Annotated in this window: 235 protein-coding genes, 7 pseudogenes, 2 riboswitches and 1 other annotated feature (2 of these 245 only partly in view); of the genes and pseudogenes, 136 read left to right on the forward strand and 106 right to left on the reverse strand. The window is 46.0% G+C overall.

What is annotated here, in order from left to right; translation table 11 throughout:
• Positions 1 to 104 (forward strand): annotated as a pseudogene (locus BLV33_RS23235) (DUF2225 domain-containing protein) (it extends 599 nt beyond the left edge of the window).
• Positions 105 to 165: 61 nt separating this feature from the next.
• Here BLV33_RS23235 and BLV33_RS23240 read toward each other — a convergent pair.
• Both BLV33_RS23240 and BLV33_RS23245 read right to left on the reverse strand, forming a co-directional pair.
• A complete protein-coding gene (locus BLV33_RS23240) occupies positions 166 to 402 on the reverse strand; it encodes a hypothetical protein (RefSeq protein WP_171909266.1) in 237 nt (78 codons plus the stop codon).
• Complete coding sequence (locus BLV33_RS23245) at positions 399 to 578, reverse strand: YycC family protein (RefSeq protein WP_090797524.1); 180 nt, start codon at positions 576 to 578, stop codon at positions 399 to 401. Before BLV33_RS23245 ends, BLV33_RS23240 begins: the two co-directional genes overlap by 4 nt.
• A gap of 162 nt (positions 579 to 740) precedes the next feature.
• On the opposite strand from BLV33_RS23245, the gene BLV33_RS23250 reads away from it, so the two are divergent.
• A complete protein-coding gene (locus BLV33_RS23250; protein ID WP_090797526.1) occupies positions 741 to 2,546 on the forward strand; it encodes a M3 family oligoendopeptidase in 1,806 nt (601 codons plus the stop codon).
• 127 nt (positions 2,547 to 2,673) lie between these two features.
• Here BLV33_RS23250 and BLV33_RS23255 read toward each other — a convergent pair whose 3' ends face one another.
• From BLV33_RS23255 to BLV33_RS23275, 4 genes are all read right to left on the reverse strand, one after another.
• On the reverse strand, positions 2,674 to 3,933 hold the full coding sequence (locus tag BLV33_RS23255; protein ID WP_090797527.1) for a methyl-accepting chemotaxis protein: 1,260 nt from the start codon (positions 3,931 to 3,933) through the stop codon (positions 2,674 to 2,676).
• Positions 3,934 to 4,561: 628 nt separating this feature from the next.
• On the reverse strand, positions 4,562 to 5,014 hold the full coding sequence (locus tag BLV33_RS23265; protein WP_090797531.1) for a 3D domain-containing protein: 453 nt from the start codon (positions 5,012 to 5,014) through the stop codon (positions 4,562 to 4,564).
• A 5-nt stretch (positions 5,015 to 5,019) separates the two neighbouring features.
• Positions 5,020 to 5,221: riboswitch (cyclic di-AMP (ydaO/yuaA leader) on the reverse strand.
• A 133-nt stretch (positions 5,222 to 5,354) separates the two neighbouring features.
• Complete coding sequence (locus BLV33_RS23270) at positions 5,355 to 6,068, reverse strand: type 1 glutamine amidotransferase (RefSeq protein WP_090797533.1); 714 nt, start codon at positions 6,066 to 6,068, stop codon at positions 5,355 to 5,357.
• Positions 6,049 to 7,395 carry a Mur ligase family protein gene (locus BLV33_RS23275; RefSeq protein ID WP_253187146.1) on the reverse strand — a complete coding sequence of 449 codons (1,347 nt, stop codon included), beginning with the start codon at positions 7,393 to 7,395 and terminating at the stop codon, positions 6,049 to 6,051. The genes BLV33_RS23270 and BLV33_RS23275 overlap by 20 nt, the downstream gene beginning before the upstream one ends.
• A gap of 240 nt (positions 7,396 to 7,635) precedes the next feature.
• Here BLV33_RS23275 and BLV33_RS23280 point away from each other — a divergent pair, with 240 nt between their 5' ends.
• The 3 genes from BLV33_RS23280 to BLV33_RS23295 all read left to right on the forward strand — a co-directional run bounded on the left by BLV33_RS23280 (position 7,636) and on the right by BLV33_RS23295 (position 10,104).
• A complete protein-coding gene (locus BLV33_RS23280; RefSeq protein WP_090797534.1) occupies positions 7,636 to 8,505 on the forward strand; it encodes a stalk domain-containing protein in 870 nt (289 codons plus the stop codon).
• Positions 8,506 to 8,766: 261 nt separating this feature from the next.
• A complete protein-coding gene (locus BLV33_RS23285) occupies positions 8,767 to 9,015 on the forward strand; it encodes a hypothetical protein (RefSeq protein ID WP_090797536.1) in 249 nt (82 codons plus the stop codon).
• 507 nt (positions 9,016 to 9,522) lie between these two features.
• On the forward strand, positions 9,523 to 10,104 hold the full coding sequence (locus BLV33_RS23295; RefSeq protein ID WP_171909267.1) for an ATP-dependent DNA ligase: 582 nt from the start codon (positions 9,523 to 9,525) through the stop codon (positions 10,102 to 10,104).
• A 72-nt stretch (positions 10,105 to 10,176) separates the two neighbouring features.
• On the opposite strand, the gene BLV33_RS23300 is transcribed toward BLV33_RS23295, so the two are convergent.
• The 3 genes from BLV33_RS23300 to BLV33_RS23305 all read right to left on the reverse strand — a co-directional run bounded on the left by BLV33_RS23300 (position 10,177) and on the right by BLV33_RS23305 (position 11,711).
• On the reverse strand, positions 10,177 to 10,401 hold the full coding sequence (locus tag BLV33_RS23300) for an alpha/beta-type small acid-soluble spore protein (protein WP_090797544.1): 225 nt from the start codon (positions 10,399 to 10,401) through the stop codon (positions 10,177 to 10,179).
• Positions 10,402 to 11,113: 712 nt separating this feature from the next.
• Positions 11,114 to 11,266: a lmo0937 family membrane protein gene (locus tag BLV33_RS28960; protein WP_366414832.1), complete on the reverse strand. Its 153-nt coding sequence runs from the start codon at positions 11,264 to 11,266 to the stop codon at positions 11,114 to 11,116.
• A 211-nt stretch (positions 11,267 to 11,477) separates the two neighbouring features.
• Complete coding sequence (locus BLV33_RS23305) at positions 11,478 to 11,711, reverse strand: alpha/beta-type small acid-soluble spore protein (protein WP_090797546.1); 234 nt, start codon at positions 11,709 to 11,711, stop codon at positions 11,478 to 11,480.
• Between the two features lie 161 nt (positions 11,712 to 11,872).
• Here BLV33_RS23305 and BLV33_RS23310 point away from each other — a divergent pair, with 161 nt between their 5' ends.
• The 3 genes from BLV33_RS23310 to rnhA are packed head-to-tail and all read left to right on the forward strand — an operon-like array spanning position 11,873 to position 13,161.
• Complete coding sequence (locus tag BLV33_RS23310) at positions 11,873 to 12,349, forward strand: hypothetical protein (protein WP_090797548.1); 477 nt, start codon at positions 11,873 to 11,875, stop codon at positions 12,347 to 12,349.
• A 12-nt stretch (positions 12,350 to 12,361) separates the two neighbouring features.
• Positions 12,362 to 12,490: a hypothetical protein gene (locus BLV33_RS30510; protein ID WP_290439061.1), complete on the forward strand. Its 129-nt coding sequence runs from the start codon at positions 12,362 to 12,364 to the stop codon at positions 12,488 to 12,490.
• A 20-nt stretch (positions 12,491 to 12,510) separates the two neighbouring features.
• Entirely contained in the window at positions 12,511 to 13,161 is a 651-nt protein-coding gene (gene rnhA, locus BLV33_RS23315) for a ribonuclease H (protein WP_090797550.1), read from the forward strand.
• Between the two features lie 39 nt (positions 13,162 to 13,200).
• Here rnhA and BLV33_RS23320 read toward each other — a convergent pair whose 3' ends face one another.
• Positions 13,201 to 13,611, reverse strand: coding sequence for a DUF4395 domain-containing protein (locus BLV33_RS23320; protein WP_090797551.1), 411 nt, complete (start codon positions 13,609 to 13,611; stop codon positions 13,201 to 13,203).
• 160 nt (positions 13,612 to 13,771) lie between these two features.
• Here BLV33_RS23320 and ilvD point away from each other — a divergent pair, with 160 nt between their 5' ends.
• Positions 13,772 to 15,457 (forward strand): dihydroxy-acid dehydratase, encoded by a 1,686-nt coding sequence (gene ilvD / locus BLV33_RS23325; RefSeq protein ID WP_090797553.1) that lies wholly within the window; start codon positions 13,772 to 13,774, stop codon positions 15,455 to 15,457.
• Positions 15,458 to 15,560: 103 nt separating this feature from the next.
• Here ilvD and BLV33_RS23330 read toward each other — a convergent pair whose 3' ends face one another.
• The gene (locus BLV33_RS23330; RefSeq protein WP_090797555.1) at positions 15,561 to 16,508 is read right to left on the reverse strand and encodes an aldose 1-epimerase; all 948 of its coding nucleotides are present in this window, start codon (positions 16,506 to 16,508) and stop codon (positions 15,561 to 15,563) included.
• 95 nt (positions 16,509 to 16,603) lie between these two features.
• Positions 16,604 to 16,874 (forward strand) — a binding site (T-box leader).
• Between the two features lie 57 nt (positions 16,875 to 16,931).
• Here BLV33_RS23330 and trpS point away from each other — a divergent pair.
• Positions 16,932 to 17,915: a tryptophan--tRNA ligase gene (trpS, locus tag BLV33_RS23340; RefSeq protein ID WP_090797559.1), complete on the forward strand. Its 984-nt coding sequence runs from the start codon at positions 16,932 to 16,934 to the stop codon at positions 17,913 to 17,915.
• A gap of 74 nt (positions 17,916 to 17,989) precedes the next feature.
• Here the strand turns inward: trpS and bshA are convergent, their stop codons facing one another.
• The gene (gene bshA / locus BLV33_RS23345) at positions 17,990 to 19,147 is read right to left on the reverse strand and encodes an N-acetyl-alpha-D-glucosaminyl L-malate synthase BshA (RefSeq protein ID WP_090797561.1); all 1,158 of its coding nucleotides are present in this window, start codon (positions 19,145 to 19,147) and stop codon (positions 17,990 to 17,992) included.
• Between the two features lie 126 nt (positions 19,148 to 19,273).
• On the reverse strand, positions 19,274 to 19,462 hold the full coding sequence (locus BLV33_RS23350) for a DUF5325 family protein (RefSeq protein WP_253187147.1): 189 nt from the start codon (positions 19,460 to 19,462) through the stop codon (positions 19,274 to 19,276).
• 108 nt (positions 19,463 to 19,570) lie between these two features.
• Between BLV33_RS23350 and BLV33_RS23355 the strand changes: the two genes are divergently transcribed.
• Positions 19,571 to 19,804, forward strand: coding sequence for an alpha/beta-type small acid-soluble spore protein (locus BLV33_RS23355; protein ID WP_090797565.1), 234 nt, complete (start codon positions 19,571 to 19,573; stop codon positions 19,802 to 19,804).
• An 87-nt stretch (positions 19,805 to 19,891) separates the two neighbouring features.
• Here BLV33_RS23355 and BLV33_RS23360 read toward each other — a convergent pair whose 3' ends face one another.
• Positions 19,892 to 20,875: a metal-dependent hydrolase gene (locus BLV33_RS23360; RefSeq protein WP_090797567.1), complete on the reverse strand. Its 984-nt coding sequence runs from the start codon at positions 20,873 to 20,875 to the stop codon at positions 19,892 to 19,894.
• A 100-nt stretch (positions 20,876 to 20,975) separates the two neighbouring features.
• On the opposite strand from BLV33_RS23360, the gene BLV33_RS23365 reads away from it, so the two are divergent.
• Positions 20,976 to 21,176, forward strand: coding sequence for a hypothetical protein (locus BLV33_RS23365; protein WP_090797568.1), 201 nt, complete (start codon positions 20,976 to 20,978; stop codon positions 21,174 to 21,176).
• A gap of 28 nt (positions 21,177 to 21,204) precedes the next feature.
• Here BLV33_RS23365 and gerQ read toward each other — a convergent pair whose 3' ends face one another.
• Positions 21,205 to 21,675 (reverse strand): spore coat protein GerQ, encoded by a 471-nt coding sequence (gerQ, locus tag BLV33_RS23370; protein ID WP_090797570.1) that lies wholly within the window; start codon positions 21,673 to 21,675, stop codon positions 21,205 to 21,207.
• Between the two features lie 264 nt (positions 21,676 to 21,939).
• Between gerQ and BLV33_RS23375 the strand changes: the two genes are divergently transcribed.
• The 8 genes from BLV33_RS23375 (at position 21,940) to BLV33_RS23410 (ending at position 28,471) form a co-directional block, all read left to right on the forward strand.
• On the forward strand, positions 21,940 to 22,245 hold the full coding sequence (locus BLV33_RS23375; RefSeq protein WP_090797573.1) for an urease subunit gamma: 306 nt from the start codon (positions 21,940 to 21,942) through the stop codon (positions 22,243 to 22,245).
• A gap of 24 nt (positions 22,246 to 22,269) precedes the next feature.
• Entirely contained in the window at positions 22,270 to 22,635 is a 366-nt protein-coding gene (gene ureB, locus BLV33_RS23380) for an urease subunit beta (protein WP_090797574.1), read from the forward strand.
• On the forward strand, positions 22,635 to 24,350 hold the full coding sequence (gene ureC, locus BLV33_RS23385) for an urease subunit alpha (RefSeq protein ID WP_090797576.1): 1,716 nt from the start codon (positions 22,635 to 22,637) through the stop codon (positions 24,348 to 24,350). Before ureB ends, ureC begins: the two co-directional genes overlap by 1 nt.
• 25 nt (positions 24,351 to 24,375) lie before the next feature.
• Positions 24,376 to 25,074: an urease accessory protein UreF gene (locus tag BLV33_RS23390; protein ID WP_090797578.1), complete on the forward strand. Its 699-nt coding sequence runs from the start codon at positions 24,376 to 24,378 to the stop codon at positions 25,072 to 25,074.
• A 35-nt stretch (positions 25,075 to 25,109) separates the two neighbouring features.
• On the forward strand, positions 25,110 to 25,769 hold the full coding sequence (gene ureG / locus BLV33_RS23395; protein ID WP_090797580.1) for an urease accessory protein UreG: 660 nt from the start codon (positions 25,110 to 25,112) through the stop codon (positions 25,767 to 25,769).
• On the forward strand, positions 25,762 to 26,640 hold the full coding sequence (locus tag BLV33_RS23400) for an urease accessory protein UreD (protein WP_090797581.1): 879 nt from the start codon (positions 25,762 to 25,764) through the stop codon (positions 26,638 to 26,640). Before ureG ends, BLV33_RS23400 begins: the two co-directional genes overlap by 8 nt.
• 211 nt (positions 26,641 to 26,851) lie before the next feature.
• On the forward strand, positions 26,852 to 27,826 hold the full coding sequence (gene cyoE, locus BLV33_RS23405) for a heme o synthase (protein ID WP_090797583.1): 975 nt from the start codon (positions 26,852 to 26,854) through the stop codon (positions 27,824 to 27,826).
• 15 nt (positions 27,827 to 27,841) lie between these two features.
• Positions 27,842 to 28,471: an SCO family protein gene (locus BLV33_RS23410; protein WP_090797585.1), complete on the forward strand. Its 630-nt coding sequence runs from the start codon at positions 27,842 to 27,844 to the stop codon at positions 28,469 to 28,471.
• Between the two features lies 1 nt (position 28,472).
• Here the strand turns inward: BLV33_RS23410 and BLV33_RS23415 are convergent, their stop codons facing one another.
• The 3 genes from BLV33_RS23415 to BLV33_RS23420 form a co-directional block, all read right to left on the reverse strand.
• Positions 28,473 to 28,826, reverse strand: coding sequence for a toprim domain-containing protein (locus tag BLV33_RS23415; RefSeq protein WP_090797587.1), 354 nt, complete (start codon positions 28,824 to 28,826; stop codon positions 28,473 to 28,475).
• A gap of 139 nt (positions 28,827 to 28,965) precedes the next feature.
• Positions 28,966 to 29,067 (reverse strand): YjcZ family sporulation protein, encoded by a 102-nt coding sequence (locus tag BLV33_RS29735; protein WP_216234813.1) that lies wholly within the window; start codon positions 29,065 to 29,067, stop codon positions 28,966 to 28,968.
• Between the two features lie 115 nt (positions 29,068 to 29,182).
• Positions 29,183 to 30,343 (reverse strand): MFS transporter, encoded by a 1,161-nt coding sequence (locus tag BLV33_RS23420; protein ID WP_090797589.1) that lies wholly within the window; start codon positions 30,341 to 30,343, stop codon positions 29,183 to 29,185.
• A gap of 116 nt (positions 30,344 to 30,459) precedes the next feature.
• Here BLV33_RS23420 and BLV33_RS29505 point away from each other — a divergent pair, with 116 nt between their 5' ends.
• The 10 genes from BLV33_RS29505 (at position 30,460) to BLV33_RS23465 (ending at position 41,159) form a co-directional block, all read left to right on the forward strand.
• Complete coding sequence (locus tag BLV33_RS29505; protein WP_171909268.1) at positions 30,460 to 30,615, forward strand: hypothetical protein; 156 nt, start codon at positions 30,460 to 30,462, stop codon at positions 30,613 to 30,615.
• Between the two features lie 140 nt (positions 30,616 to 30,755).
• Positions 30,756 to 31,190, forward strand: coding sequence for a hypothetical protein (locus BLV33_RS23425; RefSeq protein WP_090797591.1), 435 nt, complete (start codon positions 30,756 to 30,758; stop codon positions 31,188 to 31,190).
• Positions 31,191 to 31,215: 25 nt separating this feature from the next.
• Entirely contained in the window at positions 31,216 to 32,361 is a 1,146-nt protein-coding gene (locus tag BLV33_RS23430; RefSeq protein ID WP_090797593.1) for a transglutaminase domain-containing protein, read from the forward strand.
• An 80-nt stretch (positions 32,362 to 32,441) separates the two neighbouring features.
• On the forward strand, positions 32,442 to 33,152 hold the full coding sequence (locus BLV33_RS23435) for an HAD-IA family hydrolase (protein WP_090797595.1): 711 nt from the start codon (positions 32,442 to 32,444) through the stop codon (positions 33,150 to 33,152).
• A gap of 55 nt (positions 33,153 to 33,207) precedes the next feature.
• Positions 33,208 to 35,265, forward strand: a complete 2,058-nt coding sequence (locus BLV33_RS23440; RefSeq protein ID WP_171909269.1) for a peptidoglycan D,D-transpeptidase FtsI family protein — start codon at positions 33,208 to 33,210, stop codon at positions 35,263 to 35,265.
• A 76-nt stretch (positions 35,266 to 35,341) separates the two neighbouring features.
• Positions 35,342 to 37,219: an asparagine synthase (glutamine-hydrolyzing) gene (gene asnB, locus BLV33_RS23445; RefSeq protein ID WP_090797596.1), complete on the forward strand. Its 1,878-nt coding sequence runs from the start codon at positions 35,342 to 35,344 to the stop codon at positions 37,217 to 37,219.
• Between the two features lie 385 nt (positions 37,220 to 37,604).
• Entirely contained in the window at positions 37,605 to 38,342 is a 738-nt protein-coding gene (locus BLV33_RS23450; protein WP_090797598.1) for a Cof-type HAD-IIB family hydrolase, read from the forward strand.
• Positions 38,343 to 38,371: 29 nt separating this feature from the next.
• Positions 38,372 to 38,704, forward strand: coding sequence for a DUF456 domain-containing protein (locus BLV33_RS23455; protein ID WP_090797600.1), 333 nt, complete (start codon positions 38,372 to 38,374; stop codon positions 38,702 to 38,704).
• Positions 38,705 to 38,732: 28 nt separating this feature from the next.
• Positions 38,733 to 39,455, forward strand: coding sequence for a ThuA domain-containing protein (locus BLV33_RS23460; RefSeq protein ID WP_090797601.1), 723 nt, complete (start codon positions 38,733 to 38,735; stop codon positions 39,453 to 39,455).
• Between the two features lie 18 nt (positions 39,456 to 39,473).
• Complete coding sequence (locus BLV33_RS23465) at positions 39,474 to 41,159, forward strand: putative polysaccharide biosynthesis protein (RefSeq protein ID WP_090797603.1); 1,686 nt, start codon at positions 39,474 to 39,476, stop codon at positions 41,157 to 41,159.
• On the opposite strand, the gene BLV33_RS23470 is transcribed toward BLV33_RS23465, so the two are convergent.
• Positions 41,156 to 42,442 carry a DUF2515 family protein gene (locus tag BLV33_RS23470; RefSeq protein ID WP_090797605.1) on the reverse strand — a complete coding sequence of 429 codons (1,287 nt, stop codon included), beginning with the start codon at positions 42,440 to 42,442 and terminating at the stop codon, positions 41,156 to 41,158. The genes BLV33_RS23465 and BLV33_RS23470 overlap by 4 nt on opposite strands.
• Before the next feature lie 306 nt (positions 42,443 to 42,748).
• Between BLV33_RS23470 and BLV33_RS23475 the strand changes: the two genes are divergently transcribed.
• Entirely contained in the window at positions 42,749 to 44,317 is a 1,569-nt protein-coding gene (locus BLV33_RS23475; RefSeq protein ID WP_090797607.1) for a copper amine oxidase N-terminal domain-containing protein, read from the forward strand.
• Between the two features lie 112 nt (positions 44,318 to 44,429).
• On the opposite strand, the gene BLV33_RS23480 is transcribed toward BLV33_RS23475, so the two are convergent.
• Positions 44,430 to 44,639: a type II toxin-antitoxin system antitoxin gene (locus tag BLV33_RS23480; protein ID WP_090797609.1), complete on the reverse strand. Its 210-nt coding sequence runs from the start codon at positions 44,637 to 44,639 to the stop codon at positions 44,430 to 44,432.
• Between the two features lie 4 nt (positions 44,640 to 44,643).
• Complete coding sequence (locus tag BLV33_RS23485; RefSeq protein WP_090797610.1) at positions 44,644 to 45,483, reverse strand: SPFH domain-containing protein; 840 nt, start codon at positions 45,481 to 45,483, stop codon at positions 44,644 to 44,646.
• A gap of 154 nt (positions 45,484 to 45,637) precedes the next feature.
• Here BLV33_RS23485 and BLV33_RS23490 point away from each other — a divergent pair, with 154 nt between their 5' ends.
• From BLV33_RS23490 to BLV33_RS23515, 6 genes are all read left to right on the forward strand, one after another.
• Positions 45,638 to 45,985, forward strand: a complete 348-nt coding sequence (locus BLV33_RS23490) for a thioredoxin family protein (protein WP_366414863.1) — start codon at positions 45,638 to 45,640, stop codon at positions 45,983 to 45,985.
• Between the two features lie 288 nt (positions 45,986 to 46,273).
• The gene (locus BLV33_RS23495) at positions 46,274 to 47,194 is read left to right on the forward strand and encodes a COX15/CtaA family protein (RefSeq protein ID WP_090797614.1); all 921 of its coding nucleotides are present in this window, start codon (positions 46,274 to 46,276) and stop codon (positions 47,192 to 47,194) included.
• Between the two features lie 32 nt (positions 47,195 to 47,226).
• Positions 47,227 to 48,987: a UbiD family decarboxylase gene (locus BLV33_RS23500; RefSeq protein WP_090797616.1), complete on the forward strand. Its 1,761-nt coding sequence runs from the start codon at positions 47,227 to 47,229 to the stop codon at positions 48,985 to 48,987.
• The gene (locus BLV33_RS23505) at positions 48,984 to 49,937 is read left to right on the forward strand and encodes a DMT family transporter (protein ID WP_090797618.1); all 954 of its coding nucleotides are present in this window, start codon (positions 48,984 to 48,986) and stop codon (positions 49,935 to 49,937) included. Before BLV33_RS23500 ends, BLV33_RS23505 begins: the two co-directional genes overlap by 4 nt.
• A 26-nt stretch (positions 49,938 to 49,963) precedes the next feature.
• Positions 49,964 to 50,671, forward strand: coding sequence for a Cthe_2314 family HEPN domain-containing protein (locus BLV33_RS23510; RefSeq protein ID WP_090797619.1), 708 nt, complete (start codon positions 49,964 to 49,966; stop codon positions 50,669 to 50,671).
• A gap of 6 nt (positions 50,672 to 50,677) precedes the next feature.
• Positions 50,678 to 51,469 carry an SDR family oxidoreductase gene (locus tag BLV33_RS23515; RefSeq protein ID WP_090797621.1) on the forward strand — a complete coding sequence of 264 codons (792 nt, stop codon included), beginning with the start codon at positions 50,678 to 50,680 and terminating at the stop codon, positions 51,467 to 51,469.
• 105 nt (positions 51,470 to 51,574) lie between these two features.
• Here BLV33_RS23515 and BLV33_RS23520 read toward each other — a convergent pair whose 3' ends face one another.
• Positions 51,575 to 51,820 carry a NifU family protein gene (locus BLV33_RS23520; protein ID WP_090797623.1) on the reverse strand — a complete coding sequence of 82 codons (246 nt, stop codon included), beginning with the start codon at positions 51,818 to 51,820 and terminating at the stop codon, positions 51,575 to 51,577.
• Positions 51,821 to 52,002: 182 nt separating this feature from the next.
• Between BLV33_RS23520 and BLV33_RS23525 the strand changes: the two genes are divergently transcribed.
• On the forward strand, positions 52,003 to 52,257 hold the full coding sequence (locus BLV33_RS23525; RefSeq protein ID WP_090797624.1) for a YuzB family protein: 255 nt from the start codon (positions 52,003 to 52,005) through the stop codon (positions 52,255 to 52,257).
• Between the two features lie 4 nt (positions 52,258 to 52,261).
• Here the strand turns inward: BLV33_RS23525 and BLV33_RS23530 are convergent, their stop codons facing one another.
• Positions 52,262 to 53,326 (reverse strand): NAD(P)/FAD-dependent oxidoreductase, encoded by a 1,065-nt coding sequence (locus tag BLV33_RS23530; RefSeq protein ID WP_090797626.1) that lies wholly within the window; start codon positions 53,324 to 53,326, stop codon positions 52,262 to 52,264.
• 41 nt (positions 53,327 to 53,367) lie between these two features.
• Positions 53,368 to 54,468, reverse strand: a complete 1,101-nt coding sequence (mqnE, locus tag BLV33_RS23535; protein WP_090797627.1) for an aminofutalosine synthase MqnE — start codon at positions 54,466 to 54,468, stop codon at positions 53,368 to 53,370.
• A gap of 230 nt (positions 54,469 to 54,698) precedes the next feature.
• Here mqnE and erpA point away from each other — a divergent pair, with 230 nt between their 5' ends.
• Complete coding sequence (gene erpA / locus BLV33_RS23540) at positions 54,699 to 55,070, forward strand: iron-sulfur cluster insertion protein ErpA (RefSeq protein WP_090797629.1); 372 nt, start codon at positions 54,699 to 54,701, stop codon at positions 55,068 to 55,070.
• Positions 55,071 to 55,236: 166 nt separating this feature from the next.
• Positions 55,237 to 55,428 carry a hypothetical protein gene (locus BLV33_RS23545; protein WP_090797631.1) on the forward strand — a complete coding sequence of 64 codons (192 nt, stop codon included), beginning with the start codon at positions 55,237 to 55,239 and terminating at the stop codon, positions 55,426 to 55,428.
• A 232-nt stretch (positions 55,429 to 55,660) separates the two neighbouring features.
• Here the strand turns inward: BLV33_RS23545 and BLV33_RS23550 are convergent, their stop codons facing one another.
• Both BLV33_RS23550 and BLV33_RS23555 read right to left on the reverse strand, forming a co-directional pair.
• Entirely contained in the window at positions 55,661 to 55,822 is a 162-nt protein-coding gene (locus BLV33_RS23550) for a mechanosensitive ion channel protein MscL (RefSeq protein WP_090797632.1), read from the reverse strand.
• Positions 55,823 to 56,096: 274 nt separating this feature from the next.
• Positions 56,097 to 57,098 (reverse strand): NAD(P)/FAD-dependent oxidoreductase, encoded by a 1,002-nt coding sequence (locus BLV33_RS23555; RefSeq protein ID WP_290439062.1) that lies wholly within the window; start codon positions 57,096 to 57,098, stop codon positions 56,097 to 56,099.
• 331 nt (positions 57,099 to 57,429) lie between these two features.
• Here BLV33_RS23555 and BLV33_RS23560 point away from each other — a divergent pair, with 331 nt between their 5' ends.
• A complete protein-coding gene (locus tag BLV33_RS23560; protein ID WP_090797634.1) occupies positions 57,430 to 58,620 on the forward strand; it encodes an NAD(P)/FAD-dependent oxidoreductase in 1,191 nt (396 codons plus the stop codon).
• Positions 58,621 to 58,634: 14 nt separating this feature from the next.
• Positions 58,635 to 58,910: a hypothetical protein gene (locus tag BLV33_RS23565; RefSeq protein ID WP_090797636.1), complete on the forward strand. Its 276-nt coding sequence runs from the start codon at positions 58,635 to 58,637 to the stop codon at positions 58,908 to 58,910.
• 50 nt (positions 58,911 to 58,960) lie between these two features.
• Here the strand turns inward: BLV33_RS23565 and hemQ are convergent, their stop codons facing one another.
• Entirely contained in the window at positions 58,961 to 59,707 is a 747-nt protein-coding gene (gene hemQ, locus BLV33_RS23570; RefSeq protein WP_090797638.1) for a hydrogen peroxide-dependent heme synthase, read from the reverse strand.
• A gap of 188 nt (positions 59,708 to 59,895) precedes the next feature.
• On the opposite strand from hemQ, the gene BLV33_RS23575 reads away from it, so the two are divergent.
• The 4 genes from BLV33_RS23575 (at position 59,896) to dnaI (ending at position 63,859) form a co-directional block, all read left to right on the forward strand.
• Entirely contained in the window at positions 59,896 to 60,177 is a 282-nt protein-coding gene (locus tag BLV33_RS23575) for a YuiB family protein (RefSeq protein WP_171909270.1), read from the forward strand.
• 74 nt (positions 60,178 to 60,251) lie between these two features.
• A complete protein-coding gene (locus BLV33_RS23580) occupies positions 60,252 to 61,130 on the forward strand; it encodes an alpha/beta fold hydrolase (RefSeq protein WP_090797640.1) in 879 nt (292 codons plus the stop codon).
• A gap of 228 nt (positions 61,131 to 61,358) precedes the next feature.
• The gene (locus tag BLV33_RS23585; RefSeq protein ID WP_090797641.1) at positions 61,359 to 62,867 is read left to right on the forward strand and encodes a replication initiation and membrane attachment family protein; all 1,509 of its coding nucleotides are present in this window, start codon (positions 61,359 to 61,361) and stop codon (positions 62,865 to 62,867) included.
• A gap of 41 nt (positions 62,868 to 62,908) precedes the next feature.
• Entirely contained in the window at positions 62,909 to 63,859 is a 951-nt protein-coding gene (gene dnaI, locus BLV33_RS23590; protein ID WP_090797642.1) for a primosomal protein DnaI, read from the forward strand.
• A 93-nt stretch (positions 63,860 to 63,952) separates the two neighbouring features.
• Here dnaI and BLV33_RS23595 read toward each other — a convergent pair whose 3' ends face one another.
• The gene (locus tag BLV33_RS23595; protein WP_090797644.1) at positions 63,953 to 64,099 is read right to left on the reverse strand and encodes a YqzM family protein; all 147 of its coding nucleotides are present in this window, start codon (positions 64,097 to 64,099) and stop codon (positions 63,953 to 63,955) included.
• Between the two features lie 673 nt (positions 64,100 to 64,772).
• Between BLV33_RS23595 and BLV33_RS23600 the strand changes: the two genes are divergently transcribed.
• The 3 genes from BLV33_RS23600 to uvrC all read left to right on the forward strand — a co-directional run bounded on the left by BLV33_RS23600 (position 64,773) and on the right by uvrC (position 67,619).
• Positions 64,773 to 65,156 carry a MerR family transcriptional regulator gene (locus tag BLV33_RS23600; protein ID WP_090797646.1) on the forward strand — a complete coding sequence of 128 codons (384 nt, stop codon included), beginning with the start codon at positions 64,773 to 64,775 and terminating at the stop codon, positions 65,154 to 65,156.
• Between the two features lie 175 nt (positions 65,157 to 65,331).
• On the forward strand, positions 65,332 to 65,646 hold the full coding sequence (gene trxA, locus BLV33_RS23605) for a thioredoxin (RefSeq protein WP_090797648.1): 315 nt from the start codon (positions 65,332 to 65,334) through the stop codon (positions 65,644 to 65,646).
• Between the two features lie 104 nt (positions 65,647 to 65,750).
• On the forward strand, positions 65,751 to 67,619 hold the full coding sequence (uvrC, locus tag BLV33_RS23610) for an excinuclease ABC subunit UvrC (protein WP_090797650.1): 1,869 nt from the start codon (positions 65,751 to 65,753) through the stop codon (positions 67,617 to 67,619).
• A gap of 122 nt (positions 67,620 to 67,741) precedes the next feature.
• On the opposite strand, the gene BLV33_RS23615 is transcribed toward uvrC, so the two are convergent.
• Positions 67,742 to 68,938 carry a transposase gene (locus BLV33_RS23615; RefSeq protein ID WP_090790057.1) on the reverse strand — a complete coding sequence of 399 codons (1,197 nt, stop codon included), beginning with the start codon at positions 68,936 to 68,938 and terminating at the stop codon, positions 67,742 to 67,744.
• Between the two features lie 282 nt (positions 68,939 to 69,220).
• Between BLV33_RS23615 and BLV33_RS23620 the strand changes: the two genes are divergently transcribed.
• Complete coding sequence (locus BLV33_RS23620; protein ID WP_171909271.1) at positions 69,221 to 71,500, forward strand: response regulator; 2,280 nt, start codon at positions 69,221 to 69,223, stop codon at positions 71,498 to 71,500.
• A gap of 102 nt (positions 71,501 to 71,602) precedes the next feature.
• Positions 71,603 to 72,319 (forward strand): response regulator transcription factor, encoded by a 717-nt coding sequence (locus tag BLV33_RS23625; RefSeq protein WP_090797654.1) that lies wholly within the window; start codon positions 71,603 to 71,605, stop codon positions 72,317 to 72,319.
• Positions 72,320 to 72,368: 49 nt separating this feature from the next.
• Here the strand turns inward: BLV33_RS23625 and BLV33_RS23630 are convergent, their stop codons facing one another.
• Positions 72,369 to 73,268, reverse strand: coding sequence for a LysR family transcriptional regulator (locus BLV33_RS23630; protein WP_090799173.1), 900 nt, complete (start codon positions 73,266 to 73,268; stop codon positions 72,369 to 72,371).
• A 258-nt stretch (positions 73,269 to 73,526) separates the two neighbouring features.
• On the opposite strand from BLV33_RS23630, the gene BLV33_RS23635 reads away from it, so the two are divergent.
• The 7 genes from BLV33_RS23635 to BLV33_RS23665 all read left to right on the forward strand — a co-directional run bounded on the left by BLV33_RS23635 (position 73,527) and on the right by BLV33_RS23665 (position 81,465).
• Complete coding sequence (locus BLV33_RS23635) at positions 73,527 to 74,195, forward strand: succinate dehydrogenase cytochrome b558 subunit (RefSeq protein ID WP_090797655.1); 669 nt, start codon at positions 73,527 to 73,529, stop codon at positions 74,193 to 74,195.
• Between the two features lie 16 nt (positions 74,196 to 74,211).
• Positions 74,212 to 75,972, forward strand: coding sequence for a succinate dehydrogenase flavoprotein subunit (gene sdhA / locus BLV33_RS23640; protein WP_090797657.1), 1,761 nt, complete (start codon positions 74,212 to 74,214; stop codon positions 75,970 to 75,972).
• Between the two features lie 2 nt (positions 75,973 to 75,974).
• Positions 75,975 to 76,751: a succinate dehydrogenase iron-sulfur subunit gene (gene sdhB / locus BLV33_RS23645; RefSeq protein WP_090797659.1), complete on the forward strand. Its 777-nt coding sequence runs from the start codon at positions 75,975 to 75,977 to the stop codon at positions 76,749 to 76,751.
• Positions 76,752 to 77,462: 711 nt separating this feature from the next.
• A riboswitch (guanidine-I (ykkC/yxkD leader) is annotated at positions 77,463 to 77,568 on the forward strand.
• 63 nt (positions 77,569 to 77,631) lie between these two features.
• Positions 77,632 to 78,663, forward strand: a complete 1,032-nt coding sequence (locus BLV33_RS23650) for an ABC transporter substrate-binding protein (RefSeq protein ID WP_090799174.1) — start codon at positions 77,632 to 77,634, stop codon at positions 78,661 to 78,663.
• 22 nt (positions 78,664 to 78,685) lie between these two features.
• A complete protein-coding gene (locus BLV33_RS23655) occupies positions 78,686 to 79,495 on the forward strand; it encodes an ABC transporter permease (RefSeq protein ID WP_090797661.1) in 810 nt (269 codons plus the stop codon).
• Positions 79,495 to 80,268: an ABC transporter ATP-binding protein gene (locus tag BLV33_RS23660; protein ID WP_090797663.1), complete on the forward strand. Its 774-nt coding sequence runs from the start codon at positions 79,495 to 79,497 to the stop codon at positions 80,266 to 80,268. Before BLV33_RS23655 ends, BLV33_RS23660 begins: the two co-directional genes overlap by 1 nt.
• A gap of 129 nt (positions 80,269 to 80,397) precedes the next feature.
• Positions 80,398 to 81,465, forward strand: coding sequence for a LacI family DNA-binding transcriptional regulator (locus BLV33_RS23665; RefSeq protein WP_090797664.1), 1,068 nt, complete (start codon positions 80,398 to 80,400; stop codon positions 81,463 to 81,465).
• Between the two features lie 82 nt (positions 81,466 to 81,547).
• Here the strand turns inward: BLV33_RS23665 and BLV33_RS23670 are convergent, their stop codons facing one another.
• From BLV33_RS23670 to BLV33_RS29510, 5 genes are all read right to left on the reverse strand, one after another.
• Positions 81,548 to 82,549, reverse strand: a complete 1,002-nt coding sequence (locus BLV33_RS23670) for a cation diffusion facilitator family transporter (protein ID WP_090797666.1) — start codon at positions 82,547 to 82,549, stop codon at positions 81,548 to 81,550.
• A 309-nt stretch (positions 82,550 to 82,858) separates the two neighbouring features.
• Positions 82,859 to 83,329, reverse strand: coding sequence for a VOC family protein (locus BLV33_RS23675; RefSeq protein ID WP_090797668.1), 471 nt, complete (start codon positions 83,327 to 83,329; stop codon positions 82,859 to 82,861).
• Positions 83,330 to 83,372: 43 nt separating this feature from the next.
• Positions 83,373 to 83,876 (reverse strand): SRPBCC family protein, encoded by a 504-nt coding sequence (locus BLV33_RS23680; RefSeq protein WP_171909272.1) that lies wholly within the window; start codon positions 83,874 to 83,876, stop codon positions 83,373 to 83,375.
• Entirely contained in the window at positions 83,873 to 84,226 is a 354-nt protein-coding gene (locus BLV33_RS23685; protein WP_090797671.1) for an ArsR/SmtB family transcription factor, read from the reverse strand. Before BLV33_RS23685 ends, BLV33_RS23680 begins: the two co-directional genes overlap by 4 nt.
• 254 nt (positions 84,227 to 84,480) lie before the next feature.
• Positions 84,481 to 84,633, reverse strand: a complete 153-nt coding sequence (locus tag BLV33_RS29510) for a hypothetical protein (protein ID WP_171908952.1) — start codon at positions 84,631 to 84,633, stop codon at positions 84,481 to 84,483.
• Positions 84,634 to 84,826: 193 nt separating this feature from the next.
• On the opposite strand from BLV33_RS29510, the gene BLV33_RS23690 reads away from it, so the two are divergent.
• The 6 genes from BLV33_RS23690 to nagZ (BLV33_RS23715) all read left to right on the forward strand — a co-directional run bounded on the left by BLV33_RS23690 (position 84,827) and on the right by nagZ (BLV33_RS23715) (position 93,116).
• The gene (locus BLV33_RS23690; protein ID WP_090797673.1) at positions 84,827 to 86,215 is read left to right on the forward strand and encodes an extracellular solute-binding protein; all 1,389 of its coding nucleotides are present in this window, start codon (positions 84,827 to 84,829) and stop codon (positions 86,213 to 86,215) included.
• A gap of 101 nt (positions 86,216 to 86,316) precedes the next feature.
• The gene (locus tag BLV33_RS23695) at positions 86,317 to 87,198 is read left to right on the forward strand and encodes a carbohydrate ABC transporter permease (RefSeq protein WP_090797675.1); all 882 of its coding nucleotides are present in this window, start codon (positions 86,317 to 86,319) and stop codon (positions 87,196 to 87,198) included.
• Complete coding sequence (locus BLV33_RS23700; protein WP_090797677.1) at positions 87,198 to 88,028, forward strand: carbohydrate ABC transporter permease; 831 nt, start codon at positions 87,198 to 87,200, stop codon at positions 88,026 to 88,028. The genes BLV33_RS23695 and BLV33_RS23700 overlap by 1 nt, the downstream gene beginning before the upstream one ends.
• Before the next feature lie 24 nt (positions 88,029 to 88,052).
• On the forward strand, positions 88,053 to 89,891 hold the full coding sequence (locus BLV33_RS23705; RefSeq protein WP_090797679.1) for a cache domain-containing sensor histidine kinase: 1,839 nt from the start codon (positions 88,053 to 88,055) through the stop codon (positions 89,889 to 89,891).
• Positions 89,866 to 91,476, forward strand: coding sequence for a response regulator (locus BLV33_RS23710; protein ID WP_090797681.1), 1,611 nt, complete (start codon positions 89,866 to 89,868; stop codon positions 91,474 to 91,476). The genes BLV33_RS23705 and BLV33_RS23710 overlap by 26 nt, the downstream gene beginning before the upstream one ends.
• Positions 91,473 to 93,116 (forward strand): beta-N-acetylhexosaminidase, encoded by a 1,644-nt coding sequence (gene nagZ, locus BLV33_RS23715; RefSeq protein ID WP_090797683.1) that lies wholly within the window; start codon positions 91,473 to 91,475, stop codon positions 93,114 to 93,116. The genes BLV33_RS23710 and nagZ (BLV33_RS23715) overlap by 4 nt, the downstream gene beginning before the upstream one ends.
• 118 nt (positions 93,117 to 93,234) lie before the next feature.
• On the opposite strand, the gene BLV33_RS23720 is transcribed toward nagZ (BLV33_RS23715), so the two are convergent.
• Positions 93,235 to 94,110, reverse strand: coding sequence for a helix-turn-helix transcriptional regulator (locus BLV33_RS23720; RefSeq protein WP_253187148.1), 876 nt, complete (start codon positions 94,108 to 94,110; stop codon positions 93,235 to 93,237).
• Between the two features lie 158 nt (positions 94,111 to 94,268).
• Between BLV33_RS23720 and uxaC the strand changes: the two genes are divergently transcribed.
• Complete coding sequence (uxaC, locus tag BLV33_RS23725; protein ID WP_090797685.1) at positions 94,269 to 95,675, forward strand: glucuronate isomerase; 1,407 nt, start codon at positions 94,269 to 94,271, stop codon at positions 95,673 to 95,675.
• A gap of 342 nt (positions 95,676 to 96,017) precedes the next feature.
• Here the strand turns inward: uxaC and BLV33_RS23730 are convergent, their stop codons facing one another.
• On the reverse strand, positions 96,018 to 96,776 hold the full coding sequence (locus BLV33_RS23730) for a FadR/GntR family transcriptional regulator (protein ID WP_090797686.1): 759 nt from the start codon (positions 96,774 to 96,776) through the stop codon (positions 96,018 to 96,020).
• A 118-nt stretch (positions 96,777 to 96,894) separates the two neighbouring features.
• Here BLV33_RS23730 and BLV33_RS23735 point away from each other — a divergent pair, with 118 nt between their 5' ends.
• The 4 genes from BLV33_RS23735 (at position 96,895) to BLV33_RS23750 (ending at position 102,463) form a co-directional block, all read left to right on the forward strand.
• Positions 96,895 to 98,310, forward strand: coding sequence for an FAD-linked oxidase C-terminal domain-containing protein (locus BLV33_RS23735; RefSeq protein WP_090797688.1), 1,416 nt, complete (start codon positions 96,895 to 96,897; stop codon positions 98,308 to 98,310).
• Complete coding sequence (locus BLV33_RS23740; RefSeq protein ID WP_366414833.1) at positions 98,303 to 99,643, forward strand: (Fe-S)-binding protein; 1,341 nt, start codon at positions 98,303 to 98,305, stop codon at positions 99,641 to 99,643. Before BLV33_RS23735 ends, BLV33_RS23740 begins: the two co-directional genes overlap by 8 nt.
• A gap of 138 nt (positions 99,644 to 99,781) precedes the next feature.
• Positions 99,782 to 100,876, forward strand: a complete 1,095-nt coding sequence (locus BLV33_RS23745) for a glycoside hydrolase family 88 protein (RefSeq protein WP_090797690.1) — start codon at positions 99,782 to 99,784, stop codon at positions 100,874 to 100,876.
• A 183-nt stretch (positions 100,877 to 101,059) separates the two neighbouring features.
• Positions 101,060 to 102,463 carry an MATE family efflux transporter gene (locus tag BLV33_RS23750; protein WP_090797692.1) on the forward strand — a complete coding sequence of 468 codons (1,404 nt, stop codon included), beginning with the start codon at positions 101,060 to 101,062 and terminating at the stop codon, positions 102,461 to 102,463.
• A 143-nt stretch (positions 102,464 to 102,606) separates the two neighbouring features.
• On the opposite strand, the gene BLV33_RS23755 is transcribed toward BLV33_RS23750, so the two are convergent.
• The 5 genes from BLV33_RS23755 to BLV33_RS23775 all read right to left on the reverse strand — a co-directional run bounded on the left by BLV33_RS23755 (position 102,607) and on the right by BLV33_RS23775 (position 107,569).
• Positions 102,607 to 103,401 carry an ABC transporter ATP-binding protein gene (locus tag BLV33_RS23755; RefSeq protein WP_090797694.1) on the reverse strand — a complete coding sequence of 265 codons (795 nt, stop codon included), beginning with the start codon at positions 103,399 to 103,401 and terminating at the stop codon, positions 102,607 to 102,609.
• Positions 103,401 to 104,336, reverse strand: coding sequence for an ABC transporter permease (locus BLV33_RS23760; RefSeq protein ID WP_253187149.1), 936 nt, complete (start codon positions 104,334 to 104,336; stop codon positions 103,401 to 103,403). The genes BLV33_RS23755 and BLV33_RS23760 overlap by 1 nt, the downstream gene beginning before the upstream one ends.
• A 65-nt stretch (positions 104,337 to 104,401) precedes the next feature.
• Positions 104,402 to 105,472, reverse strand: coding sequence for an ABC transporter substrate-binding protein (locus BLV33_RS23765; RefSeq protein ID WP_090797696.1), 1,071 nt, complete (start codon positions 105,470 to 105,472; stop codon positions 104,402 to 104,404).
• Between the two features lie 341 nt (positions 105,473 to 105,813).
• Positions 105,814 to 106,620, reverse strand: a complete 807-nt coding sequence (locus BLV33_RS23770) for a histidinol-phosphatase (protein WP_090797698.1) — start codon at positions 106,618 to 106,620, stop codon at positions 105,814 to 105,816.
• Between the two features lie 46 nt (positions 106,621 to 106,666).
• On the reverse strand, positions 106,667 to 107,569 hold the full coding sequence (locus BLV33_RS23775; RefSeq protein ID WP_090797699.1) for a LysR family transcriptional regulator: 903 nt from the start codon (positions 107,567 to 107,569) through the stop codon (positions 106,667 to 106,669).
• Positions 107,570 to 107,791: 222 nt separating this feature from the next.
• Here BLV33_RS23775 and BLV33_RS23780 point away from each other — a divergent pair, with 222 nt between their 5' ends.
• Positions 107,792 to 108,250, forward strand: a complete 459-nt coding sequence (locus tag BLV33_RS23780) for a chemotaxis protein CheX (RefSeq protein WP_090797701.1) — start codon at positions 107,792 to 107,794, stop codon at positions 108,248 to 108,250.
• Between the two features lie 67 nt (positions 108,251 to 108,317).
• Positions 108,318 to 109,094 carry an SDR family NAD(P)-dependent oxidoreductase gene (locus BLV33_RS23785; RefSeq protein ID WP_090797703.1) on the forward strand — a complete coding sequence of 259 codons (777 nt, stop codon included), beginning with the start codon at positions 108,318 to 108,320 and terminating at the stop codon, positions 109,092 to 109,094.
• Positions 109,095 to 109,163: 69 nt separating this feature from the next.
• Here the strand turns inward: BLV33_RS23785 and BLV33_RS23790 are convergent, their stop codons facing one another.
• A complete protein-coding gene (locus BLV33_RS23790) occupies positions 109,164 to 109,415 on the reverse strand; it encodes a DUF2573 family protein (protein WP_090797704.1) in 252 nt (83 codons plus the stop codon).
• 100 nt (positions 109,416 to 109,515) lie between these two features.
• On the opposite strand from BLV33_RS23790, the gene BLV33_RS23795 reads away from it, so the two are divergent.
• The 5 genes from BLV33_RS23795 (at position 109,516) to BLV33_RS23815 (ending at position 113,495) form a co-directional block, all read left to right on the forward strand.
• Positions 109,516 to 110,343 carry an alpha/beta hydrolase family protein gene (locus BLV33_RS23795; RefSeq protein WP_090797706.1) on the forward strand — a complete coding sequence of 276 codons (828 nt, stop codon included), beginning with the start codon at positions 109,516 to 109,518 and terminating at the stop codon, positions 110,341 to 110,343.
• 116 nt (positions 110,344 to 110,459) lie between these two features.
• Positions 110,460 to 111,041: an RNA polymerase sigma factor gene (locus tag BLV33_RS23800; RefSeq protein ID WP_090797707.1), complete on the forward strand. Its 582-nt coding sequence runs from the start codon at positions 110,460 to 110,462 to the stop codon at positions 111,039 to 111,041.
• Positions 111,034 to 111,264, forward strand: a complete 231-nt coding sequence (locus BLV33_RS23805; protein ID WP_090797709.1) for a hypothetical protein — start codon at positions 111,034 to 111,036, stop codon at positions 111,262 to 111,264. Before BLV33_RS23800 ends, BLV33_RS23805 begins: the two co-directional genes overlap by 8 nt.
• Positions 111,265 to 111,394: 130 nt before the next feature.
• On the forward strand, positions 111,395 to 112,846 hold the full coding sequence (locus BLV33_RS23810) for a DEAD/DEAH box helicase (protein WP_090797710.1): 1,452 nt from the start codon (positions 111,395 to 111,397) through the stop codon (positions 112,844 to 112,846).
• 106 nt (positions 112,847 to 112,952) lie between these two features.
• A complete protein-coding gene (locus tag BLV33_RS23815; RefSeq protein ID WP_090797711.1) occupies positions 112,953 to 113,495 on the forward strand; it encodes a hypothetical protein in 543 nt (180 codons plus the stop codon).
• 321 nt (positions 113,496 to 113,816) lie between these two features.
• On the opposite strand, the gene BLV33_RS23820 is transcribed toward BLV33_RS23815, so the two are convergent.
• From BLV33_RS23820 to BLV33_RS23835, 4 genes are read right to left on the reverse strand one after another with little or no spacing between them, the layout of a single operon-like run.
• Positions 113,817 to 114,461, reverse strand: coding sequence for a LysE family translocator (locus BLV33_RS23820; RefSeq protein WP_253187150.1), 645 nt, complete (start codon positions 114,459 to 114,461; stop codon positions 113,817 to 113,819).
• The gene (locus tag BLV33_RS23825) at positions 114,458 to 115,633 is read right to left on the reverse strand and encodes an MFS transporter (RefSeq protein ID WP_090797713.1); all 1,176 of its coding nucleotides are present in this window, start codon (positions 115,631 to 115,633) and stop codon (positions 114,458 to 114,460) included. The genes BLV33_RS23820 and BLV33_RS23825 overlap by 4 nt, the downstream gene beginning before the upstream one ends.
• The gene (locus tag BLV33_RS23830; RefSeq protein WP_090797714.1) at positions 115,630 to 116,451 is read right to left on the reverse strand and encodes an HAD family hydrolase; all 822 of its coding nucleotides are present in this window, start codon (positions 116,449 to 116,451) and stop codon (positions 115,630 to 115,632) included. The genes BLV33_RS23825 and BLV33_RS23830 overlap by 4 nt, the downstream gene beginning before the upstream one ends.
• A complete protein-coding gene (locus tag BLV33_RS23835; RefSeq protein ID WP_366414834.1) occupies positions 116,444 to 117,238 on the reverse strand; it encodes a DeoR/GlpR family DNA-binding transcription regulator in 795 nt (264 codons plus the stop codon). Before BLV33_RS23835 ends, BLV33_RS23830 begins: the two co-directional genes overlap by 8 nt.
• Positions 117,239 to 117,473: 235 nt before the next feature.
• Between BLV33_RS23835 and BLV33_RS23840 the strand changes: the two genes are divergently transcribed.
• From BLV33_RS23840 to BLV33_RS23870, 7 genes are all read left to right on the forward strand, one after another.
• Positions 117,474 to 118,676 (forward strand): S-layer homology domain-containing protein, encoded by a 1,203-nt coding sequence (locus BLV33_RS23840; protein ID WP_090799183.1) that lies wholly within the window; start codon positions 117,474 to 117,476, stop codon positions 118,674 to 118,676.
• A 240-nt stretch (positions 118,677 to 118,916) separates the two neighbouring features.
• Complete coding sequence (yyaC, locus tag BLV33_RS23845; protein WP_090797715.1) at positions 118,917 to 119,519, forward strand: spore protease YyaC; 603 nt, start codon at positions 118,917 to 118,919, stop codon at positions 119,517 to 119,519.
• A gap of 291 nt (positions 119,520 to 119,810) precedes the next feature.
• Positions 119,811 to 120,530, forward strand: coding sequence for a metallophosphoesterase family protein (locus tag BLV33_RS23850; RefSeq protein ID WP_090797717.1), 720 nt, complete (start codon positions 119,811 to 119,813; stop codon positions 120,528 to 120,530).
• A 137-nt stretch (positions 120,531 to 120,667) separates the two neighbouring features.
• Entirely contained in the window at positions 120,668 to 121,777 is a 1,110-nt protein-coding gene (gene hisC / locus BLV33_RS23855; RefSeq protein ID WP_090797718.1) for a histidinol-phosphate transaminase, read from the forward strand.
• A 139-nt stretch (positions 121,778 to 121,916) separates the two neighbouring features.
• Positions 121,917 to 123,101, forward strand: a complete 1,185-nt coding sequence (locus tag BLV33_RS23860; RefSeq protein WP_090797720.1) for a MalY/PatB family protein — start codon at positions 121,917 to 121,919, stop codon at positions 123,099 to 123,101.
• A 75-nt stretch (positions 123,102 to 123,176) separates the two neighbouring features.
• Positions 123,177 to 124,487 (forward strand): MFS transporter, encoded by a 1,311-nt coding sequence (locus BLV33_RS23865; protein ID WP_090797721.1) that lies wholly within the window; start codon positions 123,177 to 123,179, stop codon positions 124,485 to 124,487.
• 232 nt (positions 124,488 to 124,719) lie between these two features.
• Positions 124,720 to 126,111 (forward strand): diguanylate cyclase domain-containing protein, encoded by a 1,392-nt coding sequence (locus BLV33_RS23870; RefSeq protein ID WP_090797723.1) that lies wholly within the window; start codon positions 124,720 to 124,722, stop codon positions 126,109 to 126,111.
• Positions 126,112 to 126,113: 2 nt separating this feature from the next.
• On the opposite strand, the gene BLV33_RS23875 is transcribed toward BLV33_RS23870, so the two are convergent.
• The gene (locus BLV33_RS23875) at positions 126,114 to 127,067 is read right to left on the reverse strand and encodes an SPL family radical SAM protein (protein ID WP_090797724.1); all 954 of its coding nucleotides are present in this window, start codon (positions 127,065 to 127,067) and stop codon (positions 126,114 to 126,116) included.
• Between the two features lie 248 nt (positions 127,068 to 127,315).
• Between BLV33_RS23875 and BLV33_RS23880 the strand changes: the two genes are divergently transcribed.
• Both BLV33_RS23880 and BLV33_RS23885 read left to right on the forward strand, forming a co-directional pair.
• Positions 127,316 to 128,224: an IS1595 family transposase gene (locus BLV33_RS23880; RefSeq protein WP_090797726.1), complete on the forward strand. Its 909-nt coding sequence runs from the start codon at positions 127,316 to 127,318 to the stop codon at positions 128,222 to 128,224.
• Positions 128,225 to 128,526: 302 nt separating this feature from the next.
• Positions 128,527 to 129,132 carry a dihydrofolate reductase family protein gene (locus BLV33_RS23885; protein ID WP_090797727.1) on the forward strand — a complete coding sequence of 202 codons (606 nt, stop codon included), beginning with the start codon at positions 128,527 to 128,529 and terminating at the stop codon, positions 129,130 to 129,132.
• Positions 129,133 to 129,446: 314 nt separating this feature from the next.
• Here BLV33_RS23885 and BLV33_RS23890 read toward each other — a convergent pair whose 3' ends face one another.
• The gene (locus BLV33_RS23890) at positions 129,447 to 130,286 is read right to left on the reverse strand and encodes an IS1595 family transposase (protein ID WP_090797729.1); all 840 of its coding nucleotides are present in this window, start codon (positions 130,284 to 130,286) and stop codon (positions 129,447 to 129,449) included.
• 204 nt (positions 130,287 to 130,490) lie between these two features.
• On the reverse strand, positions 130,491 to 131,798 hold the full coding sequence (locus BLV33_RS23895) for an aminotransferase class I/II-fold pyridoxal phosphate-dependent enzyme (protein WP_090799184.1): 1,308 nt from the start codon (positions 131,796 to 131,798) through the stop codon (positions 130,491 to 130,493).
• 174 nt (positions 131,799 to 131,972) lie between these two features.
• Between BLV33_RS23895 and kduI the strand changes: the two genes are divergently transcribed.
• Positions 131,973 to 132,806, forward strand: a complete 834-nt coding sequence (gene kduI, locus BLV33_RS23900; protein WP_090797730.1) for a 5-dehydro-4-deoxy-D-glucuronate isomerase — start codon at positions 131,973 to 131,975, stop codon at positions 132,804 to 132,806.
• A 108-nt stretch (positions 132,807 to 132,914) separates the two neighbouring features.
• Here kduI and BLV33_RS23905 read toward each other — a convergent pair whose 3' ends face one another.
• Positions 132,915 to 133,544, reverse strand: coding sequence for an FMN-binding negative transcriptional regulator (locus BLV33_RS23905; RefSeq protein ID WP_090797732.1), 630 nt, complete (start codon positions 133,542 to 133,544; stop codon positions 132,915 to 132,917).
• 5 nt (positions 133,545 to 133,549) lie between these two features.
• Positions 133,550 to 134,146, reverse strand: a complete 597-nt coding sequence (locus BLV33_RS23910; RefSeq protein ID WP_090797733.1) for a GNAT family N-acetyltransferase — start codon at positions 134,144 to 134,146, stop codon at positions 133,550 to 133,552.
• A 147-nt stretch (positions 134,147 to 134,293) separates the two neighbouring features.
• Here BLV33_RS23910 and BLV33_RS23915 point away from each other — a divergent pair, with 147 nt between their 5' ends.
• From BLV33_RS23915 to BLV33_RS23930, 4 genes are all read left to right on the forward strand, one after another.
• Positions 134,294 to 135,856: a MocR-like pyridoxine biosynthesis transcription factor PdxR gene (locus tag BLV33_RS23915; RefSeq protein ID WP_090797735.1), complete on the forward strand. Its 1,563-nt coding sequence runs from the start codon at positions 134,294 to 134,296 to the stop codon at positions 135,854 to 135,856.
• Between the two features lie 79 nt (positions 135,857 to 135,935).
• Positions 135,936 to 137,360, forward strand: coding sequence for an NAD-dependent malic enzyme (locus BLV33_RS23920; RefSeq protein ID WP_090797736.1), 1,425 nt, complete (start codon positions 135,936 to 135,938; stop codon positions 137,358 to 137,360).
• A 409-nt stretch (positions 137,361 to 137,769) separates the two neighbouring features.
• Positions 137,770 to 139,098 (forward strand): hypothetical protein, encoded by a 1,329-nt coding sequence (locus BLV33_RS23925; RefSeq protein WP_090797738.1) that lies wholly within the window; start codon positions 137,770 to 137,772, stop codon positions 139,096 to 139,098.
• Between the two features lie 104 nt (positions 139,099 to 139,202).
• On the forward strand, positions 139,203 to 139,997 hold the full coding sequence (locus BLV33_RS23930; RefSeq protein WP_090797739.1) for a helix-turn-helix domain-containing protein: 795 nt from the start codon (positions 139,203 to 139,205) through the stop codon (positions 139,995 to 139,997).
• Between the two features lie 142 nt (positions 139,998 to 140,139).
• Here the strand turns inward: BLV33_RS23930 and BLV33_RS23935 are convergent, their stop codons facing one another.
• Together BLV33_RS23935 and asd are read right to left on the reverse strand one after the other, a co-directional pair.
• Entirely contained in the window at positions 140,140 to 141,381 is a 1,242-nt protein-coding gene (locus tag BLV33_RS23935; RefSeq protein ID WP_090797741.1) for an MFS transporter, read from the reverse strand.
• A 45-nt stretch (positions 141,382 to 141,426) separates the two neighbouring features.
• Positions 141,427 to 142,212 (reverse strand): archaetidylserine decarboxylase, encoded by a 786-nt coding sequence (gene asd / locus BLV33_RS23940; protein ID WP_090797742.1) that lies wholly within the window; start codon positions 142,210 to 142,212, stop codon positions 141,427 to 141,429.
• Between the two features lie 232 nt (positions 142,213 to 142,444).
• Between asd and BLV33_RS23945 the strand changes: the two genes are divergently transcribed.
• Both BLV33_RS23945 and nagZ (BLV33_RS23950) read left to right on the forward strand, forming a co-directional pair.
• A complete protein-coding gene (locus tag BLV33_RS23945; RefSeq protein ID WP_090797744.1) occupies positions 142,445 to 142,735 on the forward strand; it encodes a hypothetical protein in 291 nt (96 codons plus the stop codon).
• A 209-nt stretch (positions 142,736 to 142,944) separates the two neighbouring features.
• A complete protein-coding gene (gene nagZ, locus BLV33_RS23950; protein ID WP_090797745.1) occupies positions 142,945 to 144,267 on the forward strand; it encodes a beta-N-acetylhexosaminidase in 1,323 nt (440 codons plus the stop codon).
• Between the two features lie 187 nt (positions 144,268 to 144,454).
• Here nagZ (BLV33_RS23950) and BLV33_RS23955 read toward each other — a convergent pair whose 3' ends face one another.
• The 5 genes from BLV33_RS23955 to BLV33_RS23975 are packed head-to-tail and all read right to left on the reverse strand — an operon-like array spanning position 144,455 to position 149,904.
• Positions 144,455 to 145,438 carry a CotS family spore coat protein gene (locus BLV33_RS23955; protein ID WP_171909273.1) on the reverse strand — a complete coding sequence of 328 codons (984 nt, stop codon included), beginning with the start codon at positions 145,436 to 145,438 and terminating at the stop codon, positions 144,455 to 144,457.
• Positions 145,439 to 145,443: 5 nt separating this feature from the next.
• Positions 145,444 to 146,487 carry a CotS family spore coat protein gene (locus BLV33_RS23960; RefSeq protein ID WP_090797748.1) on the reverse strand — a complete coding sequence of 348 codons (1,044 nt, stop codon included), beginning with the start codon at positions 146,485 to 146,487 and terminating at the stop codon, positions 145,444 to 145,446.
• The gene (locus tag BLV33_RS23965) at positions 146,484 to 147,668 is read right to left on the reverse strand and encodes a glycosyltransferase family 4 protein (protein WP_090797750.1); all 1,185 of its coding nucleotides are present in this window, start codon (positions 147,666 to 147,668) and stop codon (positions 146,484 to 146,486) included. Before BLV33_RS23965 ends, BLV33_RS23960 begins: the two co-directional genes overlap by 4 nt.
• A gap of 11 nt (positions 147,669 to 147,679) precedes the next feature.
• Entirely contained in the window at positions 147,680 to 148,627 is a 948-nt protein-coding gene (locus BLV33_RS23970) for an NAD-dependent epimerase/dehydratase family protein (protein ID WP_090797751.1), read from the reverse strand.
• On the reverse strand, positions 148,624 to 149,904 hold the full coding sequence (locus BLV33_RS23975) for a UDP-glucose dehydrogenase family protein (RefSeq protein ID WP_090797752.1): 1,281 nt from the start codon (positions 149,902 to 149,904) through the stop codon (positions 148,624 to 148,626). Before BLV33_RS23975 ends, BLV33_RS23970 begins: the two co-directional genes overlap by 4 nt.
• Before the next feature lie 246 nt (positions 149,905 to 150,150).
• On the opposite strand from BLV33_RS23975, the gene BLV33_RS23980 reads away from it, so the two are divergent.
• From BLV33_RS23980 to BLV33_RS24035, 12 genes are all read left to right on the forward strand, one after another.
• Positions 150,151 to 155,196 (forward strand): WIAG-tail domain, encoded by a 5,046-nt coding sequence (locus BLV33_RS23980; RefSeq protein WP_171909274.1) that lies wholly within the window; start codon positions 150,151 to 150,153, stop codon positions 155,194 to 155,196.
• Positions 155,197 to 155,369: 173 nt separating this feature from the next.
• Positions 155,370 to 156,086, forward strand: coding sequence for a sugar phosphate nucleotidyltransferase (locus BLV33_RS23985; protein ID WP_090797755.1), 717 nt, complete (start codon positions 155,370 to 155,372; stop codon positions 156,084 to 156,086).
• 18 nt (positions 156,087 to 156,104) lie between these two features.
• Entirely contained in the window at positions 156,105 to 156,974 is an 870-nt protein-coding gene (gene rfbD / locus BLV33_RS23990) for a dTDP-4-dehydrorhamnose reductase (protein ID WP_090797757.1), read from the forward strand.
• Positions 156,975 to 158,075 carry a CgeB family protein gene (locus BLV33_RS23995; RefSeq protein ID WP_090797758.1) on the forward strand — a complete coding sequence of 367 codons (1,101 nt, stop codon included), beginning with the start codon at positions 156,975 to 156,977 and terminating at the stop codon, positions 158,073 to 158,075.
• The gene (locus BLV33_RS24000; protein WP_090797760.1) at positions 158,066 to 159,184 is read left to right on the forward strand and encodes a CgeB family protein; all 1,119 of its coding nucleotides are present in this window, start codon (positions 158,066 to 158,068) and stop codon (positions 159,182 to 159,184) included. The genes BLV33_RS23995 and BLV33_RS24000 overlap by 10 nt, the downstream gene beginning before the upstream one ends.
• A gap of 60 nt (positions 159,185 to 159,244) precedes the next feature.
• Positions 159,245 to 159,400, forward strand: coding sequence for a hypothetical protein (locus tag BLV33_RS29515; protein WP_171909275.1), 156 nt, complete (start codon positions 159,245 to 159,247; stop codon positions 159,398 to 159,400).
• Positions 159,401 to 159,514: 114 nt separating this feature from the next.
• On the forward strand, positions 159,515 to 161,104 hold the full coding sequence (locus tag BLV33_RS24010) for a glycosyltransferase family 4 protein (RefSeq protein ID WP_090797763.1): 1,590 nt from the start codon (positions 159,515 to 159,517) through the stop codon (positions 161,102 to 161,104).
• Positions 161,105 to 161,107: 3 nt separating this feature from the next.
• A complete protein-coding gene (gene wecB / locus BLV33_RS24015) occupies positions 161,108 to 162,202 on the forward strand; it encodes a non-hydrolyzing UDP-N-acetylglucosamine 2-epimerase (RefSeq protein ID WP_090799186.1) in 1,095 nt (364 codons plus the stop codon).
• Positions 162,192 to 163,178: an SDR family NAD(P)-dependent oxidoreductase gene (locus BLV33_RS24020; RefSeq protein WP_090797765.1), complete on the forward strand. Its 987-nt coding sequence runs from the start codon at positions 162,192 to 162,194 to the stop codon at positions 163,176 to 163,178. Before wecB ends, BLV33_RS24020 begins: the two co-directional genes overlap by 11 nt.
• Positions 163,175 to 164,002, forward strand: coding sequence for a dTDP-4-dehydrorhamnose reductase family protein (locus BLV33_RS24025; protein WP_090797766.1), 828 nt, complete (start codon positions 163,175 to 163,177; stop codon positions 164,000 to 164,002). The genes BLV33_RS24020 and BLV33_RS24025 overlap by 4 nt, the downstream gene beginning before the upstream one ends.
• The gene (locus BLV33_RS24030) at positions 163,984 to 164,892 is read left to right on the forward strand and encodes an NAD-dependent epimerase/dehydratase family protein (RefSeq protein WP_253187151.1); all 909 of its coding nucleotides are present in this window, start codon (positions 163,984 to 163,986) and stop codon (positions 164,890 to 164,892) included. The genes BLV33_RS24025 and BLV33_RS24030 overlap by 19 nt, the downstream gene beginning before the upstream one ends.
• Positions 164,893 to 164,918: 26 nt before the next feature.
• Positions 164,919 to 165,656: a glycosyltransferase family 2 protein gene (locus tag BLV33_RS24035; RefSeq protein WP_090797768.1), complete on the forward strand. Its 738-nt coding sequence runs from the start codon at positions 164,919 to 164,921 to the stop codon at positions 165,654 to 165,656.
• 146 nt (positions 165,657 to 165,802) lie between these two features.
• On the opposite strand, the gene BLV33_RS24040 is transcribed toward BLV33_RS24035, so the two are convergent.
• Together BLV33_RS24040 and BLV33_RS24045 are read right to left on the reverse strand one after the other, a co-directional pair.
• Positions 165,803 to 166,810 carry a sugar phosphate nucleotidyltransferase gene (locus BLV33_RS24040; protein ID WP_090797769.1) on the reverse strand — a complete coding sequence of 336 codons (1,008 nt, stop codon included), beginning with the start codon at positions 166,808 to 166,810 and terminating at the stop codon, positions 165,803 to 165,805.
• Positions 166,811 to 167,037: 227 nt separating this feature from the next.
• The gene (locus BLV33_RS24045; RefSeq protein WP_090797771.1) at positions 167,038 to 168,135 is read right to left on the reverse strand and encodes a hypothetical protein; all 1,098 of its coding nucleotides are present in this window, start codon (positions 168,133 to 168,135) and stop codon (positions 167,038 to 167,040) included.
• A 341-nt stretch (positions 168,136 to 168,476) separates the two neighbouring features.
• On the opposite strand from BLV33_RS24045, the gene BLV33_RS24050 reads away from it, so the two are divergent.
• The 3 genes from BLV33_RS24050 (at position 168,477) to BLV33_RS24060 (ending at position 169,900) form a co-directional block, all read left to right on the forward strand.
• Positions 168,477 to 169,004, forward strand: a complete 528-nt coding sequence (locus tag BLV33_RS24050) for a PIG-L family deacetylase (RefSeq protein WP_090797772.1) — start codon at positions 168,477 to 168,479, stop codon at positions 169,002 to 169,004.
• A 156-nt stretch (positions 169,005 to 169,160) separates the two neighbouring features.
• On the forward strand, positions 169,161 to 169,310 hold the full coding sequence (locus BLV33_RS29520; protein WP_171909276.1) for a hypothetical protein: 150 nt from the start codon (positions 169,161 to 169,163) through the stop codon (positions 169,308 to 169,310).
• Positions 169,311 to 169,330: 20 nt separating this feature from the next.
• Positions 169,331 to 169,900: a WIAG-tail domain gene (locus BLV33_RS24060; protein ID WP_171909277.1), complete on the forward strand. Its 570-nt coding sequence runs from the start codon at positions 169,331 to 169,333 to the stop codon at positions 169,898 to 169,900.
• A gap of 7 nt (positions 169,901 to 169,907) precedes the next feature.
• Here the strand turns inward: BLV33_RS24060 and BLV33_RS29525 are convergent, their stop codons facing one another.
• Positions 169,908 to 170,156, reverse strand: coding sequence for a hypothetical protein (locus BLV33_RS29525; protein WP_171908953.1), 249 nt, complete (start codon positions 170,154 to 170,156; stop codon positions 169,908 to 169,910).
• Here BLV33_RS29525 and BLV33_RS24065 point away from each other — a divergent pair.
• Entirely contained in the window at positions 170,076 to 170,261 is a 186-nt protein-coding gene (locus BLV33_RS24065; protein WP_090797775.1) for a sugar phosphate nucleotidyltransferase, read from the forward strand. The two genes, BLV33_RS29525 and BLV33_RS24065, sit on opposite strands and share 81 nt — an antisense overlap.
• A gap of 1,012 nt (positions 170,262 to 171,273) precedes the next feature.
• Positions 171,274 to 171,492 (forward strand): transposase, encoded by a 219-nt coding sequence (locus BLV33_RS30250; RefSeq protein WP_253187268.1) that lies wholly within the window; start codon positions 171,274 to 171,276, stop codon positions 171,490 to 171,492.
• Here the strand turns inward: BLV33_RS30250 and BLV33_RS24075 are convergent.
• The 5 genes from BLV33_RS24075 to BLV33_RS24100 form a co-directional block, all read right to left on the reverse strand.
• Positions 171,414 to 172,361, reverse strand: coding sequence for a glycosyltransferase (locus BLV33_RS24075; protein WP_253187269.1), 948 nt, complete (start codon positions 172,359 to 172,361; stop codon positions 171,414 to 171,416). The genes BLV33_RS30250 and BLV33_RS24075 overlap by 79 nt on opposite strands.
• A gap of 526 nt (positions 172,362 to 172,887) precedes the next feature.
• Positions 172,888 to 174,372, reverse strand: coding sequence for an IS5 family transposase (locus BLV33_RS24085; RefSeq protein ID WP_090791981.1), 1,485 nt, complete (start codon positions 174,370 to 174,372; stop codon positions 172,888 to 172,890).
• A gap of 197 nt (positions 174,373 to 174,569) precedes the next feature.
• A complete protein-coding gene (locus BLV33_RS24090; protein WP_171909279.1) occupies positions 174,570 to 175,655 on the reverse strand; it encodes a glycosyltransferase in 1,086 nt (361 codons plus the stop codon).
• Entirely contained in the window at positions 175,648 to 176,805 is a 1,158-nt protein-coding gene (locus tag BLV33_RS24095) for a glycosyltransferase family 4 protein (protein ID WP_090797780.1), read from the reverse strand. Before BLV33_RS24095 ends, BLV33_RS24090 begins: the two co-directional genes overlap by 8 nt.
• 83 nt (positions 176,806 to 176,888) lie before the next feature.
• Positions 176,889 to 177,653 carry a glycosyltransferase family 8 protein gene (locus BLV33_RS24100; RefSeq protein ID WP_090797781.1) on the reverse strand — a complete coding sequence of 255 codons (765 nt, stop codon included), beginning with the start codon at positions 177,651 to 177,653 and terminating at the stop codon, positions 176,889 to 176,891.
• A gap of 496 nt (positions 177,654 to 178,149) precedes the next feature.
• Here BLV33_RS24100 and BLV33_RS24105 point away from each other — a divergent pair, with 496 nt between their 5' ends.
• From BLV33_RS24105 to BLV33_RS30895, 3 genes and pseudogenes are all read left to right on the forward strand, one after another.
• Positions 178,150 to 178,521: a hypothetical protein gene (locus tag BLV33_RS24105; protein WP_090797782.1), complete on the forward strand. Its 372-nt coding sequence runs from the start codon at positions 178,150 to 178,152 to the stop codon at positions 178,519 to 178,521.
• A gap of 133 nt (positions 178,522 to 178,654) precedes the next feature.
• Positions 178,655 to 178,771: pseudogene (locus tag BLV33_RS24110) on the forward strand (GMC oxidoreductase); the annotation flags it as partial.
• A 5-nt stretch (positions 178,772 to 178,776) separates the two neighbouring features.
• Positions 178,777 to 178,974, forward strand: a complete 198-nt coding sequence (locus BLV33_RS30895) for a Gfo/Idh/MocA family oxidoreductase (protein ID WP_366414835.1) — start codon at positions 178,777 to 178,779, stop codon at positions 178,972 to 178,974.
• Here BLV33_RS30895 and BLV33_RS30900 read toward each other — a convergent pair.
• From BLV33_RS30900 to BLV33_RS24125, 4 genes and pseudogenes are all read right to left on the reverse strand, one after another.
• Entirely contained in the window at positions 178,971 to 179,240 is a 270-nt protein-coding gene (locus tag BLV33_RS30900) for a glycosyltransferase (RefSeq protein ID WP_366414836.1), read from the reverse strand. The genes BLV33_RS30895 and BLV33_RS30900 overlap by 4 nt on opposite strands.
• Before the next feature lie 245 nt (positions 179,241 to 179,485).
• A pseudogene (locus tag BLV33_RS30255) lies at positions 179,486 to 180,364 on the reverse strand (GDP-mannose 4,6-dehydratase).
• A complete protein-coding gene (locus BLV33_RS29750; protein WP_216234818.1) occupies positions 180,361 to 180,453 on the reverse strand; it encodes an NAD-dependent epimerase/dehydratase family protein in 93 nt (30 codons plus the stop codon). Before BLV33_RS29750 ends, BLV33_RS30255 begins: the two are co-directional and overlap by 4 nt.
• Complete coding sequence (locus BLV33_RS24125; protein WP_139305813.1) at positions 180,450 to 180,692, reverse strand: hypothetical protein; 243 nt, start codon at positions 180,690 to 180,692, stop codon at positions 180,450 to 180,452. The genes BLV33_RS29750 and BLV33_RS24125 overlap by 4 nt, the downstream gene beginning before the upstream one ends.
• Before the next feature lie 17 nt (positions 180,693 to 180,709).
• Between BLV33_RS24125 and BLV33_RS24130 the strand changes: the two genes are divergently transcribed.
• Positions 180,710 to 181,111, forward strand: a complete 402-nt coding sequence (locus BLV33_RS24130; RefSeq protein ID WP_139305814.1) for a glycosyltransferase — start codon at positions 180,710 to 180,712, stop codon at positions 181,109 to 181,111.
• A gap of 169 nt (positions 181,112 to 181,280) precedes the next feature.
• On the opposite strand, the gene BLV33_RS24135 is transcribed toward BLV33_RS24130, so the two are convergent.
• Entirely contained in the window at positions 181,281 to 182,063 is a 783-nt protein-coding gene (locus tag BLV33_RS24135; RefSeq protein ID WP_253187152.1) for a glycosyltransferase family 8 protein, read from the reverse strand.
• Positions 182,064 to 182,784: 721 nt separating this feature from the next.
• Here BLV33_RS24135 and BLV33_RS30905 point away from each other — a divergent pair.
• From BLV33_RS30905 to BLV33_RS24160, 5 genes and pseudogenes are all read left to right on the forward strand, one after another.
• A pseudogene (locus BLV33_RS30905) lies at positions 182,785 to 182,967 on the forward strand (DUF1360 domain-containing protein); the annotation flags it as partial.
• A gap of 223 nt (positions 182,968 to 183,190) precedes the next feature.
• Positions 183,191 to 184,564 (forward strand): transposase, encoded by a 1,374-nt coding sequence (locus BLV33_RS28990; protein WP_139305815.1) that lies wholly within the window; start codon positions 183,191 to 183,193, stop codon positions 184,562 to 184,564.
• Positions 184,565 to 184,651: 87 nt separating this feature from the next.
• Positions 184,652 to 184,921 carry a hypothetical protein gene (locus BLV33_RS24150; protein WP_090797787.1) on the forward strand — a complete coding sequence of 90 codons (270 nt, stop codon included), beginning with the start codon at positions 184,652 to 184,654 and terminating at the stop codon, positions 184,919 to 184,921.
• Positions 184,922 to 185,044: 123 nt separating this feature from the next.
• Entirely contained in the window at positions 185,045 to 185,917 is an 873-nt protein-coding gene (locus tag BLV33_RS24155; RefSeq protein ID WP_216234820.1) for a transposase, read from the forward strand.
• A 19-nt stretch (positions 185,918 to 185,936) separates the two neighbouring features.
• Positions 185,937 to 186,479 (forward strand): hypothetical protein, encoded by a 543-nt coding sequence (locus BLV33_RS24160; protein ID WP_090797788.1) that lies wholly within the window; start codon positions 185,937 to 185,939, stop codon positions 186,477 to 186,479.
• On the opposite strand, the gene BLV33_RS24165 is transcribed toward BLV33_RS24160, so the two are convergent.
• A complete protein-coding gene (locus BLV33_RS24165; protein WP_090797790.1) occupies positions 186,452 to 186,775 on the reverse strand; it encodes a transposase in 324 nt (107 codons plus the stop codon). The two genes, BLV33_RS24160 and BLV33_RS24165, sit on opposite strands and share 28 nt — an antisense overlap.
• Before the next feature lie 269 nt (positions 186,776 to 187,044).
• Here BLV33_RS24165 and BLV33_RS24170 point away from each other — a divergent pair, with 269 nt between their 5' ends.
• Entirely contained in the window at positions 187,045 to 188,187 is a 1,143-nt protein-coding gene (locus BLV33_RS24170) for a glycosyltransferase family 4 protein (protein WP_090797791.1), read from the forward strand.
• On the opposite strand, the gene BLV33_RS24175 is transcribed toward BLV33_RS24170, so the two are convergent.
• From BLV33_RS24175 to BLV33_RS24210, 8 genes are all read right to left on the reverse strand, one after another.
• On the reverse strand, positions 188,188 to 189,150 hold the full coding sequence (locus BLV33_RS24175; RefSeq protein ID WP_090797793.1) for an SDR family NAD(P)-dependent oxidoreductase: 963 nt from the start codon (positions 189,148 to 189,150) through the stop codon (positions 188,188 to 188,190).
• On the reverse strand, positions 189,147 to 189,944 hold the full coding sequence (locus BLV33_RS24180) for a hypothetical protein (RefSeq protein WP_090797795.1): 798 nt from the start codon (positions 189,942 to 189,944) through the stop codon (positions 189,147 to 189,149). Before BLV33_RS24180 ends, BLV33_RS24175 begins: the two co-directional genes overlap by 4 nt.
• Before the next feature lie 23 nt (positions 189,945 to 189,967).
• Positions 189,968 to 190,741 (reverse strand): hypothetical protein, encoded by a 774-nt coding sequence (locus BLV33_RS24185; protein ID WP_090797797.1) that lies wholly within the window; start codon positions 190,739 to 190,741, stop codon positions 189,968 to 189,970.
• A 122-nt stretch (positions 190,742 to 190,863) separates the two neighbouring features.
• Positions 190,864 to 191,640: a hypothetical protein gene (locus tag BLV33_RS24190; RefSeq protein ID WP_090797799.1), complete on the reverse strand. Its 777-nt coding sequence runs from the start codon at positions 191,638 to 191,640 to the stop codon at positions 190,864 to 190,866.
• A 213-nt stretch (positions 191,641 to 191,853) separates the two neighbouring features.
• Positions 191,854 to 192,438, reverse strand: a complete 585-nt coding sequence (locus BLV33_RS24195) for a hypothetical protein (protein WP_090797801.1) — start codon at positions 192,436 to 192,438, stop codon at positions 191,854 to 191,856.
• Positions 192,439 to 192,451: 13 nt separating this feature from the next.
• The gene (locus BLV33_RS24200) at positions 192,452 to 193,615 is read right to left on the reverse strand and encodes an enolase C-terminal domain-like protein (protein WP_090797803.1); all 1,164 of its coding nucleotides are present in this window, start codon (positions 193,613 to 193,615) and stop codon (positions 192,452 to 192,454) included.
• On the reverse strand, positions 193,612 to 194,745 hold the full coding sequence (glf, locus tag BLV33_RS24205) for a UDP-galactopyranose mutase (protein ID WP_090797804.1): 1,134 nt from the start codon (positions 194,743 to 194,745) through the stop codon (positions 193,612 to 193,614). Before glf ends, BLV33_RS24200 begins: the two co-directional genes overlap by 4 nt.
• A gap of 173 nt (positions 194,746 to 194,918) precedes the next feature.
• Positions 194,919 to 195,677, reverse strand: coding sequence for a glycosyltransferase family 8 protein (locus BLV33_RS24210; protein ID WP_171909280.1), 759 nt, complete (start codon positions 195,675 to 195,677; stop codon positions 194,919 to 194,921).
• 378 nt (positions 195,678 to 196,055) lie between these two features.
• Between BLV33_RS24210 and BLV33_RS24215 the strand changes: the two genes are divergently transcribed.
• The 3 genes from BLV33_RS24215 to BLV33_RS24225 are packed head-to-tail and all read left to right on the forward strand — an operon-like array spanning position 196,056 to position 200,097.
• Complete coding sequence (locus BLV33_RS24215) at positions 196,056 to 197,381, forward strand: UDP-glucose dehydrogenase family protein (RefSeq protein ID WP_090797808.1); 1,326 nt, start codon at positions 196,056 to 196,058, stop codon at positions 197,379 to 197,381.
• Positions 197,382 to 197,415: 34 nt separating this feature from the next.
• Entirely contained in the window at positions 197,416 to 198,282 is an 867-nt protein-coding gene (galU, locus tag BLV33_RS24220) for a UTP--glucose-1-phosphate uridylyltransferase GalU (RefSeq protein ID WP_090797810.1), read from the forward strand.
• 27 nt (positions 198,283 to 198,309) lie between these two features.
• Positions 198,310 to 200,097 carry a DUF707 domain-containing protein gene (locus BLV33_RS24225; RefSeq protein WP_090797812.1) on the forward strand — a complete coding sequence of 596 codons (1,788 nt, stop codon included), beginning with the start codon at positions 198,310 to 198,312 and terminating at the stop codon, positions 200,095 to 200,097.
• 92 nt (positions 200,098 to 200,189) lie between these two features.
• Here the strand turns inward: BLV33_RS24225 and BLV33_RS24230 are convergent, their stop codons facing one another.
• Together BLV33_RS24230 and BLV33_RS30515 are read right to left on the reverse strand one after the other, a co-directional pair.
• Positions 200,190 to 201,065, reverse strand: a complete 876-nt coding sequence (locus BLV33_RS24230; protein WP_090797813.1) for a hypothetical protein — start codon at positions 201,063 to 201,065, stop codon at positions 200,190 to 200,192.
• Positions 201,066 to 201,248: 183 nt separating this feature from the next.
• A complete protein-coding gene (locus BLV33_RS30515) occupies positions 201,249 to 201,464 on the reverse strand; it encodes an adenylyl-sulfate kinase (protein WP_290439064.1) in 216 nt (71 codons plus the stop codon).
• A 1,458-nt stretch (positions 201,465 to 202,922) separates the two neighbouring features.
• Here BLV33_RS30515 and BLV33_RS24245 point away from each other — a divergent pair.
• Positions 202,923 to 203,141: a glycosyltransferase gene (locus BLV33_RS24245; RefSeq protein ID WP_090797817.1), complete on the forward strand. Its 219-nt coding sequence runs from the start codon at positions 202,923 to 202,925 to the stop codon at positions 203,139 to 203,141.
• A 312-nt stretch (positions 203,142 to 203,453) separates the two neighbouring features.
• Complete coding sequence (locus tag BLV33_RS24250) at positions 203,454 to 204,035, forward strand: glycosyltransferase (RefSeq protein WP_171909281.1); 582 nt, start codon at positions 203,454 to 203,456, stop codon at positions 204,033 to 204,035.
• Positions 204,036 to 204,161: 126 nt separating this feature from the next.
• Here BLV33_RS24250 and BLV33_RS24255 read toward each other — a convergent pair whose 3' ends face one another.
• From BLV33_RS24255 to BLV33_RS24280, 5 genes are all read right to left on the reverse strand, one after another.
• The gene (locus tag BLV33_RS24255; protein WP_090797820.1) at positions 204,162 to 204,350 is read right to left on the reverse strand and encodes a hypothetical protein; all 189 of its coding nucleotides are present in this window, start codon (positions 204,348 to 204,350) and stop codon (positions 204,162 to 204,164) included.
• A 659-nt stretch (positions 204,351 to 205,009) separates the two neighbouring features.
• The gene (locus tag BLV33_RS24265) at positions 205,010 to 205,900 is read right to left on the reverse strand and encodes a glycosyltransferase family 2 protein (RefSeq protein ID WP_171909282.1); all 891 of its coding nucleotides are present in this window, start codon (positions 205,898 to 205,900) and stop codon (positions 205,010 to 205,012) included.
• A gap of 72 nt (positions 205,901 to 205,972) precedes the next feature.
• Positions 205,973 to 206,752 carry a HipA family kinase gene (locus tag BLV33_RS24270; RefSeq protein WP_090797825.1) on the reverse strand — a complete coding sequence of 260 codons (780 nt, stop codon included), beginning with the start codon at positions 206,750 to 206,752 and terminating at the stop codon, positions 205,973 to 205,975.
• A 31-nt stretch (positions 206,753 to 206,783) separates the two neighbouring features.
• Positions 206,784 to 207,086 (reverse strand): hypothetical protein, encoded by a 303-nt coding sequence (locus BLV33_RS28995; RefSeq protein WP_171909283.1) that lies wholly within the window; start codon positions 207,084 to 207,086, stop codon positions 206,784 to 206,786.
• 10 nt (positions 207,087 to 207,096) lie between these two features.
• Positions 207,097 to 207,546 (reverse strand): hypothetical protein, encoded by a 450-nt coding sequence (locus BLV33_RS24280; protein WP_090797829.1) that lies wholly within the window; start codon positions 207,544 to 207,546, stop codon positions 207,097 to 207,099.
• 443 nt (positions 207,547 to 207,989) lie between these two features.
• Between BLV33_RS24280 and BLV33_RS24285 the strand changes: the two genes are divergently transcribed.
• Complete coding sequence (locus BLV33_RS24285) at positions 207,990 to 208,655, forward strand: L,D-transpeptidase family protein (protein WP_090797831.1); 666 nt, start codon at positions 207,990 to 207,992, stop codon at positions 208,653 to 208,655.
• 551 nt (positions 208,656 to 209,206) lie between these two features.
• Here BLV33_RS24285 and BLV33_RS24290 read toward each other — a convergent pair.
• From BLV33_RS24290 to BLV33_RS24305, 4 genes are all read right to left on the reverse strand, one after another.
• Positions 209,207 to 209,386, reverse strand: a complete 180-nt coding sequence (locus BLV33_RS24290; RefSeq protein ID WP_171909284.1) for a hypothetical protein — start codon at positions 209,384 to 209,386, stop codon at positions 209,207 to 209,209.
• Between the two features lie 4 nt (positions 209,387 to 209,390).
• Positions 209,391 to 209,780, reverse strand: coding sequence for a hypothetical protein (locus BLV33_RS24295; RefSeq protein ID WP_090797835.1), 390 nt, complete (start codon positions 209,778 to 209,780; stop codon positions 209,391 to 209,393).
• Positions 209,758 to 210,576 (reverse strand): transposase, encoded by an 819-nt coding sequence (locus tag BLV33_RS24300; RefSeq protein ID WP_090797837.1) that lies wholly within the window; start codon positions 210,574 to 210,576, stop codon positions 209,758 to 209,760. Before BLV33_RS24300 ends, BLV33_RS24295 begins: the two co-directional genes overlap by 23 nt.
• 123 nt (positions 210,577 to 210,699) lie before the next feature.
• Positions 210,700 to 211,245, reverse strand: coding sequence for a DUF2935 domain-containing protein (locus tag BLV33_RS24305; protein ID WP_090797839.1), 546 nt, complete (start codon positions 211,243 to 211,245; stop codon positions 210,700 to 210,702).
• A gap of 130 nt (positions 211,246 to 211,375) precedes the next feature.
• Here BLV33_RS24305 and BLV33_RS24310 point away from each other — a divergent pair.
• Positions 211,376 to 211,571, forward strand: a pseudogene (locus tag BLV33_RS24310) (IS6 family transposase); the annotation flags it as partial.
• Between the two features lie 113 nt (positions 211,572 to 211,684).
• Here BLV33_RS24310 and BLV33_RS24315 read toward each other — a convergent pair.
• The 5 genes from BLV33_RS24315 to BLV33_RS24330 form a co-directional block, all read right to left on the reverse strand.
• Positions 211,685 to 212,074, reverse strand: a complete 390-nt coding sequence (locus BLV33_RS24315; protein WP_090797841.1) for a YmaF family protein — start codon at positions 212,072 to 212,074, stop codon at positions 211,685 to 211,687.
• Positions 212,075 to 212,101: 27 nt separating this feature from the next.
• Complete coding sequence (locus BLV33_RS30910; protein ID WP_139305844.1) at positions 212,102 to 212,329, reverse strand: DUF2642 domain-containing protein; 228 nt, start codon at positions 212,327 to 212,329, stop codon at positions 212,102 to 212,104.
• A gap of 549 nt (positions 212,330 to 212,878) precedes the next feature.
• Positions 212,879 to 213,784 (reverse strand): NAD-dependent epimerase/dehydratase family protein, encoded by a 906-nt coding sequence (locus tag BLV33_RS24320; protein WP_090797843.1) that lies wholly within the window; start codon positions 213,782 to 213,784, stop codon positions 212,879 to 212,881.
• Positions 213,781 to 214,380 (reverse strand): hypothetical protein, encoded by a 600-nt coding sequence (locus BLV33_RS24325; RefSeq protein ID WP_090797844.1) that lies wholly within the window; start codon positions 214,378 to 214,380, stop codon positions 213,781 to 213,783. The genes BLV33_RS24320 and BLV33_RS24325 overlap by 4 nt, the downstream gene beginning before the upstream one ends.
• 5 nt (positions 214,381 to 214,385) lie before the next feature.
• Positions 214,386 to 215,600: a glycosyltransferase family 4 protein gene (locus tag BLV33_RS24330; protein WP_090797845.1), complete on the reverse strand. Its 1,215-nt coding sequence runs from the start codon at positions 215,598 to 215,600 to the stop codon at positions 214,386 to 214,388.
• A 227-nt stretch (positions 215,601 to 215,827) separates the two neighbouring features.
• On the opposite strand from BLV33_RS24330, the gene BLV33_RS24335 reads away from it, so the two are divergent.
• On the forward strand, positions 215,828 to 216,451 hold the full coding sequence (locus tag BLV33_RS24335; protein WP_090797847.1) for a DUF1796 family putative cysteine peptidase: 624 nt from the start codon (positions 215,828 to 215,830) through the stop codon (positions 216,449 to 216,451).
• A gap of 33 nt (positions 216,452 to 216,484) precedes the next feature.
• Positions 216,485 to 217,471: a polysaccharide biosynthesis protein gene (locus BLV33_RS24340; protein ID WP_090797849.1), complete on the forward strand. Its 987-nt coding sequence runs from the start codon at positions 216,485 to 216,487 to the stop codon at positions 217,469 to 217,471.
• Between the two features lie 194 nt (positions 217,472 to 217,665).
• Here the strand turns inward: BLV33_RS24340 and BLV33_RS24345 are convergent.
• The 4 genes and pseudogenes from BLV33_RS24345 to BLV33_RS24355 all read right to left on the reverse strand — a co-directional run bounded on the left by BLV33_RS24345 (position 217,666) and on the right by BLV33_RS24355 (position 220,818).
• Positions 217,666 to 218,568 (reverse strand): annotated as a pseudogene (locus BLV33_RS24345) (IS1595 family transposase).
• A gap of 296 nt (positions 218,569 to 218,864) precedes the next feature.
• A pseudogene (locus tag BLV33_RS24350) lies at positions 218,865 to 219,920 on the reverse strand (transposase).
• A gap of 252 nt (positions 219,921 to 220,172) precedes the next feature.
• Positions 220,173 to 220,346 carry a hypothetical protein gene (locus tag BLV33_RS29535; protein ID WP_171909285.1) on the reverse strand — a complete coding sequence of 58 codons (174 nt, stop codon included), beginning with the start codon at positions 220,344 to 220,346 and terminating at the stop codon, positions 220,173 to 220,175.
• Positions 220,347 to 220,410: 64 nt separating this feature from the next.
• Positions 220,411 to 220,818, reverse strand: a complete 408-nt coding sequence (locus BLV33_RS24355; protein WP_090797850.1) for a hypothetical protein — start codon at positions 220,816 to 220,818, stop codon at positions 220,411 to 220,413.
• A gap of 318 nt (positions 220,819 to 221,136) precedes the next feature.
• Here BLV33_RS24355 and BLV33_RS24360 point away from each other — a divergent pair, with 318 nt between their 5' ends.
• The 7 genes from BLV33_RS24360 to BLV33_RS29005 all read left to right on the forward strand — a co-directional run bounded on the left by BLV33_RS24360 (position 221,137) and on the right by BLV33_RS29005 (position 224,567).
• A complete protein-coding gene (locus BLV33_RS24360) occupies positions 221,137 to 221,934 on the forward strand; it encodes a glycosyltransferase family 2 protein (RefSeq protein ID WP_090797852.1) in 798 nt (265 codons plus the stop codon).
• A gap of 6 nt (positions 221,935 to 221,940) precedes the next feature.
• Complete coding sequence (locus BLV33_RS24365) at positions 221,941 to 222,768, forward strand: glycosyltransferase family 2 protein (RefSeq protein ID WP_090797854.1); 828 nt, start codon at positions 221,941 to 221,943, stop codon at positions 222,766 to 222,768.
• Positions 222,768 to 223,496: a glycosyltransferase family 2 protein gene (locus BLV33_RS24370; RefSeq protein WP_090797855.1), complete on the forward strand. Its 729-nt coding sequence runs from the start codon at positions 222,768 to 222,770 to the stop codon at positions 223,494 to 223,496. The genes BLV33_RS24365 and BLV33_RS24370 overlap by 1 nt, the downstream gene beginning before the upstream one ends.
• 89 nt (positions 223,497 to 223,585) lie before the next feature.
• Positions 223,586 to 223,876 (forward strand): nucleoside-diphosphate sugar epimerase, encoded by a 291-nt coding sequence (locus BLV33_RS24375; RefSeq protein WP_090797857.1) that lies wholly within the window; start codon positions 223,586 to 223,588, stop codon positions 223,874 to 223,876.
• A 12-nt stretch (positions 223,877 to 223,888) separates the two neighbouring features.
• Positions 223,889 to 224,119 (forward strand): alpha-helical endospore appendage domain-containing protein, encoded by a 231-nt coding sequence (locus tag BLV33_RS24380; RefSeq protein ID WP_253187154.1) that lies wholly within the window; start codon positions 223,889 to 223,891, stop codon positions 224,117 to 224,119.
• Positions 224,104 to 224,226: a hypothetical protein gene (locus BLV33_RS30520; protein ID WP_290439065.1), complete on the forward strand. Its 123-nt coding sequence runs from the start codon at positions 224,104 to 224,106 to the stop codon at positions 224,224 to 224,226. The genes BLV33_RS24380 and BLV33_RS30520 overlap by 16 nt, the downstream gene beginning before the upstream one ends.
• Positions 224,223 to 224,567 carry a hypothetical protein gene (locus BLV33_RS29005; protein WP_139305819.1) on the forward strand — a complete coding sequence of 115 codons (345 nt, stop codon included), beginning with the start codon at positions 224,223 to 224,225 and terminating at the stop codon, positions 224,565 to 224,567. The genes BLV33_RS30520 and BLV33_RS29005 overlap by 4 nt, the downstream gene beginning before the upstream one ends.
• Here BLV33_RS29005 and BLV33_RS24385 read toward each other — a convergent pair.
• From BLV33_RS24385 to BLV33_RS24400, 4 genes are all read right to left on the reverse strand, one after another.
• Complete coding sequence (locus tag BLV33_RS24385) at positions 224,473 to 225,450, reverse strand: ketoacyl-ACP synthase III (protein WP_090797858.1); 978 nt, start codon at positions 225,448 to 225,450, stop codon at positions 224,473 to 224,475. The two genes, BLV33_RS29005 and BLV33_RS24385, sit on opposite strands and share 95 nt — an antisense overlap.
• Before the next feature lie 61 nt (positions 225,451 to 225,511).
• Complete coding sequence (locus BLV33_RS24390; protein ID WP_171908954.1) at positions 225,512 to 226,060, reverse strand: glycosyltransferase family protein; 549 nt, start codon at positions 226,058 to 226,060, stop codon at positions 225,512 to 225,514.
• A gap of 23 nt (positions 226,061 to 226,083) precedes the next feature.
• Positions 226,084 to 227,532 (reverse strand): bifunctional glycosyltransferase family 2 protein/class I SAM-dependent methyltransferase, encoded by a 1,449-nt coding sequence (locus BLV33_RS24395; RefSeq protein WP_090797861.1) that lies wholly within the window; start codon positions 227,530 to 227,532, stop codon positions 226,084 to 226,086.
• Complete coding sequence (locus tag BLV33_RS24400) at positions 227,529 to 228,149, reverse strand: tetratricopeptide repeat protein (RefSeq protein ID WP_139305820.1); 621 nt, start codon at positions 228,147 to 228,149, stop codon at positions 227,529 to 227,531. Before BLV33_RS24400 ends, BLV33_RS24395 begins: the two co-directional genes overlap by 4 nt.
• Positions 228,150 to 228,318: 169 nt before the next feature.
• Between BLV33_RS24400 and BLV33_RS24405 the strand changes: the two genes are divergently transcribed.
• Complete coding sequence (locus tag BLV33_RS24405; protein WP_253187155.1) at positions 228,319 to 228,765, forward strand: glycosyltransferase; 447 nt, start codon at positions 228,319 to 228,321, stop codon at positions 228,763 to 228,765.
• A gap of 63 nt (positions 228,766 to 228,828) precedes the next feature.
• On the opposite strand, the gene BLV33_RS24410 is transcribed toward BLV33_RS24405, so the two are convergent.
• Positions 228,829 to 230,686 carry the end of a DEAD/DEAH box helicase gene (locus BLV33_RS24410; protein ID WP_090797866.1) on the reverse strand. Its footprint extends 2,540 nt past the window's final position, so the window shows 1,858 of its 4,398 coding nt (coding positions 2,541–4,398); the start codon falls outside the window, past its right edge — the gene reads right to left on this strand; the stop codon is at positions 228,829 to 228,831.

Below are 230,686 nucleotides of genomic sequence, written 5' to 3' on the forward strand. Positions count from 1 at the left end.
ATGCCGGGATGATTAAAGCAAGCCGCGAACAATGGGCCACGACGCGCGAGGATATGCTCCAGGCCAATCTGGAATTGCCGGAAGAAATGCAGAGTGCAAAATGAGATAAACGCTTATGGAGTTAGAGTCCATTAGCGTTTTTTTTGCCAAGTAGGCAGGCTGTGATCATGTTATCCGAATCGGACGATCCGCCAGCAGGTAATCGCGATCCGTATCGATAAGGGTTGCTTTGTTATGACAGCAAGGAAAGACAAGCAGCTTTTTTTTGCCTTCATGGATCGATTGCAGCTCCTGAATTTTTAATGGCAGAAGAACGTTATCTTTATGACAAAATGGACATTCGGCCACGTAAATATCCTTCATAATGATTTCGTAAGGCCATGTATGAGAGAAAGGAATCAAGGTTTATTGGTATCCTTAGTATCTTTATTTGGAGCAGCTTCCTCTTTATCATTGGCCAGCTCGGCCAATTTTTGCAAAAGAATATGTTGTGGCATATGGAGCAAATGCTCGAGCGGTATTTTCAGCTGGGCGGCAAGCTTTTGAGCAGTTTCGGGTGAAATTTGCAGCGGCTTCATGGACATTTTCCTCCTGTTCCTTATATAGTATATATCTAATAGTGATATCATACTTTCAAGCCTGAAGCAATGAGCTGAAGAAAGCGATTGGCGGTGCAGTTCTGTTTATGCTTTAATGAAATAGTATAATTACATACCTTGACTCGAGGACAGGTGATATTATTGTTCAACAAACCGCTTAGCCAAACATGGGATTTGGATTCTTTCTTTGCAGGAGGAAGCGAATCTCCGGCTCTTCTGGATTTTCTCAAGAAACTGAAGGAGGATATCGCTGCGTTCAAAGGTAAAGTTCATATGACAAACCCTCCGCAAAATGCGTCCGATTCGAAGGGGCTTGAAGATCTTGTTCAACTTTTGCAAGCCATATTGAAAAATATTCATGAAGCGGATTCCTTCGTTTCCTGCTTAATGGCAGATAATCAGAAAGACAAGAAAGCCGTGCTTTTAAGTGGACAAATCAAAACATGTTACGCTGAATATTTGTCGTCCTTAACCGATTTTGATCAAAACTTAACTGGGACTAAGGATCAAGTCTGGACTGACTTGCTCAAGCTGGAAGCATTCGCCGGGATCGCTTTTCCTTTAACTGAAAGACGCGCACTGGCCAAAGAAAAGCTGCCGCCTGAGCAGGAGGCATTGATCAATGATCTTGCCATTGACGGATACCATGGCTGGGGAGACTTGTACAATACAACAGTCAGCCAATTCCGTATGCCCGTTGAAGAGGATGGAAAAACGGTGGAGCTTTCTGTCGGTCAGGGCTTCAATCGGCTCCATACGGAAAATCTGGAAGAACGGACTCGTTTGTTCCAGCTTTGGGAACAGACTTGGGCGGACAAAGCGGACTATTGTGCGGAAGCGCTCAATCATCTCGGAGGCTTTCGTCTACAGACATATAAGCATCGCGGCTGGACAACCATTCACAAGGAGCCTCTTGAAATTAATCGTATGTCGGAAAAGACGCTCCATGTCATGTGGGATGTCATTGACCGCAGCAAGGATATTTTCGTGGAATATTTAAACCGTAAGGCCAAGCTTATGGGTCTTGAAAAGCTGGCTTGGGTGGATGTGGATGCCCCCTTGGGCGAAGCCGCACAGAAAATCAGCTTTGATGATGGGGCAAAAACCATCCTTGAACAGTTTGAGTCGTTCAGTCCGAAAATGGCAGCCTTCTCCAAAAAAGCATTCGAGCGCAGTTGGATTGAAGCAGAGGATCGCGCTGGCAAAAGACCAGGTGGATTCTGTACATCGTTTCCGATCGCGGGAGAAACACGCATTTTCATGACGTATGGAGGCACCGCCAATAACGTGTCCACCCTGGCGCATGAATTAGGCCATGGATATCACCAGCATGTTATGAATGACATGCCTGCTCTTGCACAGCAATATGCGATGAACGTAGCTGAAACGGCATCTACTTTAGCTGAGATGATTGTTTCGGATGCAGCGGTTAATAAAGCAGCTACAGTTGAAGAGCGGATCATATTACTCGAGGATAAAATCCAGCGTTCTATCGCTTTCTTTATGAACATCCATGCCCGATTTATCTTTGAAACTAATTTTTATGAAGAACGCCGTAACGGACTTGTCAGCGTTGAACGCTTGAACGAGCTGATGGTAAGCGCTCAGAAGAAAGCTTTTAAAGATTCCCTTAGCAGCTACCATCCTCATTTTTGGGCAGCCAAGCTGCATTTCTACTCGACCGAGGTGCCTTTTTACAATTTCCCGTACACCTTCGGCTTCTTGTTCAGTGCTGGCATCTATGCCAAAGCCCAGGAAGCGGGTCCGGCTTTTGAGGATCAATACATCTCTTTGCTTAGGGATACCGGCAGCATGACTGTGGAGGAATTGGCCCGGAAGCATCTCGGCGTCGATCTTACGCAGCCTGACTTCTGGCAAAGTGCAGTCGACATGGCTATCGAAGATGTCAAGCAATTCATGGCTCTCACTGATGCTAAAGTTCATTAGTTAGAAAAGGAGTTGGAAGGATGTTTTTTATCCTTCCAGAGGCCGGTTATGGCTCAAGAAGGCCTCATTACAGTAAAAGCTCCCACAGAGGGAGCTTTTTTTATGGTGAATCTGTTTTGTGAGGTGCTTACAGCTTAAACACCTGAATGGCCGTCTGCAGCTGAGTTACTACCCGCGTCATTTCTTCTGCTTGATTGACAATTGCCTGAACCGTGCCGATCTGCTCGCTCATCGAAGCAGACACTTCCTCGGTCCCTGCTGCGGACTGCTCGGTGATTGCGGAAATGCTCTCCATAGCTGCTGCAATTTGCTGCGATCTGCTCAGCATGTTCGAGCTCTGCTCAGCGAACCCGGATATTTCCACCGAAATGAATCGCATACTGTCGACGATTTCCGAGAAAACCTTCTCGGTTTGATCAATCAGCACGGTTTGTTTGTTGACAACATCTTCATTGATTTTGATACTGCTTATGGCCTGTCCGATCCCTTGTTCAATGCTTTTCACGAAGCCGAATACCTCACGGGTCAAAGCTGTGGATTCCTCAGCTAACTTGCGCACTTGCTGCGCAACGACGGCAAAGCCTCTTCCGTGTTCACCGGCTCTTGCTGCTTCTATGGAAGCATTGAGCGAGAGCAAGTTCGTTTGCTCGGCAATTTCTGAAATAGACCTTGTCACATTGGTGATGCCTGCAGCTTGCTTAGCCAGTGAATCAATCGTTTCCGATACCAGTGCAGTTACTTCCACATTGCGCTTCATCCCGGCTCCCTGGCTTTCTACCGTGGTCATGCCCTTTTCCACAAGCCTCAGCATTTGATCCGATCGAGCTTTCATCTCTTTGGCGGAATCAGCATAACTGGAAATGTTTGTCTGAATATCACTGGAAGTAGCGGATGCACGGGATACTTCCTCGGAGATCTGCCCAGCACCGGTTGCCAGCTCATGGGCGGATATACTGACTTGTTCCAGAACACCACGAAAATTTTCGTTTTTGAAGTAGATGTCCCTGCTGGAGTTAAAAACTTGCTTGGAAATCGAACCGGTATCCTGTAGAATTTCACGAAGCTTATCAATCATTTTATTGAAGGACTTACCTAACTGGCCGAGGGTATCATCCGAAGTGATGGTAACCTTTTGCGTAAAATCCCCTTTTGAAATGTTAAGTGCAACTCGCGATAATTCAGCGATAGGTTCGGTTAAGGATCTTTCAAACCAGAATACAAACGGAATACTCCCAGCAATCAAAATAACGAGGAAGATAATACCAAGAAAGGGGTTCCATTGTGGGGCAAAAAGTAAAATCAGAATCATGACTGCACTGATGCCTATGAGTCCGAAGCACCCTAGTTGCAGCTTTCGCTTAAAAGATATTGTAGACAAATTAAACACCCATAATCGACTCCTCAATGAAATGTTAGATTATTGGGTATTTACAATAATCTCGAAAAAATTATAACATTCATAGGAAAAAGTTTCTATATCAGGCTCGAAAAATGCGATAATTCAGACTTCAGACTCATAGAAATCTTCCGATAAAAGTATGTTAAAGCATAAATATGTAAAAATATGTTGAAAAAGTGAAAGTGTCACAGTATAATAGTCCTACATCCCAGAATATTCAAATAATTTAAATGATGCATCGGGGACAGTTTTTATTCAAATCCGCAACAATGTGATTGGAAAGTATAGAATCAGGCATCTGCCGCTAGAATGTAAAGGCGGAGAACTCCAAGCGAATACAAAAGGGCTCGTTGAATCCCAATACCAAACTTTTCGCCAAATGGCAATTGAATCTCTGAAATACAAGAAGAATTGGACTCATGGTGAAATCATGCTTGATTTCACATTGAAGCAGAACACGCTATGCGCCAGCGTTCAATTCGAGTCGAATTACAACATGGCAAGTACGGTTAAATCGGTTTGAAGGACTTATATTTTATTCATTCAGAAATACTTAGCAAAGCAATAATCCCCACAAGCCTTTAAGGTTTGTGGGGATTATTGCTTTTTATACTTTTTATTTCAATACGTAAACTTTCACGTTTTGGATACCGAAATCACTCGCAGGACCAGTGGAACTCGGGATGAAAATATCGACCCGGTTCCCTTTAATCGCGCTGCCTTCATCGGTTGCAGTAGCGATTAACCCTCTTGGGAAGCCATTAAAGGTATAACCGGTAATGTATACCTTTGTTCCGAGTGGAATCACATTGGGGTCTACGGCAATAGTACCTATTTTAAGGGGATTGCCGAAGTAATCAACAGGGCCCCATCCGTTTTCTTGCGGCGCTTCGGAGTAAGCTGTAGCGACAATGTTCATAACTTTGCTGTACGCCAATGACTTTCCGGAAACGGTCTGAACTGTATTATTCGACGCAGCATGGACTGCGTTAGCGGGTAGTGCGAATCCGGCAATGGACAGGCTTAAAGCAAGCCCAACCACTGTCTTTTTCAGAGGTTGAATATTCATACTATCTCTCCTTTTAGTATATTGCCTACGAGGTTAGTTGTCGGGTTCGGACAAAAGGATACAGTCCCTATTCGGATACGATCCGATATTCACCCCAAATGAACAGCGATATCCTGACAGCTCAAAGCTGAGCGGCACCAGGTGTTCTGTTCAATAAATAAATCATCCCCCGCACTTTCTAAACGAAAGTTTCGGCTTAGATAAGACTAACATATTAAAATGGATAATGTAACCCACATTTATTTACAATATTACTTTTTTAACATAAATTAGCATTACTTGTACTTTTGTCAATTTGACGAGTGCCTAGGTTCGCGATGCTCAGACAATATCGTTTCTTTCAGGAGAGACAAATTTTCTCCGCATTCTGTTTGGTATCGTTCTCCAAAGCATCATCCAATTGAATAAGTTCCCTTTTGCCGTATTTTCTGTCTATTGCGGCTGCAATGATGTGATCCGATAGACAAGGATTTTTAGGCAAAAGAGGACCATGGAGATACGTTCCGATTACATTTTTATAGTGGAGCCCTTCAGTTCCATCCTCACCGTTATTACCAAAGCCTTTGATGACTTTTCCTAGCGATTTGTAGTTGTGATAGGTTCGGCCGGAATGGTTTTCAAAACCGATTATTTTGCCAAAATCATTTGATTCAATCATCATGTTACCAACCAGACGATCTTTGTTGGATATGGATTCAAAGCTGCAAATATCCATCCCCTTATACTTACAGCCATCGGAAGTTACATAGCAACTCCCCAGAAGCTGATAACCTCCACATATGGCGAGGCAGCTTACACCGTCCTCAACACATTCTTTAAATTCTTGTTTTATTTTCAAAAATTCATTGGAAACCAGACCCTGTTCACGGTCACTCCCTCCGCCCATGAAGCAAATATCAACCGTCGAAAAGTTCAATGAAGCAGTCGATTTGATATCCACAACTGTTAATTCAATGCCTCTCCATTCGCACCGTTTTTTAAGAACTAGCACATTTCCTTTATCTCCGTACAAATTTAACCGATCCGGGAAAAAGTTATAAAGGATAAGCTTCATTTTCCTTTTTCACACTCCTAACAAGATACTTTTTCACCTGCTGCAAGGCTGTATAGGTTGGCAACAAATAAGTGTGCATAGGATGATTAAGCGCGTATTTTATGGCCTGATCTATAGAAGGAATTTTAAACACTTTATTGGGATCAATCCCGGCATACTTAAGACGCAACAGCAAGTCGGATGCGCGGCTGCCGGAGCATACTATTGTTTTGATATCTTCCCTTTGAAGGCATTCGAAATCTATATCCCAAATCCATGACACATCTTCACCATCGGCAATAAAGTCATTAATAAAAAAGACGATCTGCTTCTCGTGATTCGTAGAAAGGATTTCCGACAATGAGACATTCGTGCCGGATGGATTTTTATTGAGATTAACGATGAAGGGAAATCCCCTAAATTGAAACACCTGCATACGTCCATTGTCGGGATGAAACTTATATAAGGATTCTTGTATGTTCTTAACATGAACCCCTAATTCCGCTGCGCAAGCAACCGCCGCTAATACGTTGTAAACATTATAGGCGCCAGTCATATTGATCCTGTACGTTTTATTGTTCAGTGAAAAAGTTAAGGGGTTGCATTGAACGCTGTCGATTTCATAATGAGGGTCCGGGCGTTCAAATCCACAAGAGCAGGTAAAAAATCCAAGCTGGCCAAAATGAACGTGATCATACTTCATTTCCTCACCGCATATCGGACAATATTTAGATTCACACATGCCGTAATCTCCAAAATGGTAGGACTGTTTGCCAAGCCCGAAAAAGACATCCTCTTTGCCAAAAGAGCTCAATCGAAAAACCAGCGGATCATCGGCATTTAAAATCAATTTTGTTTGAATGGGATGAATGGCAGCACCAATATGGTTAATCAGAGTATCTATCTCCCCATAACGATCTAATTGGTCTCGAAAAAAATTAGTTATAACGACCATTTTCGGAGTAACTTGCTTCATAACCACCGGTAAGCTGGCTTCGTCAATTTCCAATACAGCGTAATCGTACTTCAGTCTACCGGATATTGAAGCGTGATTAACCATGCACGAGGCTACCCCTGAGATCATATTTGAGCCTTCAGTATTATTCAAAACTTTCATTCCCGCTGACCTCAAGAGATGCGCTAACAGATTGGACGTTGTCGTTTTTCCATTTGTACCGGTAATAAAAATAAAATATTTAATTTGTCCGGATATTTTCGATAAAATTTTCGGGTCAATTTTCAATGCGACAACTCCAGGCAGAGTGGTACCCTTATGACCTGTCAGCCGACTTAATTTACCTGCCATTTTACCGGAAATGAGAGCAGCATTTTTTTGTATTTTCCTCAACTCTCCATTCTTGTTTTAGCAAATTATTCGCAAAGGATATTGACAAGTAATATTCCCTCCCATGAGAGAAAAATACGTTAAAAGGGAAACCAACCGACTCCGTTTTTTCATGCGAAGCAACTAGAACAACAGGGAGTGAGGGCTTTATTGCTATTACTACAAAAAAACTCATAATCAGATGGATTAAAGTCGATAAATAGAAGATAAATAGAATATAAAAAATATCTCACGGGAGAATCCATGAAAAAATTTAACATTCGAATTCTGGTGGCAGCGGTTGTGATAGGACTTAGCTTTACGGCGGGTGTTTACGCTCAGGACGTTCTTCAGAAAGTGGAAGCTTATTTACGACCTGATTTTAAAGTTTTTGTAAATGGAAAACCGGTGGTATTAACAAGTCCACCATTGATCTATGACAATAATTCATACCTTCCATTGAAAAGTATTGCACAGTATCTCGATGCACAGGTCAACTGGGATAATGAAGCGAAAGCTATTCATGTTAACAGCAGGATTTATAGTGATCAACTCAGTGATAAAGTAACTGATGTTATTACGATGATGAGCGCTTCTTCTCAAACCTTACAGTATTTAGGTAGTACATATACAATATTGACGATTTATAATGCACAAGGAAAGATTCATTATCGGTTGTCCGATGCTCATAAAATGGGAATCGATACCAAGGGGCTTACAATTTCAAAAGAAAAGTACACGGAGGATTTGTTTGTCAGCGAAGAAGAATTAAAAAAAGCTTGGAAAGAGACTCCAAAACCTAACTATACATATGACTATACGAATCCAATTCCAATGACCGGGATCACCGATAAGAAAAAAATCGATGCTTTGAACACTTTCGTTAATTCCGTTAAGAGTTATGCAATCAGCGATAAATATTACTATACATTGCCTGTATTAATTGAACCGAGGAAAGAGGAAAATCAATTTATTTACTGGTGTACGGTAAATGGAAAATTCGCAAGATACGACATTACATTAATTCCATATGAACAATTATATAACAGGCCGGTGGATCCAAACGGGCAGCAATATCTGCCAAGCGGATATACCTTTAAACAAATAATCCCCGATCAACCGAATCATTATTGAGGTTTAAACACGAGGTGACCACGAACGCAGAGAATAGAACGTATGTTACATAGCAAATCAATAATCCCCACAAGCCTTATCGCTTTGTGGGGATTATTGCGAGTAAGTTTTGCTCCAGAGCAGCTCACAGATCACTTTTAAGAGGGATCAAGGGCTTTTTCAGAAAACTGTAGCAATGCACACAGAATAATAACTTATTCATTGCTATAATGTAATTCTATATAGTTACAAGTCTAGCTAAAAATCGAGGGAACAAGATAGATGAAAGCCTTGGAAGAAGTTCGAGCTTTAGAAGACCATCCTAAATCTCTTCAAGAATGTGTTGACATATTACTTGATCTCCAAAGAAACAGCGGTAAAGTAGCGGAGATCATAACTATTCTAAAATACGAAAAACCCCTTCTGCATTCACGTTTGAAGAAACGTTTATCGAGTAACCCTGGAATATTCTTACTAATGGATCTATCCATAGGCTATGAGCAAGCAAAAGAAAGTCTGAAATTAACATAGCCCTTCTAACTTCCCTTCATCAATTTAAAATCCAGTTAAGAAGGTGTTAGCGAGATGTTGGTTGAAAATTGCCCTGAGTGTGGACGTTTATATCAGAAAACTAGCAGGAATATGTGCCAATCGTGCAGCAAACGAGTGGACAAGGAAATCTTGGATTGCAAGGAATACATGTGGCATCATCCAAACATAACAACGGAGGAACTTTCAAGGGCGATTAACGTTGATGTTTTGGCAATTTACCAAATGATCAAGGATGGAATACTTGCCAAGAGTTATCCCAATCTCACGTATCTCTGTGAATCATGCGGTGTACCCATACATAAAAATCGCCTATGTATTCAATGCTTAGAAAAAATGAATGCATTAGGTAATAAGTTGAGACAATCTCTTCACTAATGAAGCCATTATTTTTATGGTCAGCAAACCACATAAAGATAATCGTCCCCTATAATTTCCACTCAACGGATCACTCATCTATTGATAAAATTATCTTAGGTGATGCTTTTTATGTTTATTACTCCAATGCTGCTCGAGGAGACTGACAAACCATTTAACGATCCCGCATATTTATTCGAGCCGAAGATAGATGGCCATAGGTTGATCATGTCCTATAAGAATGGTGAAACAAGGTTATTTACCAGACACAATAATGAATGTACCAAACAGTATCCGGAACTATGGAATCCAGCGGTGCTCGGTGAAGATATAGTCCTGGACGGGGAAGTCTGCAGCTTGGATCCGGACACGGGCCAAATAGATTTTGAGAGAGTTATGGAAAGATTCCAACTATCTAAGAAAGCAAGAATAAATGCCGCGGCAAAGATTAGGCCTGTGCATTACATTGTTTTTGATGTTTTGAAACATGATGGCCGGGATCTGCGCCGGATGCCGTTGATAAAGCGGAAATCTATACTGGAGTCCATAATAAAGCCCAATCCGTACATCAGTATCATTCCTGTCACGGAGAACAATGGGACGGAACTGTATAATGTTATTTGTGAGAATAAAATGGAGGGCATTGTCGGGAAGCGAAAAGACAGTCATTATGTTAGCAAAAGAAGCAGTGACTGGCTGAAGATTATCCGATAAGAAACAGCAGAAATAATAGGACTGTTCATTTCAGAGGAGAAATGAGTGAACAGTCCTATTATTGTGCCTGTATTACCTGTTAAAACCCATTAATTGCTGCTCAGCGATCTGTACCATTCTTCTAACCATATGACCGCCGATGGCTCCGGTATCTCTTGTTGCCATGTAGCCATAATAACCATCAGCAGGAATGGTGATACCCAGCTCTTGGGCCACTTCATACTTTAACTGCTGTAAAGCTTGCTGTGCTTGGGGGACAACTGGAATGTTGTTAGATCGATTAGCCAAGGAAATCACTCCTTAAGTGTGTATTAATGGGTAGTATGAGAATTGTTTTGCATATTTATCCTTTATTTCTAAAAATTTTATGGCGGATTAGAGTGAGGGAACACTATGTAAGTGTCAGCCCTATCTAATGATGCTCCCGCTTCTCGTTATTGTTGCGCTAATGTTAGAAAATATCAAGGCTTGGTCACCCGTAATGCCAGCGCCGGAACCATTGATAGATTTAAAGTTTTGAGTTGGAGAGATGATATTCGAATTACCGTTAATTATGGTCCCTGTATTAATGATTACTTTACAGGTGCCGGTTATAGTTGACATTTTCATCAATCCTTATCTTTGTGATATCCATATTGTATGTGAGCTTGACCTTATTGTGCGGGCTCGTCATTCTAATGGTTTATTAGTTGATTTTGCATAATAACTTTTGATAAAATAAAAAAATCATTGCCACTCTTTGTGCAAAGAATTATACAATTAATGGGGGATGATGAATTAGATGCAACAAAAGCCGCTGCTAAAGCTGCAAATGATGTTTTGCAAGCAATCCAATGAATTAGCTTATCTAAAACTACAAAGTAATGAAAAGGCTCATTATGCAAGAATTATTGGCAATTGCTTTTAGAGAAGACGAAAAATTTTCTCCAAGCTCAGAATCAACCGGTTAGAAAAAAATAATCCCCGCAAGCCATATTGGCTCGTGGGGATTATGCTAAAATGATTGCCGCTATCGGCTTCTTCTTCCAGCGAACAAATTATAAATCAATGAAATCAGAGCTAAAACCAGGAGGATATGTATAAGTCCACCTGCGACGTGAAAAGCAAAACCTAAACCCCATACGACGAGAAGTATAACAAAGATTGTCCAAAGCATCGTCATCACTTCCTTTCAAAATGATTTTGGGCTTCCTTAAAATTTTAACCATATTTACGATTCTTTAATCAACCAAGGATAAACGACTAGTCCGTCTTTAAAATGACGAGTGCGTTTGTCAATGTTGATTCCGAAGCAAGCTAAGCTTAGAAAAGCTTATACTTTATTACCAACTAAAAAAAGGTGGCCATGTCGGCCGCCTTTTTTGTTTACTGAATTATCTGCCGCTTGTGTTGCTGCCAGCAAGTTGCTGCTCGGCGATTTGAACAAGGCGGCGGGTGATGTGACCCCCGATTGCTCCGGTGTCACGAGTAGCCATAAAACCATAATAGCCGTCTTGTGGAATTTGAATCCCCAACTCTTGGGCAACTTCAAATTTCAGTTGTTGCAAGGCTTGGTTCGCTTGTGGAACTACAAGGATGTTATTGCTGCGAGATTGTCCTGAACCCATTTTTATCACCTCCAGTAATAGGTAGTATCCTCGAATGTACCGTTTTTACTCTTGTTGGTGTATGGTAATAATCACCAACTTTACATCGGCTGTGACAAACGACAATGGTAAGCAGCTCTGGTATAATGGGTATAACAAACAGCAAGCAGTTGGAGGCGCTTATGTTTCAATTACAACTTGACCAATGGTCATTTGATAAGGATTTGCAGCTTATCCATGCCGATGTTACGCTGAGCGTAGACGATAACAGGATCATTGAAGAGCCTCTTTGCATCGACGTAGGTCTCCCCGCCCTATTGGCAAGCGGTCTTCAGGATACAGAGCCCAATCGCTGGGCTCCGGCGGACGAATGGCAGCGGATGCCTTTTTTTATTTGCGGCTGCGGGGATCCGGAATGCCGCGGTTTTTCTTTTGCGGTTCGACACCTGAATAAGGACAAGGTTGAATTCACCTGGGTAGAGGAGAGACAGAACCGACCTTTTCGCGAGATGGAAAGCTATGTGCTGGACTCAAAAGCTTATAGAGAGCAGCTGCTCTTGCAAGGGAATCAATTTTTGCATTTTGTCAAAGACTTGGATTACAGGCCTTATTTAGCCGATACGGTTTCACTTGTTGAGCAGTTGATCCTGCGTTTATGAAGGAGACCATAGATGCTGATTTGGAGCTATCCGAACCAGGGAAGGTTATCGAAAACGTCCGATGATCCTTCGTTTGCTGGAATCCATGGCCAGGCTGGTATCGCCGATTCTTTAGAGCAGTTATTCATTATCATAGACTAGTTTATTGGGGTGTTCAAAACGTGGCGCAAAACAAGTTTTATGTAGTCTGGGTAGGCCATAATCCCGGTGTTTACCGCACTTGGGCCGACTGCCAGGCCGAGACCAAGGGGTACCCGCAGGCTAAATTCAAAGCTTATGAGTCCGAATCCGAAGCCTTGCAAGCTTTTGCCAAAGGATGGCAGAAATCGCTCCAATTTAAGGGTAAAGCTGCTCAAATCTCAGAGTCTGCAAGTCAAATCGGCAAAGCTTCCGGCACTGCGCCAGAAATCAATTATGACAGCATCTCTGTAGACGTGGGATGCTCGGGAAATCCGGGAGTTGTTGAATATAAAGGTGTGGACACCCGCACGGGTGAGGTGCTTTTTTATAAGGGTCCGATCAGCAAGGGGACTAACAATATGGGAGAGTTCCTCGCGATCGTTCATGCGCTTGCTTACTTAAGGAAGCAGGGCAGCAACAAGACCATTTATACCGATTCGGTTACTGCGCTAAGCTGGCTCCGTAAAAAGGAAGTAGCCAGCAATCTGGTACGGGACGCTTCTACAGAAGAAATATGGATACTGGTCGATAGAGCGCTGAATTGGCTGCAAAGCCATACGTATTCAAACCCTATTGTGAAATGGGATACCCGTAAATGGGGTGAGATTAAAGCGGACTTCGGACGCAAATAAGTGTGCCGTTTGGCCCGAAAGCGGGTTTCGTTTTTTAAGCTAGCGATGCGCGCGAAGCCTCTTAATTTGATAATACAAGGTGCATCCGATACAGTAACCGCAGATGGCAACGAAAGCGGCAAAGGCGACAATCCCGGCAAAAATAAATGCGGCTGTATTAAAGCCCAGCGAGAAGCAAATTACAGATAAGGTAAGTAGGACGACCGCAATCGTATTATTAAAACGCTGAAGCTCTAAGGCCTCTGTGTGTGAACGTGCTACCAGGCTGGCAAGAAACGGACGGGCGATGCTCACGAACAAGTTGCCTTTTGCCCCGAACACTAAACCGGCGACTTCAACAGCGAAAACAATAAGAATGATCCAAGGCTGCTGAAAAATGGCCGAAAGGGCAATAAGAATAACCATTGAGGCCTGATTGCTTCGAACATAGGGGATAGGAACCTCTTTCAAAACGATTCACGCTCCTCATATAATGGATGAGAATATCATAGCATACTGCCCTGCCCGGTAGTATAAATTTCCTTTGGTGGGCAAATCAGTAAAGAAGAAATTTTATAATGAATATGATATGATAGATTCTAAAATAGAAACATATTTGGAGGAACTTTCAATGGCAAAAGCTAAAATGCGCAGCGATATGATCAAAAGAGGATTTGACCGCGCCCCACACCGCAGCTTGCTGCGTGCTGCAGGCGTTAAGGAAGAGGATTTTGACAAACCGTTTATTGCGGTTTGCAACTCGTATATAGATATCGTACCGGGCCATGTGCATCTTCAGGAGTTCGGTAAGCTTGTGAAGGAAGCCATTCGTGAAGCGGGCGGCGTACCTTTTGAATTTAACACGATTGGTGTCGATGACGGTATTGCCATGGGCCATATCGGGATGCGCTATTCGCTTCCGAGCCGCGAGATTATTGCCGATTCCCTTGAAACGGTTGTGAATGCTCACTGGTTCGATGGACTTATTTGTATTCCTAACTGCGATAAAATCACTCCGGGCATGATGATGGGACTCTTGCGCGTCAACATTCCAACGATCATGGTGAGCGGGGGCCCGATGAAGGCCGGTAAAGATAAGAATGGCAAGTCGATTTCCTTATCCAGCGTATTTGAAGGTGTTGGCGCATTTCAAGCGGGGAAAATTGATGAGCAGAGTTTAACTGAGCTTGAACAGTATGGATGTCCAACATGCGGATCTTGTTCGGGTATGTTTACCGCTAACTCCATGAACTGCTTGGCTGAGGGTTTAGGCCTTGCACTTCCTGGGAATGGCACTATTCTGGCCGTTGCTGAAGAGCGTAAAGAATTCGTGAAACAATCCGCCAGACAGCTTATGGAGCTGATTAAGCTGGATATTAAACCTAGAGATATTGTGACCATTGAAGCTATTGATAATGCGTTTGCTTTAGATATGGCGATGGGCGGATCCACCAATACCGTTCTTCACACCTTGGCATTGGCCCATGAAGCCGGAATTGATTATCCGATTTCTCGCATTAACGAAGTAGCCGAGCGTGTGCCTCATTTGGCTAAAATTGCTCCGGCATCCGAATACCATATCGAAGATGTGCATAATGCCGGTGGCGTAAGCGCGATTATCAATGAGCTGCTGAAAAAGCCGGGTGCTTTGGATGGCGATCGCATTACGGTTACCGGCAAGACCCTTCGCGAAAATGTGGCAGGCTGCGAAATTCTCAATACCGATGTTATTCATACACTTGAAGATGCACATAGTAAAAAAGGCGGTTTGGCTGTGCTATTCGGCAACCTGGCACCTGACGGCGGTATCATCAAGGTAGGAGCCGTGGACAAGTCCGTAGGCGGACGCCATGTAGGGCCTGCCATCTGCTTTGAATCCCAGGAAGAAGCGCTTTATGGGATCGCCAATGGTAAAGTCAAAGAAGGCCATGTCGTAGTTATTCGCTACGAAGGACCAAAGGGCGGACCGGGCATGCCGGAAATGCTGGCTCCAACGTCACAAATTGTCGGTATGGGTCTGGGCGCCAAGGTTGGTCTGATTACAGATGGCCGGTTCTCCGGCGCATCCCGCGGCATCAGCGTAGGCCATATTTCTCCGGAAGCTGCAGAAGGTGGACCGATTGCTTTTGTTGAAGACGGCGATATCATCGAGCTGGACCTGGACAATCGTAAAATTGAGCTGCAGATCAGCGACGAGGAAATGAGTAAACGCCGCGCCAATTGGAAAGGCTTCGAGCCGAAAATCAAAACCGGTTACCTGGCCCGATATTCCAAGCTGGTAACCTCCGCGAGCACCGGCGGAGTTATGAAAATATAATTGCCTTTAAATAAAGGGGCTGTCCCATAAGTAGATGAATCTACTTGAGGGGACAGCCCCTTTCACAGTTTCAAGGGCAAACATACAGCTCCCATAGCTCTTGTTACGTATAAACAAGTTCCAGCTTTACTTCCATGTCGATGGATTGTCCAGGTTCAATACCGATGATCCCTGTCACTTCGGGATCCAGATCCAGATTGGGTGCGTTGGTTACCCAGGTATAAGGCTCGAGACAAATATAGTTATCGGTCTCACCCTTCGTATAGATCACCCAATGCTTGAACTGCTCGGAAGCTGTGTATCTTAGCTCAAAGCCTTCTTTTCGTAAAACAGCCTGCCGCTGATTGGATCCGATTTGGAACACTGTATCCATATTTTGTCCCTGCAGGCTAATCCCATGAGGAAGATCGGCATAACGGCCTAGCGGGAGAATGGTGCCAGTCGGAATCAATTCCGGGTCGAGCTCCCATATTCCGTTTACGGGCAGCTCAAAGGACCAATTTTGCGGCTCATGATCCAAAAGAAACCAAGTATGAAGTCCATATCCGAATGGGGCTTTCGTATTGCCGGCATTTGTTGCTTTTAGCTTGTGAGTAAGAGTTGAACCCGAGAGCACATAGGTGACTTCCAATGTTAATGGATGGGGATAAACCTTGAAGGTATCAGGGATATCCTGGATATTTAAGGATGAGGTGATCGCTATGCTGTCGTCTTCTTCCGATATATCCGTAACTTTCCAATGGAGATTGCCGATCACGCCATGAATATGATTCTCGTTAGCTGTATTGATGGGGAATTGGTAGGTTCTCCCGTCGTATTCAAATTTTCCTCTCCGGATCCGGTTGGGCGGCATCATAATTGGAGTTCCATAATGAATGCGAGCCTCTGCCAATGTTTTTGGACTCTCGGGTACGCGGAGCAGCTCACGGTTTAGCTTTTTGTCCCAAATGCTGTATACGTTGTTGTTGATAGAGGGACACAGGCTGAAGGAAAGTATGTCATTAGATACGGTATATACTTGAACTCCTTGCCAATCTTCCTTCTTGATCATTCCTCATAGTCTCCTTTTTTTAACCGTTTATCTGTTTTATTGTATCATACATTTGGTTGACATTCTAAAACAGGTGTGTATAATAAGAACAAATCAATACCGCGATGACAGGAACAAGTAGGCTTGTGTTCGTTGCTGCAGAGAGCCGATGGTTGGTGCGAATCGGTGTAACAGACAGGCTGAATGGATCCTTGAGCTTAAGGCTGAACGGAACATAGCGATGTATATTATCTATCATATGGATGATGCTGCATCAGCTTGCTCTCATTATGCCGAACGGAAGCTCTCCGTTACAGGAGCTTTAAGACTTCTTGCTGAAGCTGGCAGAAGTAAATTAGGGTGGTACCACGGTCTCTCGTCCCTTGCGGCGAGAGGCCTTTTTTGTTGTCTAAAATCATGCAAGCTCAGGGGAGGGTTTAACCGATGAAACGAGTCTTATCCGGTATTCAACCAAGCGGTCAGTTGACGATTGGGAATTACATCGGGGCGCTTAGCAAGTTTGTAAAGCTGCAGCATGATAATCGCTGTTTTTTTATGATTGTGGATCTTCATGCGATTACGCAGCCACAGGAGCCGGAGGCATTGAGAGAGCAAAGCGAATCCGTTTCGGCTCTTTATCTGGCAGCTGGAATTGATCCAAGCAAAGCATCGATTTTTCTCCAATCCCATATACCTGCTCATGCCGAGCTTGGATGGCTGCTGACGACTCTCACCTACATGGGAGAGCTGGAGCGTATGACACAGTTCAAAGATAAATCTTCCGGTAAAGAGTCCATTGGTGTTGGTTTGTTCACTTATCCCTCCTTGATGGCAGCGGATATACTGCTCTACCAAGCTGATCTTATCCCGGTTGGCGATGATCAAAAGCAGCATATAGAGCTAACAAGGGATCTGGCGCATCGTTTTAATAGCCGTTTCGGTGAATTTTTCACCATGCCTGAGCTATATATGGATGAATTGGGCGGCAGGGTGATGTCGTTGGATGATGCTTCCAAAAAAATGAGCAAGAGCAATCCCAATCCTGCAAGCTTTATAGCCATGCTGGACGAACCGGATGTTATTCGAAAAAAGCTGAGCAGAGCGGTAACCGATTCAGGCAGAGAGGTGAAGTACGATCCGCAAAACAAGCCGGAAATCGCCAATTTGATGGGGATTTACTCCCATTTTGCCGAGATGAGCATCGCCGAGATAGAGGCCAGATACGAAGGACAAGGCTATGGGCCTTTCAAAAAGGATTTGGCCGAACAGCTCGTAGCCGTCCTTGAGCCGATACAACAGCGTTATCGTGAAATCCGAAAGTCGGGAGAAGTAGCGGGGGTTCTTAAAAAAGGAGCCGAGGAAGCGGCTGTCATTGCCAATGAGACCGTGCTGGAAGCGAAGAAGCGTATGGGGTTTCTTATCAATTGAGCAAATAAAATAAACCCGCCGGGGAGATGAGTACCTGTGAATCCCCGGGCGGGTTTTTTTTGCCTTTATTTCCTTCAAGAAGACAAAGCGGTTTCACACAGCTCAGGCTGTGCGACTCGATAATAAATTTGCTCATACTGCTTAGCAATCAATTCTGCGGAAAACTTGGTTTGGGAGCAATGCACCCCGGCAGCAGAAAATTGTTCGTAGAGTATCGGGTCTGTTAAAAGCTTGATAGCATAAGCGGCCATTTCTTCCGTGTTCCCGACAGGAGCCAAGAAGCCATTCTCACCGTGTTGGATGACTTCAGGAATGCCGCCGGCGTTTGATCCAATGGTGGGAACTCCCCCGGCCATTGCTTCAAGCGCGACCAGCCCAAAGCTTTCCTTCTCCGAAGGCAGCAGCAAAAGATCCGACATGGCAATGATATCAGCTATGTTATTTTGTTTACCGAGATAATGTACGCGGTCGGACAGCCCAAGCTCCTTGATGCGTTTGACCGCATGCGTCAGATCGGGTCCCTCACCGACAAACATAAGTCGGGAAGGCACCTGGTCATGAACACGGGCGAAAATATCAATGACATCCTTAATGCGTTTGACGGGGCGAAAATTGGACATATGTAAAAGAATTTTCTCATCCGGTGCAGCAAATTGGGCTCTCAACTGCGGATTGGCTGGCGCCGCATAATCCCGCGGATCTACAAAGTTGTAGACCAAATCTATGGGCTTGTTAATCGCCAGGACGTCACGGGTTTCCATCAATAAGTCCTGGGAGACTGCCGTAACCGCATCACTCTGATTTATGGCCATGCGTATCAAATCCTTTAGTGATGGATCATGACCCAAAATAGTAATGTCGGTTCCATGCAGGGTGGTGACAACCTTCAGATGATCACCTACCATTTGTTTAGCCAAGTAAGCGCAGATGGCATGGGGAACGGCGTAATGAACATGTAGCAAATCGAGCTTTTCTTGTTTGGCGACTTGAGCAAGTTTGTTGGCCAGCGCGAGATCATAAGGAGGATAGCGAAATACATAATAATCGCTGACTTCGACTTCATGGTAATGGATGTTGGCTTGAAATTGGCCCAAGCGAAAGGGCATGCGATCGGTGATAAAATGGACCTCGTGGCCTTTTTCCGCCATAAACTTGCCGAGCTCAGTGGCAACAACACCGGATCCGCCGAGAGTTGGATAACAAGCAATACCAATCTTAAGCATGATGATCACCGCATTCCTTTACAAGTTGGGAAGTATTATATAGTCATATTCCTCTAATTCGTCCAACATACTGGCATTGTGTTTAGATGAATAAACTGTACACAATAAAATTATAGCTTGATGGTTCAAATAGTGTCAATTGTTGCGATTTTGCTTTTTGCGCATTTTCGCTTTAACTCCGAAGCCGTACCCGATAAAAAGCAGTGCGGCAATGGAAGAGATTAGGACCATCCAAGGCATGCCTTGACTGATAAAAAAACTGATGGAGGTCAGCAAAAGGATACCCACAACAGCGAATAAAAAAGCCAGTGGTTTACTCATCATATCACCTTCTTTCGGATGTATAGTTTAAAAATTTCTTCGCATACTATGTTTGCAAGCTTGCAGATAGATCAAATGCCAATAAGTATATCGAAGGGAGTGCTGATCCTTATGGGTTCAGGACAATCAAGAAGCAATAACATTCTGGTAGTTCCACAGGCTAACCAAGCTTTACAACAATTAAAGTATGAGGTAGCTCAAGAGCTTGGCATCCAGATACCTCAAGATGGTTACTATGGTTATATGGCTACTCGTGATACCGGTGCCATCGGAGGACACATTACCCGTCGCTTGGTACAAATCGCAGAGTCTCAACTGTCAGGCATGCAAGGACAAGGCCGTTAGACTGGAATTGCATATTAAAGCTCAAGGGAAATATCCCTTGAGCTTTTCCAACATATGGATGAATCTTCCAATAGGCACTTCTGCGATCTAATACGTGTCCACTCGCATTTTTTTCTCCAGACGTGAATCGCTAACCCATCCTACATATGAATCCAACGGATTTAACTCTTGATCCATCAATAAAACAGCGACGAAAGGATACTGCTTGCGATGGCGGTATCTCACATCCGCCCATCTCACCTCATAACCCCAGCTATGCTCTTTAAATTCCGCACAAGCAAAGGATGAGAAATACAAGAGAGATTGAATATCCTCGTGTTTTTTCGAGGCTTCAACGGCGGGATGATCTGCGCATTTGACCTCATCAATCCATTTAAGGCTGCCGTTTCGCAATTCTCCCACTACAAAAATGCCATTGCTTTTGCGTTTGACTACATTCCATACATAATAATTAATGGTTACAATCAAGTAATACTTGTCACCCGGCTCATAGGCAGGATCCTTCTTAGGCAAGCCTCTTTCTTGAATATAATGCTCCAGGCTGCGCCAAATGTAATATAAACCCAAAAGGATGTACAATGTTGGGAATATAAGCGCAGGACTTGCCACTCGAAAGGACCAGGCAAAGATGGCGATCAAATGGCTGATAAAGATAAAAGGATCAAAAATGTGTATGATGTTCCAAGAAACCCACCTCTCCGAGAAGGGGCGCAGAGCCTGAGTTCCATACGTATTAAATAAATCCGTGAATACATGAAAGACAACGGCAATGCCAGTCCATATGGCAATGTGAGAGAGTGGAAGTCCTTTGAAAATCAGGCCAAGGAATCCAGTGATTAATAGGGTCCATATAATTAGTGTTGGCAGGGAATGTGACCGCCCGCGATGATTGCGGATGTAGAGTGCGTTCCCTTTGAAGCGCAGCAGACTATCTGAATCCGGTATCTGGGAGCCGATTATGGTTCCAATCAATACAGCGGCTGAAGTCATTCCATCAGAAGCTACAACAGGGTCGATTTGTGCCAGCCCGGCTAGTCCCAGGCCAATAACAAGATGTGTTCCCGTATCCAAGTTAGTTCCTCCCGAGAGTTTTCTTTGTCTAAAGGAAAACTTGTTCTTCTCCTAGTTTACCACGTTACGTTTAAAAATAAATCATGAAGGGGTCCAAAAAATGCACAAAGTTTTTGTTGAGTATTCCATCCTTCAAGATATGCGGTTAATTTATCTTAATCATATGCGGGAATGGTTGAAACGGGAAGGGCGGTTGGAACTTCTGAAGGGGAGTGTTCAACCCGGGCTTTTTGTGGAGATTTGGAATGATGATGTGTCACACGAGGAATATGAAGACAAAAAAAACCGCGATTCTGAATGACACAGAAACCGCGGATTCACTTTTGTGTTTAGCGACCAGTTGGGCTGCCTCCAGGAACTCCACCGATTCCTGAACCGAAGGAAGGGAGATATTGGAGCTCCTCTTCAAATGTAATGTAATCCAGATTGACCATGAGCAGAAGGTAGCGCAGACCCGTTTGGGGATCACTGATGATTAAATGGTCACGGCCGGCAGCTTCAATTCTGCCTTTGAAAATTTTTGCATTCCACTCCCTGTTGTTCTCAAAGGTCATATAGACAGTCGCTATTTTCCCGATATTCAGCCGCAAAATATTTTCGATGTAGGATTCTTCAATGGGCATCTGTTGTCCGGGAGCGTTTGTGCCGCTTGGTTGTCCGCCAACACCCATGGCTCCACCGTTCATCGGTGGCATCATGGGAGGAGCTCCACCGGGTGTCCCTTGATAACCGCCCTGATAAGGCGGCATAGGATAACCGTAGGGAACTTGCATCCCTGGTTTGTAAGGGTTATTCATCATCGCATGTAATCCTCCTTGGCTTTTGGATAGTCCATAATTTTCTTAATTATCATATTGTGCATTCGCCCAATTGGTGACGAACGGAAAGAGCTTTTTTTGATAAAGAAAATGAAGCACAGAATGCTCGTGTCAATAAAAATTACATAGTTTCATCTACTTGATATTACGGTATAAAATCTGACATTATGTTATTTACTTCTCTAATAGACCCCCATATAATAAGTAGAAGAAGGTCCCATTATTCGGATTTAATGAGGTGATTAGGTGCATCTGACTGAGAGGGAAAAGGAAAAATTGCTGATTACCGTAGCTGCAGATCTTGCTCGCAGAAGGCTGGCCAGAGGATTGAAGCTCAATTATCCTGAAAGCATCGCGCTCATTTCCTCGGAGATCATGGAAGGAGCCAGGGATGGATTGATGGTGACTCAGCTTATGGAATTAGGTACGAAGCTGTTAAAAGCGAATCAAGTGATGGAAGGCGTTCCGGAAATGATACATGAGGTGCAGGTGGAAGCAACCTTCCCTGATGGAACGAAACTGGTTACCATCCACCAACCGATTACGGGATGACGATTGCAGAAAGGGGACAAGGTTATGATACCCGGAGAGTACCGAACCGCCAAGGGCTTTATTGAAATGAATGTCGGACGAAATACAGTTGAACTTCTGGTGACCAACACAGGGGATCGGCCCATTCAGGTAGGCTCTCACTTTCATTTTTTTGAGGTTAACCGTGCCTTGGAGATGAAACGGGAGCTTGCTTTTGGCATGAGGCTTGACATCCCCGCCGGAACTGCAGTCCGTTTTGAGCCGGGTGAAGAGAAGCCCGTACAGCTTGTGGAGCTCGGTGGATCCAAGCTTGCCCATGGTCTTAATGGCTTATCTCAGGGGGTTGCTGAACAGGGAAAGATGTCCAGTGAAATTCTGGCAAGATGGAAAGCATGGGAGGCGAAGCTGTAGTGAATCGAATGGATCGCAAAGCCTATGCGCTGACTTTCGGGCCTACCACGGGTGACGCCGTCCGTTTAGCGGACACCGGATTATGGGCGGAGATTGAGCATGATTATACAGTGTACGGCGACGAGTGCAAGTTTGGCGGCGGCAAGGTTATTCGTGACGGCATGGGACAATCGAGCGGAGCTGCGAGACATCAAGGTGTCCTGGATACTTTGATTACCAACGCGGTCGTTATTGATCATTGGGGTATTATAAAAGGTGATATCGGCATCAAAGACGGCGTTATTGTGGGGATAGGCAAGGCGGGGAATCCAGACATCATGGATGGTGTTAATCCGAATATGATCGTCGGTGCCAGCACGGAGGTCATTGCCGGTGAAGGCAAGATCGTCACTGCCGGCGGCATTGACTCGCATATTCATTTCATCTGCCCCCAGCAGATTGAGGCTGCCCTTTCATCGGGCGTTACTACCATGATTGGAGGTGGCACGGGACCCGCAACCGGTACCAATGCAACCACATGTACGCCGGGTGCCTGGCATCTGCAAAGAATGCTGGAAGCCGCTGAAGCTTTTCCCATGAATCTGGGCTTTACCGGAAAAGGAAACGCATCCTTTCTGGAGCCGCTGACGGAACAGATTGAAGCTGGGGCAATTGGCCTTAAGCTGCATGAGGATTGGGGCACCACGCCTTCGGCGATCGATGCTTGTCTGGAAGCAGCCGACCGTTACGACGTTCAAGTGGCCATACACACGGATACCTTGAATGAGGCTGGGTTCCTTGAAGATACTCTGGCGGCTATCAAGGGCAGAACCATTCACACCTATCATACAGAAGGAGCAGGAGGCGGTCATGCCCCGGATATTATTCGTGCCGCTGCCGAGCTGAATATACTTCCTTCTTCGACGAACCCTACACGTCCTTATACGATCAATACCATAGAAGAGCATTTGGATATGCTCATGGTTTGCCATCATTTGGACAGTCGAATTCCGGAGGATGTCGCATTTGCAGACTCCCGGATTCGTCCGGAGACGATTGCAGCCGAAGATATCCTGCATGATCTTGGCGTTTTCAGTATGCTGAGCTCTGACTCCCAGGCTATGGGACGCGTGGGCGAGGTGATTATCAGAACTTGGCAGACTGCGGATAAAATGAAGCGTCAACGCGGACCGCTGGCACCTGACACCGAGCAGAACGATAACTTTCGGATCAAAAGATATATCGCCAAATATACAATCAATCCAGCCATTACACACGGCATTTCACATGTGGTAGGCTCTATAGAGCCTGGGAAATTTGCCGATCTTGTCATCTGGAGTCCCATGTTCTTTGGGGTCAAACCGGATCTGGTGCTCAAAGGTGGAAGTATCGCTTATGCACAGATGGGGGATCCGGGCGCTTCCATTCCAACACCTCAGCCTGTATTCGGCAGATACATGTTTGCGGCTTTTGGCCGCTCCCTGACGCAGAGCTCGATTACCTTTGTTTCTCAAGTCGCTTATGACCGCGGTCTCGCTGAGAAGTTAGGCTTGCAGAAGCGTATTATACCCGTTATGGGATGTAGAAGCATCACGAAAAAGGATATGATCCATAATGATGCGACGCCATCCATTGAAGTAGATCCGGAAACCTACGAGGTGAAGGTGGACGGGGAAGCGATAACCTGTGAGCCGGCAACCGAGCTGCCGATGACGCAGCGGTATTTCTTGTTTTAACAGGACATCGGCAGAGGTGACTTCATTGACAGATGGTTCTAAAGTGCATTGGCTGGCTTACCAGCAGCTTCTGGATTCGGCGCTTCCCATCGGCGGCTTCTCGCATTCCTTTGGCCTTGAAGCTTTGGTGCAGCAAGGCCGTATTCAGAATATGGAACAGCTTGAAGCCTACATCAGAAGCTTGCTGACACTTAGCTGGGCTCCATTCGATGCTATGGCGATCAAGGCTGTCCATATGTACGCACCGTCCCAAAATTGGGAGCTATTGTGGGCAATCGACCATATGCTGCACGTGCAAAGGGCATCTAGTGAAACAAGAAGCGGAGTCCAGAAAATGGGGAGAAGGCTGCATCAGCTAGTCCGCACCTTATACCCGGATTGGGATTGGTTACCGCTGGAGACGGCCGTCCAATCAAAGGCATGCGCCGGTACCCATGCCCTTATCCACGGCTGGGTGAGTTATCACCTTCAGGTTCCCATGGATAAAGCCGTCGAGGGCTTTCTGTACAGCTGCATCGTCACTTGCATCAACAGCGCATTGAGACTGATGTCCATGGGTCAAACGCAAGGCCAGGTACTGCTTGCCAAGCTGCTGCCTTTTACCGAAACCGCCTGGCAGCAGGTCGCCCATCTGGACCCGGCGGATGCCTACACGAACACCCCGTCCGCTGATCTTGCCATGATGCAGCATGAAACTCTGTATTCCCGACTCTTCATGTCTTGATCCAGCGATTTTAATCCAGAGGAGGAACTAACCAAATGTGCCAAGGACAAAATCACACTCATGATCACTGGGAAACACCGGTGGCCGACAAAACCCGCCCGATGCGAATCGGAATCGGAGGTCCCGTCGGGTCAGGCAAGACAGCACTCGTGGAACGTCTGGCCCGGAGATTGTCAGATCGCTACAGCATCGCGGTTATCACGAATGACATCTATACCAAAGAGGATGCGCGAATCCTGATCCGTTCCGAAGCTCTTTCGGAGGACCGTATCATAGGCGTAGAAACAGGCGGCTGCCCGCACACGGCTATTCGTGAGGATGCCTCGATGAACTTCGAGGCGATTGAAGAGCTGGAAAGGCGTTTTGAGCATCTGGACATTATTTTTATCGAAAGCGGAGGCGACAATTTGGCGGCGGCTTTCAGCCCGGAATTGGTGGATCGATTCATTTACATTATCGACGTGGCACAAGGTGAGAAGATTCCCCGTAAAGGCGGTCCCGGCATTATGCGCTCGGATATGCTGATCATTAATAAAATTGATCTGGCGCCTTACGTGGGAGCGAGTCTTGAAGTTATGGAGGAAGACACGAAGAAAATGCGCGGCAATCGTCCGTTTATATTTTCCAATATGTTCAACGGACACGGATTGGACGATATCGTTACTTGGCTGGAGAGTGAGTGCACCCATGCCTAAGGTGAGCGGGGAGATTGTCGCGGAATTTGCAGCTCGCGAAGGCCGGACCGAATTGATCCGCAAATTTCACACATCTCCGCTCAAAATTGCTAAAACCTTTCGTTACGAGAATGAAAAGCTGTCTGCCGGAAGCAAGCATCTGGATCAAATAGGCGTCTATATGATGGACTGTTCACCTGGACTCATGTCAGGAGATCACTATGAGCTGAGCTTTCACCTGCAAAAAGGGACTTCTGTATTTTTGACCAATCAATCTTTTACCAAAGTACACCCATCGGTCGAACAAGGCTCCTCGCAGAGGCAAACTATTGTTGTTGAAGAGGGTGCATTGCTGGAATATATACCGGAGCCGCTTATGCTTTTTAAAGAAAGCTGCTACAGTGGAGAAACCGAGGTTCGGCTGGAACCTGGGGCTGTCTTTATGATGTCCGAGCTTTTATGTCCGGGTCGAACGCAGCGAGGTGAAAGGTTTCATTATAAGCGATATGGAAACCGGCTGAAGGTGTTTAATGGGGAAGAGCTGATCTTTTATCAGCATCAAGTGATCGTGCCTGAATTCATGAATCTTCAGTCCCCAGGCAGTTGGGAAGCTGAAACCCATCTAGGCAGCCTCTATGTATTCTCAGAGACTATCCGCCAATCCCATGTAGATGAATTACTTGCTGCATTAGACGAAGTCCATCCCTTTGCTGAGATTAAGCCTGGAGGCTCAACTTCACTCCGCTATGGCGCAAGCTTAACCTATAAACATGGATTGGCGCTTAATGTTATGGGTCTCCATGCCTGGCAATTGCAGCGTTTGATTTCCATTGCTTGGGGTATTATGCGTTCCATCCTTTTGTCCATTGCGCCCTTGCGTGTAAACAAATAATACTATAAAAAGTGAGCCGAAAGGCTTTCTTTTTTTGTGATGGGAATAATAAATGGCAACAGAATCGACAATATCATGACATTAGTTCCCCTTTCATTGTCAAACCGTGTTCGGGTTGGTATGATAAAAAAAGGATAATTCATGTCATGTTCAGCCGATTTCCGGCAGCGAAGAATAACCGGAGATTTACGATACAGGAGGTTTACAAAAATTGGATAAACAAATTAGCTTTGAGGCGGCTTCAAGTATCGCGGTGAATGCGACGGATCTTCCAGGCTCAGTCGAGAGCGATGCAACCCAGGTGCAAGCTGAACCTGTTACATGGAAGGACTTTTATCATTTGGCCAAGCCAGGCATCCTATATTCGAATTCCATGACAACTTTCGGAGGATTTTGGGTAGCTTCCAAATGGAATATAGATCTGTGGGCGCTTTTTTTTACCTTGATCGGAACTGCACTCGTGATGGCTTCCGGCTGTGTGCTCAACAATTATCTCGACCGGGATATGGATACCAAAATGGCAAGGACACAAAACAGAGCGCTGCCCAGCGGGAAAATAAGTCCCAACGTTGTGCTGTGGTACGGGATTATTCTTGGCGTTCTCGGTATTTCAACATTATATTTCCTGGTACAATCCCCGATGGCCACTTTGCTCGGGATTATCGGATTGTTCGTTTATGTATGGGTGTATACGGCTTGGTTTAAGAGAACATCGGTCTGGAGCACATTTGTCGGCAGCTTTTCAGGCGCGATGCCTCCGATTATCGGATATTGTGCAGTTTCGGGAACGATGGACATGGGTGCATGGATTTTGTTCGGCATTCTTTTCTTATGGCAGCCGCCGCATTTCTGGGCGCTTGGCATCAGGCGCAAGGAAGAGTATCGGGCGGCCGGGTTCCCGCTTTTACCCGTAGTCAAAGGGGCGTTTGTAACTAAAATCAGTATGATGCGCTATATCGTTCTGCTGGTGCCGGTAACCGTTATGCTTAACTTGTATGGATATGTGGGATATATTTATTTGATCGTTGTTACGGCCATGGGACTAGTCTGGGTATGGATGAGCGTAAAAGGCTTTAATGCCAAGGATGAAGACAAATGGGCTAAGGGAATGTTCCTTTATTCGCTTGCTTACTTGACTTTAATGTTCATTTTGATGGTAGTCGATACGAGAGGCGTCATTAGCTAAAACGGGGGTGCACGCATGGGCAACTATTTACGGAAGAATTGGTTCATGCTGGCTGTATCTGTCATTTTGCTGGGGATGATCGTATCCTTCGGATACAAGCTTTGGTTTTCACCTGGAGCTTCAGCGGATGATCATTTGAAGCCGATGAAAGCAGCGCCTAACTTTCAATTAACCGATGTGGATGGAAAAATCGTAAATTCCCAGGATTTGAACGGGAAGGTCAGGCTGGTATATTTCTTCTATTCCAGCTGTCCGGATGTCTGCTTGCCGACTTCGCAGATCCTATCCAAGGTTCAGGATTCTCTCCAGAGTAAAGGATACTTGGGGAATAAGGCGGAAATCATCTCGATCACGATTGATCCTGCCAAGGATACGCCGGAGGTGCTCAAGAAATTCGGGGACACTTTTCATGCGGTGCCAGGAGTGTGGAGATTCTTAAGAGGCGATGAGAAAAAAACAGTCGATCTTGCTGAGCAGTATGGCATTATGGTGGTCAAGGATAAGCAAGGGAATATAAGCCATTCCAATGCGATTTTGATCGTAGATCCCAAAGGTGTAATGCGGACTTATTACGATGCCAGCGATCCGCAGTTGGATCCCGAATATATCGTGAAAGATGTCATCGCGTTATCCAAAGGTAAGTAGATTAGTCCAAGGCAGGAATTGGGGGAGGGTAAATGATATACTCCTCAAGTCCTGCCTTTTCCAGTTGCTGGATCAGGTATTCCTCAGGCGTCCCTTCGACTCCAGCGAATCCTTTGCGTGTGTAAATCTGTTCTGCATCGGGAAATACATCACGGAGGATGCCGCTGATTCTTTTGCCGGAGGAATCGTTATCTGTAAATATATAAATCTGGCGGTCAGCCGCTTGCTTTTTCAGCTTCTCCAATGCGGCAACGCCTGGTGTGCCAAACGTGCATAGGATCAGAACTTCCTTTGTGAGCACTCGCCTGATACGGCTTTTGTCATTTTTTCCTTCAACGATGATGGCAATGCACATTGAAATCTCCTTCCACTTGTTCAAAATCATAAGTCTGTTTGTAGTATAAACAGTTTTAGGATTCGTTCCAAGTGGAAAAAGATAATCAGGTCCTTATTTCATCGAATAAGAACCTGAAAAGAGCAATGGATCTACTGTATTAAAATGTTCGTAATATAATAACCAACAAAATAAAGAGGACCAGGATAATTCCTATAGGACTACCATAGCCGTAACCTCCACCGTGTACAACTGCACCCATTCCGATTCACTCCTTTCCGAATCAGATGTCAACTTACACTGTATCCTATGTGTATCTGGGTATTTCGACTGTGCATCCACCTATGTTTGGCCGAAAATAGGCTGGTTGCTCTTGCTCAAGCTGCTTTGGGTATATGGATGGTTCGAAGAGGCAACAGCGCTAAAGCTAGCATCAGCATAAAAAAAGCTATGAAGTACGGGGACAGTTGGTCTCTTAAGTTTCCGGCAAGTACAGGACCGATAAAAGCACCGATCGAAAAGGAAATGGACAGCAGCGAGAAAATGCGCCCATAGCGGTTGCTGCTGGTAATGCTCGCCAGCAAAGCTGCCAAGGCAGGATAAATGACGCCTTTGGCCATTCCGATTAAAAATAATGAAACATATAGAGGAATTGGCATTTGAACCGCAAGGGTAAAGAAGATAAAAGCAAGCGCCAGGCTTCCGAAAATCGTGCGGAGAAAAGGAGAAATCCGATTTAAGAACAAGAGGCTAAGGGTGCAGAGCGCCCCCAGGCTTACTAAAGAAAAGAAGATCCCGGAAGTAAGTATGGAGCCTCGAGCTACTTTCATAAGCGGAAGCTCAAAGAATAAAATGCCCTGAGAGCACGAGAGTGAAAGCGGAATTAAAAAGAAAAGCCAAGGCAAAGAGCTCGAGTCGGTTGGTTCTAACGATTTCCCCGCATGCAAATCAGCCACTGATCCTGGAGCCGGAAGCTTTAATTTCTTGGTATATTTCCGCTCCTTTACTCCGGGAATCGCCAAAAAGCCAGTGATGATCAGCAGCCAGCCGAGAACGGTGAATGAGGTTGTGAAACCGAGTTTGCTGACCAGAATCGCTCCTGCGGCCGGTGAAACGACAGAGGCAAGCGTGTGTACGAGGCCATTGCCTGCCATGAGCTTGCTCTGCTGTACGCGGTCCTCGGCAATTTTCGCAAGCAGTGCCAAGCAGGAGGGTGACAAAAAAGCCAGGACAAAACCGCTGATCGAGCGAATATACAGCAGCTGCCAGGGATCTTTGACATTAGATTGAAAAATAAGTACAATCCCTGCTACAATCAAGCTACATACGATAAAAAGCTTGCTCCCGTATTTATCCACCCAATATCCTGCAAGCAGATTTCCCGGTAAATGGGTGATAGAGTAAACACCGAGAATCAATCCGATAAAGGATGGCGCGGCTCCGAGTGATAGAGCAAATGGGGAAAGAATAGGATACTGCGCATGCAGATCGAAAAAAGCTACAAACATGAATAAATAAAGCCACACAGCTGTTTTCATTTTCTCACTCCTTATTTGTTTAACCCTGCCCGGAACTTGTCTCTTCTAAGATGTACGCCTTTGTTCTTGCGGTTATGCCCATTTTTCAAAGATGTCAAATATGGAGGAGGAACCGCATGGACCGTACATTATGGCTGCTGGTGGCAATTTTGCTGCTCTGGTTTTTATTCCGTTTCAACTACGCCCGGCGCAAGATTAAAAAGAATCAGTATAAAGGCGAGGAAATACAAGAAAAGCTGCGGCGATTGAGAAAAAAAAGAGATGAAGAGTAACCGCAGGCTGTAGTATGATAGGAAGGGCTTTTCTAAAGAAAACTCAAGGTCAATGCTTACGAAGTAAGTTTTCTAACGAAAACTCAAGGTCAATGCTTACGAAGAAAGTTTTCTAAAGAAAACTCTGAGGAGGGGTCAGCTTGGATCAATGGATTACTTTTGCGCAAGATCGATGGTATTGGATCGTCGGGGCTGTGATTTTGCTTTTTATTGTGATTGGACTTGTAAAGACCGTCATCAAATGGATCATAGTTATTGCAATCATTGGAGCTCTTGTGTTATATGGAGCCAATTACAAGGACAAACTGCAAAGCATCGGCACTACCGTTTTAGCTAAAGCAAGTAAGGAAGCCCAGGATGGAGTATCCAAGGCCATTGCAGCGGAAGCCAAGGACGCCAAGTATACGGCTAATCAAGACGGCACGTTTGTGATCACAACGAAAAGCCTTAAAGTGGAAGGGAAATTGGGTTCAAACGATGTTCAAGTAACCTTTATGGGCGCTAAATTCACCATGAAGGCTGATGGAGTTATGAAAACCTTTATCGAACAGGCAATGAAAAACGGCAGTTCATAATGCTTTAAAGTGAGGAGCAAAAGGCATGGCTGACACAGTCCATTCTTTGACCACCCTTAATTTCATCACGATAGCCATTCTTTTGACTTTGATCGGTTCAGTGATCCAGGGCATGTTTCGCGGAGCATCCGGCTCGGCCCGTTATTTGCTGCTCATGCTGGTAGAGGGCGTCATGGCCATCATCAGCATCTATTTGACATGGAAAGGTGTGCAATTGCTTTCTCCGCTGATCCAAAACTGGCTGAAGCTGCAGAACCTGCAAATTCCTACCCGGGAAATCGGCATCTGGAAGCAGATGTATTATACGATTGTCACCAGCATCCGGGATTTTCCGCTGCTCCGCTTCGGCGTATTGTTTTTGATTGGTTATATCCTGATCAAGCAAATCCTGTATCGGCTTGCGGATCCGCTGCTGCAAAGGGCTCTCGCTGGCAGGTGGGGTAGATCCTCCAGCCGCAAAACCGTATGGAGCACAGCCGCTGGAGGTCTTATAGGAAGCATTGCCGGAATCACCAGAGCGCTGATCCTGATCGCTGTATTATTTATTTTTGTTACGCTGTTTCCAACCCAGCCATTGACTAAATATATCGAGGCATCACCTTTGTATCAAAAAGGGGCAAAAGAAGTTATCGCTCCTTTCACCGGCGATTTTATCGCTGATAAAGTGCCGGTATTCACTAGGGCCGTTGAGCAGGAATTCAGCAATATTTTACAGCGAAAGTATGAAGTGCTGGATGCCAGGATATCACCGGACATCGCTGTAGCTGCCAAGGAGGTTACAGCAAGCGGACAGACGGACGAAGAGAAGGCGAAACTGCTGTATAAATGGATAGGTTCCCGCGTTCAATATGACTTCGAAAAAGTTAAGCTTTACGAAGAGAAGCGGATCTGGAAGGAACAAACACCGGAAGATACTTTCCTTACCAAAAAAGGAGTTTGCATAGATTACTCCCGATTGTACGCGGTTATGGCCAGATCGATCAATCTCGATGTGAAGGTGGTCACGGGTCTTGGCTATGATGGTCAGGGAAGCTATGGCCCTCATGCCTGGAACGAGGTTTATTTAAAGGAGAAGCAGCGCTGGGTACCTCTGGATTCCACCTGGGTAGCAAGCGGAGGCAACTGGTTCAATCCGCCAAACTTCGATCAAACTCATATCAAGGAAGCTTAAGACGAAAAGAAGCCATTCCCTCTCATTATTTGAGATGAGGCTTCTTTTTTCTAGGTTAATAAATATGGTACACTAGGATCATGTATAAACCGCTTAGTCAGTATAAAATGATTTTTTTCGATGCCAGTGACACCCTGATCACTATTCCTGAGGCAAGGCGGATTTTTCAGGAGTATTTGTCTCTGCGATCGTTACAAAGAGAAGAAACACAAATCGATGAACTTTTGACGGAGGCCTTTCGTCTGTTTTATTACGACAAGCAGCCTGGACTGTTTGAAAGCTGCACACCGGAATCTGACAGGGAATTTTGGAGGGAATTATATACATTTGTGCTGCAGAAGCTAGGTGCTCATGAAGTTTGGAGCGACGACGAAATCCATCAATACAGCCATGAACTCTATGATATCTATACAGCACCTGAGCATTACCATCTGTTTGATGATGTAATAGAAAGCCTTACCCGTTTACAGCAGATGGGACTTCGGCTCGGCATTATAAGTAATTTTGCCCCGACACTGCAGTCTGTTCTTGAAAGTAAAGGTATTGCCCATTTCTTTGATCTGGTTATTGTTTCTACAGAAGTAGGCTTGGAAAAGCCGGATCCAGCCATCTTCAAGCTGGCCATACAGCGTTCCGGACTTGCTTCGGAAGATTTACTTTATATCGGAGATCATGAAATCAATGACATTTGGGCTCCGCGGCAAGCAGGCATGGATGCCGTCCAAATTGTCCGTTATAAACATCAAGCAGCAGGTAAAGGCATTCATTCACTGCTCGAGCTGTTTTCATGAATTTCATCGTTAAAGAATTGTTCGAGATATGCTCAAGAAAGGGTTGTATCAACTGATGAAGCCATCCATGCACATGGAAGATCCTTTAAAGAAAGAACAAAATAGACGGCGTCATTTCTCATTTCGGATTAATCTGTTTTTTTTCTGCACATTTTTGCTCTTTTCCGTGCTGATCGTGAGGCTGGCCATCCTTCAATTTGTGGAAAGCAAGCAGCTTGCCGCTGAGGAGAACACAACAACGAATACGTTTACGAAGATTGCCCCGATTCGCGGCAATATTTACGATCAAACAGGCGCTCCGCTCGCCTACACCATTCCAGTGCAATCCTTGTTTTTCCGGATTGAACCGGGCCAGCAGGATAAAGAAGTTGTCATCGGACTTGCCACCAAGCTTGCTGATGTTTTCGAAAAATATGGCAAAAAGGATCAAAAGAAGATCACGGCGGCGGATATCGTGCTGGCCATGGATCTCGGTTATGATATCAACAAGAATCCGGTCAAGGCCCCGAGCTTTTATTCCGTACCGCGAAGGATCAAAACAGATTTAACCAAGGCAGAAATCGCTTATTTGCTGGAGCGCCGAGATGAGTTCAAGTGGCTTGAGGTTACGGAAGAAAGCATCCGCACTTATGAAACGACAGAAGATAAAACAACCATAGCTACTCAGCTTGTCGGCTATCTCAAATCATATTCGACTGAAGTTGCACAGGAAGCCTACAAGAATAACCCAAATGCCAAGGATTACCTGGGTACGGAAGATGTGGGAATCGACGGTATCGAAGAAATGTATCAAGACGTTCTGCGCGGGAAGAACGGGGAGAAAATGTATCCTGTTAACGCCGCCCAAAAAATTATCGGCAGAGTGACGGTGACCCCGCCGAAAAAAGGCAATAATCTGTATTTGACGATCAATAAGGATATGCAGCTGGCGACGGAACAGGCTATTACCGATCAACTGGCATACTTAAGGTCAAATGAAGCGAGAAATTTGCCTTATGTTAATGCAGGCATCAATGCCCGTTCAGGATATGCCGTGGCCATGGAAGTAAAAACGGGAAAAGTCGTTTCCATGGCCAGTATGCCCGATTATAATTCAAACCTGTGGACTGGCGGCATTCTCAAAACCGACTATGACAGCATCCAGTCATTTATAAATAACGGAACGATCAGAACGGCACTTCCGAATTACCCCCCAAAAGAATTGGGCAAACATGCTTCTTCCATAGTTTTTATGGGATCGACGATTAAACCGTTATCGGTGTTGATTGGTTTGAATGAGGGAGTTATCTCACTGGGAACCACATATAACGATACGGGATCCTTTACCTTTGGTAAGGGCAAGGGCAGCACGATTACCAATTCAGGCGGCACGGCTTATGGGCTCATGAATCCAACTATGGCGATTCAGCATTCCTCCAACACATTCATGTCTGAAAAGGTAGGAATTCCTTTTTACTCGAAGTTCGGCGGTGAGAATAAGGCCGTTACGCAAAAGTGGGCCGAATACTTGGCCAAGTTTGGTCTTGGTGTCTCAACTGAGAGCGGACTTCCGGGTGAATTTCCGGGCGCGAATGATTTTCTCAAAAACGCTGTGAAGGATAGTTATCAATCTGCTATGGTCTACGCCTCATGGGGCCAAAATGAGAGGTATACGACCTTGCAGTTGGCCCAATTCGCTGCGACTCTAGGAAGCCGCGGTAAACGAATGAAGCCTCAATTTGTGGACACGATTAAAACGTATGAGGGCGAAGTTGTGCAGAGCTTCAAACCGGAGGTTCTGGATGAAGTCAAGTTCCCCGACGTTTATTGGGATGCCGTCATTAAAGGGATGAAAAGCGGTGCCGAAGGTATCGGTGGTGAAGGCTTGGATGATCTGCCTTATCATGTCGCCCGTAAAACAGGAACATCCACACAGGATGTATCCGGCGGCAGAGTGGACAATGCGGTCTTTATCGCTTTTGCCCCTGCGGAGAATCCGGTTCTGGCCGTAGCGGTTGTTGTTCCCGAGGGCGGCTTTGGCCGTTATGGCGCATCACCTATTGCAGGTAAAATGTTTGAAACTTATGACAAATTGTATAATGGTGCACTCACCGCAGCCGCCACGAAAAAATAGAGCATGCTTGCAAATTATGCTATAATTATCTTTCGTAAAGCCTGATATTGATGATTGTGTGGAGGTGTAAGTCACCATGTGTGGTATAACCGGGGTCATGTATTTTGAAGACAGAGAACCGGCTGTTTCTATGCTGGAGCAGATGACGAATGTCATTCATCATCGCGGACCCAATGATTCCGGATTTTGGACCGATAACCGCATTGGCCTCGGCTTTCGCAGATTGTCGATTATCGACATTCAAGAAGGTCATCAGCCGTTGAGCAATGAAGATGATTCGGTCTGGATTATTTTTAACGGTGAAATTTATAATTACAAAGCCTTGCGCGGGATGCTGATTGACAGAGGTCATCAGTTCCGCACACAGACTGACACTGAGGTCATAGTCCATCTCTATGAGGAGTACGGGGAAGATTGCGTGAAGCATCTTCGGGGGATGTATGGATTTGTGATTTGGGATAAGAAGAAGCGGCAGCTGTTTGGCGCCAGAGACCATTTCGGCATCAAGCCGTTTTATTATCACAGGAATGACCGCCAATTCTTGTTTGGTTCCGAAATCAAAAGCTTGCTAGCCGCTGATGGCATGAATCGGTTGATTCACACGGACAGCCTGCTTAATTATTTGACGTTTCAATATGTACCGGAGCCAAACACGATGTTCCAAGGCATTCAAAAGCTGCCTCCCGCGCATTATATGAAGGTGAGCTGGGACGGTGAAGTATCGATACATAAATATTGGGATCCGATGTTTGAGCCGGAGGAACGGCCTTTTGATGAATATGTGGAACAGCTTCGTTCGACACTGAAGGATTCTGTCGTTCACCATATGGTCAGCGATGTAGAGCGGGGCTGCTTCCTTTCTAGCGGCATTGACTCCACTGCAATTGCGACTTACATGAGTTCGATCGAAGCGATTCGGACCTTTTCGGTCGGGTTTGACGGGCCTAACAATGAAACGACCATCGCCAAGCAAACGGCGGACGCTTTAGGGACTGACCATTATGCAAAAATCATCACGCAAAACGATTTTATTAATACGCTGCCTAAAGCGATCTGGCACCAGGATGAGCCGGTTGCGGATCCATCTGCAATCGCGCTTTATCATGTAGCGCAGCTGGCAGCAGAGCATGTAACCGTAGTGCTCTCCGGCGAAGGAGCCGATGAATTATTCGGCGGCTACCGGATTTACCGAGAGCCGCAATCCTTAAGGCCGATCGAACGCCTGCCGCTGTCGGTTCGCCGAGCCCTGAACCGGGTGGCTCGTGCTTTGCCGAGGGGTATAACAGGACGTAATTATTTAATTCGCGGAACCACGCCGCTCGAGGAACGCTTCCTCGGAAACGCCAAAATCTTTTCCGAAGATATGAAAGCGGAAATGCTGCGTTTGGACAAAGAGGTGCTCAGGGAATATAAGAATCCACAGCAAATCGCCGGGGATTACTACAAAAAAACGAAGCATCTCGATCCCGTTTCGCGGATGCAATATATTGATATGAATCTTTGGATGCCCGGTGATATTCTGATGAAGGCCGATAAAATGACCATGGCTCATTCCTTGGAGCTTCGGGTCCCTTTTCTGGACAAGGAGCTGTTTGAGGTCGCACGCCGCATTCCAGCGAAATATCGCATCGCTAACGGAACAACAAAGTACATTTTCCGCAAGGCGATGGAAGGCATTATCCCGGATTTCATCCTGAACCGTCCGAAGCTTGGGTTTCCTGTACCGCTGCGAGACTGGCTAAAGGGGTCCATGGGCGGCATGCTGCTGGAGCAAATCAAAGCCAGCGGTATTGAAGACTACATCAGCATTGATGCGGTTGAACAGATGGTCATCAAGCATCGTAATGGGCAAGGCGATTATGCCCGCCGGATTTGGACGATCTATGTCTTTGCCCTGTGGCATAAAACATATATGGAGCAGGTTCCGAGCTTGTCACTCGCAGGGGCTCGATGAAACTACCACTCAAACTTCTTTTCAAATCTAATACCTCCCCCTCAATCCCCCACAGGGGGACTCCAAGGGTAACGCCCCCTGGACGACTTTTGAAACACTGGTCAATGAGGGAGACAGGATTTTTTGAAGGGGCATGAGTAGTAGGAGCACTTTAGTCCATGTGAAGATGGTCTTGTTTGCACAAGACTATCTTCACACGGACACGCTTTAATGGGGAGCAGAGGGCGATGCTGCTTGGAAGAACAGATAAGCCGTAAAATACGGCTTACTGTAAGAAAAAAAAGGATACTCGTTCGTCATTATGATGTACAATACGTCTTAATGGAGCCCAACACCAAAAGACGTTTTGTACTGTTTATTGCAAGAGCAGACGCCAGGAGGGCATATGGGAAAATACAAATTGATCGCGCTCGACATGGACGGAACGCTGCTCAATGAAGAAAAGCTGATTTCAATACCCAACCGCAAGGCCATTTTGTCTGCGCTTGAAACGGGGGTTACGGTGATCTTTTCTACGGGTCGCGGTGTTCAGAGCGCAATGCCTTACGTTGAGGAGCTCGGCCTTCAGACGCCAATTGTGACCGTGAACGGCAGTGAGGTGTGGAAAACGCCGGGAGAGCTGCTTAAGCGGCATCTTATGCCCGCAGAGCAGGTGCGTAAGCTTCATGAATTAGCTGTCAAGCACGACACTTGGTGGTGGGCTTACGCTGTTACAGGAATGTACAACACCGAGAAATGGACAGATGATATAGATGGCACCCAGTGGTTAAAGTTTGGTTACTATACGGAGGATGCCGCAGTATTAAGCGAGATTCGGAGATCAGTGGAGGCTTGGGATGTGTTCGAGATCACAAATTCTCACCCCAGCAACATTGAGCTTAACCCCAAGGGGGTCAGCAAAGCCAGCGGGATTGCAGAGGTTTGCAAAATCCTGGGGATTCAAATGTCTGAAGTAATCGCCATGGGAGACAGCGAGAATGATATCGCTATGATCCGTTCCGCCGGACTCGGTGTGGCCGTGGGAAATGCGCAAGAGGGGGTCAAGCGGATTGCCGATATAACGACCGTAACCAATGATGAGCATGCTGTTGCCCGAATTATCAACGACTACATTCTTGCCTAAAACCCAATCATGAATTGGAGGTTTGGACAATGGAGCTTGTTGGTTGGCTGCTGGTCATCGCGCTTTTTATCGTCGGTATGATAGGTATCGTATATCCGGTGCTTCCCAGTGTTTTGGCGATTTACGGAGCATTTTTCATATATGGATGGTTTATTAGCTTTAAACCGTTTGGTGTATGGTTCTGGCTGTTTCAGACCTTGATCGTGGCTATTATTTTAATAGCCGATTATGCGGTCAGCGCCTATGGTGTCAAAAGATTCGGTGGATCCATAGCGTCCATGATCGGCAGCACGATTGGTTTGATTATTGGTCCTGCAGCTCACCATGATTGTATTGTTTGCAGTTTGGGTTTTGTGATTTAAAATTAACTTATAGGGGAGTTTTTGGCGGATGATCAGAGTGCTGGTTTGGAACGAAAATATGCACGAGAGAACGGATGAAGAGGTTCAAAAGGTGTATCCGGAAGGGATTCATAGTGCAATCGCGCAGGGTATTGAGCATGAGGATTTTGAAGTGCAGACGGCTACCCTGGAACAACCTGAGCATGGCCTGACCCAAGAGATTCTGGATAACACGGATGTGTTAATATGGTGGGGACATCAAGGACATCACATGGTGGCGGATGAAATTGTGAACCGTGTCCATCAGAGAGTACTGGACGGGATGGGTTTAATCGTGCTGCATTCCGGTCACTTCTCCAAGATTTTCAAGAAGCTCATGGGAACCTCCTGTGATTTAAAGTGGAGAGAAGCGGATGAAAAGGAGCGCATTTGGGTCGTTAATCCTGCACATCCGATTGCAGCGGGGCTTGGCGAGTATTTTGAGCTTGAGCGTGAGGAGATGTATGGCGAGCACTTTGACATACCGGCACCGGATGAACTGATTCTGGTCAGCTGGTTCGAAGGCGGAGAGGTTTTCCGCAGCGGCTGCACATACCATCGCGGTAACGGCAAGATTTTCTACTTCCGTCCAGGTCATGAAGCTTATCCAACCTTTTACGATACCAACGTGTTGAAGGTGATTTCCAACGGAGTCAGATGGGCTGCCCTGCAAGGAGCTGCAAAGCCTGTTTACGGCAATCATAAGCCGCTGGAAAAAATTAAGTTGAAATAACGGAAGAAGGTACGGGCTTTGACTAAGGATTCACTGGTAAAAGGAACGCTGATCCTGACGGTTGCCGCGCTGATTGCCCGATTTCTCGGCGTATTTCAGCGTATTCCGCTCGTTTATTTGCTCGGCGACGAAGGCATGGGCAGCTACACGATAGCGTTTAACCTTTACTCAACACTGCTTGTTATTGCGACTGCCGGAATTCCAAGCGCATTAAGCAAATTAATCTCCGAAAAGACAGAGCTAGGGCGCCAAGCTGAAGCCGATAAAATTTATCGTGCGGCAGCTTTGTTTGCTTTAGTCGCGGGAGTGATAATGGCGGTACTGCTTTACATCCTGGCGCCTTTTTATGCTCATGGCATTTCCGGTGATCCGAATGCAGTTCTGGCCACGCGGGCTATAGCGCCCGCCCTTCTATTTTTTCCAATGATTGCGATCATGAGAGGCTATTTCCAAGGCAGGCAAAATATGATGCCAAACGGAATTTCGCAGGTAATCGAGCAAATCATCCGGATTATTACCGCTGTTGGCTTCGCCGTTCTATTATTAAATGTAAGCCTGGAATGGGCGGTCGCAGGTGCTTCATTCGGAGGCGTGACAGGTGGCTTTGCTGCTCTTTTTATCATGATGTATTTTGCTCGAAAATTGCGGAGGGAAGATCGAAAAGGGTCTTCGCGAAATGCCCAAACGGCTAGAAATCAAATGGCTGCTATGGGATATAAACCAATCCATTCCAACAGAGTCGAGAGTCTTAGCTATTCAAGGATTTACATAGATTTGCTAAAGCTCTCCATCCCCATTGTCATCTTTTCTATTACGGTCACCTTCATTTATAATATTGATTCATCCATTATTATTCGTCTGTTGGGAGATAAGCTTGGGGATAAAGTTGCGCTAAATCTCGTGGGGATATTGGGAGGACGCGCGCAGTCTTTGGCAGGCTTGCCTATTATTCTTGCAATCGCATTAAGCCAATCGGTAGTTCCTATTATTTCCGCTGCTTTTTCTCGTAAGGATTTGAAACAAGTAGGGCATCAAACAAGCCGTGTCCTGCAGCTGGCAATTTTGTCGGGACTTCCAATGGTGCTCGTGATAAGCATTGCCGCAAGGCCGATAGACTGGTTTATTTTCGGCTATGAAGATTCGAGCTATGGTCTCGCCCATGGTCCTTATATGATCTCATTATTGACGATAAGTGCGATGTTCCAGATTGTTATGCAAACCAGCGGAGCCGTTCTAATGGGGATGGGACGCATGAAGCTCTTGATGATCAGTGTTGCGGTCGGAGTCGCGGTTAAACTGGCAGGCAGTTATTTACTTGCACCTTCCACTGGTATTTATGGCATTATTGCTTCAACAGGCCTGTGCTTTATGGTCATGTCATGGATGAACCTGAGAGACTTACGCAAGGTGGTCAACTTTCGAATTCTTGGGAATCGCTGGAGCGGATTGCTTCTTTCGATAGCCATTATTGCAGGGGCAGGATCAGGTGTGGAGTGGCTGACTCACAACTATGTTCATCTGTTTGGAAATAGGATTGATGAAGGAATTCGTGCCGTCCTGGTTAGTGGGGTTGTACTCGGGTTATATCCGCTCCTGCTAATAATGACTCGAGTAGTTACTAAAGAAGATGTAGAGAGCTTTCCGAAACCTCTGCAAAAGCTGATCGCCAAATCAGCGCGACTCTTAAAGCGGTCCAATTCTTAAGGGCTGAAGCTGAAGGGTTCGCCTGCTAATATGGCAAGCTCAAGCTTATTCAAACCCAAGCAAGCTTCCGAAGTCATATCGAAAAGAAAAGGCACTTGAATCGACGCCAAATGGCGCAGAGGCTGAGATGGTTTCTTCGGGTCAAACCAATCTCCAGGCTCCAATGAGCCCAAGGGACGGTCGGACCAAGCATCCTTCAGCATGGCGCTGTACAGCGGTTCTGTTTCTTTGATCAACTGACAGCCCGTCAGCCTCTCCTTGAATGCAAGCTCTGGAGGGGCTTTTCTGATGGAAGCGAACAATTGGGGCCAATAATCCATCCGGGATCCGGTGTGGGGAGTCTTTTCGGCAAAGGCTATAATTCCTTGATGCACCGTGTGGAGACCGAATAGAATAGCATACAGCTTTTTGCCAAATTCGATGCGTTCCTTCAAATCATTGAAATCTTCAAGAATAAGTCCAGCCAGCCTGGGTTCGCGCGCCGAGTCTGTAAAATAGGGAAAAATGACATGATTAAGCTGCATCAGTGATTGAAGGAGAAAGGTGATTGTGCCGAGCACTGACTTCTTGTAGTAAGGATCTTGAACGATTCTTTGCTCGATATAGTTTTGCTCATTGATAATCAGTGAAATCGTCAGCACGGAAGGTTCCCGATGCATCCAGAAATGCTCCCAAACCGGATGCATAAATGCGGAAACCTGCAGGAAGGGCAGCAAATGAAAGAGGCTTCGATTCACACGTTTACTCTCCACATACAACAGCAGCTGTGGATAGGCATCATGAAAAATCAGCCCGTTCGCCTTTTCCAAAAAGGCAAATATGCTTTCAATCTGGGAGGTATTAAGCAGTTGGGGAAGCAAATCCCCTTTGAGATCGGTCATACACCAGCCGCCGTTTCGCGAAACCATATGAGCAAGCAAGGCCCAATGCAGTTCAGAATGGTTTTTGTAAACGTGCCAGTAAGCTTGTGTGCGTGTAACATTATTGCGATTATGCCGCTGGGTCTGCCGGCGAATTTGATCGATCATTTGTAGTTCTACTGCATGGAGGGAAGGGATTGCTTGCGATACAGCTTGTGAGTTCTTCTTATGTTCCAGCAAAACTTGTCGAATATGTTTTACCGCAGCAGGGGAAACCACAATCATGTTGGCGCTTTGAGCCATCTTGGCCGAATAGGAGAGAGTCTTTATTTTTTCGGTCGCCAGCTTAAACAAGGTTACAGGGAGCCGAAGGAGTTTGCTCGCGAGATGCTCCAAGCTTCTTTCTTCACGGGTGCCGGCCATGGATGCTCACTTCCTTTTTTCAGTTGATAAGAAAGTATAATTTTTTTCTAAATTTATCTTGCTTCGCATCAACCTTGACAAACGCGCTCGTCATTTTGGACGGCTTAGGCGTTCATCCTTGTAAGCTTTCCCATTATCCGGGTTTCCATTACTTCTAGGTTATGGCTGTTTTACTCGATTAATTTCCTTTTTTTATGCGAAAAAAATAAAAGTGGTGAGTCTTTTTACTCTAGTCAGGCGTATAATCTATTGCTATAGTTTTAATAAGAAAGCTAGTCCAGAAGAGCAAAGGAGAATGATGTAATCGTGATTCGTACATATGGGAAAAAGCTGGCTTGTGGACTGCTCGCTGCCGCGATGGTAGTGGTTGCCGGTTGCCAAAGCGTTGGCGGCGTGGATATAAACCAACCTGTCGTCAATAACTTTAAAGTAGTTTCGAGCGAGGCTTCCATGAATGTAGCTGTTGAACTTATTCCTCCAGCATCCGCCACACCTGAGCAAAAGGCAGTTCTAGACAAGCTCAAGAATATTGCTATCACATTTAATTCAAAAAAAGAGGACGCTCAGCATGCTTCTTATGACGGTTTTCTTACTACAGCGCGTGGAAAGATTTCTTTTAACATCTATACGAGTGGGGAGCAGACGGTCATCAAGATTGAAGGCGCGAGCAAGCCAATCGTACTGAATGTAGGAAAAACACTTCTTAGCTCAGTCATGAATGGCTCCCAAACGAGTTCAATCACCCAATCGGTGCTTGATATGATCAGCGCTCCATTGATGCAGAAGTCCGCAGATCTGCTGCCATTATTCGCCGGTTATATTACCGCGCATGTGGAGACAAATCCGAAGAATATCTCGATCACTCCAGTAACAGAGACCGTACACGGGGAATCCCTCAGCTTAAATAAGCTTCATACCGAAATATCAGGCACCGAAGCGGGCCAAATGCTTCAAAAACTGATGACCAGCATTGTAGCAGATGAAAAAGGCATGAAAGAATTGCTCGGTTCGCTTTATGATGTGCTGGCGCCGGAGATTTTGAAAAATAAGGAAAGCTTGAATCCTTTGGTTGCTATCGTCATATCCAATAAAGAAACCGCTGTTAACTTTTTGTACGGTATGGTTCAAGAGTATGCAGTCTCGTTTGCGGAAAAAACTACAGCGAGCATCAAATCGAGTGAAATGTTTACCGATCAAATGTACGTGAAATCGGATTTTTATTTGGACAGAGGACTATTGGCCCGCAAATCGGCGGTTGAAGTTCTTCTCCCAGCTCCGGCAAGCAACACGAAGGTTATTAGCGCAATTAAAATAATGGCTTCCGGCGAAAGCTGGAATCAGAATAAGCCAGTTAAAGCCGATGCTTATACGTTGACGGGTGATTCTCTAAAATTAGGAGGGAGCGAGGGCGGCAAATTCTTGAATCCTTCCAAGCTGCTCAGCATATTTGACAAGCAGTCTACAGCTTATCTGACCTTCCGGGAAGATTTGCAGCTAACACGCAAAAGATTGGCAATGAAGATGGGTCAGGATGCAGGGCAAGATCCGGGTGAGAGCGGTAAGCCTTTTATCCAAAACGGCTTTACGCTGGTTCCCGTTCGATACGTGGTTGAACAATTGGATGCCGAAGTGAAATGGGACGGCGTCAAAAGAGAGGTTACCGTGAAGGATGAGCTGACCGGTAATAGTATTGTCTTCACCATCGGCAGCAAAACGGCGTTGTTAAACGGAAAAGCAGTCACACTGGATACTGAAGCCATCATCAACAGCGGCGGCAGCACCTATGTGCCCGTTCGGTTTATCACCGAGCAAGGACTCGGAGGTACCATCAGCTGGAATAACGCCACACGAACCGTCACCATAGCACGGGATTAACAGGGATCACCACATAAAAAGGCTGTAAGGAGATTTCCTCCTTGCAGCCTTTTTATGTGGGCTTGTGGGTGACCAGCCGTCTTGCAGTACCAAACCGCGCGGTATGAAAAGCCTATTCTTCAGCGCCATCACCCGCATTTGGCGTGTCGGAGCTCGTAAGATCAGGGCGCGGACGCGGCAGCCGTCCGGCTCGCAGCAGTGCTTCGCGGAGCAGGTATTCGATGTGGCCGTTCACGCTGCGAAATTCATCCTCCGCCCAGTGTTCCAAAGCTGCATGCAGCTTTGGATCGAGGCGAAGAGGGAAATTCTTCTTGGGAGCCATGGAGCTAGTAGAGCGACCCGGTATTGATGACCGGACTCGCCGAACGGTCCGATACGATCGCAACAAGCAAATTGTTGATCATAGCGGCCTTCTTTTCCTCATCCAGCTGCAAGCCCTCTGCCTCAAGCTTGCTGATAGCCATTTGCACCATGCCTACCGCACCTTCCACTATCGTTTGGCGAGCGGCGAGAATGGCAGATGCTTGCTGGCGCTGCAGCATCGCGCTGGCAATTTCGGTGGCATACGCGAGGTGAGTCAACCGCGATTCCATGACCTCCACACCCGCTACAGCCAGGCGAACCTGCAGCTCCTGGTTCAACTCAGCTGCTACCTCATCTGCGTTCCCCCGCAGCGAGTAGCCTTCTCCGTCGAACCGGTCATAGGGGTACCTGCTGGCAACATGACGGAGGGCAGTTTCGCTTTGGATTTCAACAAACTTTTCGTAATTGTCAACCTCGAACAGAGCTTTATAAGTATCCACAACCTTAAATACGACAACTGCTGCAATTTCAACTGGATTTCCTTCAACATCATTGACCTTCAGCTTTACGCTGTTGAAGTTGCGCACACGCAAGGAGATTTTTTTGCGTATGGAAAAAGGAATAATCAACCATAGCCCGCTCTTGCGAATAGTACCCACGTAGCTACCGAAAAACGTAACCACAGAGGCTTCATTGGGCTGAACCACAGTAATGGTGGAGGCGAAAATAAAGGCGATTACTATCAGTACGATGCCAGGGACGATGATTTCTTGCACCAATAACCATATACCGATGGCGACAGCTATCAAAAATAAAAGCAACCCGATAAATCCATTAATCGACCAAGCTTTACGTTCATTCATTCGCCATTCTCCTAGTCATTGATATAATATTTAATTGATATTTATATGATATCACTTTTCCCTTTAAATGTAAATCGTTCCTAACTGTATTATTGACATTTACAGTATCTGCATGCTATAAGTAAGTAAATTCAAAAAATTGTCCAACGAGGTGATTAGGATGAAAAAGATCTCAAAAGAGCAGGATTTTCAAGCTTTAATAACTCTACCTCAAATTACAGTTGCTGTGTTTAAAACGACCTGGTGCCCGGACTGCCATTATATTGAGCCTTTTATGCCGGATCTCGAGAAAAAATACGATCAGATCTCCTTCATCGAGCTGGATCGGGATGAGCTGCCTGAGCTTTGTGAACAGCTTAACATTCTCGGCATTCCAAGCTTCCTGGCCTTTTATGATGGTCAAGAATTAGCTCGCTTTGTTAGTAAACTGCGCAAAACACGAGAAGAAATCGAGGAATTCCTGGAGAAAGCCATTGAAGCTTCGGGTGCTTACGTGAAGTAAGATGGCCAGAAGCGATTCATATCGCAGCAAGTAAAGGCGGTTCCTGCCATACCGGGGCCGTCTTTTTGCGTTGATCAGAAAGTATAAGTTTTTCAAAACTTATCTTGCTTCGCATCAACCTTGACAAACGCGCTCGTCTTTTAAGACGGCGTAGCCGTTTATCCTTGGTTGAACGTCAGCTTCAATGGTTTGTAACATTTGCGAATGGCTTTGCCTTCCATTAACGGCTATAATGATACTGGTATGTCCTGAACCTACCGCATTTTCACCATAGAAGAAGGTGCAAGCATGCATAAAATCATAAAGAGATTGGCCAGCTTGTCCGCCATCGGAATGTTCATTGTGCTGGTTATGGGCGCGCTTGTAACCAAAACCGAATCCGGAAGAGGCTGCGGCGATGATTGGCCGCTTTGCAACGGCAAATTTGTGCCGGCCTATACGATCTCATCTTTCATCGAATACAGTCACAGAGCCGTAGTCGGCATTGTCACCTTGCTGCTGGTGGTTACAGCATTGCTCGTATTTCGTTATATAAAGCGTAGTGATGCAAGGTTATTCGTAGCCGGAGCCGTTTTTTTTACACTCCTACAAGCGGTATTGGGAGCCATGGCTGTTAAATGGCCACAATCCTCTGCGATATTGGCTTTACATTTTGGACTGTCGCTGCTGGCCTTTGCTTGTACGCTGCTTCTGGCCTTAGTGTTTACCCGGTGGGGCGATTACACCTCAAAAATCGGAGGAAATCTTACTAAAGGTTTGCGAATTCTCGTTTGGGTTACCGCCATTTATTGCTATGCAGTTGTCTATTTGGGTGCCTTCGTTCGACATACGGTATCTTCGGGAGGCTGTTCAGGCTGGCCGCTCTGCAATGGGCAGCTTATACCTGATATGTCCGGCGCGACGGGGATTGTGTACACACACCGTATTGCTGCATTGCTGCTTTTCTTCTGCATCCTGATCTTATTTTTGACTGCAAGAAAAGGATATCACCCCACAGAACCCATCGTACAGGGAAGCAAGTGGGCGTTTATTCTTGTCCTTACCCAGGTCATCAGCGGTGCTGTAGTAACCTGGTCCATCGGAAATGATTTATTCTACTTATTCGCAGGGATGATGCATGCAGTTATCATCGCTTGTTTGTTTGGACTTCTTAGCTACCTGTGTGTATTAACGTTCTATTATAAGAAAACCTCTATCGAGATCAGATGAGCGATCACGAGCGGAGGAAGGGGTAAATAAGCATGATTCACCAAAATCTTAGAGCCTTTATTGATGTGCTTCGCCAGGAAAATCAAATCGTCGAGATTTCAGCTCCTGTAGATCCTTACCTGGAGCTGGCCGAAATCCATAGGCGTGTCATTGATGATCAGGGACCCGCTTTATTGTTTACGAATGTCAAGGGCAGTCCTTTTCCGGTCGTGACGAATCTCTTTGGGACAAGCCGCCGCGTCGATTTGGCTTTCGGGCCCAAGCCGGAGCAGTTTATGAAAGCGGTTGTGAACGCTTCAAGCTCGCTGCTTCCGCCTACTCCGCAAGCGCTCTGGGGCGAGCGAGCCCTGATCTTCGATCTGCTCAAGGTGGGCACCAAAGAGGTGCCCGCGAGCCAGGCTCCCATCCTGGGAGCCTGCAACCGCGAAACCCCGCTGGCGCAGCTGCCCGTCCTGACGTGCTGGCAGGAGGACGGCGGCCCGTTCGTCACGCTGCCGCTGGTATACACCGAGCATCCCGACGGGGGGCATCATAACCTGGGCATGTACCGCATGCAGGTGTATGATGACCGCACCACAGGGATGCACTGGCAAATCCACAAAGGCGGCGGCTTCCACTATCACGAAGCCGAGCTGCGGGACCAGGCCCTGCCCGTCACCGTGTTCCTGGGAGGGCCTCCCGCGCTCATCGCCTCGGCGATCGCGCCCGTGCCCGAACACCTTCCCGAGCTGATGCTCGCTTCGCTCATCCTCGGGAAGAAGCTTCCCATGGTCAAGGACCCCCATGGGAAGCACCGCCTCGTGGCCGAGGCGGAATTCGCGATCAGCGGCCTTGTGCCGCCGCGGATCAGACGCCCCGAAGGGCCGTTCGGCGACCACTTCGGGTATTACTCGCTCACCCATGATTTCCCCGTCTTCAACGTGAATCATGTGTGGCACCGCAAAGACGCGATCTATCCGGCTACGATCGTCGGCAAGCCCCGCCAGGAGGATTACTTCCTTGGCGAATTCCTGCAAAGGCTGCTGTCGCCAGCCTTCCCGATGGCCATGCCCGGCATCAAGTCGCTATGGACGTACGCCGAGACCGGCTTCCATCCATTAGCCGCCGCCGTCGTCCGTGAAAGCTACAAGCGCGAAGCGATCGGCTCGGCCTTCCGCATCCTGGGGGAAGGGCAGCTGACGCTCACGAAGTTCCTGATCGTCACGGATCAACCCGTGGAGCTGTCGGACTTCCCGCTGCTGCTGGAAACCGTGCTGGAGCGCTTTGATCCGCATAGAGATTTGTTTATCTTCAATCATACATCGCACGATACGCTCGACTACACGGGCGATCAGCTCAATCACGGCAGCAAAGCCGTCATGCTCGGCATCGGCGCGCCTGTTCGGGAACTGCCACGCGCCTACACAGGCGGCGAGCTGCCAGAGATTAACGGCGCAGCCGTTTACTGCGGAGGCTGTCTGGTCGTTTCCGGCGCCGCCTATGCGCAGGAGCCTCAGCTTCCGCAGCGCTTGCTGGCGAACTCCGCACATCGCCTAAAAGAATGGCCACTGGTCATCTTAGTGGACAGTATCGATATCGCTTCGGACCAAACACAGTTTCTTTGGACCGTATTTACCCGCTTTAATCCGGCTGCGGATATGTATGCAGAGTCCAGTGTGAATCGCCATCATATCGGATATGAATTTCCGATTGTGATCGATGCCCGGATGAAGCCCGGCTACCCGGATGAGCTGTTTCCGCGCGAAGATATCGTAGAGCTGGTGGACCGCCGCTGGAAGGAATACTTCGGATGAACCGGGAAACCATCAAAAAGCTTTTGCCGCATCTGGGGTTCGTTCTGGTTTACATTCTATGGGGAATTAATATGACCTCATTAAAAATAGGCGGTAAAGAATGGGACCCCCTTGTTTTTAACGGTCTTCGGTTCGCCAGTATTATTCCGTTCTTGTGGGTGTATACTTACTTTTACTTTCGTTCCCGCTCGATGAAGCTTCGGATCGCCGGCAAAGATTTGCTGAAGGCATGTGCTTTGGGCGTTCTAACGGCTTTGGGCATGGAAACTATGCTACAATATGCGCTGCAATATTCCAACGCAGCGAACGGAGCCGTATTAGGGAGAGGCTTTATGCCGATCATTACAGCTCTCATGGCCTTATTGATGGGTCAGATGCGTCTGACCTGGCGGATAGCTCTGGGCGTGCCCTTGGCTTTTCTCGGGGTGATTGTGATTGTTTCGGCTGGCCCTTCCGGCTTCCATATGGGAGCTGACACCTTCCGCGGGGATGCGCTGCTGCTGCTCAGAAGCTTACTTGGAGCTTTGTACTTGATTGTTATGAATCGGCTGATGCTTAAATATCCGCCCATTTTGTTGATTTCCCTGGAAATGACTGCAGCGGCGCTAACCTTGCTGCCTTTTGTGATATGGAAAGCGGATGCTGCTTATTTGTCAGGCATCACTCACGTCGGATGGATCACACTCGCTTACACAGCCATTTTTGCATCAGCCATCGGTTTTTTTGTTCATAATTTGTGCTTGGCCAGTCTGGGGCCTTTCCGAGCCTCGGCCTACGGTTACCTACTGCCTATTACTGCAGCCATTGCCGGTGTATGGATTGCTGGAGAATCCATTACTCTGTATCAATGCCTTGGCGGCGCCGGGGTGTTGATTGCCATGTATTTGGTACAGCGCGACAGTTTACAAACGATTCGTCAATCGGAGCAAACTCGGGACAATCCAATCTAGCTCAATAGACAAGGTGAGGTGAACGAATGCTAAGAATTTTATTCCATGAGCCCAGGCGCAAAGATTCCGGAAAACTGCTTACAGCTGGTAATGCTATTCGCGGCTACTTGGCCGTTTTACACTCCAAAGAGAGCAAAGTTCCCCAAATCCAAGTGCAGCATCACCGTTTTGCGATCTGGAGCCAAAGCTTTATCGATGCGCTGGATGAATTGGAGCAAAGCCAGTACTGCAGCGAGCAGTATGCCGCAAGGATCCATGATGCGTTTCTGGAGCAAATGAGTCCTGATGAGCTTGACGATTACCGCCGTTTTGTTTATTTTTATAAAAATGCATTCATTCGCTTATTCTCGATTCTGGATAAACTGGGTTTCTTTTTGAATGAATATTTTGAACTCAAAACTGAGACGCTTAAAGCGCGGTTCTCTTACTTCACTGTGCTGCGAAGAATGCACCAGCTCCATCTGCATGCATCCCTTGAGCAACAGTTGTATGATTTAAAGACAGTCAACAAAGAACCGCTGGATCGGCTGCGAAATCTAAGAAATATGGAAATTCATTCTATCAACGCCGAAATGCTTGATGATCTATCGAAAGAGCTGTCGACGTTCAGCAGCCGGATTCATGTGGAAAATGTGAAGGGGAATATCGAGGATCTCCGCATCGGGTTCGACATGGTTTGCACCACACTGACATTCGCGTTTACTTATATTACCGATAAAGCGGCAAAGGGGTAGAGGACTGTGAGAGAGGCACGGAAAACTGCACTGATTACCGGAAGCGCCAAAGGTTTGGGAAAAATAACAGCGCTAGTGCTGGCCAGACAGGGGTGCAACATAGTAATCAACTATGTCAATAGTAAGGTGGAAGCGCTTGAGCTTGTTCAGGAAATTGAACGGCTAGGTGTAAGAAGCATCGCGGTACGGGGGGATATTTCCAAACGCGACGATATTGTGCGTATCGTTGAAGAGGTTCGCGAGCAATTTGGCCGTGTGGATATTCTCGTCAATAACGCGGGACCCTTTATCAGGGAAAGGCGGCATTTTGTCGATTACAGCCTCGATGAGGTGGACTATATCACTCGCGGCAACATGCTTGGAGTCATGGAGCTCGACGCACTCATTTTACCCATGATGCAGGAGAACAAGTGGGGACGTATCATCCATTTTGGCTTCGGCAAGGCCTCGGAAGCCAGAGGCTGGATGCATCGGGCAGCCTATGCGGCAGCAAAGGTGGGGCTGGTTTCCTTCACCAAGTCCTTGGCGGAGGAGGAGTCGGGGAGCGGGATCACGGTCAACATGATATGCCCCGGCGATATCCGCGGCATATTCAAAGAACGTTCAATTGACGAAGCACGCCGAAGCTTCGATCCGGAAACGCCTGTGGGCCGGCAGGGAACAGGTGAGGATGTGGCCCGCATGATCGCCTTCCTGTGCCATCCCGATTCGGATTTTATCACAGGCAATATTATCGATATATCCGGCGGTCTGGATCCGATTGAAACACTGCCTGCTTTACAGCAGCGCAAGGGCTAAGCCGAGCCTAAGGGACTGGTTCCTGGTTCAACGCCATCAGTTAAGCCTGCACATCCCCGTCAAAAAGAGCCTGCCTCTTCGGCAAGCCCATTTCAAACTTATATCTTAAAATACCTGTACAACTTCTTGAATGCCTTCCACTTCTTCCAACAACGCGCGCTCGATACCGGCTTTCAGCGTAATGGTTGAACTTGGGCAGCTTCCACAGGCACCCATGAGTTTCAGCTTAACGATACCGTCTTCTACGTCTACGAGCTCGACGTCACCGCCGTCACGTTGCAGAAATGGCCGAAGCTTATCGAGAACCTCAAGGACTTCGTCATACATTTCTATTTGTGTACTTTCAGTCATTTGATCCATCTCCCTTCTTCTCTTATTATAGTACATTTTCATAAAATTAAAAAGCCTCTTTGATGTTGCAATATTTTCAGGATGAGGTACCCTATAAGGATACGATCCACGGAAGTTGGCTTCGCCTAAAAACAGGTAAACACATCCGTTTATAATTATAGATGATTAAGGTGGACTTGAACATGAGACCCATTATTGAATTCTGCGCAAGCAATATGCATCACGGCACAGACCGTGTGATGAAAAAACTCGAAGAGAACCCGGATTACGATGTAATCGAATACGGTTGTCTCGGCAATTGCGGGCAGTGCTATATGGAGCCCTATGCGCTGCTCAATGGCGAGATAATCGCGGCATCTGATGCAGACGAGCTTTATGGCCTAATACTGGACAAAATAAAAGAGATCGAAGCAATGTATGATCTCTTTGGTGAATAATATTTTATCCAAAATGACGCTTTGACATCCATAACACGCCGCTTTTTAGTGCTCTGGCGATTTTGCCAGTCATGACGGTGCGTTTGCCCATAAGGCCGAAGCCGGACTTTTTGCCGAGCGATCCCAGAACCCCTTTGAGCTTGATTTTTCCAAGCCGAGGGGTTTCTCCTTTCCAAATCGCCTGAATCACTTCAGCAATTTGCTTGCCTTGTGCCTCAGCGACTTGCGCGCTGGGCGAGAAGGGAAGACTGGCACAATCGCCTACCACATACACATCCGTATAATTCGGGATCTGATGATACTCATTCAGAACCACTCGGCCCGTCGGATCCTTGTCCACATTCAATGCCTGCACAACGGGGCTTGGTTGAATGCCTGCGGTCCAGATCGTAACATCGGTGCGAATGATTTCTTCATTATTGTATAAATCCCCGCCATCAAGCCTCACTAATGAGACAAGGGGTCTCAGTTCGATTTGATGTAACTCCATCCATTCCCGCACATACTGCTGAAGGTTTCCCGGGAATCCGGACATCAGGCTGGGCCCGCGGTCAATCAGCCTTATATTGAGATCCGGCCGGCTTTCTCTAAGCTCGGAAGCCATTTCCACACCGCTGAGGCCGCCTCCAATAATGGAGACTTGACCGTATGGCGCAACATCGTTCACTTTTTGATAAGTTTCTCGCGTCTTGCCAAATGTCTGTATGCTGTTGGAGTAAGTCTCGGCACCGAGGATTCCATGATAATTGTCTACGCATCCAAGCCCAATGACCAGCCAGTCATACTCCAGTGGCTCTCTGTTCGCAAAACGAACCTCTTTAGTCTCCAGATCAACAGCACTCACTTCGCCATAGGTCAGAATAAGCCTTGGATCAACAGGAAAGGATACTCGAATATGCGTCTCGGCAATCGTTCCCGAAGCAAGCGCATAATACTCCGTTTTCAATCCCTGGAACGGCATCCGGTCAATCAGAACGATCACTGTATCTTCCGGCAGATCCTTCTCGAGCAAATGGTTGGCTATGGTAAATCCGCCATAACCACCACCGAGAATTACAAGCTTCTTCATATTTTGCAGGTTCCCTTCTACCGATTGTAGTTATATTATCTCTAATAAATTTTGATTTCATTATAAAAGGTATCGCGCTCAACGGGTATACGTCCTGCGCCCTTGATTAGCCAAACCAGCTCGTCACGGGTTAGTCCATCTGGAGATAACGCTCCTGCCGCATGAGAAATACGCTCATTGACGATCGTTCCATGGGCATCTGAGGCTCCGAAGTTTAATGCAATCTGAGTTAATTGGGTCCCGAGATTGATGAAATATGCTTTAATATGTTGGATATTATCCACCATCAGGCGGCTGATGGCTATGGTCTTCAGGTCATCAAAAGCGGACACTCTGCGTTTGATTCCGGCATTTACACTTGCCGGCTGCACGGCATTAGGGATAAACACCATAAAACCGCCTGTCTCATCTTGCAGTTCGCGCAAATAAATCATGTGCTGAAGGCGTTCCTCCAGCGTTTCGATGGAGCCATAAAGCATAGTCGCATGCGTCCGCAGCCCGAGGGAATGAGCTACACGCTGCACTTCAAGCCATTGCTCGGTATTTGCCTTCCCTACCCCCATCTTCTCGCGATAACGCTCGGACAAAATCTCAGCACCGCCACCGGTGAGGGTGCTAAGGCCGGCGTCCATCAATGTTTGCAGGACTTCCTTGTAGCTAAGGCCGCTAATCCGGGAAAAAAATTCGATCTCGGCAGCCGTATGCGCCTTAATGGTGACATTAGGATAATGTTTTTTTAGTGCTTTAATGGAATCCACATAGTAGTCAAATGAAACTTCAGTGTTGTGTCCGCCAGTAATATGAAATTCACGCATAGCAGGATGATAATGCTTGCCGATATAGTCGATCATTTCATCTGGAGTCAGCGTATAAGCCCCTTGTTCGCCGGGATCTCTGCGGAAATGGCAGAATGCGCAGTGTGCTTCGCAAACATTGGTGAAATAAAGGCTCATGTTTTCGATAAAATAAACTTTTTTACCGTTCATTCGAAGATTGACCTTGTTGGCTAACTGCCCAATGGTCAACAAGTCATCTGACTGATATAGAAATAATCCGTCCTCCAAGCTCAGACGTTGTCCATTCTCAACCTTGTCGGTGATTTCGGCCATTCGTTTCTCCGGATTGCTAATAACGACGCTCATACTTATTACCCACTTTCTATTCAAATTAATAATCGCAAAAAAATGCCGCACATGTAGTCCGATAACTATTATAAACCTAGTAGGGGGGAGGGGCAACCTCAATTCCTATACCCTTGAGGATTATCGTGCATAGGAGTATAATAAGGATAAGGCATGCTAGCAACCTTACTCACAAGGTATGACGAAGGGTATTCTTTATGAATCCCTATTTCGATAGGAGGTTATCCGACATGATTAACATTAGCGAATCAGCATCCGATAAGATCAAAGAACTTCTATCTGCTGAAGAAACACCTAACCTGTTCATGCGTCTTGGCGTCAAGGCTGGAGGCTGCAGCGGTTTCTCATACGGTATGGGCTTCGACGATGATCAGAAGCAGGATGATAAGGTTTTCGAGATTCACGGGCTTAAAGTTGTAGTGGATGCGGAAAGCTCCAAGTATTTATACGGGGTGGAAATTGACTACAAAGATTCCGGCATGGGCGGCGGCTTCACGATCAACAATCCGAATGCGGTAGCTTCCTGCGGATGCGGTTCCTCGTTCAAGATGAAAGATGAAGAGGGTCTTGTGGAGAAATGCGACGATAAAGTCGAGGTTTAAAAAGCGATTTTCAATAAATCATTACGACCTTTCCAAGCTTGTGTATGATGTATATACATGGGATTGGGAAGGTTTTTTATTTTGAATTATAAAGGTTACAGGATTCCAGAATATGGGTAATAGTAATGTATGGGGTGTTCCTCATTTAAATTGAGGGGGCGAAAAAATGTTCAAACACGGAAAACGAATTGGCCGCATTCTTTATGTAAAGACTCTCGGCGGAAAATGGATCGAGCTGCGGATGCTGACAGGTAAATGGGAGGACGAGGGAGGCGATTCCGGAATGGCATTTTTTTCGTATTTTACAGAGATCCCTCCAGATAAGGGGCTGCTATCTTCTTCGACTCTTTTACATTAAAAAAAAGTCATCATAAACCATATACAAACAAACAGACTTTTTCCAAAAAGGAAAAGGTCTTTTCGTTTTCCTCTAACGGGAGGAATAGAAGGAAAAAACGATAAAAGCGACGATAACAATGCCTGTTACAACAATAATTCCAACAATATGGCTGAAGCCGACTTTGGATTTGGTTTTCATTTGTGCACCTCTTTGGGAACTTTTAGCCTGCACAGCTAGTTTCCCTTAAAGGTTAATAAATCATGCGGCCGTTAATTTTTACATTCTCGCCATACTTGGCTTTCATTAATTTGCTCTGTTCAAGCATGAAAGCATAGATTTCTTTTAATGATTTCTTGCGCGGCTGAATGGTTTCCTTGATTACACCATTGAGTACAATATCGTATACGATCATATCTATCACCCTCACATTTGTTTTTACTTTTTCAGTGTAAGGGGGTTATGTTAAAGCAGGATTAATATTCCGTAGCGATTTTGTGAACTTCATGTGTTTCTACTGTAAATGTAAAAATTGAAATGTGCATAACTTTATCCACAAATCCACACTACAGGTTTGTGAATTATTAGTCCTTATTCACTTAATACTCACAGCTTATGCACAAATTAATGTGGATAAGCATACAAAAGGTACATCCCGTAATGTTAATAAGAGGAGATGTACCCAAATTTTAAAACTTCATATTGCTGCTATGTCCAGGGGACAATTTGGCAGATGGATCAATATATACCTTCGCATTGTTAATGGCAGTAGGCGCTTCTCCAAATCCTACAGCAATCAGCTTAAGCTTGCCCGGATAAGTGGTGATGTCACCAGCCGCAAAAATGCCGGGAATGCTCGTCTCCATGCGGGAATCTACCACAATGGACCCGCTATCAATCTCAAGTCCCCATTCAGCGATAGGACCGAGCGCGGAAACGAAGCCGAAATTGATGATGCAAGCATCTACTTCATGGAGAGTTTCCATGCCGGATTTAATGTCCTTCAAAGTGATTTGTTCAATGAGATCCGCACCGTGAAGCTTGGTGATTTCTGTGGGTGTGATGATTTCAACCTTGGAGCTCATCAATTTTTCCACACTGTGTTCATGGGCGCGGAATTTATCTCTTCGATGAATCAACTTAACATTAGCTGCGATCGGTTCAAGCATTAATGCCCAGTCCACGGCCGAGTCGCCGCCGCCGCTGATCAAAACATTTTTACCGGTAAATGCATTCAAATCATTGACAAAATAATGCAAGTTTTTCTTCTCATACTGTGCGGCTTCCGGAAGCTCCAATTTTCGCGGTTCAAAGGCGCCTACGCCTCCGGAAATGATGACAGCACGACTGAGATGGCTCATTTTGTCCGTCACAATTTCAAATAAACGTTCTTCCTTCTTGATCACTTGGAGCACTTTCTCTTCCAAACGAACATCTATCGGGAAATGCTTCATTTGCTCCAGTAAATTATTAACCAGCTGTTGAGCCGTTACTTTTGGAAATCCGGCTACATCGTTTATGTCCTTTTCCGGATATAAAGCGGCCAGCTGCCCCCCGAGCTGAGGCATACTCTCGATAATTTTGGCTGATGCCTGGCGCATTCCCGCATAGAAGGCGGCGAACATCCCGGCAGGGCCTCCTCCGATCACTGTAATATCGAGAATTTCTTGGTCTAAAACACGTTCGTTCAACTCGATCTCTCCTCTGTGTATTTTCCTCTTCAGATCTTCTTTAATCATTATTCCATTATAAACGCACGTATTGGCGAAAGAAACAGAAAAATATGATTTCAACAGGGAATCAGCTTTTTAGTTGGCAAATTAGCACTTGAAATTTGTTTTTGTACATTATATGATGGTTGAAGGATTGATTTTTTTCTGCGGCTAATTCCATTTTCTGTCCTCATACTAAGTTGTAGTTTCGAGCAAACTATGAACTGCATTCATTTTTCGAGGCAGATTGTGTAATTTTTCACAAAGTACAAAAATAGACAAAAAACACGGATATGGAAGTGACAGAGACATGAGTCGAATACCAAGAATCGTCATCCTGGGAGCAGGATATGGTGGAATCGTTACAGCGATTCGTCTGCAAAAAGAGCTGAATTATAATGAAGCCGACGTTACACTTGTCAATAAGCACGATTACCATTACATCACCACCCACTTGCATATGCCTGCTGCCGGAACGGACAACCCTGAGAATGCGCGTGTCGATATCTTAAAGCTGATTGATGAGTTTAAGGTCGATTTTGTAAAATCTACCGTTACACAAATTCGTCCGCATGAAAAGAAAGTTATTTTGGAGGACGGCACACTTTCTTTTGATTATCTGGTTATCGGGCTGGGCGGAGAGCCGGAAACCTTTGGCATTCCCGGACTTAAAGAATATGCGATGAATATTCGCAGCATCAATAGCGTCAGACTCATTCGCGAGCACATTGAGTATCAATTTGCCAAGTTCAAGCGTGAACCGGATCGCAAGGATTACCTGACCTTTGTCATTGGCGGCGCAGGCTTTACCGGCATCGAGTTCATTGGAGAGCTGGCGGACCGTATTCCAGAGCTTTGCAAGGAATTTGATGTCGATCCATCGTGGGTGAAAATTTATAACGTTGAAGCTGCGCCGACCATGCTTCCTGGTTTTGACCCTGAACTTGTCGAATACGGAATGAAGGTTCTTGAGCAAAAAGGCGTTACCTTTAAAATCGGAGTTGCGATTAAAGAATGTACCCCGGAAGGCGTGCTTTTAGCTGGAGATGAGTTCATTAAATCGACTACAGTGATTTGGACCGGCGGTATTCGCGGCAACCATATGCTGGAGGATGCCGGCTTTGAAACGATGCGCGGAAGAATTAAGGTCGATGAATATCTGCGTTCACCGCAATTTGAAAATATATATATTGTAGGGGATTGCTCCATCGTGATGAACGACGAAGGCAGGCCTTTCCCGCCAACTGCCCAAATTGCTACGCAACAAGGCGAGGCTTGCGCTCACAATTTGATCGCATCCATTCGTAATACACAGCCGAAGCCGTTCAAATTTTCAAATAAAGGCGTTGTGGCTTCTCTGGGTAAAGGGGAAGCGATCGGTATCGTAGGTTCACGTAAACTCAAGGGAAATACGGCTGCAATTATGAAAAAAGTTGTTGATATGAGATACCTTTACATTATTGGAGGCATACCCCTGGTTATCCGCAAAGGTCGGTTCTAGAACGGAGAATTTCCATGAGACACTGCAGTGTCCAAGTTAGAGGACTCCTAACCCGAGATGAATTGGACCGCTATAATGCTTTGATGGATGTGGGCCATTTTTTGGAGAGTTCAAGCAGATACGATCTGGTTGCTGTTATTCAAAAAGAAATCGATATCCTCATATTGCCTGCGATTGAACGGTTGAAAGAAAAAGGCCGGCAGCGTGACCGCGATACGGAAGAATACCTGGCCCGCAAAGCTCAGATAGAAGCGGAGCTCGCTGCGATCCGGGATGAGGATGAAGAGTGAATTAGAGGGAAGCTGCGCTTTTAAGCGACAAGCTTCCTTTTTGTTTCATTTTAAAGGCTCAGCAGTTTGTTAAAGCCATCTTGATTCAGGATATTGCCGACATAGAAATCACCGAATTCTCCATATCTTGCACTGACTTCATCAAAGCGCATTTCGTAGACCAGCTTCTTGAATTGAAGGGCATCCTCGGCAAATAAGGTGACTCCCCACTCCCAATCGTCCAGGCCAACGGAACCCGTGATGATTTGTTTCACTTTTCCGGCATAAGTACGGCCGATCATTCCGTGGCTGCGCATCATCGTTTTGCGGTCTTCGGCCGGGAGCATATACCAGTTATCGCTGCCTTCGCGGCGTTTATTCATCGGATAGAAACAAATATGTCTCGCCTTCGGAAGAATCGGCTTCAGTCTGGCCGCAAGCTCCGGATCGTCCATGGGATCTATTCCAGGCTTCGCTAGATAACTGCTTAGTTCCACTATAGATACATATGAGTACACAGGGATTGTAAAATCAGCAAACGCCGATTTATTAAACGCGTTCTCAAGCTCATTAAGCTCTTCCAAGGTTTCACGCATATGCATAAACATAAAATCGGCCTTTTGCCCGACGATGCTGTATACGGCGGTACTTCCAGTTTTATCGTTTTCTATTTGCTGCCACTCGTTCAAGAAAGCTTCAAGCTCCTCCTGTGCAAGCTTACGGTGCTTAGGATCTGCGGCTTTCCATGCATTCCAGTCAATCAAGCGGAAATCATGCAGAGCATACCAGCCCTCCAGCGTTTGTACGGCTTCACTCATCGCGGTGTCACTCCCTTATTCATATGTACAGGCCATCGGCTTAAATTCCACTTCATTGTATCCAATTCCCTGCGAAAGGGCAAATGAACAAAGCATGGCGGCGAAAAAGTTCATTTTGTGTACACTTTACCTTGGGTATTGCGTGGATTACAATAATGGGAGAACGATTCTCAAGGAGCTGAAAGTTTTTGATACAATTAATGATCGTGACGGTGCTGCTGCTCGTCTTGTTTTTTGGAATTGGCTTCATTTTAAATATGCTGATGAAGACCACTTGGTTTCCGATTTATGCTTATTTTGCAGTGGTCATCATTTTCGTTGTGTATTGGGGGACCGCGGGGTCATTAACCAGCAATGTATCCGGCTACACCTATGCAGATTATATTCCTGCTGTTGGCGGTCTTGTTGGAGCTGTTTTAAGCGGATCTGCGATCAAGGCACTGCGTGTGCGTGGGTTTAAAATGTTTTAAGAATGGACCAATAATCTTGATTAAAATGGGTCACTCTAAAAGGGAAAGCAATTTTTTCAATTGGAGGTAAGCCCATGCCCAAAATAGAGGTTAACGGTACAGTACTGCATGTTCATAAAACCGGCAAGGGAATCCCGATCGTGTTTATTCATCCGCCGCTGCTCACAATTGAAACGTTTAATTACCAAAAAGCGCAGCTTTCGGATGAGTTTGAGGTGATCACGTTTGATATCCGCGGTCATGGTGAAAGCAAACCGTCCGAACGTAAACTGACCTATCCTCTGATCGCGGAAGATATGAGACAACTGCTTGATGCATTGGATATAGAAAAAGCCTACTTTTGCGGATATTCCTCTGCGGGTGCCATCGTGCTCGAGGCGCTTATGGCCTACCCTGAGAGAACTCTAGGTGGCATTATTGTCAGCGGCATGGCGGAGCTCAGTGTCGGTTTGCACCGAGGTGCGGCTTGGCTGTCGGCCCAAATGTCTTCGATTCGGCCGCTGCGTTCTCTTGTGTCGGCTGCAATATCACTGGGCAACGCCGATATGAGGCTCACCTTCCAAAATTTGCGAAGGAGCTCCTTGCGGGGGGACCCCCGTAACCAGCAGCAATATTTTGAATACAGCCGCCGTTATAATTACGTAAACAGGCTGCACAGCATACAAAAGCCTGTGTTATTGATATATGGTCAAAATGACACCACTTATCACAGTTACGCACATCTGCTGCATGAAAGGCTGCCGAATAGTTCCTTATATTTTATTAAGGACGGGCAACACCATATCCCCATCAAGCACGCATCGCGGATGAATGATCTCATCCGGCTGTGGGTTCAAAGCCTTGATGATCAAGTCATCGATCGAAATGAGCTTGATTTGAAAATAGCGAAAAAACTCAATCCAGAGATGTATTTACACGAAGAAGATCTTCAAAAAGATTTGCCCGTAAGCTAGGCCGGAATATTGAAGAGACCTGACCGCGAAGCAGGTTTTTTTGTGCTGATATGAAAGTATAAGTTTTTCTAAACTTATATAGCTCCGCATCAACCTTGAAAAACCCGCTCGTCGTTTAGGACGGTGTAGCCGTTTATCCTTGGTTCTCGGATGCATCTATTTGTGGTAGACTGATAGAGAGTTAGTTAAGTAATAGACTTTGATTTTGGCAGGATGGAGCTTAGAGATATGCGAATTACGAATATGCTGCATTTTACGGAAAATCATCGTTTCTGTGTGAATCGCGACTTTTCTTTAAGCGGCTTGGACTACAAAATGCTGACCATGATGTACCAGCCAATGGTTGGTGCATATGCCATAACCCTCTATCAAACACTGTCCCAACAGCTAAGCTCCGAGCGGACAGGATACTCCCCATTAGAGCAGCAGCGGAGGCTGTTTCTGATGCTGGAGCTGGAGCAGGGGGAACGCGGACGCAAATTTTTCATCGAGCAATCCTCGAAGCTTGAAGCGATCGGGCTGCTGCAGACATCGAGAAAGTATATAGCTGCAGAAGAGGATTATATGTATGAATATACACTGTTTGCACCGCTAAGCCCGAATGAATTTTTTCGCAACCAGCATCTGACGCTGCTGCTTAGGGATAAGGTAGGCAAGTTCATGCTGCTTGCCCTGAGGGACGAGCTGTTATCGCCAGAGCCGGAAGAAAGCCGCGGCGAGAATTCGGAGAATCTATCGGTACCCTTCTATGATCTATTCCAACTGAACACGCAGGTGATCGATTATGAGCTGGAACAGGCTTTGTATGAAGCTTCAGCGGCTAAACACACGGATCCCCACCTTGATGTATCGACTAAAGGCTTTGAATATGCCGATATCATCATGCGTTTTCCGCGTGGATCAAGCAACCGAATCTTTGTAGAGGCGTTAAAGCATAAGCCGGATCAAATGGTTTCCATCAATATTGCGGCCAAAAAATATAATTTATCCTTGCAGGAAACATGTCGGCTGCTGGACGAAGATGGTGTTTTCACCGAAGAGGGCATGCTGCTGACCGATAAGCTGCAATACAATGCCAATTTATTTTACAGGCAGAATAAAAAGCGGACCGAGGAGAGAGAACGCGTACTCGCTAGATCGGATGATCGTGCATCCGGTGGGCAGGAAGCCTCACAGGAGAACGAGCAGTCTGGGGAAAAATCCGTGGAGATGCAATATTACCTGGAGGTCCCGACACAGTTGCGGAAGGAATGCACGGACCATCAATACAACTACATTTTGCGTAATGAGCCTTATACCTATGTGCTGAAGAAGTTTTTCACCCAAGGCTCAATCCCGGACGGTGTGCTTAATATTTTTGAAAAAATTGATTTGAATTATAAATTGAATGAGGAAGTCATTAATGTCCTTATCCATTTTCTACATATTGACCGCCGTTCTTGGGCGAAGTCATCGATTGAAGCCGTGGCGTCCGATATGCTGGGCAAGCAGGTTGTAAGCTATGAGCAGGCCGTTGATTATGTGCGTGAGAAGCTGCGTTTTAAAGAGAAGGCCCAATCCAAAGTGGAAGCGGCCAAATCAGGCGGAAGCTCGGCTACGCGCGGCAGGCAGGGCAATAAGCAGAAGCCGAATATTCCCATCATTCAGGATTCCGCTCAAGCCTTAAGACTCACAGACGAAGAATTGGAAATCATGCGAAAAAGAGCTCAAAAGCTTGATGAGAAATTCAATCGGTAACACAGCAGCCCGCATGCATATGAAGTTAGGAGTAGTGTCCATTGGAATCCCTGTCTAATCTGTTAAAATCAATGCCAAACTCCGAATGGAGAAAAATTGCGGAAGCCAAAGTTAATCTGGTTCTCAATGATCCTCTCATTCACAATTTTCGCCAAAAACATCCGGAAGTCGACGATTATACCTTAAAAATTAACATGAACAAACTGTATCAACACGTGACCGAGAATAAAAATTGCGCAAACTGCCCCGGGCTCGAGCTCTGCCCGAATGATATGCAGGGACATTACACCTTGCTTGATGCGGAAATATTAAATGGGCGGCCTTTTGTACATGAAGAGAAAGTAGCCTGCAAGCTGTTCACAGCTAAACAAATGCAGGATGCGATCAGCAATCGGATACATACCTTCCACGTTGATCCCCATGTATTCAGCCGAGCATATTCCTATGGCGATATTTTGGAAAAGGATTTGGACCGGGCAAAGGCTGTAGACCAAATCAATCATTATGTGGAAAAAACGATCGATAACGGACTGCAAAACACCGGTCTCTATCTGGTGGGTTCGTTTGGAACAGGGAAAACTTTCCTCATGTGCTATATGCTTTATCAGCTGGCGAAAGTCGGTATGACCGGCGCTATCGTCTATACACCTGACTTCGCGGAGGACCTGAAGGGTATGTTCCAAGAGCCTTACAAGCTGAAGGAGACGATAGATCTGCTGAAGGATGTGGATTTGCTTGTGTTCGATGATATCGGAGCCGAGAACCTGAATCCATGGCTGCGAGACCATGTGATGGGGGCAATCCTCAATCATCGGATGAACCGCAAGCCGACCTTTTTCACTTCGAACTATGACTTATCCGGGCTGGAGAAGCATTTCAGCTTCACCAACAAAGACGGAGACGAAGAATTCAAGGGCCAACGCATCATGGACCGAATTCGCCCATTTGTCGATTTGGTGCATGTGAAGGGTTCGAACAAGCGTGGAAGCTAAGACTGTTTACTTGGTTTTTTCCATAAAAAAGAAGCTGCTCTTATGGTCAATTGGACCATTTGGCGCAGCTTCTTCACATAGGCACTTCGTTCATTAACCTCTCATCATTGTAATTATAGTGGCCACAATGCCCATGAGCAGCAAGAAACCGAAAAAAGCGCCGAATCCAATGGCTGTATCCATGAAATCATTGCGCGGCTCCTCATTCACATGAAGCTCCGGGTGTTTAGGATCACTCATGCTTGTACCCCCTTCATAACGTTCAAAATTGGTTGTATGCATAGTATACCCAACTTCAACAAACCTTGTAAAGGCAGAGGAAGTGACAATTATGCAAACACTGCATTATGTTGGCATGCTGGGCTGTGGAAACTGCTCCAGTGTCCTAGGGTTGTGTCTTGGGCATCCGGTTCAAAGATGCCCGAGCAATAGCCAAAGCGGTAACACCTTTGGCTAGACACCGCGAAGCGGTTATCTTTTGACCTGCTCTTGCTCTTCCCCTTGCTCTTGCTCTTGCTCTTGCTCTTGCTCTTGCTCTTGCTCGTGCTCTTGCTCGTGCTCTTGCTCGTGAACTTGCTCGTGAACTTGCCCTTGCTCTTGCCCTGCTCTAGCTGTAAGCGTGTCCGATTGAACGTGCTTTGCCTAGGCAAAGTACGTTCAATCGGACGTCAAGCGCTCCCAACACCCTGGCTCCATACCCCAACCTACCGTTGCTCATTGACCGAGCCCTATAGTCGTCCAGGGGACGTTACCCCTGGGGTCCCCCTTTTAGGGGGATTTAGGGGGTTGGCCCTAGGGGTGTGGGGAGGTGAAAAATGTTTTAAGAAAAAAGATTTACATTTTGCCCTTGACCCTGACATTAGTGTCATGGTTTATAATAAACTTATATCAACCAAAGGGAGGCGGCCCATAGATGCGAATCGGAGAACTTGCTCAGGAAACAGGTGTCAGCATACGCTCATTACGCTACTATGAAGCCAAGCACCTGATTGTATCGGATAGGGAAGAAAACGGATATCGCATTTACAATAAAACCGCAGTGGAGCGAGTGAAGACGATTCAGTTTTATTTGAGCCTTGGTTTTAATACGGATGAGATTGAGAACTTTTTGAACTGTGTGATGGTCAGCAGGGAAGCCTTCTGTGAACAAATTTTACCCATGTACGAACAGAAGCTCCAAGTCATTGATAAGCAGCTCCATCAACTGAATCAGGTTCGCTCCAATCTGCTCGAACGGATTGAGTTTATCAAGGAAGATCAGAAGCAGCAGGTACCTCTACACACATCCGAACGCTGAAAAGCAGAGGGTGAAAACCTCTTTTTCCATGGTAATTGCGAACTACCCACGATTCCCGCAGGCTGTCCGTTTGGTTGAAATGCACTTGCTTTGTGGTATACTTTAGTATGGTGACAAATCAGTAGTGATCTACTGGATGATCATAAATTCATTCAAATATAAGGAGGAAACAATCATGTCGATTGTAAATGTATCCGACCAAAGTTTCAAAAGCGAAGTAGAAGGCGAAGGCGTAGTGCTTGTGGATTTCTGGGCACCATGGTGCGGACCTTGTAAAATGATTGCGCCCGTTCTTGAGGAACTGGACAAAGAGATAGATGCTTTGAAAATTGCCAAATTGAACGTGGATGACAATCCGGAATCCGCTTCGCGTTTCGGGGTCATGAGCATTCCTACATTAATCGTGTTCAAAGATGGACAGCCTGTAGATAAAGTGGTGGGCTTCCAATCCAAGGATGCACTGAAAAATGTAGTATCCCGTCATCAATAATCGGAGCCTTCGAATCTAAGATTCGAAAATCCGTGAGAAAAAGCTCTTTTTCTGCTATGCTGAAAAAGGGCTTTTTTCGTTTTTTTGAAAGGAGAAGAACGGGTATGCTTGAACAAGAAACTATACGCCATAAGCTTTCGCTGCTGCCGGATAAGCCGGGCTGCTATCTCATGAAAAATGCAGAAGGCACGATTATCTACGTGGGAAAAGCCAAGGTGTTAAAAAATCGCGTACGCTCCTATTTCAGGGGCAGCCATGACGCAAAAACGCAGCTGCTGGTCAGCGAAATCCGCGATTTCGAATATATTGTGACCTCCAGCAATATGGAGGCACTGATTTTAGAGTGCAATCTGATCAAGAAGCATCATCCGCGTTATAACGTTTTGCTGAAGGATGACAAAACGTTCCCTTATATCAAGATCACGCACGAGGAGCACCCGCGGCTGGAAGTTACGCGGCGGGTATTCAAGGATAAGGGCAAATATTTCGGCCCTTATCCCAATGCTTTTGCGGCCCAGCAGACCAAGAAGCTGCTGGACCGCTTGTATCCGCTGCGCAAGTGCAAGACATTGCCCGATAAAGTATGCCTATACTTTCATATTGGGCAGTGTCTGGGACCTTGCGTGCAGGAAGTATCCGCGGCAGAGAATGAGCGGATGGTGCTTGAGATCACCCGTTTCCTGAACGGGGGACATCATGAGATCAGGAGCGAGCTGCAGACCAAGATGATGGCCGCTGCCGAGAATCTTAATTTTGAGCGCGCCAAGGAGCTGCGTGATCACATCGTCAATATCGACGCAGTGATGGAGAAGCAGAAGATCACGACCATTGATGCCGTAGACCGCGATGTGTTCGGCTATGTCGTTGAAAAAGGCTGGATGAGCGTGCACATCCAGTATATGCGCCAAGGTAAGCTGATTGAGCGGCATGTATCGCTGTTTCCGTATTACGGAGAAGAGTATGAAGATTTTATTTCTTATGTCACACAGGTGTACAGCGACAATCCTGCACTGCCCAAAGAAATATTTTTGCCGGGACCGCCGGAGCTGGAGCCCGGAGCTGTACCTGACGGAGTAACCCAAACTACGGAAGTTGGGGAAAAGGATGTTAAGGAAGCGCTGGAAGCATGGCTGAAGCTGAAGGTGCTGTTTCCTCAGCGTGGGCTTAAAAAGCAGATGGTCGAAATGGCAAGGGACAATGCCCGTGAAGCATTAGAGGAGAAGTTCAGAATGGTTGAGCGGGACGAGAAACGTTCGGTTAAAGCGGTTGAGAATCTTGGAGAATGGCTGGGAACAACGGCTATAAATCGCATTGAAGCCTTCGATAATTCCAATATCCAAGGATCGAACCCTGTCTCCGCGATGGTTGTATTCGTTCATGGGAAGCCGGATCGCAAGGAGTATCGCAAATATAAGGTGAAAACCGTACAAGGTCCAGACGATTACGAGACGATGCGCGAGGTCATCCGTCGACGCTATGAGCGAGTGCTGAAGGAGAATCTGCCGATGCCCGATCTGATAGTTGTCGACGGCGGCAAAGGCCAAATCTCTGCAGCCGTTGACGTGCTGGAGAACGAGCTGGGGATCTTTGTTCCGGTTTGCGGACTTGTGAAGGACGCCAAGCATAAGACCGCGCAGCTAATGATTGGCGATCCAGCAGAGGTCGTTCCGCTTCCGCGCGACAGCCAGGAATTTTATTTGCTGCAGCGCATCCAGGATGAGGTCCATCGATTCGCCATTACATTTCATCGGGAGACGAGAGCAAAGTCTATGGTGGTATCGAAGCTCGATGCCATACCGGGGATTGGCGAGAAGAGAAGGAAGCTGCTGCTCAAGCACTTTGGATCCGTGAAACGGATTAAAGAAGCCAGGATCGAGGATTTTCGCTCATTGGGTATCGGCGAAAAACTGGCGGGGGAAATTCTGCTTGCCCTTCAAGATGCCGTTGAAGTTCCAAACCCTCAAGATATGTAAATGAGCATTTTGCATAATTCGATTTTTGACTTAAAAAGGGAAAAAACTAATAACCTCAGGGCTATTGCGTAGCTGGATTCTAAAAATAGGCAGACCTGCAGAATTTCGTGTTTGCTAATTTTTCAAACTGCTGCTACTTGGATCTTTCTAGAAGCAACGGAAAGGGCAGATACAAGCAGTACAATGGCATTCAGATACTGGTGAGTCGTTACTTTCTGAATACCCCAGACATGCATGTCGTCTGCCGTAAGATAAGTTTTCATTCTGGAGTTGCATCGTTCTACGCTGGTGCGTTCGTTGTAAAGCTCTTTCCAGCGCTTTGTGTCCCGATGCGGGCTGCAATAACGCCGGAGATCGTCCTTTACATCTACTTTAACGACCATGCCATAGTTGGAAGATGAACAGGCGGCCATGCCTAACGGACACTCGACTTTGCCTACAGCGTGAGGACAACGGAACTTCAAGTAATCGCCGTCAGCGCCCCAGTATGTCATGGAGAACCCCATCGAGCAACATGGCGTTCCGTTTGTTGTCATTGCAGCAGGCGGTTCTTTTTCTCCTCGGGGGTTGAGGGGGATAATGGCTTGCGCCCTCACGTTTCGAGCGGCTTCGTAAACCTTCATTTGGTCGTAGCCCGCATCAAGCATGAAGAATTGTGTGTTCGTTTTAACAGCTACTTTCTCAATCAGACCGGGCGCCATCTCCCCGTCATTGACATGCGCCGGCGTGACTTCCAGTGCTAGCGGAAGCTCACTTTTCGTGTCTACAGCTAGATGGAGCTTATAGCCGAACCAAGTCATTTTGTTGCCGAATGAATCAAACTTCGCACCCCAGTTCGCATCGCCGGTCTGCTCACTTTTGCGCTTGGGCTGCTTCTTCTCATAAGAATGGATGGCGGCGCTGTCGATCGCGACATGGCTGCCGTCGATGATGCCCTCATGCTGGCAGCGTTTGACCAAATCCTCGAAAAGCTGCTTTGCCAAGTTTTTCTTGGTCAACACGGCGAAGACTCGGCTTAGCGTAGAGACAGACGGCGCTTCGCGATCTAGCGGAAGTCCACACTGATAGCGAAATCGAAGATCCGTTTCCAGCCGATGATGCAAACCAGTAAACGTATGGATGTGCTCGAGCGGTGCAGCTAGAAGCGCACGTAGCAAACCTTCTCTACAGTGGCCGTCAGCGCCTCGGGGTGAACGACTTCTCAACTCTTTGGCGTAAGGACGAAGATCGAGAACGCTAAAAAAGATTGGTAATCGATCTTTTGATTGCATTTTCAGCAGATCCTCAAAGGAAAATAGACTTTCTTGGAGAATATACAAGGTGACTTCCTCCGTTCTTGGGTTTTTGGTTTGGTCACCGAAAAACTTCGCCAAGTTGGGGTGAAGTCCCTTTTTTTATGCCTCAAAATCCTTGCGTATCAAGGGCTCATGTTAATGCAAAATGCTCAAATAAATGCTGGGGAAATCCAGAGACCAGCAATGAATACCGGAGGAGCTCAGGCCTGCCGGTATTTTGCGTTTAACCTTGGTTCGTTTTGCCGTAGAAGGCAGTCAGCGATTATAATGAAGGCACACGCAGTAAGGGCAAGGAGGGATGGAGCCGTGAAACAGGTTTCACTGCGTCTGCGTATGACTGCCAGTATTCTATTAATTACGGTTGCGGCATTCGTCATAATCGGAGTTACTAGCTATGCTGGTACTATTGTTCCATTTGAAGATTTTGAAGCACCCTTGCAAGCTCTTTTAAGCAAAACCGTACTTGCCATAGCCATAGCCATTGCCCTTATAGCAGGTCTTTTGATTGTTCTGCTCAATCGCGAAATCATTCTGATCAGGAAGCTTGTAACCACCAATAGAGATATTATCGAGCAAAAACAAGTTCAGGCGGATTTAATAAAAGCCAAGCAAGAAGCCGAAGATGCAAATCAAATGAAAGGGGAGTTTGTGGCGCGTATCAGCCATGAAATAAGGACTCCACTCAGCGGTATAATCGGATTAGCCCAATTAATGCAAAAAACGGCAATGAACGATATTCAAAAAGATTATCTGGACAAAATGCTAAGCTCCTCCTATGCAATGCTCGCCATTATTAATGAAATTCTCGATTTCTCCAAGGTTGAAGCCGGTAAGCTGGAGCTGGAAAGCATCTCTTTCTCACCGGAGTGGCTGCTTGGCAAGGTTGCCGATATGATTGGTGTATTTCTTATTGAAAAGGATCAATTCGATTTCATTGTGGAAGTGGAGGATTCGCTGCCTGGTGCCTTGCTCGGTGACCCAACCCGGCTGGAACAAATCTTGCTTAATTTATGTTTTAATGCCATCAAATTCACCGAGAAGGGCCATGTTATATTGAAGGTGGAAGGGTCGAGCTCTTCCGATAATACAGTGGAGGTTCGATTCTCGGTTGAAGATACGGGAATTGGTATGACTGCGATGCAAATAGAGCGTCTCTTCACGCCCTATACTCAAGGAGATGACTCGACCAGCCGCAAATATGGGGGAACTGGATTAGGCCTATTTATCTCCAAAAGCTTGATTGAGATGATGGGCGGCACATTGGAGGTGGTAAGTGAACCGGGTCAAGGAAGCTGTTTCTATTTTATTCTTAGGCTCCAAGCGGGAATCGGCAACGAGAGGGAGGTAAACATGCTGCTGCCCAAAGAATTCAGGCATCATCCGGTCTGGTTGGTCGAGGATGGTCCGAGAATGCGTACGCATCTTAGCCGGATTATTGCAGGCTTCTCTTTACAGGCTGTGGAATTTGCGGCTTGGAAGGAGGCGCTTGAAAGCCTTTTGGAGGGAAATGCTCCTGAGGGAACAGTGATGCTGCTCGATATGGAAGCGACCGACATGTTTGGCCATGAAACCTTCTATGAGTTGAGACAAGCAGCAGCCAAACGGGGAGTGTATACTCTGGCTATGACCTCCGCTTACGGCCGTGAGGAGTTGAATCGGATGCCGCCATCCCTTAAACCTGATGGGATTCTGGTCAAGCCTATCCATAGAATCGACCTGCATCAGGCTTTGCTATCCCTATTTGATGGAAAGCAATCCGAGCCTGCATCGATGAAAAATAAAAGTCCGGATCCGGCACCGCTCTTAAAAGGACGAATACTTTTGGCCGACGACTATGAGATTAATCGACAGGTTGCTATTACACTGCTCGAAAGCCATGGATATGAAGTAAAAGTAGCATTGAATGGATTTGAATTGTTAACCATGCTGGAAGAATCCGGGTGGGATTTGATCCTGATGGATATTCAGATGCCGAAAATGGACGGCAGGGAAGCGACACGCCGAATTCGACAGGATCCTCGCTTTGAGAAGCTGCCGATTATTGCGATGACAGCTTATGCGACGACCGAGGAACTTACTTCTTTTCTTGAAGTTGGCATGAACGATGCACTGATCAAACCCATTGAAGAAGGACCTTTGCTGGCGGCCATTGACCAATTGCTGGCGAAGTCAAGAAGCAGGAAGCTTGATGCCGCGAAGAAGCAGCCAGCTGGCCAAGAAGAAATTCCGATTTTTCTTGAGAATCTTGCCGGCATACAAGCAAAGGATGCGCTCACGAGAATCAATGGAAAAGTGCCCATCTTTATGCATATGCTGCAAACATTCAAGCGAGATTTCTCCGATCATGAAAAGAAAATCAGGGAGGCTTATGAACAAGGCGAGCAGCAGGAATTGATGCATTTTTTACATTCTTTACGGGGTGCTGCAGGGACAATTTCCGCAAGAGATCTGTATATGGCAGCAGGCAGGCTGGAGGATTTTTTTGAATCCGATCCAGATGATGAAGCCCAATGGAGCCGTCTTTTGGATGAAGTCTCAAGCGCACTGCGTGAAATTATCGGTTCCTTGGAGCAGCTGGATGACTGAACTTGTAGGGCCTATATCAACTATAGTATATTAAAAAAATAAGGACACTCTCGAATTCCTTACAAAAAATGACAAGGATTTCGAAACAAAGGTGGACTCGGCATGGATAAAGTGTTGGTAATTGAGGACGATGCAATCATTGGTGATATGCTTCTGATGTATTTGAAGGAAGAGGGCTTCGATGTTACAAGGAAAGCGGCTGGAAAAGAAGGCTTGTATGCTTTGAACGCCTACAAACCGGACATTGTCCTGCTTGATCTCATGCTTCCGGATATAGACGGCCTGGAGCTATGCCGTTTGTTTCGACAAAACTCGAACGTGCCCATTCTGATTCTTTCCATGAAAGTCAAGATTACGGAACGTGTCAATGCACTGGCTGCCGGGGCAGATGACTATATGTCCAAGCCATTCAGCATGCACGAGCTGATCGCCAGAGTTCAGGCGCTTCTGCGCAGATCCCGCAATTTTGAGTCATCCTTGCCGGTGAATCCAACAGCCTTAACCGAGGAATTGCCTGCCGAAAGCAAGCCAGGCTCGATTGTGCATTTGGACTCGGATACACGCACAATGCGGGTACATAATGAGATGGTGGAAACTACATTTTCTGAATTTGAAATGATGCGCTGCTTTCTCGAGCACCCCAACAAGGTTTACAGCCGGGAAGAGTTAATTAACGCCATTCGCGGTTTTGATTCTTTCGTTACCGATCGGGCGATTGATGTCCACATCGCGAATTTGCGCAAGAAAATTGAAGAAAACCCCAAAGAACCAAAGCGCATTCGCACGGTCTGGGGCGTGGGCTATAAGTATGTTCCATGAAGCTTGAACAAGAATCCCGCTTGGGATTCTTTTTTTAGTAGAGAGCCGATTATCCTTGATGACTGTCAAAGCACATCTTGGCCCTGGTGATGAACTGCATCGCAGTCGGATTGGTTAATGCTTCTTCCGTATAAACCAGCGACGTCGTACGCTTGGTCTGTTCCAGCTCGGGAATGTTGCGCAAGATGAGCTCGTTGTTTTGAATCAAGTCTTTTCGCAAATAGGACTGGGGCAGCAATGTAGCCGTATGGCAGGTGGATACCAGTCGGATAATGGCCTCAAAGGAATCGATCTCCATCCGCACATCAGGGAAAATGGAAAATCGGTGGAACAGCTCGTCCATAAGAATTCGGTACCAGGTACCTTTGGAGAACAGAATCATCGGCAGTTCGTTTAAGTCGTTGATCGCTAGGGAAGGCTGGTCAATGTATGGATGTCCGAGCGGAAGCACCAGACAGAGATGATCATCAAAAAGCGACTCACAGAGCATGCCTGATACTTTGACTTCCGAAGCGACCAGTCCAATATCGACTCTTTTCTCTTTAACCAGGGTAACGACTTCTTGTGTTTTGCCGGTTAATGCCTTGATTTCGGTCATCGGGTATTCGCTCAAATAAATAGTGATTAAGTCAGGAAGTGTAGCCTGTAAAGTGGTGAGACTAGCGCCAATCGTGATGGAGCTTTGTTTGCCGGAGGATTTATAATCCTGAATCGCTTGTTGAAATTTACGTTCTGAATGGCGCTGCTCCAGAGCATGCTCATAACAAAGTTGTCCCACCCGTGTTAATTCCAGCCGTTTTCCTTTACGGGTAAAGAGCTCGACGCCAAGATCCTGTTCGAGGCGCATGATTTTGCGAGAGAGGGCGGGCTGCGAGAGATTTAATACTTGAGAGGCTTTATTCAAGCTGGCCTGCTCAACCACAACTGCGAAAATATCCATAAGCTCCACGTTGATCATTAACCTCTCTATATGCGTATTTGTTATAACAGATTATAAAAAATCGGCACTTCCATTATAAGCGATAAAGAGTTACGATGTATATGTCACTTATTGTACATATTTTCCGCAAAACTTGTATAATCGGTACTTGCGTTGGAACACTAGGCTTGATTCATTCCGATTGACGCTTGTTTATGGCGGGAGTACAATGATATGTGGTTCTGACTGATATTGTCGGATTTTATTAATAGGGGGGAATTGGTTTCAATGACCGGGAATTCGTACTACTTTCGAAAAATCCATTCTTTACTCGGCGTTATACCTGTCGGCTTTTTCTTAATTGAGCATTTGCTGACCAACTATTCAGCCGTGGATGGACATGCAGCTTTTGTGAAACAAATTGACTGGTTGAACAGCTTGCCTCTGGTGCTTTTTCTGGAGATCTTTGGAATTTGGCTACCACTTCTTTATCATGGCGTTTATGGGCTTTATGTAGCTTATCAATCACGTAACAATGTATCGAATTACGGCTATTTCCGTAACCAGATGTTCTTTCTGCAGCGTGTAACGGGTGTGCTGACGTTTATTTTCGTGGCGTGGCATTTTTTTGAAACTCGTTTTCAAGTATCGCTGGGCAATGTGAGTCACGGAGAGCTTGGCATAACCATGCATAATATTACAACGAACCCGGTCCTGTTCACGATTTATGTAATCGGGATTATTGCCGCGGTCTTCCATTTCAGCAATGGCATGTGGTCGTTCCTTGTGAGCTGGGGCATCACCGTTGGTCCCCGTGCGCAGCGAATTTCCACCTATGTTTGGCTTGGCGTTTTTGTAGTCATGTCAGTCATGTTTATTATGTCATTGACTGCATTCACGGATACTCAATTTGAGCGGCTGCCAGCCGCTTCATCACATATCGGACTTAACGGATAAGGGAGGGCTGACAGACATGGCGAATTCAAAAGTAATTGTCGTTGGCGGCGGCTTGGCCGGACTCATGGCAACAATCAAAGCAGCAGAAGCTGGGGTTCATGTTCAGTTGTTCTCCCTGGTTCCGGTTAAACGTTCCCACTCGGTATGCGCCCAAGGCGGCATTAACGGAGCGGTGAATACCAAAGGTGAAGGCGACTCCCCTTGGGAGCATTTTGACGATACGGTTTACGGCGGGGATTTCCTGGCCAATCAACCGCCGGTTAAAGCGCTCTGCGAAGCGGCCCCAGGGATCATCCATCTGATGGACCGGATGGGCGTGATGTTCAGCCGGACACCGGAGGGCTTGCTGGATTTCCGCCGTTTCGGCGGTACGCAGTACCATAGAACGGCGTTTGCCGGCGCGACCACTGGACAGCAGCTTCTGTATGCGCTGGATGAGCAAGTGCGCCGCTGGGAAACTGCGGGTCTCGTCACCAAGTACGAGCACTGGGAGTTCCTTGGCGCAGTCATCGACGACGATGGCGTCTGCCGCGGGATTGCCGCCCAAGATCTGCGCAGCATGCAAGTGCAATCCTTTCCGGCCGATGCCGTCATCCTGGCGACAGGCGGGCCGGGAATCGTGTTCGGCAAGACCACGAACTCCGTGATCAACACAGGGACAGCGGCTAGTGCTGTTTATCAGCAGGGCGTTTATTATGCCAATGGCGAAATGATTCAAATTCACCCGACAGCGATTCCGGGAGACGACAAGCTTCGCTTGATGTCGGAGTCAGCGCGCGGGGAAGGCGGACGGATCTGGACCTATAAGGATGGCAAGCCTTGGTACTTCCTCGAGGAAAAATATCCGGCCTACGGTAACCTGGTTCCGCGTGACATTGCCACTCGTGAGATTTTCTCAGTGTGTATTGACCAGAAGCTGGGCATCAACGGCGAGAACATGGTTTACCTTGATCTTTCTCACAAAGATCCGAAGGAGCTCGATGTGAAGCTGGGAGGCATTATCGAGATTTATGAGAAATTCATGGGCGATGATCCTCGTAAAATTCCAATGAAGATCTTCCCGGCTGTCCATTATTCCATGGGCGGTATGTGGGTCGATTACAATATGATGACCAATGTTCCCGGACTGTTTGCAGCCGGCGAATGCGAGTATCAGCACCATGGTGCGAACCGCCTGGGAGCGAATTCGCTCGTATCGGCTATTTTCGACGGAATGGTTGCAGGCCCTAAAGCGATTGAATACATCAAGGGGCTCGAGAAGCATGCGGAAGACATGTCCTCCACCCTTTTCGAGCGTGAACAGATGAGACATAACGACCGATATGAAGGCTTGCTGAAAATGAACGGAACCGAGAATGCTTATGTGATTCACAAGGAGCTCGGCGATATGATGAATGCCAACATGACGGTTGTACGTTATAACGACAGGCTTCAAGAAACGATCAACAAGATCAAAGATATGAAAGAAAGATATGGCAACATCAACATGACGGATACGGCCCGTTGGAATAATCAGGGCGTAGCTTTTACTCGTCAGCTGTGGAATATGCTGGAGCTTGCAGAGGCTATGACGGTAGGTGCTTTATTGCGTGATGAAAGCCGCGGAGCTCACTACAAGCCGGATTTCCCTGAGCGTGACGATGAGAACTTCCTGAAGACAACCAAAGCCAAATGGACGCCGGAAGGACCGCAAATCGAATACGAAGAAGTCGACGTATCATTGATTAAGCCTCGTAAACGCGATTATTCCGCCAATAAATCGAAGGGAGGACATTAATCATGGCTGAAACAACAACGGCTGCCCCCGCAGCTGCAAAAACAGTGAAATTTATCGTCACCCGCCAAGAAAATCCTGATTCTGCATCCTATACGGAGGAATTTGAAATTCCTTACCGCCCCAATATGAACGTGATTAGCGCACTGATGGAGGTTCAACGGAATCCGAAGAACGCCCATGGCCAGAGCACTACCCCGGTATGCTGGGAATCTAACTGTTTGGAGGAAGTATGCGGCGCTTGCTCCATGGTGATCAACGGCAAACCGCGCCAAGCTTGCTCCGCGTTGGTGGATAAGCTGGAACAGCCGATTCGTGTAGCTCCAATGAGCACATTCCCGATTGTGCGCGACCTGGTGATTGACCGCGGCCGGATGTTCAATGCGCTCAAGAAAGTGAAAGCCTGGATTCCCATCGACGGCACATACGATCTGGGTCCAGGACCGCGGCTCGCTGAGTCGAAGCGCCAATGGGCTTATGAGCTTTCCAAATGCATGACCTGCGGCGTTTGCCTGGAGGCTTGCCCGAATGTGAATGATCGTAACAGCTTTATCGGACCTGCAGCGATTTCGCAAGTTCGTTTGTTCAATACTCACCCGACAGGTGAGATGAACAAGGAAGACCGTCTGGAAGCGCTTATGGAAGATGGAGGCATCGAAGGCTGCGGAAACTCGCAGAACTGCGTGCGTTCCTGTCCGAAGGGGATTCCGCTCACGACTTCGATTGCGGCGATGAATGCCGATACAACCAAGCATTTGTTTAAAAGATGGTTGGGCGTGTAAATGAATTTAAGCAGGAGCTGTCCCAGAAAATGGCTGAGGGATAGCTCCTTTTTTTGTGTATAGAAAGTAGGTGTGTTTTGGTGGCATTCTTGAGGAGCATCGCGTAGCTTCGATATATTAGTAAGAAGTAAGATACGTCTTAATCTCTCGAGCGTTAATCTTTATAATTTATTAAGACGTAAAACACGGCTTAATTCATGGTTTTCTCGAATTTACTCTAGAATTTCTATCGGTAAGACGTAAAATACATCTTATCTCGAATAAAATCCTTTAAGTCCCTCTAGTAAGACGTAGAATACGCCTTATAATAATCAAGCGGCCTTTATTCTTCCTTTAATCATCTATTAACAGCTGTGCCTTGCTTTTCACAATGAAGTCAATTTTTCTTTGACGTGGAATTGGATGCCGGTGCATCTGCTGTCTTTTTGCGTTTTATGAGACTTATCAGGTTAGATAGGTGTGATGGGGATGGAGCTATTTGAGACGGAATGAAAGTGTTATTTTCATGTAATTGGATATGAAAGTGAACAGAAAACATGACACACCTCCAATTTCATTGTTATGTGTTATGTATTATTACATACATTTCCTTGATACACAAGAGATTGCTCAAGGAACCATTCTAAATTTCTTCGATAATAAAAATTTGTGTTAATTATATTGACATGAAAGCTTGATCTCAGTATGATAGAGACAAATTCACACAACAACTACAATGTTTTCTAGGGTTCCGCAGAGTGAATATGCTTTGGCTGGTCCAAGAGAGAACACACGGTTCCAGAAGCCGTGCACACGGAGGGACAAAAGCCCGGGAGGATATCAACATTGATATCTTTTCTGGGCTTTTCCTTTTCCAAAATCGGAGAGAGGGATGAATCAAATGAAAAAACGGGTAACTTTGCTCATGCTTGCACTTCTTGTAGCTTTTACAGTTGTCAGCGGTTGTTCCACATCGAAAAATACCACTGGATCCAACAAAGGAGCTTCCGCAACAGGTGAACCTATTAAACTGGCGTTAAGTCCATGGCCGGGCTGGTTCGTCTGGTATCTGGTGAAGGAGAAGGGTTTTTTTGAGAAAAATGGCGTTAAGGTAGATCTGGTATGGTTCCCCGTTTATAGTGATTCTTTATCGGCCTTGTCAACAGGCAAGGTAGATGCCAACAGCCAGACCCTCAGCGATACGCTGGCTCCGGCAAGTAAAGGAATCGGAGTTAAAGCTGTTCTGGTGAACGACAACTCCAATGGTGGAGATGGGCTCGTAGTGAAGCCGGAGATTGCCTCGATGAAGGATTTGAAAGGGAAAAAGATAGCTACAGAGCTCGGTACCGTAGATCACCTTTTGATGCTTACAGCTCTGGATAAATCAGGTTTAAAAGAAACAGATGTGAAGTACACCAATATGACGGTGAACGATGCGGGGCCGGCTTTTATCTCAGGAAATGTCGATGCAGCCGTTCTGTGGGAGCCGTTTCTGACAAAAGCTTTGCAGGAAGGCAAAGGAAAGCTGCTTTTTTCCTCTAAAGATACACCGGGTTTAATTCCCGACCTGCTTGTGTTCCGTGAAGATGTGACCAAGAATCGTCCGGACGATGTCAAGAAGATCATCAATGCCTGGTTCGACGCTTTGGACTATTGGAAGGCGAATCCTGATGAATCGCTCAAAATTATGGCAAAAGCAGCCGAAACACCGCTGGATGAATATAAAGCCGGGGTGGACAGCGTGAAGATTTTTCAACTGGAGGATAACATAAAGGCTTTTACAAAAGGCGTTAATTACTTCTCCTTGAATTTCACTGCACAAAAAACAGCTGAGTTCCTCAAGGGGCTGGATATGCTGACTTCCATTCCGAAGCCGGAATCCATCCTCGATGGTCATTTTGTCGAAGAGGTCATGAAAGAACGCAAGAAATAAAGCATGGAATGAGGTGCAGCAGATGGGCAAGTCACGCAAATCAAGATTGACCGCCATTCGGGCTGATATTGGGAGAAGGTGGTACTTGTCGGGAGTCCTCCTAATTCTGGTTCTTGCATTGGTGCTTTGGAGCATAATGAGCTACGGAAACTTTGTCAATCGCACCTTTCTGCCAACCCCGGATCAGGTGCTCAGGCAGTTCGCCATTCAGATCCAGACACCACTTTTTTGGCATCATGTAGGGATAAGTATATACCGGGTTGGCATGGGATTTCTGCTGGCATGTTTGCTTGGTGTACCGCTCGGAATTCTGGCTGGAACCTTTCGTTTTGCTGAAGCAGTGCTGGTACCTCCAACCGAATTTATCCGATATATGCCGGCAACTGCCTTCATTCCTTTGATTATGGTTTGGGCGGGTATCGGGGAATCGGCGAAGATTATCGTTATTTTCATCGGCTGCTTCTTCCAGCTTCTCTTAATGGTAGCGGACAATACCCGCGCAGTTTCCAATGACCTGCTGCAAACCTCCTATACGCTTGGAGCAGGTCGCTGGCAGGCGATTGAAAGGGTGCTTATCCCGGCTCTTCTGCCGGATTTGATGAATACCCTAAGGCTGATTATCGGCTGGGCGTGGACCTATCTGGTCGTGGCTGAGTTGGTTGCGGCCAGCAGCGGACTTGGCTTCTCGATTATGAAGGCGCAGCGCTTCTTGAATACGGATCTGATCTTTGTGGGCATTATCACCATTGGGTTATTGGGATTGCTGACAGATCGAATCTTCGCTTACTGCCATCGGCGATTTTTTCCTTGGCTGGAAGGGAGTCGTCAGTGATGCAGAGCAAAATTATGGCAACCGATCTGACTAAGTGGTACAAAAGCAAAAAAAGCGAGCTTTTAGCTCTGGATCAGGTTTCTTTTCATGTGGAGCAAAATGAGTTTGTCAGCTTCGTCGGCCCATCCGGCTGCGGCAAATCCTCCTTATTGCGCATATTGGCTGGTCTTGAGGATATGACATCGGGCACACTTCTGGTTTCCGGCAAGGAAGTTGATGGACCGGGTGCAGATCGGGGGATGGTGTTCCAATCCTACACGTTATTTCCCTGGCTGACGGTGCGGGAGAACATCGAATTTGGCCTTACTCTGAAAGGAGTTCCACTATTTGAAAAGCGCCGGATCTCCGATCATTTCATGGAGCTGGTCGGCCTTCACCGCTTTGCCAGATCGCTCCCCAAGGAGCTGTCCGGCGGAATGAAACAGCGGGTGGCCATCGCCAGAGCTCTGGCTAATAATCCTGAAGTGCTGCTGATGGATGAGCCATTTGGGGCGTTGGACCCGCAAACGAAAAACTCGATGCAGGAGCTGCTGCTGCGGATTTGGGAGCATGAGAAGACGACCGTTGTTTTTATCACGCATGATATTGAGGAAGCGATTTTCTTATCGCAGCGTGTGTATGTGATGCAGGCGCATCCAGGCAGAATTCACAAGGAGGTCATCGTGCCGGAACGGCTGCGCGAAACACCGGATGTCAAGGACTCAGAAGCTTTTATCCAACTCAAAAAACAAATCATTTCCCTCATAGGCGAGGCACATCCGGAGGAGAGTTAACACAAACAATAACCATGCGAAGAGCGTGCACTTGGAAATAATACCCTGTATGACTTGATTGACGTTAGAGTTTATTCATTATAAACTTATGTTTAAACGTTTCAATGGATAGTATGAGGGAGTTTATAGATGAGTAAGAACCGACAACCGACCATTGTGGATGTAGCCAAAGAAGCGGGAGTTTCGATTGCCACGGTGTCCAATGTGTTGAATCGCCGCAATGTCCCGCTGACGGAAGAAACGATCCGCAAAGTAGAGCAGGCTGTCAAGCGATTAGGTTACCGCCGCAATGTAATGGCTGCCAATCTAAGCAGCCGCAAGTCCAATGAGCTTGGACTTATCATACCCAACTTTGTTGGCTATTACGGGCGCTTTGCTGAGGAGCTGGAGCAAAAGTTTCACCGTAACGGCTACCATCTTTCCGTATTCTCCTCGAACGGCATGAATCCCGATTTGGAGCGGCGGCATATTGAACTGCTTCTGCAGCGCCGAGCAGATGGACTCGTTTGCCATGGACTCGCCATGAGTGTGGAATCGACGCGGCAGATCGTGGGGGAGGGAACACCGCTTGTGATTTTTAACGGTTGGGGATGGCCGAGTGATATTGCCTCTTTGGCCGTCAATCTTGATTTTGCTGAGGCTTCTAAGGAAGCCGTACGCCACTTGGTGGAGCAGGGCTGCCTCTGTGTTTATTATGCAGCCAATACCCATTCCCTGGGCGCTAATGCGCAGCGGGAGCAGGGCTTTAGGGTTGGAATGCTGCAGTACGCTGCAGACGCGGTCAGCGCTGTCCTGGATGCAGGAGAGCTCGGCGTTGAAGGCTTAATCGATGAAGTGCTGCGGCTCAGCGGAGATCACAGACCGATAGGAATCTATGCCTTCAACGATGTTCTTGCCCTGCAGATTTTATCCGCTTGCCAGGCACGCGGATTCCGCATACCGGAGGAGATCAAGCTGGTCGGCATGGACAATGAGCTGTACTCGCAGGCCAGCTACCCGGCGATCACCAGCTTCCATATGCCGGTTGAGGAGCAGACCCGCTTGATCACGTCCTGGTTGCTGCAGCAGCTGGGTGAAGAGCTGGAGGCGGCGGCATTGGAGCTCTTGTCCGGCATCCGCCTGACAGCCGATGGGCGCCGCCAGATTGATCTGCCGCTAACGCTTGTGCCGCGGCGCTCATCGGAAGCGGGAACCTAGGCGGCTTACATTAAAAACAGCCTTCCGCTATTGATAGCGGAAGGCTGTTTTCGCGTCGTAACTGACGTGGCTGATTGCTATTTTAAACCAACTCATTTACGTACTCGTGCTTTTGCTTTTCTTCCTCTTCTTTGTGCTTCAAAAACTCCTTGCCGTAATCGCCGTGAGGATGGATATTCGCTTCCTCCATTTGAATCGTGGAATGCTCGATGCCGTACTTGGTTTTCAGCGTTTCATTGATCGCCAGGATGATGCAGAACGGCTGAATTTTATCATCGATAAAGACGTGCGCGGTCAGTGAATAATGGTCCGTCGAAATCGCCCATAAGTGCATCTCGTGGACATCCTCTACACCTTCAACCAACCCGATATCCTTGCGGATCTCATCCAGATCAAACTTCTCTGGAACCGACTCCATGAGAATCAGGTAGGATTCGCGGATGATTTTGGCCCCGCCGGTAAAGATGATGCCCCCAATCACGATACTGATCAATGGATCGAAAAAATACCAGCCTGAAAAATAAATCAGGATCGAAGACACAATGACGCCGACCGAGCTCAGCAGATCCCCAAGAAAATGCCAAAGCGCGCTTTGCATGTTCAAGTTGGATTCCTCCTTCATGCTTCTTTGAAGCACAATGGTTGTGACCAGGTTGACTACCAAACCGATGGAGCTGATGATGAGCATCAATTGGAAATCAATTTGCTCCGGATGGATCATACGTCGGACCCCTTCAATGAAAATGCCCAGGGAGATAATCGCCAAAGCCAATCCATTCAAAAAGGAAGCCACAATCTCAAAGCGCAAATAGCCAAAGGTAAACCGCGCATTGGGATGCCGGGTAGCCAGATACAACGCAACCATACTAAGCCCCAGCGCCAAAACATCCGAAATCATGTGCGCAGAGTCCGAAAGGAGCGCCAGTGAGTTGGAAAGCAAGCCGCCGACAATTTCAACAATGGTAAAAAATAAAGTGAGAAACAAGACGATCCACAGCGTTTTTTTGGTTTTGGTTTGTTCTTTTACATGGTCTAAGTGATGAAAATCGTATTCGGATGCATTGTCGTGTACATATTCGCTCATGTTAGCATACCTCTTATTTAGAATTGTTATAATGTACACATTATACGCTACGACCCTTGTTCGTGCAATTACAATATCTATAATGTATGTATGCCTAGGTTTTCCGATCTGAAAGTGTAGCGCTTTCAAAATTGTTACATAAATGAAATATTCCTGTTATGGTTTCATAATGTTTATTAGGTACTATAATAACCAAGACCCCCTTTTTAATATAAACACTTTGGATCTGGCCCCGTTGGCTAGGTCCACTTTTTTTGTAAATAGGAAAGGGCAGACCGAAAATTAATTCGTCTGCCCTATATCGTCTAATTATTTCTCATAGGCTTGTTTTAATGCCTTTATATCAATTTTATTCATCTGAAGCATGGCTTCCATGACATTTCTGGCTTTTCGGGCATCCTCGTCTTGCATCAGCTCGCCTAACGCTGTTGGAATGATCTGCCATGACAATCCAAATTTGTCTTCAAGCCAGCCGCATCTTCCTTCTTTTCCGCCTTCGGATAGTTTCTCCCATAGCTCGTCAACTTCTTCTTGCGTCTCACAATTCACGAAGAATGAGATGGCTGGTGTAAAATTGAACTGTGGACCGCCGTTTAAGGCTATGAAAGTTTGTCCCTCCAGCTCAAATGTCGCGGACATTAATGTGCCTTTCGGTGCAGGACTGCCTTCTCCATAACGGGTAATATTCACCGTTTTTGAATTTTTAAAAATAGAGCTGTAAAAATGAATGGCTTCTTCAGCATTATCATTGAACCATAAGTATGGGCTGATTTTTTGCATGGAAAATAGACATCTCCTTTGTTATCGAAATTGTATTATTTGTTCATTGAAGCTGCGAGCCAATACTTGCTGCAAGCTTATCAAGCGACTGGTTCATGCCGATTACGGCATATTCGGACATTTGACCCAATGTCCAGTCGTATTCAGTGATCGTTAGCTCCGTCTGGTCGCCTTGGGCCTTAAATTCGATGACGAATTTTACTTCTTTCGGGAAGTCTGGGGGCATGCCTACATCAACGGGATCCATGATGTTACCGTCTTTGTCGGCCAGGCTCTGTGTGAATTCAAGGCGTTCCATGGGCACAATCTTGTTGTAGACACCTGTGGAGTAGTAATCTTGACCGCCTTGTTCTTTCGGCGCACGCATACAAAAAAGATAGCTCCCTCCCTCACGAAAGTCTATTTCGCATCTTGGGGAAATGTAGTTTGCTGGCCCCCACCAGAGCAAAACCAGCTTGGGATCTGTCCAAGCCTTCCATACAAGCTCTACAGGGATGTCGAAGACACGGTTAATGACAAGATCTTGCTTGTTCGTATTAGGATTCAATTGAATTCCTCCTGATCATTGTGTGGTTTTAAGGTCTTTTTCATTTCTGCTTTCAAGACAGCATCCAAAGCATCCAAGCGACGGTTCCACCGATGTCTCATGCTTTTGGACCATTCCTCCAGTTCAACCATTGCATCGGTATTAATCCGATAGATGCGTTGCTGCGCCCTCTTTTCCACATGGATCAAATTCGCCTCACGAAGAATTTTCAGATGTTGGGAGATGGCCTGTGGACTGACTTTAAAGTTATTGTGGATCTCAGATGCGGGAAGCTCGTTATTGTCAGCAAGCATCTCCATAATACTGCGTCGTGTTGGGTCAGCGAGTGCGGAAAATATATCATTAGGCATACAACTTTTTTTTCTCCTCCTTTTGTTATTAGATGATCAGTTTGATGTTCTTTATTGATTCGTTGGTATAAAAAATATTCTGTGACTTTATAATAAACCAATTTATTGATAAAGTAAATACTTAAATAAAATATTTTTTGAACATAAAAATAAAACCAAAAAAGCCTTGTCCCCCACAAGGCTTTTCCCTCGCATGACAGCGAAGATATCATGCAACTGAATTATACGAGTTTGGTAGAGTTTATGGCAGCAGCTTACTTGTCGGGTGTTCTATCTAGATATAGCTGAGTGACTGAGGTGGAATCGCCTTTATTGATTTCCTCCTCTGTAGCTTTCTCCTCCAGCTCCTGATGATTGCTCATACCTGGGGCTATAGTGGGCTTATCGTCCTTTAACTTTTTATCCAATTGGTTCACCGCCTTTACGCTAGTTTGTTTAGGTGGGCGGAGAACTATGCAAATGTGAGCTTTAATAACATCAGAGTAGATGATTTTATCCCTCCTTTATCGAAATGTGAACCTGCCCATATATTAGGATCAGTTCTATAATAGAAATGCAACCATATGTTGCGATTATGATTTCTGGGAGGGTCAATTAAGTATGAAAAAGAGATTGCCTTTAATTTTCACATCCGTTCTCAGTTTGTCCGTCCTGCTTGCGGGCTGCGGCACCACAGCCAAAACTGGTAGTACTGCAACACCAACTACCCAGGCAACAGCTGCTGCTACAACTGCGGCAACACCAGCTCCAAAAAAAGATGCAGAGCCTTTCACGGTTTCGCTTCGGCACATCCAGATCGGTGATGCGCAAAAATTCCGCAAAGCTATTTTGGATGACGTCGTCAAAAAGACGGAAGGCGAAATTCCAGGCCTGAAGTTCGAGCTTGACGGAGTGGAAGACCAGGTAAACCGCTTCACAAAGCTGCCGGCTGAAATGGCAGCAAACAACCCTCCGAAAATTTTTGACTTGTTCGGGGGAACCGGCGATGCACTTAAATTTGCGAAAGCAGGCCGCCTTTTGGATTTGACTCCGATCATCACGGAGCTTGGCATTAAAGATAAATTCGTCAACCTAAGCCAATTTTCATTGGACGGTAAAGTATATGGCTTGCCGATTGGTGGCAGCTCGGAAGGATTTTACTACAATGTCCCTATGTTCGAGAAGTACGGAATTAAACCTCCAACTACTTGGGATGAGTTGACTGCCGCTGCTGAAACTCTAAAGAAGAACGGCATAACTCCTATTGCAATGGGCTCCAAAGGCGCATGGGTGCCAAATATGCTTGTAAATACTCTGATGGGACGTTATGCGGGACCTGATATCGTGAACCAGATTCCAGCAGGCACCAAAAAATGGTCCGATCCGGAAGTCGTTGCGGCTCTTACAACCTTCCAGGATTGGGAGAAGAAAGGCTACTTCACCAAAGGTGAACTCGGTCTGGAATATCCCGATATGCTGAATCAGTTCGTAACCGGCAAAGCAGGTATGATGTTTGACGGCAGCTGGCGTTCCTCTGTATTCAAGGATCCTGCTCAAGCGAAAGACCTCACTAATAAAGTTTCCTATATCGCCCTGCCAGGTGTAGCAAACGGAAAAGGCGACCAAACTGCAATCAACGGTAACTATTCGAACGGATATGGCTTCTCGTCCAGCTTGAAAGACAACGAATTGAAAGCAGTCAAAGCCTTTATCAAAAACTTGTACAATGAAGATATGCAGGTGAGAGGACTTCTCGAGGATAATCTGCTTCCGTCGATGAAGCTTTCCGATGCGGCTGTGGGCAAGGTAACAGATCCAATAGTTAAACAAGTATTGGAATCCTACAAAAAAGCAGGCAGCGTCTTCTCGCATTTCGACTCCACAGTGCCGTCGGATGTTTACAAAGAGACTGAAAGCCAGCTACAGAAGCTGATTGCAGGAAAAGCGACTCCGCAGGAAATGGCTGATGCCATTCAAAAGGTACAAGACGCAGCGATCGCAAAAAAGTAATGCAATGAGATTAGAGCTTCACCGGAAAATGCCGCCCGGAAGAGGGCGGCGTTTTTCTTTGACCTAAGAATGAATCTAAAGGCTTTGTGAGGAGAGCAGCCATGAGCCATACTTTGAAAAACCCCTACGTCTATCTGATGTTCATCCTTCCGACAATTCTTCTCTATTTCATGTTTTTTATTTATCCCATGCTGAGTTCCGTATATTACGGATTTACGAACTGGGACGGTCTGAATGTCGCCAAATTCAATGGATTTGACAATTTCAGCAAAGCTTTTAAAGATCAAGATTTTTGGAATGCGGTTAGAAACAATCTGTATTTCATCTTCTTTTCCGTGTTTATCCAGATTCCTTTGATCATCTTGTTCGCACTTCTGATCAGCAGCGTCAAAAGGTTTCAGGGATTTTATAAAACGACGGTATTTATGCCTTCCATTTTATCCACAGCTGTTGTCGGAATCCTGTGGGGCTTTATTTATGAGCCGGAGGTCGGCATTGTCAACCAAATACTTGGGAAGCTTGGAATCGATAAAATTTATTGGCTGGCTGATGAGAAATGGGCGATGATGTCCGTTCTTTTTACGAATGCCTGGCAATGGATGGGCTTTTATATTGTTTTAGTGCTTGCGGCGATTTTGTCGATCCCCAAAGAAATTGGTGAGGCAGCCGCAATCGACGGCGCTACCGGGTTTCAGCGAGCGTTTTACCTTACTCTGCCGCTGATCAAACCGATTATATCTGTCATCATTATGCTTTCCATTGCCGGGGCCTTAAGGGTGATTGATATCGTGCTGGTCATGACAAACGGCGGTCCCGCGGGAGCAACGGAAGTCATGGCTTCTTATATGGTTTCTAAAGCCGTCAGTACCGGGGATTACGGATACGGAACTGCTCTATCTCTATTGATTTTCGCATTCGCCCTAGTCCTGACCGCACTGTATCAGATTGTGTTTGGAAGAAATAGCGAAAGGATTGAATTTTGATGCCGATCGCATGGAAAAAAACATTGCCTCATCTGGTTTTGCTTGCATATGTGGTCATTATATTAGTTCCTTTTCTGTTTGTAATTTTATCGTCGTTTAAACAGGACAATATTGAGATTGCAAGCTACCCTTTCAGATTGCCGAGCACATGGTATTTTCATAACTATGTTGAAGCTTGGGTAAAAGCCAAAATAAACGTTTATTTCTTTAATAGTCTCTATCTTTCCTTAACTGCAGCTTTCACGGGTGTTTTTCTCTCGGCCGGAACGGCTTTTGCCATCACCCGGATGAAATTTATTAAAACGAGCCGGTGGATTTACCAGTTTGTATTGATTGGAATGCTCATTCCGGGAAATGTGCTGTTTATTGCCCAGTACATCCTGGTGAAAAACCTGGGTATTTTGAACACTCACTGGTCTTTGTTTTTGCCATATACGGCCGGTGCCCTGCCGATCAGTGTGCTTCTCGTTTCAGCGTTTATGCGAGCTATTCCAACTGAACTTGAGGAAGCGGGAATTATTGATGGATTGAGTTCTCCGGGACTCTTTGTTAGAATCATATTACCAATAACTTTGCCCGCTCTCATTACGGTATTTATCGTGAATTTCCTGGGCAACTGGAACGAATACCTGCTTTCGAACTTTTTCTTGAGCAAGGATGCACTGAAAACACTGCCGACCGGTATGGTCGGGTTCCGCAATACATTTAAAACCAACTACGCACTTATCAGCACGGGAATCGTATACAGCGTTGTGCCGGTCCTCATTCTTTACGCATTTTTGCAGGAGAAGATTATCGACGGTTTGACGGCGGGGAGTGTGAAAGGATAGCCGAATGAAGGGCGGTGAATAGGATTGAGCCTGCGGTTTAAACTGTTTGCCGCTTTTTTTACGCTAGTTATCACACCCCTGTTTTTACTGGGGATAGCTGCTGATTTCTTTGTATCGGGTATCATTGAACAGAAATATTCGAGGCAGGCTGAAATAACACTGCGAGCGCTCAGTCAAAGTGTTGACTTCCTGTTTCTTGAGATGAACAAGGTGACGGACAGCTCCATAGCGAGTAAAGCTCTACAAGATGTGATGAACAGGCAAGGAACGGATGCCAGTAATCTGACGAGTATTAATTACCTGGAATTGAACGAAATCCAAAGGAATTTTCGCGACCTGCTGGTTAATTTCCCGACTCTCGGTTACGCGCTGGCGTATACGCTGAATGATGAGCGGATCTTACGGATCTATGCAAAAGATAATTTTACAGCCATGCCCTTTGACGAGTTTAAAAAGCAGCCGCTCTATCAAACCGTGATAGAACGGCAGGGTTTCCCGGTCTGGGTGGGTCCTAATGAATTCCCGAAGTTAACGGGAAATGAGCCGGTGTTTACCCAAGTTCGCGTCGTGAAAGACATCAATACCCTGGATGATAAAGGCATTTTGCTTGTGCAGATCCGGAATTCCGCCGTGGACGGAATCTTCCGGTATTTCAGTTTCAAGCAGGAAAAATACAACACTCGTTTTTTTATCGTAAACGATAACGGTCTCATCCTATTTGACAGCTCCGATCTAAGCCTTGGTCGTAATTTGCAAGATCAAATAAAAGGTAAAGTTCAATTCAACGCTGACTATCAAACCTATAGGAAAGTTTTTGCGGGAGAGGACAGTGTCATATCCGGGATACCGCTGGGGACTGAAAAATGGCATTTGATCTCCGTCACTTCATGGAGTTCGTTATCCAAAGAAACTTTGCTTTACGGGAAATGGGTAGCAGGGATAATTGGTCTATGTCTGCTTCTTGCTTCCGTATTCATTTTTGTTTTTGTTAACCGGATTGCACGCAAAATTAATCGTATTGTTCGTTTTATGCGGCGGGTGGAAAACGGCGAATTGGATCTTCGTGTGGAAGAAACCGGAGCAGATGAGCTCTTTCTGCTGTCCAAAGGGTTTAACAGCTTGATCTCCCGTGTACAAGAATTACTCCGCCGGGTCAAAAGGGAGCAGGAACAGAAAAATCGGTCAGAAATCCGGCTGCTGCAAGCCCAAATTAAACCTCATTTTATTTTCAATACTTTGGAATCCATCAATGCGCTCGCCGTCCAAAATGAGGGAAAGAAGGTCAGCCAAATGGTGCTGCGCCTTGCCAACATTTTGCGGATCAGCTTTAAGGGGGCCGAGGAAGTCCAGCTTCGCCAAGAGATTGAGCATCTCAGGAGCTACATGGAAATCCAACAATATCGGTTCGGTGAAGTATTCGAATATGAAATTGAGATACCCGAGGAGCTCTTGGATTGCGCTGTCCAGAAGCTGACGCTTCAACCGCTGGTGGAGAACTGCATCCAGTACGCTTTCGACGGCTTGAACCGGAAGGGGAAAATCACAATTCGGGCGGAAGATGAGAATAATCGGCTTTTGTTGACCGTGCAGGATAATGGGAAAGGCATTCCGAACGATGTGCTTTTCCGGTTCCAATACATGGTGAGCGATGAAGGATTCGCTGAAGGGTCGGAAGACAACGACCGAAACCTGGAAAGGCGCGGACTCGGCGTGCGAAGTGTGGCGGACCGCATTCGCATCCAATATGGACGCGAATATGGATTGATTATTTGTTCCGAGGAGCTGCAAGGTACAATCATCAGATGCATTTTACCTAAATACGAACCGGGTGAACGCTATGAAACTAAAAGCAATGCTGGTTGACGATGAACTGCCGATCCTGAACAACCTGAACCGTGTGCTTCCCTGGGATAATATGGATATTGAAGTAGTGAAGCTGGCTCGTAATGGGTCGGAAGCGATGGAGGGAGTCCGATTGCATCGCCCCGACATCATCCTCTGCGATATCCGCATGCCTATTATGGACGGGATGACCTTTCTTGCGGAAGTCCGGAAGATTGATTCGGTTTGCGAAATTCTGATGCTCACCGGTTATCAGGAATTCGAATATGCACGAACCGCGATTCAGTTTGGAGTTAGAGACTATATTTTGAAACCGATTGATTACGATAAATTGGAGAAAACCGTCCGTAAAATTGCAGATTCCCTGCTTGCCGAGCGAGCAATGCGAATGAAGAAAGATTCTCAATGGGACAAAGCGGCTCACCTGGCTAATGATAAAATTTTGTATGATGTGTTGATGGGGCTTTCCGCAGCCGATGAGCATCACTTGCTTCCTTTTGACGATCAGGATGCGGACGATTTAATTTTCACTTTTTTACTTGTCGATATCGAAGGATACAGCCAGCACTCATTGCACTGGACGGACAAGGAACGGAAGCTTTGGAATTTTGCGGTGGGAAATGTATTGAGGGAGGCGCTTTTGCAGTTTCAGTTGAAATATTCTGCACTGCAGATCCGTGAAGGTGAGTGGTGCGTCCTGATTGAACATCATCACAGCGATGCTTCCGATGCCTCCCTTTCGGCTCAAGTCTGGCTGCAAACACTGCAAAATGCGGTAAGCGACAATGTGAAGCTCAGCGTCAATGTCGGGGTTTATCCAGGAACGGTTTCATTTGACGGTCTAGCCGGTGCGTACAAAAACATGCAAAGAATCATGCTGCAGCATGCCGGGAGCAACCGGATTTTTTCTGTGACCGAAGAGAATCTCGAGAATCAGGAAGCGAATCGGTCCCTTTGGAACATAATGGAGGAGATCATGTCCGGTCTCAGACAGCTTGAGCGAACCAAAATGGATAAGGCTCTGCAAAATTTACGATTCTATTTAGCGGCAGACGACGTACAGTTTCCAATAAAATCGGAGTCTTTCATGAGCTATCTTCTCATCCAACTGCTTCGGGAAATGCGGGAAATGGACATCGTCACGTCAAAGTTAGAAGAATCAGTGTGGAAAAAGCTGCAGTACAGCATGAGTATGAAAGATGTGATGGAAACCATCGTTCATCTTACCGATCATGCGCTGGAAACGGCTTTAAGCAAGAAAACAAGCGAGCTCCTCATGATCTCGGCCAAGGAATACATTCACCGTTGTCTGTCAAGCGATATCGGGGTGGAGGAAGTTGCCGATCATCTCGGCATCAGCAACAGTTATTTCAGCTTGCTGTTCAAAGCTTATTTCGGTGAAACCTTCGTTGAATATGTGACGAAGCAGCGGATGGAGCAAGCGAAATCGATGCTGCGGGCAAGCGACAAGAGCATAGCGAAAATTTGCTCGCTTGTCGGATTTGCGCAGCGGCGTTATTTTACAAAAGTATTCCAAAAATATACGGGGATGACGCCTTCCGAATATCGGGAAATCAAGGGAGGCAGCGGAGGCGAAACAGGATGATTGAAGTTGGTTTGCTCTCACTTGAGGAGAAGGTCGGGCAAATGTTCATGTGCGGGTTTGACGGCAAGGTGCCGATGGCCGAGATCATTACAATGATCGAAAAGCACAGGATCGGAGGTATCATTTACTTCAGGCGCAATGTGCAGGATACCAAACAATTGTCGCGGATGTCTCTTGAACTGCAGCAAATAAACGCAGTGCACAGCGCGGTTCCCCTCTTTCTCGCAATCGACCAGGAGGGAGGGATGGTTTCGCGAATCGATCGCGAAGTGACCCTTATTCCCGGGGCCATGGCACTCGGCGCTACAAGGAACAAGGATGCTGCCTGGAAGACGGCCGCGATAAGCGGGAGAGAGCTTCGGGGGATGGGCATCAATATGAATTTTGCGCCGAGTGTGGATGTAAACAACAATCCACAGAATCCGGTCATCGGCGTCCGTTCTTATGGCGCAGATCCGATACTGGTTGGGGAGATGGGCGCTGCCGCAGTCCGCGGTTATCAGGAAGCCGGAGTAGCGGCGACTGCCAAGCATTTCCCCGGCCATGGGGACACGGACGTCGATTCGCATCTCGGAGTGCCGATCGTAAGACACGAAACCGAGCGCCTCGAGCGGATCGAACTATCCCCGTTCATTCGAGTGATTGAAGCGGGTGTGGATGCGATCATGACGGCTCACATCATCTTTCCCGCATTTGGGGAGGAAAAGCGCCCTGCCACATTATCTCCGAACATTCTTATGGGCTTGCTGCGCGGCAGGCTTGGCTTCAGTGGTGTCATTGTCACAGATTGTCTGGAGATGCATGCGATCTCCAAGGAATATGGCATCCCGCAAGCAGCTGTGATGGCCATCGAGGCAGGTGCTGACCTGGTGCTTGTCAGTCATACATACGAAGAACAACAGGCTGCAGTTGTCGCAGTCATGGAAGCTGTTCGTTCGGGCAGAATTCCGGAATCCCGCATTGACGAATCAGTCGAACGAATTTTGGCGCTGAAAAAAAAGCGGAATATGGAGGGTTTTATAGGCGGCATGGGAGAGGCCTTTGGGTTAGCCCAGGATTGGGACCTCGTACGTGAAGTGAGCGAACAGAGCATAACTTTGGTAAAAGACGAAGGTGGTCTCCCGCTGGATCCCGATGAACCAACACTCATTGTTTGGGCGGAGCCTCGAGAAGCGTCAGAGGTCGTAGAGATCATTCACCAGGAGGAGGCGTTAGAATCGGCTTTGTCTCCTTTTCTCAAAAAAGTGGAAGAAATCCGGATAGGCCTAAAACCCATGGAAGATGAAATTGTTTTAGTGCTGGGAAGAGGCAGCCAATTTAAGCAAATTGTCGTGGCTACTCACAATCCGGTTTCGCGGCTGGATCAAGGACAGATCCAATTAGTCAAAAAATTGGCTAGTCTTACTGGTATTAGGCTCGTCGTTGCAGCAACTCGAAACCCATATGACCTGAATGAGTTTCCGGAGGTCAAAACCTATTTGTGCACGTACGAGAATCGTCCAATGGCCATACAATCATTAGCGCGTGTTCTTATGGGCAAGACACGTCCACAGGGGAAACTGCCGGTTACTTTGTCGGAAACATACGGGTTCGGCTGGGGAATGACCACATTTCATAGCGCCGAGCGCTCTCAAAAGTAAAAACCCAAACTAAAAAAGCCTTGTCCGCAAGGCTTTTTCTGTGTTCAAATTTAATTTCGTGTCAATTGTATCTGGCATACCCTATTTATTACCCCTGTATGGATAAAAAGAACCAGCATCAAGACAAAGCCCGCAGCTTCCGATAGGTCATGGGGGTGATGGCGGCAATATTTTTAAAAGTCCGGTCAAAATGTCCGATGCTGTCAAAACCGACGGCCTCCGCAATGTCGATAATTTTGTGATCCGTTTCTTTGAGCAGACGCTGTGCTTCCTTAATTCGGGTGAGGTTAACGTATTCGATCAGGGTGAAGCCTGTAACGGCTTTAAAAGTGCGGCTCAAATAATAAGGGCTGATGAAAAAGGTATCCGAAAGCCCCGTTAAACTGAGATGGCTGTGATATTGCTCGTTAATATATTTGACGATATCGGTAATTTTGGTGTGCAGCGGATTTGCAGGCACCGTATCCTCTGTAACACTTCGATCCATATGGCGGGCCGCAAACAAAAGCAGCTCGATGAGCAGCAGACGAATATAGCGTTCATAGCCGACATCCTGCTTGACCAGCTCTTTGGACAGCTTGTTCAGTATCGACTCCACGAAGGCCTGTTCAGGAGGATTAAGGCGAAGCAAATGGCAATTCTGCTCAAAAATCCGGAACAAGACTGGATCGTAAAGCGGATGATCGGAACCCAGAAAGAAGTCGCTGAAATTGATGACGATGCGCTCATGGCCCAGCTTGCCCAGATCGGTGGATTGGTGAAGATCGTGCTTGTTGATGAATATGAGGTCACCGCCGTAGATTCGATAGGTTTTGTCCTTGATAAAATAGGTTCTTTGCCCCGAGAGCAAATAGTAAATTTCATAAGTGCTGTGATAATGATTCATCCGTTCAAAAGCTTTGGTGCGGTGCACATGCTGAAAATAAAACTCTCCTTCTTCATCTCCAAAAGTCAGTGAATTGGCTTCCCTTACTCTTTCCTTTTCCATTTGCATGCTGCAATCCCCCCCAAACAAGTTCGAAAGTTATAGCAAGATAAGTTAATATTAACATGATTATAGCAAAAAAAGCGAAGATCATTCGCTTATATTGCGCTATACTGGAGGGGATGGAATAGCTGGCTCAGCAAAAACCTTGAAGGCGGTGTGCGAATATGAGAAAGTTTATGGATGAAAATTTTTTGCTGATGAATGATACGGCAGTTGACCTGTACAACCATTATGCCAAAGAGATGCCGATCATTGATTATCATTGCCATCTGGATCCGCGGGAAATTTACGAGAACAAACGCTACAGCAATATAACCGAGGTTTGGTTATACGGAGATCACTATAAATGGCGGGCGATGCGCGCAAACGGAGTAGAAGAGAAGCTCGTTACCGGCGGGGAAGGCGTTACGGACTACGATCGTTTTATGGCTTGGGCGAAAACAGTGCCGGATACATTAGGCAATCCGTTGTACCATTGGTCGCATTTGGAGCTGCAGCGGATTTTTGGGATCCACGATATCATCAATGGCGATAATGCTCCTCATATTTGGGAAAAAGCTAACAAACAGCTCACCGGGGACGGCTTTTCTGTAAGGGATCTCATTCGTAAATCGAATGTGGAAGTGGTTTGTACGACTGATGATCCGGCGGATTCGTTGGAATACCATATCAAGCTTAAAGAAATCGAAGATTTGGGCTTCCAGGTGCTGCCGGCCTTCAGACCGGACAAGTTTCTTGAAATCAATCGCAGCACCTACCTGCCATGGATCAAGAAATTAGAGGATGCATCCCAAAAGAAGATCGCCGCGTATGACCATTTATTGGATGCGTTGAAATCGCGGGTGGAGTTCTTCCATAGTGTGGGCGGCCGTGTATCCGATCATGCTCTGGACTATGTTCCTTATGAGGATGCAACGCTTGAGCAGGCTTCAGCGATTTTTACAAAAGCGCTCCGTGGTGAATCGGTGAGTTTGCTGGAAGAACAGCAATATAAAACTTATACGCTGATATTTTTGGGCAAGCTGTATGCGGAGCATGGTTGGGCGATGCAGTTTCATATGAATGCATATCGTAACACAAGCACTCGAATGTTTCATGAGCTTGGACCCGATACCGGTTATGACAGCATGAATGACTCTTCCGTTGCGGGCCCGCTGGTTAAGCTTTTGGATGCTTTGGAGCGGGAAAAGGCGCTTCCCAGAACGATTTTATATTCGCTCAATGCCAAGGACAATGACGTGATTGGTGCAATGATTGGAAGCTTTCAGGGCGACGGGATTCCCGGCAAAATTCAACTCGGTGCAGCTTGGTGGTACAACGATACAAAATCGGGCATGCTGGATCAGATGAATACACTGGCCAACATGGGGCTGCTCAGCCGTTTTGTCGGCATGCTGACGGATTCTCGCAGCTTTCTCTCCTATACCAGGCATGAATATTTCCGTCGTATTCTCTGCAATATGTTCAGCGAGTGGGTGGAGCAAGGGGAAGCTCCGAACGACATGGAGTGGCTGGGCGGAATTGTTCAAAACATTTGCTATAAGAATGCGAAGGCATATTTCCGATTCTAGCTATCGCACTCTATTTTGTCTTTTTGGCAAAGTAGAGGGCGATCTTAGTCTTTTCAGGGTAAGGGAGAGAATCCCGAGGGTTAATTTAATAAGGTTAAACTCAGGTTTAATGACTCTAAAGTCATTATTTTTCCCAATTCTTGGGGGCAGTGCGCAACAGTGAACCAAATGTACTTATTCGGAAAGTTTGGTTCATTAATAATGAGCTTTAGATCACTATAACTAGTCACATTAAGATTATGCTGAAAAATAATGAGGCCAGGCTTATTGTTTGTGAGTTTATCCTCATTAACCCTAAACAGCCGATCCAACTGTCGTGGCTTTCTCGAGCAGACCGGGCCGTCAGGATGATCTTCCCTGACGGTTCTTTCTATTGGGCTCGATTCCGCTTTGAGCAGCCAACTGCTGCACGACTTTATCCACCTTTAGAATATGCTGCATCATCTTGTCGGCTGCGAGCCTTTCATCTTGGGCTTCAATCGCTTGATAGATGTCGCGATGCTCCTGAAGCAGCAGCTCAGCTGATGCGCGCTCGGCAAAGAACCAAAGGCGTCGGGACGACTTCATGCTTGCTTGCAGACGTTCCGTCAACGATTCCATCATTCCGTTCAGAAGAGTATTATGAGAGGCTTTGGCAATCTGCAGATGGAAGCGAATGTCCGCTTGTTCGCTTTCCTCTTCATTGCCCAAAGCTGCTCCCATCTGGCCAAGAATTTGCTTTAAATCGGCAAGATCCTCTGGAGATCGCCGCTCAGCGGCCAGAGAGGCGCAGCCGACTTCAATAAATTTACGAACCTCCTGCACTTCCTGCAAGGAGTCTGTTTGCTCAAAGAGTCCGCCGCTGACATCGAATTCCTCTTCCACGGGTAATTTCTTACTGACGAAGGTTCCGCCGCCGTGGCGAATATCGACCCATCCCATGGCCTTCAGAGCACTCAGCGCTTCACGAACGGTTGAGCGACCAACTTCAAAGCTGGCTGACAATTCAACCACAGTAGGCAGCTTGGTACCAGACGTATAGGCACCGGACACAATTTGCTGTTTAATCTGCTCCAAAACGATTTCAGAGCTCTTTTGAGGCCGCACCTGCTGAAATCCCATGAAAATTCCTCCATTGGTATCTATACATGTATACAATCATAAGCTAAAATAGATGAAAAGTCATCAGATCACATGATGAATAACATGTGAAATCAATCATTTTCATGAGGAGGACCCTATGATTGAAAGTCAGGCCAAACAAATGCTTCGAGATATAGTGGGAGAGTCTTATTTTAAAGATGATATGGAATCGCTGGTGACCCATTCTTATGACGGAACGCCCATGCTTCAATCGCTGCCTGATGGAGTGATTTACCCTAAGGATACTGCGCAAGTATCGGAAATCATGAAGGTGTTAAGCCAGTATCGGATTCCGCTCGTCAGCAGAGGTTCTGGCACCAATCTTTGCGGCGGCACGGTTCCCGTTCAAGGCGGGATTGTGATGGTCATGCACCGGATGAATGCCATCCTTGATGTCGACCTGCAGAATCTGACGGCAACGGTACAACCGGGCATCATTACCAAAAAGTTCATTGAGCATATTGAAAGTCTCGGCCTTTTTTATCCCCCTGATCCTAGCAGTATGGGGATTTCGACGATCGGCGGCAATATCGCCGAATGCTCTGGAGGGTTGCGCGGGCTGAAATACGGGACAACCAAGGATTATGTGATCGGATTGGAATGTGTCCTAGCTTCCGGAGAAATTTTGCGCACTGGCGGCAAACTAATGAAGGATGTAGCCGGCTATGATTTGACGAAGCTGCTGGTCGGCTCAGAAGGCACCTTGGCGGTGATTACGGAAGCTACGCTTAAGCTCATACCGCCGCCCAAGTATAAGAAAACCATGCTGGCCATGTATAAGGATATTTACGGGGCCGCTCGGGCTGTGTCCAAAATTATTGAGAACCGCATCATCCCGGCCACTCTGGAATTCCTGGATAATCCCACGATTCGTGTGGTTGATGACTTTGCCAAGCTGGGGCTTCCACTCGATATGGCTGCTGTTCTCTTAATCGAGCAGGACGGTGATATGGAAACCGTGGAGCGGGATATCTCGCTCATCTCGCAGATTTGTCTGGAGGAGCAGGCCGCACAAATCAGCATCGCCACAAATGCCGAGGAAGCTTTGAAGCTGCTGACTGCACGGAGAAGTGCTTTTACAGCGCTCGCCAGGCTGCGGCCGACAACGATTCTGGAGGACGCGACTGTGCCGCGATCGAAAATCGCCGATATGGTGCTGGAAATCAATCGGATTGCAGAGAAGCATCGAGTCCAGATCTGCACCTTCGGCCATGCAGGCGACGGCAATCTTCATCCGACAGCGACCACTGATGCGAGAAATCCGGAAGAAATCCACCGGGTGGAGGCGGCGTTCGAGGAAATATTCGAGGTTGCTATTCGCCTTGGAGGAACCATTACCGGCGAGCATGGCGTTGGACTGGTGAAAGCGCCATACCTGGAGTGGAAAGTGGGCAGCGCAGGGATTTCCATCATGAAAGGCATCAAACAAGCCTTCGATCCGCTGGGCCTTTTAAATCCTGGGAAAATGTTCGCCAAAGAATCCAGACGAAGGGTGGTGATCGATCGTGTCTAGCTCTTCAACAGGCTTATTACAGCAAACCTTAAAAGCGAAGCTGGATTACGAGCAGTTGACGAATTGCATGCGCTGCGGTTTTTGTCTTCCTGCATGCCCAACCTTCAAGGAAACGGGTGTAGAAGCGGAGTCGCCAAGAGGTCGAATCGCTTTGATGAAAGCAACCGTGGATGGCCTTATGGAACCGAATCTTCGTTTCGAAGACCAAATGAACCATTGCTTGGGCTGCAGAGCGTGTGAACCCATCTGCCCGGCGGATGTGAAATACGGCCAATTGATTGAACAGGCTCGTGACGCAATCGAGACGCATACCCAGCATCATCGTTGGTGGGTGCGAGGTGTTCGGAAGTTCGTGTTCAAACAGCTTTTTCCCTATCAAAATCGCATGCGTCTGCTTGGAAGCGGCCTCCATTTTTATAAGAAGACAGGCCTTCAATCTTTAGTCCAGAAGACGGGAATTGTCGGGTCATTTTCCAAACATCTGGAGTCCATGGAAAAAATATTGCCAGATGCGTCGGGTAAAGGAATTGTGGAGAGATTGGGCAGCCGAATTCCGGCCAAAGGAGACAAAATTGCAACGGTTGGCATGTTCCGAGGCTGTTTAATGGATGTGATGTTCACAGAAACGAACATCAAAACCGTGTCGCTGCTCTCCGAAGCCGGGTTCGAGGTCGTGATTCCGGATACGCAGAATTGCTGCGGAGCACTGCATGCCCACAGCGGAGAAAGCGCTCAAGCCAATGCGCTTGCCAAGCGTAATATTCGCGCTTTTCAGGAAGCTGGCGTGGATTACATTGTGTCCAATGCGGGCGGCTGCGGCGCGATTCTGGTTGAATATGACCACCTGCTGCAGGATGAGCCGGAATGGAAGGAATCAGCAGCTTGGTTTGCTGCACGGGTAAAGGACATCAGCGCCATTTTGGTCGAACAAGGACGGCCGCTTCAATTCGCAGAAGCCGTGGATCATGATGCTCATTCACGTATTACGTATCAAGATTCCTGTCACTTGCGCAATGTCATGCACGGTGGAAACCAGTCCAGGCAGCTTTTAAAGTCAGTATCAAACGTACAATTTATTGAAATGCAGGATGCAGGTTCATGCTGCGGCTCGGCAGGCATTTATAATATCACCCAACCCGAAATGGCGAACCGGATTCTTGAGAACAAGATGGATCACGCCAACGCTACGGGTGCCCATTATCTGGTTACAAGCAACCCGGGCTGCTTGCTGCAAATGAAACTGGGTATCGACAAGCACGGGCAGCAAGGCAGGATGGAAGCCGTCCATATTGCCGACTTTTTATATGATCGATTTATAAAAGCATCCCGATAAATCATAACCATTTTTCATCTCAAAAAGCTGTCCATGTTGTGCTGGATGGCTTAGTTATCAGCGTTTCAGCGGAAGGAATGGAAACTGTATTTATTGAAGTAAAATGAGCCATAAAACAGTTGAAAGGAGACTTGTTAGATGAATATAAATGAACTGTGGCCCGTCATTCAGCAAAAAGTGGATGGGATGCTGGAGCAAATCGGTGATAAATCTCCACATGTTGCTGTGGAAGGCTGCTATGATGATGCTCGAAAGGATTGGTGGACATCCGGCTTTTGGCCGGGAATCCTGTGGATCATGCACGACATGACCAAAGATGACACCTATAAGCTGCGAGCTTGGGATTGGGATGCAAGGATAGAACAATGCTTTATGCAGGACAACAATTTTCATCATGATGTAGGATTTCAATTTCTTCCTACAGCTGTAATCAAATTTAAGCTGACTGGAGACAAGGATGCCCGAAGAAGAGGCCTGCAGGCTGCGAGCTTTCTTGCCGGTCGATTTAATCCGGCGGGAAGTTTCCTGCGCGCATGGAATCAAGACAAGCATGGTTGGGCGATCATCGATTCATGTATGAATTTGCCTTTGCTGTTATGGGCGGCAGAAGAAAGCGGAGATCCACGTTTACGCTATATAGCATGCGATCATGCGGATACCGTGCTGCAGCATTTTATCCGGGCTGACGGTTCGGTAAGACATATCGTGAGCTTCGATCCTGCCACGGGTGAGTTCATCGAAGCTATTGGCGGTCAAGGTCACTCGGCAAGCTCATCCTGGAGCCGGGGACAGGCTTGGGCTTTACATGGCTTAGCCAATGTATATCGTTATACCGGTGAACTTCGGTATTTGCATGCTGCAAAACGGGTGGCTCACTACTTCATCGCTTGTACATCTGCTGACCCTATACCCTTATGGGATTTTCGCACCGAAGATCCGGCTGCTCAGCCTAAGGATACTTCGGCCGCTGCTTGTGCCGCTTCCGGCTTGCTGGAAATCGCTGCTCTTGTTTCAGAAGAAGAAGCAGATATGTACAGGTTTCATGCCAACCGAATACTGACCGCTCTTGCAGAACGCTATGCTGTGTTCGATCAAACAAAAGAACAAATCCTCATCGAAGGTACGGGTCATAAACCGGCTAACCAAAATGTGAATGTCGGTTTGATCTATGGAGATTACTTCTTTGTGGAAGCGATAGCTAAATGCAATCAATGGAAACAGCGGATATTTTAGTTGAGCAGAAAGTATAAGATTTTCTAAACTTATCTTGCTTCGCATCAACCTAGACAAACGCGCTCGTCATTAAGGACGGCGTAGCCGTTTATCCTTGGATGATAAGATAAAGCACATCTATACAATTGAATATGGGTAAAGGGGGAGGTATAGTAAGGATATACCAAATTTAAGGAGATACTTATGAGCTCACCCGAAGCTAAAGCAGCACGTCCATCCTTGACGGAAGGACCGATAGCCAAAACACTCTTTATGTTTTCATTGCCCATCTTGTTCGGGAATGTGCTTCAGTCATTAAACGGCTCGATTAATACGATTTGGGTCGGGAAGTTTCTCGGGGAACAGGCACTTGCCGCAACGTCGAATGCCAATATCATTATGTTCCTGCTCATCAGTGCCATATTTGGTATAGCCATGGCTGCAGTTATTCTAATCGGACAAAATCTCGGAGCTCAAAGGGTAGAGGATGCCAAGAAAGTCGTCGGAACCAGCGCTACTTTTTTCCTGGTTTTGTCTTTACTCGTCGGCTGTATCGGGGTCATTTTTTCTCGGACCATTCTGGGTTGGATGAACACACCTCCCGATGTGCTGCCATATGCCATATCGTACACCCGCATTATTTTCGCGGGAGTCCCGTTTATTTTTGGCTTTAACCTGGTAATGGCTGTGCTCAGGGGATCGGGTGATGCCAAAACGCCGTTCTATTTTCTGCTGTTATCTGCGGTCTTGGACATTGGGCTTAATCCTCTCTTGATTCTGGGGGTAGGCCCGTTCCCCAAAATGGGAATATCGGGTTCGGCCCTGGCTACATTCATTGCTCAATTCATTAGCTTGCTGCTCCTGATCGGGTACATATACCGCAAAAAGTATTTCCTGCGCATTACCAAAGAAGATACCCATATGCTTCGCATGAAGTGGAGCATTATCCGTACTCTTTTTCAAAAAGGCCTGCCCATGGGACTCAATATGATTGTGGTTTCCCTTAGCAATTTAATCCTGATTCATTTGGTGAACGGGTATGGCTCCGAAGCATCGGCAGCTTTTGGTGTCTCGATACAAATAGCCAGTTATGTCCAGATGCCGGCCTTGGCCATAGGAGGGGCTGTAACCTCCATGGTGGCGCAAAATGTCGGTGCGGGAAAATGGGACCGAATCCATCGCATTACCTGGACCGGTGTGTCTTTTAATATGGTATTAACCGGAAGCCTAGTCGCTTTATTGCTGTTGTTTAACAGGGAAACCGTAGGCCTCTTCCTTCCAAGTGGAGGAAAAGCAATTGAACTCGGAATGCATATCAATAACCTTTGCCTGTGGTCCTATATTCTATTTGGCATCTTTAATGTGGTGGCAGGGGTGGTAAGAGCATCAGGATCTGTCGTAATTCCACTTGTCGTTACAACAGTTGCATTATTGTTTGTTCGCAACCCGCTTGCCTACTATTTTGGTTATCAATATGGGTTTGATAACATTTGGTGGAGCTTTTCGATTGGTTTCTCGATCGCTGTCATTCTGAATGTTTTATATTACCTATTCGGCAACTGGAAGAAATCCCGAATGATCGCAAATGGACCCATTGCTAAAGATTGATTCACATTCTAAATTAACAATAAAATTCATAGGAATTATCCCAAAATCATAGCTCCAAAATGCAATCTCATCTAAAAAAAAGGCCGCCTCAGCAGCATAAATCTGCTTTAGGGACGGCTTTATTTGTTGAAAGTATTCAATCGTCATCCAAGCAGAGTGCGATCATCGGACAGCTGGCTGCCGCTGATTTGCTCGAACTCACCGAGCAGCTGAGCTACGGTCAAATCCTTTTTCCGCTGTTCGTCGATGTCGAGAATGATTCGGCCTCTGTCCATCATGATCAGGCGATTCCCCAGACGAATAGCTTGCTCCATGTTGTGGGTGACCATCAGCGTGGTCAGCTTCATACCGGTCACAATTTCCTTCGTGAGTCGAGTGATGAGTTCCGCACGCGCAGGGTCAAGAGCGGCTGTATGCTCATCAAGCAGCAGGATCTGCGGCTTGGTGAACGTTGCCATCAGCAGGCTGAGGGCCTGCCTCTCTCCTCCGGACAGCATGCCGACCTTGGCATGCAAGCGATCCTCAAGACCGATGCCAAGGCGCCTCAGCTCTTGGCGAAAGATTGTGCGCTTGCTCGCGGTGACGCCGAAACGAAGTCCGCGCTTCTTGCCCCTCGAGTAAGCCATTGCGAGATTCTCCTCGATCGTCATGCGCGGAGCTGTTCCGGCCATCGGGTCTTGAAAGACGCGTCCGATCCACTCGCTTCGACGATACTCCGGAAGCTGCTGAATCGCATGGCCATCGATCCGAACCTCGCCCGTATCCGGGGTCATGACACCGGAAATTACGTTCATCAGGGTCGATTTGCCCGCGCCGTTGCTGCCGATTACCGTAATAAAGTCGCCGGGGTTCAGCTTCAGGTTGATGCCCATCAAAGCAATCTTCTCATCCGGCGTACCGGGATTAAACAGCTTGGATACATTGGACAGCTGAAGCATTAGCGGTCACCTCCCGATTTGGGCTGTGCAGCCAAGCCCAGCAGCTCCGCTGAACGTTTCCGGGCCAAGCCCTTTTGTTTCCAGGAACGCTGCAGCGATGGTACCACAAGTGCAATGATGACAATGACAGCCGTGATAAGCTTCAAGTCCGAGGCTCTCAGCCATTCCACGCGCAAAGCAAGCGCATACACTATCCGATACACAATGGATCCAAGAACAGCGGCCAAAGTGGCGAAGAATACCGTTCGAGCTCCAAAAATCGCCTCGCCGATGATCACGGAAGCCAGTCCAAGGACGATCATGCCGATCCCCATTGAGATGTCCGCAAAACCGGACTGCTGAGCGATAAGTGAACCGGAGAGCGCAACCAGTCCATTGGACAGGCTTACACCGAGAATCGTAGTGTTATCGGTATGAGCGCCCAGGCTTCGAATCATGCGCGCGTTATCACCTGTTGCCCTTAGTGCCAGGCCTAAGTCTGTTTGAAAAAATGCATCAAGCAACAGCTTCACAATGATAACCACAATAACCATTAGAATCAGCGGCTTGATCGAGACGAATATAGTGTCAGCTCCGAGCAGGGAAATATTCGGCTTAACCATAATCCGCAAATTGATCGAGTACAAGGCGATCATCATCAAAATCCCGGACAGCAGTCCATTAATTTTACCTTTGGTATGCAGCAGCCCCGTGCAAGCTCCTGCGATCAGGCCGCCGGCAAAAGCAGCCAAGCAAGCTAATATCGGAGAAAATCCTTTGGTAATCAGGACCGCGGCTATGGCTCCACCTGTTGTGAAGCTTCCATCTACAGTCAGATCAGGAAAATCCAGAATGCGGTACGTAATGTAAACCCCGAGCGCCATTAAAGCATATAGTAAGCCGAGCTCCACCGCTCCGACCATCGAGCCTAGCGCTCCGTCCATCGAGCCAAGCATAATCATACCTCCTAAAATTAAGAAATGGGGTGAACATCAGGGACGTTCACCCCATTACCTGTTGTTTACTTAATGATGTTCTTTTCTTTATCCTTGACGGCATTTTTCATGGCATCCGTAACTTCAATGCCTTGGTCGGCAGCAGCTTTTAAGTTAAGAATGACGTCCAGCTTGTCGGGTACAGTGACTTTCATATCAGCTGGCTTTTTACCATTCTTCAAAATCTCAACAGCCATTTGGCCTACCTGGTAGCCGTGGTCATAATATTTGAAGCCGACTGTGGCAAAAGCACCTTTCTCAACCGTATCGCGATCACTTGAGAAGAATGGAATGTGCTTATCCTTTGCCAATTTAAGGATGGTATCCACGCCGGTCACGACTGTGTTGTCGAGTGTAATATAGAAAGCATCCGCGCGTCCTACCAAGGATTCTGCAGCTTGCTTAACTTCGGATGTGTTGGTAACCGGTGCTTTGATCAATTTAATGCCGCGCTTGGTTAGGCCTTCTTCCGCCTTCTTGGCCATGATCACCGCATTAGGCTCGCCTTCATTGATGACAAGGCCCACGGTCTTAATTTTCGGAAAGTTGCTGCCGATGAAATCCATCAATTGGGTAATAGCTTCTGGGTTGGTATCTGATGCACCGGAGACATTGCCGCCGGGCTTATCCATACTGCTTACGATTTTGGCGGCAAGCGGGTCCGTAACTGCAGCGAAAAGTATAGGAGACTTCTTTACTTGCTGCACAACGGCCAGTGCGGATGGTGTTGCAATCCCAAGAACAAGGTCATTTTCTTCTGCCGCGATTTTTTGGGCGATCGATAAGTTATTGGCAGAGTCGCCTTGAGCATTGTTAAAGCTGACTTTCAAATTCGTGCCTTCCACAATGCCCGCTTCTTTCAAGGCAGCCAGGAATCCTTGACGAGTGGCGTCCAGGGATGGATGCTCGACGATTTGCGATATCGCGATTTTATACGTTTTGGCTGCAGGTGTTGTGGCTGCTGCTGCTGTCGGTGCCGCCGATGGTGTTGCGGTTCCGCCGGCTGCAGTGTTCGTATTCTGGGCCTTTTGCCCACATCCTGCTACGGTTAATAAAGCTGCAGATAATACTAATGATAGCCAAACCTTCTTTTTCAAATTCAATTACCCCTCTCAAATGATCAATTTCCTGCTGTGCAAATTTATCGCGTAGACTCTTCAGCACTTTTGTCTAATAAAGTAAAAAAGCGCCTGACGACACTTTTCCAAGCAGAATCAAACAAATGAATTAAGCATAGTTTAATTCATTGTTTTCGTTTCCGTCAATTGTTTTTCCTGATTGTCTCTTGGCGGATTTGTCAGCAATTGTGTCGGATTAAGAGTTATTTCCCGGTCACGAAAATAAAACTGGACCGATCCTCTGTTCGCAGTTTGCAAACTGACGATAAGGATCGGTCCACGACTAAAGCTTTAGCTGAGCTATTCATATAGAGGACTCGTTAAAGGGGAACCACTTGCTTTTCCTTGTTTTTAAAATAAACCCATTGCTTGAAGCCAATCTCCTTGAGCCGTGAGCTGACCAAATCCCAGTCGTCCCCGATACGCTGCGGAATATGTGAATCAGATCCAAAGGTAACCTCCACGCCGTAAAAAAGGGCTCTCTCCAGCATCTCATCGGATGGATACCAGCCGCCGACATCTTTCGTTTTACCGGATGTATTGATTTCAATGGCAACTCCCTGCTCTCCAATCACTTTCAGCGTTTCATTGACCTTGGAGGTTGGGATTGCCGAAAAGGCGGGATAAAATCCTTTCATCGCATCAATATGACCCAGAATTTGAAACATTCCCGAGCGAGCCGACTCCTGGATGAGGCGATAGTATTCTTCCTTTTGCTCGATTTGCTGGACATCGTTTAAACCTTTCCAACGATTCCGATTGAAAATGCTGGTTCCCCCCGATAAATGAACAGAACCGATGATATAGTCAAAAGGATACTTCGCATACTGTTTGTGGTACACCTTAGCATGCTCGGGAAAAAAATCAGACTCCACTCCCAGCAATACGTCGATTTTGCCGGCATATTCCTCTTTTAATTGCAGCACTTCGGCTACATAGGAAGGAAATTCACTTTGCCCCATAGCAATAGCAGGCTGTGGCTTATCCTCTTTACTCCCGAAATAAGGGGAATGGTCGGATATGCCGATCACAGAAAAACCGGCTTGCCTGGCAGCTTCTATATATTCCCGGATCTCTCCTTGGGCATGTCCGCAGCGGTAATGATGTGTATGCAAATCGAATTTCATGATCGTTCACTCCCTAGAAATGATGATTTTCTCGTGGTAAGGCTGCTTATTCCGAACCGAGGAACTGTGTCTCCGGCATGCCCTTTAAATCCCTTAAAAACTGCTGCATGGCCGAGTTCAAATAGCGTCCTGATTTATATACTACACCCACCGGATGGGTAATATCCAATTCACTTACCTTGATCATTTTAAGTGTGCCGCGGCGCAGTTCGTTGAATACTGACAGCTTGGAAATAATGGCCACCCCGAGATTGAGCTCGACCATGCGCTTTACTTCCTCACTGCTCGAAAGCTCCATGATGATCTGAGGGGTTATATCCAGCGATTTGAACAGCTGGTCCACAAATCTTCTTCCTGCTGTTTCCGGAGAAAGCATGATGAACGGGATGTTGCGCAGCTTTTCCATCGAGAGATGGGAGAAGCGGCTTAGCGGATGCTGAGAGGAAACAATCAGCTCGAAGGTGTCGAAGTAAAGCACAGAAGTTTCAAGTGCCGGATTTTTTTCAAACAAATATGCAATGCCGATGTCAACTTGACCGTTTTCCACACTGCTCATAATCTGGGAAGAGGTCATGGAATGGATCGTTGTTTTGATCAGCGGGAATTGGTCCTGGAAGTAAGATAATACTCTCGGCAAAATTTCCATCGCAATGGAGGTCGTGGTACCAATATGAATGTGCCCTTGGGGTGTATGGTACAAATCATCGAGCCGTTGTTTAAGATCATCGACAGTCCTTAAGATCCGTTCCGCATGCTCGAGGAATAAACGGCCGCTATCCGTAAGGGTAACAGGCTGATTACGGTCGATGAGAATCGTGCCGAATTCGTCTTCAAGACTTTTAATCTGTGCAGATACCGCAGGCTGGGTCAAATTAAGAATCTCACCAGCCTTGCGGAAACTCATGGTCTTGGAAATGGTAAGAAGCGTTTCCAACTGGTTGATATTCATGACCCGGCCTCCTTCATAGACAAAATTTATCGGAATTGTAAAAAGAATAAAAACCTTTTGTTACTTCCATTATAAGGTACGTACACGGTGTCGGCAATCCGGAAATGAAAAATGGAAACAACCATCCAATATACATAAAACCAGTATACTTGTCCTAAATGATTAGGTATAATGTAGGAAGTTAATTGGCGGGGAATCATTCATGAAGGAGACCTGTATATAATGAAGGCGGAGTACATCAACCCCTTTTTGGAATCTGCTAGAATTGTGATTGAGCAAGTGGCCAATATTCGTCCTACCACGGGTAAGCTGGGCATCAAGGACCTGAAAATTGTGGAGAGCTATATTTGGATCCAAATCGGCATGACCGGTCAGATGCAAGGAGATATTGTTTTTGGACTGGCGGAAGATGTCGCTTTGAGAATGGTATCGGCCATGATGGGCGGATATGTCATTACCGAGATGGATGAGATGGGCAAAAGCGCAATTTCGGAGCTCGGCAACATGATCAGCGGCAATGCCAGTACGATGCTCTTCAATCAGGGAGTCAGAGTGGATATCACGCCTCCAAAAATCGTTCAGTCCGGAAGCAGCGACGGCTTTGTTGCGAAGAAAGCACTAACCATTCCACTGATTATGGATGGCATAGGCGAACTGGACATTCAAGTGCTGATTAATTAAGTGAAGCGGAGAGTCTGCCAGGATGCAGAAACCGCTTTTTCTCATTTTTAAGACAGGAGAATGATGAATGAACGTGAATGCGAAAATTGTGCTGATCACCGGAGCCTCCAGCGGGATCGGAGCCTTGATGGCTGAAGCCTTTGCTGCCAAAGGCGCTGTTCCCATATTGACGGCGCGCACCCTTCCCAAGCTGGAGGAAATCGCTGCGCGTCTGCCGGGAAAGCATGCAGTCTTCTATCTGGATGTGACGAAGTACGATCAGGTCACGGAAACAGTGCGGCAGATTATGGAGCAATTCGGGCGCATCGATATATTGATCAACAACGCGGGCTATGGGCAGTTTGAATCCTTCACTGACGCGGCAATCGAACATTTTGAAGAGATGATGGACGTGAATTATTTGGGTACTGTTCGCTGTACCAAAGCTGTACTTCCGCACATGCTCAAGGCAGGCAGTGGACATATCGTCAATATCGCCTCCATAGCGGGCAAGGTTGGCTCGGCCAAATCAACAGGATACTCAGCCACCAAACATGCGGTGCTAGGGTTCACAAACAGCTTGCGTCTGGAGCTGGTCGGCACAGGAGTTTCATTGACAGCCATTAATCCTGGACCGATAAATACTCCGTTCTTTGATCGAGCTGATCCGGAGGGCACTTATGTAAAGAACATTTCCTGGATGATGCTGAAACCGGAAAAGGTAGTCTCGGAAATCATTCACGCGATAGAACATAAGAGAGCCGAGAAGAATTTACCGAGAATGGCTGGGTTCGCCTCCAAGCTCGCACTGCTTTTCCCGCGTTCCTATGACAGGCTTGCTCACCGAATCATGAATAAAAAATGAAGAATAAGCGGAAATTCCCTGGAGAGGGAACTCCGCTTCTTTTGTCATTGATAAGAATGTTTATCCTTGCTACGGCTTAGGCTGATCCTTTAATGCTTGATTGAGATCGTGAATTTCTTCAAAAATGCGGCGCATTTCCAACTGGCTGTCCGGATGTACTTGATTCCAGTGCTTCGTCAATGCGGGCATGGATTTATGAATATGATTGTAAACAGCCCATACTTTCACTTTGTCAGCCATTTCAGCCGAGCTGTCGCCTGTTAGAAGCTCTGCTGTTTTTTCCAAAAGCGCTTGAAAATCTCGTTCAAATTCGGAGTTCATAGGACCCGCCCTTCCTTGCCAATCAGCATTTGGTTTGATTCCCCCAAGTCTAGCTTACAACCGGCATTTCTGTCAAAAATACTTGGAAGGAGACATTCGTATGCAAACTGAGGAACATTCATATCAAGACGGAGATATGATCAGCAAAGAACAGGTTAGATGCCCGATCAAGAAGATGTCCTTATATTTGATTACCTATATGAGCCAAGGGCTGAAGGTGAAAGGATATTTGGCGATACCCGAATGCAGCTCCCCGCTTCCTCCCCTGATTTATTGCCGAGGCGGGATTCGCCGGGTTGGCATGGTTCGCAAGCACAGAATTATCATCTTGGCGCAAAGAGGCTATGCGGTGTTCGCACCCTTTTATAGAGGAAATGAAGGAGGAGAAGGCCGGGAGGATTTTGGAGGAGAGGATCGCTATGATCTGTTCCATGCGGTATCGCTTATGAAATCTCTGCCGGAGGTCATACCTGGGCCTGTTCCTTTGCTCGGCTTTTCACGAGGTGCACTGATGGCCCTGCTGGCAGGGGCTTATTGCCCAGGTGTAGGTCCGATTGTCGTATGGGGCGGTGTCAGTGATTTATGGGCTACTTATGAAGAACGAGTGGATCTGCGAAGGATGCTGAAGCGTGTGGTAGGGCATCCCCAGAAGCAGGCTGATGCTTATCTGCAAAGATCGCCTGTACACTTTGCCAATCTGATCAAGCCTCCTGTATTGATCATTCATGGAACGATGGATCCCCAGGTAGACGTGAGTCATGCGAGAAAGCTGGCGTTCGCGCTCGAAGAGGCAGGCAAGGATTTCGCGATGGAGCTCTATGAAGGCAGAGGGCATCGTTTTCCCAAGGATGAGGATGCGCTTGCGCTCGATGGGATTTTTGCATGGATTGTCAAAAAAAGATCAGAGATGCTTCTGCAGAGCCCATAGAGGAGGAACTCATCAATTATTTTGGTGTTTAATATTGTTAACTATTCGTATATGCCCTAATATGGTAAAAGGACGTATTTGCAGAAGTAAGTACCACTCTGTACCAGGGGGCTGTTATGTCGAAGTATTTGATTGAGTTGTTTACTAATGATTTTCATACTTTGGATAAGGGCTTGCAGGAGAAGGTGTACCAAGAATATTACATGTTTGTTTATCCCACCATTTATTTTATTCTAAGAGATCATGCCGGAGTGGAAGATATTATTCAGGAATCGTTTTTGCGTGCTGTTCGAAAAGCTCCTTTGCTTAAAGAAAAGGATAAGTACGAAGGCTGGATTAAAAAGCTGACGAGAAATGTAACTTTAAACCATTTACGCAAATATAAAAGAAACCGTGATGAATTGGATGCCGAAGGTGTCTTCATATTGAAAGAGTCGGCGCCCGCCGTCCAAAAGACGATTCCACTGGAAAAAGAAGTTGAGCTGAAAATCATGCGCGAAGCGATAATTGCCTACATCAATGAACTAAGCCCTGCCTATCGTCAAATTATCGCAATGAAATGGATACATAATTTATCGTACAAAGATATGGCGACCGAACTCGGAGTAACGGAGGGAGTCATCCGACAGCGGCTTTATCGGGCTAGGGATGCCATCAGGCACAAATTGCTGGAGGAGTGGGGAAATTTCGATGAGTGAAAAAGAACCGAATGACAGCTTGGAGGAGCTGTTCCGGTTTGTTGTCATCCGACAGTATATAGAGCTTGTCAACCTTGTGATTTATGACCGCAATTCCTGGAACTTGATCCAAATAAGATTGGAACAAGGTAGGCTTCGCAAAAAAAGGATGCAAACTGTGCAAACTATTGGTTTATTATGTGTAGCGGGTATTCTTGGTCTTTTTATTTTTTTGAAAATCTAGGGCGGAGTCCTCTTTACCCTGTGTCCTTTGGGAGACAGGGTATTCGTGTGTATGAAGGTCAAGTCGATTTGTGCAGAAGATTAGGGTGCTTTATAATTGGAAAAAAGAATGCTTGAAATGAGGTTAATCCGTGGCAGCAAGCTTTGAAGAGCTACAAATAGACCCCCTTTATGTTCAAAAGCTGGAAGAATCGGGCTTGCAGCAGCCTACACCGATCCAGTCGGAGGCGATTCCTTTGCTTTTGCAGGGGAAGGATGTCATTCTGCAATCGCAAACAGGAACGGGAAAGACACTGGCTTATTTGCTGCCCGCTTTGCAGCGGATAGATCCAAGCCAAAAACAGCTTCAGATCATGGTGCTGGTGCCGACCCGCGAGTTAGGGATCCAAATCATGCACGAAATTGAAAAGCTTACGGTTGGTGGACTGATTCGCTCCCAAGCGTTGATCGGGGGAGCGGCGACTTTCCGCCAAATTGAGAAGCTGAGGCTTCATCCCCATATAGTGGTCGGCACACCCGGACGGATTCAGGAGCTGGTGAAGGTGCGCAAGCTAAGCCTGCACCATGTCCTGACCGTCATTGTGGATGAAGTGGACCAAGTGTTTGAGCTGGGCTCGATGAATGAAGTTCAAACGATTCTGGGGGGCATGCTCAAAACGAAGCAGCTTGTTTTCGTATCCGCGACGATCCCTAAGCCTATTCATGATGCAGCGAGCAAATGGATGCAGGAGCCGGAAGTGGTCAGGATCAATCCAGAGCAAATCACGGCTGAGAGTTTGGAGCATATCTACTTTCTCTGTGAGGAGCGAGAGAAAATTGATACCCTCCGCCGATTGGTGAGGCTGATTGAACCTCCTTCGGCCATTGTGTTCATAAACGCAACCCAAGATATTGCAGAAGTCGTGGGCAAGCTTCAATACGCGGGTCTTTCCGTGGAAGCCTTGTACGGAGAAGCAAGCAAACAGGATCGAGCAAAGGTGATGGGCAATTTCCGCGAGAGGAAGTTCCAACTGCTGCTGGCGACCGACATCGCCGCCAGGGGGCTGGACATCGAAGGCGTGACGCACGTCTTCCACCTGGACCCCCCGGTGAACGCAGAGCATTACGTTCACCGTGTCGGCCGAACCGGCCGTATGGGCCGCAAGGGCACGGCCGTCTCTATCATTACGAGGAAGGAGCAATTCATCCTCGACAAGTTCGAGAAAGCCCTCGGCATCACGATCGCGCCGAAGGCGATGTATGAAGGCCGGATTGTTGATCCGGCCGATGACCGCAGCGCGGCTGCTAGGCGCAGCCGCCGCGCTGAAGCGCGCCCGGCGGGCGGCTCAGCGCGCGAAAGCGGCGATGCCGCCGGGGTGCGCCCGGGTGCCGCGCCGCGCGCGGGTGCCCAAGGCGCCGCGATGCGCAGCGCCAACGGCGGCGCAGGCCGTGCGGCGGCGAAACCCGGTGCCGCCGCAGGCGGGGCTCGCCCGGCAGCGGCGCCGAGCGGCAAAGCCGCGGGCCCGAGCAAGGCGCAGCTCGAGCGCGAGCGCAAGAACAAGGGCGCGCCGAAGTGGCTGAAGGCCAAGCCGCAGAAAGAGTAGCGCAGCTGGCGGTGCCAGCCGCCTTTCCTGATGCACCGTATAGCTGATTCGTGTATCGCCGCCGTCGGCGGTGCATGCCAAACTCGGGAGAGGGGAGGCTGCACAATTGTTGAGGAAATTGATCTTTACCATCGTCATTTTGGCCGTAATTAGTTTTGGGTTGTATTGGGCAGCCGTGCAAGCAGTTAAGCCTGATCAAGATTTGGATTTGAAGTATAAGGAAGTATCTGTCGTCGAAAAGATACTGGACATGGTGAAAAACCGTAAGCTGGAGGTTCAGCTCACGGAGCAGGATCTCAATAATCTGGTGAAAAAGCAACTCTCCGAGCATGCCGATTTGCCGAATAATGTAACCATTACCGGTGCGCAGTTCAAGCTGAATGGTAATCGTGTGGAGGCTGACGTGAATTTGCTGTGGAATCATAAGGTGGCAGCAGCTGCCAAATTATTTTTCCTCATGGAATGGAAAAACCCTGATCTGGTAATCACTCACCTCAGCACCCAAATCAAACAGATGGAAGTACCTCAGGAATGGTTTCATTTGAATCCGCTCCGAATTCAGATGGCACAGAATATGCCTCAAATGATCGGGATCAAAGACATCGCCTTTGACCCAAACGCGATTCGCATCTTACTGACGCTGAGGTAAAATCGCATCTCGCTGATGTGACACAGATCATGCTGAATTCACCCAATTACATCCAATTACATCCAATTACATCCAATTACATCCAATTCAATTGTTCAAACTAGGAACATTGCATTACGTGCACTGTTATTTAGATAAAGCTTCGCCAATGTGGAGAACAGTGTAAAAAGTACATTCAAATCAGCTGGAATTCACCTGACCGCTCCAATTACCTAAGTAACAGTGTACAGATTGCAATGTTTGGCTATATCCAATATTTCCCTCAGATTTCATTGTACGAAATGCAATGAAAATGCAAAATGACTACCAAACCTTTGCCGACTACCTGACAAATTCCGTGTACCCATTGAAAAACACTTGAATGGCCAAATACAAAAACAGCAAAGATGAGAGGATGGAGAAGATCTGGTGCAGCCGGGCTCCCATCCTCTTTCCGCCTTCGCTGCTAATGAGTGCCATGAAGAACGACCAGACGATGGAGGCTGTAAAAAAGCCGAGCAAGAATGGAGTCAGCGCTCCTTTGATGCGATCTCCCTGAGAAGCTACGATACTTCCTCCCACCATAGCAAACCAAAGAATTACGGACGGCGAGGAGAGAGCCAGTCCCAATCCCAATGCGGCGTCCCGATACCAAGGCCGACGGACCATTTTGTCGGCTTCATCTGAGCCTTGCACCTCTTTGGGCTTCAAGGAAGCTCTCAGCATTTGCACGGTCATGTAGATCAGAACCAGCGTTCCTCCGATCCACAATATCCAGCGCAGCACGGCAAATTGATTCAAGATGTAGGACACACCCATCACGGCTAACACCGCGTAGGTCAGATCCCCAAAGCTCGAACCGACACCGATCATAAACGAAGGCAGAAATCCGCGTTTAATCCCAGCCTGCAGAATAGCCACATTGACGATCCCCAAATCCAAACACAAGGAAATAGAAAGAAGAAAGCCGGTGATAAACATCGTCATGCTGTTTGCTGCTCCCACCGTTTGGAATATAAAATGATGGCAAAAGAAATCAGAATAAGAAAGACAAAGATCCACAAGGTGACATCGCTGGCAAACCGATCCATACTCCAACCGGCTCCCAGGGGCAAAAGAGAACCGCCCAGACCACCGGACGCAATCAGCAAGCTCGTCGTTCGTTCTGTCATTCCAGGGATGAAGCGATTGGCAAAAATCAGACCCACAGCAAACATGCCGGCCATTAACAATCCGAGTAAGAGGACAATGGCATAGCCGCCCCAGATTGTAGTATTAAATGCCAGCAGCATCAGCAAAATGACACTTCCGCCGCAGGTAAAAGCCAGAAAGCTGAAGTAAGAGTATTTTTCGGCGATAATCCCTGCGAAAACTCTTCCGATCACCATCGTCAGCCAATAAGCGGATACCGTAAGCGTTGCTATGGATGTGCTGGAGTGCATTTTCTCAATGAAAATGGAGGGCAGGAAATTGATGATCGATGTTTCCATCCCTACATAGAGAAAAAAGAAAAACATAAAGCTGCCTAGGATAGGCAGGCTTGCTTTGGTATAGGCAGGTCTTCGGGTTCCTCGTTGTTCGGTGGACATTTTATGAGCGAGAAGATCATCCATGCCGCCATCGCGCATGGAGATTCGAGACCAGATGACAGCCATTATGAGCGCGCTCCCGCCCAGGATGAGAAAGGAATAGCTCCACACCCCCCGGGTAATCAGGAAGCTGGAGATGAACGGCATGACGAGCGCGCCAATTCCGAATGCTACTTCCAGCTTGCTCATAGCAATGGCCTGTTTCTCTTTGGATGCGACCATGACAAAGGTGCCGATTCCGGATTCAATCACTCCGAATGAGAAGCCTGCTACGAGGGCGAGGCCGTTGACCATGAACCATGGCGGCAGCAAGGCGATCCAGATTTCAGAAAGGGCGAGCAGGGTAAATGCCCCGCAAATCGATGCCCTGCGGCTAAAGCTGCGAATGAAATAAGGCATGCATAGGACACCCCATAAAAATCCGGCGAATTCGAGGAAAATAAGCATGCCGCCGTCGCTGTAGCTTCGCGCGTAATGCTGCAGCATTTCCGTTAATACGGCGCCCAAGATTACGTGAGTGAAGCCAGTAAGCAAATAGGAAAGCGAGCCCATTCCGACTAATCGATTCATGAAGGGATCTCCTGCTGCTCATAGGGCTGGCCGTTATTATATGCTTTTATCCTGGCGAGAGCTTCGGCAACTGAATGCACTTGATAGTTGGCAGCCTTTTTCACATCGGGATGAGCGCTTGCCATGGCAAAGCTGTGAGGCGTTATCCCGAACATCGAGACATCATTGAATGAATCGCCGATACAGGCGATTTCATCTGCTTGCAGTCCGATACTCTCAAGGAGTAATGGCAGCGAATCCCCCTTGGATACATGAAGCGGCATGATGTCGAGACAGTCGTGATCGGACACATACATCGTGAGTTGATCTCCAAGAAGGGTGTTCAGTTCCGTACGAACCTGCTGCAATATCTCCATTTCACCGAAAAAGGAAAATTTGGCGGCCGGAAGATCCCGGGTTAATGCTTCCTCAGCCATAGGATATACGATGAAGGGCTCAAACATCCGAGTTTGAATCCGGTCAGATGCTTCAGTCAAGTGCGTAATGTGATTCCCGTCTTCATTACAAATGAGCTTGACTAAATCATATGGCTTGGCGATATCGAATATTTTAACGGCCAGCTCGGGGACAAATGATTTGGACTGCAGCAAGCGTCCGTCCTTCAGATGAATAAAAGCGCCGTTTTGCGACACGGAGTACGCGGCAAACCCGATTTCATTCATGACCTGTGTGATCTCACTATGCATTCTGCCAGAAGCGAGGCAGATCGCCAGACCTTGCCGAGCGGCCTCAGTGAGAGCCTCACGGTCGCGTAAGGATACTTTTTTAGTATGATCCAGCAATGTACCGTCCAAATCACTAACAAGCAATTTAATCATGGATGCTTCCTCCAGTAGCTAGTATAATTTCCACGCCGCAATTCATAAGCAGATCTTTAATTTCCGCGATGGGCTCCTGATCCGTAATGAGGATGTCGATATCCTGAAAATCGGCAAGACGATAGAAAAGTCTTTTTCCGAATTTGGAATGATCGGCGAGCACGATGACCTGATCTGCCCGGCGCATCATTTCACGAGTTAAATAACCGTCTTCTTCATTGGGAGCAGACAAGCCTTCGCTGGTAATTCCGCATGTCCCGATGAACAACTTATCCACGTGATAATCCGCAAGCATTTCCAAGGCCTTTGCCCCGACGACACTATGATGCTTTTTATCCAGCAATCCTCCCAAAATATGAATGGTCACATCCTCTTTTCGAGTCAGTATGGCTGCAATTTCTATTGAGCTGGTCACCACGATATTATGCCTAGCCTGCATGGCAGCAGCTGCATGAAAAACGGTCGTTGACGCATCCATCAGTAAATAATCGCCGTCCTGAATCAGAGTTGCAGCCAGTCTCCCGATGGTCAGCTTGGAGGAGGATTCATCTTTCATCCTCTGTTCGTAATTGCCGACCTCTTTGGAGAGTGTAGGAAGAATAGCTCCTCCCCTTGTGCGGATAATATGTCCAGACTCTTCCAGCTTAACCATATCGCGCCGTGCTGTATCTCGAGAAACTTCATACAGGTCGCAAATTTCTTCCACGCTTATACGCTTATGATTTTTTAAATATTTCACGATTGCGATCAGACGCTCTTCTTGAAAAATGGGATTTTCCCCTTTCATTACTTAAGTAAACGTAAGTATTTATAAGTAATATACTTATTATACAAAGGGATCAACGATTAATCAATGTATTTTTTTATTGCATGCAAAACATATTTCGATAAATTTTCCAGATAGACCCCCCGAAAAATAAAAACATGGGCGAATTTTAGTAGCATAAGACAGGTACCCTTCGCGAAGGTCCTTACTCAGCATTATCAATCTACTATTCTATTAAAGGAGAGGGAACTTGAAGATGAAAAATATTTTGCTTAAAAAGGTGCTGGCATCCGGTTTGGCGTTGACATTGATTTTTGGAGGCGGCACTGCAGCATTTGCTGATGGTAAAGGCCATGATAAAAATGATGATCATGGAGACAATGGCAATTCCAAGCAATATGTGAAAGTGAAGAACAACACTGACATCCGTGTATCCTTCGATGACGTTCAAGGCAATGATGTGGATTGGGCAATGAGGTATATCGCCAGCCTAGCCTCCAAGCGTGTATTTGAAGGCTATGAGGATGGAAGCTTCAAACCAAGAAATGTGGTTTCCCGTATTGATGCTATTACTGCAGCGGTTCGTTTGATGGGCCTTCGTGATCAAGCTGAATCTCCTGCCAAAATGGCAACCCAACTTAATTTTAAAGATGCGGGCAAAGTACCTGCATGGGCTGTTGGATATGTAGCTGTAGCACTTGAAAATGATTTATTCAACGTAAATGATACCTCCGTACAACCACAAAAAGAAGCTGATCGTTTATGGGCGACTACGCTTTTAGTCAAAGCTCTTAAGCTGGACGCTGAAGCAAAAGCTAAAATGAACACCAAGCTTACTTTTAAAGATGCTAATGAGATTCCAGCCGGATCTGTAGGCTACGTGGCTGTAGCGATTGAAAAGGGCTTGATTGAAGGCTTTGAAAATAACACTTTCAGACCTTATGATCCAGTAACTCGTGCTCAATTAGCTAAATTGCTTGCTGTTTCAGGTGATCAAATCGGAGATAATAGCACTGTAACTGGCACAGTTAACACAGCAGTTTATAACAATGTGCTTGTGATTAACAAAGGTGGAGTACCCACAACTCTTACTCTTGATGCCAATGCATTCATTTACCGTAATGGGGTAAAAGTTGCAGCATCTGCGCTGCAGGTTGGCGACCAAATCAAAGTTGGCAGCTACAATAACCTCGTTATTTTTGTAGAGGTAGTTACTCCAGTTGTGGTGACTCCTCCAAGCGTTAATCCAATTGGAACTCTTGCGGGTACAACGACTAATGCTACTGGCGGTATTGCCACCATTTCCATTACGCAAACCATTAACGGCGTTACCCAAACTACGATCTATAATGTTAGTCCCAACGTTCAAATCAGTGGAAATCTTACCATGTTTGTACAAGGTCATCTTATTGAATTAGTAAGTACTAACCAGCTTGTTACAACTATTGTTATCAAATAAGTAACTAAACACCTGATATATAAGCATTATTATAAAAAAGGTTAGAAACACAGACGCAGCCCTAGCTAATGATTTGCATGGGCTGCGTTTTTAATTTGCGAAATTTGTATAAATATAGATATAGATCATTGGTCAAATAATGATAGACATTCCCTGATACATTATGTATCATTATGATGACGAGATCCATCTTCCAGACATGAGCCTAATATTGAACCTTCAAATGACAGGGGAGATTTTATGAAAATAGAGACAATGATTGATATGCCTTTAAAAGTTGCTTATACAGATCCTGCAGCTTCGATACAGCTAGTTCGACAACTGAGCGGGTTTCTGGCGGAGCTTCCTCCGAGAAAACGAATTGCTGTTGTTTGCTTGGGAACAGACCGTTCCACGGGTGATTCTCTAGGTCCGCTCACAGGTTCAGCACTCAGTAAGTACCATTCTTCATCATTTGACCTATTTGGCACGCTTGAAGTGCCTGTTCATGCGTTGAATCTCGATGATACCCTTGAGCAAATTCACCATAACATCCGCGATCCCTTCATTATCGGTATCGATGCCTGTCTCGGAAGAGCTGCCAATGTAGGCTGTATTCAAGTAGGACAAGGCCCTGTTCGTCCGGGAGCAGGTGTGCACAAGGAATTGCCCTCTGTTGGAGACATACATATTACAGGAGTGGTAAATGTCGGAGGGTTCATGGAATATGTCGTGCTTCAGAACACCCGTCTTCATGTTGTCATGCGCATGGCGGAACTGATTTCAAGAACTGTATTCAGAGCAGTTTCAATCTCGGCAATGGAACAGTCAAATAAAAGCAACTCGCTGAACTCATTCGGCTGAGCTGCTTATTTCCTGACAATGGGTTTCTTTATACCGCTTTTATTATGGATCGCTGGTTTGTTGAAGAAAAAACGTCAATCCAAGCTGAAAAGCAGCTAATCTCGTAACCGGCTAGCTGCTTTTCAGTTTATTTTGGTATCGAACAATTTTTTGGTACATGCTCTTGTCTTTTAAATGTTTAAATCCATAGATGGCCGGACGGAGTATGTGCCAATCGATAGTATTGCTTGTGTGAATAACCCGTTGAGATGTTACAATAGGAAGAGTAGATATCCGAAGGAGGCTGATGATATGAAGGCAGCATTTATATCTGATATACATGGGAATGCCAAGGCCTTGGAAGCTGTGTTGGCGGATATTCAAAAAAAGCGTGTAGATCAAATTTATGTGCTGGGAGATATTTGTTATCGCGGCCCAGAGCCGAAACGGTCGCTTGAATTGATTCGTTCATTGGAAACAGAAGTGATTAAAGGCAATGCCGATGAATGGGTCGTTCGAGGTGTTGAAAAGGGTGAAGTGCCTGAGCAGGCATTAGAAATGATGAATCGCGAACGGGACTGGACCGTCTCTCAATTGGACCGGGCAGATCTTGATTATTTAGACAAGCTGCCGTTGGAAATGAATCTCATCTTGGACGGCATTTCCATACACGTTTTCCATGCTACACCCGAAAGCTTATTTGATATCGTACTTCCAGGTGTGGATGATGAACTGCTGAAGTCAAAGTTAATGTCGTCCAAGGATGCTCAAATCTATATGTACGGACACATACACAAGCCGTATGTTAAATATATCAACGGTAAAATAGTAATGAACACTGGCAGTGTAGGTCTGCCTTTTGATGGTCTTGCCATGGCTTCGTATGCTATCGTTGAAGCTGCAGATGGCAGTCTCACAACTTCGATAGACCGAGTGAGCTACAATATTGAGAAGGTTGCTGAGCAATATAGAAAAGCGAACTACCCCAACGCAGATACGATGATCAAAATTATCAGGAACGGCAGTCTGTAAAAATATGCAGAGTGGCGATATTTTTTCGCAAAATATTTTCCCTTCAAGGAGTATAGTACTTTACTAGAGTAATGTATTATAGTATTATCGTGTTAAAGCTAAATGTATGAATGTCAACGGAGAGGTAGATGCATAGAATGTCCAATAATAACGAAATTCAGGCTCGAAATGCCTTGCAGAAGATGAAACCGTACTCGCCCGGAAAGTCGATTACCGAGGTACAGCGCGAGCTCGGACTCACGAATGTAATCAAGCTGGCATCAAATGAAAATCCGCTTGGTCCATCACCGAAGGCACTTAAAGCTATCCAGGCATCATTGCTGGAGCTGCATCGTTATCCGGATGCCCAAACGACCGATTTAAAACAAACCATTGCGTCCAAGATTGGCATAGCGCCTGAACAGTTAGTGGTAACCAACGGGGCGGACGAGCTCATTACGCTCGTTTCCGAAGCATTTCTGGATCCGGGCGACGAAGTTATTGTACCGGACCCTTCCTTTAGCGAATATGAATTCGGCGCTACCCTGATGGGGGCAGTCACGATCCAAGTGCCTCTTCAAGAGGGGTATCTTTACAATGCGGATGCTATACTTGCCGCTGTAACAAGCCGTACCAAGATGCTCTATCTGTGCTCTCCCAATAATCCAACAGGAACCTATCTGACAAAGTCGGACCTTCAGCAAATATTGAATCAGCTGCCTAGTCACGTGCTTGTTGTGCTTGATGCGGCTTACAGCCATTACGCTTCTGCTGAGGATTATACGGATGGACTGGAATTTGTCAAAGCTGGTTATCCGGTGCTTGTATTGCAGACATTTTCGAAAATTTACGGCCTGGCAGGAATTCGTGTCGGTTTTGGTGCAGCGCCTAAGGAAGTTATCCAGAGCATTTTGCAAGTGAAGGAACCGTTTAATGTGAACGCCCTGGCTCAGGCAGCCTCCATAGCGGCGGCAGGGGATGATGAACATGTTCGTCGATCGCAGGAATTAGTAGTTGGGGAGCGTCAAAGGTTCTATGAGGCTTTTCGCCGGCTCGGGCTTGAATATACAGAGAGTATGAGCAATTTTGTGCTTGTAAAACTGGGATCTGATGCATTTGCATGTTATGAAAAATTGATGGCCAAAGGGGTAATTGTGCGCTATGGCCGCATTTGGGGTTTGCCTGAGCATGTACGGATAACCATTGGTACCCCTGAAGAAAATGATAGATTGATCACAGTCCTTCAAGAAGTTATAGCTTCATCTTGACAGGCAGCAGTAGGAACAACTCTCGTCTCCAAAGGACGGGAGTTTTTTTAATACATATTTTTCTCGTGACATGCTTAACAATTTAATCCAGGGTGATGATATAATAAGTTCCATTAGAATAAAAAATAGGAGGATTATCATGCTATACAACTTTGGTGAACTAGTAGATCAAGTGGAATCATCAGTTAAATGGGGAATGACAGAGAAGTATTTCGGTGCGAAAGACCTCATTCCGATGTGGGTGGCCGATATGGATTTCAGGGGGCCCCAGCCTGTTATTGATGCGTTAAAGAAAAGAGCCGAAGTTGGCGTATACGGCTATACGGCTCGCACAGATTCTTTACTGGAGGCAATCAGCGGTTGGCTTTCCAGAAGACATAATTGGAACATAGAGCAGGACTGGATCTGTTTTTCGCCGGGCGTGATTCCAGCTCTTACCGCTTGTATCAGAGAATTCACGAAGCCAGGGGACAGTATTATTATTCAGCCGCCCGTTTATGCTCCTTTCGCCAAAGTTGTGAAAGAGAATAATCGCGAGCTTGTCACAAACCCATTGAAATACATCAATGGCCGGTATGAAATGGATTTTGATGATTTAAAGGAAAAAATCAAATCTTCAAACGCCAAAATGCTCATCTTGTGCAGTCCTCATAATCCAATCGGCCGAGTATGGACGAGAGAAGAATTGCAGGAATTAACGGAGATTTGCCTGGCGAACGATATGTTGATCATTTCCGATGAAATCCATGCGGATTTGGTTTTTAGCAATTACAAGCACATCCCTCTTTCCGCCCTTTCCGACAAGGCGGCTGAACAAACGATCGTCTGCATGGCACCCAGCAAAACCTTCAATATGGCAGGTCTTCAGGCATCATTTATCTTTATTCAAAACAAGGAGATGCGCGATGCATTTAATAAATCGATGCAAGATGCCCACACAACCATGACCAATACATTTGCCGTCATTGCCTCAGAAACAGCCTATACATCCGGCGATGAATGGCTGGATCAAGTAATGACCTATATTCGTGGAAACTTTGATTACTTAATCGAATTCACACAAAAAAATCTTCCGGAATTGAAGGTGGTTGATGCCGAAGGAACCTACCTGGCATGGATGGACTGCCGCGATTTGGGAATGAACGCAGAAGAACTGAAGCTGTTTATGCTGGGTGAAGCCAAAGTAGCACTCAATGAAGGAGCCGGATTTGGTGAAGAAGGTAAAGGCTTTTACCGCATGAACTTAGCCTGTACGCGGTCGACTCTTGAAGAGGCTCTAAACAGGATTCACAAGGCTGTAAGGAATAGAGCTGCCATCAAATAAAATAAAGCGAAAGAGAGTCTTAAGGTTTCATGCCAATACCCAGCAAAGTGGTCTGGCTCAAAAAGGAGTTGTAAAATGGAGTTACCAAAAACGTTTGCTTCTTTGGGATTTAAACAATTTCGCTTATTATGGTTTAGCACGGCTATGGCAAATAGTGGACAATACGCATTTACAGTTGCTGCCAGTTGGTTGGTCTTTTCAATATCACAATCGACATCATTGGTAGGAACTACGGTATTTGCTTCCATGATTCCAGGTGTAATATTTGGCCCATTGATAGGAGTGCTATGTGACCGTTTTGATCGGGGACGATTGTTGACAATAGCCCACACATTAAGCGGTTGCAATATAGGAATTCTGGGGGTACTGATTTTATTAGGTTTTACGAGCCCGTGGTTTATTATTGCCAGTGCGTTTTTGCTCGGGATTTCATTCAATATCCAGATTACTTGTACCAATTCTCTGATCCCTGAGCTAGTTCCTAAAGCCTCGTTGTTCAATGCAACAGCCCTGCAAGGGAGTGTTCAGCAGGGAGCCGGATTTTTTGGCTCTGGGATTGCGACGCCGATACTTGCTCTATTGGGGCCAGTCGCTGTTTTTTTCACCTGCTTGGCGCTATATATGGGTGCAATGCTGCAAACTTTAAAGGTACGGCCTAATTCGTCCCTGACCACACCTGAAACGAGCTCATCCGAAGTCAAGCGAGGAAACTTTTCCATTCATAATGTTTTCAAACCCATCTTTCAAGGCTTCGCCTATATTATGCGAACACCGGAAATCAGAAGCTTGATTGTTATTGTTGGAGCGCATTGTGTGTTAACCATGTCTTATATGTCACTCCTGCCGGAACATATCCAAAATTATTTGAAAGCAGGTCAAGGTGTCTACGGCACGCTGATGATGTTTATCGGTTTGGGGGCAATCGCAGGAACTCTTGCCATTGCTTCAATTACATCTCGCAAGGGTCAAGGCAGAATCTATCTCTTTTCAGCGATATTAAGCGGTTTAACCCTTTGCATGCTGTCCTTGGTGCAGATTCCAGCCATTATTTATATCATTGGGGTCGCTATTGGAGGAACACAAGCCATCTTCATGTCCATCAATTTGTCGTTTGTTCTTGAACGGGCAAGCAGCGAGTATCGAGGTCGTGTAGCGAGCGCGAACTTTATTGTTGCGAGTGGAGGCATGGCTCTTGGTAACTTTGTTTATGGGCAAATTGCCGGCAGAATTCCGGGTCACGTTACCATGTTGGTAACTGGTGGAGCCTTTGTCATTTTGGTATTTGTTCTCATCATGTTCTCGGATACATTTCGTAGATTTTACCGCAGAGCTGAGCCGATTGAGTCTGAGGCTGTGTTTAGAAAAGGTGAAGTTACTACTATGTAGGAAGGATCAATTCGTAGACACAGCGGCAGTCGTCTGCGGCGGCGCGCTTGTGCTTGAAGAAAACTAATCCATGCTTTAGCGGTCTCCTCCCCCTCTCAGGATTTTTCCTTTGCAGGGGTGGGGATTTTTTTGCGTACACATTTTAGTCTATTCATTCCGTTAAAGCCCAAAATGGAGTATACTGAGACTTAAGAACTAGAGCAATGATCACTTACAGGAAGGAAGCTGGAATGTGGACAAGACGAATCCGGATAAGGAATTACCTATTCTTCGAATCTTACGCATGATCTCGCTTATTTTTGAACTGCCTGCTGTATTCATTTCATCGGATCCAAAGGGCAGCCATCAATTTTATTACGAAGGGACCTCTGAGGAACTGAAGCAATTGGAAGAAATTAATCAGCAATCCGCATTTTGTCGAGAAGTGGTGGAACATGACGTACCCTTCACATTCGTTGACTTATTAACCTCTGGGCGAAATGCGAATTATTCATCTGGCAGCTCATTGGATGGAATTCGCTCCTATGCAGGTATTCCTTTAGTTATCAGAGCTGAGCAAAGAATAGGAACCTTGTGTGTCATTGATTCTCAGCCAAGGGCTTTCTCTTCCAAGGAAATGGAGCTTCTTCAGGCGTTAAGTGAATTGATTCTGATTCAAGCAGAACTGGAAGAGGAAATTAAATTGCGAATTAAGACGGAAATCCGTTTGAAAAATAGTGAAGAACGTTACAAAACTCTTGTCGAGCTTTCACCGGAAATGATAGATGTACGTCATAAGGGCACCATCCTCTATATGAATCCGGCCGGGATTCAAATGCTCGAGGCAGCCAGCCAGGAGCAGGTAATCGGCAGACCGGTCCTGGACTTTATCCATCCTAATGATTGGAATACAATCAAGCAGCAGGAACAGGAAAATCTGGAGATTGGGATGCTCAGCCAAAAAACGGAAGAGAAATTCGTCACCATGCAGGGGAAAAATCTCGATGTAGAGGTCAAAGCCACACGTATTCCCTATGATGGAAAAAATGCTATTCTGGCGATCAGCCGTGACATCACGAAGCAAAAGCGGATGGAGCGAAATTTGCTTAAGGCCAATAAGCAGCTTACGGAAATAGCAACCGTGGATGGCCTTACAGGAGTTGCAAACCGGCGAAGAATGGACGATTTTCTCAAGAGTGAATGGAGCCGCTCGATCAGGAATTCTACTCTGCTGTCTTTTATTATGCTGGATATTGATTTTTTCAAAAATTATAACGATACCTACGGCCATCTGATTGGGGATGAATGCTTAATAGCAGTAGCGGGAGCTATCCGAAAAGGGCTCTCACGTCCCTCAGACTTTCTGGCTCGTTATGGCGGTGAAGAATTCGCCATTATTTTGCCCGAGACTCATCTGGAAGGAGCCATTCACGTAGCCGAGCGCATTCGTAGTCAAGTGGAAGCTCTCGCGATTCCGCACAGCAATTCCAAAATCGCAAAAATCATTACAGTGAGTGTCGGTGTCTCCACGTTGATGGGCAATGTATTCAAGGAAGCTGCCTCATTGATGGATTCGGCAGATAAAGCGTTGTATGCCTCGAAAAGAAATGGGCGCAATCAAGTAACCTCTTATAAATTCGAGTAGATTTATAGAAACGAAAAGGATAGCTGAACCGGATCAGTCTCCTGGGCAGGATTTACGGGCAGACCGGCCGGTTTCTCTGCTTCATAGGCTTTATAAGCACTCAATTGATATTGCTCCAGCCAAATTCCGATCTGTTTGCGGATCGGTTCCCGATAGCTGGCAGGAGCATGTGCTGCGCTTCCGTAAAGAGTGCTGTAAGGCATCACAAGCTCCGGGTAGTAAATCTGTAAATTTTGAAAAAACCAAACCTTGACTTCACGTGTGCTTAGCCTCAAAAAATTAGCCATCACAAACTCGGCTCGATGCGTGGAGGCTTGCTGAATAAGTTCATGAAGATCTTCCGGGCTATCAGTGAGATAAGGCAAAATAGGAGCCATGAATATACCGGCAGGAATACCAGCTTCTATTAGCTGTTGGACTGTTTCAAGTCTCTTCATCGGAGATGGCGTAGAGGGCTCCATACTTCTCCAAACATTTGGATTCAATGTATTGATGCTCAAGTTGACAGACGTAATCGGAATCTCCTTGAGAATATCGATATCTCTCAAGACGAGTGGAGAACGGGTCGTGATGCTGATGGTGAGCTGGTATTTGGCGGCTACTTTTAAGCATTCCCGAGTCAGCTTCATCTTGCCCTCAATAGGCTGATATGGATCTGTTGCTGTGCCTATGGCGATTCGGCCTATAGGTTTTTTTCTTTTGCCGGGGCGCAGCTGCTTGAGTACCTCTGCCTCCAAAGCTTCGGCTGCATTGGATTTAAGCAGAATGTGCTTTTGAAAGGTATCGTCGCCTTCCATCCCCAGAAAGCTGTGAGTCGAACGCGCATAGCAAAAACTGCAGCCATGCAGGCAGCCGCGATAGGGATTTATCGACTTCTCAAAAGGCATGGAGGGCGCTTTGACTTCATTTAGTATCGTTTTGCAGCTGACGGCTTCATATTGAGTGGATTTCGACATAACGTTTCACCGCCTTTGCAGGATTGGAGAGATTAACAGGAAAATTACCCGGGAAATTATTCTTATTCAGAACAAATGTTCTGACTATGCACATACCTCAGGCAACCGCGAAAGGGGTAGAAGCAAGGCATGCATTCAGAAGTCGTCCGAATAATTCTTTATTTGTATATCAAGTTGCCTCAGCAAATCCTTCCAACGCGAACGTTTGTTTGATATACTAAATACAAACGAATGTTCGGGAGGTTGACATGGCTCAACAAGAAGTGATGACACTGAAGAGATTTCAAGAGAAGTTTCACTCTGATGATGCATGCCGTGAGCATCTGTTCCAGATGCGATGGGCGAACGGCTACTCTTGCCCTAAATGCGGGCACAGTACATTCTATTTTTTAGAAAGCCGAAAGCTGTATCAATGCATGCGCTGCAAGCATCAGGCGTCTGTAACTGCCGGCACGATTATGCATAAATCGCATACTCCGCTGCTGACCTGGTTTTGGGCGATTTTCCTTGTAGCGCACGATAAACGCGGTGTTTCCGCCGTCTTTCTAGCGCGTGAGCTGGAAATCTCCTACCCAACCGCATGGTTGATGCTTCACAAGATACGCAAAGCAATGAGTGATCGAGATGCCCACTACCAACTGGCTGGTTTGGTTGAGTTGGATGACGCATTCTTCGGAGCGCCAACAGAAGGCGGCAAACGTGGGCGTGGCACGGATCAAACGCCAGTGCTTGTTGGGGTTTCGCTCAATAAACAAGGAGCACCGCAATACGTCAAGATGCAAGTGATTCCAGACGTGAAAGGTAAGACGCTTGTTGAGTTTGCGAAACTGCACATCGAGCCAGGTTCAACGATCAGTAGCGACGCATATCGGTCTTATAACGCACTCGCTGAAGAATATGACCACCAACCAATCAAGTTCAATGTAAAGGATAATCCTGATCACTTGAAGTGGCTGCATACGATGATTTCCAACGCCAAAGCCTTTATTGGCGGCACATTTCACGGATTAGATTCCAAGCATCTGCAATCCTATTTGAATGAATTCTGCTTTCGAACCAATCGTCGGCAGTTTGGAGGTCAGATGTTTAACCGTTTGCTAACTGCTTGTATCTCTACTGATACCATCACTTACGGCGATCTGACCGCAAAGGTTTAGTAGCGGTGCTAACTTGATATTCAAAAAGAAAAAAATGTTTATTGTATCCAATCTTTTTTCGGGAATAGCAATCCATGAGAAATCTGTTCACATGTCTCATGCTATAATATAGTTCGTGAACAACGAAAAATGCAACTGCGGAAGGAGTAACCAGGTCGTGGAAATGAAGAAAAATAATTTGGGACTTATCGTCGCGGGACTGATGCTGGGCTTGTTTATTGCGTCCGTCGACAATACCTGGTACATGTCAGCACTACACGCGCTAACGTACAATTAAGCTAAAAGAAAGGATGAAAAGCAAAATGGGAAAACTTGTTGTGCATATGTTCATGACCTTGGATGGCGTTGTTCAAGCTCCTGGAGAGAACAATGAAGATCGTGATGGTAGTTTTGGCTATGGCGGGTGGCAGGTTTCGTATCGCGATGCGGAGTCCGGACAACAGATTGCGGCTGATTATGCGAGCCTCGACGCTCTGTTGTTCGGTCGTAAGACGTACGAAATCTTCGCGCAGTATTGGCCGCAGGCGCCAGAAGAAAACCCGTTCACCAAGCTGCTGAACGAGAAACCGAAATATGTCGCATCTCGGACATTGACCAGCGTCGATTGGAAAAATACAAAGCTGCTCGACGCGGATGTGACCACAAGTGTGCCTTTGTTGAAGGAGCGGTACGCGGAGGTGCACGTCGTCGGCAGCGGCGACTTGGTCCAGACATTGCTACGTCACGAGCTGATTGACCGAATGAACATCTGGCAGTTTCCGGTATTGCTCGGAAAGGGAAAACGATTCTTCGGCGATGGAACGATACCGACAGCCCTGCAATTGATTGAATCCAGAACGTTCTCCAAAGGCACGGTTCTATTGCGCTACGAGCTTGCGGGAAAACCGTCTTTCGGCAACATGGCGTGAGATGCTGACGGACTGAAGACTAATTACCAGTTACTGACTTGAACTGCATAGGTCATGATAAGAAAAACCGTCAGGGAAGTTCGCCCTGACGGTCCTTTTGAGTTTGGAGGATATCCGAAACACTGTATTCGTACCCATACACTCCTTTGTAATACTCCGGGTACATCTCTCCTCCACACTGTTCACATGCGAATTTAGGCGGGACACTTGGGTCTCCTCCATCCATACGGTCAAAATCCTGCTTATATCTTCACCGATACCATCACCTACGGCGATCTGACCGCAAAGGTTTAGCAGCGGAGCTAACTTGATATTCAAAATTCTTTATTGAAAAAACGACGATTGAATCGATAGCAAAATTCATACAGATACGTCTGCAAATACTCAGAGCCTAGTCCGTGGTAGGTCCCTTCAACGAAAGCTTTTGCGTTGCTAATCACGGTGTGAAGCCATTTGAGGAATTCATCTTTGTCCTCTTTGTAATAGTTTTTGCTGATATGCTGGTATCCCATTGTGCTCAGTTGCTTGTAAGAGACATGACCATCGGAAAGGATCGTTGAGCCTTTAGCAATGCACTCTTCAGCCACTCGATGTATTTCTTGAATGCTGACCTTTTCAATGACCTTCATTCGAAGATGCCTGGGTCTACCTTCTTCATCCGTGGACAGAGCAATAGCGACCTTTATTTTTCTTGTACCTCTGCCATCGGTTCCTGTCTTTTGACCGCCGAAATAAGCATCATCCATCACCACCAAGCCACTCAACTGATAGTTGGCATCTTGTGCTCTCATCGCTTCTCGAATTTTACGCAGTAAGCGTAACGCTGTTCTATAGTTGATTTCGAGAACATCGGATAGTGCAAGTGCGGACTTTCCTCTTTTGTCATGAACAACTAAGTAGATCGCCCAAAACCAGGTCAACAGAGGCAGCTTCGACTTATGCATGATGGTTCCCGCGGTTACGGAAGTTTGATGAGAACATTGCTGGCACTCGTACAATCTTCGGTTTTGGATGAAGTAGTATTGTTCATGCTTACATCGTGGGCATTGAAAGCCATTTTTCCATTTCTGGGCCGAAAGAAAGGACTCACAATCTTCTTCGGTTCGAAATTCTTTTTGAAACTTAATTAATGACATTTCAACTGCTTTTGCCATCTTCCAATCACTCCGAACGTATGTTTGATATTTCCATTTTATCACACGTATGTTCGTATTAAAAGGTGTTCCTGAGCAGAGTGCATAGTCAGAACAAATGTTCTTATTGAGTTTAACAAATCCTGATAGAAATCTCAAATGGAAATGAATAGAAACGACAAAAAGCCCGCTAACGGAGCTCAGCGGGCTTTGTCGATCATTGAATTATTTGGCGGAAACGGTCTCGAGATCCTTGACACCCTGATAAATCAGATCGAACAGCTCTTCGAGATTCTCCTCTTCAATACAGGAGAAAGCAATTCGCAAATCGGAGGTCCCCAGCGCGATGGTGCCGACACCGTATTTGTCCAACAGATGGGAGCGAAGCGTCTCCGCTTCAACCGTCTTCAACCTCAAGCACATGAAGTATCCGGAATTGAACGGATAGTAACCCCAGACATCATCAAATTTGCCGCTGTCAAGCAGCTCTTTGGTGCGGTTTGCGCGGCCCTTCATGATTTCATACTTCTCCTGCTTTTGTCCAGCAAAGTCGGGTGAATTCAAGGCATGCAGGACGAAGGTCTGGGAAGGATGCGGTCCGCTGGAAATGGTGGCGCGAATAATTCCCATCGTTTTTTGCTCCAAGGCGCTGAGCATAGCGTCGCTGCTGCCGGCATATGTGATGAAGCCGACACGAAAGCCCCAAACATATTCTTCCTTGGTAGCTCCGTCAACCTTAATGGCCAGCACACGCGGATGCAAGCCTGCCAATTGACTGAATATGGACTCATGCAGCGAGTTTTCAAAGAAAAGGCCGAAATAGGCGTCATCTGTCAATGCAACAACGTTGATTCCTGCTTCCGCAGCTTCCAAAATTGCAGCAACGATTTCTTTGGCCTCCTGAGCGTCCGGCGTATAGCCGGTTGGATTATTTGGAAAGTTTAGCACAACAATCGCTTTACCTTTGCTTTTTTGAGCGAATAGTGCCTCGCGCAGGCCTGTTGAATTAAATCGGTCCTCATCGTTAAACAACGGATAAGTGACTATTTGGGCACCGCGGCGGATTTCAAAGGTGAGCTCGTAATTTTCCCAATTTTTATCCGGGTAAATGACAGGGTCGCCTTCATCAGCGAAAAGGTCGGCAACGATGCTTAAACCGTGAGTCAATGCATTCGTCACAAGCGGATTGCCGATATGTTTATCGGAGAGACCCGGATTTTCTTCAAGCATTTTGCGGCGCCAAGCTGATCTTAGCTCCGGTTTGCCCGCCGGAGGAGCATATTCATAAATATCTTTAGGCGCATAAGCGGACAAAGTATCTTGGATCACCTTCAGATGCATGGGCTGTCCGTCTTCCAAAGCGATGCCGATCGTAGCATTGTAAGCTTTGGCCTTAGCTTTGGCCTCAGCGGATTGGCTGAGGATTCCTTCCTTGGGGAAGTAAATCGATTTGCCCAGTGAAGAAAGCATCGCGTACACATGAGGATTTTCCCGTTCCAAGGTCTCGTTTAACTGTCTGGCCATAGGGTTCATTGTAAATTTCATTCCTTCCAAAAGTGGCTTCATCATCGGCACTTATTATACCATTTTCACATTGTCACGTCACTGCGCTAAACCTAAATTATAACATGACAAGCGACTTTGCATTATGCTAAAATGAAATTAATGGCAATTTAAACGTTTCAATTATCAAGGAGGAATTTAAAAATGGATATTCGTTATGCGGCAACACCAGCAGATTCCAAAGGTTACGATACAGAGAGACTGCGCAAGGAGTACTTAATCGACAATTTATTTGTGCCGGGTGCAATAAATATGACATATAGCCACGTGGACCGGATGATTACAGGCGGCGCCATTCCAACCAAAGAACCGATTAAGCTTGAGGGAGAACGGAAGGATATTGGAGCTGATTATTTTCTGGAGCGCAGAGAGATCGGCATCATCAACGTCGGACCTAGAGGCTCAGTAACCGTTGACGGCAAGGAATATGATATGGACTCCAAAGACTGCCTCTATGTTGGACTCGGTAATAAGGAAGTTATCTTCAACAGCGCAGATCCGGGCAATCCTGCACGTTTCTATTTCAATTCCTGTCCGGCTCACAAGATGTACCCGAACGAAAAAGCAGCCATCGGCAGCGCAGAACCTAATCACCTGGGATCGATCACTTCATCTAATGAGCGCACGATTTACAAATACATTCACCAGGCAGGAATCCAAAGCTGCCAGCTGGTCATGGGGATGACGCTGCTAAAGCCGGGCAATATGTGGAATACGATGCCTAGCCATACGCATAATCGACGCTCCGAGGTCTATTTCTATTTTGATATGCCAGAGGATGGGGTTGTGTTCCATATGATGGGAGAGCCTCAGGAAACCCGCCATCTGGTGGTTCGCAATGAGCAGTCCGTCATTTCCCCAAGCTGGTCGATTCATTCAGGTGTAGGCACCAACAATTACACGTTCATTTGGGGAATGGCGGGAGAAAATCAGGAATTCGCCGATATGGACGCTGTAGCTATGCAGACATTGAAGTAAGGGGAATATAAAAATGGGCTGTCCCACATGCAGATTACATTCTGCGGGGGACAGCCTTTTTTTACAACATGAGAAAGTATCTCACTTGCTGCCTATGCGGCTGGCCGATTAGCCTGGATGATGGGCTCTCATAAGCTGAGCTATTCTGGCGGATTCGGGATCTTCCTGCTGATCAAGTGCTCGGACAACATTTTGTACATTTTCGGCAGGATGATTTTGGCTGAGCTTCCACTTGCCTTCTAATGAAGTGAGCTCGATGCGTACTCCGACCACGGCTTTGGTCATTGAACGCATGGAAGACGATTGTGAAAAGTCAGGCCTCCAAGGCACAGGCTGCGAAGCTTCGAAATAGTCCGTCATTTTTTCCAAAATGGAAATCACATTTGCTTCATCCTCATCGACTCTGAGCATTCCGGATGCATGTACGGCTGCATAATTCCATGTGGGAACTGCAGGATACTCAGGCCCATACCACGTTGGTGAAATATAAGCATGAGGGCCTTGAAAAACTGCAAGCGCTGCGCAGTCATGAGCTTTCCAATGAAAGTTGGCTTTTGCCATATGAGTGATGAGCGTTAGAGATCCAGCCGGATTTTTCTCGATTAGAAATGGCAGGTGGCTCGCTGCAGGCCCATTTGCAGTTTGTGTGAACAGGATGCCAAAGCTGTTGGATTGAATAAAAGTAATAAGCTCAGCTTCTTCTTGCACTTGAAAATGTTTCGGTATGTACATAGACATGGACTTCACTCCTTCGGCTGTAAAAAATCCTCTAATCGGGCTTTAACACTCGGCCATTCTCGGTCAATAACACTAAACATAACGGTATCGCGAATATAGCCGTCAAACATGATTTTATGCTGCCTGAGAACACCCTCTTTTACAGCGCCGAGCCGGGTAATAGCCGCTTGAGACCCAGTGTTGCGCAGGTCTGTTTTGATTTGCACTCGGACCATATCCAGCACTTCGAAGCTGTGCATCAGCAACAAATATTTGCATTCTGTATTGACCCTGGTTCTCCAAACCCCCGGATTGTACCATGTATGTCCGATTTCCAGCTGTCGATGACTGGGCCAAAAATCAAATAGACGAGTACTTCCTACGATTTTATTGCTTTCTTTGTCAAATACGCTAAAAGGGAGAGAGCCGTTTTGCTTCTTATCCTCTAAGGCTTGGGTTATCATACTTTGCGCGCTTACCAGACTTTCAATGGGCTCCATGATCCCTTTCCAAATTCTCGCATCATTTCCTGCTTCGAATAAGTCATGTGTATGCGAAGTTTCAATTGGAATCAGCATAACTCTTTCTCCTTCAAGCACTACTGGCGGCAGCGGTCGGTTCATTCAGAAATCACCTCTTGTTTTATATGTGCAGCTATGAGATGTTTGTAATCATATATGAAAAGCGGACCTATCAAAAGCACCAATTTTGAAAGAAATGATTGAACCACTTGCATAAGTCTCAGTATCAGCCAAGAAAGCAGGTCAACCATGGAGTTTCATTTACCCTACGCCACTTTCCTGTCCCGTTATCCTACCAAATATCTGGCGCTTTATCATGCATTAAGGGAAGAGATGATCAGCGGTCGAATGGCTTTTGATACGAAGCTGCCTTCGAGTCGTGAGCTCGCAGCCGATTATCCCATCTCCAGAGGGACCGTGAATCAGGTGTATGAGATGCTAATTGCGGAGGGCTACCTGACAGCCGAGGTGGGTCGAGGCACGTTTGTGGGATATAAAAGTGCTGCTGAAAGTCATCGTACCGACTCGGAAAATCAAATAACTTTGTCCATTTGGGCTCAAAAAGTGCAGGAGTTATTGAAGGCAGGTGTTGATGATAATCGGAAAGAGGCTGCGGAAAATGAATGGAGGGGAAACGAGGAGGAGAAGGCAGAGGGAGCAAAGGAGCCACCTGAAGAAAACGCAATAAAGAGAGAAATACCTATCATCCGTTTCGATCTGTTGAGGACGGATTTGGCGTATTTTCCCAGTGAGGAGTGGAACCGCTGCATGCACGAACAGGTGCGGCGAATGACTGAATCACCGCAGGAAGAGCTTTACGTCGTCGAGGGGCATTATGAGCTTCGCGAAGCCATATCGCAGCATTTGCGACGGACTCGGGGGTTCGATTCGTCTCCAGAGCGAATCGTGATCGTCAACGGGTCGATGCAGGCGATCGCGCTGCTGACCCAGATCCTGGTCAACCCGGGCGACGCTGTTGTCGTCGAGAGCCCGGGCTACTCCGGCCTCGGCCGCGCTGTGCAAGCGGCCGGCGGAATTCCCGTCCACACCGGGGTGGACGGGAAAGGGCTCATCCCGCAGCCGTGGAACGCACGGCTGCTGTTTGCGACACCGAACCGCCATTTCCCTACGGGAGCGGTTCTCGGCTTGGATCGTCGCCAGCAACTGCTGCGCTGGGCGGCGGAGCACGGCGCTGTCGTCGTCGAAGACGACTACGACAGCGAGTTCAGGCATCGGGGGCATCCGCTGGAGCCCCTGAAGGCGCTGGACCAGGAGGGCCGAGTGGTGTACATCGGCACCTTCTCTAAAACGATGCGCACTGGACTGCGCATCGGCTACATCGTGCTGCCCAGCGCGCAGCTGCACGATGCCTTTGTCGCCGCGAAGCGGCTGTACGAGCCGCACCCTTCGGGGCTGCTCGAGCAAAGATCGCTCGCCGCCTTCATGGCGAGCGGCGCGTACGCGCGACACCTGCGCCGCATGCGGCGGGTGTACGCGGGCAAGTTCCATCTCCTGCGCGCCCTGCTGCAGGAGAGCGGGCTCTCCACCCTCTTCGAGTGGGTGGAGAGCGATGCCGGGCTGCATCTGTTCGGCTGGTGGCGGGGGGACCCCCGCCAGTACGCCGCTTATGCAGCCGCATGTGAGAGAGCCGGCGTGTCGTGGGCCGACGCCGGCTCGTATCTGCTGCCCCGCGGACGGTGCGGGGCGTGCCTCGGTTTCTCGCATCTCTCCGAGGAGGAGATGCGGGAGGGTGTTGCGCGCATGCAGCGCGCTTGGGCGAATTTGGACACAAAATCGTTCATTTTGAGTTAGCTATTTTAAGTGGGCTATGTTATACATAGAGAATAATAGTGTTCATTCATTTAATTTGTACAAGCAGGAGTGATGGATCATGGCGAATTCAGCTGGAGCAGCAACGACGATTATTTTACGATTGGAAATGCAAAAGGATCTGGTCACGTTTGGCCAAATCGCCACTGCCATTGGGGATGCAGGCGGAGATATCGTTGCGGTTGACGTGACGAGGGCAAGCAAAAACATAACCACTCGCGATATCACGGTGAATGTCAGCGACCAGAACCAGTCGGATGCCATTGTGGGCTCGATGGGCAGACTTCCTGGAGTCAAGGTCATCAACGTTTCGGACCAAACCTTCCTGCTGCATATTGGCGGAAAGATCGAGGTCACCCCAAAGATTCCGATTAAAAACAGGGATGATTTGTCCAGGGTCTATACCCCTGGAGTGGCGCAGGTGTGTATGGCCATCCATGAAGATCCTTCCAAAGCGCATTCATTAACGATAAAAAGAAATACAGTAGCCGTTGTATCGGATGGAACTGCGGTACTGGGTCTTGGCAATATTGGGCCTGAAGCGGCGATGCCGGTTATGGAAGGGAAGGCCATGCTGTTCAAGCAGATGGCTGGAGTAGATGCCTTTCCGATCTGTCTCGATACTCAGGATACAGAGGAAATCATCAGGGTTGTTAAAGCAATTGCGCCAACATTTGGAGGCATTAACCTCGAGGATATTTCATCGCCGCGCTGCTTTGAAATTGAAGAAAGACTTATCGCTGAGCTCGATATTCCCGTTTTTCACGATGATCAGCACGGAACGGCGGTTGTGATTCTGGCGGGCCTGCTGAATGCCGCTAAAGTGGTGGGCAAAAATCTGGAGGATTGCAAAGTGGTTGTGACCGGCATTGGGGCGGCAGGCATCGCTTGTACCAAAATGCTGCTTTCAGCGGGAGTGACGAATATTATCGGCGTTGACCGTGAGGGAGCGATTGCACGTGGTGTCGGGTATGCAAACTCCGCTTGGGAATGGTATGCGCAGAATACGAATCCGCTGGGCCTTCGGGGGAATCTGAGCGAAGTCATTCAAGGGGCGGATATTTTCATCGGCCTGTCCGGTCCGGGTGTCTTGAAAGTCACCGATATCCAGAGCATGGCTGTCGATCCAATCGTGTTTGCGATGGCGAATCCCACACCAGAAATTGCTCCGGAGGAGGCTGAGCCTTATGTCCGCGTGATGGCCACCGGCCGTTCGGATTACCCGAATCAAATCAACAATGTACTTTGCTTTCCCGGCATTTTTCGCGGGGTGCTCGATTGCCGGGCGTCCAAAATCACCCAGGAAATGAAGCTGGCCGCCGCCAAGGCCATCGCCTCTGTGGTGAGTGAGGATGAGCTGAATGAGTACTACATCATACCGAGCGTTTTCAATCATGACGTAGTGGAAAAAGTGAGCGAAGCTGTAATGGAAGCTGCTTACGAATCCGGTGTTGCAAGACGTAGAAAGCCTAGCAAGACAAATTAATCACTCCTTTCATTCTGGTGAACTTTCGATCGAATTCGAATGACCAGCAAAAAGTACATTTGGTTTTGCGGAATATCGAAAATTACTCCTTCTACCTGCAAAACTTACATCTCGATTTGAGAGAATCGGTTCCTTTTAATAGATATCAGACAATTGAGATGTATATTTTGCAGCTCATTTGCATGATTGGACGTATTTGGTCGGATTGAGATGCAGTTTTTACATCTCGATGATAATTACATGATTACTCGGATCGAGTTGTATGATTACATTTCATCGATAATATCATTATGGCTCGATAGACTGACCTGGCCCAAAAAGGCCAGGTTTTTTCAATTTTTAACCAAACCGAAAGCCCTTGCATTTCGTTAACTCCAGTGAAGTTAATTCTAAGGAGGTAATTGATCTTATGTTGATGAAGAAGAAATGGAAAATGCTTATCTTATCGGCATTCATGCTAATCTCTTCCGCACTTCCCGCATTGGCGGCGGACAGCACAGCTGCAGCAACTGTGAAATCGGATGTGCAGATCGTAGGTGAGCTCGGCTTGCTGCAAGGGGATGGCAGCGGTCTCACGGAAGCATATTTAGCCAAGACTACGACACGTCTGCAGGCAGCGATTTTATTTTTGCGGCTCAAGGGTCTTGAAACCACAGCGCTGGCATATTCGTCCAATGATAACTTTACAGATGCCAAGTTAGTCAGCAGCGGCAATCAGAATATCCTTGCCTATTTGAAAGCGAATCCTGAACTTGGATGGACAGGAACTGGCAATGGAGCATTCGATCCCAAGGCTTTGATCACAGCAGCCCAATATTACAAGGTTCTTCTGGAAGCGGCCGGCTACAAGCAGGGCACTGATTTTGAGTTTGCAAATGTACTTTCATATGCGAAATCAATGGGCCTATCCAAAGTAGCGAACATGGGCAGCCTAAGAAATCGGAATATCGCAACAGCGTTGGTTGAAGGCTCGAAGCTTAAAGTTAAAGGAATGGATACATCGATTATTGATGTTTTAATCTCGCTCAAAATGATCGATTCGGACAAAGCGGCAGGGATCAAAGCAGCTAGAATCGATCTTGCCACAAGTGCAACTTTAGGAACATATCTGGTCGATGGAAAAGGGAATACACTCTATTATTTCACCAAGGATACGGCAAACGTTAGTAATTGCATGGATACTTGTGCAACCAACTGGCCTATATTCTACAGTGCCAGCCTGCAAATTCCTGCTGAGCTGAATGCCGCAGACTTCGGAACTATCGATCGTACTGATGGAAAGAAGCAAACCACTTACAAGGGCATGCCGCTTTACTATTGGGCGAAGGATACTAAACCTGGTGATACTACAGGGCAAGGTGTCGGCAATGTGTGGTATGTGATTAAACATGACAGTATAGCAACAGCTAAGAATGATACTTATGGAGAAATTCTCGTAGACGCTAAAGGAAATACCCTTTATATGTATACAAAAGATACAACGAAGGATGTAAGTGTTTGTAAAGGAACCTGCGAAACCAACTGGCCTATTTTCTATGCTGGAGATATTCAGGTTTCCGGCAATTTAAAGTCAGCTGATTTCACAACAATTATAAGAGAAGATGGCACAAAGCAAACCTCATTTAAAGGCATGCCGCTTTATTATTGGGTGAAGGATACCAAACCTGGGGATACAACCGGTCAAGGCGTAGGCAAGGTATGGTATGTGCTCAATCCAACTGGAGTCAATATGAAGTAGTCATTATTTATCGCTAAACGTCTGAATATCTGCAGCCTCGTGCTGCGGATATTCAGATTTTTTTGTTTGTGGTACACTGTTCACAATATAGTGAGGTGAACAATGTGCTGCACGTTTCTCCGGATCGTTTCGCATTATTATCGGCATACGCCAAAATTACTTGTGAGCCTAATTGGAAATGGGCGAAACGGGATCAACCGATGATGAATTATGATTTGTTTTATGTATGGAGCGGAATTGGTGAGGTGGAATTGAATAACCAGATTTATTCCGTTCAAGAGGGGAGCTGCTTTTTGTTTCGTCCCGGCGATGAAACGAGTGCGACCCACAATCCGCAGAAACCGTTGGTCCTAACCTACATACATTTTGCGCTTCCCGACTCGATCAAGCTCGAGCTGGTTCCACGGCCCTATCACATTTTGCAGGATAAGCTTGCATTCGAAGCGCTGCTGGCCCAGTATGTACGTGTGCGCCTTTCGGGTGTATTCGGTGCGGAGGAAGAAGCCAGACTCGTGCTTAAGCAGTTGATGATTCGCTTGCTCAGAGTGGATATGGAAGAAGAACAGCAGCGTCCCCTGGGCAGCAATAAGCTGTCCGAGAGCATTCAGGAAGTCGCGAATTATATCCGCCAGAATGCGGCGAAGCCGCACAGTATCCGCGACCTGTCTGCTCGTGCCAATCTGTCCGCAAGATACTTTTCCTTAAAGTTCAAGGAAGCTTTCGGGGAGTCGGTGCAGTCCTATTTGATCAAAGCGCGAATTGAGCGTGCTGAGCATCTACTGCATTATGCCGGAATGAGCGTAACGGAAGTAGCCGATGCTCTGGGATACAGGGATGTATTTTTTTTCAGCCGCCAATTCAAGCAGTATACGGGTAAAAGTCCTTCCGAGCTGCGCTAAAAGACTATTAACTGTAGAAGTAGGAGATTATGGAGAGGTGCAATGTTGCTGGAACGATGAAAAACATTGAAAAACATCCTTCCAGCGCGGGTTTTCTTTTTCCAGTATGCTGGAAAACTGAAAAACATCCTTCCAGTTGTTTTTATTCCTCTTCCGTCCAGGCTTCCAGCTTACGGTCTGTCGGCAGGAGGAACGTCAGGATGCCAAACAGCGGCAAATAGCCGCACAGCTCCATGACTCGAAGCGTACCGATTAGATCACTCAGCTTGCCAAGCACGACTCCGCCGATACCGCCCATTCCAAAGGCCAAGCCGATAATTAATCCGGAGACCGTGCCTATTTTACCGGGGTACAGCATTTGTGCATAGACCACGGTAACAGAAAAGCTGGACAGCAGGATAAAACCATTGATGAAGAGCAGCACATATGCCCATCCAAGGCTCACATGAGGCAGCAAAAGAGCCAGCGGAGCGGAGCCAAGCATCGAGAAAAAGATCACATTTCTGCGCCCAAAACGATCGGCGATCGGCCCTCCGAGGAAGGTGCCGATCGCTCCGGCAGCCAGGAAAAGAAAGATGAAATCCTGGGCGCGGTCCAAGGTGATGCCATATTTGTCCCGCAGGAAGAAAGCGTAATAGCTGCTCATGGCTACGCCGTACCAGGAGCGGATAAATACAAGAAATATGAGCATGGAAATGGCGAAAAGCACTTGTTTACGACGTTCAGGGCTGACTTTTCTTGCGATCGTTTTTCTCACAATGACGGGTGTTTCAACCAGCAGAGCTCTATACCACTTAGCAATATAAAATTGTACAGCAATTGCCAATGCCGCGACTCCGGTAAACCAAATGGCGCCGAATTGACCGAACGGAATAAAGATCAGCTTCGTCATGATCGGAGCGAGGGATTGGCCGGCATTGCCCCCGACTTGATAGATCGATTGCGCCAAACCTTTGCGAGGTCCGGCAGCCAAATGGGAAACACGCGAGCCTTCCGGATGAAATGCAGCCGAACCGAGCCCGACAAAGCAAACCGCCACAAGTACGACCCCGTATGATGGAGCAAATGCGAGCAGCAGCATCCCAACTAAAGAGAAAGCCATCCCGAGCGGCAGCAAGTAAGGGGACGGCTTGCGGTCGGAATACATTCCCACCACAGGCTGCATGATGGAAGCAGTTAGGTTGATAGTAAACAAAATCCAGCCAACCTGTGTGTAGGACAGGTGCATTTTATCTTTTAGAATCGGAAATATGGCAGGAATTACGGATTGCATCGAATCATTAAGCAAATGTACGATGCTGATGGCCAGTAAAATCCGATACACGGTCGGTTTGACATCGACAACTGCGTTTGCTGGCTGTGGAGCGGTTGTAATGGAAGCCATAAGAAATTTCTCCTTTGCGCATTGCTTTGGAAATTAATAAATGAATTAATGAATAAAGACGCCAAGCTCCTCACCCACTCTTACCTTGCTTCCTACGGATAGATCCGTTCTTGGATTGAATGTGTTCTCCTCAAGAAGCAGAACGACTGTGGAACCAAATTCAAAGTAAGCCAGCTCCTGGCCTTTTTCGAGGTGATGGGGCAGGGGCTCGACATACTGAATACTGCTTACATTCAAAGCTCCAACCTTAACAACAGCCACTTCGGCAGCTTCATGCTGAATAAAAGTAATCAGTCTTTCATTACGGCTGAGCACTCTGGTCATAAAACGAAGACCGAAATCATTAACGGGATATACTTTACCCGGTACATGCTCCTTCTCCAAAATCTCACCTGTGATGGGAGCATGGATACGATGATAATCGGTCGGGCTCAAATATAGCACAAAGTAAAAGCCGTTTTTGTAATTGATTGTTCTCGGCGAGCGGTTGAGCAGATCATCGATGGTATAATCTTGGCCCTTCACTCCGAGCAGCATGCCCTGCTGAATGGTGCCCATACCTGTTATAAGGGCATCGACGGGACTAAGTACAGCATTAGGCTCGCTTAATATGGGGCGAAGCCCCGGCTTCAGCCTTCTGGTAAAAAAATCATTCAAAGAAGCGTAATCGCCAATATGCTTTTCCGCTTCCTCGATTCGGATTCCGTAAGTTTTGGCAAAACGGGGAATAAGGGCTCGGCTAGCTCTGGATTTCGCAAATGCTCCTGTTAGCTGCGATACCCACTTGCGAGAGGAAAGCTCGGTCAGCAGGCGAAACAACGGTTTCGACATATTTTTCAAGGACTCCTATCCTAAGAGCAATCGTTCTGCGGTACTCCGCTAATCTTGCCACAGAATGCACCAAGAATCAATCGCTGTAAAGGGTTTTTTTGATGTTTACTGGGGCATGCTTTTATAGTACCATAACCGTAGACTAGGACCCTATCCTACTATTTAATTATGCTTATATGGATTGCGTAAATGCCGGATTGTGGGACGTTATCTGTAAGGAGTGAACGTGATCATGACCTGGATTATTCTTTTATCCGCTATCGTCATCCCTTTGTTGATGCTGGGACTGGTGCGGGCTTTTGCTTTCTGCCGAAGGCTGTTTGACGCATTAGCCGTGCTGAGCGCTTATGTTTTTGGCATTATTGCGGCGATAGCGGTTTATGAAATCCTTCGAGATGACGTGGTGTTCATGACTCGGATCCACGGAGTTTTTAACAATATCTGGTTTCTTGCCAGCGGCGCATATCTCGGCAATTATGGATTGTACAAGCTCATCCAGATGATGATCAGGCAATGGAGATGAGATAAAAATTAAACTCATCAAGAAGTATTTACGTCTTACATAGGAGCAGCAACCAGGCTTTGAATCCATATCCAGGTATCTGATTAGATATCTGGATTTTTGTTATTTATCATTGTCATTGCAGCAGGGGCTGGCATCGGAAGTTTAACAACATGGAATAGTTGGCAAAACTAGGATTGTGCTAAAAATAAATGAAAGCAGATGAGTAAATGAAAATAAAGCGTGCTTTCATTGGTTTGTCGGTGCTCTGTGCGATAATGCTTTGTTCATGCTCTCGCACGCCAGGCGGTATAGCGCCTGCCGGTTCGCCGAATGGCCAAGCTTCATCTCAACTGCCAACAGCTACGCCTGCCTCTGGATCTTCCGATTTGTCTCAGTCATCCAGACCTGACGCTTCGACGGCTACAAGCCCAGCCAAACCTCCGGCATTGACTCAGGAGTCGATTCAAATAAAGCTGAAGCAAATGACCGCGAATGAAAAAATCGGGCAAATGGTATTGGCAGGAATAGACGGCACAACAATGAATGCCCAAACAAAAGCGCTCATCCAGGACTACCAAGCAGGCGGCATTATTTTTTACAAGGTTAATCTGGCCAATACCCGGCAAGCGACAGAATTGATCAATTCCTTGAAGGACACGAATTCGCGAAATTCAACCCCATTATGGCTTAGTCTGGACGAGGAAGGTGGAAGGGTTTCCCGTCTACCGGATGAGCTCCATAAATTTCCGACGAATGCGGTGATTGGTCAAGCAAATAACGAGAAATTTTCTTTTGCCGCGGGCAGCACCATAGGCTTGGAATTAAGAGCATACGGCCTGAATATGGATTTTGCGCCGGTTCTTGATATCAACAGCAATCCGAATAACCCGGTGATTGGGAATCGTTCATTCGGTGCGAATGCCAAGGTCGTCAGCAGGCTGGGTGTTCAGACCATGAATGGCCTCCAGTCACAGAGCATAGTTTCTGTTGTGAAGCATTTTCCTGGACATGGCGATACCTCAATAGATTCACATATTGATCTTCCTGTCGTGCAGCACGATCTGAATCGGTTGCGTTCTCTGGAGCTGGTTCCCTTTGCTGAAGCCATTAAAAACAAAGCGGATGCGGTCATGGTCGCCCATATCCTGCTGCCGAAAATAGATGCAACAAATCCAGCCTCTTTTTCCAAAACCATCATCACCGGCATTCTGCGCAAGGAGCTTGGTTTTCAGGGATTAGTCATTTCGGATGATATGACCATGGGGGCCATCGCCACAAATTACGAGCTCGGCGAAGCTGCGGTTAAAGCTGTGCTGGCCGGCGTGGATGTGATTTTGGTAGGCCATGAGTATGAGAAAGAGGTGAAAGTGATCCTGGCGCTGCGGCAAGCGGTGAAGGATAAACGAATATCCATGGATCAGTTGAATACAAGCGTTACTCGCATTCTAACGCTGAAGAGCAAGTACGGAATTTCGGATCAAAAAATAACAGAACCGAATGTCGCCAAGCTGAATGCAGAAGTAGATAAGGTAATGAAATTAATCCAATAATGAAGAAGAGCTTAGAAAACTATTCTGTAGGTTCCAATGGGGTTCGTATGGGTAATGACAAGCAATATATTGAATAATTATGTAATAATGTTAAATTAAGTAAAAACAAGGGAGAATGATAAATGGAGGCGATATATCCGAAACCGAAATTGAACAAACGCCTCCATGCCAAATACACTTGATTAAATTAAATCAGTTTAAGCAGAGCGTTCGTTTTGCTCTTTTCGATTTTGATCGCGAGCTTGAGCTTCGACGCAGGAAGAAATTCGTTTTTATGAAACGGTTTTTTCGCAGTCTCGTGGAACAGGTGGGGAAACAGGCAGTCTATATAAACCACCCTTAATTGCTCAGTTGTTAAAGGATGCACAGCCGTGTACCAGGAAATGATATTTTTAAACAAAGCGGAATCCCATTTCCCTTCCTTCACCATTTCTTTCAAAATCATTTTCCGCAAATCCCGCGCCGGAACATCGTAGGTTACACTGTCCAGATCGAGAACGACGGCTCCATCGCGAGTAAAGAGCACGTTATTTTCGCTGAAATCCTGGTGGCACAGCCCTTTCCGTGCTTTTGTTCCCGTCCACTGGGGATAATTCGATTTGAGCAGAAGCTGTGTCGCTTTTTCCCCTTGACCAATGACAGTATCGATGTGCTGCTGCAATATGTGAACTAACCGCGGCGAGCGCCGTGACGTTTTCCATGATTTGAAGCGTTCCAGCATCGAATGATATTGGCTGGGCCATCTCGACCATTTGCTCGATTCACGGCAAGCCGTTTTGGGGCGGAAGCCTAGTGATTTTTTATGAAAGACGGCCAAGCCTTCAATCGCTTTTTTCAAGTCCCTACCCTGGGAAAAATGCGGCTTTTTTCCAATGACCCAATCGTACAGCACGAAGATATGTCCGTTTTTGCTTACGTATGGCGTCCCGCCTTTCGTTTTGATAATGGCCGGTACGTTAGCCTTTTTCTCCATTAAAAATTGCTGCGCCTGGATCGAGAAATGTACCTTTTCCAGACCGGAACGAAGCCGTTTCAAACAGAACGGGCCCTTTGAAGTTTCTACTTTCCAAACGGTTTTCATTCCTCCGCTTTCAATCAAACGAATCGAAACAGGGACGATATTGTAAGAGGTCATGACCTGCCGCGCCAGGGAAATCAATTTGTCGCTCAATCGTCTCAGTCCTTTCCCTGCGTAGCTGCATTCGTGATGCCGGTCCATTTGTCCAGAACCTTATTTTTGGACAGCTCCGCGCGAATCATCAGCTTCAGCTTTTCCAGCGATTTGGCGGAGCTCCATTCCCCCGTTCTACTCTTGAAGTATTTGCTGCCGATTCCGTAATAAAGATACGGGAAAAGGAGGTCCGCGTACAGTACCTTGTATTCATCCGAAGTAAGGGGGTGAACCGATTGATAGGCGCGCAGCATGCTTATTGTTTTCGCGCGATTCCAGCCTTTTTTCTTCATCACTTTGTTTAAAATCTTTCTCAGGTCTCTGGCAGGAAGATCGTAAGTGAAGGAGTCCGTATCGATGATCGCCATGGACTGTTTCGTTTTGAGCAAATTTCCCGAGGCGAAATCCTGATGGCATATGTTTTTTTCGCTGTTCACCTTGCGCACCCAGTTGGTATATGCGCTGCCGCGAATGATGTTCAGCGCTTTGTTCCCTTCGGCAATAAAGCGATCCACATGCTTAAGGAACAATTTGCAGAAGGGGCTGTTATTTTTTGCCGCCAGGGACTTGAAATTCCGCAGTTCATCGAGGTGCTTCACGTAACTTTTTTCCCATTTGCCAAGATGCTCCCGCTGCCCTGATTCTCCTTTGTAGGAAAATCCTCTAGAGGCCTTATGAAATTTGCCCATCGCCTTCATGATGGCCGCGAGGTCGCTGGAGTTATCGTATTCCGGCGATTTGCCCCGATAGGCCTCGGAAAGTACATAAAACGCGCCTTGACGTTCGGCAAAATCGCTGCCAGAGCGGGTCGGGATGACAGCAGGCAGCTCAATGCCGCGAGCTCGTAAATGCCGCACTGCTTTACAAATAAATTGCACCCGTCCCGCCTTCTGTGCCGGAGATTTTTTCAAAATTTTATTCCCCTTGTTGGTGAGAACGGACCAAACTCCTTTTTTCCCTTTGTAAGAGATCATTTTAATTCCTTTCACCTGGAAAGGGTACGCTTTGAGAATTTCACGAATGGGCTCTTTTTGCGCGGAGTCACTCATATTGATGTCGCTCCATTCAACCGTTCTGATGACAATTTGGCCCGCTTTTGGTAAGCTTTCGTATACACTGCATTTAATCGTTTGGCGACATGTTCGAAAGTAAAGTTCTTTACCACAAAATTTCGCCCGTTTTTGGCCATGCGCATCGCTTCAGTCGGGTTGGACAGCATGTAATTAATGTCACTCGCAAAAGCAGACGGTTTTGTATAAGCTTTAACGACAAGCCCGTTATCCCGGTGTTTAATCACTTCCGGATTTCCTCCCCGGTTCGTGGTAATTATGGGCAGACCCGCTCCCATCGCTTCGTAATGAACCCGGGCAAGCGGTTCCTGCCATTGCGAGCTGCACACGAAGACGTCAGCCATTAAGTAATGGTGCGGCATTTGATCATTCGGAATATATTTGGTGAAAATAATTTTTTTCCCATAAGGCCTTGCAAGTTTGTAGAGACTCCGAACGTAATCATCGACCGAATTGTCGCTGAACCATTTCCCGCCGACAATGACCAGAACTGCATCCTTATGCCGCATGAGTATTTGTTTCATCGACCGAATGAGAACATGCGGCCCTTTCTTGTCACTGAGACGGCCGACGAACAAGATGACCTTTTTTCCTTCAATTCCAAATTTCTTGCGGACTTTTTCGCGTATCGATTGCGCCTCATGCGTCCACGAGGGAATATAAGTGTCTATATTTAATCCGGAATAGACGGTCTTCACCAAAGATTTGGCCTGAGTGAAACGCCTGGTTACAGTACGTCCCATATAGTTGCTTACCGTCATGATCTTGTCGACCGAGGCAAGTACTTTTTTTCCTTGAGCATGCGTTAATTTTTTTGGCGCAAACATTTCGTTATGAAGGCTGACCACAAACCTGCTTTGAGGGGCGGCTTTTTTGAACATTATGGCATTCTTGGGGCGGTTGAATATATGCACTACGTCGAACTTCTCTGCTGCCAGCGATTTGGCGACACTGCTGACAAAACTTCCTGAAGGAAAGCGAATATAAGAGATGCCGTTGTGCTTTCCCTTTCTGGCCAGCTTCGGGTCGGTAATCGAATAAATGGTAAGCTGGTGCTTTTTGCTCAAGAACGGGGCTACCCCATCAATCATAATCTGGATGGCACCGCCTTTAATTGCAGGGGAAGGCAGCTTTTCCGTACATATTAAGGCCAGTTTCATAAACATCCTCCTCATAAATTGTACATATCTTCAAGGTCGGCGAGTTCTTTTTGTAAACCATTCCTTATGCTGATTTTAGGTTCATACTGCAGCAATTTTCCGGCTTTTGCGATATTGGCCCAGGTGTGCTTCGGTTCTCCTCTAGGCTCTCCCATATACTGCAAGGCAGCCTTTTGACCGGTAAGCTCCTCCAAAATAGCGATTACCTCCAAAATGGAAGCTCGTTCTTTTCCGCCGATGTTGATCGTTTCTCCCGCCGCATGGGGGTATCGCAGCAGGGAGACTGTTGCCTCGACGCAATCGTCGATATAAGTGAAATCCCGCGTCTGGGTCCCATCGCCATGAACAGGAATCGGTTTCCCCCGAAGCATATGATGAATGAAACGATGGAAGGCCATATCGCTTCGCTGTCGCGGTCCGTAAACGGTAAAATAGCGAAGAATGACGATGGGAATTTGCATTTGTTTGTTATAAACCCTGCACAAATGCTCTCCGCACAGCTTGCTGATTCCGTAAGGGGAAAGAGGGGAGGTGGCGGCATCTTCGGATACCATTTCCTTCGTCTCCCCATATACGGAAGAAGTCGAGGCATAAATGAGAGCTTGCAGCGGGGCATTCTTACAAGCTTCCAGCATTTGTTGGGTGACAAGGATGTTGTTGGTCACATAAGATTGAAAGTCGTCACCCCAGCTTGAACGTACGCCGGGCATGCCAGCCAGGTGATAGACGGCGTCAACGTCAGGGAGCCACTTCTTCCACTCAAAATCGAGCAAATTTTGTTCAATATTTAAAAAACGAGGGTGGTCGCTCAAGTTTTGAATATTTCTCTGCTTGATCCATCTCAGCTCCGGTTGTATGAGACCATCGATTCCAATCACTTCATTCCGGTCGTCCTGCAGCAGCCGCTCGCATAAGTGCGACCCAATAAAGCCGGCAGCCCCTGTAACGATAATTCTCATGTTCGTCCAACTCCCATATAACGAATTCCACACGCCTCCACAGTATGCTTGTTAACGCAATTCCGGCCATCCAGAAGCAGCTTTCCTTTCATCCGATTCTTCACCAACTTCCAGTCAGCCTGAACGAAGGCGTCCCATTCTGTTGCGATCACTAGCGCATCGGCATCCTGAACGGAGTCGTACATTTGATGATGCCAGGTGACAGAGGGGAGAGCAGGCCGGACCATAGGATCATAAGCATGAACGTTATATCCAGTCTCGCTGAGCCGCCGGAGTAAACGCACGGACTGAGACGACCTTACATCGTCCGTTTGCGGCTTAAAACTGGCGCCCCAAACCGTTATTTTGTGTGGAGGATCCCCTTCCAGAGCGGCGATCAATTTCTGCATATAGACGTCAATCTGTGTTTCATTTACTTTCTGAACCGCCTGTAACAGGGAAGGCTCGATCTGTCGTGACAAAGCCGTATGGATGAGATCATTCAGATCCTTTGGAAAGCAGGAACCGCCATAACCCAAGCCTGCTCTCAGGAAATGCGGACCAATGCGGTGGTCCATTCCCAGACCCATCGAGACGTCCACAATGTCAGCTCCGCAGACATCGCAAATACGGGATATTTCATTAATGAAAGAAATTTTCGTCGCCAAAAAGGCATTAGAAGCGTATTTGATCATTTCGGCTTCAGCGAAGCCGGTAACCACATAGGGCGCGTTCAAATTCTGGTATAATTCCTGCATGACTTCGAGCGGCTCACGCCGTTTCAGGCCAATAACAATGCGGTCCGGTTGAAGCGAATCCTGTATCGCTGTTCCTTCCCGCAAAAACTCGGGGCTCGAAACGATATCGAATAGCTGATGATCGACCCCGTTATCAAGCAAGGTTTGTTCAATCCATTCGTTCGTGCCGGGTGGGACCGTGCTTTTGGTAACAATCGTTTTATATGAAGAAATCAAGCCGGATAACTTCTCGACAACTGCGTGGACGGCAGAAAGATCAAGGCTCCCGTCGGATGCGGGAGGAGTTCCCACAGCAATAACAATAATGGAAGCCCGGCCGATACAATCATCCATCGTATGGGAAAAATATAACCGCCCCGCCTCCCGCTGTTCCGCAACCAGTTCCGATAACCCGGGTTCGAAAAAGGGAACCGATCCTTGGGTGATCCTTATCATTTTTTCGGTATCCTTATCGATGCACTGGGTTTCATGTCCTAATTTTGCCAACACTGCTGCTGTACACAGTCCTACGTACCCGGCTCCAATCACACACACGATCAAATGCCCGCTCTCCTTTAGACAATAAGTAGTTTTACCTATTTATATTAGTAGAGGGTGAAAAACGAACCCGACACCAACCCGATTTGTAAATTTAGTGTAAAAATTTGAACATCTTGTTGCGGGTCGCGTTGTCAAAATGACTTGATCTATGGGTACATAACCATTTTTGATTCCTGTGCGCACCCACTCTCTAGGTGAATGAATATGTTACAAGTGACTAGTCATCTTGATGAAGGGGAGGTTTTTATGAGCAAAAACAGAAAATCCCGGATAGGTCCCACGCGGCCTAATGTGCAACGAATAAATGCCAATACCAATGAACTGAGCTGGCTGGATGAAAGTGAATCCAAGACCAGTCCCCCTGCTAAAGCTGAACACGTGCCCAAGCAAATGATTATTTCCAAAACTCAGAAAGCTGCAGCATCCAAACTGGAGCCTCCTCCAAGGACCCGCCGGACGAACGTGGTTATTTCCCCCGCTGCACCGGTTGTATCGGTCCCGGCACCGCCGCTTTTGCTGTTAAACGAACGAAAGACCAGTAAATCCAGCGATGCTGTGGTGTATACGGATGATATCGGAGAAGAAGCCGTTACAGCGGATAAAATCGCAAATCGGGCCATAGACGAATCCAAAATCAAGCCCAAAAGTATCAGCACCAGAGCTTTACAGGATTTTTCAGTAGATCATTCCAAGCTGGCCGACGGGAGCGTTACCCGGGATAAAATTGCCCCCGGCGCCGTAGATGAAGAGCATATTGCCCTTCAGTCGATTTCCGGTGATAAGATTCAGGAGCAAACGATACCCGGAAGCAAGCTGCTCGACAAGAGCATTACGTCCGATAAGCTGGCTGACCTGACGATTGATTCTTTTAAGATAGCCCCTGGCTCTATCCAGCCTTCTCACTTAGCTGAAGGTTCGATCTCAACCGAGCTGCTTGATGATCAATCTGTCACTTCCGATAAAATCAGGACCAGCTCAATCTATGCCAAGCATTTGACCAATCGCATTATCGACACAGCCAAGCTAGCGGATGGAGCTGTCACCTCGGATAAGCTTAGGGATCATGCGGTAACCCGGGAGAAGATCGCGGATGGCAGCATTGTTTCACCGCATTTACAAATGTTCAGCGTACAGCATGAGCATCTGGGTCAAGGATCCGTGCTTAGTGATAATCTGGCGGTAGGCGTCGTCAACAACACCCATATTCAAGAAGGAGCGATTCATGGCTTTCATCTAAGAGAAGATGCCATAACACAGCAAAAGCTAGGATTGGGGGTCGTAGGTCCAAAGCAAATTGAAGAAGGAGCTATTAAAGAATGGCATATTCCTGACGGCGTGATCCAGCAAAAGCATTTGACTGAGCATTCATTGTCAGGCACCGTATTAGTCAATGAGAGCATATCCGGCGAGCAGCTGGCCAATCAAGCAGTCGGCACGGAGAAGCTGGCCGATCATGCCGTCACTTCGAAAAAGCTGGCAAGAGAATCCGTTGATGCAGAGCATCTTGCTTCAGGAGCTGTCAGGGCCGTTCATGTGGCGGCCAAAACGATTGTTGCAGATCACATCAGCCTGGGAGCTATAACCGGAGCCCATATTCAAAGCCATGCCATCGGTTCCGTGCTGCTGCAGGATCATGCAGTTACCGGTGATAAGTTAGCCGCCGGCAGTATAGACAGCAGCCACATTCGGGAAGATTCCATTGATACACCCCATTTGGCGATGCACGCGATTACTACCTCCAAACTGGCTCCTGAATCCGTATCTACCGATAAATTGACGGAGATGTCGGTCAGCTCCTCCAAGATCAGCGACGGCAGCATTATTTCCTCGAAGCTGGCAAGAGATGCTGTGCAAAGCATGCACATCGAAAGAGAAGCCATTCAGTTGTATCATCTTGCCAATGAGAGCGTTGGGGCGAACCAGCTTCAGCTTCAAGCGATTCAAAGCGATCATATGGCAGATGCATCCATAACCGGAGTCAAGATTGCCCCTGCTTCCATAAGTGAATCTCACCTGTCAAAAGGAATCATTGGCAGCGGACATCTTGCAGGAGAAGCTGTCAGCTCGGAGCATGTGAAAGTGAATGCCATCGGCAGCAAACATCTGCAGGATCATGCAGTTCAGACACATACGATTGCCGAGGAGGCGGTTACGGGAACGAAAATATCAGCTCAAGCCGTGGAAGCCAGGCATTTACAGGAAGGCATTGTGAATGGGAGTCACATCCAGGCAGGTACGATCCAATCGGAGCATTTGGCTAAAGGAGCTTTTACGCTGGATCTTTTGGCTGATCGCAGTATCGACGGTCAAAAGCTGGTGGAGTACTCCCTGTCATCTGAAAATATGGCTGCCGGAGCGGTCACGGAAGAAAAGCTTGCTGATGGAGCAGTGGGAAGCCGCCATGTACAGGATGCCGCCATTGCGAGCTCCATGCTGCAGGACGCGGCCATAGTAACCGTTAAAATTGCTGATGAGTCCATTACCACCGACAAATTGGCGGATGCCGTTGTTAAGAGCAGCAAGCTGGCTGACGGTGCTGTGGCAGGAGTTCACATCGCAGATGGAGCGATTACTGCTTCCAAACTCGCAGTGGAAAGCGTGAACGGCGGCAAATTGGTGGCAGGTGCGGTTAACGCCCGCCATATTGCAGATGGCTCCATCACGGCGGAAAAACTGGCAAACGGCGCAGTCAGCAGCATGCATGTGGCGGATGGAGTGATTACCAGTTCCAAGCTGGCAGCAGCCAGTGTAAACGGCAGCAAGCTGGCAAAAAGTGCAGTAAACGAAGAGCATATTGCCGATGGAGCGGTATCGGGGGCGAAGCTGGCAGCGGGAATTGTGGATGGAAGCAAGCTGGCGGCTAAAGCTGTGAATGCCGGACACTTGGAAGATGGAGCTGTAAACAGCAATCATATTGCGGATGATTCCATCTCAAGCGTTAAGCTGAAAGCCTTGAGTATAGACGGCAGCAAGCTGATGAGCCGTGGGGTGGATAACGAACATCTTGCGGATGGCGCAGTCACGAGAGAGAAGCTTGCGGAAAATTCAATACATGCTTTTCATTTAACGGAAAATGCGGTGAATCGCAAGCATGTGGCAGACAGTGCCATCACTTTGGAAAAGCTGGCAGCTTCGAGCGTCGACGGCAGCAAATTGATTCAACTTTCGGTTTCCGCCAATCATGTGATAGACGGTGCGATCACAGGTGCAAAGTTGTCCGAAGGCAGCGTGGACGGCAGCAAGCTGGTGAACGGCGCCGTGAACACTGAACATGTGTTGGACGGTTCAATCGTTGGAACGAAGCTGGCGGAGAACAGTGTGGATGGCAGCAAATTAACCAGCGGTGCTGTAAGCAGCGAGCATGTGGCAGATGGAGCGATCACCGGATCCAAGCTGTCTACAGCGAGTGTAAACAGAAGCAAGCTGTCGAACGGTGCTGTCTACAGTGAGCATGTCACAGATGGTGCAATCACGTTAGCCAAACTGTCAGCCTATAGCGTGGACGGCAGCAAGCTAATCAGCAACGCTGTAGCTAGCGAGCATCTGTCGAACGGCGCGGTTACAGGACCCAAGCTGGCCGAGGGCAGTGTGGACGGGAGCAAGCTGGTCCGTGATGCGATAAGCAGTGAGCATGTAAACAACGGTGCAATCACAGTGGCGAAGCTGGCTGAGAACAGTGTGGACGGCGGCAAGCTGGCCCTTGATTCAGTGAACTCTTGGCATATAGTGGACGCTGCCGTAACTGTCTCGAAGCTGTCGAACAGCAGTGTCGATGGGAGTAAGCTGGCGAGCGGTGCAGTGAGCAGCGAACATATCACGGACAACGCGATCACGTTAGCCAAACTGTCAGCCCACAGCGTGGATAGCAGCAAACTCGTACGCAATGCGATTGCAAGTGTGCATATCGTGGACGGAGCGGTGACAGGCTCGAAGCTGGCAGAAAACAGTGTTGATGGCAGCAAGCTGGCAAGCGGTGCTGTGATCGGCGAGCATATCGTGGACGGAGCCATTACAGGCGTAAAGCTGTCAACCCAAAGCGTGGACGGGAGCAAGCTGGTTAGCGGCGCTGTCAACCGGGAGCACTTGGCGGATGGCGCCATCACTTTAGCGAAGCTGGCCGTTTGCAGTGTTGACGGCAGCAAGCTTGTCAATGGCTCAGTAAGCAGCGAGCATGTGGCAGATGTCGCCATAACGGGAGCCAAACTGGCTGAAGGCAGCGTAGACGGCAGCAAGCTGGCGAGCGGTGTTGTCAACCGGGAGCACTTGGCGGATGGCGCCATAACTGGAGTAAAGCTGGCTCAGGGAAGTATAGACGGCAGCAAGCTGATGAGTGGAACTGTGCTTGGAGAGCATTTAGCTGTCGGTTCCATTACAGGAGCTAAGCTGGTCGAGGAAAGTATTGAAGGCAGCAAGCTTGCGAACGGGGCGGTTAACGGCAAGCATATAGCGGACGGCGAGATTACCGGGGCTAAGCTGTCGGAGAACAGTGTGGATGGCAGCAAGCTTGTATTTGGTTCCGTGAGCGAGGAACATGTAGCGGATGGTGCGATCACATTGGCAAAGCTCTCGCCATCGAGCGTGGATAAGAGCAAACTGGTCAGAGGCGCAGTGAGCGGTGAACACATAGCGGATCAAGCGATCACGGAGGCAAAGCTGGCTGCAGGCAGCGTGGATGGCAGTAAGCTGGTCAGCGGTGCAATTACCAGTGAGCACATAGCCGACGGTGCCATTACAGCGGAGAAGCTGGCCGCAGGCAGCGTGGACGGCAGTAAGCTGATGGGCGGTTCCGTGAATGGCGAGCATCTGGTCTATGGATCGGTCACTGGATCCAAGCTGGCCGAAGGCAGCATCGAAGGCAGTAAATTGGCGAACGGCATTATAGGCAGCAAGCATCTGGCGGATGGAGCGATCACAGGAGCAAAGCTGGCAGACCGGGCCATATCCGGGGCAAAGCTTGCGGATGCCAGTATTGATGGAACGAAGCTGGTTAAGGGAACTGTGACCAGAGAGCATTTGTCGGATGAATTGATCCATGAAACGACCGTTCAGCAATTCGGGCTTTTGCCGTTCGAGCTCAAGGTGCAAGGGGAAATTATCGATGTTTTTCTAAAATTCGATGAGAGCTTTGCTGATGAAGATTACGTGATTACCGCGATGACGAATCATCCTGCTTGTTACGCTATTGTTAAACAAAAGCAAATGGATTCAGCCGTTCTATCCGTTGTTCGCTCCAGATTTTCACCCGAGCAGCATGGCGTTATTAACTGGATTGCAATCGGAAAAAAAGCATAAAATCACGAACGAATCAACAGGAAAACATGCAGGCAGCTGCATGTTTTTTTCTTCCGCTTGGTTATATAACCATTTATGGTTTTTGTCCAAAACCTGTATGGGAATGAAGCATATCATTAAGAAGTAGGTGGATTTACCGTACCACCATTTTCCAGGAAAGAGGGGTATGGCTTGTGAAGGGTGTTGTTCTGGCTGCTGGTTTAGGAACTCGATTGCTGCCTTTAACCCAAATCATTAATAAGCAAATGCTTCCAATCGGTCAGTATCCGATGATTTATTATTCGATTAAAAAGCTTGCAGATAATGGTATACGTGACATTCTGCTCATTATTGGCGGACAATGCCTCGGCATGTTTTTGGATTACTTGGGAAGCGGGGAGAAGTGGAATGTCCGTTTGACTTATAAAATTCAAGAGCAGCCTTTGGGCATTGCGCATGCGCTGGCGTTTGCTGAAGGCTTCGTTCTTCCTGGGGAAAAATTCGTTGTTTTGCTTGGTGATAACTTGTTTGCTGATCCCTTACAGCCCTTCATGAAGTACTTTGAGCAGCGAGAAGGGGCCATGGTACTACTTAAAGAGGTTGATGATCCTTGCAGGTATGGCGTTCCTTTCATTGAGGATGACAGCATAGTAGCCATAGTCGAAAAACCGGATACACCCTTTTCAAATTATGCAGTCACCGGGATTTATTTTTATGACTCATCCGTCTTTGATAAAATCCGTATCTTGCAAAAGTCGGCTCGCGGCGAAATGGAAATTACCGATGTGAATAATATTTATGCCAAACAAGGGATGCTGAGGTTTCAACAACTTAAAGGATGGTGGATTGATGCTGGAACGCATGAATCGCTTGTTGAAGCGGCGCATTTGATTCGGGAGGAGAATCCATAATGTTAGGGAGTGATTTCAATGAAGATATTGGTGACAGGGGCTGGAGGGCAGCTCGGGTATGATTTGATAAGAGTGTTGTCCCGTCATTATGAAGTGGTGGCGGCATCGCGTGAAGAATTGGATGTAACAGATGCTGGAGCGGTAACAAATACATTGAGACATGTGCTGCCCGAGATTGTGATTCATGCAGCAGCCTATACATCTGTTGACCTTGCAGAAGATGAAGTGGATCAAGCTTACCAGGTTAACGCCATAGGAACCTGGAATGTCGCAACAGAAGCTCATGCCATTGGAGCCAAATTGGTTTATATCAGTACGGATTATGTATTCGACGGAATGAAAGACGGTCTTTATGACGAACTGGATAAACCCAATCCTTTGAATGTATATGGCAATTCCAAGCTGCTTGGGGAAAAGTTTGCAGCCATGCTTTGCTCCCGATTATTCATCGTTCGCACCTCTTGGCTATACAGCGCAAAAGGAAGGAATTTCGTGACCAAGGTTATGGACATGTCGAAAAATCTGGCGCAAATCAGCATGGTGACGGATCAAATCGGCTCTCCCACATATGGCTTGGATTTAGCCCATTTTATCTGTGAGCTAATAGGCTCTGAAAAGTATGGGATTTATCATGCTTCCAATCAAGGCTGCTGCTCCCGATATGATTTTGCTCAGGAAATTTTGAAATATATGGAATCCAAGCCTGCATCCATTATCCCGATTCGAGCAGAATCTCTGAAGCATGCTGCACCCAGACCGACAAATTCCGCATTATCTCATCAAGCCATCCGATTGAATGGGTTGACTCCGCTACGTGATTGGCGGCAGGCATTGCGGCATTATTTGCTGCACGAGGATGAAGTGGACTTGCCGAAATTGGTGACATAGATGAAGAAAAGCAGGCTTGAGGTATCAGCAGACGGGGCAAAGAAAGGCTTCCGACTCGGTTGGGAGCATGGATACCAGTTGGGCTGCTCTAAGGGCATTCTGGAACTGCTTCCGCCTGCACATGTGACGGTAAATGAGATCAGAGTGTTGTTTATCCCCCAAGGATTTGAAGCTATTGATCAGGGAGTGATTCTTGGCTTGCAGCAAACGGCCGGTGAGTTTTTTGTCGTTGGCGCCGAGGATATGGTGCAGAGGGCAATGGAGCTTAAGCCAGACCTCGTGCTTGTGCTTAACGGCCTGCATGTATTTCCGGCTGAACACCTCGACCATGTGGATCAAGTCAAGGCCATGGGTATCAAAACAGCGATCTGGTTTGCGGATGATCCCTATTTTACAGACCTGACAGCCGCTTATGCTTCCCGGTACGATTTTATATTTACCCATGAACGAAGCTGTGTGTCCTTGTATCAAGAGCTCGGCTGTCGACGCGTTTATTACCTTCCTCTTGCTGTCAATCCTCTTATTTACCATCCCATGCAGGTAGATTCCAGCTATCGAACCGATATCTGTTTCATCGGCAATGCCTTTCCCAACCGGATTGAGCTGTTTGATCAGCTGGCTCATTATTTGGCAGACAAAAAAGTCATGATCGCAGGATCACAGTGGGATCAGCTTGCTCATTACCCCATGCTGAAGAACAGCATCAGGCTGGAATGGATTCCGATAGAGGAAACAGTTAAGTACTATAACGGTGCAAAGATCGTCATCAATCTGCACAGATCAGCAAGTGAATCAGGGTACAGCCGGAACACCAGGAACATTCCCGCACGCTCGATCAATCCCAGGACGTATGAGATATCAGCTTGCGGAGCCTTTCAATTAACCGACTTACGGGAGGATTTGACCGAACTGTATACGCCGGGATTCGATATAGTGAGCTATCAATCAGCAGATGAGCTAATCGGGCAAATGGACTACTACCTGCGCCATGAAAAGAAACGAAGGCGAATTGCTTTGCGGGGTTTGAAACAGACTCACAGCAACCATACTTTTGGGGCTCGCCTAAGTCTATTGCTTCAGGAGGTACAACAATGGCATTGAAGCTGGATAAAGATTCTCTTCCCGAGAAAGAGAAAAGAAGGCAGGAGAGAGGCTATAGATTAGGCTTTGAGGAGGGTTATCGTGTAGGTGCCTGCAATGCGATTGTGAAACGAGCACTGCCTTTCCAGCCTTCTCAAACATGGAACCGGCGCATCCTGTATGTCGGATCGGGTAAGGGGATGCCTTATTCACCTCTCGACTCCGCCATTATTGACATCATGAGGCCCCTTGTCCTGGAGTTGAAGGTTACTGAACCACTGGATAATGTGGTTGCTTGGGTAGAGATAACAAAGCCGGATCTGGTGCTAGTCCTGGATGGCATGCTGTTTCCAGTCGAACAGATCGATGCGATTCGGGCAAAAGGCGTGCAGACCGCGCTTTGGTTAACCGACGACCCTTATTATACAGACGTTACAGTAGGCTTTGCTCCGCATTATGATCACGTCTTTACCCTTGAGCTGAACTGCGTCACTTTTTATAAGGAGCACGGTTGTTCGAACGTGCACTACCTTCCTCTCGGTGTGCATCCCGGGTGGTTCTGTCCCAGGGCCACTAACTTGATGAACCGCAGGGAGATTTGTTTTGTGGGCTCCGGTTACTGGAAGCGGGTTGAGTTGTTTGATCAAATAGCGCCTTACCTTAAGGGACGCGATGTTTGCATTAGCGGCTTATGGTGGGATCGGCTGAAAGCATACAGACTCCTCAAAGACAAGATAAGGCTCAATCATTGGATGGGAGCCGAGGAGACAGCAGGCTTTTATAATGGAACGAAAATCGTCATCAATCTTCATCGTTCCCATGATGACGGAACCTTCAATTACAACAGCCGGTTGATCAAGGCGGTCTCGCCCAATCCTCGAACTTTTGAAATTTCCGCTTGCGGTGTACTGCAGCTCACTGATGTGCGTGATGATCTGGCAAGTTTTTATAAGCCGGGCCGGGATCTTGCAACCTTTGGATCGGCTGAAGAGCTGGTTGAGCAAATCGACTATTATTTGACGCATGAGGAGCAGCACCTACAAGTCGCTTTGCAGGGGCTTCGAAGCACGATGGAACAGCACACCTTCGCCCATCGATTAACTCAGCTGTTTCAAACCGTGTTCAAGTAATTTTGCAGCGAAATGAGGTAATTAGGGATGGTCGTTAGGAAAACTGCGAGGAAGAAAAGTATGCTTTTAAAAAGTAGAAAATCCATTAAAAAGCCGCGGGTGCTGAGCAAACGGAGGAGAAGAGAGTTGTTTAATAAGGCGTTTAACCAAGCCTATGATCAAGGGTTCCATAAGGGATATGCCCAAGGGCTGGAAGATGCCGATAAGACCATATAGGCTCGAGAATGGGTACTGCTTCTTAAGATGTACAAATGACGGGGGTTTAATTGTCGTGCCCCGCGAGATACCGTCCTAATATACTGTACTACTGAGGTGAGGGGGCAAATCTCCATGAAATTGTTACTTTTTTCTCATTTATGCTCTCAAAGCCATATAACCGGAGCGGAAAAGCTGCTGTTGTTCATGGTGCAAGAGCTGAGATCTGATCACGAATGTGTCATGGTTGTACCCAACGAAGGCGTACTGTCAAAAGAAGCATCCCTCAGAGGAATTCGCGTGATTGTCATGTATTATCCTCTGCTGCTGTCGACCTACCAACCAGGCCCATGGCTTTTCGGTGACTTGCAAAGACTGCTGCAGGAGGATGCCTACCGTACTCTTGCGTCCTTGCTGCTTGCGGAAGAGCCGGATGCCGTTCTGGCCAATACTTGTGTCAACGCGCTTCCCGCAGCAGCAGCCAAAACACTCGGAATTCCCGTTGCATGGATGATTACGGAAACCATGATGGAGAACGAATATATCCATCTATCGGTAGATCTTATTGATCGTTATTCGGATTGGATAATCGGTATTTCCCGCAGCACCCTGCGCTTTTTCCAGCATGAAAAGCTTGGCCCCAAATTATGCACATTATTTCCTTCATGGCGAATGGATGAACTGAACACGGCGACGTGGCCCAGCCATCGCATCAACAAGCGGACGGAATGGGGTGTTGGCGAACAAGAGCAGGTAGTGGGATACGTTTCCTCGGATATTTATCCAAATAAGGGACTTGAACATTTTATCCAGATGAGTCTTGCAATTGGAAATGCGATGGAGCACGTTCATTTTTTCATTATCGGCAAGCCGACAGACCTTGGCTATTACGGGTATTGCCTGCAGTTGATCGAACAATCCGGCTTCGCTTCACGGTTTCATATCTCTCCGTTTGAGCAGCACATCGAGGGGTTCTATCCGGCTTTGGATGTGGCGGTCATTCCGAGTCTTTTAAATGAAGGGTTTGGCATGACGGCTCTTGAAGGCATGGTGTTTGCGAAGCCGGTGGTGGCTTATCGTTCCGGAGGCTTGGAGGAAATTTTAACCATGACAGGCAATGCCGCTTTTCTTGCAGAGAAAGGAAATACGAATGAATTAATAAGCAAGGTGCATAGGCTGCTTGAAAATCCGCAGCTCCGCAAGGAAGTGGGAGAACGAAACGGAGAAGAGGCTCAGCGGGTGTTTGGTATTGTACCTTACCGGGCAAGGCTGAAGGAATGGTTCCTTGCGATGAAGACCCATCAGAAAGCACCAGCTTCAGTTCTTCAAACCATGAATTCAACTGAGCTTCACGACCCCTCCTCCTTATTGATATGCGGCCAAGGTCCAACGGTATATTTACTCCATAGCGGCGTGCGGTATCCAATCCCATCCGAGTCTCGATTTAAAGCCTTGGGTTATTCCTTTGATAGAGTTTTTACGCTGCCTGATGATAAGCTTGACCATTTTGATCAAGGTCAACCCATAGCTGGATTAGAAGAACACGCCAAAGTCAGTAAAAAGCACAAGAGACGATCTTCACGCAAGCGCCGCAGAACGGTTATTAAGAAAAAGAAGCGACCCTTGCGTAAAAAATTTATTAAAACCAAGAAATCCACCAGGATCTCCAAACGTGTGAGCACGAAAGTGCGGAGCCGGATATCTGTGAAGAGAAGGGCGGGTTGAGTGATGAAAGTGATGACCATTCTTGGCACAAGACCTGAAATCATACGTCTCAGCTTGATTATTCCCTTGATGGATCAATTGGCGGAAAAGCATGTGCTCGTGCATACAGGGCAAAATTTTACTTACAGCTTAAGCGATGTATTCTTTGATCAGCTTCAGCTGCGTCAACCGGATTATACGCTTCGCTATGAGCAGCACTCGCTCGGAGCTCAGCTTTCCGTCATGTTCGGTGATGTGGAGAAGCTGCTGCTTCACGAAAAACCCGATAAGGTGCTGCTTCTCGGAGACACGAACAGTGCACTTTGCGCCATATTGGCTGAACGGTTAGGGTTCCCTGTCATCCATATGGAAGCGGGCAACCGCTGCTTCGATCTCGATGTGCCTGAGGAGAAAAACCGTAAAGTCATCGACGCCATTTCTTCGATCAACATGCCTTACACGAGGCAAAGCAAGGAAAACCTCCTGCGGGAAGGGGTTCCGTGCCATCGCATCGTCGTTACAGGCAATCCGATTTATGAAGTGCTTAAACATTATGAATCCCAAATCGAACAAAGCCAAATCCTGGAGCAGCTTGGACTCATCGCTAATCAATATTTTCTGGTAACCGCGCACCGGGCCGAAAATGTGGATGATTCTTTGCGTTTACAGGAAATTTGTGAAGGCTTGAACCGGGTGGCCGAACAGTTCGGACAAAGGATGATATGCAGCCTGCATCCGCGAACAAAGTCGAGAATCGCGTCTGCTGCCTCGCTCGTCCTTCATCCCCTCGTTGAACTGTATGAGCCTTTTGGCTTTTTCGATTTCGTGAAGCTCGAGAAGGAAGCGCGCTGCGCGATTACCGACAGCGGTACGGTTCAGGAGGAATGCTGTATCTTACGCATTCCGACCGTCACGATTCGCCAAAGCACGGAACGTCCGGAGACGGTGGAGTGCGGCAGCAACACAGTTTCCGGTGTCGATGCAGGGCAAATAGCCAAAGCGGTGCAACTGATGGTCCAGCTGGGCGCGAATTGGCAATGCCCACAGGGCTATGAGGACACAGATGTCTCATTTAAAGTGGTCAAATATGTTTTGGGAGGAAAACATCATGTTTCGTGATAGTGCGATTTTGGTTACAGGAGGAACCGGTTCATGGGGATACGAGCTTGTGCGGCAGCTGCTCAAGACTAAGCCGAAGAAAATTGTCATTTTTTCCAGAAACGAATCCAGCCAAGTCGCCATGAAGCGTGAGTTTGAGGATGAAAGACTGATATTTTGCATCGGGGATGTAAGGGATAAGGATGCGCTCATCAAAGCTTGCCAGGGCATCGAATATGTGTTTCATCTAGCAGCGTTAAAGCACGTTCCTGTCTGTGAGGACCATCCCAACGAAGCATTAAAAACGAATGTGATCGGTACACAAAACTTGATTGAAGCAGCCATTGAAAACAAGGTGAAGAAGGTTATTAATATTTCCACGGATAAAGCAGCCAATCCCTCGAACTTTTACGGGATGACCAAGGCCATAGGGGAGAAGCTGATTGTTCTCGCCAACCGGATGCATACCGATACCAAGTTCGTCTGCGTGAGAAGCGGCAATGTGCTGGGCTCCAACGGCAGTGTTGTCCATTTGTTTATGAATCAAATCAAGCTCAAGAATCAAATCGGCATTACACACATGGAGATGACGCGCTTTTTTCTTACTTTGCAAGATGCCGTCCAATTGCTGCTGCGAGGAGCAGAGGAAAGCAATGGCGGAGAGATTTTTGTCATGAAGATGCCGACCTGCAAAATTGTCGATTTAGCTGAGGTATTAAAGGAAGCTATGGGCAAAGAGGATGTCCAAATTGTGGAGCTGGGTGTTCGGCCGGGAGAGAAGATTCACGAAATTCTATATTCCGATTATGAGAGCCAATCTATGTACATTTACGATAAAGACTATCTGGTTATTTTGCCAACCATTGAGATCCCGCTTCTGAGTCAGGTCTATGCATCCTGCCTGCCCGTGCAAGAAGAAATTTATTCTTCCCGGGACTCCTTGATGACGAAGGATGAAATTAAAAAAATGCTGATTATGGGCGGTTTTATCTCATGAGACTATTAATCCTTGGCGGGAATGGTATGGCTGGGCATATGCTGGTGGATTATTTTCGAAAAAGCTCCAATTACTCGGTTTTTTACTCCGTTAGAGATCGAAGCAGCATTCATGGATTAGTTGTAGACGCCAGGGATTCCGTACAAGTAGAAAAAATGATCGATGTCGTTGCACCCGATGTGATCATCAATGCTATCGGAATATTAAATGACCGTGCCGAGCGTAATGAGCTTGACGCCTTTTTGCTCAACGGGCTGTTTCCTCATCAGGTAAAAAGAATGGCGGATAAGGCCGGGAGCCGGTTCATTCATATCAGCTCCGATTGCGTCTTCTCCGGCGAGCTCGGCGGACATAGGGAAGATGATGTGCCTGACGGGCATACCACATATGCCCGCACCAAGGTACTTGGTGAAATCAAGGCCGAACGGCATTTGACGATCCGCACCTCGATTGTCGGTCCGGAAATCCGCGAGCAGGGAATCGGCTTGATGGATTGGTTTTTACGGCAGCAGGGCACCGTTAAAGGCTATCGGTTTGCGATTTGGAACGGAGTGACCACACTGGAGCTGGCCAAAGCGATACACCATATCATCGAGAGCCCGCTGTCCGGATTGCTGCATCTGACCGCTCCTGAATCCATCAGCAAGCTGGAGCTGCTTCTATTGTTTCAGCGTACTTTTAATAAGGAGGATGTGAAGATCGTTCCTGACGATGCGATTCGGCTGGATAGGACTCTGCTTCATACGCGGAAGGACTTCTTCTATGAGGTTCCCAGGTACGGCCGCATGTTGTCGGAGTTAAGGGAATGGATGAGAAACCGATGAAGCGGGGGACCATTCTGATAACCGGCGCGGGAGGCTTTACGGGCAGGCATGCCTGTGAGCAATTCAGCCGTTCTGGCTACGAGATCATTGCCGTCGTCCGAACAAAGCCCGAGGTTGCTCCCATTGGCTCACTTGCCGTATGCGATCTCACGGATCCTGAGCAAATCAACCATTTAATTGATCTGGCTAAGCCTGATTATGTGCTGCATCTGTCTGGAAGAAACAGCGTGCCGGAATCCTGGTTAAATCCGGTCGCTTATTTGGAAGCCAATATGCTCGCTACCCTTTATCTCTTGAATGCACTGCGGCCATTTCCCGATTGCCGAATTGTGATAGCCGGCTCCATGCTCAATTTCCCTCTTTCCGAAGATCCGCGCCCACCTCATCCTTACAGCCTAAGCAAAACCATGCAGGTATTTTTTACTAAATCGTGGCAGTATTTGTTCGATCAACAAATCCTTATTGCCCAGCCATCTAATTTAATCGGGCCCGGATTTTCAAACGGAGTTTGCGGGTTGCTGGCAAGAAAAATTGCCGCCCTTGAAAAGGGGATGGACGCGTCACCTTTTAAACTGTCCTCGCTCGTCGAGCGGAGAGATTATGTCGATGTTCGGGATGCCGTTGCCGCTTATGAGCGGGTCCTATTCCATGGAACACCTGGAAAGGTGTACTCGATTGGAACCGGCGCCACGAGTTCCTTAGAGGAGATGGTGAACGTATACGGAACCTTGACGGTTTGTTCTTTGCCTATTGAGATTGGCCAATCCGCGATTCCGAAGCAGCCTCATACTGTAGACATGGAACCCATGCGGAGTCTTGGGTGGACACCGGACATTCCCTTTAAGCAATCACTTAGCGATACATTGCAATTTTATCGAGATCAATCCTAGAACATGCAGCGGGAGTTGAATGTTGTATGATGCCAAAAGTGTCGATCGTCATCCCTTTTTACAACTGCCCCTATGTGGATCAGGCAATTGCCAGCGCGTTGGCACAGACGTATCCGAATGTAGAAGTCATTGTCGTGGATGATGGTTCCAATCAGCACTCGGAGCGAATTGTTCCTTTTTTGGACCGCACTCATTATATAGGCAAAGCTAACGGGGGTACAGCCAGCGCTCTGAACTGCGGAATCCACATGGCTTCCGGTGAATATGTAGCATGGCTTAGCTCTGACGATCTTTTTAAACCGAACAAGCTGGCTGTACAGATTCCTTTCATGCAAGAGAACGAGGCTCTGATCAGCTACACGCCCTTCGACAAAATTGACGGGACAGGCCAACTGCTGCAGTCTTCCATTGCTGTACGGTTTCCGAACCAAGCTGAGTTAATCCGCTCCTTTTTGGATGGTGATGCCATTAATGGATGTACCGTTGTGATGAAAAAGGAGCTTTGTGCCCAAGTGGGCATGTTTAACGAGAAACTCAACTACACGCACGATTATGATTTATGGATGCGAGTCGCGCTCGCTGGAATCCCGATTCATTTTCTTGACGAGTCGCTCATCATGTACCGCTGGCATGACCAAATGGGGACGCTGAAGCATAGTAAAGTGATTAAGCTCGAGACGCGATCGACCCGTAAACGATATTGCAAGCAGCTGAAGGGTTTGGTGAAACGATGGGAGGCTAGTCCTTGGCTTCCACCCCTTTGATGCACAAAAAGGTCTCTTCCCTAGAGCAGATTCAAATCTGCATTAAGGAAGAGACTTTTTTTTGTAGAATATCAGATCACGAGATGAACAGACGCCTCGTCCACCTACATGTGGAAGTCAGGGGGGGATCACAATTCAGGGCACCCCTAATTCTTATGAAATGACACCATTGAATCATTGCCTAAAAGAACACTGGTTGATCTTGTAGAACCTGGTTCAAACCTGCTGTTTTTTCCGAAGATACTCCTGGACATCGTTAACCCGGAAAGGTCGAGATAGGCATTTTCGAGGCAAATGCTGTTGGTTAACGTGCCATTTAACACTGTACACCTGTCAGCTATGGAAACATTGGGCCCGATGGACACATTTTTCAAAATACATCCATTTCCGATAAGTACAGGCCCGTTCAAGGTACAGTTTTCCAGTACAGTCCCGTTGCCAATCTTCTCTGTTGTTGCGGACAACAGCTTTTCATTAGCCTCCAACCATCGTTCCGGCGTGCCAATGTCAAAAAAAGGGCGCTTTGTAATACAGTAAGCAAGTTTGAGTCCACTGGAGATCATTTGCTGCATAGCATCTGTTATCTCATATTCCCCTCTGGAGGAAGGGGAAATACACCTTATAGCATCGAACACTCTGCTGCTGAAGGCATACATTCCAATGATTGCCAAATTACTTTTTGGATTATCCGGCTTTTCCTCCAACCGGACTATAAGGTTGTCTGATATTACTGCGACGCCGAACTCTTTCGGATTATCAACGGGAGAAAGCATCATTGCTCCGTCATGTTCGGCAAAAGCCTCTAGCAGCTCCTGAACAGGTACCGTAATGAGGTTATCCCCAAGTATCAGGATAAAAGGATCTTCCCCCAAAAACTCCTCAGCAGAAAGCAAGGCGTTGGCGATGCCTAACGGCGCGGTCTGATACAAAAACGTCACCTGTACGGATCGGGGTATTTTCGCTAAGTACTCAATTATAGGCTTTTGGTCAGGCCTAACAACGATACCAATATCCGTTATTCCGCTTTCCTCCAACAATTGAATGCATTGAATCAAAATAGGCTGGTTGAGAACAGGCAGCAGCGTTTTCGGAAGCGAATGGGTAAATGGCCGAAGCCGCTTGCCTTTTCCAGCACAGAGAATGAGACCCTTCATTTTTTCTTATTCATCCTTTCCTCCGTGGAGTAAAGATTTGGGATATAAGCCGGACGCCCCCTACTAGATATAGGGTCCAAGCCATTTCCAGCTATGGCCGTCATCCCTGACAAAATAACGGTATCCATCATTCGTTTTGACAACTGCCGTCAATTGGTTCGAATTATTTTCCACTAGAATGACTTCGTTATAAATGTCTTTACCGAATGCTGCTGGCCCGGTCCAGGTCAAATCAGAATGATGGTTGTTTCTCCACCAGTGACCCAAACCCCTTTCTTCAAGGGCGCTAACACCTCGAAATTTCCGTGCGAACTCTCAATAATTACAGGCGTTCCTTTCACACCGTCCGCAAATGCTGGTGACTTGAACCATTCGCCGCTTTTTTCATCCCTCCAATAATGGATAAGGTTGTTTCCAACTCTGCATATCAGTTCGATATTTCCGTAATGGGTCTCGAGCGCGGTGAACGCCTCTACTTTGTCGCTGCCGAACGTATACGGGCCGTACAAATAACTTTTATCGCTGCTATTCTCGGATCTCCAATACGAAATCCCTTTCTCCAGAGAAGCGCTCAGCCATTCTACTGTTTTTCCGGTGCTTTTTTTCCTGCGGATAAAAAACGGCATATCCCCGATATAAGTATCGAGAAAGTATTTTTGTGCTTCTGCATTGTATTGTATTTGCTGTTTGAGAGCGCTTCGTACAAAAACGCGCGTTTCGTCCTTTATGTCTCTCGGTACCGGGTGAAGCAGATAACACTCTTTGTTCCGGTGCAGCTGACCTAAGGTTTCGTCCAATGGGAAATACGGTCGGTAGCGTATGGAATTTCCGGTTGACTTCGGATAAGCATTAAGCTTGAAACCAAAGCGCTCCGTCATTGTGACGTAGGCAACTTCATCTATTCCGAAAGCTTTTGTCTTTTTTAGTTTCGATTTGAGATCATCGTATCGTTTGCTTTTCAAAAAACGACGGACTAGACGTCTGCTGAACACCTGTCCCACATTGAAGGATTCGTAGAATGGCTTCTCTCCAAATATCGATTTCCACAAATGATATTCCTCGCGTACCTGATTGCCAATGAAAGAATCATTGTGTGAAATTTTGGTGTCAACTCCCATATAATCTCTGTTTTTCATTTGCTCCGCAATAAATTCCTCAAAGCCTTCTCTGACAAATAGAGTATCCGAATCAAGATTAATTAAATAGTCGAAGTCGTATTCTATGTCCCCCAGCCATCTCATCGTTTCCAGTAAATAGATGGCCGTTACACCGTATTTCAATTTTCGGCTGGTAGGACAGACGGGAACTCCCACATTTTTGCACAATCCTGAGTCGTCGCCTCCGTTGTACAAAACGACAGAACTATTGGGACAATAGCACCTGATGTTATCCAACAGATCCAAAACGACATTTAACTTGTTGTGAACTAGCACAGCGAAACATATTTTTGTTGGGCGATTAGTTGATTCTTCCACAGTAGAGCACCTCTTTATTCATTCATATGCTATTTATCATATGCGAGGTTTATTGAGAGGATTAGGCTAATCATAGAATGGGTTGAAAAAAATCATTGGGATATGTTCCTGTACCTTTCGCCGAACGCCGCTCAGACATAGTTTGAAGAAGAACATAAAAGCCGGAGTTTGAGAAGAAGAGGCGGTGCGTAATGTTTGATAAAATGATGGTTGTCGCCCATCCTGACGACGAATCTATTTTTGGGGGGGCGGCTTTGATAAGAGAAAAAGGCTGGAAGGTCATATGTTTGACCAACGGTAATAACGAAACCAGATCTTCCGAATTTCTCAGGGCAATGAGAAGGGTAGGGGCCTCATGTGAAATATGGGACTACTTGGATAAATATGAGGGAAGTTTTGACGCAGAACAAGTAGGAAAGGATTTGGAGAAGGTTATAACTAAACACCGGTTTCATCGCATTGTCACCCATAATCTTCGCGGGGAGTACGGGCACAGCCAGCACAAATCGCTCTCAAAAATATTGCATGACCGGGGAATTGAGAATTTGTATGTGTTCGATAAATCGAACGATATACTGCCGTTCCCACTGCTGCGGGACAAATTAATTCTATTGTCGGTTTATCAAAGTCAGATGTACGTCATAGAGCAATTGATGCCGTATATATTATACGAACGGATCGTGCCGTTCAAAGAGTCTACTTTATTATCATCTGAATAAGAGGGTGAACCTTCATGAAAATCGTTCAGGTTGTCCCCAATATTATTCCGATTCCCGGCAGCGGTGGAATTGAAAGGGTTGCGTGGCAATAAGTTGGCCAACGGTACTATCCGCAGCGAACACCTGGCGGACAACTCGATTAGTGGAACGAAGCTAATGACAGGTAGTGTCGACGCGAGCAAACTGGCGTACAGCTCAGTGTATGGTGAACATCTTGCGTTGGGTTCAGTCAACTCATCAAAGTTGGTGGCTGGCAGCGTGGATGGCAGCAAGCTGGCGAGTGGAGTTGTAAGCGCGAGCATATAGCGGATGGTGCGGTAAGTGGTGTGAAGCTCGCGGCAGGCAGTGTGGACGGCAGTAAGCTGGCAACTGGTGCTGTGAATACCGATCATCTGGCGGACGGCAGCATAGACTGCAGTAAGTTAGCGATTGGATCCGTAAAAAGCGAACATCTAGCAGACGGTACGATTAGCGGTAACAAGCTGATCGTGGGAAGTATTGACGGCAGTAAGCTGGCTATCGGCTCTGTGTACGGTGAGCACCTTGCTCTTGGTTCGATCAGCGGCTCCAAGCTTACGGAAGGAAGTGTGGATGAGAGCAAGTTGTCATTCCAGACGATACAGCTTCCGGCTTCGAGGTCGAATACGGTTCAACAATTCGGTCTTGCTTCATTTGAATTCAAAGTGCAGGACGAATTCGTCGACGTGCAGATTTATTTCGATGATGCCTTCGCCGATTTGAATTATGTATTAATCGCCACGACTAACCATACGGCTTGTTATGCGGTCGTCAAACAAAAGTCGACGAACTACGCGATCTTGTCTGTCGTTCGTACACGATTCTCAGCAGAAATCTACGGTATCATCAACTGGATAGCTATGGGGACAAAAGCATAACACATTATCAAACAGGCAGGATCGCGCAAAGCAACTGATCCTGCTTTTTGCTGTGGCCATGGAACCATTTTTCACGTTGATCGTTATTTGTCCATGTTTTGATTAGGTGCTGAGCAGAATGAAGGAGGATTTTTAGATTCTGCGAAGGAGATGGGTCTCTGATGAAAGTGGTGTTATGGCCGGAGGTAAAGGATTGCTGTTTTGGCCAAGAAGTGTAGAAACCAAGCCCAAGCAATTCTTGGCGCTGACTTCCCACGATAGCATGCTCCAGCAGACGTATAACCGATTTCGCAAGAATATAGACGCTGCTGATATTTATGTAGTCGCAGGATTATCCTATTTACCTTTAATTCGTGAGTAACTACTACGCAATTCTCGGTGGATTACGCCATTCTGGAAAAGGCGGAGTTCGTGTATACTGGGACGACATCGGCACCTGGGCGGCATTGGAGCATCCACGTGATGATCAGGGGAATCTACTATTCGGAAACGCGGACTTCGCTATCTTGTCTATCGTACGTACGTTACGCGATTCTCAGCAGAAATTTATGAAATCATCAACTGGATCGCTATGGGGACAAAAGCATAATTGGTTTTCAAGCAGGATTGTGACGAGCGCTTGATCCTGCTTTTTGCTGTGTACAGTGGAATAACCGACATACTATGCTTATTCTCAAGTTTTGAAGATATGCTAATGGATCTTTCCTAAACTATCTTCTAAGTACCGTTCTCATTTAGTCGATTGTCCCAGTGTTCCTTCTATTGTTTGTAATTCTCAAATGAATCAAGACTTACATGTTCGTCAAGTCTTCTTGTTGTATTGCATCATCAACAAGAACTACCTACTCTCCTATGCGAATTATGTATGAACGAAACCCTAGACTTCATTTGGTCGTGAGAGGAGAATTTAACAATAAAGAAGAGCACCCTTCATCTTGCCCGGAAGACAAGTTGAAGGGCGTTTCTTCTTTTGGATATTTTTATTAGGAATTGTAAGCATTTTCCGAGATTTCATTCAAATCTTCGTGAAGAACGGTAGAGCCTTCCAGAAAATCATTTTCAGCATTATTTAATCCGAAACTATTCATAATGATACTGCGTTTTTTGGAAGAGATTTGGTAGCGAATTTCATAAGCAGTTGCGACAGAAATACCTGCGTTAGCAACTACTGTAGCGTTTGGAGCAACTGTGAAAGGTGAACCAGCGACAGGGATAAATGAATTAGTTGTCCAGTTTTTGACTAAAACAGTAATTACTTGTGAATCGCTCCCTATTTAACTCAAATGAGCTACTCTGTCGCTAGCTTTAGACGGTAAGCCCGCCATGTCTGTCGAGGAAGCATTTTCCATCACAAGCAACGAGTACGAGAAAAACTGCGAAGTGAGGAGGGTTATGCGCTTTCGGTTCGGCGCATGATTGAGCCGGAGAGTGTTTTCGGGCAAATTAAAAACAACCGGGTATTCCGGCACTTCCTGCTTCGTGGCTTACCGAAAGTGAGCCTAGAGGTCGGGATTCAGAAAAGTTTTCCGCTTTTGGGACAGCCTCCTTTGAGTTGCATTTCTATTTTATGTGCGGAAAGGTCGTACTGGTGAGAAAAGGGCCTGTTTTTATGGTAAATCGCTCCACCCAATAATTTGTCCTTAAAAAGATGGTCATAGTATTGTTCCTGAACATGGATTTGCTTGTTTAAATTAAAATCTTTTTTAACCTTTTGCCTAGCCTGTTTCGCGTATTTCTTACCTTGTTTTGGATTTTTAAGAAGTGTAATAATAGCTTCGGCTAAGGCTTTGTCATCTTCCTCCTTCACTAGAATGCCGCTTCTATTATGTTCAATCAATTCGGGGATACCGGCATGATATGTTGATACCACTGGGACCCCGCAAGACATGGCTTCTTTCAATACGTTAGGAATTCCCTCGACTGCGCCTTTACTGGTAGTATAGCTTGGCAAACAAAACAGGTCAGCATGATGGAGCTCTTTCACAATATCACCATTTTTTATTTCTGTTATCAATTCTATCGATGTGTCTAAATTGTATTTTTTAATTTGTCTGGAAAGTTTTTCCTTCCGCGTCGGCCTCCCTTTTCCAATAATAACCAATTTAGCTTTTGGAAATTTTTTATGAACTTTACGAAATGCCTGAATTAATATAGGGAAGCCTTTCTTCTCTACTAGACGACCAACAGTCAGAATTCGAAAAGTATGATTCTTATTGGGTTTCCAACTTCGAAAGGTAAACTTATCAATATCTATACCGCAATATAGAACCTTTAATTTTTCTTTTTGAAAACCTAACTTCATTAACTCTCCTTTGAAGAATTCGCAGACAGGCAAAAACAAACTGCCATGTTCAATGAGTTCTTGATATTTTATCTGATTCTTCTCGAATGATGTATTGTGTGCCGATGCATCATTTCCTCGAAAACTCACGATAAGCGGAATCTTATAAAGAATCGCCACCGGCAAAATTTTAGTTGCATCCCCCTCCGTGAGCATGGATTGCCTTTATATTTTGTGTCTTAATAAATGTAGGCCAATCTGTTATATCCCCCAAATAGAAATATTTATAAGGATACTCTTGTTCGGAATTTCGTTGAGCGAACTCCCCAAGTACGATCGAACGATATTTTGTAAGATTGGTAATTTGACGGTACTTAAAATCCTGGTTGACCTTTATATCTCTAGATAGAAAATGAGCAATTGTCTTTTCCATACTAATTCCTTTCAACTATATTTTTTTCAAGAGATACTTTGCCGTTTCTGTAAACACTGGGAAGCTGCGGTATCTATTAAGGGTTTTCCCCCAGTATCATGGATTGGATGCAAAGCATTTACAAGCCTATCTCGATGAATTCTGCTATCACTTTAATCGCCGTACTGTCAAAAGCGAACTATTCAATAGGCTCATTCAATGTTGTGTTTCCACAGCTGTCATTACCTATGCTAGCTGGATGATCATAATTAGGGCTTGCTGAACGGGTCGCAATTACAGCGATAAAGCGAAGCGGTCGGCAAGTCTGGATAACAGCCATTGCAAAATAGGCAAAAAGAGAACCCGTAGTCTCTTTTCCAGATTCATGACCAGCAGTTGCAGCCCGATTACTGTCTCACTGGTCGTCTGAAGGTGCGCTCGAATACGGCCAAGCCCGTAACTGCGCTTGCCTTCTCCGAACTTGCCTTCAACCGCATTGCGTGCAGAGGCATCCGCTTTGGCGATCCGTTTTTGCTCCTGTTGGTCAACTGAAGGGCGTCCGAGCTGCGGTCCGCTAAGACGAATCCCTTTCTCCTTACAGTAGCGCAGATTCTCACGGGTGCGGTAAATCTGATCGGCCAGCACTGCCTTGGGATAGAATCCAAAGCGGACACGGTAAGCTTCCACGGAAGCTTGCAACGTGATGCCTTCATTGTAGTTGTCCCAAGAAAGCTGCTCACGGAACGCATAACCTTTCACCACGCTGATCGCAAGCTTCGCGCCGAATTCAACGTTTGCTTTGGCTTTGCCGCGTACGATGGGACGGACATGCGGCTGCGAGATACTGACGATCCGATCCGGTGTGCTGTGCGTATGGGAACTGTACATTTCTTGCTGCTGACGATACAGTTCCTGAATGACCATCAGTTCCTTGTACTGCCTGCGCGAGAGCAGGGCCAAGTCGCCGTTTGCAGCAAGCTTAGTCACAATCCGTAGATCGCGGGCGACAAACCGCAATTGTCTGCCTACCGCTTTCCTCATCGTTCGCGGCTTCACGCGCCGCTGCTTGGCAATGGTCAAATACGCTTTTCGGGCGCGCTCGCGGTAGGTTCGCGGCTTTGGTGACTTTCCTCGCTCCGGCTCATGGAGGGTGTCGATGATGTTCTCCAGCTTTTCTCTTGCCTGGTTTAACAGCGACAAGTCCGTCGGGTACGCAATATCTGCCGGCGCACAGGTCGCATCGAGGAGCAACTCGCCTTCGTTGGTAAGCTCCATCTGCTCTGGCGGCTTCTCTGCTGGGTCGCTGACCGCAGGGGAACCTCCGCCTTTGTGATCGTCATCGTCTGACGGGTCTTGAGACTCGCTGCTTTTACGCGATTCTTCGAGCGCGATCCACTCATTCACTTCGTGGATGATGTCACCGCCCAACCGTTTGCGGAAATGCGTCATAAGCGAATCATGAAAGGGACGGCGATATTGGTATTCCGGAAGACCCAAGAAGTACTGCAGATACGGATTCTCCAGAATCTGCCGCAGTGTCTCCCGATCGTCGGTGCCAAGTCGTTCTTGAATGATGAGAGCCCCAAGTGCGACGCGGATCGAGACGGCTTTTTGTCCCTTTAGGCTTCGTTTGAAGTTCCGAGCGTATTTCTCTTCAATCTTCCACCACGGGATTATCTGGGCTAGAAGTACCCAACGGTTATCTTCCGACAGTTCCCCACCGAACGGTAGGAAGAAATCCCCCGGCAGGATCATTTGGCCTTCTGTTCGCTGATACATTCTGTTCGCCTCCATGTGCACGGTTTTTGACGGGGTATCGCCCGTTTTCCATACACTTAACTTCGACAAAAGAGGCGCTAAACCCTTGTTATTACTGACTTTTTGTTTCGTTCAGCAAGCCCTAATTATTAATATATAAAATTCGATAATAAAGAGGGTGTCTGTGGAACTCCACCAGTTAGACACCCTCTAATTCCTTATGACCGCTGTTGGAATTTGGTTATGACTTCCTTATACAGAGCAGCTTGGAAAGAGAGTTGAATGTTCAGATTAAAGTTTTTTTCAATCCTTTTTCTCGCGTCTTTTCCCCACCGCACCCAATTCTGGGGCTCTTGAATCATCTGCTCCAGAGCCGTTACTAATTGGCCAACATTTCTCTCCTTTACCAAAATCCCTTCTTTACCGTCGGTGATCAACTCAGGAATTCCGGCATGTTTAGTTGATACGACAGGGGCTCCGGTTGCCATTGCTTCCTTTAAAACATTTGGAATCCCCTCTTCGTCACCGTTTTTCGATTGTACAGAAGGCAGACAAAATAGATGGGCACTATGCATTTCCTCAACAATCTGACGATGGTCTATAAAATTTTCAATGATTACGACATTTTGCAGTCGATTGCGTTTGATGATATTTTGTACTTCTTCAGATACAGGTCCGGTTCTTCCAATAATCTTAAGCTCCGTCTGCGGATAGGACTGATTAACCTTAGCAAAGGCCTCCAATAAATAGCGAAACCCTTTCTTCTCCACAAATCGACCTACAGAGAGAATTCGAATCCGTCCTTCACTTGGCTTGGTACGCGGGCGAAAATGAAAAAGATCCACGTCCACACCGCCATATAAGACCTGGATCTTTTTCTCAGGACAGCCCGATCGAATCAAACGATTAGCTAGATAGTGGCATACAGGTAGAAACAACTCTCCATTTGTATATAGCTTTTGAAGCTTTTTCTGGTTATTCTCATTTCTTATATAGCTGGTTGCATCTAATCCACGGAAGCTTGTAATCAAAGGGATCCCTAGACTCTTCTTGAAAGGAAGTAGCTTCATGGCCAACTGTCCGTAATGGGCATGAATTGCCTTCACGTTCTGCTGCCGTATGAAAGCAGGAAAATCAAAAATATCTGGGTAATGAACCACATCCTTGAACAAAAAACGGAATTGAGGATCAGTGGGCTTCTTTTTATCAGTCATATACACGTAATCGAACCCGGGAACCGATTTGACATGGGGAGTACTGTGATCACTAATGAGGGCATATTTATAATGCAGGATCTTATCCAATGTTCTCTCCCTTTCTAACGATATTTGTATAAATCTCCTCCCATTGTTCTGCCGTTTGGGCATATTGGAAGTGGCTCTCCACGGTTGCTCTTCCATTCCAGCTAAGCCGATCCGCTTCCTCAGGACGGGAAAGTACTAAATCAATTGCTTTTGCAAAGGCCTTTGGATTTTGAAAATCACGGAGTACTAAGCCATTGTAACCATCCTTAATGATTTCCGGTATTCCTCCCCGATGTGTGGTGATGATAGGAACTCCCGCTGCCATTGCTTCATAATGAATTCTTCCCGCAGGCTCGTTCCACTGGGAACTGCATACAAACACATCAGCCATCAAATAATAATAAGGAATCTCCTGTGCAGGGATATATTTGGTGAAAATGACTTTCTTCTTTAGGGGCTTCGCCATCTTATAAAGAGAGCGAATGTAGTCTGTCATTCGATCGTCACTGTAAAATCTTCCGCCTGATATAACAAGCACAGCATTTTTATGCTTTTGGAGCACGGTATCCATAGCCTTAATTAATAAATGGGGACCTTTCTTCTCGATAAGCCTGCCTGCAAAAAAAATAACTCTTTGGTCCGGATCAATCCTATACTTCATTCTAAACTCATTTCGAAGAACATGTGCTCTTGGATCCCAACGAGGTATATAATCACTTAAATTGACTCCGGAATAAACAGTTACTAATTTTTTCTCAGCTTCGGGGAATCGACTCTTTACGGTTTTATTCAAATAATTGCTGATTGTAATAATCTTTTGAACGGATTTAATTGACTTTTTTGCCAGATTTCTAGAGATTGATTTCTCCGAAAAACGTTCATTATGAAGACTAAGAACGAATTGGCTTTGTGGTGCCGCCTCTTTCAATGCGGGAACTTGATCAGGACGATTTAGCACATGAATCAAGTCAAAATTTTCGTTAGAAATGATCTTTGCGACTTCTTTAAAATATGATTTGGGGGATAGGCGAATGTATTCTACTGCATCCCGTTTTTCCTTTTGCGGGAGTGTCGGGTCTGTAATAGAAATAATCGTGATTTGATGTTTTTCACTGAGATACGGCAGCACCCCGTCTATCAGAAGTTGGATCGCTCCCCCCCTAATGGCTGGACTCGGCAATTGCCGGTTAAAAACGTACGCCAGTTTCATTCTTTCACTCCCTCGTAGGATTGTTTGCAATTCCGCTCATTCCCATATCGCTGCTCCAACTGCTTCATCCGCGCACGTTAAACTCACTTCCAAATAACTTTCCGAGCAAACTTGTTGTACTCTTCCTTAAACGGAGGATTGTCGTTCCAAGGCTTTCTCCGCGTGGTGTAATGAATGATTGCCGGTTTGATCTCGAGGTGGCCGTAGCGGGATACTTGAAAATTCCACTTGGGATCGAGTTTAAGCCATTTGTCATGAAGAACCGCGTTAAGAGGGTCTTGTGATGGTAACTTGATAATCGCTTGGTTATCATTCGTAAATTGGAACACCTTTTTGGTGATATCTTGCTCCCTCCATTTCTTCAGATTGATGAACAGCATCCCGGCATTGAAATAGCTCGAGGTGAGGGGGATAGAGAGCTTATTGAAACGATGGGTCTGCCCAGGGTTCTCAACTGCCGCTAATACATGCTTCGATAGATCTAGTTCCCACATCCAGGTCACGTCATCTCTGACGATCATATCACAGTCCAGGTAGAGGACCTTATCGACGTTCTTGTCCAAAAGATCGGGAATCGAGAATCGATAGTACGTTTCGCTTGTCAGATACCTTCCCACCTTAAAACCTTTATAAAGTTCCGGGTTCACAGTGAGAAACTTGATCTTTACATTAAACCTCTTTAGCGCCTTGTTGAGCCGGCTCTTATTCTCGCTAGAGAGCTTGCCGTAGATGGTATAAATTTGGACAGGGTTTTGGGAAACCTTATTCTCCAAAAGAGAGTAGAGCATAACGGCTAAATGCTTAGCGAATTTATCGTTGGTTACGGTCACAATATGCAATTTTTCCATCAACATCACCTCCAGTATTTCTTAATCTAATATATGTGTATTGGTAGAAAAGGTTTGGACACATCCGATTTGAGTGGTTGTTCAAAACCCCAAAGGGGGGAAATCATGATCTCCGTAATTTGCTGCACGATTAGAGACGAAATGATGGAAAATGAAAGAGACAATTTCAATGCGTCACCATGTCAACTCTATTGAATTTCATCAATAGTGTTACATATGGTCAAGGTGGTGCTCTGAGTATCTACAGTTCATGAGCGGGGAAAAGTGGTTGGCGATGGAGATCCTGAAAGATAATAGTAGATTCTTGTCAAGCCGTGATTTAAACTATATTGAAATATGGATTTTGAAAATCCAAATATACGGAAATTTGGTCCGAAACATAACGCAAGAAAAGCAAAAGCCGCATTACATTTAAAATATAAAACTATTGGTCATGGCCGACACAGAATTGTTTATGATCTGAAGAACGGATTTATATTCAAGAGGTTGGATAATAATGGACAAAATCCAATCAAAGGTTCCTTCGGCAAAAAAATATAATCAACAGTTGTTGCAACTGAAAAACGAGTTGATAAAAGCAGGAATAAAACCAAAAGATATGAAGAGGAGAAATTTAGCTTTATCCAAGAACGGACAAATCGTAATCATTGATGATGGGCATTTCAAACAAATAGAACTACCAATGAATGAAAAGGGAAGGCTTAATCAGGGCTCGGAAGAGGGTGTGAGCAGCAAGCCGGCAAATACACCAGTAGAAACAGAGGTCGTTCTGTCCACGCAGATGGAGAGTAACCTAAGAAAGAGGAACCCGCAAAAAAAGAAGAACCGGTTGCATAATAGACACCAAAATGGTCGGAAGTTGATGTGACGGAAGAAACGGTGAAGGCTGTGCTTCTAGATGTCAAAAATTCTTCTAGGGTGGTAGTTGTACAAGATCAATTGCATAAGATTAAAGTCGATGAGCACGCGGGAACAGCTGCCGCTGATGATGAGAATCATGAAGCGGTACTTGCCGGATGGGTGACCATCCGTCTACTTCAGCAACTAACCAATATGGTCAGATCCATTTTCAATCTGGTCTCTACGTAGCTGATAGTAGTGTCCTTCCCTCCATTGGTGTTTAGTGGGCTTAGGTCAAGTAGCGCAACTTATTCATATTCCGATTCTGGATTCATTACCAAACCAGTATGAAATTGCTGCGTTATGCAGCAGTTCACCAAAGCTATTAAAGGTTTTGGGGAAGAAATATAGAGTGACCAATCTATATCAAAATTCAAATAAATTGGTTGCTCGACCTGATCTTGATGCGGTTATTTTTTAAACAAAAATCAGTGCCATTCTGATACGGCGATCGTTGCAGCTAACAATAAGAAACATGGTCAATTCTCGAAAAAGCCTTCTCGACCGCTGCCAAAAAATATTGATATTCCATAATTTACGGATATCTTCTTTAACGATAATGTCACAGTCCAGGTATAGTGCTTTTTTTATGCTTTTATCTAACAAATGAGGAATAACAATTCGGTAATAGGCCTGTCTGCTCATATGATTCCTTTCTTTGAAACCATGGAACAGAGAGTTGTCCACTGTTAAAATCTAATGTCCAGACTGAATTTTTGTACGACTCTTTTCAGATTTTTCTTGTTTTCATAGGATAGCCCCCCGTCTATGATGGAAATATATACATCGGATTTTTGAAATGGCTTATAGTTTTGATAGGGCACATTCATACTTGCAAATAAAAAAGAGGTCAGCCAGTTTGAATGACCTTTATTACAGATTGTACGATGGCCTCAGCCATGTTATTCCTTGCTGTAGACTCGATCTGAACCTCAAGGAGCGAGCAAATCTTCTTGCTGCAGCCAATAGACGAAATGCTTAATGCCTGTTTCCAGATCCGTTGAAGGTGAGTAACCTAACATGGAGTGGGCTTTCTTATAATTGGCCCACGTTCTGGGAACATCGCCGATTTGCAGCGGCTGCCAATCAATAATGGCTTTCGTGTTCATTTCGTTCTCGAGTAATTGCACTAATGCCAGCAAACTGGTCGGATTATCGTTACCTAGATTAAAAGCTTCATAGCCTTGGGCATGCAGTTCCATCGATTTGGGGATGTCTGAAACGATATCGGTGACATAGGTATAGTCCCGACTCGTCGTTCCGTCGCCAAATAAGGTGATGGGTTCGCTCTTGACAATTTTCTTGGTGAATTTATGAATAGCCAGATCGGGTCTCTGTCTAGGTCCATAAACGGTGAAGAACCGCAAAGCTGCTATCGGCAAACCGAAGCAATGGCTGTAGCTTTTGCATAACGCTTCTCCGGCTGCTTTAGTTGCCCCGTATGGTGAGGCGATTTTTAAGGTAGGATCCGTTTCAGAGAAAGGAACTTCTTCGTTTAATCCCTAAACCAAACTTGAAGAACCGAAGATAAACTTTGAAATTCCATTTTTTACGGAAGCATCCAATAGATTGACCGTGCCTGCAAGATTCACGTCAAAATAAGTGTGGGGGATTTCGAGAGAAGGGCGGACACCTGCTTTTGCAGCTAAATGGACGACAATCTCAGGTTTCCATTGCTGGAAGATATGTTCCATACTGCCCCTGTCCCGTATATCAACTTCCACTAATTCGTAGTTAGGTGAAATTATATGGCTGCTAATATTCTTCTCTTTCACTTTACGGTCGTAATAATCATCAAAGTTATCAATCACAAGAACTTGAAAACCGTCCCCAGGAGCGTGTCGACCAAATGACTGCCGATAAAACCGGCTCCGCCTGTAACCAGCACTTTTGTATTCATGAATGCCCCTCAGTATCCAATGTTTGAGAACTTATCCATGCACGAACGGAATTATCTTTGATGGGATGCACAAATATGACCTCCAGCAGTTGTTTCGCGTTCTTGACTTCATCTATTGAGATGAAAGGTCTATAACGGAAGTATTTTCTATAAAGGTTCGGTGAGATCGCCTGCCAAAGGCGGTCGGACTGAACCATTCCGAGCGAATAGCTGGCGCCGCACTGCATCGCTATGGTCAAATATAGCATTTCACCCATTGAAATTACGTTGGTCTTATCGAGTAATTCCTCTATTTGAGGCTCATGAATTCTGGCTAGCATACTATTATTCAATGAGTGATATTTTTGTCTGTCCATCCCAATGGCTAGAGCCGTTAGCCAGGGTTAATTATGAAGCAATGGCTGCGGGCATACCGATTGTGACTTCAAATCGGGGAGGAAATCCGGAGGTCATTATACATGGTAAGAACGGTTTGGTCGTTGATCAATATGACCAACCTAAAGCTTTTGCCAAAGCTATCAATAAGCTGTTAGAAGATAAAAAGCTGCGTGTAAAAATGGGGAACTTGAATAGAAAACTGATAAGGGAAAGATATAATTTTGAGAAATATGCACTTAACATATCAAATTTGTATATGAAAATATTAGCCTCAAAATGAAACTAAGCTGATGACCAACGGAATCTGCAGCTTCTCACGTTCTTTGAAGGTGGAATGATCACCGACAGTGACGTGAGATTTTTAATGTAAACAAGCTCCAAGCTCCTTGATAAAAAAAGTGAGGTCAACCAGATTCAACTGGATGACCTCAGATGCTTCGAAACTCATTTTATTTCCATGAAGTGGTGTGCAAATATTTATAATACTCATGTTGAAGCGGATGACCTTTGTTCCAAGGTTTGTCTTGACCGGTAAAATGAATAATGGCTGGCTTGATATTGGGCATAATTTTGAAATGGCGGGTTGTATAATTCCATTTAGGATCTAATTTGATCCATTTATTATGGAGAATGGCATTTAATGGATCCTGACTGCAATATTTAATCTTCTTAGAATTATCGTTAATATATTGGAGTACTTTACTAGAAATTTTTTGATCTCTCCATTTCTCTAAATTCATTAATAAAACCCCGGCATTAAAGTAACTGGAGCCTTTTGGAATTTCGAGAGCCTTTCTTTCAGAATCTTTTAACGTCGCTTTTTCCACTGCAGCTAGATGGTAATGATCTATTTTCGTGTTCCATAATTTAGAAATGTCTTCTTTGACAATAAGATCGCAGTCTAGATAGAGTACTTTCTTAATCGATTTATCCATTAAATCAGGAATAACAATTCGATAATAAGTTTCCTTGCTGAGATGGTTCTTCTTTACCTTAAAACCATTGAATAAAGAATAGTCAACTGTAAGAAAATTGACTTTCAATTTGAATTTGTTTACAACTCTTCTTAGATTCGACTTGTTGCTGCTAGAGATTTTCCCATCAATGATATGAATTTGTATATCAGCTTTTTCAGCTTTATTTTCCAACAAGGAATTCAACATGACGCCTAAATGCTTAGCATACTTATCATTGGTTGCCGTTACAATATGGATAGAGTTCAAATTTGTCACCTTCACCTTCTAGTCCCATATAGTGGTGCGTAAAATATTCACTTTGAAGCGGATGGCCATGGTTCCAGGGCTTACTTTTACGGGTAAAACGAATAATGGCAGGTTTAATGTGTGGTTGATGCCTCACATGGTCTGTTGTGTAATTTCTTTTAGGATCTAATTCGAGCCATTTGTCATGAAGAATAGCATTTAATCCGAAAACATTTACTGCAAGATCTTCGGTTTTAGATACAGTTACGCGGATTTCATTCTGAGTAACAGTATCTGCGATTGGCGTATTGAAAACAAACGATGTTCCCGACGGGAGCGTTTGTACAATTGTAGCACCGATCTGTACTGGTGCGTTTGTAGTCCAGTCAAAAGCCTGGTAGGTGACTGTTCTAGTTTCATCTGTGTCGAGGTTGAATACTATGGTGCGAGAATTTGTAGTAGTTTCGGTGCGGGTGTGGTGACGTCAACGTATTGTTCAATACTCCAGTAGATAAAATTGTTGCCATATGGATCCCTCCTTTCCTCTATTATTAAATGCAAGTCTAAGTTGTTTTGATTGGACAAATGATATATATAGCTCAGGATAGGTAATCGTCGTAGACGAATAATATAAACTAGAATGTTAGATAGAATTGGTGATCATAGAGTTGTTTATTCAGAATGAAGTCTTTGAAAGAGAGGGAAGATCATATGAAGATCGCATTGATTAACTCAGGTCGTTTGCCTTAAAGGGAAAGGTGTACGCTATTGGATCGGATCGCTTCTGGTTTGTCATTGGTGTGTAGGAATCTGGTCTTCCTTTTTCATCGTAGTGTTGTATAATTTCCTCCCCCCTGTCACTTTCTTCTTGATTCTGAGTCTGGCTGTAGCCGGAATAGCTTCGATTATTGAAATCCAGTTGACCAAAAAATAGTGGTTCCTGTTTAACATGACTTAAGCAGTTGATGGTAATTCACTGTAAACTGCATAATTATCATAAAATATTTAGTGAGACCCCATAAAAACACTTGACTTTTCTGGAATGCCCCAATAATTGCAAAGGATACCTTTTCCCAAGGGTATAACTTGTAGATTATAGGTGATTTTCCAATGTCAGCGTTACAAAAACCGAGATTTAAAGATTTGAATCATGGAGAATGCGCCGGAGACCCATCTTAAAGTCATTATGGGATCAATTTGATTTCTCTTTGCTTCTCGCTCAATCCGGCATCATGAAACGTAGCGGTGCTCCCTCATGGTTGCTCTGTTTTCTCTATGTGATTGGGCTGGCCGCTGGCTGTCCTTCAGTAGTTCAAATGGCTGACATGGCGGATAAAGATGCGTTATTGAAGGCCATGTTCAAGCCATGGAAGCTCGCGCAGTATACGCTTAGTCGTTTCTTCACCACGTCTTTCACTTGGCGGACGTTCGGTAAGAAGCGAGTAGCGCGCCTTCAAGAAGACCCGGATACTTGCTTGCGTGAGGGGGATGCGATTAATCTGGATGATTCCCTTGTTGCTCATCCTTATGCCAAGATGCTTCCGTTTCTTTGCTGGCTCTACGACCATGCCAAAAAAATAAACGTGTGGGGCATGAACCTGGTTGTGCTACAGGCCGTGCTCCGCAATGGATTAGAGTATCCTTTATTTTACTCCATCTGGCGCAAGGATGAAGTAGAGAGCGAAGAATTGACTAAATACGACCTCGCTCGCCAGATGCTGCTGATGCTCCGTGAATCGGTGACATGCCGCCTATGGATCGCGATGGATCGAGGTTACATTTGCAAAGATTTTTTTGTATTTCTGATGACCCATCATTTCGATTGGGTGACGAAGGCGAAGCGAAACACGGCGCTGTTTCAGCGTGTCATCGAACCCGGAACACGCAGAGAGCGGTTTGTTCCCGTTACGCCCATCATGCTCATTAAAGTGGTCTTCAAGGACTTGTTGAAGTTGGGCTCCACGGGTCTTGTCTGCATAGCCATACCCGACATTTACATGAAATTACCTCATACGACGTTGAACCGTAAGGGGAAGCAAGTGGTTAAGCAAAAATATGTTCCTGTTGCTGCCGTTGTTGCCACGCGTCTAAAAGAAGATGAAGAATCCACTGCTGCCAGCAAGAATGATAATGAAAATGAGACGCCGGCCACTTACAAAGGGGCTTATCTTCTCATTAGCAACCGTCACGATATCCCTTTGAAAGCAGTGGGAACGTATGTGAAACGCTGGCGCATCGAGGTCTTCTTTCGAACGGCCAAACAAGAACTTGCCTTGGAACAGTGCCATTCCACAACCGAAGCGCATCAACATGGACATCTGGAATTATTGTTTGCTACAGAAACACTGCTCTCGTACGCACTCTGGCAGTTAAACAAAGAAAAAACGAGTGATGATGAAGGCTACACCCACGGCGAAATGGTTCGTGCCTCTTCCACACTCGTTGTCAGGTCCGCACAAAAAACCACAAAGGCATTCAGCGAATCTATGTTGATTTTGACCACAAGCGCAGCAATTTGCAAGACTTTTTGATTTATTTTGGCCAGAGCATTATTTCTGCTTCTTTGGGTTACCCCAAAACCAGAGATTTACCAAGCATTACCACGAAGTGCATAGGTCATGTATATAAAAAAAGTGTTACAGCATTTGGAAAATGAATTCTTCGACCTCATTCAGGTTTATAACACCCCACTCTGGATGATCCCAATAAAAAAAGCATCCCCCAAGTCCCGGTTGACGTTATCACTTCATAACTTAAAGTTAGGGCATCAGGTTGGCGATATCGAATCACGACAATTTATTGAAATTGTCGACCATATAGTAACTGTCAGCAAATTCGTTGCAGAGGATATTATCAGCCCTGATCTACATGAGAGAAATGGGCATTAAGGCCAAAAGATTTCCATGCTAACCGGCGTCATTCACGCATGGAGCATGGCTTACGCTTGCTCCAACGAAAGCTGTTCGCACGCTGGCGTTGCTTATAAATCTGCAGAAGAGGAAGCGCTCAGCATGAAGCATTCTTCATATGGCTACGATGTTCTCTGCCTCGTTGGCGAACTGCGCTTCAAGCAGCATCGTACCTGCAAAGAAATTGCAGATGCGCTGAATGAACGCGGTGTTGTGACCAGCGAACGATACGCGCAAACGCTATATGAGCGGTATCAAACCCTACTGGCCGCAAGCCTCGACGATCACGTCAGACAAAGCTTGGCGGAGACTACGGCTCAGAACGGCGGCATTATCCTTTCCATGGACGGCGTCCAACCCGAAAAGGGAAACGAGATGCTATATGTCATTCGCGAAGTTTTCAGCGGGACGATTCTCGCGGCTCAGAACATGAAGAGCGGAGCCGCTGCCGAACTGCGCACGCTGATCGATCCCATTATCGAGATGGGGTATCCCATCGTAGGCATTGTCAGCGACGGACAGGTTTCTATCAGGCAAGCATTCGAATCACTCTTGCCTGATGTGCCGTATCAATACTGCCAGTACCATTATCTGAAAGACATTGCCAAGCCCGTCGTAGATGCGGATCGAAAGCTCAAAATGGAACTGAAAAAGAGCATGCGCGGCTTGCGGGATGTAGAACGCAAAATCGAGCAAGCCGAGAAAATGACAACCAATGCTGTAAAAGCAAACGCTGCAGCGAAACGCCATTCTTCGAGCGATACGCCGGAAGCAGCTGCATCCACGGAAGCTCAGGTAGCGAAAGGTTATGTCGCCGCTATCCGTGCTCTGCTTCTTGAAGACGGAGAGCCTCCGCTCGAACTGCCCGGCATGTTGATCTATGAACGAGCCCAAGCTATACAGGCGTCGCTTGCGCGATGCTTAACTAAAAAAAGAGCCTCATCTTCTCCAGGGTTTGGTCAGAATTTTCAGTAAACTTGAGGATCTTCAGAGCATGTATGAAACCGTATGCCGTTGGGCCAAGCCGATTTCCCATATCGCAGAGGCATTAGAGCCGGAAGCAGATAAGACCAGCCAAACGGCTGAATGGGAGATGGCTCAAGTGCTGGAATGGCTCAAACAGACGTATACCGAAGAGAACGATGCTACTATGGTCGAAAACGTGATCCGGTACTCTCGCGGATTTTGGAAAGGGCTGTTTACCTGCTACGACCATTATTACATCCCGCGTACGAACAACGATCTGGAGCAGTTTTTCCGACAGACAAAAGCTTGTCACCGCCGGATTACGGGTCTTCGGAATTGGAACAGCTACATCATTCGAAATGGAGAAATGATCGTGCTTGTAAACGATTCATTTCGTCAAAAGCACGTCATTGCCCTCCTGCAAAAAGTAAGCTATAAAGCTTACGCTGAGCGCAAACTGCAATGGAATAATCGCTTATCCGAAGGTGTTCAACGCAGGCGATTTAATCGTGATCCCCAAGCCTTTCTGCAACATTTGGAGAATCAGTGGGATCGAGTAGTTGTTCGTTGATTGTGCCGTAGTAGTTTTTTTTTGATCCACGACAATTGAGTTGTTAGCTTTCCAACTTCGGCGTAGAGTTCATCGATCTTCTGTTCGTAGTCATTTTTCATTTTCGTGATGCCTTTGCGATCATCTACAAACAATTGCGAAAGGTTCTGGACAGCCTCCGCTTTCCACTGGTTGAGGACATTTGTATGAATGCCGTGCTCGGTTGCAAGCTGTGAAGCCGACTTTTCCTCCTTCAGAATTTCCAGTACGATTCGTGCTTTTTCTTCAGGGGTGAACTTTCTTCTAGGACCCGTCATACAACTAAGAAACTCCTTTTTTTGCTGTCTAGTTTATATGTAGCATTATAGTTACATACATACATACATACATATTACATATATACATATTACATACATACATACATACATATTTATATGTATGTAACTATAGTTTTGCTAGGGCTAGTACTTATTATCAATAAACAATTTTCATTGGTTACGAACACTTATTACTGACTTTGAATAGACTAAACAAAACTAAGAGTTTCATAGATTGAAGATGACATTGGATTGTGGGGTGTGATCAAATGAGGATAGGTTTGATATGTCTAGATTCACTGCCTTGCCCGCCTATTAAGAGTGGTGCGATCGAGTTATTGATTGATCGAGTCGCTCCTTATTTAGTTTCCACTTATGATCATGTTACCGTTTTTTCTATTCAAGACCCTTCTTTGTCCAATCGAGAAACAATTAACCATGTTGAATTTATTCGTTTTCAACGCTCAAAGTATTTAAAAGAAGTGCTTCGGTATTTGGAAAATAATTTTTTTGACCTTATCCAGGTATATAACAAACCTGATTGGATCTTTCCTATTAAAAAGGCATCTCCCGGATCCCGTCTCGTACTATCTCTCCATAACTTAATACTAGGGAATAGAGTAGACGATCAGGTATCACAACAAGCAGTTGATGTTGTCGATCATATCGTGACAGTTAGTCAATTCGTTGCGCGGGATGTCGTCCATCGTTATCCCGCCGCTCCAGGAAAAATTACTACAATATATACAGGTGATGATCATTCCCTCTACACCCCTCACTACAGTAGTCTGGGATCGCAAATCGAACTCCGGATGAAGCGGGCAATGGGAATTCCTGATGATTATCTTGTTATTCTTTTTGTCGGTCGGCTTATACCAAAAAAAGGGTGTCATATCCTTATTGAAGCCATGAAAAAAGTGGGAGAGCAGCACCCAAAAACAGCTTTGGTTATTATAGGAAGTAAATGGTATGGGGAATTTTCGGATAACGAATATGTGAAAAAGATAAAGAAAAAATCCCAAAAAATATCGGAACATATTTACTTCAACAATTTTATATCTGTCAATGAAATAACTGACTATTATACAATGAGCGATATTTTAGTTTGCCCCTCACAATGGAAAGAGCCATTAGCCAGGGTACATTACGAAGCAATGGCTGCGGGCATCCCGATTGTGACTACAAATCGAGGAGGGAATTCTGAGGTTATCGTAAACGGTAAGAATGGTTATGTGATTGATCAGTATGACCAAGCGCAAGCGTTTGTCGCAGCTATCAATAAGCTGTTAGATAGTAAAAGACTGCGAGAAAAGATGGGGTATCGTAATAGAAAACTCATCAAAAATCGATATAACTTTAAGCGATACGCATTGCATTTATCGAAACTGTATAAGGAATTAAAAGTTTTATAATCAAGGGATCATGTTTTCGCGCAGCCATTTGACAAAATGCTGAATACCTATTTCCAAATTTGTGGAGGGTGAATAACCTAACATGGTATGGGCTTTCTGATAATTGGCCCACGTTCTGGGAACATCGCCGATTTGCAGCGGCTGCCAATCAATAATGGCTTTCGTGTTCATTTCGTTCTCGAGTAATTGCACTAATGCCAGCAAACTGGTCGGATTATCGTTACCTAGATTAAAAGCTTCATAGCCTTGGGCATGCAGTTCCATCGATTTGCGGATGCCTGAAACGATATCGGTGACATAGGTATAGTCCCGACTCGTCGTTCCGTCGCCAAATAAGGTGATGGGTTCGCTCTTGGCAATTTTCTTGGCGAATTTATGAATAGCAAGATCGGGTCTCTGTCTAGGTCCATAAACGGTGAAGAACCGCAAAGCTGCTATCGGCAAACCGAAGCAATGGCTGTAGCTTTTGCATAACGCTTCTCCGGCTGCTTTAGTTGCCCCGTATGGTGAGGCGATTTTTAAGGTAGGATCCGTTTCAGAGAAAGGAACTTCTTCGTTTAATCCGTAAACCGAACTTGAAGAACCGAAAATAAACTTTGAAATTCCATTTTTTACGGAAGCATCCAATAGATTGACCGTGCCTGCAAGATTCACGTCAACATAAGTGTGGGGGATTTCGAGAGAAGGGCGGACACCTGCTTTTGCAGCTAAATGGACGACAATCTCAGGTTTCCATTGCTGGAAGATATGTTCCATACTGCCCCTGTCCCGTATATCAGCTTCCACTAATTCGTAGTTAGGTGAACTTATATGGCTGCTAATATTCTTCTCTTTCACTTTACGGTCGTAATAATCATCAAAGTTATCAATCACAAGAACTTGAAAACCGTCCGCCAGGAGCGTGTCGACCAAATGACTGCCGATAAAACCGGCTCCGCCTGTAACCAGCACTTTTGTATTCATGAATGCCCCTCCGTATCCAATATTTGAGAATTTATCCATGCACGAACGGAATTATCTTTGATGGGATGCGCAAATATGGCCTCCGGCAGTTGTTTCGCGTCCTTGACTTCATCTATTGAGATGAAAGGTCTATAACGGAAGTATTTTCTGTACAAGCGGGGGTATTCCTGACATCTGGCGCCGCACTGCATCGATATGGTCAAATATAGCATTTCACCCATTGAAATTACGTTGGTCTTATCGAGTAATTCCTCTAATTGAGGCTTATGAATTCTGGCTAGCATACGCTTAATAATACTATGGCGATATACTTGCATCGGATTAAACGTACCGTAGAAAAATTCGCTGCGGAAAAATGGTTTCCAAAGGTACCATTCTTTCCACATTCTCATGGCAGTAGTCCATTTGCTTTTTTGGGGGTTCATCTCGACCTTGATCGCTTCTACCAGACAGTCGTAGCCTTTCATCAATTGCTCCAGCAAGTCTTTAAAACCGTGATTGATAAACATCACATCGGATTCTGTGTAAACTAGATATTCATAGGATATATGCGCTTCCTCAAGCCAGGCCATAACGTCATAGAAAAACCGGCCAGTTTTCCCGGATTGTAACGGTCTGCTGGAAGGGCAGTACAACATATTCTCGCTCTTGCAGACGGCCTTCCCAAAGTTAGGATCATTCCCTCCGTTATATAGAACGATAAGGGTATCCTTAGGGTTGAATTGACGAATATTTCTTATCTGTTGCAGCAGAGCTTCCTCATCCTTGTGCGCCAATAAGGCAAAACAAATCATGGTCGGTACCTCCCGATTTATGGCTATTGATCGCAAATCCAATTCCGAACGGGAGCATCCTTGACGGGATGTACGAACATAACATCGGATTTGCGCTTCGCGACTTTAGCATCATCCAGTTGAATCCGATTATAGACTCGCAAATATTCAATACTCGGTTTGGGATAGGGGCAAAGTTTCCCGCCGACTTTTGCGGCTAAAGTCATATATAGCATTTCACCCAGAGCGTAAACATTGGTCTTCGCAAGCAGTCTCTCTAAGCGGTCTTTATTGATCACGTTAAGCATACGTTTAATAATTCCATGGCGATATACCTGCATCGGATTGAAGGTTCCGTAGAAATCGTTCCGCTGGAAGAAAGGCTTCCACTCTTCCCATTCCCTCCACATGGTCTTGCCGGGTATCCAGGTCGTAATTCGGGGGCTAGTTTCATGTCGTATCAATTTGCCCATACAATCGTAGCCTTCCATATGTCTTTGGATAAATCTTTCAAAGCCATGCCCGACAAACAGAACATCGAATTCCGTGTAAACCAAATAATCATATCGGATCTTTGCATCTTCAAGCCATCTCATGACATCATAGAAAAAACGGCCCGTTTTCCCACTCTGCAAGGGTCTGCTGTAAGGGCAATACATGACATTCTCTTTTTTACAAACCTCTTTGCCGAAATTTCTATCCTCCCCGCCGTTATATAAAACAATTTTGACGTCTCTACTGGTATATTTGCGAATATTTCTTATTTGCTGCTGAAGAGCCTGTTCATCCTTGTGAGCCAATATGGCAAAGCAAATCATGATGTTGACCTCCTAAGAGTTTTGAGTAGCAAAACTTTCTTCGTAAGCATGGGCAGAGCTTTCCGCAGGGAAGCTTGCATAGTAAGCATAGGCTAAGTTTGGGATCGTCCTTTCCGAATCCGTTATTGCTCGCAAATCCAATCGCGGACTGGAGCATCTTTAACTGGATGGAGGAACATGACTTCGGGACTACTTTTAGCCGCTTTCGCCTCTTCCAGGGTGAATGCGGGTCTATACCGTAAATGTTCTTTGATCATTTCCGGATAAGTCTGGCATTTGGCTCCGCTTCTCATGGCTAATGTGATATAAAGCATTTCACCTAAATGTCCAATGCTAGCGTTGCTGCGGAACAGTTTCTCTAAGTGTTCTTTATCGATCCCGGCAATCATATTCTTAATAATTTCATGACGGTATACTTGCATCGGATTGGAAGTTCCATAGAAACTATCTTGTTTGAAGAAAGGTTTCCAGTGTTCCCACTTTTCCCACATTCTCTTGGCTGGTATCCATACTGCTTGGTCGGGGTTCGTCTCATGTCTTAATAATTTAACCAAGCAATCGTAGTCTTTCATTTTTTTTTGAATAAACGGTACGAAGCCCTGGTTGATGAACATGACGTCGTATTCGGTGTAAACCAAATATTCATATGAAATTGTGGCTTCTTCGAGCCACTGCATAATATCGTAGAAGCAACGACCGGTTTTCCTCGGCTCAAGAGGTCTGCTATAAGGGCAATACAAGACGTCCTCTTGTTTGCAAATGCTTTTGCCAAAATTCTTATTCGTTCCGCCATTATATAAAACAATTTTGGCATCCTTTCGGGTATACTTGCGAATATTTTTGATTTGCTTGAGAAGTGCTTGTTCATCTTTGTGCGCTAATAACGAAAAACAAATCATGATACCGGACCTCCTGCATCAAGCTTTAATGCTCCCAAATCCATTTTCTTACATCATGATTTTTTACGGGGTGAACGAACATGACCCCGGGTCTGCGTTTCGCATCTTGGATTTCCCTTAGCGTGATTTGCGGTCTGAAACGCAAGTATCGTATATCGGAATCGCGGTAATCCAGACATTTGGCGCCATATTTCTTGGCTAAGGTTACGTAGATCATTTCACCCAAACAGAGAATGTTGGTAGACCTGAATAACCGTTCGATTTGGTCTCTATGAATACCCGCCAGCATACGTCTGACAATGCCGTGGCGATAAACAGACATTGGGCTGGACGTTCTAAGAAATGATCCAATTGGAAGAAAGGTCTCCAATCATTCCATTCGTCCCACATTAATTTGGCCGGTTCCCACGTCGCCTTCTTGGGATCGGTTTCCTTTTTGACCCATTTCAACAAGCAATCATAGCCTGTCATCCGTGTCTGTAACATTTCGCGGAAGCCCTCATTGACGAACATAATATCGTATTCCAGATAAACCAAATACTCGTAGTTGATTTTTCTTTCTTCCAGCCATCGCATGATGTCATAGAAAAAACGGCCGCTTGTTCTCTGCGTTAACGGTTTACTAAACGGACAATACAGGACATTCTCCTCCTGGCAAACCTTCTTGCCGAAGTCTGAATCCTGTCCGCCATTGTAAAAAACGATAAAAGCGTCTTTGGGATTGTATTTACGGATGTTTTTTATTTGCTGGCGAATTGCTCCTTCGTCTTCATGCGCCAATAAAGCAAAGCAAATCATAATGGGACCTCCATTATTTTAGGCTTTGTATTGACCAACCTTGTTCTTGCATTGATTTCATAAAATGGCTACGATCCAAATGCATGCCGAATCCGGGAGATGCAGGAACGTGAACCATGCCTTCTACGATAGAGTAACCGGGTGCCTCCAATCCAGGGACTCGCACTTCGTCCCACTCAATGGTCAGAAATCGCTCTAATGCGGTTGCGACATGACACGAAGCATAATTACCGTAAGGGCCGCCGTAATTATGAGGTGCCTGCTTGACACCCGAACCTCGCAGTTCGTCTCCCAATACAAGCAATTTGTTAAATCCATGGAAACGAATGTCGAATTGGAGAACGTCAATCAACCCACTCTTAGCCCAATTGACGATAGAAGGGGCAACGGTAATTCCTTCTCCATCGGCGATCATTACATGAAGGTTTTGTTTATCCATCCACATTTTTAAGTCTTCATAAAGAATCGGATCCTCATAGAACGGTTCTTCAATAAAGGTGATGTTCACTTCGGCAGTGGCATCCAGTACCTCTTTGGTCAGATTAAGATTGTAGCTATTGTTTGCATCGATCATAATTTGCGCCTCAGGTCCGATAGCATCGCGAATCCCCTTAATAATCTCAATATCCCGTTTCATCCCTCTATGCATGGGCATGTGTTTTGCTCCGCGTCCCACTTTGATTTTGAAAGCACGATGACCGGCATGATATCCTTCCAAAGCTTTAAATTGCATCAAATGAACGGCTGCAGCATCGTCGTCCAGATGCAGATCGTCAAAATAAATGGTGGCGTCGTAGCATGGCACGATGGGGGGATTTCCTACATTGTTGGCTTCGCCAATATCAAACAAAGCGTAGACAGGTTTGTTCAAGATATGTCCCAACCAGTCTAACAACGGGTATTCGATCCCGTGATAAGCTGGCTTTACTCTACCTTCCGGCGTAAACAAGTCCTTAATCTCGGTACCGATCCATGCTTCGGCTTGTGCTCTTGAGGCCATGGACCATCCGAATCCCGTTTCGCCCGCTATAGTAATTCGTATGAGTTCAAGGGGCATGGATTTCCCATGCCAGCCTTTTCTTGCATTACAACCAATATCCCGCCATCTTTCGCCCATCAAACGACAGCCTTCCATCCGTTCTATGCGCCATCCAGACTCTAGAATCGAAGGAATCAATTGCTCTCCTCCTCTATAATCGTGTCCTTGAACAACGTTAATGCGCGTGCTACCGCTTGGTCCATGTTGTAATATTTGTAGTCGGCAAGCCTTCCGGCGAACAGCACCCTGTCTTTAATTTTTTCAGCTTCCGCCTGATAAAGCTTGTAACGTTCCTTGTTTTCATCCCTTGGAATCGGATAGTAAGGATCGGTCTTACCTGCGATATATTCTTCCGGGTATACATACGAGATAGTCGTTTTTGGCGATTTTTGGCCGGTAAGGTACTTCTGTTCCAGGACACGCGTATAGTCGTACTCGAATCCGTAGTTGACGGTCCCTACTTCCTGGTAATATTCCTGATCCAAATTCTCGAATTCAAAGCGCAAAGTCCGATAGGGAAGCGTGCCATGCATATAGTCGAAGTAAGCGTCAATCGGTCCTGTATAAATCATTCGTTTAAATTCGATTTGATCCATGATTTCGCGATAATCGGTGTTCAAGAGCAGTTTGATGTTTGGATGCTTCAGCATGCGTTGAAAGAGCGGAGCGTAACCATGTTTGGGTAATCCCTGATACTTATCCTGAAAGTATCGATTGTCCCGGCTAATATATACCGGAACCCGTGCTGTAACAGATTTGTCTAGCTGCTCCGGATCGAGCTGCCAATGCTTGACCGTATACTTGTAGAAAACATTTTGATAAATGTAGTCAGCTAGAAAGCTGAGTTCTCCGCTTGCGCTCTCACGGAGCTTTAAGATGGGGACTTTGACGTTAAAACCAAAATGCTGAATAAGCAGCTCTTCAAGCTTTTCGGCATATTTTTGAGGGAAGAGGGTGTATAAGGAGTTCAAGTTGAAGGGGACTGGAACTTTTTTACCGTCTACAACGACGCGGACTTCGTGGAAGTAAGGACGCCACTCTGTAAACTGGGAAAGGTAATTCCAAACCATGCTGGAGTTCGTATGAAAGGTATGAGATCCGTATTTATGAACTAAAATGCCATGTTCGTCGTAGCAATCGAAGGAATTTCCGCCAATGTGATCTCTTTTTTCTACGACTAATACCTTTTGATCCAGCTGTGAGGCAATTTGTTCTGCTAATGTTGCACCCGTAAAGCCGGAGCCAACAATTAACCAATCTACTTTCATCGAGTAAACCTCCTTAAAGTTTTCGGTAGAAAACTTACTTCGTAAGCATTTGCTTAGGGTTTTTCAAAGAATAAAGTTTCTTCGCAAACAAGATACAATACATATATGAACAAGCAGGAGATCTTGTATGGGTAGCTGCCAAAAGCTTATGAACAATAGAGAAATAAGCCTCGCTAGTCCCAGGAAGTTCTACGAAGGTATTTCATATAATCATCTTTAAAAGGAGGATTGCTGTTCCATGGCTTCTGATTTGTCGTATAGTGAATAATCGCCGGATTTCTCAAACCGCGATAACGATGAACCTGATAGTTCCAGGTTGGTTCCAATTTTATCCATTTATCGTGAAGAATCGCATTTAATGCGTCCTGATCCATGAATTTAAGCTTAGAGGGGTTATTTCTGGCAAAGCGTAGAACCCTGTGTACAATGCGATGTTCTCTCCACTTTTTCATGTTGATCAGAAGAACTCCTGCGTTGAAATATTCGGAATTTTCGGGGAGCCCAAGCTCACGGGGTCTGGAGCTGCCAGGGATTTTTACTGCAGCAAGGAAATTGTTTTCGATCGCTGTATTCCATAGCTTGGTGATATCGTCTTTGATGATCATATCGCAGTCCAAATAGAGAGCCTTTTGAATGTCCCTACTCAGGAGATTTGGAATCAGGATGCGGTAATAGGTTTCCTTACTGATGTGATAGCTAAGCTTAAATTCATTGAACATGGATTCATTAATCGATAAATATTTGAGCTGTACGTCGAATTTTTTCACGGAATTTCTTAGATTCGCTTTATTCTGATCCGATATATTGCCATCAATGACATAAATGTCAATAGGGTTCTTCGAAGTCTTATTTTCCAATAAAGAATTTAACATGACGGCCAAGTGCTTCGCATAGCGGTCATTTGTCACGGTCACTATATGAAGTCGTTCCAAGCATATTCCACCTTTCTTTTTTTTTGCTAAGGCTGTTGTTTGCCAAAAATCCTAACTAGTATAAGGATATGAAAAAAAACGGATCTATGACTGTATGTCTGTCCGCACAAGAACAAAAAATACAATGAAGAATTGTGCACACTATTAGCTCTGCCACCCGCAGATCTAGTAGTGTTTGTTCTGTTGTAGGTAAGCGTTGATTTTCAAGCCATTGGTTATCCGTCCGAGTTTCAAGTTAGACAAGGAGCATACAATTTAGAAGGCAGTGATTAATGTGAATGAGCCAAATGAATAGCTGGTGCATGAAAAATTAAAGTGAAGTAGAAGAAGCCTTGATGAGAGGGCTTAAGAAATTTTGAACATTAAGGGAGAGCGGCTATGGAAATATGCATGATTGGGACTGGTTATGTAGGACTAGTGGTTGGAGCTTGCTTTGCGGAGATGGGGCACCAAGTTATTTGTGTAGATAACAACCCGGTCAAAATTACTTCGCTGCAAAATGGACAAGTGCCTATCTATGAACCTGGATTGGAGCAATTGGTGGAACAAAACGTGCAAGAAGGCCGGTTGAGCTTTTCGCTTGATATAGCCCAATCCGTTGCAAATAGTCAATTCATCTTCATTGCTGTAGGAACACCACCCGCAGAAGATGGATCCGCAGATCTTACTTACGTGATGAGTGCCGTACAGCAAATTGGTGCTAGCATCCATGCATATGCCATCGTAATAACCAAATCAACCGTTCCTATCGGCAGTGCAGAACGAATAAGAGGTGTGATTCAAGAGCAGCTTACGAAGCGGGGTCTCTCAGATTGGGAATTCGATATTGTGTCGAATCCGGAGTTTCTAAGGGAAGGTGCTGCCATTGAAGACTTCTTGCACCCTAATCGAATTGTCGTCGGCAGTGATAACTCTCGAGCTTTGGAATATATGGAGAAGCTTTATTTGCCGCTTACTAGTAAAGGCCATCCTCTCGTCCACATGGATATTGCCTCCGCCGAGCTTGCAAAATATGCCTCCAATGCCATGTTAGCCACACGTATTAGCTTTATGAATGAAATAGCTGGAATCTGTGAATCCGTAGGTGCGGATATTGAATGGGTAAGACGAGGTATGGAATTCGACCATCGGATTGGCAGTTACTTTTTATCAGCCGGAGTCGGGTACGGTGGCTCCTGTTTCCCCAAGGATGTTCGGGCTATCATCCAGAGCGCTTCTGAACGAAATATCCCCACCCACATATTAGAAGCCGTTGATAAAGTCAACCATAAGCAAAAGAAAAAATTGTACGAGATGGTCGTTAGCCACTTCGGTGAAGATTTATCCCAGCTCAAGCTGGCGGTATGGGGGTTGTCTTTCAAACCTGAAACCGACGATATTCGTGAAGCGCCGTCCATTGAAACAATCGAGCTATTAAGACAACGAGGAGTTAACATACAAGCTCACGATCCTGTCGCTTTGCAGAATGCGTATCAGGCTTTAGGCGAGGAGAATATCAATTATTTCACGGATCCCTATCAAGCTCTGATGGATGCGGATGCACTGCTGTTATTTACGGAATGGAAGCAGTATCGATCGGTGGATCTCGGCCGAATGAAGAGTTTGCTTAAGCAGTCGGTTCTATTTGACGGAAGGAATTTATTCGACCCCGACAAGATGAAAGAAGAGGGATTCGTATACCAAAGTATCGGTAGGATGAAGTGATATATCACAAGCATACAGAAGGATGATGGAAACTATGAAGGTTCGCAAAGCGATTATTCCTGCAGCAGGTCTGGGCACCCGGTTTTTACCTGCTACAAAAGCTATGCCCAAAGAATTGCTGCCGATCATTGATAAGCCAACGATTCAATTTATCGTGGAGGAAGCGGTGGCATCAGGTATTGAGGATATCATCATTGTGACAGCAAAAGGCAAGCGTGCCCTTGAGGACCATTTTGACAACGCGTTTGAGCTTGAGTATCATTTGCAGCAAAAAGGGAAACTAAAAATGCTGGAAAAAGTGCAAGAGCCGGCCCAGCTTATAGATATCCATTATATCCGCCAAAAAGAGCCGAAAGGCTTGGGTCATGCGATCTGGTGCGCAAGGAAGTTTATTAATGACGAACCATTTGCCGTTCTGCTCGGAGATACTTTCGTGCAAGCCGACGTTCCATGCTTAAAGCAGATGATGGGTTATTACAATCGTTATAAAACTTCGATAATTGGTGTACAGCCTGTCAATCCCAAGAATGTTTCGAGCTACGGCATTATCGATGCTCAGCTTTTGCACGACCATTTTTACAATATTACCAAGCTTGTCGAAAAACCAAAACCGCAGGAAGCGCCGACAAACCTTGCCATGATCGGACGGTATATTTTGACACCTGCGATATTCGACATCTTGGAGAAACAGGAACCGGGAGTCGGTCAAGAAAATCAGCTTACCGACGCCATCTCGAAGCTCAATGAGCAAGAGGCGGTGCATGCCTGTGAAATTAACGGGACCTGGCACGATGTCGGGGATCATCTCGGTTATGTGAAGGCGATTCTGGCCTTATCCATGCAGAGGGAAGATTTAAAACATCATATCCTCGACTATATGAGATTTATTGAAAAGAAATAATTAGGGACGTGTAAAGGAGTGCGCGAAATGACTCTATTTGAAGTCAAGGGTGATAAGAGGTTTCTTGTAATCGGCAGAGTGGGCGATACCTCAATCCACCAACAATGGCTGCAGCCTGCGGAGTATAAAAACTTCGATCTTTGTCTCAGTTATTTCGGTAGTACGTCAGGCCGTTATGCAAATGAATGCGACTTCTATCATGAGCTTCCAGGATTAAAGTGGCCTACGGTCAAGGATACGATTGAAGCTTTCGGAGATGGGATCGATCAATATGATGCCATCTGGATGCCGGATGATGATATAAGTGCGAATGCCTCTGACATCAATCGCATGTTTCAGATCTTTATGCAGCAGGGACTGGAACTGGCACAGCCGGCCCTAACTCCCGATTCCTATTTTGGGCATAGGATAACCGTAAAAAATCCCAACTACTTTTTGAGGTACTCCCACTTTATTGAACCTATGGTTCCTCTTTACTCGAGAAATACTTTTCAAAAGCTTTTGCCTACATTTGAAAAAAGCGAATCCGGTTGGGGACTCGATTTTGTTTGGCCCAAACTGCTTGGATATCCGTACAAAAAATTAGCGGTCATAGACGAGGTCGCAGTCAAGCACACAAGGCGTGTAGGCGGCGGTGAATTATATAAAAATATTTCCGGTTCACAGTGGGACGATTTATATCGTGTCACGGAAGAATATGAAGCTGACGTTAATTTTCGAATGACTCATTATGACGGCATACCAAAAAGCAAAAGAGTCATCTTCGCCCTTCTGGGCCGTAAAGATGAGCACGTTCTTGCCTCACAGATTGAAAATATCCGTAAATTCAATCCAGAAGCGGGCATTGTGCTTTACAATGGAGGGGAAATTATCGATTTTGCCAAAAACTTGAATGTTGCCATATGTCCTTACGGTCGGCAATTAGCCGGGGGACACTTAGCTCCATTTTTGTGGGACGTTATGAAGTGGCTTGAAGAGAATAAGGTTAAATATGAATACTTGGTCAATTTGGATGACGAAATGCTCTTTGTTAAACTAGGATTTGAGAGCTACCTTGATGAAACGATGCAGGGATTCGATTGTACGGGCTGGGATATGCAATCCAACTATAACCCAACCGATGCGGACACGATGAATAAAAAGTCGATGTGGGATGAATGGGCACAATGGACTCCCTTATTTAAGATCGATCACTTTGTCCGTTATTTTAATCCTATTCAAGTATACCGGCACGATATTGTAAAAGGGATGCTCTCTTTTACCGATATGTCCAAGGTGGAAAACTTGTTAGCCAAGAGCAAAGTATTGGCCTTGGAGGAATTTTTCTTTGTGACATTGGCGACGGCTTGCGGCGGAAGAATTCGAGAATTTCCGCGTGATCACGATCTTAACGTGATGCGGCATGAGATTGAGATCGAGCAGAATGAAGCGCACCAGGCACAGCATCATCCTTATTATTATGCTGTTCATCCGGTAAAAGGGGACCGGCTGATCAAAATGAATGGACAGTTAATGTCCGGCGGAATTCCTTTTGTGGAGCCGCACCGAGACGTGCCTGAAGTACATGGAGAACAAGCGCCAGCAAGAGAGAAAAAACAGGAAAAACAGAAACAACAGAAAGTTGTTAAAAGAAAAAGATTGCTGAGAAATAAAAATTGGTCGCTGAAGCCAAAAACAAGAATTACGGTTCTTATGAAAAACAAAAAGGGGAAATGGTTGAAACATAAACTAGGCTTGAAAAAGGTTTCTGCCGTAAAAAGGAGCAACTTACGAAAGCCGCCTGTATTACGGAATCGTTTAGGCAAGAACGCGTAAACTTAAAAAAGCGATGTAGTCAGGCGAATACAGATATATCAAAGAACCTAGCGATGAATTTTCGCTAGGTTCTTTTTTCTTATTCCTGGCGATCACCTTTTGAGGGGACCTTTCCTAGGACGAGTTCTGCGTTTGTTTCTTTTACGAAAGCTAGGAAGGATGTGCGTAGTTGGTCCAGCCTCATCGTCAAGCGGATGCTGATCAGCAGGCTGCTCTTCCACCATTTCAACAGGTTCTTCTTCCTTCATAGTAAGCATTTGTTGGTTTAATTTGATTAATTCTTCACCTTTTACCGGATGAATCCAAAAATAAAAAGGGTTTTTCCTGGATTGAAGTACATTCGCGAAAGTGATATTCGCTCCCCAGCGCACCGTGTCATTATCCAAACTGCCTTCGGGATATTCTCTGAACCTGCCTCCACAGGCAAACGCTAAAGTAATAAAAAATATTTCCTCGAATGCAAAAACAGGAGTATTCTCCAATAATTTATCCAACGTTGCATGATCAACGTAGGAGAGCATACGCTTGACAATTTTATGAGAGTATACCTGCCCGGGATTGAAATAACTAAGAAAGGAATCCGTCTTGAAAATAGGTTGCCATAAATGCCACTCGCCTGGCATGTTACGAATGGGGAGTGAGTCCGGGTGATCCCGCGAGTTTTGAAGTCTCCAGCCGATGCAATCGAATTGGGCCATTACGTCATCCAGGAATGGTTCAAACCCATGTTTAACAAAAAGCACATCATGATCAATATTCATTAAATACTCATATTCCACATTTATGTCTTCAAGCCATTTCATCACTTCCCATAAAAAGGGGGTTAGATTCCCATATTTTAAGGGATGGCTATACGGAAATTTGAGTACATTTAAGTTTTTCGCGAAATCTGGATCAGATCCACCGTTATACAAGACAATTCCGGCATCAGGATTATAAAAACGGATATTATCGATTTGTGCTGCCAATACATCTTCGTCTTGATGAGCAAGCAGAGATAATTAAGCGTTTTCCAACAAGTTCTTCGTAGGATGTATCCAATTCAAAAAATTGGTACTCAACACCTTTCGAATTTATTCTAAGCAGCAACTTTAGCAATGAATGCGACATCGATTCATTTTTTGCGACCTCCATATTCATCAATTGTGTAATTATAAATCAAGGTTACCTATTCGATTGTCCCCATCCAATACGTAGGAACGAACCTGCTGATTGAAAAGCATGCGCTCAACTTCATAAGCCAAAGAGGATTTGCCTGATGCGGATAACCCTGTGAGCCAAAGCACACAGCTTTTATGGGCATTCAAGAGATGCCGCTCCGGTCTTGACACCTTGGAATGCTGCCACTGAATGTGTTTATTGTCCAAGAGAGTACCTCCTATAGCTTGTATTTTTATATGTATATGCTAGAGGAAAAAGAGAGGTTCTGGTCTGATTTCCCAATCGGCTTCTGGAAGACTGGTATGTTTATGGGTCCGATCGCTTGCCCACATCAGAGCCCCATAAACATAAGTTTCAAATGGCTTTTTCAATTCATTTTTGTAACGATAAGAAAGCAGACAATTTTCCTCGTTTCTGCATATATATAACTCACTTTAGTAATGACACATTGCTTGATCGTCCACTGGTTGAAGGAAGCGAAATGGATATTGTTTTCTCAGAGATTGAATAAAATGAACAAGGGCCAAGGAAATTGCCATGACAAATGGAAGGAGTAATTGTGAAGAAGATGAAAGATCATCCTAGCGTAGAATAAGTACGATTCAGAGTGATAGCAACGCCGATCATATCATGCAAACGAGCAACATCCATTAGCAGCTCATCGCGGCCAACGAGCATTGACCCGAATCATTGAGAGCGTGGCACTATCTGTGGAGGCATCTCCACCATTGGCCAAGCAAATTGCTGAAAATCTGGAATCTATTGTGCGCTATCAGCAGGAAGATCACAGATAATCGAATCGGTCACATACAAAAAGGGACACCAGCACATCCGTGGTTGAATACGCAGGCTGGAGTTCATCAGGCAGATCGCAAGCCCCCTCTTAATCAATGGATTAGATGAGGAGGGGTATTTTTGTTTCGCCTGCTTATTTGTTAAAAGGTGTGGTATACAACTCTTTGTCGGTCGTTCCGCCCCATTTGGCAAGGTAATATGATCGCGGGTCGGTATACTCTTAAACGATACGGAATTTAGTCATCTGTCCACCGTGATGTGTAACAGGCAAATGTGTCCAAGGTACGCTATAGACTGCCATCCCCATTCTTCGATAGCATTCGCAATCCGCGAAGAAATTTGGCATTACAGTATCCCACAATCCCACCTCATTCATCGCTCAATACGATTGGCGTAACCGATACCAACTATATATTTCATAACACTACTGCTTATCATGAATTTGTAAAAATTGGCGGGGTTATTGTGTGGTTAATTAACCACACGCTTCCAACATATGACCATGTCCTCATTTTTGCCATAAACGAATTCATCAAACTGAACCTAGTCATTAGCCAATTTCTAACCAACCTGGGTTAATGCATATGAATCTGCTTGTGGGTATTCATAGTATGGAAGCAGGTCGAGTACAAATCATCTAGCTTGGTCATAGGACAAAAAGTGAAGGATCGACGAATAGAGCGAGGCTTTTGTGAATTGGAGGTGAGCAAATGGTTAGAAAAAAGGCCGTGCCCTTAGGGATGTATGGACATACAATGGGAACGAAAACGAATGGAGTTCAGTATGAGGGAGTGTGGTCATGTTGCAAGGTGGGAAACGAAAGTGGCTGAAACCGAGAGCGAGATCTCGCTTTTATCAAACCTTTTTCTATGAGCGAAAATCCGAAAGTATCTATCGTGATACCGGCGATGAATGAAAGTAAAACGATTGCTGCCGTCATTCGTCAGGCGCGTAAAGTACATTCTTCCACAGAAGTCATTGTTGTCGTTAACGGTTCCCGTGATGGAACGGAGCTTGTTGCGCGCAAAATGGGTGCAAGGGTGATTGAGTTCAAGGACTTTTTTTGTTTTCAACCATTTACGCTGTAACGAAGCAATTATTCGGTAAAGAATTGACGGAAGATAATTATGAGCAGGCCAAGGAGAAAACGGTAACATTTTTCCGTATGTTCATCGACTCACTGCCGGTATTTTACAGGATAAAACAATGCCTTATTTGACGAAGGACGACTTGTCTGTACGATTAACAACCTAAGCTGATTAAACCCTCCGTATCCTGAAGGGCTCCACCGATGGTGACAAAATATTGGTTGGTTTTCAAAAACTTTACCTGCTGCAGCCCGTCGTCGAACGTCCGAATCCAATCCACATTGGGCAACATGCTCATGCGGCGAACGAATAGTGCTGCACCCTGAACAGTTCGGCCGTCCCGGTACAGATAGGTGTCAGACTCCGGTTGCGGTTTTAGCCAAGAAATTTCAGCGATTTCTTGGAAGGATTGATAGAGAAAAAGGGGTGGGGGATGCTGTGAGATTGGCTGAACGGACCGGAATGAGAACCATCATTGCCGGACCGATCTGGGATCGGGAATTATACCGCGAAATTTATCCGCGGATGGAGAAGACGGCTAATATATCCTATGTAGGTGAAGTCCACGGGGAGAAAAAGCAAAACCTGCTGATGCATGCGAAATGGCTATTATTTCCGACGGCATGCGAGGAACAGTTAGGGTTGGTGCTGGTAGAAGCCTTAGCTTGCGGGACACCGGTTGCCGCTTACGGGAGAGAGGCAGTTCCAGAAGTGATGCAAGGGCTGCCCCAGTTTATTTGTGATGATTTGAATGGCATGGAACGTCTCATCAAAGGGAAGTCACTCGTCCCTCCTGAAGCGCTTCGCGAGTATGTTTCGATGCGGTATACCAAAGAAAAAATGACCGATAAGTATTTGGAGCTTTATGCTAGGGCCATTGATGGCTGGGAGTAAGCGAAGCTTCGTTCAATTGAGCTTTTCATCATCAGCCCGATGATTAGATTGGCGCCGTCGAAGACCACTTGAAGCTTCCAGTGATTATCTTTTTCGAGCATTGAAATTAATAATGACTCTGCATTCCTAAATTTTATTTGAGTGTTCTAAATATTTAATCTTTATTGTAGGCTTACTTCTGTTATTAATTCCTCCATTTTTGATTAATGCTTCTTCATAAGTTCCGGAAAAATTTTTTTTAAAGTTCTCTGTTTGATGTCTAACTGTAAATTTATCCTTGGCCTGAGCCAGTCCCAAAATTTGCTCAAAAAACATCCCAAACTGCTATGAAAGTGGATGGAATGTTTGTTTTTCGTGCAGGATACGGGTTAAAATGGGGCATTAAAATTCCAAAAATGACTTTTGGGACAGCCCCTTTTTTTGACTACTCCGTGTATATTTTCGAAAATACTTAAAAAAACAAAATAGCAAAAAATAAAACAATCGTTGCGTTTCTCTCCTTGAATTTACTGTTTATAATTCTCGAATTTCGGATAACCCTCGTTCATTAGAATTTCTCGAATGTGAGGTAGTGAATATAGCTGTTCACGCAAGTTTTAATCCTCATTAATACCGCTTTAGCTTCATGACCATAACATTCTACATCCCCCTGCCGAAAAATGCGGATAAACTCCTTGAAATATCTAATCCAGCGCGTCAGGGTGGTTTTCTCCATATCTAGATACGCCACAAGCTCATATTTGCGAAGATAAGGTTTCACAATGAATCACCCACTTCATTTGATGCATTAATTTATGCAGAAATCATATAAGAATATGAATCAACGATTATTTTACTAACCGTGAGATGGTATTTGAAACCCAAGTGTGATCACTTTGGATAAAAACCCAGCGTACCCACCAGCCATACAAGAAATCAAAGCCCCACCTCGGTCTGACACGTTTTATGGAAAAAACGGAAAATAATATGGATGCCTACCTAAAATTATTTTCTGATCCGGTAAAGCATAACGATAATACACGATTGAGTGTTTCTTGATGGTAAATGCCTGCTTTTAGGTTATGCTCCAGCAGCTTCTCCGCCCATGCAAGGGCTTTTGAATACTGCTTGGAGTCAAAAACAGGAATGCCATGGTGCATAAATTGCTTATGAATCGCAAACTCCTCTTCGGTTGGAACAATGCCGAGTTTGTTTAGCTGTTTTATGCGCACCCTGTCCGCCGTTTGATTCTGAATTGGCAGATACTTCGTGGATACTTGGCTTTCATGAACTCTATAGGAGAAGAGATATTCCGGCAGATTGGCCAATCGGGTTACCTCGGCCAGCCGGTTCCAGATCTCGTAATCCTCCGCATGCAGATAATCGGGTTCGTAACGGACCTCATGCTCCTTAAGAACACTTTTGCGCATAAAGACGGTCGGATGAGTGAGACTGCAGTAGAAAAGCTGCCAGCAAAAAATTTCTTCATGAACTATTGGCTTGGGAATGTGTTGACCATTATGGATATAGGTCATACATGTACCGAGAACGCCCACTTCCGGATTCTGCTCCATATAAAGAAGTTGTCGTTCGAAACGATGGGGGGCGCTGATGTCATCTCCGTCCATTCTGGCGATATATTCCCCGTTTGCCAGATTCAGTCCTTCGTTAAGGGAATAAACAAGACCCATGTTTTTGGAATGGGTGACCAATCGAATTCTCGGATCCTCCAGTTTCTTTAGATACTCTAATGTGCCATCCGAAGAACAATCGTCTATAATCAAAAACTCAAAATCCTTATAAGTCTGCATCAATATGCTGTTTACGGCTTCGTCAATATGCTTTCTTGAGTTGTAAACAGGCATCAATACCGTAATCTTGAGCATGTCACTCTCTCCCATGAACCGTTTTTTTACTATATCCTGAATCCGTGAATCTTCTCATAAGATACGTTCTTCTTAATGCTTGCTCCAGATTGGAAATTTATCCTGCAGCTGTAGTAAAGCACCTCGAACCAGATTTTTCCTCCTATACAGGAATTCAATTAAAGTTTCCAGCATTCTGGAAGAAATTCGCCATTGCTTGGGCAACCCGTTGACCGCATGTTCCAGTTCGCGACGGTCGAGAGCTTCCAATTCACTTAGGTAAGGCTCAAATGGGTCGGAACCGTCGATATAGGGTGTGAACACCTCATAAAAAGGTCCCCAGTACACTTCAATGGTACCTGCATGTTCTTTCAGTTCTTTGGTATCCCACTCCGGCCCGCAAAATGCATTGGAATGATCAATCAGAAGCAGCTGTTTCGTATCCTTTAAAAATAGATGATTTGCCCCTGTAACATGGCGGTCCCAGTTTTTGATCCAATGGTCGAAGACGATCATTCCCGCCATAGTCTTGATATTTTTGCAAGCAGACAAATCGACTTTATGATTTAACGTGATTCCCTGTTCGGCGAATAGGCAGCCTATATGAGGGCCTGCCGGAACGTCGAGCCTCTTGAGCGTTGGAAATATCTCCACAAGGTTCCTTGAGATATACACAATTTTGTATTCGGCTGCAGGCAAATTCAATAATTTAGCCAGTCTGAACGCAATAAACTCATTGGCAAGTACTCCCAGACCCTGCCGATTGTTCATTAGTTTAACCACATATTTGAGGCCGTCATCGCAATAGAAAAGATGGGGCAGCGTCCAGCCTTGGCCAATGGATTTGATATGCGATAAAGCGTGAACATTCATTATATAATCCCGCCTGAAGCGCTCAGCCATTCTACTGTTTTTCCGGTGCTTTTTTGCCTGCGGATAAAGAACGGCATATCGCCGATATACGTATCGAGAAAGTATTTTTGTGCTTCTGAATTATATTGTATTTGCTGTTTGAGAGCGCTTCGTACAAATACGCGCGTTTCGTCCTCCATGTCTCTCGTACCGGGTGAAGCAGATAACACTCTTTGTTCCGGTGCAGATGACCTAAGGTTTCGTCCAGCGGGAAATAAGGCCGGTAACGAATAAAATCCCCAGTATTCTTGGGGTAAGCATTTAACTTTACTCCAAAGCGTTCCGTCATTGTCACGTAGGCGATCTCATCTATACCGAAGGCCCCACAAATCGTATTCTTTGCGTAGCTGAATACCGCAGTAAAAGTCATCATTCGGAATTCTGGTGTCAACCCCCATATAATCCTTGTTTTTCATTTGCTCAGCAATAAATTCCTCATAGCCTTCCCTGACAAATAGGGCATCCGAATCAAGGTTAATCAAATAGTCGAAGTCATATCCTATGTTCTCAAGCCATCTCATCGTTTCAAGCAAAAAAATGGCCGTCACGCCGTATTCCAATTTTCTGCTGGCAGGACAGACGAGAACTCCCAGATCTTTGCACAGCAGGGGATCATCGCCTCCATTATACAGAACGACAGTACTGTTCGGGCAATAACACCTGAAGTTATCCAGGAGATCCAAAATCACATTTCTTTTGTTATGAACCAGTAGGGCAAAGCATATTTTTTCCGAATAAGTTGTCGGTTCTTCCACAGCGGTCCACCCCTTAATTCAGCATTCGCTCTTTATTATATGCTCATTTTTGGGGGATGATTAGACTCATAATGGGTACAGTAAACAAAAATAATATATATGCGAACGATATACGAACAAGTAAGCGTTGTATTTCCTCGCATCCACATGTACACATGTCCAATCAAGAACTAATTGATTTACAAAGAATGAGAAGAATTAAAATCTCATTTTGAATGCACCATCACCATCAGACTCACCATATGCATCATAATATGTATCAACAGGGTATCACGATGGATATCATCATGGGTATCAGCAAGGTTATTACCATGCGCATGGTCACCATTATGGACACGTTCCTGGACATCAATTAACTCCAACGCAGGATTCACAAAATCGTTTAATCATTAACAAACTTTCGGGGATAGTTTCTGAAGAAAATTCTTTATTGGAGCATCTGAATGAGAAAAGTTATCTTAATTGTTGGGCTTTTGTTGTTGTTCATAATGTTAATTACTGATCCTCCTGTAACGTTGGCAAAACCTCTTAAGAAAAACATGACGGAGGACATTTATATAGTTATTGATCCGCTCAAAAATCATTTAAAGTTATATGTGAACGGCGCTCCTTATAAGACCTATCCTATTGCTTTAGGTAAACGTGAGACTCCTACACCGGTAGGGGATTTAAAAATAATAAATAAATATAGGAATTGGGGGTCCGGGTTTGGCACTCGCTGGATTGGATTAGATGTTCCCTGGGGAACGTATGGGATTCACGGTACTAATAAACCCTATTCCATCGGAACAGATACAAGCCACGGATGTATTCGGATGTTAAATCAACATGTGGAAGAGTTGTTCGAATTTGTAGAAATCGGTACCCGTGTAACCATTTTGGGACACGTCCTTGGAGAACCACAAATGGAAGCCAGACGATTGGCTAAAGGGGATGTCCAATTGATCCAACATCTACTACAAAATGCAGGTTATTTTATAGGTACCTGTAACGGAAAATTTGGTTCGTCAACAGAAAAAGCCCTAAAAGCCTTCGAGCGGGACCATTCCCTTCCAATCGATGGAATTATGAGTCAACATGACTATATGGAGCTTGGACTTGTAGAATAAGTGTTGCGTAATGCAACAAAAAGCCCTAAATCCCATTAAAGGAAAGAGGGCTTCGATCATTCTGAGTGTTTGGTTAAGACACTGTTATTTATTATTTTTTCACACATACTTGTTTGGAACAAAATTGCTTCATTCCATCCCAGTTTCCCCAAATACAATTCACACATTTTTTCGGTTGTTTAGCTTTAATTTCTTGCATAACTACCCCTCCGATACGGACTCCCATAACCATCCGTATAAAAATATTCCCATATAGTGGGTATTTATTCACGCCTTAGCATTAATTTATTCTCTTAAAAATTTCTGAAAGGTTTCTTCAACTGAATCTCCATTAGACATATAATGTCTTATAGAGGCTGTTCAAAAAGTATCAATTTAGTTTGAACGCTGAAACATGACTCAGCAATACGAGCTCCAAAATTGGAAAAGGAAGGGTTCTGAGATGTGAGGGGAACATTGGTTGGTGCAGATCACTTTACCGAAAACTTATTTGGACAGACGTATCCCTTGTGTCGTGATTTTCTTTTTTTTCAGTTGGAGTTTCAAGTTTCTTACCCCGCCAGCGGCAACGAGATTTGCTCCACTTGAATCTCTTGCAGCTTTTTGAGGGTCGTCACATGATTTGGAGGCATGATAGTGGCTCGCAGGTGCTGAATCATCCGCTCTATTAATCGAAACGCATCCCGCAAGATAAACCACTTCTCGACGCGTTTTGTGGTACGAACCGGCACTTTTTTATGCTTCATGACGGAAGTCAGTTGATTCGACTCTTGTGCAAACGCTAGTTCCACCTGCTTGCGGAAATTCAGCATGTGCTCTTGCAGCATGCTCCTGCGGAACAGGTCCGTAGAAGAACGGGTTTTCCTTGAAGGAATAACCAAACTGCTTTTCACAAAGGCCTTGAAGCGGACAGGCGGCGCATTGCTCATCGTCTCCGCGAAACCAAGCGGTATATGTGTCTTTATCGAATCCGTCGAACACAAGGGCATGACCTTGCTCGCATTCCGGTTTTCCTTCAGGGGAACAGTGTTCAGGAATGATCGTGTTTTTCTTGATTTCCGTTACGACCGCCACATTATGCTTAAGGAGCGCTTCTTTCTGATCATCGGCATCGAAATAACCCAAATCGGCCACCAGATAATCGACCTTGAGTCCTTCGATTTTCCATCATTTCAATGAGCGGCAGCATCACTTTGACATCTGCCGTATCATTGGGCAGGATGATCGAAAACAAAACGACCGGTCCTTTCGGGCTGGGGCAAACGATGGAATGCTTGCGATAACCGATGAAAAACTTGTTCTGGTTCGCCTTCGTTCGTTGCACGCCGCAGGTGGCGTCGGGATCAGAATACGTCTTCTCGCAAGTGCACTTGCTCTGATCCGGGCAAGAGCAGCGCTTGTGCTTATACCCGTTGACATTGGCCCAAACCGGTCTGGAATCGATGCCCGTAAGCATTGGCAGTAGAAAGTTCTTTAGCTTCAACGCCTGCGCAATGAGGTCAAAAAGAATGGCATAAAACAATTCGGCACTAACCTTGACTCGAAAGTTGCTCAGGCTGCTGTGAACGGGCACCTTTTTGATGTTGGGGACACCGATAAAATTACGCCATGCCTGATTTTTCGGCTCTTTTAATTGCCGCTCCAGTTCACGAAACGAGGAAATCTCCGGACGTGTAAAGTACAGGTAGTGCATCCGAAAGCAGACCCTTGGATCGACAGGAGGACGTCCGCCATTTTTGTATAGCGGAGCGATCTTTTGCAACACAATCGCGTCATCCACATGATCTATGTAGTCAATCAGTTCCGCGTCAAATCCGAGTGTATTATAGTAGTGGTAGGGTAGCAGTTCAAGCTCAAGTCCATGAAAATGCACCTCGCGTTGTTGGTTTAATGGTGAGTCGGGATACCTCCATTTTTCCATTTTTCGCTTCGGTGCATTTTTGTTTTTTATCCGATCCTATAAGCTTTTTGAACAGGCTCTTATAAGAAAGTTGTACCAATAGGCATCAAACGTTTTAAGGCCAAGTGTTCAATAAGAAGCCTTTTAATGGTTTACCACCCGCGGTTTAGCTGGATTGCATTGCTTATTTAATGTTCGCAAATTACCGGTCAGTTCAATGGCCTTCAGAAAAAATTCATTAAAATGTTGTTCAAAAGCGTCGCTCTTTTTAATCAAACGTTTTTCCACGGCATCTAAATCCATCGCAAGGGTCGCCGCGTGACCTGCAGCCATCCGGTAGGAACCACACAGTAGATCATGGTGGAGAGCGTGGTAGCGCGGTACCGGCTTCCCTTTTATGTGCTCATCAAGGATTTTAATGTATTCATCCAGTTCATTGACCATGTGATTGATGAAAGTCGGGGTTAAACCGATTCCGACTTTTCCAAGAAGAATCCTTTCTAACAGGTCTAATTTAAAGGTGCGTAAGCTGAGTGTGCATTGATGAGCTTGCTTATTCAATTCCGTTAATTGCCATGCTTCCATTATGACGAGACTGTTCCGCAGTTGATCAAAAAGATGGATGAATTGACCTGCCGTTTCAATATCCATTTTTTCTTTAGGCGATAAGGCATTGATCCAAGATATCAACCCCTAGTCTTAAATTCCACATTTAATGAAACTATGATGGCGAACAGTAATGTATGATGACTGAACAATCGAAGGCTGTGTTGCAAAAACTTATTGGCTGAACTTAAAACATGGGATGAGGCAAATAAATATGGCAACGGCATCGAATTTCTTCAAATGGAAACATTATGAAGCAGCAATTATTTTGTTAACCGTTAGATGGTATTTGAGGGTATAGCTTAAGTTATTGAAATTTAACGGAAATGATGAAAGAACGAGGATTTAATATGGTTCATACGACGATCATGCGATGGGTTCATCAGATTTGTCCCGAAATAGACAAGCGAAGGGTTTCTCTCTTCAATTTATGCTTTTTTTGTCTAACCCTACTATTGTGAATTTCAAAATGACCCCTGTTTTTTTAACGAGGGATCGTTTTGTTTGAATGGTAATATCCTTTTTAGAATGCTTCATTTCCAGTAGCGCCTCTGTAATGATGAGCATGGGGTCGCATTCCATTAACGGTTGTAACCCCTTCAAAGTAATGGTTATGTCCACCACCTGTAACTTCAATTGCTGGACCAGTTACACCATGGATAGTATTGGTGTGACCATGGTTTACAGACGTTACGGTATGGTACCGATGTACATGTGGTACTCCGGTTGGAGCAGGCTCCGTTACGCTCATATACTCATGAACGTGTCCATCGTCATAAGTAGTCACGCCAGAAAAGTGATGGACATGGTAAACTGGTCTACCGTCCCATGAAATGATATGAAGTTCATGAGTATGTTTATTACCAGAATCCTTCGAATGGAGAACAAATCCTTTTACCGGCACTTTCTTCACTCCGACAGCTCCCTTTCTACGTTTAAATCAGAGTCCAAGCAAAGAGAAGAGCAGGATGATTTCTACTAAACGTATAACGACACGGCGAATAGGCCTGCCTATTCTCATTCGCATTACTAAAAAATCGGTACCTACAAATGATAACCGACCAGTTAGAATACGACCACTCGTTGTCTGAACTTGAACGGACTTACCAACTAACTTAGTTGCTTGATGACGAAATAGGATAACTCTTAGCCCCCAATCATAAAAGATACATTAACTTATGTGATTGTTTTTATTTTGAAAGGGCTATAGCGGATTAGAAAAGGGCAAAAGCTAAATTCTTTTCAAAATAGGTATTTATTAGACGAAAGAGCTCCATAGGCTGGCTACCAACTTCAACTGGCAGCCTTGCTGCATTTAACGGGCAGCAGTTGATTAAGTGTTTCAGGTGGTACCAATTTATGCTATCGCTATTTTGAATAGTAAATCGGTGCTAAATCTCTGTTAATTTGATCTGTAGTTTTTATGTCCACATGAATCCCTCAAAGTTACTGATGCCGCCGAGCGTCAAATTCCATCATTTTCTATGTAAAAAGTTAGATTCACTATTTTATAAAAAAATCTTGTTTGCCGGGTCACTTCAATCGTCAGCCCTCAATTAAGTATATGCGCTAAAGGTTTTCGTGACCGCACCAAGTAAGGGCTGCCGCCGCTTGATCCCGGCTCGCATTTAAACCGCAAAGCTCCCATAAGGTGTATGGATCATTATGTATCGAATATGCAGCTGGATTTATCCATGAACTGCATATCTCTTGATCATTAGATAGTATGATAAGTTTCTATTAATCCGTCTATCATGGTTACATGCGGCTCCCATTTCAAATCGTTGAAGGCCTTACTGTTGTCCAGACAGCTATGACGTATATCTCCTTCTCGAGCCGGCGAGTAATGAGTCTCAATATCCAAACCGTGGATATGCTCTAACATATGGACAATATCCATAATCATAGTAGTTCTGCCTGTACTGACATGATAGGTTTCCTTTGATCCAAATTTAATCGCAGACATATTGGCCTGTACGACATCCTTCACAAAAACGAAATCACGTGTTTGTTTTCCGTCTCCGTGAATGTAAACTGGCAACCCGTTCTTGATGTTTTGTATAAAGACCGCAATGACTCCTCCTTCTCCCTTCGGCTTTTGCCGAGGACCGTATACATTACCATAACGAAGAATCGTAAAAGGAATTCCGCGTAATGCAGAATAAATGCGGATGTAGTTCTCTGCTGTCCATTTGGACAAGCCGTAATAGGAAATCGGCACTGCTGGATCCACCTCAGTGATCAGATCCATTTGTAAGTTTCCGTAAACGGCGGAGGTGGATGAAAAGACAAACTTACTAACGGAAGCCTGATGACAAGCATCGATCAAATTCAATGTACCCACAATGTTGACTTCTGCATCGTGGCTGGGGTCGTTTATGGATCGTTGTACATCGGCTTGGGCGGCTAGATGGAATACGACGTCCGGTTTCTCCCTCAAGATAATCTCTTTGCTTTCTTGACTCTGAATATCTTCCTTATGAAATACTGCTTGCGGATGTACAAAGGTTACATCTCCGGATTGCAGGTTATCAATCACGTGAACCTCATATCCGCTCGCCACCAGCTTTTCTACGAGATGAGAACCAATGAAGCCTGCGCCCCCGGTTACTAAAGCTTTCATTTTCCCACTCCCTGTTTATTCTGGTTCAGAATGTCGACGGTTGTGAAATCAGGCAATCGAAAATCCGCGGGCAAAGCAGTGGAGATTTGTCTCCATACTTTACCATCCACCACAATTCCAGGTAAGGATGGTGACGAGGTGAACAGAAAGTTGTAAAAATCCCCCCTCATCGGTTCCAGGATCCGGATCGATGAGGGGTCCGGAATCACATATTGCTCAGGAAGCGCGTTCTTTAAGCTCTTCCAAATTGAGCTATCTACGTAAACACCGTACATCGGTTTATGATTGGAGAATAGCTCGCCGTAATAATCGCCAGACATTTCCAGCAAAACCTGTAGTGTATCACGATCGGGAATAGCATAGCCCTCCGGCATTCTTTCTGCAGTCCGATTCCAAACTCTGCTGTCAGCCAATACCAGGATTGGTATAGGTGAAAGAAACAGAAAGTTAAATAGATTTCCGTCAACATCATATGATTGCTGTTTCTTAAAATATAAATCGATAAGCCGACGCAATTGATCCCAAAGGGGCATCGAATAAATGATCCAATATCGGTTGCGTATCGAGCGTCGAATTAAAGCAGTAAACCGTTTCATTCTCATTACCTCATCTTTCTTTTCTCGATCGCGGCTTCATATTGCTTAATCAGTTGTTCGGTCATCGAATCCATCGACCAATGTTTGATACCCCATTGTTGGGCGTTTGCACCTAGCTTTTTCCGATAAGTGTCATCCCGAAGTAGCTTTTCCAGGTTATAAGCTAAGGCGTTTATATCCCCTACGGGGGTGAGAAGACCTGTCACTTTATGTTCAACCATCTCAGGCAGCCCGCCCGAGTCGCTTACGATCGAAGCTTTCCCTGCGATTTGCGATTCGATTAACGAAACGGACTGGTTCTCGACGAGGCTTGGCAATACAAAAATATCAGACAATTGTAAAAGCGCGGGAATATCATCACGCTTACCCAAGAATAAAACCTCTTTCTGCAGACCTAGTTCATTTCGTTGGTTCAAAAGATCTTCTTCTTTATTACCGTCCCCGACAATCCAGCAAACCCAGTCTTGACGTTTTGCCTTTAATTTAACGAGAGCGGATAAAAGATAATGAACCCCCTTGAGTTCGACCAGACGCCCCGTAAAGATGATAACCTTCTTTCCCGAAGGACGCTCCATATCGGTTTTTTCCTTCATTCGTTTTACAAAACTTTCCACATCGAAACCATAAGGAAACATCTTTAATTGCTCGTTGGGCACTTTAAATTCTTCTGTCAAAATGCGTCTTAACCATTGGTTGGCAATATGGGTCACTTCTGCGGAAGTGGCTCCCTTATATTCAATCGCATCGTAATAGGCGTGAGCTATAAAGTCCGTTGGATGGTTGAGATGTCTAATTTCATGAGCGATGCAGCCATGCAAAGTTGCGACCATGGCCGTGTGTGGATGACGAACCCGAGCAAGGGCTGTCGTGGATATGACATCCTGTGTATGGATCACATCATAGCCATCAATGTTAAAATAAGCAGCTGCCAATTCAAACATATACCTCTGAAATTCGGCGTAGTTAACAAGCGGATTCGCGTGTAGAACCGGATAAGTTGATACATTCAGCTTTGCTTTGAGTAGCGGAAGCAACTTGTCCTTTTGTATTCTCCGGTTTTGATTCACCATGTAAATAAAAGAGTTGCCTTCGTCATCTCCGTTACCTAGAAGATCCACTTCATGCCCCATGGCCTCCAGCTTATTTCTAAGCTGCACCATAAAAGGCCATACCCCTCCAACATGTGGCACTGGCCAATAGGTTGCTAGCAAGATTTTCAAATTTCATACCTACCTTTCCTATTTCTTTTTTTCTGGTACAGTCTCTAGTTTATTAGAAAAATACAAAATAAGTTCGGGCAAATGGGATTAAAAATACGAAAATATAAATATTTGGTACTTATAACCATATTTAATAAAATTGCTATTTTGTCCACACAAATCATATAAAAATGGAATCAAATAGAGATGTAAGTTAGTAAGTCAATAAAAAAAGGAGGTGATAGGCTATGAAGTCTAGTGAACTAAAGGGAAATTATGACGGTATTTTTAGCTTGGGAGATCTTTGTCTGGCTTCTATTGAGCTTCAAAAAAACAATCTGCGGCCATATTCCGGCGTGTTGGATTGGATGGGCTCTATCCAATTGTCGGATGTTAACAAGCTGCTGATGAATCGATTTGCAGGCTTTATGGAGCTGGAGAATTTAAGAGTGGTGGGAGAAGCTAACGAGGAGATGCTGCTAGTTTCAGATGACGCCTATGGCATTTTATCAAACCACGATTTTTCCAAAGCGCAAAACACGCACACCCACTTGGCCGCGTATCCGGAAGTAAAAGAAAAGTTCAACCGGCGTGTTGAGCGATTTTTGCAGAAGGTGGACAACAGTGAACGTATTCTTTTTGTCAGAACGGAAGGGAGCATCCAGGATGCTTACGATCTGCAGATGGTATTAACAGGGCTCGTCCGCAATGATTTCAGGGTATTGTTGATCAATCATGCGCCTGTCAAAGGAATAATAGAATTAGACTGGCCTCTTGATAAAGTATGTGCAGTCCAATTGCCTGACGGAGATAAATGGGAAGGTAACCACGGGATTTGGAAGAGTTTGTTAAACGGAATCTACCATATTTAAAAATAAAACAGGCTGGGGGACGGTGAGTTTCGATTGTTTACACAATCAAATATTTTAGTGACAGGAGGAACCGGCTCTCTGGGTTATGAGCTTATTCGCCAACTTCTTAATAACAACCCAAACAAAATCGTCATATATACAAGAAATGAGTCCGCGCAGGTTGCAATGAAACACATTTTTAATGATCCGAGATTGACCTTTTGCATCGGTGACATTCGTGACTTAGAGGCTCTGGTCAAAGCTTGCGCAGGTATCGATTACATCTTCCATCTGGCTGCATTAAAGCATGTGCCCATCTGTGAGGAACAGCCTTTAGAAGCCTTGAAAACTAACGTGATAGGTACACAAAACGTTATTCACGCAGCTGTGGAAAAGAGGGTCAAAAAAGTCATCAATATGTCCACCGACAAAGCGGCAGATCCAAGTAACTTTTATGGGTTGTCGAAAGCAATCGGTGAAAAGCTGATGATTCTTTCCAGTCATGTAAATAACAGCACGAAATTTATTTGCGTTAGAGGCGGCAATATTTTGGGAACTAGCGGAAGTGTCCTTAACTTATTTATGAAGCAAGCCCAGGAAAGCGATGAGATTGGTATAACCGATTTAAGGATGACTCGGTTCTTCATGACACAACAGGAGGTTTCCGAGCTTCTCATAAAAGCCGCTCTCGAAGGAAAAGGCGGTGAGGTTTTTGTCATGGCCATGCCCGCATGCAGAATACTGGATCTGGCTGAGGTCCTGATTGAAGAGTCTGCTAGAAACGATATTCGAATTGTGGAACGGGGGATAAGACCAGGGGAGAAATTTCATGAGATCCTCATTTCCGAATATGAAAGTCATCATGCAGTACATTATGACAAGCATTACATCATTATTCTTCCTACGATTGAGAATGCTGAATTAATGGAGTTTTATTCCTCTTTTCCTGGTGTGGCAACGCAGACCTATTCCTCCAACGACTTTCTTATGACCAAAGACGAAGTGAAGCAAATGCTGCATAAGGGTGGATTTCTAGCATGATAAAAGGAGGACACTTTATGGAGTATATAATCCAACTGAAATGGATATTTATGGATGAGCTTGCTGGACAGCCGCTCCTTTTTCTTTTATAGATGTAACGGGCAGCATTCCTGTAATGAAAAAAAATTGGAGTTTGAACATAAAAAAGACCACTTGGTATTATATAATTTGAATATCAAGTTAGCTCCGCATCGTCATATGGTAAGTTCCTGGTAAGTAATGGTATCAGTAGAAATACAAGCGGATAAAAGCCGATTGAACAGTTATCCTTCAAACTGTCTGCGGTTGGTACGGAAGCAAAATTCATTCAAGTAGGCTTGCAGATGCTTAGGTGCCAAGCCATGAAACGTACCGCCAATAAAAGCTTTGGCGTTTGAGATCATCGTATGAAGCCACTTCAAATGATCCGGGTTTTCTTTGACGTTGAATTTGAGCGGCTGATGGTTGTATTCTTTCGCAAGCGCGTTGTAAGAATGGTAAGCGTCGCTGCTGATCGTTGCGCCGGGTTCGATATAATGCTGTGCAAAATCGATCAGCGTTTTCCCTTTTACATCCGGAATCACTTGCATTTTGACGTATTGCGGTGCTCCCTGTTTGTTGAGTGAAACACCTACGAGCACGGGCGTTTGTTTGGTGCCACGACCGCGTTTGCCGCCTTCTGTTGGTGCGCCAAAGAAGGCATCATCGAGTTCAACCAAGCCGGCCAGTCGATAGTTGGCATCGCGATCACCCATAGCTTTTCTGACTTTCTGAAGGAGCAACCAGGCTGTCGGATAGGTCAATTCAAGTTCTCGAGCGATATAGGTTGCAGAGATGCCGCGTTTATCATGGGCGATTAAAAAGATCACCCAAAACCATGTCAACAAAGGCGTGTGCGTTTTATGCATGATGGTACCGGCCGTCACGGAAGTTTGATGCTTACAAGTCACACACTGGTAAAGCTTTCGCGTCTCTAGGAAATAGAACGATTGGCTTTGGCATTTCGGACAGCAAAACCCTTCGGGCCAACGAATCTGGAACAGATGATCGTGACATGCTTGTTCCGTATTGAACTTCTCTTGAAACCTCTTAAGCGTCATCGTTTCTTGTTGAGCCACGCCAATCACTACCGAACATTCGTTTGTATTTATTATATCAAACAAATGTTCGTATTTAAAGACCTTACTGAAACAACTTGATATTCAAATTATATAAATGTCCTGAAGCTGACCAGCAAAAAGGACATACAAAAAAGAAGGCACCTTAGAAGAAATAATCGTGCTGTTGCCCGATAAAAAAACGCTGCAGCCTTAGCGAGGGCGCTGAAAAAGGCCTTGATTTTCTACAAATGTAGAGGATCGAGGCCTTTTCTCATCAAAAAAAACCAGAACACCAAAATAAGAGGGTTCTCCCCTTACGTTGTGGGCTCCAATAAACGAATCATTCGTTTCACATTTACCACAAATGCCGTTAGATACGTCTGAATCTGCATGCCAAATAGACCCACGTATCGGGCTTTATTCATTCCATGAGCCTGTTTCATCTCTGCATTTTTAGATTCGATTTGGCCGCGTTATTTTTCTACGCGCCACAAAGGCTTCTGACTTTTGGTAAATACCTCTTTTACCTCAATACCGTTCTCTTGCGTGGTTTTTACTAACGTCTGTAGATAATTGCCATCTGCCTTTTCGCCGCTCGTTACTTCTATCGCGGTAATGATTCGCTCCTCCGTCATGGCCAGGTGAGACTTGTACCGAAAAAACTCACGTCCTCCGATTTCCAGCCAAGCAGGGCATCCGGGTCCACGGCGGATTGGATGTCTTTGTAGGCGAGCAGACGTTCATCTTCGACGATCTGTTTGACTTTCTTTAGTTCCTTCTGAATCTGTTGGTTGGAAGGGCTCGCCTGCTTCTCGATGACTTCCCCTAGATCTGCCAAATAACGCAGTTGCTTTTTAGTGGCCTCGACTTCATCCTTTTCCGGTTCAGGTTTCGTTGGAAACGACGAGGCCATGTCGCTGCGTTCATGATACACCGCCTTACGCACTTTTTTCCGGCTTTGATGAGGACTTCGAGCGGAGAATCTTTCTTGGATCCGGCATGACTGTGGGTGGCGTCCATGATGATGGCATTCGATTTGATGATCCCTTTGTCAATCGGCTGCTGAACCACATTCTTTAACATGGCTTCCAACGTATTGGCGCCGATCCGGTGCTTGCGAAACTTAGAAAGTAGGCTGGGATCCGGCAGCTCATCTTCCGGGTTCAACGACAAAAACCATTTGTATGCCAAATTCACCTGAGCGTCCTCGATGATGTGGATGTCCGATAAATTGTATAACCGTTGTAGAAAAAGCAAACAAAAGAGTAGTTCCTGCTCTTTAGCCGGTCGGCCATAACATTCACAGTAGCTATTTTTAAGAAGTTCGCCAATGAAAAAAAATCGACATGCTCATTGACTTTTTTGAGGATATGAGTGGCTAAATTAAATCGTACAATGGGCTGTAGAACGAAAGTTCCATTTGTTTGAGACCGAGCATGGGCAACCACCTTCCGAACGTGGGTATACCATTATTATTCTACATTAACGCGGTAATTCATTAAATAATAGTGCAAAAAGAAACTGCTGCCGAAATAAACGGTTTGTGTGGCGATTTTCAGCGCCCTCGCCTTAGCCAGCGTTTTTTTGTTTCCGTGCTTTTTCATCAGAGAACAAAAGACTGATTAACTGTTCTTGTTTTTAATACTCTCCAGCACTTTTTCCATATAAGGATGTTTGCTATTTAATAATGCAGCTCGACGCTCTTGCACGGCAACACTATCTTTAGCTTCTATCATTCTGATCAGCGGGTTATTGGGATATTTGCTTTTCAGTAAAGCGAGTCTATCTACTGCCATTGTTATCACTCCTTTCTTGTAAAAGAAGCGTACAGCTTTCATTTCTGTACGCCCTATGAATACTTTAGTCCAATTCAATAGTTTTGAACTCGCTGTGAAGTACTGTGAATCCTTCTAAGTTATTAAAAAAGAAATCGGTACCGAAGGCATTCGTTATGAAATCTTCCGTCGTGTTGTGATAGGTGATGCGTACTTCATACAAAAACGCAGGAGTAACGTCGGCAAAAAATATAGCTGCGGTGGATTCTTCGATTTCGATTGGACCATTGTCACCAGGAGTTCCGTTCGGACCATTGAATGAAGCAACAGGTAATTGTACTGGGAAAGGGTTAGTCCAGTCGATAACTTCTACTGTGACGATCCGATCATCGTCCGGATCAGCATTTTCAGCTGTAATTATTGCATTTACAGCGAAATTCGTACCTATATTATTCAATATACCGCTAGAAACAGTTCTTTTCTTAGATGACATATTCTCTCACTCCCCTCATAAAAATAGTAGGTGTGATTGCCTTTGATATAAAGTAACCTCATCACCTCTAATATAAAATATTAAGAGATGAGAGTTTTTACTATGCATTTGTCTTATTAAAAAAGTCTATTAATTATGGGTCAATGTTTTGATAGGAGACACGACAAGTGCCGGGGGGGGGAATTTGTATAAGACATTCGCCTTTATGTATAAATGCCTGTTTTCTCATTCGCCCGACTTCAGCCCTGTTCCAGCTCCCGGAAAATCATACAATAGAGTAGAGGCGTATAGGATGCCAAAGACAGGAGCTGAGAACCGTTGAACAAACAGAGAGTTCCCGGTAAGCAGAAGCATGTGCGGCGTGTGCCTTCTGGACGTTATTCCGGCACCCCCAAGGTTTCCGTTATCATTCCTGTGTTTAACGAAGTAAAGACACTGTCACGTGTGATTCGGCAAGCTTTCCTGGTTCATCGCAAAACTGAAGTCATTGTTGTGGCTAACGGCACCACCGACGGCTCTCAGCAGACAGCAGAGCGGTTAGGTGCTCGTGTTATCTCCATTGACGAACCTCTTGGTCATGATGTGGGAAGAAGTATAGGCGCAAATGCCGCCAAAGGTGACATTCTCCTGTTTCTTGACGGAGATTTCATTATTCCGGCCAGTGAACTTCGCCCACTGATCAAGGCAGTGGGATCAGGTGTGGATGTCGCTTTAAACAGCTACTCGGGAAAAGCTTCCGCCTCCAAGGTGCATAAGGTCACTCTCTCCAAATATGCACTGAATACGATTCTGGCCCACCGCCATTTGCATGGAGCCTCCATGACTACTGTGCCGCATACGATCAGCCGGAAGGCGCTTCAAGCGATTGGAGCCGAGAATTTGGCTGTCCCTCCGTTAGCTCAAACGATTGCAGCCCAAAAAGGGCTCAAGATTAAAGCTGTACATTTCATTCATGTGGGTATGCGAAATCCGATTCGAAGAATCTCCAAAGGAGCAGATCCATTAGGGGACGTGATCGTGGGGGATCACCTGGAAGCCATTCATTGGCTCATCCAGAACACTGGAGAGCGTGGAAATATGCCCGACTTGATAAGAAAAAGACAAACAGCGAGGTGACTTAGTATGAAGCGACGGATGCTCAAATTACACAGAACACTTCCGCGTAAATCAGTGTCTGAAGGCCATTGGCGTTCACTCGTAATTCCGACTTCCCGCTCTGTTGCAGCCATAGTCAGCGTTATGAACGAAGAAGCGTCCATTGATCGAGTGCTCAAGCAGCTTCGCAGGATTCCCTTTAACGAGATTATTGTTGTGATCAATGGTTCGCATGATAAAACCCTGCAGAAGGTGCGTGAACACTCCTCCGCTGTGATTGTTCATTATCCGAAGCCGCTGGGCCATGATGTGGGGAGAGCGATCGGGGCGAAGCTGTCCAGATCGGACATTCTGCTTTTTTTGGATGGTGATTTCCCCGTTCGTGCAGAAAAGCTGCTTCCTTTTATTAAAGCGATTCATGAGGGAAAGGATATAGCACTCAACAATCTAACACCATTCGTTCCCAATACACGCTTTGATTCCGTAACGGTAATGAAACGTTTTCTCAATCTCACCATGAAAAAGCCTGAGCTGAGATCGAACTCCTTAACGGCTGTCCCCCATGCATTATCCCGAGCCGCACTGGATCGAATTGGATGCTCAGAGCTTATGGTGCCGCCAAAAGCACAGGTGCGAGCCATTCAGGAAGGACTGAAGTTCAGTGCGCCGACAAGTATCAATGTCATTTCGAAAAATAGGCGAAGACGCCACAACCAGGGATCCAACAGCCGGGTTGCCAAGCTGATCATAGGGGATCATATCGAAGCTTTAAGATTGGCTATGGAGCAGAAGGGAGAACGGCTTGGTTTTCACGATACATTCCGTAAAAGAGAATATGTGAGGTGGCGAAGCTAGTGCAGCTAACCAGCATCATTATCCCCAATTATAATGGCCTTTCTCTGCTTAAAGAGTGCATTTCGTCGATTAAAAAGCATACCGAGGTTCCCTACGAAATAATTGTAGTGGACAATGGTTCCACAGATGGATCCATTGAATACTGCTGCCGCCATGAAATAAAATTTATATCACTGCCGACCAACAGAGGCTTTCCCTGGGCATGTAACCTTGGGCTCAGTATTGCAAGTGGAGAAGCTTTAATGCTTCTGAATAACGATACCATCGTGGGCTGGAATTGGCTGCCCAACCTTCTTCGCTGTTTGTATAGCAGTGATGAAATAGGGATTGTAGGCCCTGTGACCAACTATGCAAGCGGAAAGCAGCAGATTCAGGAGCCTTTTACCAATGTTGCGGACATGTCTGCAGCCATGAATGTCCCGAGTCCGGAGAAATGGCAGGATACCTTGCGGCTGGTAGGGATTTGCCTGCTGTTCAGGCGTGAGCTGATGGACAAAGTTGGCATGCTGGATGAACGTTTTAGTCCAGGCCACTTCGAGGATGACGATTACTGCTATCGGGCAAGACTTGCCGGCTATAGGCTGTGCATAGCAGGAGATTCGTTTATTTTCCATCATGGCAGTGCTAGCTTTCACAAGGAGAATAAAGATTCCCTCCAGGAGTTGATTCAGGTCAATCACGGGAAATTTATGGATAAATGGGGCGTTGATCCACATACCTACATTTAGCGCTGCAGCATCCATCCAAACTCGGCACATTTGGTTATGGGATCGCATAAAATAATAAAGAGAAAAAGCTGGGCGGAAGGGGAATTAGGTTGGAACAAAAGATAACTAACATTATTACGTATATAGCAGCCTCGCACAGAGAAATGTCAAAAATTCTTCAAACGAAGGGCAGCATAGCGGGGCAAATGTCGTCCATCATCACGGAAATTCCGGATCTGCACCCTGAATTCGACGGAGTGGAAGGAATTCAGGAGCACTCTTCGCAAATTATCAAGAGCGTAGTCGCCTATTTAAATAGCCTGGCCGAACTGGAGGAAGCTATTGCGCAGCAAACAGAAATTGTAATGAAAGAAATGAACGGCCCGGATGCCGAAGAATAGAGGGATCATGGATTGGATAGATCAAGCATTTACATGAATATGTTGGAATCCACAGCAAGCCTTCAGCTGAATATCGCTTTATTGCTTGAAGCTAAAGCTGCGGAAGCTGAGAAAACCCGTAACTGGATTTGTAATCATTTGAGCTCGGCTTCGTTGCTTGGGCATGGGTATCAAATGAAGCAGACCGGTGATTTTCATGATCAAATCATTGAAGTTATCGATGCAAGATGGAACATGCGCTGAATCGCAATATGCAGGCGCTTCTCAGACAAGGCGACAGCGGCGGTGAGGATGGAGGTTCGAGCGGCGGGCTAGGAGATATGTTTTCATTCGGCGGGAATGAAAAATGATCGATCTTCCTCAAGACAGAGCAAGGTTGGAGCTGCATATCCTGGCTTCTCTCGCGAGAAGCCAAAGGGCATTGGCACGAATGATCGAAGCTGTTGCAGATCAAGTAGCAGACTCGAAGCAGGCTGCCGGGAAAATGATCGAGAATCTGGAGATGATCAGCGCTTATCAGCGCATTCTCGTTGTGAGAATCACGTCCGCGAACGTTAAAGAAAGGCAGACCCGCTCCGCCATGGCTGGCTGGAAACTTATCCCCACTTCATCAGCAGCCCGGCATGCACCAATCCCCCGCCGAAGCCATAAAGTAGAAGGGTATCGCCAGGCCCAACCTTACCTTCCCTAATGCCGAGATCCAGTGCGAGCGGAATGGATGCAGCTGAAGTATTGCCGTAATAAACAAGGCTGTACAATGCCTTCTCAAATGGAATGCCGCTCCGTTCACAGATGGATTCAATGATTCTCAGATTGGCGCTGTGAGGGATAAACCAATCTACATCCTCTGTGGTTAAACCACTTTTTTGCAGGATTTGTTCGATGCCATGAGGTACAGTGGTAACTGCGAATTTATAGACTTCGCGTCCATTTTGTACAAGCTTGCCATCACCTGCAAGCTTTTCTCCGTTCAGTTCGTCAGACAGACCGGTTCGGTATACATGCTTGCCGCCTGAGCCATCCGAGCCCAGATGGTGGGCAAGGAAAGCGGGATGGCCATCGTCCTTTTCCACCAGCACAGCGCCAGCGCCGTCTCCAAACAGGATACAGGTGGAACGGTCGGTATAGTCGGTTATCTTGGACAAGGTATCAGCGCCAACTACAACAATTTTTTTGTGCATACCGGAGCTGATAAGCCCGTTAGCCATATGCAGCGCATAGGTAAAGCCGGCACAAGTGGCATTCAGATCAAGCGCGCCGGCGGCGGGAATGCCAAAATGCGCTCCAACGAGGCAAGCAGTAGACGGGAAAGGGAGATCCGGAGTGTGCGTAGCTACCAAGATAAGATCCGTGTCTTCCAATACTGCGTCATATCTAGTGATCAGATCCTGCACCGCTTTTATACACAGATGACTGGTAAACTCACTATCTTCAGCAATACGTCTCTCTTTGATTCCAGTTCTTTGTACGATCCATTCATCAGTAGTCTCAACCATTTTTTCAAAATCTAAATTGGTCAGCACCCGGGCAGGAACATAAGTGCCAATCGCTGTGATACGAGCAGTTGAATTCATCTGAGTCACCTCTTTGTATGATCTAGTATTAGTACCTGATACTAATCATACGTTAAATTTACTACGTTGGGATGGTGTTGTCAATGTTTGAATTTACATAAGTGTCGCAAAATAGTTTTCGTGACACGGCAAAATCCAAGCCTGTTCTCGTGATTCCGGAGTCATGCAGGCACCATGGCTTTTCTTGTTTTGGGACAGCAACGGTATATCCTGCTTTCGCAAATTCCATGCATTGCGATGCATCGTAGAAATGCCAGTCTTGAAACAGGTCTTCCCGCCAGGGCAGATCGTACTGGGTAGCCATAAGGAGCCCGTCGATGACTTGCACCGTTTCATAGCAGCCACTGATTTCACTTGCCGAGAACAGCGCCATGTTGCCTTGATGACTATCGTACACTTTTCCAACTTCATCGCCGCTCTCCCACCAGATGCCGCTGGCAGGAATCGTTTTTGCACCGATGACGCCGAGCATTCCGATGTTTGCGTTGTTTCGGAACAGGGAAAGCATGTCATATATAAAATGGGAATGGATAATAAAAACGTCCTGATGCAAATACACCTTATACTTCGCGTCGGACCGTCTCATCGCTTCGTTATAGCCTGCCGTCATGCTGGAGGCACCTTCGATCGGAATCAGCTCGATGTCATATCCATCTGGAACCGCAGTAAAAACTTCAGCTTTTGCCGCACTCGTGGTTCCGAATCTTTGCCTGCGGGCGCATGTTTCGAAGCCTGAAACAAATACTGATACGTTTCGTACTGATCCCACAAGCTCTCATGGCTCCACTTGCATAGCTCCGTCATGAACGCTTCATTTTGCTCCGTACGTCCAATGGTAACCCGACTATAATTCAAGTTGTCATATCCTGTTTCCTTGAACATTTTACAAATTTCGTAAAACGTAAAAAAGCGGATATGCGTTCGATCCAGCAGCCCTCTATCGGTATACGTCCAATATCCGTTCAGCAGATCCCGGATCAAGCTGAAGTGCATTGCGTTCGGAATGCTGGCCAGCACTTTACCGTCTTCTTTCAAGTAGAGAGCGATGTCTTTTAACACCTTCCAGGGATCGTACAAATGCTCCAGCACGTCCCCAAAAATGACATAATCGAAAAACTGTTTCGGATAACGCAGGTCCATCGTTTCGATGTTCTGACTTTCCACTTGCGCTACCAAAGAGGCAACTGAGGCGGAATGTTCGTTCAATTCGACTCCGTACATTTCCGCATGCGGATATAAATTCTTCAGCTGCAATAAGGTGGCCCCGCATCCGCATCCAACTTCAAGAATGCGGAGTGAATCGTCCTTCATCCGGTCGATGAGCGATAGGAGATCGTACCGGATATGGGTGGAGTAGACGGGGTTGAATTTCCATTTCTCCGCAAATTTATTTTCGTTTTCCTGCAGCACGCTAGAAAAGAAGGAGGGATTCTCGTTAAACGAAGCACTGCCAAAATGCTGAATGAACGTATCCTTGCACAGCATCAATTTGTATCCAGCCAATCTGATCCGCAAACAATAATCTTCATCTTCGTAGTTGCCGGGGGAGAATCGTTCGTCGAGCCATCCGACCTTTTCGATCACTTCGCGTTTCATCAGGATGCAATAGCCGATGAGCTTGATCCGTTCCTCCCATTTCGTGGGATCGGCCTTATTATATTCCCCAGCAAACTGGCCAAGCTCTTCTAGCGTTCGGTAGGGTACCGAAATCGCCGTATGGTAGGCGGCTGCGTTGGTAACAGGGCCTACGGCTCCAATGCGTTCATCGCTGCGCAGGCAGTTGAGCAGCTGGTCGAGCCAGTTGACCGTTACAATCGTATCGTTATTCAGCAGCAGCATATAATCCCCTGTCGCAGCCGCCATTCCTTGATTGCATCCCTTTGGGAAGCCCAAGTTCTCTTCATTATAAATAACATGAAGATCCAGCTGCTCTTGCAGCCATTCAACTGTACCGTCTGTGGAACCATTATCGACGATAATCAGCTCGTAGCTGCCCTCCTGTGTATAACAGCGTATACTCTCAAGGCACAGCTTGGTATATGTCAGGTTATTGCGCGTAAGGATCACAATGCTTGTTTTCATACCTGTTCTCCTTGTTCTTGGTTATAAATGTGCTTCTCCAGAATTTGTTTATTGTTTAAGATAGCCGGATCGTTCGGCAGATAAGAAAAGGCAATTTCATTATGCTGATACGCTTGTTCCAGCATTCCCAGCTTGCCGTAACAGATAGCCAGTTGAATATGGGGAAGCCATGTATGAAACTCCATTCTAATCAATCCCCAGGATTCCTTCGGTTGTTCCAATTGCAAAGCGAGACTGAACCAGAAAATAGCGACATTCCATCTTTCTTTCAGAAAAAAATGATTGCCGATCCTGCAGCAGGATTCAGCGTTCGGCAGATCATATTCAAAGGCTTTGAATAGATACTGCAGTTCTTTTTCAAGGTTTCCAAGCTCACGGTAGCATTGAGCCAATTTCCCGCATACCGCAATTCTGTCTTCCAAACCGGGCCATTCTTCGTCTAAAAATCGAAGATACTGCTCAATCGCTTTTTCATAAAAACCGTTTTCAACGAGTTCATCGCCATAGTGAAACATGTCGCGAGGTGAAAGCTGCTGCCCTTTGGCAATGAGCTTTTCATAGATGTTTAAATTGCGCTGCTTATTTTGGTGAACTCTATTATGGGATAGTCTCGCCAATTTTTGTTAGATTCAAGACGACCTACCCATCCGATTATAGGGTAAGGTATTTTCACATGTTCGCTGTACTGAAATTTAATCGTATCCACACAGTTTGGGCCTGGAAATTGTGTATCGGATTGCGTTGCATGAACCGCAATTGCGGTTATGGCTTTTCGAAGATTCCAATTTGGCTGCTGAGCCAGAAAGGGCTGCTTTTCACGATACGATCACACGTCTAGGGCTTGGTCCACGAATCGAGCAATTCTCTAATGCGCCGCATAATGATATGCGACATTATTACTCAGTTATTGGTCAATCGGGCGGATTTTTACTATCATCGTCTATTCTCGAGGGATTTGGATATGCAGTTGCTGAGGCCATGAGCTGCCGCTGCCCGGTGCTTTCAACTGACTCCGACGGGGTACGCGCGCTCATCACTTCTAATGTTACCGGCATGTTTTATCCGCACGGAAACATTGAGGCTGCGGTTCAGCAAGGTCTTGAACTTATGAGAAACGGGTCGCTCCGAGACTCAATCCGCTTACAAGGCAGGGCACACATTGAAGCTGTTTTCAGTACCAACAACTATTTTGCACATTTTATGGGGATGTTACATCGACTCGGTGTCCAGTAATGATTCGTGATATGAATCGAAAAACATGATACAGTCATTACAAAACAGATTGCCATGGTTCTCTTAGCTAAGCTGACTGGGCCAAAGTACGTAACGGGTTTGGTCCAATTCCGCTCCGAGATGAAGCAGGTATTCCCGTTCAAGCGCTTCCGTGATACGGGTACCGTTCCAGGATTCGATGATGATCTTGCGTAAATGATGCTGGCGAAGGCAAATACGGAAGATGGTTTTTAGATCATCCTGTATCTGCTCCTCGGATTGTTCTTTCTGCCCGATCCGGTATATGCGCCTGCCGTTATTTTCAACCCAATAGAGCCAGAAGGCTCCTTTCATGACCAAATAATTTCCGCTTTTTCGGGAAAATGGGATGCTCTCTTGCGATGGCCAAGGCATCAGCATACCAAACGGATTGGCTGGATCGACTGAAGATATCAGAACTAAAGCTTCATTACCTCCAGGAACCGAAGAGGAAGAAGATTGTTGAATGGAAGAGAGAAACGCCTTGGTGGTGAATTGCAGCTGCGGCAAGCCCTCTATAAACAATCCCCTGACAACCATGCCCCAGTTTTCCAATTGTTTCAGCACTTGTACAATGGTTTCCCAAGGAAAGGGCGAGAAAGCCGCCACCAGATCTTTGCAAATCAGACCATACCTGTCTAGAAGATAGTGAGTCCACTTTACTGCGGAGGCTTCGGTATCAAAATCACCGGAAGCTGGTTCCAGCGCATACCAGCGGCCCAGTCCGGATTGGAATTTGTCATTTTTCTTGGCAGGTCCTTGAGCATGAAGGCGTATGGGTGAAAATTGATCGTTGGACACATGGCCTTCCCATACAAGCTCCATCAATTTTTGCAAAAGAACGGAAGGCTGCTCACCCGTTTCAATCGCAAGCTTGCTTAAAAAACGAGCTCCCCGCTCGCGCAGATTGGCAAGCAGCTCGGGCTGTGCACTCTCTTGGGAGCGATGGAGATAAGGTTCGGACAGCTCCGTGTTATCCGTAAGGAAAAAGGCAATCCGTCCTTCTTTCTCTTCGGACTCCTTGTGCCCCATCCAGATCAGGTCTCCTGCAGCACAGAGAGCATCCAAATCCTGCTTCTTGTAAGATGGCATTCGTGCAGGAAAAATGACCGACTCCCACAGGGTTATCGGCAGGAATAATCCCTGAAGTCCGCTAATGACTTCACGGAGTGCTTCGTTTCCTTGTGATTGAAAGGGGACAAGAAGCCGATGACGAATTAAAAGCTGCTGCAGAAAAGCAAATGGTGAAAGTGCTTCCCGATTCCGGCGATAGGCCTGAAGCGACATTCGAATCAAACGGGAAGCAACCCTGGTGCTGGTCCAAAGGTCTTCCTCGCCTGGCTCGGCAAAAGGTGCCTGCTGCAGGTAGCCTTGCTCCAAGCCATCTTCGATCCAGCGAGCAATGATCTCACTGCTCAATGCGTATCTTTTCCCGATTTCTTCGGTTGTAAAAGATAGCCTGCTCTCCGCATTTCGCTTTAAAATGAAGGTCAATGCCAGGGAAGAAGAAGAGGACAAAGCGGCATATTGCTCAGCCTCATCATTGCAGATATAACGAGTTTCACCTGCTAGAAAAATGGGCTGGACGGCATGCTGCTGTTCGAGCTCAGACAGCCAATCATTCGCGAGGGGGCCTGTCAGAGAACGAAGCTCCTCTAAGGATGAATCGCCGTGCCCCTTCAAATACCGAAGAAGATCGCCTGGTTTCTGCAGAGGTTGATCCAAGCCCTCGAGTCGGTTTTTCTCGGCTTGGATCACCTCGGGATCGACGGCATGCTTTAAGGTTTCCGCACCAAATACCTGGCTCGCGATTTGACGGCTAAAGCCAAGCAGCTCAAGCTGAAGATCACGGGAAAGCACATCGGATTCATATATTTTGGTGTTCACATATTCGAAGATAAAT

Origin of the sequence: Paenibacillus sp. GP183 (assembly GCF_900104695.1) — a bacterium.
GTDB lineage: Bacteria > Bacillota > Bacilli > Paenibacillales > NBRC-103111 > Paenibacillus_AI.

Coding starts and splice junctions, on each gene's coding strand:
- BLV33_RS23245 (WP_090797524.1), bottom strand. CDS start 578: ATGAAGCCGCTGCAAATTTCACCCGAAACTGCTCAAAAGCTTGCCGCC.
- BLV33_RS23265 (WP_090797531.1), bottom strand. CDS start 5,014: ATGAATATTCAACCTCTGAAAAAGACAGTGGTTGGGCTTGCTTTAAGC.
- BLV33_RS23270 (WP_090797533.1), bottom strand. CDS start 6,068: ATGAAGCTTATCCTTTATAACTTTTTCCCGGATCGGTTAAATTTGTAC.
- BLV33_RS23280 (WP_090797534.1), top strand. CDS start 7,636: ATGAAAAAATTTAACATTCGAATTCTGGTGGCAGCGGTTGTGATAGGA.
- BLV33_RS23285 (WP_090797536.1), top strand. CDS start 8,767: ATGAAAGCCTTGGAAGAAGTTCGAGCTTTAGAAGACCATCCTAAATCT.
- BLV33_RS23295 (WP_171909267.1), top strand. CDS start 9,523: ATGTTTATTACTCCAATGCTGCTCGAGGAGACTGACAAACCATTTAAC.
- BLV33_RS28960 (WP_366414832.1), bottom strand. CDS start 11,266: ATGACGATGCTTTGGACAATCTTTGTTATACTTCTCGTCGTATGGGGT.
- BLV33_RS23305 (WP_090797546.1), bottom strand. CDS start 11,711: ATGGGTTCAGGACAATCTCGCAGCAATAACATCCTTGTAGTTCCACAA.
- BLV33_RS23310 (WP_090797548.1), top strand. CDS start 11,873: ATGTTTCAATTACAACTTGACCAATGGTCATTTGATAAGGATTTGCAG.
- BLV33_RS30510 (WP_290439061.1), top strand. CDS start 12,362: ATGCTGATTTGGAGCTATCCGAACCAGGGAAGGTTATCGAAAACGTCC.
- ilvD (WP_090797553.1), top strand. CDS start 13,772: ATGGCAAAAGCTAAAATGCGCAGCGATATGATCAAAAGAGGATTTGAC.
- BLV33_RS23330 (WP_090797555.1), bottom strand. CDS start 16,508: ATGATCAAGAAGGAAGATTGGCAAGGAGTTCAAGTATATACCGTATCT.
- trpS (WP_090797559.1), top strand. CDS start 16,932: ATGAAACGAGTCTTATCCGGTATTCAACCAAGCGGTCAGTTGACGATT.
- BLV33_RS23350 (WP_253187147.1), bottom strand. CDS start 19,462: ATGATGAGTAAACCACTGGCTTTTTTATTCGCTGTTGTGGGTATCCTT.
- BLV33_RS23355 (WP_090797565.1), top strand. CDS start 19,571: ATGGGTTCAGGACAATCAAGAAGCAATAACATTCTGGTAGTTCCACAG.
- BLV33_RS23365 (WP_090797568.1), top strand. CDS start 20,976: ATGCACAAAGTTTTTGTTGAGTATTCCATCCTTCAAGATATGCGGTTA.
- gerQ (WP_090797570.1), bottom strand. CDS start 21,675: ATGATGAATAACCCTTACAAACCAGGGATGCAAGTTCCCTACGGTTAT.
- ureB (WP_090797574.1), top strand. CDS start 22,270: ATGATACCCGGAGAGTACCGAACCGCCAAGGGCTTTATTGAAATGAAT.
- ureG (WP_090797580.1), top strand. CDS start 25,110: ATGTGCCAAGGACAAAATCACACTCATGATCACTGGGAAACACCGGTG.
- BLV33_RS23400 (WP_090797581.1), top strand. CDS start 25,762: ATGCCTAAGGTGAGCGGGGAGATTGTCGCGGAATTTGCAGCTCGCGAA.
- BLV33_RS23410 (WP_090797585.1), top strand. CDS start 27,842: ATGGGCAACTATTTACGGAAGAATTGGTTCATGCTGGCTGTATCTGTC.
- BLV33_RS23415 (WP_090797587.1), bottom strand. CDS start 28,826: ATGTGCATTGCCATCATCGTTGAAGGAAAAAATGACAAAAGCCGTATC.
- BLV33_RS29735 (WP_216234813.1), bottom strand. CDS start 29,067: ATGGGTGCAGTTGTACACGGTGGAGGTTACGGCTATGGTAGTCCTATA.
- BLV33_RS23420 (WP_090797589.1), bottom strand. CDS start 30,343: ATGAAAACAGCTGTGTGGCTTTATTTATTCATGTTTGTAGCTTTTTTC.
- BLV33_RS29505 (WP_171909268.1), top strand. CDS start 30,460: ATGGACCGTACATTATGGCTGCTGGTGGCAATTTTGCTGCTCTGGTTT.
- BLV33_RS23430 (WP_090797593.1), top strand. CDS start 31,216: ATGGCTGACACAGTCCATTCTTTGACCACCCTTAATTTCATCACGATA.
- BLV33_RS23435 (WP_090797595.1), top strand. CDS start 32,442: ATGTATAAACCGCTTAGTCAGTATAAAATGATTTTTTTCGATGCCAGT.
- BLV33_RS23440 (WP_171909269.1), top strand. CDS start 33,208: ATGAAGCCATCCATGCACATGGAAGATCCTTTAAAGAAAGAACAAAAT.
- asnB (WP_090797596.1), top strand. CDS start 35,342: ATGTGTGGTATAACCGGGGTCATGTATTTTGAAGACAGAGAACCGGCT.
- BLV33_RS23450 (WP_090797598.1), top strand. CDS start 37,605: ATGGGAAAATACAAATTGATCGCGCTCGACATGGACGGAACGCTGCTC.
- BLV33_RS23455 (WP_090797600.1), top strand. CDS start 38,372: ATGGAGCTTGTTGGTTGGCTGCTGGTCATCGCGCTTTTTATCGTCGGT.
- BLV33_RS23460 (WP_090797601.1), top strand. CDS start 38,733: ATGATCAGAGTGCTGGTTTGGAACGAAAATATGCACGAGAGAACGGAT.
- BLV33_RS23470 (WP_090797605.1), bottom strand. CDS start 42,442: ATGGCCGGCACCCGTGAAGAAAGAAGCTTGGAGCATCTCGCGAGCAAA.
- BLV33_RS23480 (WP_090797609.1), bottom strand. CDS start 44,639: ATGGCTCCCAAGAAGAATTTCCCTCTTCGCCTCGATCCAAAGCTGCAT.
- BLV33_RS23485 (WP_090797610.1), bottom strand. CDS start 45,483: ATGAATGAACGTAAAGCTTGGTCGATTAATGGATTTATCGGGTTGCTT.
- BLV33_RS23495 (WP_090797614.1), top strand. CDS start 46,274: ATGCATAAAATCATAAAGAGATTGGCCAGCTTGTCCGCCATCGGAATG.
- BLV33_RS23500 (WP_090797616.1), top strand. CDS start 47,227: ATGATTCACCAAAATCTTAGAGCCTTTATTGATGTGCTTCGCCAGGAA.
- BLV33_RS23505 (WP_090797618.1), top strand. CDS start 48,984: ATGAACCGGGAAACCATCAAAAAGCTTTTGCCGCATCTGGGGTTCGTT.
- BLV33_RS23510 (WP_090797619.1), top strand. CDS start 49,964: ATGCTAAGAATTTTATTCCATGAGCCCAGGCGCAAAGATTCCGGAAAA.
- BLV33_RS23520 (WP_090797623.1), bottom strand. CDS start 51,820: ATGACTGAAAGTACACAAATAGAAATGTATGACGAAGTCCTTGAGGTT.
- BLV33_RS23525 (WP_090797624.1), top strand. CDS start 52,003: ATGAGACCCATTATTGAATTCTGCGCAAGCAATATGCATCACGGCACA.
- BLV33_RS23530 (WP_090797626.1), bottom strand. CDS start 53,326: ATGAAGAAGCTTGTAATTCTCGGTGGTGGTTATGGCGGATTTACCATA.
- mqnE (WP_090797627.1), bottom strand. CDS start 54,468: ATGAGCGTCGTTATTAGCAATCCGGAGAAACGAATGGCCGAAATCACC.
- erpA (WP_090797629.1), top strand. CDS start 54,699: ATGATTAACATTAGCGAATCAGCATCCGATAAGATCAAAGAACTTCTA.
- BLV33_RS23545 (WP_090797631.1), top strand. CDS start 55,237: ATGTTCAAACACGGAAAACGAATTGGCCGCATTCTTTATGTAAAGACT.
- BLV33_RS23550 (WP_090797632.1), bottom strand. CDS start 55,822: ATGATCGTATACGATATTGTACTCAATGGTGTAATCAAGGAAACCATT.
- BLV33_RS23560 (WP_090797634.1), top strand. CDS start 57,430: ATGAGTCGAATACCAAGAATCGTCATCCTGGGAGCAGGATATGGTGGA.
- BLV33_RS23565 (WP_090797636.1), top strand. CDS start 58,635: ATGAGACACTGCAGTGTCCAAGTTAGAGGACTCCTAACCCGAGATGAA.
- hemQ (WP_090797638.1), bottom strand. CDS start 59,707: ATGAGTGAAGCCGTACAAACGCTGGAGGGCTGGTATGCTCTGCATGAT.
- BLV33_RS23580 (WP_090797640.1), top strand. CDS start 60,252: ATGCCCAAAATAGAGGTTAACGGTACAGTACTGCATGTTCATAAAACC.
- BLV33_RS23585 (WP_090797641.1), top strand. CDS start 61,359: ATGCGAATTACGAATATGCTGCATTTTACGGAAAATCATCGTTTCTGT.
- BLV33_RS23595 (WP_090797644.1), bottom strand. CDS start 64,099: ATGAGTGATCCTAAACACCCGGAGCTTCATGTGAATGAGGAGCCGCGC.
- BLV33_RS23600 (WP_090797646.1), top strand. CDS start 64,773: ATGCGAATCGGAGAACTTGCTCAGGAAACAGGTGTCAGCATACGCTCA.
- trxA (WP_090797648.1), top strand. CDS start 65,332: ATGTCGATTGTAAATGTATCCGACCAAAGTTTCAAAAGCGAAGTAGAA.
- uvrC (WP_090797650.1), top strand. CDS start 65,751: ATGCTTGAACAAGAAACTATACGCCATAAGCTTTCGCTGCTGCCGGAT.
- BLV33_RS23625 (WP_090797654.1), top strand. CDS start 71,603: ATGGATAAAGTGTTGGTAATTGAGGACGATGCAATCATTGGTGATATG.
- BLV33_RS23635 (WP_090797655.1), top strand. CDS start 73,527: ATGACCGGGAATTCGTACTACTTTCGAAAAATCCATTCTTTACTCGGC.
- sdhA (WP_090797657.1), top strand. CDS start 74,212: ATGGCGAATTCAAAAGTAATTGTCGTTGGCGGCGGCTTGGCCGGACTC.
- sdhB (WP_090797659.1), top strand. CDS start 75,975: ATGGCTGAAACAACAACGGCTGCCCCCGCAGCTGCAAAAACAGTGAAA.
- BLV33_RS23650 (WP_090799174.1), top strand. CDS start 77,632: ATGAAAAAACGGGTAACTTTGCTCATGCTTGCACTTCTTGTAGCTTTT.
- BLV33_RS23655 (WP_090797661.1), top strand. CDS start 78,686: ATGGGCAAGTCACGCAAATCAAGATTGACCGCCATTCGGGCTGATATT.
- BLV33_RS23660 (WP_090797663.1), top strand. CDS start 79,495: ATGCAGAGCAAAATTATGGCAACCGATCTGACTAAGTGGTACAAAAGC.
- BLV33_RS23665 (WP_090797664.1), top strand. CDS start 80,398: ATGAGTAAGAACCGACAACCGACCATTGTGGATGTAGCCAAAGAAGCG.
- BLV33_RS23670 (WP_090797666.1), bottom strand. CDS start 82,549: ATGAGCGAATATGTACACGACAATGCATCCGAATACGATTTTCATCAC.
- BLV33_RS23675 (WP_090797668.1), bottom strand. CDS start 83,329: ATGCAAAAAATCAGCCCATACTTATGGTTCAATGATAATGCTGAAGAA.
- BLV33_RS23685 (WP_090797671.1), bottom strand. CDS start 84,226: ATGCCTAATGATATATTTTCCGCACTCGCTGACCCAACACGACGCAGT.
- BLV33_RS23690 (WP_090797673.1), top strand. CDS start 84,827: ATGAAAAAGAGATTGCCTTTAATTTTCACATCCGTTCTCAGTTTGTCC.
- BLV33_RS23695 (WP_090797675.1), top strand. CDS start 86,317: ATGAGCCATACTTTGAAAAACCCCTACGTCTATCTGATGTTCATCCTT.
- BLV33_RS23700 (WP_090797677.1), top strand. CDS start 87,198: ATGCCGATCGCATGGAAAAAAACATTGCCTCATCTGGTTTTGCTTGCA.
- BLV33_RS23710 (WP_090797681.1), top strand. CDS start 89,866: ATGAAACTAAAAGCAATGCTGGTTGACGATGAACTGCCGATCCTGAAC.
- nagZ (WP_090797683.1), top strand. CDS start 91,473: ATGATTGAAGTTGGTTTGCTCTCACTTGAGGAGAAGGTCGGGCAAATG.
- BLV33_RS23720 (WP_253187148.1), bottom strand. CDS start 94,110: ATGCAAATGGAAAAGGAAAGAGTAAGGGAAGCCAATTCACTGACTTTT.
- uxaC (WP_090797685.1), top strand. CDS start 94,269: ATGAGAAAGTTTATGGATGAAAATTTTTTGCTGATGAATGATACGGCA.
- BLV33_RS23730 (WP_090797686.1), bottom strand. CDS start 96,776: ATGGGATTTCAGCAGGTGCGGCCTCAAAAGAGCTCTGAAATCGTTTTG.
- BLV33_RS23735 (WP_090797688.1), top strand. CDS start 96,895: ATGATTGAAAGTCAGGCCAAACAAATGCTTCGAGATATAGTGGGAGAG.
- BLV33_RS23745 (WP_090797690.1), top strand. CDS start 99,782: ATGAATATAAATGAACTGTGGCCCGTCATTCAGCAAAAAGTGGATGGG.
- BLV33_RS23750 (WP_090797692.1), top strand. CDS start 101,060: ATGAGCTCACCCGAAGCTAAAGCAGCACGTCCATCCTTGACGGAAGGA.
- BLV33_RS23755 (WP_090797694.1), bottom strand. CDS start 103,401: ATGCTTCAGCTGTCCAATGTATCCAAGCTGTTTAATCCCGGTACGCCG.
- BLV33_RS23760 (WP_253187149.1), bottom strand. CDS start 104,336: ATGCTTGGCTCGATGGACGGAGCGCTAGGCTCGATGGTCGGAGCGGTG.
- BLV33_RS23770 (WP_090797698.1), bottom strand. CDS start 106,620: ATGAAATTCGATTTGCATACACATCATTACCGCTGCGGACATGCCCAA.
- BLV33_RS23775 (WP_090797699.1), bottom strand. CDS start 107,569: ATGAATATCAACCAGTTGGAAACGCTTCTTACCATTTCCAAGACCATG.
- BLV33_RS23780 (WP_090797701.1), top strand. CDS start 107,792: ATGAAGGCGGAGTACATCAACCCCTTTTTGGAATCTGCTAGAATTGTG.
- BLV33_RS23785 (WP_090797703.1), top strand. CDS start 108,318: ATGAACGTGAATGCGAAAATTGTGCTGATCACCGGAGCCTCCAGCGGG.
- BLV33_RS23790 (WP_090797704.1), bottom strand. CDS start 109,415: ATGAACTCCGAATTTGAACGAGATTTTCAAGCGCTTTTGGAAAAAACA.
- BLV33_RS23795 (WP_090797706.1), top strand. CDS start 109,516: ATGCAAACTGAGGAACATTCATATCAAGACGGAGATATGATCAGCAAA.
- BLV33_RS23800 (WP_090797707.1), top strand. CDS start 110,460: ATGTCGAAGTATTTGATTGAGTTGTTTACTAATGATTTTCATACTTTG.
- BLV33_RS23805 (WP_090797709.1), top strand. CDS start 111,034: ATGAGTGAAAAAGAACCGAATGACAGCTTGGAGGAGCTGTTCCGGTTT.
- BLV33_RS23820 (WP_253187150.1), bottom strand. CDS start 114,461: ATGACGATGTTTATCACCGGCTTTCTTCTTTCTATTTCCTTGTGTTTG.
- BLV33_RS23825 (WP_090797713.1), bottom strand. CDS start 115,633: ATGAATCGATTAGTCGGAATGGGCTCGCTTTCCTATTTGCTTACTGGC.
- BLV33_RS23830 (WP_090797714.1), bottom strand. CDS start 116,451: ATGATTAAATTGCTTGTTAGTGATTTGGACGGTACATTGCTGGATCAT.
- BLV33_RS23835 (WP_366414834.1), bottom strand. CDS start 117,238: ATGAAAGGGGAAAATCCCATTTTTCAAGAAGAGCGTCTGATCGCAATC.
- BLV33_RS23840 (WP_090799183.1), top strand. CDS start 117,474: ATGAAAAATATTTTGCTTAAAAAGGTGCTGGCATCCGGTTTGGCGTTG.
- yyaC (WP_090797715.1), top strand. CDS start 118,917: ATGAAAATAGAGACAATGATTGATATGCCTTTAAAAGTTGCTTATACA.
- BLV33_RS23850 (WP_090797717.1), top strand. CDS start 119,811: ATGAAGGCAGCATTTATATCTGATATACATGGGAATGCCAAGGCCTTG.
- hisC (WP_090797718.1), top strand. CDS start 120,668: ATGTCCAATAATAACGAAATTCAGGCTCGAAATGCCTTGCAGAAGATG.
- BLV33_RS23860 (WP_090797720.1), top strand. CDS start 121,917: ATGCTATACAACTTTGGTGAACTAGTAGATCAAGTGGAATCATCAGTT.
- BLV33_RS23865 (WP_090797721.1), top strand. CDS start 123,177: ATGGAGTTACCAAAAACGTTTGCTTCTTTGGGATTTAAACAATTTCGC.
- BLV33_RS23875 (WP_090797724.1), bottom strand. CDS start 127,067: ATGTCGAAATCCACTCAATATGAAGCCGTCAGCTGCAAAACGATACTA.
- BLV33_RS23880 (WP_090797726.1), top strand. CDS start 127,316: ATGGCTCAACAAGAAGTGATGACACTGAAGAGATTTCAAGAGAAGTTT.
- BLV33_RS23885 (WP_090797727.1), top strand. CDS start 128,527: ATGGGAAAACTTGTTGTGCATATGTTCATGACCTTGGATGGCGTTGTT.
- BLV33_RS23890 (WP_090797729.1), bottom strand. CDS start 130,286: ATGGCAAAAGCAGTTGAAATGTCATTAATTAAGTTTCAAAAAGAATTT.
- BLV33_RS23895 (WP_090799184.1), bottom strand. CDS start 131,798: ATGAACCCTATGGCCAGACAGTTAAACGAGACCTTGGAACGGGAAAAT.
- kduI (WP_090797730.1), top strand. CDS start 131,973: ATGGATATTCGTTATGCGGCAACACCAGCAGATTCCAAAGGTTACGAT.
- BLV33_RS23905 (WP_090797732.1), bottom strand. CDS start 133,544: ATGTCTATGTACATACCGAAACATTTTCAAGTGCAAGAAGAAGCTGAG.
- BLV33_RS23910 (WP_090797733.1), bottom strand. CDS start 134,146: ATGAACCGACCGCTGCCGCCAGTAGTGCTTGAAGGAGAAAGAGTTATG.
- BLV33_RS23915 (WP_090797735.1), top strand. CDS start 134,294: ATGGAGTTTCATTTACCCTACGCCACTTTCCTGTCCCGTTATCCTACC.
- BLV33_RS23920 (WP_090797736.1), top strand. CDS start 135,936: ATGGCGAATTCAGCTGGAGCAGCAACGACGATTATTTTACGATTGGAA.
- BLV33_RS23925 (WP_090797738.1), top strand. CDS start 137,770: ATGTTGATGAAGAAGAAATGGAAAATGCTTATCTTATCGGCATTCATG.
- BLV33_RS23935 (WP_090797741.1), bottom strand. CDS start 141,381: ATGGCTTCCATTACAACCGCTCCACAGCCAGCAAACGCAGTTGTCGAT.
- asd (WP_090797742.1), bottom strand. CDS start 142,212: ATGTCGAAACCGTTGTTTCGCCTGCTGACCGAGCTTTCCTCTCGCAAG.
- BLV33_RS23945 (WP_090797744.1), top strand. CDS start 142,445: ATGACCTGGATTATTCTTTTATCCGCTATCGTCATCCCTTTGTTGATG.
- nagZ (WP_090797745.1), top strand. CDS start 142,945: ATGAAAATAAAGCGTGCTTTCATTGGTTTGTCGGTGCTCTGTGCGATA.
- BLV33_RS23960 (WP_090797748.1), bottom strand. CDS start 146,487: ATGAGTGACTCCGCGCAAAAAGAGCCCATTCGTGAAATTCTCAAAGCG.
- BLV33_RS23965 (WP_090797750.1), bottom strand. CDS start 147,668: ATGAAACTGGCCTTAATATGTACGGAAAAGCTGCCTTCCCCTGCAATT.
- BLV33_RS23970 (WP_090797751.1), bottom strand. CDS start 148,627: ATGAGAATTATCGTTACAGGGGCTGCCGGCTTTATTGGGTCGCACTTA.
- BLV33_RS23980 (WP_171909274.1), top strand. CDS start 150,151: ATGAGCAAAAACAGAAAATCCCGGATAGGTCCCACGCGGCCTAATGTG.
- rfbD (WP_090797757.1), top strand. CDS start 156,105: ATGAAGATATTGGTGACAGGGGCTGGAGGGCAGCTCGGGTATGATTTG.
- BLV33_RS23995 (WP_090797758.1), top strand. CDS start 156,975: ATGAAGAAAAGCAGGCTTGAGGTATCAGCAGACGGGGCAAAGAAAGGC.
- BLV33_RS24000 (WP_090797760.1), top strand. CDS start 158,066: ATGGCATTGAAGCTGGATAAAGATTCTCTTCCCGAGAAAGAGAAAAGA.
- BLV33_RS29515 (WP_171909275.1), top strand. CDS start 159,245: ATGCTTTTAAAAAGTAGAAAATCCATTAAAAAGCCGCGGGTGCTGAGC.
- BLV33_RS24010 (WP_090797763.1), top strand. CDS start 159,515: ATGAAATTGTTACTTTTTTCTCATTTATGCTCTCAAAGCCATATAACC.
- wecB (WP_090799186.1), top strand. CDS start 161,108: ATGAAAGTGATGACCATTCTTGGCACAAGACCTGAAATCATACGTCTC.
- BLV33_RS24020 (WP_090797765.1), top strand. CDS start 162,192: ATGTTTCGTGATAGTGCGATTTTGGTTACAGGAGGAACCGGTTCATGG.
- BLV33_RS24025 (WP_090797766.1), top strand. CDS start 163,175: ATGAGACTATTAATCCTTGGCGGGAATGGTATGGCTGGGCATATGCTG.
- BLV33_RS24030 (WP_253187151.1), top strand. CDS start 163,984: ATGGATGAGAAACCGATGAAGCGGGGGACCATTCTGATAACCGGCGCG.
- BLV33_RS24035 (WP_090797768.1), top strand. CDS start 164,919: ATGATGCCAAAAGTGTCGATCGTCATCCCTTTTTACAACTGCCCCTAT.
- BLV33_RS24040 (WP_090797769.1), bottom strand. CDS start 166,810: ATGAAGGGTCTCATTCTCTGTGCTGGAAAAGGCAAGCGGCTTCGGCCA.
- BLV33_RS24050 (WP_090797772.1), top strand. CDS start 168,477: ATGTTTGATAAAATGATGGTTGTCGCCCATCCTGACGACGAATCTATT.
- BLV33_RS29520 (WP_171909276.1), top strand. CDS start 169,161: ATGACAGGTAGTGTCGACGCGAGCAAACTGGCGTACAGCTCAGTGTAT.
- BLV33_RS24065 (WP_090797775.1), top strand. CDS start 170,076: ATGGCCGGAGGTAAAGGATTGCTGTTTTGGCCAAGAAGTGTAGAAACC.
- BLV33_RS24085 (WP_090791981.1), bottom strand. CDS start 174,372: ATGTATCAGCGAACAGAAGGCCAAATGATCCTGCCGGGGGATTTCTTC.
- BLV33_RS24095 (WP_090797780.1), bottom strand. CDS start 176,805: ATGAAACTGGCGTACGTTTTTAACCGGCAATTGCCGAGTCCAGCCATT.
- BLV33_RS24100 (WP_090797781.1), bottom strand. CDS start 177,653: ATGGAAAAATTGCATATTGTGACCGTAACCAACGATAAATTCGCTAAG.
- BLV33_RS24105 (WP_090797782.1), top strand. CDS start 178,150: ATGGACAAAATCCAATCAAAGGTTCCTTCGGCAAAAAAATATAATCAA.
- BLV33_RS29750 (WP_216234818.1), bottom strand. CDS start 180,453: ATGAATACAAAAGTGCTGGTTACAGGCGGAGCCGGTTTTATCGGCAGT.
- BLV33_RS28990 (WP_139305815.1), top strand. CDS start 183,191: ATGCGCCGGAGACCCATCTTAAAGTCATTATGGGATCAATTTGATTTC.
- BLV33_RS24150 (WP_090797787.1), top strand. CDS start 184,652: ATGTATATAAAAAAAGTGTTACAGCATTTGGAAAATGAATTCTTCGAC.
- BLV33_RS24155 (WP_216234820.1), top strand. CDS start 185,045: ATGAAGCATTCTTCATATGGCTACGATGTTCTCTGCCTCGTTGGCGAA.
- BLV33_RS24160 (WP_090797788.1), top strand. CDS start 185,937: ATGTATGAAACCGTATGCCGTTGGGCCAAGCCGATTTCCCATATCGCA.
- BLV33_RS24165 (WP_090797790.1), bottom strand. CDS start 186,775: ATGACGGGTCCTAGAAGAAAGTTCACCCCTGAAGAAAAAGCACGAATC.
- BLV33_RS24170 (WP_090797791.1), top strand. CDS start 187,045: ATGAGGATAGGTTTGATATGTCTAGATTCACTGCCTTGCCCGCCTATT.
- BLV33_RS24175 (WP_090797793.1), bottom strand. CDS start 189,150: ATGAATACAAAAGTGCTGGTTACAGGCGGAGCCGGTTTTATCGGCAGT.
- BLV33_RS24180 (WP_090797795.1), bottom strand. CDS start 189,944: ATGATTTGTTTTGCCTTATTGGCGCACAAGGATGAGGAAGCTCTGCTG.
- BLV33_RS24185 (WP_090797797.1), bottom strand. CDS start 190,741: ATGATTTGCTTTGCCATATTGGCTCACAAGGATGAACAGGCTCTTCAG.
- BLV33_RS24190 (WP_090797799.1), bottom strand. CDS start 191,640: ATGATTTGTTTTTCGTTATTAGCGCACAAAGATGAACAAGCACTTCTC.
- BLV33_RS24195 (WP_090797801.1), bottom strand. CDS start 192,438: ATGATTTGCTTTGCTTTATTGGCGCATGAAGACGAAGGAGCAATTCGC.
- glf (WP_090797804.1), bottom strand. CDS start 194,745: ATGAAAGTAGATTGGTTAATTGTTGGCTCCGGCTTTACGGGTGCAACA.
- BLV33_RS24215 (WP_090797808.1), top strand. CDS start 196,056: ATGGAAATATGCATGATTGGGACTGGTTATGTAGGACTAGTGGTTGGA.
- galU (WP_090797810.1), top strand. CDS start 197,416: ATGAAGGTTCGCAAAGCGATTATTCCTGCAGCAGGTCTGGGCACCCGG.
- BLV33_RS24225 (WP_090797812.1), top strand. CDS start 198,310: ATGACTCTATTTGAAGTCAAGGGTGATAAGAGGTTTCTTGTAATCGGC.
- BLV33_RS24245 (WP_090797817.1), top strand. CDS start 202,923: ATGAGCGAAAATCCGAAAGTATCTATCGTGATACCGGCGATGAATGAA.
- BLV33_RS24255 (WP_090797820.1), bottom strand. CDS start 204,350: ATGTTTTTTGAGCAAATTTTGGGACTGGCTCAGGCCAAGGATAAATTT.
- BLV33_RS24265 (WP_171909282.1), bottom strand. CDS start 205,900: ATGCTCAAGATTACGGTATTGATGCCTGTTTACAACTCAAGAAAGCAT.
- BLV33_RS24270 (WP_090797825.1), bottom strand. CDS start 206,752: ATGAATGTTCACGCTTTATCGCATATCAAATCCATTGGCCAAGGCTGG.
- BLV33_RS24285 (WP_090797831.1), top strand. CDS start 207,990: ATGAGAAAAGTTATCTTAATTGTTGGGCTTTTGTTGTTGTTCATAATG.
- BLV33_RS24300 (WP_090797837.1), bottom strand. CDS start 210,576: ATGGAAAAATGGAGGTATCCCGACTCACCATTAAACCAACAACGCGAG.
- BLV33_RS24320 (WP_090797843.1), bottom strand. CDS start 213,784: ATGAAAGCTTTAGTAACCGGGGGCGCAGGCTTCATTGGTTCTCATCTC.
- BLV33_RS24325 (WP_090797844.1), bottom strand. CDS start 214,380: ATGAAACGGTTTACTGCTTTAATTCGACGCTCGATACGCAACCGATAT.
- BLV33_RS24335 (WP_090797847.1), top strand. CDS start 215,828: ATGAAGTCTAGTGAACTAAAGGGAAATTATGACGGTATTTTTAGCTTG.
- BLV33_RS29535 (WP_171909285.1), bottom strand. CDS start 220,346: ATGGCAGTAGATAGACTCGCTTTACTGAAAAGCAAATATCCCAATAAC.
- BLV33_RS24355 (WP_090797850.1), bottom strand. CDS start 220,818: ATGTCATCTAAGAAAAGAACTGTTTCTAGCGGTATATTGAATAATATA.
- BLV33_RS24365 (WP_090797854.1), top strand. CDS start 221,941: ATGAAGCGACGGATGCTCAAATTACACAGAACACTTCCGCGTAAATCA.
- BLV33_RS30520 (WP_290439065.1), top strand. CDS start 224,104: ATGGAACATGCGCTGAATCGCAATATGCAGGCGCTTCTCAGACAAGGC.
- BLV33_RS29005 (WP_139305819.1), top strand. CDS start 224,223: ATGATCGATCTTCCTCAAGACAGAGCAAGGTTGGAGCTGCATATCCTG.
- BLV33_RS24385 (WP_090797858.1), bottom strand. CDS start 225,450: ATGAATTCAACTGCTCGTATCACAGCGATTGGCACTTATGTTCCTGCC.
- BLV33_RS24390 (WP_171908954.1), bottom strand. CDS start 226,060: ATGACGGCAGGCTATAACGAAGCGATGAGACGGTCCGACGCGAAGTAT.
- BLV33_RS24395 (WP_090797861.1), bottom strand. CDS start 227,532: ATGAAAACAAGCATTGTGATCCTTACGCGCAATAACCTGACATATACC.